The organism is Stenotrophomonas humi, from assembly GCF_001431415.1.
GTDB lineage: Bacteria > Pseudomonadota > Gammaproteobacteria > Xanthomonadales > Xanthomonadaceae > Stenotrophomonas > Stenotrophomonas humi.
This window is the reverse complement of sequence record NZ_LDJI01000020.1, coordinates 1-163,573: the sequence shown is the minus strand read 5'-3', so window position 1 is coordinate 163,573 and position 163,573 is coordinate 1. Positions and strand designations below refer to the sequence as shown.

At 64.1% G+C, this 163,573-nt stretch carries 150 protein-coding genes; 78 read left to right on the top strand and 72 right to left on the bottom strand.

From position 1 onward, the window contains the following. Nucleotides 1-52: 52 nt before the first annotated feature. Nucleotides 53-2,917 (bottom strand): M16 family metallopeptidase, encoded by a 2,865-nt coding sequence (locus tag ABB26_RS11255; RefSeq protein WP_057634123.1) that lies wholly within the window; start codon nt 2,915-2,917, stop codon nt 53-55. Nucleotides 2,918-3,269: 352 nt separating this feature from the next. Between ABB26_RS11255 and ABB26_RS11250 the strand changes: the two genes are divergently transcribed. Continuing rightward, the gene (locus ABB26_RS11250; protein WP_057634121.1) at nt 3,270-3,659 is read left to right on the top strand and encodes a hypothetical protein; all 390 of its coding nucleotides are present in this window, start codon (nt 3,270-3,272) and stop codon (nt 3,657-3,659) included. Nucleotides 3,660-3,699: 40 nt separating this feature from the next. Then, a complete protein-coding gene (trmL, locus tag ABB26_RS11245; protein WP_057634118.1) occupies nt 3,700-4,179 on the top strand; it encodes a tRNA (uridine(34)/cytosine(34)/5-carboxymethylaminomethyluridine(34)-2'-O)-methyltransferase TrmL in 480 nt (159 codons plus the stop codon). A 31-nt stretch (nt 4,180-4,210) separates the two neighbouring features. Here the strand turns inward: trmL and ABB26_RS11240 are convergent, their stop codons facing one another. Genes ABB26_RS11240 through ABB26_RS11220 form a run of 5 tightly spaced genes read right to left on the bottom strand, consistent with a single transcriptional unit; the run spans nt 4,211 to nt 10,986 of the window. Further along, a complete protein-coding gene (locus ABB26_RS11240) occupies nt 4,211-5,437 on the bottom strand; it encodes a CaiB/BaiF CoA transferase family protein (protein ID WP_152982648.1) in 1,227 nt (408 codons plus the stop codon). Beyond that, nucleotides 5,434-6,831, bottom strand: a complete 1,398-nt coding sequence (locus tag ABB26_RS11235; protein ID WP_057634115.1) for an amidase — start codon at nt 6,829-6,831, stop codon at nt 5,434-5,436. The genes ABB26_RS11240 and ABB26_RS11235 overlap by 4 nt, the downstream gene beginning before the upstream one ends. A gap of 11 nt (nt 6,832-6,842) precedes the next feature. Beyond that, complete coding sequence (locus ABB26_RS11230; protein WP_057634113.1) at nt 6,843-8,240, bottom strand: phenylacetate--CoA ligase family protein; 1,398 nt, start codon at nt 8,238-8,240, stop codon at nt 6,843-6,845. Next, on the bottom strand, nt 8,237-9,628 hold the full coding sequence (locus tag ABB26_RS11225) for an MmgE/PrpD family protein (RefSeq protein WP_057634108.1): 1,392 nt from the start codon (nt 9,626-9,628) through the stop codon (nt 8,237-8,239). The genes ABB26_RS11230 and ABB26_RS11225 overlap by 4 nt, the downstream gene beginning before the upstream one ends. Further along, entirely contained in the window at nt 9,628-10,986 is a 1,359-nt protein-coding gene (locus tag ABB26_RS11220) for an MmgE/PrpD family protein (protein WP_057634107.1), read from the bottom strand. Before ABB26_RS11220 ends, ABB26_RS11225 begins: the two co-directional genes overlap by 1 nt. 126 nt (nt 10,987-11,112) lie before the next feature. Between ABB26_RS11220 and ABB26_RS11215 the strand changes: the two genes are divergently transcribed. Together ABB26_RS11215 and ABB26_RS11210 are read left to right on the top strand one after the other, a co-directional pair. Then, nucleotides 11,113-12,357, top strand: a complete 1,245-nt coding sequence (locus ABB26_RS11215) for an acetyl-CoA hydrolase/transferase family protein (protein ID WP_057634105.1) — start codon at nt 11,113-11,115, stop codon at nt 12,355-12,357. 16 nt (nt 12,358-12,373) lie between these two features. Further along, the gene (locus ABB26_RS11210) at nt 12,374-13,114 is read left to right on the top strand and encodes a GntR family transcriptional regulator (RefSeq protein WP_057634103.1); all 741 of its coding nucleotides are present in this window, start codon (nt 12,374-12,376) and stop codon (nt 13,112-13,114) included. Nucleotides 13,115-13,226: 112 nt separating this feature from the next. Here the strand turns inward: ABB26_RS11210 and ABB26_RS19000 are convergent, their stop codons facing one another. Together ABB26_RS19000 and ABB26_RS11205 are read right to left on the bottom strand one after the other, a co-directional pair. Next, nucleotides 13,227-13,418 carry a hypothetical protein gene (locus ABB26_RS19000; protein ID WP_152982646.1) on the bottom strand — a complete coding sequence of 64 codons (192 nt, stop codon included), beginning with the start codon at nt 13,416-13,418 and terminating at the stop codon, nt 13,227-13,229. Next, entirely contained in the window at nt 13,415-14,932 is a 1,518-nt protein-coding gene (locus ABB26_RS11205; RefSeq protein WP_057634102.1) for an FAD-dependent oxidoreductase, read from the bottom strand. The genes ABB26_RS19000 and ABB26_RS11205 overlap by 4 nt, the downstream gene beginning before the upstream one ends. Before the next feature lie 107 nt (nt 14,933-15,039). On the opposite strand from ABB26_RS11205, the gene ABB26_RS11200 reads away from it, so the two are divergent. From ABB26_RS11200 to ABB26_RS11080, 24 genes are all read left to right on the top strand, one after another. Beyond that, nucleotides 15,040-15,963 carry a LysR family transcriptional regulator gene (locus ABB26_RS11200; RefSeq protein ID WP_057634100.1) on the top strand — a complete coding sequence of 308 codons (924 nt, stop codon included), beginning with the start codon at nt 15,040-15,042 and terminating at the stop codon, nt 15,961-15,963. Between the two features lie 256 nt (nt 15,964-16,219). Further along, on the top strand, nt 16,220-17,176 hold the full coding sequence (locus ABB26_RS11195) for a hypothetical protein (RefSeq protein ID WP_057634097.1): 957 nt from the start codon (nt 16,220-16,222) through the stop codon (nt 17,174-17,176). A 69-nt stretch (nt 17,177-17,245) separates the two neighbouring features. Continuing rightward, nucleotides 17,246-17,674: a hypothetical protein gene (locus ABB26_RS11190; protein WP_057634095.1), complete on the top strand. Its 429-nt coding sequence runs from the start codon at nt 17,246-17,248 to the stop codon at nt 17,672-17,674. A 455-nt stretch (nt 17,675-18,129) separates the two neighbouring features. Further along, on the top strand, nt 18,130-18,456 hold the full coding sequence (locus ABB26_RS11180; protein WP_057634092.1) for a hypothetical protein: 327 nt from the start codon (nt 18,130-18,132) through the stop codon (nt 18,454-18,456). Nucleotides 18,457-18,474: 18 nt separating this feature from the next. Next, the gene (locus ABB26_RS11175; RefSeq protein ID WP_057634091.1) at nt 18,475-18,762 is read left to right on the top strand and encodes a hypothetical protein; all 288 of its coding nucleotides are present in this window, start codon (nt 18,475-18,477) and stop codon (nt 18,760-18,762) included. 375 nt (nt 18,763-19,137) lie between these two features. Further along, nucleotides 19,138-19,827 carry a competence protein CoiA family protein gene (locus ABB26_RS11170; protein ID WP_152982645.1) on the top strand — a complete coding sequence of 230 codons (690 nt, stop codon included), beginning with the start codon at nt 19,138-19,140 and terminating at the stop codon, nt 19,825-19,827. A gap of 73 nt (nt 19,828-19,900) precedes the next feature. Next, nucleotides 19,901-20,317 carry a hypothetical protein gene (locus tag ABB26_RS11165; RefSeq protein ID WP_057634087.1) on the top strand — a complete coding sequence of 139 codons (417 nt, stop codon included), beginning with the start codon at nt 19,901-19,903 and terminating at the stop codon, nt 20,315-20,317. 535 nt (nt 20,318-20,852) lie between these two features. Further along, nucleotides 20,853-21,239, top strand: coding sequence for a hypothetical protein (locus tag ABB26_RS11160; RefSeq protein WP_057634086.1), 387 nt, complete (start codon nt 20,853-20,855; stop codon nt 21,237-21,239). A gap of 411 nt (nt 21,240-21,650) precedes the next feature. Beyond that, on the top strand, nt 21,651-22,487 hold the full coding sequence (locus tag ABB26_RS11155) for a WapI family immunity protein (RefSeq protein ID WP_057634084.1): 837 nt from the start codon (nt 21,651-21,653) through the stop codon (nt 22,485-22,487). A 601-nt stretch (nt 22,488-23,088) separates the two neighbouring features. After that, on the top strand, nt 23,089-23,481 hold the full coding sequence (locus ABB26_RS11150) for a DUF7674 family protein (protein ID WP_057634083.1): 393 nt from the start codon (nt 23,089-23,091) through the stop codon (nt 23,479-23,481). 69 nt (nt 23,482-23,550) lie between these two features. Beyond that, entirely contained in the window at nt 23,551-23,907 is a 357-nt protein-coding gene (locus ABB26_RS18695; RefSeq protein WP_083490788.1) for a DUF2834 domain-containing protein, read from the top strand. A 468-nt stretch (nt 23,908-24,375) separates the two neighbouring features. Next, the gene (locus ABB26_RS11140) at nt 24,376-24,780 is read left to right on the top strand and encodes an MmcQ/YjbR family DNA-binding protein (protein WP_057634078.1); all 405 of its coding nucleotides are present in this window, start codon (nt 24,376-24,378) and stop codon (nt 24,778-24,780) included. 509 nt (nt 24,781-25,289) lie between these two features. Beyond that, a complete protein-coding gene (locus tag ABB26_RS11135; protein WP_057634077.1) occupies nt 25,290-25,577 on the top strand; it encodes a hypothetical protein in 288 nt (95 codons plus the stop codon). Next, nucleotides 25,574-26,269: an aspartate/glutamate racemase family protein gene (locus ABB26_RS11130; protein ID WP_057634076.1), complete on the top strand. Its 696-nt coding sequence runs from the start codon at nt 25,574-25,576 to the stop codon at nt 26,267-26,269. The genes ABB26_RS11135 and ABB26_RS11130 overlap by 4 nt, the downstream gene beginning before the upstream one ends. Nucleotides 26,270-26,331: 62 nt before the next feature. Continuing rightward, nucleotides 26,332-26,679, top strand: coding sequence for a hypothetical protein (locus ABB26_RS11125; protein ID WP_057634075.1), 348 nt, complete (start codon nt 26,332-26,334; stop codon nt 26,677-26,679). A 99-nt stretch (nt 26,680-26,778) separates the two neighbouring features. Then, a complete protein-coding gene (locus ABB26_RS11120; RefSeq protein WP_152982644.1) occupies nt 26,779-27,081 on the top strand; it encodes a hypothetical protein in 303 nt (100 codons plus the stop codon). A 52-nt stretch (nt 27,082-27,133) separates the two neighbouring features. Then, entirely contained in the window at nt 27,134-27,514 is a 381-nt protein-coding gene (locus ABB26_RS11115) for a VOC family protein (protein ID WP_057634071.1), read from the top strand. Nucleotides 27,515-27,628: 114 nt separating this feature from the next. Beyond that, nucleotides 27,629-28,045, top strand: a complete 417-nt coding sequence (locus ABB26_RS11110) for a hypothetical protein (RefSeq protein WP_057634070.1) — start codon at nt 27,629-27,631, stop codon at nt 28,043-28,045. 19 nt (nt 28,046-28,064) lie between these two features. Next, nucleotides 28,065-28,550, top strand: coding sequence for a VOC family protein (locus tag ABB26_RS11105; protein ID WP_338062620.1), 486 nt, complete (start codon nt 28,065-28,067; stop codon nt 28,548-28,550). A 137-nt stretch (nt 28,551-28,687) separates the two neighbouring features. After that, complete coding sequence (locus ABB26_RS11100; protein WP_057634069.1) at nt 28,688-29,038, top strand: hypothetical protein; 351 nt, start codon at nt 28,688-28,690, stop codon at nt 29,036-29,038. Between the two features lie 68 nt (nt 29,039-29,106). Then, nucleotides 29,107-29,361 (top strand): DUF2164 domain-containing protein, encoded by a 255-nt coding sequence (locus ABB26_RS11095; RefSeq protein WP_057634067.1) that lies wholly within the window; start codon nt 29,107-29,109, stop codon nt 29,359-29,361. A 12-nt stretch (nt 29,362-29,373) separates the two neighbouring features. Beyond that, nucleotides 29,374-29,748 (top strand): hypothetical protein, encoded by a 375-nt coding sequence (locus ABB26_RS11090; RefSeq protein WP_245626200.1) that lies wholly within the window; start codon nt 29,374-29,376, stop codon nt 29,746-29,748. Between the two features lie 98 nt (nt 29,749-29,846). Beyond that, nucleotides 29,847-30,326 carry a hypothetical protein gene (locus ABB26_RS11085; RefSeq protein ID WP_057634062.1) on the top strand — a complete coding sequence of 160 codons (480 nt, stop codon included), beginning with the start codon at nt 29,847-29,849 and terminating at the stop codon, nt 30,324-30,326. 45 nt (nt 30,327-30,371) lie between these two features. Then, entirely contained in the window at nt 30,372-30,734 is a 363-nt protein-coding gene (locus ABB26_RS11080) for a GFA family protein (RefSeq protein ID WP_343123504.1), read from the top strand. Nucleotides 30,735-30,904: 170 nt separating this feature from the next. Here ABB26_RS11080 and ABB26_RS11075 read toward each other — a convergent pair whose 3' ends face one another. The 8 genes from ABB26_RS11075 to ABB26_RS11040 all read right to left on the bottom strand — a co-directional run bounded on the left by ABB26_RS11075 (nt 30,905) and on the right by ABB26_RS11040 (nt 38,208). Beyond that, the gene (locus ABB26_RS11075) at nt 30,905-32,035 is read right to left on the bottom strand and encodes a CaiB/BaiF CoA transferase family protein (RefSeq protein ID WP_057634058.1); all 1,131 of its coding nucleotides are present in this window, start codon (nt 32,033-32,035) and stop codon (nt 30,905-30,907) included. 17 nt (nt 32,036-32,052) lie between these two features. After that, on the bottom strand, nt 32,053-33,231 hold the full coding sequence (locus ABB26_RS11070) for a CaiB/BaiF CoA transferase family protein (protein ID WP_057634056.1): 1,179 nt from the start codon (nt 33,229-33,231) through the stop codon (nt 32,053-32,055). Between the two features lie 215 nt (nt 33,232-33,446). Then, nucleotides 33,447-34,616 (bottom strand): acyl-CoA dehydrogenase family protein, encoded by a 1,170-nt coding sequence (locus ABB26_RS11065; protein WP_211261961.1) that lies wholly within the window; start codon nt 34,614-34,616, stop codon nt 33,447-33,449. Nucleotides 34,617-34,626: 10 nt separating this feature from the next. Beyond that, on the bottom strand, nt 34,627-35,145 hold the full coding sequence (locus tag ABB26_RS11060) for a MaoC family dehydratase (protein WP_057634054.1): 519 nt from the start codon (nt 35,143-35,145) through the stop codon (nt 34,627-34,629). 92 nt (nt 35,146-35,237) lie between these two features. Further along, entirely contained in the window at nt 35,238-36,080 is an 843-nt protein-coding gene (locus ABB26_RS11055; RefSeq protein ID WP_057634155.1) for an HpcH/HpaI aldolase/citrate lyase family protein, read from the bottom strand. Between the two features lie 8 nt (nt 36,081-36,088). Then, nucleotides 36,089-36,955 (bottom strand): polysaccharide deacetylase family protein, encoded by an 867-nt coding sequence (locus ABB26_RS11050; protein ID WP_057634052.1) that lies wholly within the window; start codon nt 36,953-36,955, stop codon nt 36,089-36,091. Between the two features lie 81 nt (nt 36,956-37,036). Continuing rightward, nucleotides 37,037-37,879: an SDR family NAD(P)-dependent oxidoreductase gene (locus tag ABB26_RS11045; RefSeq protein WP_057634051.1), complete on the bottom strand. Its 843-nt coding sequence runs from the start codon at nt 37,877-37,879 to the stop codon at nt 37,037-37,039. 20 nt (nt 37,880-37,899) lie between these two features. Further along, nucleotides 37,900-38,208 (bottom strand): REDY-like protein HapK, encoded by a 309-nt coding sequence (locus ABB26_RS11040; RefSeq protein ID WP_057634049.1) that lies wholly within the window; start codon nt 38,206-38,208, stop codon nt 37,900-37,902. A gap of 141 nt (nt 38,209-38,349) precedes the next feature. Between ABB26_RS11040 and ABB26_RS11035 the strand changes: the two genes are divergently transcribed. From ABB26_RS11035 to ABB26_RS11005, 7 genes are all read left to right on the top strand, one after another. Further along, nucleotides 38,350-39,582 (top strand): MFS transporter, encoded by a 1,233-nt coding sequence (locus ABB26_RS11035; RefSeq protein ID WP_057634047.1) that lies wholly within the window; start codon nt 38,350-38,352, stop codon nt 39,580-39,582. A 28-nt stretch (nt 39,583-39,610) separates the two neighbouring features. Next, on the top strand, nt 39,611-40,285 hold the full coding sequence (locus ABB26_RS11030) for an isochorismatase family protein (protein ID WP_211261960.1): 675 nt from the start codon (nt 39,611-39,613) through the stop codon (nt 40,283-40,285). After that, entirely contained in the window at nt 40,282-41,217 is a 936-nt protein-coding gene (locus ABB26_RS11025; protein WP_057634044.1) for a polysaccharide deacetylase family protein, read from the top strand. Before ABB26_RS11030 ends, ABB26_RS11025 begins: the two co-directional genes overlap by 4 nt. Further along, nucleotides 41,214-42,134 carry a polysaccharide deacetylase family protein gene (locus tag ABB26_RS11020; protein ID WP_057634043.1) on the top strand — a complete coding sequence of 307 codons (921 nt, stop codon included), beginning with the start codon at nt 41,214-41,216 and terminating at the stop codon, nt 42,132-42,134. The genes ABB26_RS11025 and ABB26_RS11020 overlap by 4 nt, the downstream gene beginning before the upstream one ends. A gap of 61 nt (nt 42,135-42,195) precedes the next feature. After that, nucleotides 42,196-43,875, top strand: coding sequence for an electron transfer flavoprotein-ubiquinone oxidoreductase (locus ABB26_RS11015; RefSeq protein WP_057634039.1), 1,680 nt, complete (start codon nt 42,196-42,198; stop codon nt 43,873-43,875). Between the two features lie 28 nt (nt 43,876-43,903). After that, the gene (prpB, locus tag ABB26_RS11010; protein ID WP_057634037.1) at nt 43,904-44,788 is read left to right on the top strand and encodes a methylisocitrate lyase; all 885 of its coding nucleotides are present in this window, start codon (nt 43,904-43,906) and stop codon (nt 44,786-44,788) included. A gap of 461 nt (nt 44,789-45,249) precedes the next feature. Beyond that, on the top strand, nt 45,250-45,651 hold the full coding sequence (locus tag ABB26_RS11005) for a c-type cytochrome (protein ID WP_057634035.1): 402 nt from the start codon (nt 45,250-45,252) through the stop codon (nt 45,649-45,651). A gap of 30 nt (nt 45,652-45,681) precedes the next feature. Here the strand turns inward: ABB26_RS11005 and ABB26_RS11000 are convergent, their stop codons facing one another. Continuing rightward, on the bottom strand, nt 45,682-46,458 hold the full coding sequence (locus tag ABB26_RS11000; protein ID WP_057634034.1) for a glucose 1-dehydrogenase: 777 nt from the start codon (nt 46,456-46,458) through the stop codon (nt 45,682-45,684). A gap of 285 nt (nt 46,459-46,743) precedes the next feature. Further along, the gene (locus tag ABB26_RS10995; RefSeq protein ID WP_245626199.1) at nt 46,744-48,654 is read right to left on the bottom strand and encodes an alpha/beta hydrolase family protein; all 1,911 of its coding nucleotides are present in this window, start codon (nt 48,652-48,654) and stop codon (nt 46,744-46,746) included. A gap of 262 nt (nt 48,655-48,916) precedes the next feature. Here ABB26_RS10995 and ABB26_RS10990 point away from each other — a divergent pair, with 262 nt between their 5' ends. Then, nucleotides 48,917-49,156 (top strand): hypothetical protein, encoded by a 240-nt coding sequence (locus ABB26_RS10990; RefSeq protein WP_152982643.1) that lies wholly within the window; start codon nt 48,917-48,919, stop codon nt 49,154-49,156. Between the two features lie 7 nt (nt 49,157-49,163). Here ABB26_RS10990 and ABB26_RS10985 read toward each other — a convergent pair whose 3' ends face one another. From ABB26_RS10985 to ABB26_RS10970, 4 genes are read right to left on the bottom strand one after another with little or no spacing between them, the layout of a single operon-like run. Then, the gene (locus ABB26_RS10985; protein ID WP_057634030.1) at nt 49,164-50,582 is read right to left on the bottom strand and encodes an aldehyde dehydrogenase family protein; all 1,419 of its coding nucleotides are present in this window, start codon (nt 50,580-50,582) and stop codon (nt 49,164-49,166) included. Further along, nucleotides 50,575-51,618, bottom strand: coding sequence for a nitrilase-related carbon-nitrogen hydrolase (locus ABB26_RS10980; protein WP_057634028.1), 1,044 nt, complete (start codon nt 51,616-51,618; stop codon nt 50,575-50,577). The genes ABB26_RS10985 and ABB26_RS10980 overlap by 8 nt, the downstream gene beginning before the upstream one ends. Beyond that, entirely contained in the window at nt 51,615-51,947 is a 333-nt protein-coding gene (locus ABB26_RS10975; RefSeq protein ID WP_057634025.1) for a DUF1330 domain-containing protein, read from the bottom strand. The genes ABB26_RS10980 and ABB26_RS10975 overlap by 4 nt, the downstream gene beginning before the upstream one ends. 9 nt (nt 51,948-51,956) lie before the next feature. After that, the gene (locus tag ABB26_RS10970; RefSeq protein ID WP_057634023.1) at nt 51,957-52,736 is read right to left on the bottom strand and encodes an enoyl-CoA hydratase/isomerase family protein; all 780 of its coding nucleotides are present in this window, start codon (nt 52,734-52,736) and stop codon (nt 51,957-51,959) included. A gap of 56 nt (nt 52,737-52,792) precedes the next feature. On the opposite strand from ABB26_RS10970, the gene ABB26_RS10965 reads away from it, so the two are divergent. The 6 genes from ABB26_RS10965 (at nt 52,793) to ABB26_RS10940 (ending at nt 59,781) form a co-directional block, all read left to right on the top strand. Then, a complete protein-coding gene (locus ABB26_RS10965) occupies nt 52,793-53,581 on the top strand; it encodes a GntR family transcriptional regulator (RefSeq protein ID WP_057634020.1) in 789 nt (262 codons plus the stop codon). A gap of 358 nt (nt 53,582-53,939) precedes the next feature. Further along, a complete protein-coding gene (locus tag ABB26_RS10960) occupies nt 53,940-56,054 on the top strand; it encodes a TonB-dependent receptor (RefSeq protein WP_057634017.1) in 2,115 nt (704 codons plus the stop codon). A 307-nt stretch (nt 56,055-56,361) separates the two neighbouring features. Further along, nucleotides 56,362-57,162 carry a GntR family transcriptional regulator gene (locus tag ABB26_RS10955; RefSeq protein WP_057634016.1) on the top strand — a complete coding sequence of 267 codons (801 nt, stop codon included), beginning with the start codon at nt 56,362-56,364 and terminating at the stop codon, nt 57,160-57,162. Between the two features lie 8 nt (nt 57,163-57,170). After that, nucleotides 57,171-58,442, top strand: a complete 1,272-nt coding sequence (locus ABB26_RS10950; RefSeq protein ID WP_211261959.1) for a 3-isopropylmalate dehydratase large subunit — start codon at nt 57,171-57,173, stop codon at nt 58,440-58,442. Beyond that, nucleotides 58,439-58,936, top strand: coding sequence for a LeuD/DmdB family oxidoreductase small subunit (locus ABB26_RS10945; RefSeq protein WP_057634012.1), 498 nt, complete (start codon nt 58,439-58,441; stop codon nt 58,934-58,936). The genes ABB26_RS10950 and ABB26_RS10945 overlap by 4 nt, the downstream gene beginning before the upstream one ends. Next, entirely contained in the window at nt 58,933-59,781 is an 849-nt protein-coding gene (locus tag ABB26_RS10940; protein ID WP_057634010.1) for a hypothetical protein, read from the top strand. The genes ABB26_RS10945 and ABB26_RS10940 overlap by 4 nt, the downstream gene beginning before the upstream one ends. 127 nt (nt 59,782-59,908) lie before the next feature. Here ABB26_RS10940 and ABB26_RS10935 read toward each other — a convergent pair whose 3' ends face one another. The 8 genes from ABB26_RS10935 to ABB26_RS10900 form a co-directional block, all read right to left on the bottom strand. Further along, nucleotides 59,909-60,658 (bottom strand): energy transducer TonB, encoded by a 750-nt coding sequence (locus ABB26_RS10935; RefSeq protein ID WP_057634009.1) that lies wholly within the window; start codon nt 60,656-60,658, stop codon nt 59,909-59,911. Then, nucleotides 60,655-61,077, bottom strand: a complete 423-nt coding sequence (gene exbD, locus ABB26_RS10930; RefSeq protein ID WP_057634150.1) for a TonB system transport protein ExbD — start codon at nt 61,075-61,077, stop codon at nt 60,655-60,657. The genes ABB26_RS10935 and exbD overlap by 4 nt, the downstream gene beginning before the upstream one ends. Nucleotides 61,078-61,084: 7 nt before the next feature. Next, nucleotides 61,085-61,783, bottom strand: a complete 699-nt coding sequence (exbB, locus tag ABB26_RS10925; protein ID WP_245626198.1) for a tonB-system energizer ExbB — start codon at nt 61,781-61,783, stop codon at nt 61,085-61,087. A gap of 93 nt (nt 61,784-61,876) precedes the next feature. Further along, a complete protein-coding gene (locus tag ABB26_RS10920) occupies nt 61,877-62,230 on the bottom strand; it encodes a YbaN family protein (RefSeq protein WP_211261958.1) in 354 nt (117 codons plus the stop codon). A gap of 103 nt (nt 62,231-62,333) precedes the next feature. Further along, complete coding sequence (locus ABB26_RS10915) at nt 62,334-62,957, bottom strand: biliverdin-producing heme oxygenase (RefSeq protein ID WP_057634006.1); 624 nt, start codon at nt 62,955-62,957, stop codon at nt 62,334-62,336. 71 nt (nt 62,958-63,028) lie between these two features. Beyond that, nucleotides 63,029-66,127, bottom strand: coding sequence for a TonB-dependent receptor (locus tag ABB26_RS10910; RefSeq protein ID WP_152982642.1), 3,099 nt, complete (start codon nt 66,125-66,127; stop codon nt 63,029-63,031). 182 nt (nt 66,128-66,309) lie between these two features. Beyond that, on the bottom strand, nt 66,310-67,257 hold the full coding sequence (locus ABB26_RS10905; RefSeq protein WP_057634002.1) for a FecR family protein: 948 nt from the start codon (nt 67,255-67,257) through the stop codon (nt 66,310-66,312). A 123-nt stretch (nt 67,258-67,380) separates the two neighbouring features. Then, a complete protein-coding gene (locus ABB26_RS10900) occupies nt 67,381-67,890 on the bottom strand; it encodes an RNA polymerase sigma factor (RefSeq protein WP_057634146.1) in 510 nt (169 codons plus the stop codon). A 546-nt stretch (nt 67,891-68,436) separates the two neighbouring features. Between ABB26_RS10900 and ABB26_RS10895 the strand changes: the two genes are divergently transcribed. After that, nucleotides 68,437-69,009, top strand: coding sequence for an OmpO family porin (locus ABB26_RS10895; RefSeq protein WP_057634000.1), 573 nt, complete (start codon nt 68,437-68,439; stop codon nt 69,007-69,009). Nucleotides 69,010-69,196: 187 nt separating this feature from the next. On the opposite strand, the gene ABB26_RS10890 is transcribed toward ABB26_RS10895, so the two are convergent. The 5 genes from ABB26_RS10890 to ABB26_RS10870 form a co-directional block, all read right to left on the bottom strand. After that, nucleotides 69,197-70,225: an NAD(P)H-dependent glycerol-3-phosphate dehydrogenase gene (locus ABB26_RS10890; RefSeq protein WP_057633998.1), complete on the bottom strand. Its 1,029-nt coding sequence runs from the start codon at nt 70,223-70,225 to the stop codon at nt 69,197-69,199. A 19-nt stretch (nt 70,226-70,244) separates the two neighbouring features. Beyond that, the gene (gene secB, locus ABB26_RS10885) at nt 70,245-70,763 is read right to left on the bottom strand and encodes a protein-export chaperone SecB (RefSeq protein WP_057633996.1); all 519 of its coding nucleotides are present in this window, start codon (nt 70,761-70,763) and stop codon (nt 70,245-70,247) included. 102 nt (nt 70,764-70,865) lie between these two features. Then, nucleotides 70,866-71,303, bottom strand: a complete 438-nt coding sequence (locus tag ABB26_RS10880; RefSeq protein ID WP_057633994.1) for a rhodanese-like domain-containing protein — start codon at nt 71,301-71,303, stop codon at nt 70,866-70,868. Between the two features lie 64 nt (nt 71,304-71,367). Next, nucleotides 71,368-71,802, bottom strand: a complete 435-nt coding sequence (locus ABB26_RS10875; RefSeq protein WP_057633992.1) for a hypothetical protein — start codon at nt 71,800-71,802, stop codon at nt 71,368-71,370. A gap of 26 nt (nt 71,803-71,828) precedes the next feature. Then, a complete protein-coding gene (locus tag ABB26_RS10870; RefSeq protein ID WP_057633990.1) occupies nt 71,829-72,287 on the bottom strand; it encodes a YiiD C-terminal domain-containing protein in 459 nt (152 codons plus the stop codon). Between the two features lie 43 nt (nt 72,288-72,330). Here ABB26_RS10870 and ABB26_RS10865 point away from each other — a divergent pair, with 43 nt between their 5' ends. The 4 genes from ABB26_RS10865 (at nt 72,331) to ABB26_RS10850 (ending at nt 75,945) form a co-directional block, all read left to right on the top strand. Further along, nucleotides 72,331-73,113 carry a uroporphyrinogen-III synthase gene (locus ABB26_RS10865; protein ID WP_245626196.1) on the top strand — a complete coding sequence of 261 codons (783 nt, stop codon included), beginning with the start codon at nt 72,331-72,333 and terminating at the stop codon, nt 73,111-73,113. 115 nt (nt 73,114-73,228) lie between these two features. Then, on the top strand, nt 73,229-74,209 hold the full coding sequence (locus ABB26_RS10860; RefSeq protein WP_057633989.1) for a uroporphyrinogen-III C-methyltransferase: 981 nt from the start codon (nt 73,229-73,231) through the stop codon (nt 74,207-74,209). Continuing rightward, the gene (locus ABB26_RS10855; protein ID WP_057633988.1) at nt 74,206-75,468 is read left to right on the top strand and encodes a heme biosynthesis protein HemY; all 1,263 of its coding nucleotides are present in this window, start codon (nt 74,206-74,208) and stop codon (nt 75,466-75,468) included. The genes ABB26_RS10860 and ABB26_RS10855 overlap by 4 nt, the downstream gene beginning before the upstream one ends. A gap of 39 nt (nt 75,469-75,507) precedes the next feature. Then, nucleotides 75,508-75,945 (top strand): hypothetical protein, encoded by a 438-nt coding sequence (locus ABB26_RS10850; protein ID WP_057633987.1) that lies wholly within the window; start codon nt 75,508-75,510, stop codon nt 75,943-75,945. A gap of 156 nt (nt 75,946-76,101) precedes the next feature. Here the strand turns inward: ABB26_RS10850 and ABB26_RS10845 are convergent, their stop codons facing one another. Next, nucleotides 76,102-77,397 (bottom strand): acetyl-CoA C-acetyltransferase, encoded by a 1,296-nt coding sequence (locus ABB26_RS10845; protein WP_152982641.1) that lies wholly within the window; start codon nt 77,395-77,397, stop codon nt 76,102-76,104. Between the two features lie 88 nt (nt 77,398-77,485). On the opposite strand from ABB26_RS10845, the gene ABB26_RS10840 reads away from it, so the two are divergent. Continuing rightward, nucleotides 77,486-78,373, top strand: coding sequence for a hypothetical protein (locus ABB26_RS10840; protein ID WP_057633984.1), 888 nt, complete (start codon nt 77,486-77,488; stop codon nt 78,371-78,373). 167 nt (nt 78,374-78,540) lie between these two features. Here ABB26_RS10840 and ABB26_RS10835 read toward each other — a convergent pair whose 3' ends face one another. The 10 genes from ABB26_RS10835 to glnA all read right to left on the bottom strand — a co-directional run bounded on the left by ABB26_RS10835 (nt 78,541) and on the right by glnA (nt 90,090). Next, nucleotides 78,541-79,170 (bottom strand): superoxide dismutase family protein, encoded by a 630-nt coding sequence (locus ABB26_RS10835; RefSeq protein ID WP_057633982.1) that lies wholly within the window; start codon nt 79,168-79,170, stop codon nt 78,541-78,543. A gap of 43 nt (nt 79,171-79,213) precedes the next feature. Next, nucleotides 79,214-79,783 carry a superoxide dismutase family protein gene (locus ABB26_RS10830; protein WP_057633981.1) on the bottom strand — a complete coding sequence of 190 codons (570 nt, stop codon included), beginning with the start codon at nt 79,781-79,783 and terminating at the stop codon, nt 79,214-79,216. A 121-nt stretch (nt 79,784-79,904) separates the two neighbouring features. After that, nucleotides 79,905-82,385: a serine/threonine-protein kinase gene (locus ABB26_RS10825; RefSeq protein ID WP_057633978.1), complete on the bottom strand. Its 2,481-nt coding sequence runs from the start codon at nt 82,383-82,385 to the stop codon at nt 79,905-79,907. After that, complete coding sequence (locus ABB26_RS10820; protein ID WP_245626195.1) at nt 82,379-82,960, bottom strand: ECF-type sigma factor; 582 nt, start codon at nt 82,958-82,960, stop codon at nt 82,379-82,381. Before ABB26_RS10820 ends, ABB26_RS10825 begins: the two co-directional genes overlap by 7 nt. Before the next feature lie 35 nt (nt 82,961-82,995). Next, nucleotides 82,996-84,435 carry a nitrogen regulation protein NR(I) gene (gene ntrC, locus ABB26_RS10815; protein ID WP_057633974.1) on the bottom strand — a complete coding sequence of 480 codons (1,440 nt, stop codon included), beginning with the start codon at nt 84,433-84,435 and terminating at the stop codon, nt 82,996-82,998. After that, entirely contained in the window at nt 84,428-85,486 is a 1,059-nt protein-coding gene (locus ABB26_RS10810) for a two-component system sensor histidine kinase NtrB (RefSeq protein ID WP_057633972.1), read from the bottom strand. Before ABB26_RS10810 ends, ntrC begins: the two co-directional genes overlap by 8 nt. Before the next feature lie 28 nt (nt 85,487-85,514). Further along, nucleotides 85,515-86,261: an N-acetylmuramoyl-L-alanine amidase gene (locus ABB26_RS10805; protein ID WP_057633971.1), complete on the bottom strand. Its 747-nt coding sequence runs from the start codon at nt 86,259-86,261 to the stop codon at nt 85,515-85,517. Between the two features lie 205 nt (nt 86,262-86,466). After that, nucleotides 86,467-87,876, bottom strand: a complete 1,410-nt coding sequence (locus ABB26_RS10800) for an ammonium transporter (protein WP_057633969.1) — start codon at nt 87,874-87,876, stop codon at nt 86,467-86,469. A gap of 163 nt (nt 87,877-88,039) precedes the next feature. Then, the gene (locus ABB26_RS10795) at nt 88,040-88,378 is read right to left on the bottom strand and encodes a P-II family nitrogen regulator (protein ID WP_057634141.1); all 339 of its coding nucleotides are present in this window, start codon (nt 88,376-88,378) and stop codon (nt 88,040-88,042) included. 302 nt (nt 88,379-88,680) lie between these two features. Beyond that, complete coding sequence (gene glnA, locus ABB26_RS10790) at nt 88,681-90,090, bottom strand: type I glutamate--ammonia ligase (RefSeq protein WP_057633967.1); 1,410 nt, start codon at nt 90,088-90,090, stop codon at nt 88,681-88,683. Between the two features lie 215 nt (nt 90,091-90,305). Between glnA and ABB26_RS10785 the strand changes: the two genes are divergently transcribed. Continuing rightward, a complete protein-coding gene (locus ABB26_RS10785) occupies nt 90,306-91,100 on the top strand; it encodes an undecaprenyl-diphosphate phosphatase (RefSeq protein ID WP_057633965.1) in 795 nt (264 codons plus the stop codon). A gap of 83 nt (nt 91,101-91,183) precedes the next feature. Then, a complete protein-coding gene (locus ABB26_RS10780; protein WP_057633964.1) occupies nt 91,184-92,005 on the top strand; it encodes an META and DUF4377 domain-containing protein in 822 nt (273 codons plus the stop codon). 142 nt (nt 92,006-92,147) lie between these two features. Here ABB26_RS10780 and ABB26_RS10775 read toward each other — a convergent pair whose 3' ends face one another. The 4 genes from ABB26_RS10775 to ABB26_RS10760 are packed head-to-tail and all read right to left on the bottom strand — an operon-like array spanning nt 92,148 to nt 96,735. After that, nucleotides 92,148-92,756 carry a YbhB/YbcL family Raf kinase inhibitor-like protein gene (locus ABB26_RS10775; protein WP_057633962.1) on the bottom strand — a complete coding sequence of 203 codons (609 nt, stop codon included), beginning with the start codon at nt 92,754-92,756 and terminating at the stop codon, nt 92,148-92,150. Between the two features lie 14 nt (nt 92,757-92,770). Beyond that, on the bottom strand, nt 92,771-94,840 hold the full coding sequence (locus ABB26_RS10770) for a tetratricopeptide repeat protein (RefSeq protein WP_057634139.1): 2,070 nt from the start codon (nt 94,838-94,840) through the stop codon (nt 92,771-92,773). A gap of 57 nt (nt 94,841-94,897) precedes the next feature. After that, on the bottom strand, nt 94,898-95,887 hold the full coding sequence (locus tag ABB26_RS10765) for a YheT family hydrolase (RefSeq protein WP_211261962.1): 990 nt from the start codon (nt 95,885-95,887) through the stop codon (nt 94,898-94,900). 56 nt (nt 95,888-95,943) lie between these two features. Beyond that, on the bottom strand, nt 95,944-96,735 hold the full coding sequence (locus ABB26_RS10760; RefSeq protein WP_057634134.1) for a lysophospholipid acyltransferase family protein: 792 nt from the start codon (nt 96,733-96,735) through the stop codon (nt 95,944-95,946). A 213-nt stretch (nt 96,736-96,948) separates the two neighbouring features. On the opposite strand from ABB26_RS10760, the gene ABB26_RS10755 reads away from it, so the two are divergent. Beyond that, nucleotides 96,949-99,504, top strand: a complete 2,556-nt coding sequence (locus tag ABB26_RS10755) for an EAL domain-containing protein (protein ID WP_083490792.1) — start codon at nt 96,949-96,951, stop codon at nt 99,502-99,504. A 176-nt stretch (nt 99,505-99,680) separates the two neighbouring features. Here the strand turns inward: ABB26_RS10755 and ABB26_RS10750 are convergent, their stop codons facing one another. Genes ABB26_RS10750 through ABB26_RS10730 form a run of 5 tightly spaced genes read right to left on the bottom strand, consistent with a single transcriptional unit; the run spans nt 99,681 to nt 103,821 of the window. Continuing rightward, on the bottom strand, nt 99,681-100,106 hold the full coding sequence (locus ABB26_RS10750; protein WP_057633960.1) for a hotdog fold thioesterase: 426 nt from the start codon (nt 100,104-100,106) through the stop codon (nt 99,681-99,683). Between the two features lie 34 nt (nt 100,107-100,140). After that, nucleotides 100,141-102,114 (bottom strand): phospholipase D family protein, encoded by a 1,974-nt coding sequence (locus tag ABB26_RS10745; protein ID WP_057633959.1) that lies wholly within the window; start codon nt 102,112-102,114, stop codon nt 100,141-100,143. Beyond that, nucleotides 102,111-102,671 (bottom strand): YceI family protein, encoded by a 561-nt coding sequence (locus ABB26_RS10740; protein ID WP_425477257.1) that lies wholly within the window; start codon nt 102,669-102,671, stop codon nt 102,111-102,113. The genes ABB26_RS10745 and ABB26_RS10740 overlap by 4 nt, the downstream gene beginning before the upstream one ends. Nucleotides 102,672-102,693: 22 nt before the next feature. Continuing rightward, nucleotides 102,694-103,170, bottom strand: coding sequence for a SixA phosphatase family protein (locus ABB26_RS10735; RefSeq protein WP_057633953.1), 477 nt, complete (start codon nt 103,168-103,170; stop codon nt 102,694-102,696). A gap of 18 nt (nt 103,171-103,188) precedes the next feature. Next, complete coding sequence (locus ABB26_RS10730; protein ID WP_057633952.1) at nt 103,189-103,821, bottom strand: ParA family protein; 633 nt, start codon at nt 103,819-103,821, stop codon at nt 103,189-103,191. A gap of 121 nt (nt 103,822-103,942) precedes the next feature. On the opposite strand from ABB26_RS10730, the gene ABB26_RS10725 reads away from it, so the two are divergent. Next, nucleotides 103,943-105,424 (top strand): AAA family ATPase, encoded by a 1,482-nt coding sequence (locus ABB26_RS10725; protein WP_057633950.1) that lies wholly within the window; start codon nt 103,943-103,945, stop codon nt 105,422-105,424. Nucleotides 105,425-105,552: 128 nt separating this feature from the next. Here the strand turns inward: ABB26_RS10725 and ABB26_RS10720 are convergent, their stop codons facing one another. The 3 genes from ABB26_RS10720 to ABB26_RS10710 form a co-directional block, all read right to left on the bottom strand. Further along, nucleotides 105,553-106,311 (bottom strand): tetratricopeptide repeat protein, encoded by a 759-nt coding sequence (locus tag ABB26_RS10720; protein WP_211261957.1) that lies wholly within the window; start codon nt 106,309-106,311, stop codon nt 105,553-105,555. 310 nt (nt 106,312-106,621) lie between these two features. Then, nucleotides 106,622-107,536: an AEC family transporter gene (locus tag ABB26_RS10715; protein ID WP_057633947.1), complete on the bottom strand. Its 915-nt coding sequence runs from the start codon at nt 107,534-107,536 to the stop codon at nt 106,622-106,624. A gap of 348 nt (nt 107,537-107,884) precedes the next feature. Then, complete coding sequence (locus ABB26_RS10710) at nt 107,885-108,523, bottom strand: tetratricopeptide repeat protein (protein ID WP_057633944.1); 639 nt, start codon at nt 108,521-108,523, stop codon at nt 107,885-107,887. 171 nt (nt 108,524-108,694) lie between these two features. Between ABB26_RS10710 and ABB26_RS10705 the strand changes: the two genes are divergently transcribed. Beyond that, nucleotides 108,695-112,405 carry an indolepyruvate ferredoxin oxidoreductase family protein gene (locus tag ABB26_RS10705; RefSeq protein WP_057633941.1) on the top strand — a complete coding sequence of 1,237 codons (3,711 nt, stop codon included), beginning with the start codon at nt 108,695-108,697 and terminating at the stop codon, nt 112,403-112,405. Between the two features lie 192 nt (nt 112,406-112,597). On the opposite strand, the gene ABB26_RS10700 is transcribed toward ABB26_RS10705, so the two are convergent. Beyond that, entirely contained in the window at nt 112,598-113,002 is a 405-nt protein-coding gene (locus tag ABB26_RS10700) for a hypothetical protein (protein WP_057633940.1), read from the bottom strand. 368 nt (nt 113,003-113,370) lie between these two features. Here ABB26_RS10700 and ABB26_RS10695 point away from each other — a divergent pair, with 368 nt between their 5' ends. From ABB26_RS10695 to ABB26_RS10685, 3 genes are read left to right on the top strand one after another with little or no spacing between them, the layout of a single operon-like run. Next, on the top strand, nt 113,371-115,479 hold the full coding sequence (locus tag ABB26_RS10695; RefSeq protein ID WP_057633937.1) for a type I restriction-modification system subunit M: 2,109 nt from the start codon (nt 113,371-113,373) through the stop codon (nt 115,477-115,479). A gap of 2 nt (nt 115,480-115,481) precedes the next feature. Beyond that, on the top strand, nt 115,482-116,789 hold the full coding sequence (locus ABB26_RS10690) for a restriction endonuclease subunit S (RefSeq protein ID WP_057633935.1): 1,308 nt from the start codon (nt 115,482-115,484) through the stop codon (nt 116,787-116,789). 41 nt (nt 116,790-116,830) lie between these two features. After that, nucleotides 116,831-120,091 (top strand): type I restriction endonuclease subunit R, encoded by a 3,261-nt coding sequence (locus ABB26_RS10685; protein ID WP_057633933.1) that lies wholly within the window; start codon nt 116,831-116,833, stop codon nt 120,089-120,091. A gap of 280 nt (nt 120,092-120,371) precedes the next feature. Here the strand turns inward: ABB26_RS10685 and ABB26_RS10680 are convergent, their stop codons facing one another. Beyond that, a complete protein-coding gene (locus ABB26_RS10680; RefSeq protein ID WP_057633931.1) occupies nt 120,372-121,325 on the bottom strand; it encodes a helix-turn-helix transcriptional regulator in 954 nt (317 codons plus the stop codon). Between the two features lie 135 nt (nt 121,326-121,460). Between ABB26_RS10680 and ABB26_RS10675 the strand changes: the two genes are divergently transcribed. The 3 genes from ABB26_RS10675 to ABB26_RS10665 are packed head-to-tail and all read left to right on the top strand — an operon-like array spanning nt 121,461 to nt 125,326. Beyond that, nucleotides 121,461-121,847: a hypothetical protein gene (locus ABB26_RS10675; protein WP_057633930.1), complete on the top strand. Its 387-nt coding sequence runs from the start codon at nt 121,461-121,463 to the stop codon at nt 121,845-121,847. Further along, nucleotides 121,837-123,057 carry an MFS transporter gene (locus tag ABB26_RS10670; RefSeq protein WP_057633927.1) on the top strand — a complete coding sequence of 407 codons (1,221 nt, stop codon included), beginning with the start codon at nt 121,837-121,839 and terminating at the stop codon, nt 123,055-123,057. Before ABB26_RS10675 ends, ABB26_RS10670 begins: the two co-directional genes overlap by 11 nt. A 19-nt stretch (nt 123,058-123,076) precedes the next feature. Beyond that, a complete protein-coding gene (locus ABB26_RS10665) occupies nt 123,077-125,326 on the top strand; it encodes a TonB-dependent receptor (protein WP_057633926.1) in 2,250 nt (749 codons plus the stop codon). A 137-nt stretch (nt 125,327-125,463) separates the two neighbouring features. On the opposite strand, the gene ABB26_RS10660 is transcribed toward ABB26_RS10665, so the two are convergent. Continuing rightward, complete coding sequence (locus tag ABB26_RS10660; RefSeq protein WP_245626194.1) at nt 125,464-127,374, bottom strand: M61 family metallopeptidase; 1,911 nt, start codon at nt 127,372-127,374, stop codon at nt 125,464-125,466. A gap of 43 nt (nt 127,375-127,417) precedes the next feature. Further along, complete coding sequence (locus tag ABB26_RS10655; protein ID WP_057633923.1) at nt 127,418-128,059, bottom strand: DUF938 domain-containing protein; 642 nt, start codon at nt 128,057-128,059, stop codon at nt 127,418-127,420. A gap of 156 nt (nt 128,060-128,215) precedes the next feature. Here ABB26_RS10655 and ABB26_RS10650 point away from each other — a divergent pair, with 156 nt between their 5' ends. From ABB26_RS10650 to ABB26_RS10605, 10 genes are all read left to right on the top strand, one after another. Continuing rightward, nucleotides 128,216-129,844, top strand: coding sequence for a TldD/PmbA family protein (locus tag ABB26_RS10650; protein ID WP_057633921.1), 1,629 nt, complete (start codon nt 128,216-128,218; stop codon nt 129,842-129,844). 399 nt (nt 129,845-130,243) lie between these two features. Next, nucleotides 130,244-131,878 (top strand): TldD/PmbA family protein, encoded by a 1,635-nt coding sequence (locus tag ABB26_RS10645; protein ID WP_057633919.1) that lies wholly within the window; start codon nt 130,244-130,246, stop codon nt 131,876-131,878. A gap of 22 nt (nt 131,879-131,900) precedes the next feature. Continuing rightward, nucleotides 131,901-133,235, top strand: a complete 1,335-nt coding sequence (locus tag ABB26_RS10640) for a TldD/PmbA family protein (RefSeq protein WP_057633916.1) — start codon at nt 131,901-131,903, stop codon at nt 133,233-133,235. Nucleotides 133,236-133,511: 276 nt separating this feature from the next. After that, nucleotides 133,512-134,228, top strand: coding sequence for a DUF4159 domain-containing protein (locus ABB26_RS10635; RefSeq protein WP_425477256.1), 717 nt, complete (start codon nt 133,512-133,514; stop codon nt 134,226-134,228). Nucleotides 134,229-134,244: 16 nt separating this feature from the next. Next, on the top strand, nt 134,245-135,234 hold the full coding sequence (locus ABB26_RS10630) for an AAA family ATPase (RefSeq protein ID WP_057633914.1): 990 nt from the start codon (nt 134,245-134,247) through the stop codon (nt 135,232-135,234). Nucleotides 135,235-135,247: 13 nt separating this feature from the next. After that, nucleotides 135,248-136,147 carry a DUF58 domain-containing protein gene (locus ABB26_RS10625; RefSeq protein ID WP_057633913.1) on the top strand — a complete coding sequence of 300 codons (900 nt, stop codon included), beginning with the start codon at nt 135,248-135,250 and terminating at the stop codon, nt 136,145-136,147. Further along, nucleotides 136,144-137,298, top strand: a complete 1,155-nt coding sequence (locus ABB26_RS10620) for a BatA domain-containing protein (protein ID WP_057633910.1) — start codon at nt 136,144-136,146, stop codon at nt 137,296-137,298. Before ABB26_RS10625 ends, ABB26_RS10620 begins: the two co-directional genes overlap by 4 nt. After that, nucleotides 137,295-139,457: a hypothetical protein gene (locus tag ABB26_RS10615; protein ID WP_057633907.1), complete on the top strand. Its 2,163-nt coding sequence runs from the start codon at nt 137,295-137,297 to the stop codon at nt 139,455-139,457. Before ABB26_RS10620 ends, ABB26_RS10615 begins: the two co-directional genes overlap by 4 nt. Then, nucleotides 139,454-141,205 carry a hypothetical protein gene (locus tag ABB26_RS10610; RefSeq protein WP_057633905.1) on the top strand — a complete coding sequence of 584 codons (1,752 nt, stop codon included), beginning with the start codon at nt 139,454-139,456 and terminating at the stop codon, nt 141,203-141,205. The genes ABB26_RS10615 and ABB26_RS10610 overlap by 4 nt, the downstream gene beginning before the upstream one ends. Before the next feature lie 377 nt (nt 141,206-141,582). Further along, the gene (locus ABB26_RS10605; protein WP_057633902.1) at nt 141,583-143,496 is read left to right on the top strand and encodes an N-acetylmuramoyl-L-alanine amidase; all 1,914 of its coding nucleotides are present in this window, start codon (nt 141,583-141,585) and stop codon (nt 143,494-143,496) included. A 213-nt stretch (nt 143,497-143,709) separates the two neighbouring features. On the opposite strand, the gene ABB26_RS10600 is transcribed toward ABB26_RS10605, so the two are convergent. Both ABB26_RS10600 and ABB26_RS10595 read right to left on the bottom strand, forming a co-directional pair. Next, the gene (locus ABB26_RS10600) at nt 143,710-145,629 is read right to left on the bottom strand and encodes a M61 family metallopeptidase (protein ID WP_057633900.1); all 1,920 of its coding nucleotides are present in this window, start codon (nt 145,627-145,629) and stop codon (nt 143,710-143,712) included. Nucleotides 145,630-145,735: 106 nt separating this feature from the next. Further along, nucleotides 145,736-146,131 (bottom strand): winged helix-turn-helix transcriptional regulator, encoded by a 396-nt coding sequence (locus tag ABB26_RS10595; protein WP_057633898.1) that lies wholly within the window; start codon nt 146,129-146,131, stop codon nt 145,736-145,738. 172 nt (nt 146,132-146,303) lie between these two features. Between ABB26_RS10595 and ABB26_RS10590 the strand changes: the two genes are divergently transcribed. Next, on the top strand, nt 146,304-147,311 hold the full coding sequence (locus ABB26_RS10590) for a zinc-dependent alcohol dehydrogenase family protein (protein ID WP_057633896.1): 1,008 nt from the start codon (nt 146,304-146,306) through the stop codon (nt 147,309-147,311). 78 nt (nt 147,312-147,389) lie between these two features. Here the strand turns inward: ABB26_RS10590 and ABB26_RS10585 are convergent, their stop codons facing one another. Continuing rightward, nucleotides 147,390-148,295 (bottom strand): LysR family transcriptional regulator, encoded by a 906-nt coding sequence (locus tag ABB26_RS10585; RefSeq protein ID WP_057633894.1) that lies wholly within the window; start codon nt 148,293-148,295, stop codon nt 147,390-147,392. A gap of 125 nt (nt 148,296-148,420) precedes the next feature. On the opposite strand from ABB26_RS10585, the gene ABB26_RS10580 reads away from it, so the two are divergent. The 5 genes from ABB26_RS10580 (at nt 148,421) to ABB26_RS10560 (ending at nt 153,137) form a co-directional block, all read left to right on the top strand. Next, nucleotides 148,421-149,287, top strand: coding sequence for a pirin family protein (locus ABB26_RS10580; protein ID WP_057633891.1), 867 nt, complete (start codon nt 148,421-148,423; stop codon nt 149,285-149,287). Between the two features lie 97 nt (nt 149,288-149,384). Continuing rightward, nucleotides 149,385-150,074: an isochorismatase family protein gene (locus ABB26_RS10575; protein WP_057633890.1), complete on the top strand. Its 690-nt coding sequence runs from the start codon at nt 149,385-149,387 to the stop codon at nt 150,072-150,074. A 60-nt stretch (nt 150,075-150,134) separates the two neighbouring features. After that, nucleotides 150,135-150,776, top strand: coding sequence for a hydrolase (locus ABB26_RS10570; RefSeq protein ID WP_057633888.1), 642 nt, complete (start codon nt 150,135-150,137; stop codon nt 150,774-150,776). A 155-nt stretch (nt 150,777-150,931) separates the two neighbouring features. Then, nucleotides 150,932-151,558 (top strand): isochorismate family cysteine hydrolase YcaC, encoded by a 627-nt coding sequence (gene ycaC, locus ABB26_RS10565; protein ID WP_057633886.1) that lies wholly within the window; start codon nt 150,932-150,934, stop codon nt 151,556-151,558. A gap of 157 nt (nt 151,559-151,715) precedes the next feature. Further along, nucleotides 151,716-153,137 carry a short-chain fatty acid transporter gene (locus ABB26_RS10560; RefSeq protein WP_057633884.1) on the top strand — a complete coding sequence of 474 codons (1,422 nt, stop codon included), beginning with the start codon at nt 151,716-151,718 and terminating at the stop codon, nt 153,135-153,137. A gap of 175 nt (nt 153,138-153,312) precedes the next feature. Here ABB26_RS10560 and ABB26_RS10555 read toward each other — a convergent pair whose 3' ends face one another. Further along, nucleotides 153,313-153,834: a GNAT family N-acetyltransferase gene (locus ABB26_RS10555; protein ID WP_057633883.1), complete on the bottom strand. Its 522-nt coding sequence runs from the start codon at nt 153,832-153,834 to the stop codon at nt 153,313-153,315. A 149-nt stretch (nt 153,835-153,983) separates the two neighbouring features. Then, complete coding sequence (locus ABB26_RS10550) at nt 153,984-155,969, bottom strand: UvrD-helicase domain-containing protein (RefSeq protein ID WP_057633881.1); 1,986 nt, start codon at nt 155,967-155,969, stop codon at nt 153,984-153,986. A gap of 161 nt (nt 155,970-156,130) precedes the next feature. Here ABB26_RS10550 and ABB26_RS10545 point away from each other — a divergent pair, with 161 nt between their 5' ends. Both ABB26_RS10545 and ABB26_RS10540 read left to right on the top strand, forming a co-directional pair. Then, nucleotides 156,131-156,853: an SEL1-like repeat protein gene (locus ABB26_RS10545; protein ID WP_245626193.1), complete on the top strand. Its 723-nt coding sequence runs from the start codon at nt 156,131-156,133 to the stop codon at nt 156,851-156,853. 82 nt (nt 156,854-156,935) lie between these two features. Next, nucleotides 156,936-157,556 (top strand): thymidine kinase, encoded by a 621-nt coding sequence (locus tag ABB26_RS10540; protein ID WP_057633878.1) that lies wholly within the window; start codon nt 156,936-156,938, stop codon nt 157,554-157,556. Nucleotides 157,557-157,736: 180 nt separating this feature from the next. Here ABB26_RS10540 and ABB26_RS10535 read toward each other — a convergent pair whose 3' ends face one another. The 5 genes from ABB26_RS10535 to ABB26_RS10515 form a co-directional block, all read right to left on the bottom strand. Beyond that, the gene (locus tag ABB26_RS10535) at nt 157,737-159,338 is read right to left on the bottom strand and encodes an OpgD/OpgG family glucan biosynthesis protein (protein WP_057633876.1); all 1,602 of its coding nucleotides are present in this window, start codon (nt 159,336-159,338) and stop codon (nt 157,737-157,739) included. Between the two features lie 221 nt (nt 159,339-159,559). Beyond that, nucleotides 159,560-160,372, bottom strand: coding sequence for a bifunctional DNA-formamidopyrimidine glycosylase/DNA-(apurinic or apyrimidinic site) lyase (gene mutM / locus ABB26_RS10530; RefSeq protein ID WP_057633875.1), 813 nt, complete (start codon nt 160,370-160,372; stop codon nt 159,560-159,562). 44 nt (nt 160,373-160,416) lie between these two features. Beyond that, nucleotides 160,417-160,884 (bottom strand): hypothetical protein, encoded by a 468-nt coding sequence (locus ABB26_RS10525; RefSeq protein WP_057633873.1) that lies wholly within the window; start codon nt 160,882-160,884, stop codon nt 160,417-160,419. A gap of 55 nt (nt 160,885-160,939) precedes the next feature. Further along, entirely contained in the window at nt 160,940-161,272 is a 333-nt protein-coding gene (locus tag ABB26_RS10520; protein ID WP_152982640.1) for an EF-hand domain-containing protein, read from the bottom strand. After that, nucleotides 161,269-162,471 carry a DesA family fatty acid desaturase gene (locus ABB26_RS10515; RefSeq protein WP_057633871.1) on the bottom strand — a complete coding sequence of 401 codons (1,203 nt, stop codon included), beginning with the start codon at nt 162,469-162,471 and terminating at the stop codon, nt 161,269-161,271. Before ABB26_RS10515 ends, ABB26_RS10520 begins: the two co-directional genes overlap by 4 nt. 138 nt (nt 162,472-162,609) lie before the next feature. Here ABB26_RS10515 and ABB26_RS10510 point away from each other — a divergent pair, with 138 nt between their 5' ends. Further along, a complete protein-coding gene (locus tag ABB26_RS10510; protein WP_057633870.1) occupies nt 162,610-163,437 on the top strand; it encodes an ABC transporter ATP-binding protein in 828 nt (275 codons plus the stop codon). Nucleotides 163,438-163,573 lie beyond the last annotated feature (136 nt).

The window sequence follows — 163,573 nt, the reverse complement described above, 5'->3', positions numbered from 1 at the left end:
TGCGGGAGAGGGGCTTGAGCAGAAGCTTTGGGCAACAGCAACGAGGCCCTGCTTACTTCGCCTTCGTGGCTACCGGCTTGCCGTCGGCATCGATCACGGTGACTTCGCCCAGCTTGAGCGCGCGCACCGGCGCTTCGATCTTGGACAGGTCACCCACGATCACCCAGGTCAGCGCGTTCGTGTCGATGGCCTTGGCCGCGGCGTTGGCCTGTTCCGGGGTGAATGCTGCGACCTGCGCGTTACGCACCTGCACCCAGTTGTCCGGGCGGCCGTAACGAACGATGCCACCGATGGTGCCCATCACCGCCTGCGCGGTCTCATAGGCGCCCGGCTGGCTACGCAGGTCGTTGTCCACCACCTTGGTCACTTCGGCTGGGGTCGCAGGCACCTTGCCGGTACCGTAGTCGGCGATTTCGCGCTGCATCTCGGCGACCGATTCGGCGGTCTTGTCGATCTGCACCGGCGCCACGCCCAGGAACGGACGCTGGCCCAACGCGGACGTGATCAACGTACGCGCCCCGTAAGACCAATGCTTGTCTTCGCGCAGGTTCATGTTCAAGCGCGAGGTGAACGAACCACCGAGCACGTCATTGGACAGCTCGAGCTGCACCGCACCGGCATCCTTGGTCGACGGCATCAACTCACCGGCATAGATGTTGGCCTGCACCGCGCCCGGCTGGTCGATCAGGAACACACGCGGCTTGCTCGGGCGTGCCACCTGCGGCGTATCGCCCTTGACCGGCGCCGCCCCCTCACCCTTCCAGTCGCCGAAATGCCTGTCCAGCACCGGCACGATCTGCGCCAGCGTGGTGTCACCTACCACGATCACGGTGGCCTGCTCCGGGCGCAACCATTGCTTCTGGTAGTTCAGCAGATCCCCGCGATTGATGGCGGTGACCGAGTCCTCGGTGCCGCTGCCGGTGAACGGCATGCCGTACGGATGGTCGCTGCCATACAGCAGCGGCGGCAGCACACGCAATGCGGCGGTCTGGGGACGCGCCTTCTCCTGGGCGATGCCCGACAACCATTGGCCCTTGACGCGATCAATCTCCGCGGCGTCGAAGCGTGGTGCGCGCAGCATGGTGGCGAACAACTGCACCGACGCGTCAAGGTTCTCCTCAAGTGCCGACAGGTGAGCGTTGGAGCCATCCAGCGCCGCACTGGCAGTCAGCTGTGCACCCAGATCTTCGGCACGCGCCTTGAAAGCCAGCGAGTTCAGATCACCGGCACCTTCGTCGAGCATCTGGCTGGCGAAGTTGGCAGTGCCCAGCTTGCCGCCATGGTCGCTGGAGTAACCGCCAGCGAATTCATAGCTGATGTTGACGACCGGGATGTCATGGCGCTCGGCCAGGATCACTTTGCTGCCGTTCTTCAGGGTGGCGTGCTGCAGCGCCGGGAAGGTCAGTGAAGGGAAGGTGTCGACCTTCGGCACGCCGAGCTTACGGTCCACACTGCTGGCGGTGGTGGTGTACTTGGCATCGGCGGCCGGCAGTTGGAACGGCGCGGGCTTGGCCGAGGCTTCTTCCACCAGCGGCTTGCGCTCACCCGGCTTGACCGTAAAGGTATGGCTCGGATTGCCCAGCCACTTGGCCGTGGCTGCGCGTACCGTATCGGGCGTGGCGCTGACCACGGTCTCCAGTGATTCGCGGAAGCAGGCCGGGTTGCCGGTAAAAGTGGTGCACGAGGCCAGTGCATCTGCCTTGCCACCGAAACCGCCGATACGCTCGATGCCACGAATGAAACCTGCGCGGTACTCGGTCTTGGCGCGGGCCAGTTCCTCGGGGGTCGGGCCGTCCTTGATCAGGCGCTGCAGTTCTTCCTCGATCACCGCCTCGACGCGCGCCGGGTCCACACCCTTCTTGACCAGCGCACGGATGGCGAAATTGCCGGCCAGCTGCGAGCCATAGTTGCTGGTGCTGATGCTGTCCACCAGCTTGTCGCGGTGCACCAGACGCTCATCCAGGCGCGAGCTGGCGCTGCCACCGAGTACCTGCGAGGTCAGGTCGAGCAGGTCGGCATCCTTGTCACCCACCTGCGGCACATTCCACATCCGCTGCACCAACACCTGCGGCACCTTGTCTTCCAGTTCGGTGCGTCCGTTCTGCGCGAGCACCGCCACGTCCACCTTGGGCTGGGACATGGTCGGGGTGGCCGGGATGTCACCGAAGTACTTGGCGACCTTGGCCTGCGCCGTAGCCACATCGATGTCACCGGCCAGCACCAGCACCGTGTTGTTGGGGCCATACCAGGTCCGGAACCAGTTCTTCACGTCATCCAGTGATGCCGCGTTGAGATCATTCATCGAACCAATGGTGGTGTGGTGGTACGGGTGCCCCACCGGGAACATCGTGCGCGAGATCACTTCGCGCAACTGGCCGTAGGGCTGGTTCTCACCCTGGCGCTTTTCGTTCTGCACTACACCACGCTGCTCATCCAGGGTCTTCTGGTCGATGGCGCCCAGCAGGTGGCCCATGCGGTCGGACTCCATCCACAGCGCCATGTCCAACGCGGTGGTTGGCACGTTCTCGAAATAGTTGGTGCGGTCGGTGTTGGTGGTGCCGTTCATGTCGGTGGCACCGGCTGCTTCAAACGGCGTGAAGTACTCACCCGGCGCGTTTTCGCTGCCGTTGAACATCAGGTGCTCGAACAGGTGGGCAAAGCCGCTGCGGCCTGCCGGCTCGTCCTTGCTGCCCACGTGGTACCAGAGATTGACCGCCACGATCGGCGCCTTGCGGTCGGTATGCACCAGCACACGCAGGCCATTGGGCAGAGTGAACTCGTCGTACGGAATGTCCACCGTCGCTGGCGCGGTGACGGACCGGGTCTTGGCCTCGGCCGGCAACGGCGTGCCAACGAATCCTCCGAGGGCAGCACTGAGAGCCAGGGTCAAAAGGGCGGTACGGGGTGCTGCGCTCATTCCACTTTCCTTGGGCATGAATGTGAACGCCGATCCTAACCGGCAGCGGGCAGTTGCTGCATACGCCATGGGTCATGCCCGGCAAGCGGACAGCCAAGTGCCCGCGTCCGTGCGGCCCGCGGACTGAGTGTCCGGACAGCGGACACTTCTAAATCAAAATAATTCCTTTCAATTCAGCCACATAAAGTTGGCACGCGTCCTGCGTACTCCTCAGTGCAGCCAGATCGATCAAACGGAACATGACTGCTCGCTGAACAAACACCGGAAAATTGAAATAGTTCTTGCGTCCCGGTATTTGGTGTACTACCTTACTACCACACCACCGCTCACACACACACAGACAGGTCCCGCCATGAACGCCAAGTCCCTCGCTCTCGCCATCGCCCTCGTCGCCGGGTTTGCCTCGACCGCGCAGGCCTCGGATATCGTCACCCTGGAAACCGTGCAGGTCCGCCCGTCGGCCGACCAACTGGCCCAGGCCAACCTTGAAGCCACCAGCAGCATCCCGACCCTGGCAGCCGTGCAGGTCCGCCCGACCGTCGGCCAGATCGTCGAGCTGATGGCCGAACAGGCCGCCAACCAGCTGGCCGCAACCACGCCGATTGCCAGCGTTGCGAACTGGGTGGTGTCGCTGCCTGCGGTTACCGTCCGCCCGGACGTGCAGCAGGTGCAGGCACTGGCTGCCGAACTGGCCGCCAACGCCGTCGGCAACGTGGTCGCCAAGGGTCTGGCTTCGAACTAAGCCAGACCCCGCCGGAAGCAGCCCGGCGTAAACTTGGCTGATGACTTCCGCACCCGTTTTCGATGTCCTGCTGTACCAGCCCGAGATCCCGCCCAACACGGGCAACGTGATCCGGCTCTGCGCCAATACCGGCGCGCGACTGCACCTGATCGAGCCCCTTGGCTTTGACCTCAGTGACAAGCAGCTCAAGCGCGCCGGCCTGGATTACCACGAGTACGCAAAGATGCAGGTCCACCCCGACCTGGATACCGCGTTGGCGCGCATAGCCCCCAAGCGTCTGTTCGCAATGAGCACCCGCGGCAGCGTGCGTTATGACAGTGTTCCTTTCGCCGATGGCGACGCCTTCCTGTTCGGCCCGGAAACCCGTGGCCTGCCGCAGGACCTGCTGGACGCATTGCCCGATGGCCGCCGCCTGCGCCTGCCGATGCAACCCAACAACCGCAGTTTGAACCTGTCCAACTCGGTCGCCGTGGTGGTGTTCGAGGCGTGGCGCCAGCATGGGTTCCCTGGCGGGGCGTGAGTACTGCGGGGTAACTTCTTCTCTGAAAGCGTTACCCGCCGATCACACCCAAAGCCTGCAGTTGCTGCAACCTCGCCGCATCCAACGCCAGCACCTCGTCCAGTACCTGCGCGGTGTGCTGACCCAGCACCGGAGCCGCCTGCGTGTACTGCAGCGGCGTGGCCGAGAACTTCAACGGGTTGCGCACCATCGCCACGTTGCCACCGCCGACATGCGGCAGTTCGATGCGCAGACCGCGCGCCTGTACTTGCGGGTCGTCGAACACCTGGTCGATGCGGTTGACCGGATTGGCCGGCACCACCGCCTGCTCCAGCGCCGCCAGCCAATGTGCCGCAGGGCGCATGCTCAGACGTTGCTGCAGGTACGGCACCAGTTCGCCGCGATGGGCAACACGTGCATTGTTGGTCGCATAACGCGGATCGCCTGCCAGCTGCGGCTCGCCGATGACTTCGCACAGGCGTGCGAACTGACCATCGTTGCCGACCGCGAGCATGAAATAGCCATCGGATGCCGGCATTACCTGGTACGGCACGATATTCGGATGCGCGGTGCCCTGCCGGGTCGGCACCACCCCGCCGATCAGGTAGTTCGATGCCTGGTTGGCCAACCATGCCACCTGCGTATCCAGCAACGCCAGATCAATCTGCTGGCCGATGCCGGTGCGCTCGGCATGGCGCAGCGCGGCAAGAATGGCGCTGGCCGCGTACATGCCGGTCATCAGATCCGTCGCCGCCACGCCGACTTTCTGCGGGCCGGCGCCGGGTGAGCCATCCGGTTCGCCGGTAACGCTCATCAAGCCACCAATGGCCTGGATGGCCGCGTCGTACCCGGCACGTTTCGCATACGGGCCATCCTGGCCGTAGCCGGTGATGGAGCAGTACACCAGCGACGGGTTGATGGTATGCACACTGGCAAAATCCAGCCCGTATTTCTTCAGGCCACCGACCTTGTAGTTCTCCACCAGCACATCACAGCGGGCGAGCAGCTCGCGGATGAGGACCTGCCCTTCGGTGGTAGTGAAGTCGATGGCGACCGAACGCTTGCCGCGGTTGGCGCACAGGTAGTACGCCGATTCGGTGCTGTCGTTGCCGTCAGCATCCTTCAGATACGGCGGCCCCCAGCTGCGGGTGTCATCACCCACGCCCGGACGCTCGACCTTGATCACGTCGGCGCCGAAATCGGCCAGTACCTGCGTGGCCCACGGGCCGGCAAGGATGCGCGACAGATCAAGCACACGAACGCCTTCCAGCAACTTCATTTCGGCCACCACGCGGCACATGCATCAGGAACCGAAGGGTGCCATGCCACGGCCTTCTGAAATGCGTCGGCCAGCGCGATCAACTGCAGCTCATCGCCGAGTGTGCCAACCAGCTGCATGCCCACCGGCAACGCGCCCGCAGCAACCGGCAGCGGAACCGACAACGCGGGGTTCCCGGCAAGATTGGCGTAAGCGGTAAGGTCGGCCTGGCTGGCCGGCGCGGGTGTGCCGAACGCGAACGCGCGTTGCGGGGCGGTCGGCATCACCAGCACATCGCATTGCGCCAGCCACTGTTGCAACTGCACCTGGCCGCGATCGGCCAATTGTGACGCGGCCGCCAACTCAGCGGCGCTGCGGCCCTCGGCCCAGGACATCAGCTTGACCAACAAGGGTGAGAACCTGCTGCGGTCGCCAGCCCAGGCGTCGGCATGCTCTACCAGCAGCTCGGCTTCACACATCAACAGACCGGCACGACGTGCGCGACCGGAAGCGAAGACCGGCGACGGCAACCGCTGCAGGCGATGACCAAGCCCGGTGAGCACCCGCAGCCCCTCTTCAAAAGCGGCCTGCACATCGGGAGCGACATCGGCGGCATCACCAAAATCCACAACGCCAATGCGCAGCGGCGCACTGTCGGCAGGCACGAAATCGATCGCACGCGACTGCGCGCAATCGGCATCAAAGCCTGTCATCACCTGCAGCAACAGGCGCAGATCACGTGCAGAGCGAGTGAGGGGGCCGATGTGGTCCAGCCGGCGGCACAACGCCACCGTGCCACGTGTGCTGATCGCCCCCCAACTCGGCTTCAGGCCAACCACGCCGCAATAGCTGGCGGGGATGCGCACCGAGCCCATGGTGTCAGTCCCCAGCGCGGCCGAACACAGCCCCGCTGCCACTGCCGCACCGCTGCCGCCACTGGAACCGCCCGGCGTGTAACCAGGACGATGCGGGTTATGGCAGGCACCGTAGAACGGGTTGTCGTTGTCGGCGCCCATCGCCGCTTCATGCATGTTGAGCTTACCGACGATCACCGCACCGGCCGCACGCAGCGCGGCCACGGCGGGATTGTCGAACGCCGCAGCCGTATCGTAACGGCGTGTTTCCATACCGGCGGTGGTGACCATGCCGGCCACGTCGATGTTGTCCTTCACCGCCACCGGCAGGCCTTCCAGCGGACGTGCATGGCCGCTGCGACGGCGTGCATCCGATTCGGCGGCGGCGGCCAATGCGCCTTCGGCATCCACATAGATATAGCTGTTGATCACCGGTTGGCTGGCGTCGGTGGCGGCCAGTTGCTGGCGCAGCAGTTCCACGCTGCTCAATTCGCCGGCGGCCAGCAAGGCCGCCTGCGCGGTCATGTCCTGGCTCAGCAGTTGCGCATCGGCCTTGCTCACGGGGGCTTTCCTCAGGCGAAACGTTTGTCGATCAGACGCACCGGCTTCTGCCGGACTTCAATGCCGGTCAGCGCGGCCAATGCGCCCGGCTCCACCAGCACGATACTCATTTCAACGCCCAGCCGCTGGCGCAGCAATGCGCCGAACTCGGCGGCCAACTGTGCATCGCCCACCGCGCCGCGCGTTTCCACGTGCACCGCCAGGTCATCACGTCCGCTTTCGTCACGGCTGGCCACGCAGATGAACTCACCGGCGAACGATGCATGTTCTTCCAGCACCGGCGCCATCGCCTGGGGGAACACATTGATGCCGCGGATCTTGACCATGTTGTCGCTGCGGCCAAGGAAGCCTTCGATGCGACGCAGGTTCATGCCCAGCGTTGATGGCGTGGTCAACACGCGGGTCACGTCGTGGGTGTTGAAGCGGATGATCGGGTAGATGTCGTCCTTGTACAGGCAGGTGACCACCATGTCGCCGGTTTCGCCATCGGCCACCAATGCACCGCTGTCCACGTCGAGGATCTCGACGTACTGCGCGTCCTCCATCAGGTACAGGCCATCCTGGTCCGGGCCCTGCCCGGCAATCGCGCCGGTGTCGCCCACGCCGTACCAGTCGTACAGTTCAACACCGCCCCAGGCGGCGGAAAGCGTCTCGCGTGATTCACGGCCAAGGTGGCCGCAGATCATCCGCACCGGAATGTCCTTGCCCGGCACCAGGCCGTTCTCACGCGCCACGTCGGCCAGCTTCTTGATGTAGTCAGCGAAGCCGACAATGACATTGGCGCCCATGTTCTTCATCAGCTGCACCTGCTGCGCCGAACGCATCTCGATGCCGGTGCCGGCCGAACAGAACAACGCCTGCGTGTAATGCGTCACCGCTTCGCGCACGTAGTGGCCGCCATTGATCATGCCGTGGCCGTACACCGAATGGACCACGTCACCGGGCTGCATGCCCTGCCAGCGGTACAGGCGCGCCAGCAGCAGGCTCTGTACTTCGCGCGAATGCGGTGAGAACACCAGCGGCTGCGGACGGCCGGTGGTGCCGGAGGTCGTATGGAACACCAGCGGCTTGTTGCCGGCTTCGGTGCCGTCCTGCCAGCCGTGGAAATCGCCGAGCGGCGGATTGGCTTCCACCGAGGCCATGATTTCGTGCTTGCCGAACACTGGCAGCTTGGTGATGTCGTCAAGGCTCTGGATGTCGCCGGGCGTGATGCCGGCGTTGCCCCACAGGCGCTGGTAGAACGGAATCTGCCAGGCGCGGGCCACGCAACGCAGGAACATCGCGTTCTGCTCGGCACGCAGTTGCTCGCGGCTGATGTTCCTGAACTTGTCAGTGAAGGCCTGGTCCATCGGGAACTGGGTGAGCAGTTCCTTGATATCGAACGACTCGAAGTAGGTGGCGTAGGTCATGGGGTCTCGACAATCAGCAGGTCGACCAGCCGGCGGACATCGTCGATGTCCTGCAGATGGTCGAAGTGGGAGATCAGGGCATCGCGGCGGCCGGCGTCGAACGGACGCGCGGCGTGGTCAAGGCAGTGGTGGAACTTTTCAAGTTGCTGGGCACGCGACAGCGGCCTTTGCGGTGAGCCGATGGCGGCATCGCGGTGGTTGTGCAGCGCACGACCATCGCGCAGTACGACCGTCATTGATTGCGGCACCAGTGCATTCGGATCGTCGCGGTCGTTCGGTACCAGGCTCACCTGCGGTGCGAATGCCGCCAGACGCGGATCAGCCAGTTTTCCGGGCGCATAGGCCGACAAACCGACCTTCCCGTCCAGCAACACCGTGCCCAACAGGAAAGGCAGGCACAGCCGTGCATAGCTGGTTTCCATGGCGGGCTGACAGGGGCGTCCGACCAGGCGGCGCACCAATGGCGGTGCCTGCAGTTCGATGGACACGACGTTGTCCAGGTTCAGGCCATGCTGCTCACGCAGCTCCATCAACATGTCCTGCGCAGCATGCGCGGCGCCGCCGGTGGGGAACACCTTGTGGCTGACGTCGAGAATCTGCGCTTCGCGCGCGGCCAGCTTCTGCAGCGAGGGCGCGGTATCAAACTCCCCTTCGATCAGTGGCAGATAGCCGAATGGCCCTTCCAGCATTTCGCGTGGCGCCGGGAATCCATTGCGGGCCAGTTCCCAGCAGCTCAACGCAGCGCGCGCGTTCAATGCGACCTGCAAAGCCAGCGTGGGTGAGCCTTCCACATGTGCCTGCATGGTGCCGGACAGATGGCTGTAAATGAGGCCAAGCGCGCGACGCAGTTGTTCTTCATCGGCGCCATGCAGGTGTGCGATGCCGGCGACCGCGCCCAAGGCGCCGCACATCGACGGGCGGAAGAAGCGCATCGGCGCACGGCCGCTGATGCCGATCAGCGTCGCCACATCCACGGCGACATTGAGCGCGGTGATCAGTGCCTTGCCGTCCACCGGCAGGCCATCCACGTTTGCGCGCTGCTCGGCGGCGGCGAACAGTGCCGACTGGATCACCGCCAGCGGATGCACCACCGCCGGCATATGCACGCAATCGAATTCCTGGCTGTGGATCTGGTAGCCGTTGACCATCGCCGCACTGGCAGCAGGCAGGGCCTCGCCTGTCACCCACACCCGCGCGGCATTGCCGGCGCCGTAGCTGGCGACGCTGCGTCGCACCGTCTGGGTCAATGGCACCTGCGGGCCGGAGCCGGAAATACCGACCGCCATCGAGTCCATCGCGAAGATGCGCGTTGCGGCGACCGCCTCGGCCGACAGGTCTTCAAAGCGCAGCGTGCTTGCGTGCTGCAACAGGGCTTCGGTCAATCGCATCAGGCCACCCGCGCCAACATCGTGTTCAGGGCGTCCAGACTGCCGCCATCGGCCAGCGCCTGCACCTGCCCAAAGAGGGATTGCGCCAGCCCGGCCGATACGCCACCCCATTGCGCCAACGCCATCGCCTTGGCGATCACGTCATCGGTGGACATCGGGCATTCCGGATCGCCCCAGGCATCGATGCGTGCCGCCTCCCGCTGCCGGCCATCGGCCAGGTGCAGGACCAGCGTGGCACCGTAATGCGCAGGGAAACGTTCGCTGCATGCCGTGTCTTCGGTGAGGTGGACGCGTTCGCGCCACTGCGCCACGTCTTCGTCGCTGCAACTCTCGGCGGTGTAGTGATCCAGCTGCGGACGTCCATGTACGAAGATCGATGCCAAGGCATGTTGCAGGCTGAACTTTGCTTCCAGTTCGGTGGATGGCCGCGGGCGGTCGCAGAAGCGCAGGGCTTCGGCGTAGGTATGCACTTCAATGCGCGTGATCTGCGCGATGTCCGCCTCGGCCAGCCCACCAAGTGCCTCCCGCATCGCATCGATGGCCGGGTGCGCATGCCGGCAGGCCGGCCACGGTTTGAGGCTGGTGCTGTGGATCAACCAGTCAGCTTCGTCGGCAACCACCTGTTCCGGCACGGCATCCGGCGCGGTGGCGGCAAACAGACCCTGCTCGCCTTCCAGTATCCTGCGCGGCCCACGCATGCCCGCCAGCGCCAGTTGCGCCGCCAGCCAGCCACTGCGTGCGGCTTCGGCGTTGTGCAGCGACTTGGTCGGCACCGGCTCGTGGCGCATCTGCCACAGCCCGCCCGTGCGGCTGCCGGCATTGCCCAATGCATCGGCCAGCGCATCGGCAGGTAAGCGCAGTATCGAGGCACCTGCCGCGGCAGCGCCAAACGCGCCTGCGGTCGAGGTGGGATGCCAATAGCGATAGTGGCCACGGCCCAGTGCGCGACCCACACGGATGGTGGCTTCGTAGCCGCGTACCACTGCGTCAAGCAGCGCGATGCCATCGGCATTCTCGGCCTGTGCGGCCGCCAGCGCGACGGGAATCACCACCGGGCCCGGGTGCAGGATGGCGCCGCGATGCACGTCATCCATTTCCAGCACATTGCCCAGCGCGCCATTGATCAGCAACGCATCGTTCACGCAGCGCCCGCCGACGCCGAGCGCTGCCGCCGGACCGAACGATTGCACCTGCACCACGCTGCGCAGCTGTGCGGCGAGCGGGTAGCGCAATGCGGCCAGCGCGCAGCCCAACCAATCCACCAGCAACAACGCGGCGCGCTGCCGCGCGGCGGCATCCACCGGCCGTTGCAGGCGCTGGGCAAGCTGTTCGGTAAGGCTGGCAGCAGGCGTAGTCATCGCGTGGCGGGGGCTCGTTGCAGACAGAAAAAGCGGTGTGGCGGAAACGCTGCGGTGAAAGGAGCATAACCGACTTTGTCCGGACATATCATATGATCCACTTCCCGCAACCTGCAATCACCCCACATGCCCCGACCGCTGGATGCCGACACCTTCTTCGACCACCTTGCCCAGGGCCGCGAGATCTTCGCGCCCGGCTGCGCCGGCCACTCGCTGCTGTTTGAATCGTGGCTGCGTGCACAGCCGCAGCGCTGCGCCGGGCTGCGCTTCACCGGTGTTTACATCCCAACGGTCAACAGCTTCGATTTCGCCGCCCTGCACCCGCAGACACGCCAGCGCAGCATCTTCCTGAGTGGCGACCTGCGCGCGTCCTGGCTGGAGGGCCGCGTCGATTACCTGCCAATGACCTACACCGCCACCTGGCGCTGGCTGCGCGAGAAGGTGAGTTTCGACACCGTGCTGGTGCAAGTGGCACCACCAGATGATGACGGCAACTGCTCACTGGGCGTGGCCTGTGACTTCACCCCCGCAGCATGGCCGCGTGCGACACGCATCCTGGCGCACATCAATCCGCGCATGCCGCGCACACGCGGCCCGTCCATCCCCTTGGCGCGGATCACCGCCGCCATCGAACAGGACATGCCGCTGCTGGAAATCCCCGACCCCGCCACCGACCCGGCAATGGACGCAGTGGCCGCGCAGGTGGCCACGCTGGTGGAGGACGGCGCCACCCTGCAGTTGGGCCTGGGCAGGCTGCAATCGGCGGTACTGCGTGCGGTGCGCGAGCGCCGCAACCTGCGTATCCACAGCGGCATGGTCTCCGACGGATTGCTGGGGTTGATGGATTCCGGTGCGCTTTCACCCGCCCCGGATGCGGTCGTTGCCGGTGTGGCGCTGGGTACCGCCGCGCTGTATGACATCGCCCCGCGCACCGTTGTATTCCGCGACGTGGGCCATACCCATGATCATGCCGTGCTGGGCGCCCTGCCTCGTCTGACCGCCATCAACAGCGCATTGTCGGTGGATCTACTGGGCCAGGTGAACGGCGAGTTCCTGTCTGGACGCCAACTGAGTGGTGTCGGCGGCCTGCCCGATTTCCTGCAAGGCGCTCGCCAATCGGTAGGCGGTCGCGGCATCATTGCACTCCCTGCCAGCACCCCCAAGGGCGAAAGCAGGATTGTGCCGATGCTTCCCGCGGGGCCAGTGAGCCTGGCGCGCGTGGATGCTGACTGCATCGTCAGCGAATACGGTGTCGCCGACCTGCGCCACCTTGATGTCCACGCCAGGGCCCGTGCCCTGATCGCCATTGCCGCTCCCGAACACCGCGAAGCCCTGGAACGCAATTGGCAGGCGCTTTCGCACAGACTTTGAACAAGGATCAGTACATATGACTGGTACGCGACGCAGCAAGCCCCGCTATGCCGAACTTGGCGATCTGTTACAGGCAGCAATCGAGAAAGGCGAGTACGCCGTGGGCACCCTGCTGCCCACCGAACTGGAACTATGCGAGCGCTTCAGCGTCAGCCGCCACACCGCACGCGCGGCACTGGCACAGTTGATCAGCGCCGGGCTGGTACAGCGCCGCCCGGGCGCCGGCACCCGGGTGATCGCGCAGAGTGCAGCGATGCGCTACGAACATGAGATCGACACGGTCGACCTGCTGATGCAGTACGGCAACAGCACCCGCCTGAAGGTACTTGAAGCCCAGCGCCTGGTCGCCGATGCGGCAATCGCGCAGCGCCTGGATATCGCCGAAGGCAAGGAATACCTGCGCCTGCACTGCCTGCGCCTGGAAGAACAGACCCGCGAGCCGATCGCGGTGACCGAGATGCTGGTGCCGGTGCGCAGCGGCGTGCCCGTCGACAAGCTGCTGGACGTGGCAGGCGCGGCGCGGGCGGTTGCCAGGTTCCTTGATCCGTCCCGGCTGTCGCGCGTGGAGCAGGTATTTGATGCCGCCTCGTTCGATGCCGCTGACGCCAAACTGCTGGACATCAAGAAGACCGAACCGGCCATGCGCGTGCAGCGTCGATATCGCGATGCCAATGGCCGCCTGCTGCTGATGGCGATCAGCCTGCACCCACCAGGCAGGTTCGCGTACTCGATGGTGCTGTCGCGCAATCATCGTTGAGGGTGGAGCCCCCCTCACCCCAACCCCTCTCCCGCACGCGGGAGAGGGGCTTTGAGCAAGGGCTTTGAGCAAGGGCTTCAAGCAAGGACTTCTAGCCCGGTGCTTCATGCCCTCATTTCTTGAACAACAACGCCAGCACGCTCGGCTGCAGCGCCAATCGCATCATCTGCCGGAACTCGGCAGGCGTCAGGCTGGTTTTGCACGGCAGCATGCCGGCGACACCATCCATCACCAGCAGGCCATCTTCGGCCTTGACGTCATTGATGCGCACGTCGAGCTTCATCGCCGGAGTCGCAACCTTCATGCGCCGCCCTCCCAGTGCTTCAGGCCGACGATTTCACGGCCCGCCGCGCGGCCGGAAATCATCGCTTCGGTCAGGTACGAACCGTTCTGGTACAGATCCGAGAACATCGAGCCCATCTCGCCGGCTTCGTACAGGCGCGGGATCGGCTGGCCTTCGTGGTCCAGCACTTCGGACTTGATGTTGCGGCGCGCACCACCGCCCGTGCAGACGATCACCGGGTCCACGCGCACCCCGTAGAACGGGCCCTGTGCGATCGGGAACAGCGTGTCCGGGTTGCGGCCGAAATCGGCATCCTGTTTGGCAGTGCAGGCCGCGTTGTAGCGGTCCACCGCTGCGCGCAGTTTGGCTGGGTCACGGCTGATCTTCAGCGCCAGTTCTTCAAGCGTATCGGCCTTCTGGATCCAGCCCTTCTCGATTTCCACCGCGTTGTCGTCGGACCACTTGTAGCCACGCACCACCGGGTTCCAGCTCATCACTTCCACCACCAGCTTGTTGTACTGGCAGGTGATGGCATCGAAGATCATGTGCACCGGCTGCGCGCGATAGTGCGGCGTGTCCACCCAGTGGCCGTGCTTCTTTTCCTTGTAGTGGGTGAGCTGCAGTTCGGCGGTTTCGTTGTAGAAACGCTCGGTGTTGGCGTCCACTTCAATCCAGCTGAAGCTCTGCCAGAAGAAGTTGCGCAGGAAGCCGTTGACGAAGCCTTCCGGCTTGAACCCCGGCCAGATGCCACCGGACTGGCCCTGGTTGCGCATGTGCCACAGGTCGGCACCGGCCTTTTGCAGGATCTTGATGCCGTCGCCGGTGTTGTGCGGCGTGCCCAGCGGTGCCGGGTTGGCCAGACCGAAATAGTTGCGCTGCATGTCCAGGTTGGCTTCAAAGCCACCGGTGGCCATCACCACGCCCTTGTTGGCACGGATGGCGATGGGCTGGCCGTTCTGCTCGGCAATCACGCCGAATACTTCCAGCGTGTCCGGGTCCTGCACCAGGTCCTTGATCGGCGATTCAAACGCAATCTGGATGCGCGGGCGCAGGCGGATGTTCTCGCGGAAGGCCAGGTACACACCCGACGGGATCGGCAGGATGGTGGCAGTGCAGTGCACGGCCTCGCGCGCACCGAACTCGGGGAACTCCAGCACCGCATCGCGCTCGGAGAAGCCGGTGCCGTGGATGAACTGCGCACCGGCCTGCGCCGCGCGTTCCTGGATCCACGGCTCCAGCGCTTCCATGGCCTCGGACCACGGCACCAGCATGTCTTCGGGGATCGGGTTGGCCTCGCTCATCTTGCGCTGGTACTCGGCCAGCACCTTGGCGTTCTTGGTGATCAGCAGCGACTGGCCGGCCACCCGGCTGTTGCCGCCGGTCTCGGCCTCGTTGGCCTTTTCCAGGATGAGGATGGACAGGCTCGGGTCCAGGTCATGCGCCTCGATGGCGGCGCACATCGATGCCAGGCCAAAGCCGGCGATGACGAGATCGTACTGCTGGTCCCACTGTTTGACGGCGTTGAGGCTGGCCATGGTTCCCCTCCGGGAGTTGCGATCCCCCGACTATCAGCGGCCCGCCCCGCTGACCGCCAACCAATTCGCGTACGATCCACAACCATTGGTTGTATTGATGGACACCCATGGATCTCCGCCAGCTCCGCTACTTCCTGTCCGTGGTCGAACACGGCAGCTTCACCCGCGCCGCCGCCGCCACCGGCCGCACCCAGCAGGCCCTGAGCAAGGGCATCCAGGCGCTGGAACAGCAGCTCGGGGCCCGCCTGTTCGAACGCGGCAGCCGCGAGGCGCGGCTGACCGACGTCGGCCGCCTGCTGATGGAACACGCCCAGCCCGCCCACGACGCCGTGCGTCGTTTCGAGGACCGCCTGCAGGAGCTGCAGACCGGCGCCGAAGGCCAGGTCCGCATCGGCACCGGCCCCAGCACCGCAGGCTCGCTGGTCGCCCCGGCGGTGCTGGCGCTGCGCCGGCACTGGCCGAAGATCGGCATCCACGTCAGTGGCGGCATCCTGCCCGAGCTGCTACCCAACCTGCTCGCGCGCGAACTGGATGCAGTGGTCACCCTGCACACCTTCGGCGACGGCGACCCGGACCCGCGCATCCATAGCGAAGTGCTGATGCACGACGAATATCGTGTCCTCGCCAGCGTGCGTCATCCGCTCGCCCGGCAACGCGATATCAGCGCCGCGCAGCTGCTGGAGCAGGCATGGATATTCGGTCGCCGCCTGGGCGCGGTGGAAGGCGCATTTCGTCAACGCTTCCACGAAGCCGGATTGGAGCCGCCACTCAACACGATGGAAAGCGGATCACCGGAATTCATGCGCGCGATGATCCGCGACGGTGGTTATCTCACCCTGCTGCCGAGCCGCCTGGCGCAGGCAGAGTTGCTGGCCGGGCAATGGGTGAAGCTGGATGCACCGGGGTTCGCCTGGCAACGGCCAGTGATGGTTTACACGCGCGATGGCGAGCCGCAGAGCGCGCCACTGGCGAGATTTCTGCAGGCGTTGAGAAATGCGGCGGAGCTGGCGAAGGTAAGAGAAGTAGCGTGAGAGGGCTTGCCTGGCTCGGCAATCCCACCTTGAAATGGCTCTCGGCTCAGCGGGTTACACCGGACAAAACCGGGGTGTAATCCATATAGCCGCTAATCAGCGGTAGTTTCCGTCTGGGCCGCGTTGGAACGGATGGGAACGGCCCGAACCAAGTGCCTGATCGGCAGGAAGAACTTGGATCTTCCATCCACATACCAAGGCAGACATACTCGGTGTTACACCGCTCTTCGGTGGTCTACTTAGAGTTAGCACTCACATGAACTTCCAACCCATAACGATTTTACTCACCCTGCTCGGCGGCCTTGCGCTCGCCGGCATTCTGGGCTGGATACGCAAACCGCGCCTGGTCGTCTTTGTTCCGCGGCTGTTCTCCCATTCGCGGATCTCTGACAAGGGGCAGATTGTCGAAGTCTCCATCCTTAACCGAGGCTTCAAAACGGAAGAGCAAGTTGAGCTTTCGCTAAATCCTCAGCTGCACTACGAGCTGATTGGTAGCAACAATCCGGATGCGACGCTCAACGGCGCGAAGCTTGCGATTCCTCGCATTGGGAGTGCAGATGATTGCTCGGTACTCCTTCAAGCAGATAACGGAAAATTCTCGCACGAGGACATAGTTAAGTGCCTCTCAAAAGAGTCGAAAGGGACGGTCACGACCAAGCTCGAAGAGCTTCCCATTACAGCGCAGCAGCGCGTGGGAGTCGTTGGTTTTGTTGCGTTCCTAGTTGTCGCAGGCGCACTCCTGTTCAAGAGCATCGACAAAATATTTGAAACAATCAATCCCGAAGTCGCGGCGAAAAACGAGACGCAGGCTAGACCCGTGCCGCCAAAGCCTGATCTTCAAGGGTGGAGCATCCCAAGCGTCTATGAGGATGAAGCTATGTACAAGCAGATCGTTACAAAAGACCTGCAGATCGCAATGGGAACAGTCACGCGACGAGGGCGAACTCTTTCAATCCCTATCACTGTCGCTAACGGCACTACTGAACCATTTGCACTCACGGCGTGGACATCGTCCCCCGTTGATGACAGTGGAATCAGTTTCGAGCGGCGCAGAGTAAATAGTCGCCTACTTTTCCCAAAAGGAAACTTCGAGTACACGCTCCAGGCAGCTACGGGCAGCGGAGAAGCCGAGAAGGCCGCGCTAGTCGAAGTCTTCTTGACCCGTGAGGGAGGCCAAACGCTCAAAGCAACACGCATGGTTAGCGCGGAGTGAGTTCTAACAGTTCATTCAAGCCGACCGCTGCTTCGCAGCGTCGGCTTAATTCTGGCGTTAGGCGGTCAGATGCGTGCACTCATTGAAGGCAGTGAGATCAGCTCAGCAAAGTCCTTCTACGTGCCAAGCATGTTACTGAGCTCGTACCATCCCACGGGCCAAGGCCTTGTGTGCCGACTCGATATTCCCAAGTCAGAACTCCTGGAAGTGCTTCAGGAGCCGTATGACCAACTGGTCAAGGAGTTGCGACGCGACGGTGAAGCGACTGGCGAGACAGATTCATTTGGAAAAGCGGGCTATCCACCGCTGGTGATCCTACTGGAGGAGCCTCAGCTACTTCTGGAGGTCTTTGGCACCTACCTTGCGGACGACTTTTTTACTCTCGCGCAGCTTCGCGATTCGAGCGAACCTTCCGGCTACTTCATTAGGCAGTTCACTTCTTTATCGACCATGGGAGACTTCGTGATCTTCGATGCCGAAAGCCTGCCTTATCGTTAGATCAGTCTGGCAAAGATGTGGCTCCTCGGCTCCGCCGCGACTCGAGAAGCCCAACAATTCATTCAAGCCGATGCCGCTACGCGGCGCGGCTTAATTCCGGAGTTAGGTGCCATGAGACAAGCGCCATCGCCGAGCATTCTAAAGATGGACTTGGCCGTTCTCGGGCTCTTGGCGGCCTTCGCAGTCGCTGCGTTCGTGTTTAGAGATAGCCTAGGTCCTCTCGTCTTCGCCGGGCTAGTTTTTGCATTGCTGGTGCAGCTCCTGCGGGTTGCTTTCTTGCGTGGGCGCAGCGAAACACTTCAGAGGCTTTGGGGTGCGGTCAAGGACGCGTTCTGGGGTATTGGCTAAACGACATCCCTTTCAGGGATCACCGACCATGGCACCTAACAATTCATTCAAGCCGAACCCGCTTCGCGGGTCGGCTTAATACCGGAGTTAGGCGGCAGGAGCGAGCTATGCGACTACTCATTTCACTTGGCGTCGGCCTACTACTTTCCGCTCTCTTCCTTGGCATAGCCTTCGCCACCGACAGTGCGGGCGGGGCTTGGCATCACCTTCGCGACGTGTTCATTGGCCCACCCCTTTGGTTGTTGCAGAGTGCACTTCCTGCCATTTCCCAATCCTTCGCCATACGGCCCGGCAGCGCATACAGCGGCGCGTCGTTCTTCATGATTTTCTTCGTACTGTTCTGGTGGCTGGCATGCTCTGTACTGGTGTTCTCCATCCGTAGCCAGCCGCCTAACGGTTCATTCAAGCCCAACTCGCTTCGCGAGTCGGCTTAATTCCAGAGTTAGATCTCAATGACAGTTCCCCGCAAAATTGTCCTCCATTCGCTCAGCGGCTATCGGCCAGAGTTGGCGGCAATGGTCGAGGGCTGGATTCGGGCGGGGGTTCAGTACGTCGGCGTCGTCGGCCAGGAAGCAACGAGAGTAGAGGACGCAATTGATGATCTATGTGTTGGTGATGGCACCAGCCCATACTTCATGCTCACAGCCGCCCATGACGATACCGAGACGCTAGAGGATGCGATCTTTCTTGCCGAGCAGATCTCAACCATTGCTGGCTCGGTGGCAGTGGTTGAGCTCTAACAATTCAATCAAGCCGAAACCGCTTCGTGGTTCGGCTTATTTCAGGCGTTAGGTGCTAACAGGAGTCTCATGGATACTCTTCTGACATCTGTACTGACTGGGGGCATCGCTGGTGGAACGGTTGTACTCCTTATTGCATTTCTAGTTCCACGCAAGTCATGTCCAAAGTGCAATACGCCGTTGCCAAGGTTCCGCAAGCCATCCAATACTCGTGAGGCCATGCTGGGAGGTTGGCACTGCCCGACATGCAGTGCAAAAATTGCTCGTAACGGGTCGCTCCTCTCAAATGACGCTCGATGACAGGCGCGCCTAACAGTTCATTCAAGCCGAACCCGCTGCGCGGGTCGGCTTAACTCCAGAGTTAGGCTAATAAAAATGCTCATCGCCCTGCACAATAACCAACGAAAGAGAGCAGAAACTGCAGGCAGCGGGCAGATAGGGAAATGCCCTTGGACTGGCCTAGACGTGAAAGCTCATGTTGGAGCTATTCGGCAGTATTGGGCCTATATCGGTGGACAGCCTAGGCTACCGTCTGGGTATGAGCCGGAGTCAGATTGGCACCGCTGCTGGAAGGCAGTTGTTGATGACGCTCATTGTGAGGTAGTCATGGGGCAAAGTAGAGAACATAGGGCAGACATTCTCGGCAGCAATGACACAATAATTGAAATACAAAAAAGCGTTATTGATATACGCGACGTAAGAGATAGGACAGAGTTCTATTTCCAGCAGTCTGGAAAGCGGATGGTATGGGTGGTTGATATTCAGGAATTTTGGCTGAAGAGGTTCTCTCTCGTCCCCACTGAGAAGTCCGGTCAATTCAAAGCCAACTGGAAACCTAGAAGAATGTGGCTATGGGACATAGCAAAAACACCAGACACTCATCTGTACCTCGAGTTCAACCAGAAGAACGACAAGCTGCTTCATTGCTGGATTCATGAATCGGAAATGTATTGCAAGTACATCACCAAAGAAAAGTTCTTTATGACTTACCTCGATAGTGTTTCGTGCACTCGTTTTCGCGGATTTCCCAAGGCAGCTCTTGATGTTCTGCAAGGATTGGCCTAACAATTCATTCAAGCCGACGCCGCTTCGCGGCTCGACTTAACTCTGGCGTTAGGCGCCACGCCCAAGGAGAGTTATGTCATACGACCTGATTGTCTACCTCAAGCGCAACGTGATGCCATCACCAGAAGCTTGGCGTGCTGCCATAGTTGAGGCGGGCTTTCCGGTCGCACTGGACTCCGAATTTGACATGGACACGTTCTCTGGCTTCCTTCCTTGTCCGGTTCGCGGTGAGATATCCGGCTTTGAGTACTACGCATCAAACGTTTCATCGGAGGACGTCGAAGAAATGCAGCTGGCACCGGGCACTGACTTCTCAGTTCAGTTCTGTATTGGTTCACGCCCGCTTGAGTTGGTGTCAGCCATTGCCGCATCTAGCGTCCTGGCCGCAATGACGGGCGGCTCCCTTGATGACCCTCAGACAGGCGAGTCAGTGCTGGCTGACAGCGCAATTGGTTGGGCGAGACATCAGCTTGCGCAGGCAGAGGCCTAACAATTCATCCAAGCCGAAGCCGCTTCGCGGCTCGGCATAATTCCAAAGTTAGGCCGAAAAAATGCAGAAATTCAAATGGCGAAAAGAACGTTGGTATCGGTGCTCTATAGCTGTCGCCACCGTTCTCGCGATAGTTGCCTTGGCTTCACATCCAGAATTGCGGCTATTGCTGCCGCTCGTTGATGTGCTTGGGTTGGATATCTTTATTTTTCTAATCGGCTCACAGGTTTTCACGTTTGTGCAGCCACTGGCTTCGTCGTTCTATCGAGCGATCCTCCGGCCAGCACTCCGCAGAGTGTTCTCGCTAGCCATGTTTCTACTAGGCGTATCCGGTCCTTATCCAGAGGCGCACGTGATGATGCCAGGGCCACTTTGCAGATTTGCGGCCTAACAGTTCATTCAAGCTGACGTCACTTCGCGCCGCCGCTTAACTCCAGCGTTAGACCACATGAGTATTTTTCTACGCCCTCAAAACATGAATGGCCATTGGACTCACTGCGCTCCAAACGCCTGCGAGTTCCAGCATGGAACTACCATGATCTATGTAGAGCACAACAATGAGAAGCCAATGGAACATAGATTGGCCACCGCTCAGACAACCATTGACCTGGTATTTAGTGAAACGGATTACGCTTTGGCATTCGTCTCGGAGATCTCGGCCAACCGACACCCCGAGTTTTGGAAGGCCGCAAATCGCATAGTTCTGCGGCAAGCGCCACTCGTGATTTTCAGCATTCGTTATCCGCTAGACAGCGATCTTCCGGTCTACGAAATTTCATGGAACCCACGCTTCGCGACCGAGTCAGGGCTGGCGTACTCTGAGGACTGGGTAGAGGAAATGGTCCACGTAAACCTGCCGGACAACAATGATTTCATCTACGTGCGACGCCTGGGGATTCAACAGTACGAGCATGTGGCCTAACAATTCGTTCAAGGCGAAGTCGCTTCGCGGCTTGCCTTAGCTCTGTCATTAGGCGGCTTCGCTGGGAGCGCGAGACATGGAGAAGCACAGCATCAAACGGACAAGGCCCTTCCTACACTGCCTTCCACTTCTGGGCTGGGCACTCGTGTCCGCCTGGGCTAGCGGGTTCAAAGGTTGGGATTCGTTCTGGTTCGTGGGGCACTGGTACCTTATTCCGCTTGCACTTATCTATCTCGTGTGGATTCCGCTCATTGTTTGGATCACCAATGATGATCGCCCTTCTCGGCGCTCGTAGTTCCTTCATATCGACAGGCTGGACGCAGCCCGACAATTCGCTAACGCCGAAGCAGCTTCGCTGCGCGGCTTAATTCAAGCGCTAGGTGCTTCATGCGGCAACAAGGCGAAGTCTCAATGCATATTGCTCTCCAACGTATCCGCAATCGAATTATTGAGCACCTCGAGCTCACCGCCTCTCCAGAGAAGCAAAGAAAGTGGGATACAAATGAAGTAGTCAATGGCTGGGAAGACTGGGTCAGCGAAGGCTGGCAGGGCTCCTTTATTCCTCCCATATTTTCCCAGGCGGAAATTGAAGGCATAGAGAAGTTCTCATTGGTCTGGCTTGAGGTCGTGAACTCCACGCCAAATCCGCTACCTCAGTTTGAGCAGCTTAGAGAGCACCCCTCTTGGCTCAAGCTAATGGCGACAGCTAAAGAAGTGCTGGCAGTGTTCCAAGTCATGGGCAAGCTTTCTGAGGAAGAAAGCACCAAACACGTCGACCCAGCCGACCCCGTACCGGGGCGGCTGAACTCCAACGTCAAGCGTCAAATCATGCGCATAGGCACTGAAACAGAACATACAGATCTCGTCGTACTTGAGAGAGTCCCAGTAGGCGTACCAAACGAGGGTGACTTGCGCGTCCAAGTCAGCGTCACTTTGGGCGCGTTCTGCGGCACATATGATTACGTTTGGCTTGAGCAGGCGGCCTTGGCAGAGTTCGTTGAGAGACTGACCTCGCTTGAACGATCTCGCTCTGGCGAGGCTCTCCTGCAAAGCCTCAGCCCCGACGAGTTTTCCTTCAAACTGAGATCGCGAGACAATTCGGGTCACTTCGTAGCCGAGGTGTCCCTTCAACGCTATCAGTACAGTGGCCCCATATACTGGCCCACGAACGTATCCGGAGGGTTTGAGTTGGAGCCCACCGAATTGCCGAAGATCGTCAGTCAGTTCCGTGCCCTGGTTGACGCCTAGCAGTTCATTCAAGCCGCCGCCGCGGTGCGGCCTAATTCAAGCGTTAGCGATCAATCATGGCCATCTGGCAATTCAAAGTCGAACTGATTCCAGAGCAGGTTATTGCGGGACGAGATGTCATTCCGCAGAAGGAATGGGAAGAACAGCAATGGTGGTCGGCCATACAGCCGTCTCCGTATCTGCTGGCGGAACTGTCCAGATTGCTGCCGCCCCATGAGTCATGGTCTCCCTATCTATACCAATGGGGTCGACAAGATTCAGATCTCATTGAGATGTGGTGCGAAGCGGGGCACTCAGAGTCCATCTCAGCAAGAATTGACGCGCGCCAAGTCAACGTCCATTTCATACGGCAGCTAGTAGAGCTTGCTACTCGATCTCATTGCGGGCTTGTCCATGCTCGGTACAGGACGGTCCTGCCGCAGAGTTACGCCTGTTTTCTGGAGGCATTCCATGACAGCCCCTCACGCAAAGTGGTCTTGGATCCGCAGACTTGGCTACCATGGCTTGCAAGGGAGGTGGCGGGTGTACGGGAAGATCGCGAATAGTTCACTCATGCTGACGCCGCTATGCGACCCGGCCCAATTCCGGAATTGACCGCTCTATGATCGAGCAACCCCAAGCCCTTCCTCTACTAGTCGATGCCTGCCCATCGTTCCGTCAAAGCTGGGAAAATCATCTACAGGAGTTCGGCAACGATGTTCAGTACATCCCTGCTGGGCACCTCGCAGACCACCTCCTCGCTCTACACAGAGCCGGACGGGAAGAAGTATTTGGTCCTTTGGCTGCGGCAATTGAGCGGCCTCTCATCGAGGGATCGTCATGGGTAAAGGAATTCGCCACTGTCGGTGTCTTGGAGAGCATCCAGAATGTTTGGGGCAATGCCGGCGCTGACCTGCACGTACTTACTCAGAATTTGGGCCCGGAGGGGCGGCGACAATGGGAGCTACTCATTGATTTCTGGTCAGATGCTTCCGGCAATCCAGTGGGCGACTGACAATTCATTCAAGCCGAACCCGCCTCTTGGCTTAGCTTGATTCAGACATAAGTTCCTGCAGGAGACAACGTGCAAATCCTTTACATCCTTCTCTGTGTTGCCGGCGCTGCCCTGCCTCTCTCGCAATTTGTTCCGTGGCTTTCCGTGCACAGCCTTGACGTACCTCTCCTGTTGCAACAGGCCACATCAAACAATATCGCTGCCTTCGCATGGGGGGATGTCCTCATCTCAGGTATCGTCGTTGCCGTGTTCATTGTTGCTGAAGGGCGCAAGCTCGCAATGCGCCGCCTGTGGCTGCCCTTGTCCTGTCTCGTAGTGGGGCCTTCATTGGCATTGCCGCTTTTCCTGCTTGTACGGGAGCGGCATCTTGCGGCAGCGGGGCCTGATCGTTCACTCAAGCCTGCTCCGCCTCGCGGCGCAGCATAATTCCGTTACCAGGCCTCATATGCAACAACCGTGGATCTTCTCGGCACTAGTCGTCGCAGCCATGTCAGGCTGCTCTCCTGCCGTAGATGGCCGAGAGTCGTCGGGAGATAAGCATGAGTGGTCCATCCTGCAATCCCGAGAGTACGACGCACGGCAGGAGTTGGTGACAGCGCCCAGGTTCACCAGCGACGACGGTTACGTGCTTTTGGTCGTTCCCCGCAACGACAGATCCAAGAATATCTGGATCATGCTCTCTCCCAAGAGCCCACCCTTTTACAAGCAACTGCCTCAAGGCGGCTACACCATATCCCGCAGCACTATGGATATAGTTATACGCCAAGGAATCGCATCATCCACCGTACAAGAGGTTCTCGCTTCGCATGTTGCGGAGTGAGGCCCCATGACCCAGTCACCCCGACGCTTCGGGGCTCGGCTTAATCCAGGCATCAAGCCCTGCAGGAACCATCAATGCACGTTGCCGCCGTCAAAGAGCATTGCAGCGGTTACCCGGGATCCTCCGCCAGGTTGTCTGGACCACCGACCAACGTGCTCACCTACTCCGTTGGTGGCAAGCAGTTCGCCTACTTCAAGACCAGCGAGCCGGAGCAATGGCGCTTTAGTATCCGTACTACCTCAGAGCGCTTTCTGGAACTGACGAACGTACCTGGCATCAAGCCAGCACGCTTTATGGCCAGATTCCGCTGGGTCACAATCGTGGATGTCGACACGGTTCCATCCGACTATCTTCAGGAGTTGATCGCATGGTCCTATGCCAAAGCGCTCGGCAGTCTTTCGAAACGACGGCAATCCACTATAGCCGGGGAGCTGATTAAAAGTTCACTCAAGCAGAAGCCGCTTCGCGACTCGGCTTAACTCCGGCACTAGGATGCGCCCATGAGAAATCTCCCGGCCGTCATGCCTCTTTTACTTCCAACAAGGTGCGTGCATTGGTTTGGCCCGGCAGATGGCTTCTACTACGCCGTTGGTTCAACGCCGGGCAACACACGCTGCCAGTTGTCGATCGGTCCTGTTGGCGGTGCCGGAGCCCCAAGAGAGGGGGCGGTCTCAGGCGATTTTCGGGAAAGCATCATTCTCACCTCCTCATACAAGGGGCATTCGTGTCACGTTGGTCTGCGACAATCAGATCGCTGCAACTCGCACGTTCAAGTATGGAGACATGGCAGCGTGGCCTCCTTTCCTTTTGGCAGCGGCAGACTTTGCTTTGTGTGTCTTCGGCAACTTGTAGGCACTCAACGTCCCCAACCAACAAGTCGATCAAGCAGAAGCCATCGCGTGATGCGTCGCAGGCCTGTCACCACGTGTCACCAGGGAGCACGATGGACACTTACTCATTTGCCCGGTCGGGAAACCCGGTCTTCGCAATGAGACGCAAATTGAGGTTCATCTCAGCGTTCCTGGTGACAGGCGGCATTGCCGTTATCGCAAATCTGGTGCCGTATCTTCGGACTCGTGGTGCATACCAATACGACGGCCAGGAAGTCGCCGGATTCCCATATGAATTTCGCAGGATCGGCGGTGATTGCTGGCCGGCGACTTGTGAGACATACCACTTCGATCTGAGCTACTTTGCGGCGGACCTGGGGCTTGCTCTGGCCTGCGCCCTGGCGGCAGGTCTTATAGCGGCAAGCATCGGCAAGGAGTTCCGTTGAAGATCATTGGCCTTATCGGTGGCATGAGCTGGGAATCGACGGTTCCGTACTACCGCCAGATCAATCAGACAATCAAGGATCGTCTGGGCGGACTGCACTCGGCGAAGTGCATCCTCTACAGCCTCGATTTCCATGAGATTGAACGGTTGCAGCATGCAGGCGACTGGGATGCTGCGGGCGCCATGCTGGCTGAGGCAGCACGCTCACTCCAAGCAGCAGGTGCGGAGTTCCTGGTCCTGTGCACGAATACGATGCACAAGGTAGCACCCAACATTGAAGCCGCCGTCGACATTCCGCTTCTGCACATTGCCGATGCAACAGCCTCCATGATAAAGGCGGCGGGGCATTCGACCGTTGGACTACTCGGCACGAAGTTCACGATGGAACAGCCCTTCTATCGCGAAAGGCTCACTCAACGTCACGGCATCCAGGTGATCATTCCATCCGCGGACGATCGTGAAATCATCCATCGCGTCATCTATGACGAACTATGCATGGGCATTGTCTCGGCAGAATCCCGCAGCGCATACCGAAGAATCATGAGAGACCTTGCGGCGCAAGGTGCGCAGGCCATCATTCTTGGATGCACGGAGATATCACTTCTGGTCGAGCCACAGGACGCTGAGGTTCCCCTGTTCGATACGACCGCAATTCACGCACGCGCGGCCGCCGACGAAGCACTCGCCCAATGACGCTCGTCACCCGCCCGTGTCGAAAGCGCTTGCCGCTCGGCCTGGCCGCGGGGTGACGAAGCATGGACAACGTTGCACTGGAATCACTGGTGTTTTTCAGCGCAGCGATCATCGCGCTGATGTTCCCGTTTGAAGCCCAGACGTTGCGCAGGATATCCATGCAGCACGGGCGCAAGTTGGGCTGGCTGCCGGCACTGGTGTTTGGGCTGTGCACCACCGCTGCCGGCGTGCTGACCTTCATGGCGGTGTCCGTGGGCATCTGGTTTGGAATTCCGCACCTGCTGGGTGAGGTGCTGTGGCTTCCTTTGCTGACCTCTATTCCAGGCGTGATCTTCGGATTCTTTGCGGCCCGGCGTGCAAACAGTGGCTTGACTAGGATACTGCTTGGATCTGCGTGGACCGAGGTCTGAAACAGGCGTACAACTGCCTCGCATGCCGAATAACGCCGACAAGCCATTGAAGGACAACGTGCTGATGATCTCTGCAACCCACCTATCAGAGAACAAATGATGAAGGCGATGCTGACTGCTCTGCTGCTGGTATGCGTGGCCTGCACACCTACCCGCTCCGAACAACAGATTCACGTGAGCGAGTTCCGGAACTACGGAGCCACACCGCTTCAACACACGTTCTATCTCGGCTCCGATTCCGAGCACCATCATTTCACCTGGAGCAACGGCAAGCAGGGCGGTAGGTGGTTGATCAGGAAATCCGAGATGCCGATCATCAATGAACGGGTGCTCACTCCGGAGAGCGGGCGCTCTGGCTACATCGCACTCCTTGATTCCGACGGGACCTGGAGGGTCCGGTGACCGAAACCTGAAATACGCGTAAAACTCACCCGAAACGTCCCCGGAGATTTCCATGAAACGCGTGACCGGCATTGGTGGCATCTTCTTCAAATCGGCCGATCCCAAGGCGCTGGGCGCCTGGTATCGGGATCATCTTGGGTTGGATGTTTCGGAGTGGGGAGGCGTGGTCTTCCAGTGGGGCGGCGCTGACAGCCCGGCCGGGATGACCATCTGGAGTCCCTTCGCCAAGGACACGGAGTACATGCAGCCAAGCTCGGCGCCTTTCATGATCAACTTCCGCGTAGACGACCTTGATGCGCTGCTTGCCGCACTGCGCAGCGAAGGCTGCAATGTGGTCGACAAGACCGAGACATCGGACCAGGGAAAGTTTGGCTGGGTGCTTGACCCGGAAGGCAACAAGGTGGAGCTGTGGGAGCCGCCGGCGGATGCCTGAGCGACGGTCATCAGGGGCCTCAGCCGATGATCCACCGAAGAAAGCCGGCTTGCACGAAAGATGCACGCACTGGCGATATGCTGTCGACCTGAAGCCCCTACGAAAAGTCGCACCATGAACACGCTCTCCTGGTTTCTGGCACTCGTATTTGCGGTATCGCCCGCCGTGGTGAAAGCCGCTCCGGACGACGAAACGGCTGCTGCCATCATCGATGGTGGTCACTGGCAGGCGGACAGCCGCGAAGGCACTTATCGCATCCGGATCGAGAGTGTCGGCTTCGAGCATGTGTCTTGCCGCGTGTGGATCGAATGGCTGACTGCTGCCACCCCCGACGCTCCTTCGCAACTGCTGGCTCGGGCGCCGTTTGCTGAAGCGTCGAACGGCATGTGGGCCTGCAAGCTGGATGCCGTCAGCACGCCGTTGCAGGACAACGTGCTGACGCTCCCGGCAACGCATACCTATTCCAATGAGCCACATGTGTTCAAGGTGGCGCTGGGCAGCCCCGGCGAGTATCAGGTACTGACACCGTAATGGCCGCACGCACCTCTGCTTGAACGGTGACGAGCACGCCACCGTTACATTCGCCAGCCAACCGCGAGACATGATGATGAGCCAGCCATTTTCCGTGCAACGTCTCGATCACGTCGTGTTCCGTGTGCGTGATCTGGACGCTAGCATCGCCTTCTATCATTCCGTGTTGGGATGCGAGGTGGTGCGGCGGCGCGATCACCTGGGTCTGGTGCATCTACGTGCGGGCGCGTCGATGATCGACCTGATCAGCGTTGACGGAAAGCTCGGCGCGCGTGGTGGCGCAGCGGCGGCATGGGAAGGCCGCAATGTCGATCATCTCTGCCTGCGCGTGGAACCTTTCGATGAGCCTGTCATCGCTGCGCATCTGCGGGCGCATGGCATCACACCGACCAAGGCCGAGATCAACTTTGGCGCGGAAGGCGATGGGTTGTCGCTCTACTTCCACGATCTGGACGGCAACACCCTCGAATTGAAGGGGCCATCGCAGGCCCTTCCTGAGCACTGATCGGAGCACGCGCTTCCGACACCGTGCCGTTTCCACGGAGAAGGCAGCGCGCCTTCCACTGCCTGTTGACGCAACGCTGGCCCGCATGGCTTCATGCCGTCCCCCGACCTTGCGCATCGTCACCCAAAGGAGATCACATGAAAGGATTCATCGTATTGGCACTGCTCGCGATGCCGCTGCTGCCCGCCCAGGCCAACGCCAAGGAGAATCTCCTGGCCAGGAACTGGAGCAAGGTGGACGAGAACCACGCCGAGCTGGAACGCGGCGGCAAGACCTACGTACTGGACAGCTACATCGTGCTGTTCGAGCAGCCGTACTACATTCATGTACGCACGAAGGATGGGCAGGCGTTGGACGCCGCCGATGCGGAAGCAATGGCCGCCGAGTACATCCAGCCGCGTGGTTGCACGCAGCCGCTGGAGCGGCGCAAGGATCTGGACCGCAGCAATGGCGATGGCAGTGAACTGGTGCTTGGCTTCCAGTGCTGAACAGCGACGGGTGGCTCGCCACCCGCTCAGAATGACCGGCGGTCTGCCGCCATGCCACGGGCTCCCTGATGACCACTATTGATTTCAGCAAGGACGAGAAGGCCATCCTCGTTCGCAAGCTGCAGGGCTATTTTTCCGATGAATTGCAGCAGCAGATCGGGCAGTTCGATGCCGAGTTCCTGCTGGACTTCATTTCCAGCGAGATTGGCCCGTACTACTACAACCGCGGCCTGTATGACGCGCAGGCAGCGCTCAACGCGCGCGTTGAAGACCTGCAGGATTCGATCTACCAGCTTGAGAAGCGTACCGAATTCAGGAAGTAGTACCGCATTGCCATGATGACTACCCGAAGGATCGAGATGAAAATTTCCACACATCGCAGTCGGCTGATCGGTTTGATCCTGGTGGTTCTTCTGGCGCTGGCCGCCTGTGCCAAGCCGGTCCCCGCGGACAAGCAGGACTATGTCGGCACCTGGGAGGCAGCAACGACGTTCCTCCTCATCAGCCAGGACGGCCGGGTCATCTACAAGCACAAGCCCAGCCCCAGGACCAGCAAATCCATTGAAGCGCCGATCAAGGCATTTGAAGGCAACGACATGGTCGTGGGCGTTGGCCCTCTGACGACCCGGTTCGTGGTGTCGGTACCGCCGCATGAAGAGAATGGCGCATGGAAGATGACCGTTGACGGCGAGATGCTTACACGCCGTTGATTGCGTTGCTCTCTGGCGCTGTCAACATCGCATCAGACCGCCTCGTTTCCTGGATTCCGGCTGGACGCCGATGACCCACAACATGGATGGATGTTTGAATGAAACAAAGGATGCTTCTGGCGTTGTTGTTCTGCCTTTCCGTCCCGCTGATCTTTGCACTGGGAGCGGAACTCAAAGCCATGTTGCCGCTGCTCATCCGGGGATGGAGCACACCTTCTGCGCTTTTCGATGTGATGCGGTTTTCCGGAACGCTGCAGAAAATTCTTCCCGTCGCGGCACTTTTCGTTGTCGTCAGCACGATGGCGGTGCTCCTGTCCTTGAAGACCAAGACGTTCACACGCGATATCGCGGCGACACTGATCGCCCTGGCTGTCTCGATGCTTCTGTTGTGGGGACTGTTTTCGCGCGCGTATCTGTCGAGCTCGGTGCTTGGGTTCGTTAGCGGGGATCGAAGCCGTGCTGACTTTGTTGTCAGCCTGATGACCAACTTCCATTGCGTTGTCACGTACCCCGTCACGTTCTGTATCTGGCTGGTCTGCAGAGCGGTGTTCAAACAGCCTCGCCCGGGTGCTGAATAGCGCGCACGCCTTCTCAAGTGGCGCTACGCTTGCCGCTGTCATTCAATGCCCCGGGAGGGCGACATGGTCAGTGGCAGCTGTCATTGCGGTGCGGTGCGTTTCGAGTGCGAGGGTACGCCGACGGAAGGCTACGAGTGCAACTGTTCGCACTGCAGCCGCAAGGGGTTTTTGCTGTGGTTCGTACCGCGTGATGCGATGCGCATCACCGAGGGTGCGGATCGCGTGAGCACCTATACGTTCAACCGGCACATGATCAAACACCAGTTCTGCCCGACCTGCGGGTGCCAGCCGTTTGGATTGGGAACCGCGCCGGATGGCACGGAGACGGCAGCGATCAATCTGCGTTGCCTGGAGGCGTTTGACCTTGCCGGCGTGACGCGCATTCCGGTGGATGGAAAGGCTTTTTGAGGTTTTTTGGGGAAGCTGGGGCTGAAGCGAAGGCGAAGCCAGAAGCAAAGGCCCCTCACCCCAACCCCTCTCCCGCATGCGGGAGAGGGGCTTTGAGCAACAGCATAAGCGCCATCAGGTCAGCTTTCGCTCCACGCCCCGGCCCATTGCGCTGGCCGAAGGGGCGTTGATCAAAGGTGCTTGGGCGTCAGGCCCAGCTCTTTCAGTACGGCGACGGTGGACTCACCGACATCATCCAGATGTGGATTGATGCGCCCGGGTTCGTTGGCGAACTTGATCGGGATGCCCAGGTGGGTGCCGCCCTGCTCGTCGGTCCAGACCATCTCGCGAGCGCGGGTGTGCGGGTCGTTGAAGGCTTCGGTAAGCGTCTTCACTGGCGCCCAGCACACGTCGATGTCGTGCAGGAACAATGTCCACTCCACCAGCGTGCGGCGCGAGAAAGTTTCAATCAGAAAGGCCTTCACCGGATCCTGGCCCGGGCCAGGCGGCAGGTGGCACAGGTGGATCAGATCCGGACGGCCGAGGGCGATCAGCAGATTCTCGGCGAACTTGTGTTCGGCACCGCCCAGGGCAATCCAGCGCTCATCCGAACAGCGGTACAGCTTGTAAAGCGCGTTGCCGCCCCAGCTGCGCTCTTCGTTGACAACCGGATCGCGGCCGAGCGCGAATGGTGGGCCGAGTACGTTCGGCAGCCACGCCATCAAGGCGTCCTGCATCGACAGGTCGATGTAGTCGCCTTCACCGGTGCGCTCGCGACGGAACAAGGCCATCAGGATGCCGTTGAGCGCCATCAGCGAGCCGGCCATGTCGGCCACCGGCATGTGCGGCATCGCCGGAGTGCCATCCGGCGCGCGGTTGAGGCTGACCACACCGGTGTCAGCCTGCATCGCCAGGTCATGCGCGGGCCGGTTGACCTTGGGGCCGGTCTGGCCGAAGGCACTGATCGCGCAGTACACCAGCTTGGGGTTGATCGCCTTGCAGCTGTCGTAATCGATGCCAAGGCGCTTGGCCACGCCGGGGCGGAAGGCTTCCACCACCACGTCGGCCCATTCCACCAGTTTGACGAATGCCGCCTTGCCTTCGGCATTCTTGAGGTCCAGCACGATGCAGCGTTTGCCGCGGTGCGTGTTGCGGAACCAGGTGCTGACGCCGGCCTGCTTGAGGCCGACCTCGCGCACCGGCTCGCCCGTGGGCGGTTCGATCTTGATCACGTCCGCGCCGTGGTCGGCCATCACCATGGTCAGGTGCGGGCCCGGCAGGAACAGGGACAGATCAAGAACGCGTACACCTTCCAGCTTCATCGTCGTGCTCCTTCGCCTTACGCGCCCAGCAGGCGTGCGCGGTCGGCGTCGTTGTAGCCAAGTTCACGCAGCAGTGCGTCGGCATCAGCGTTCAAGGACGGGCAGGCATCGCCGGACAGGCGCTGGCCGTCGAGCTTGATCGGGTTGCGCAACAAGCGCTGCGTGCCTTGCGGGTGCGTCACGTCCTGCAGCATGTCCACGTCGCGCACATACGGATTGTCCAGCGCCTGGGCGATGTCCAGCACTGGTGCGATCGGAATGCGGCCGGCGAACTTCTGCGTCCAATAGGCAGTGGGCTGCGTGCTCAGGATCTCGTCGACCAGCACGGTCAGCTCCTCACGCACATCACGGCGTGCGGCGAAGTTGGCGAAGCGCGGTTCCGCCGCCCACGCAGGGCTGCCGATGCCTTCGACGAAGGTCTGCCAGAACTTCTCCAGCATGCACATCACCATCACCCAGCCGTCGGCGGTCCGATAGACCTGGCACGGCACGGTGGATGGATGCGCGCTGCGCGACAGACGCTCGGTGCGATGGCCTTCGTTGAGATACCAGGTGGCCGGATAGCTGAGCTGGTGCAAGGCAACGTCGAACAGGCTCACGTCGACATCGCGACCTTCGCCAGTGCGCATCGCGCCGATGATGGCGGCCAGCAGGCCCATCGCCATCGTGGTGCCGGTCATGAAATCGACCATCGACAGGCCAAACCGTGCAGGCGGTGCATCCGGCTCGCCGGTCAGCGCCATGAAGCCGGCTTCGGCCTGCATCAGGTAATCGTAACCCGGCCAGGCGGCGCGCTCATTGTCGCGACCGTAGGCGGACAGGTGCGCACAGACGATCTTCGGGTTGAGCTTGGACAGCGTGGCGTAGTCCAGTCCGAGCTTGGCCGGCTGGTCACCGCGCAGGTTGTTGAGCACCGCGTCGGCACTGGCGACCAGCTTCTCGAACACTTCGCGGCCTTCGGCGGCCTTCAGGTCCAGCCGCAGCGAGCGCTTGTTGAGGTTGAAGGTCTGGAAGAACAAGCTGTCGCCTTCGCCCAGGAAGTACGGGCCGGTGGCGCGCGAAACGTCGCCGCCCGGCGGGGATTCAATCTTGATGACCTCGGCGCCCAGATCGGCCAGGTGCATCGAGCCATAGGGGCCGGCACCGTACTGTTCGACGGCAAGGATACGCAGTCCCTGCAGGGGAAGGTCTTTCATGTGGGGCCTCTGGTTGTAAAAAGCACCGCAGTTGGTTGAGGACTGCGGTGAAGGGATGCATCGCTGTTGCTGTTGCCTACGTCTCCCTTCTCCCGCGTGCGGGAGAAGGTGCCCGGAGGGTGGATGAGGGGAGCCTTTGCGTTTGCTTGCCAAAAGCTGCCCTCACCCCGACCCCTCTCCCGTGAACGGGAGAGGGGCTTTGTGCGCCTTGGCTGTTAGATCTTGTTCCTCGCCACCAGCTGCTTGGCGATGATGATGCGCTGCATTTCGTTGGTGCCTTCGCCGATGCACATCAGCATCGCATCACGGTAGAAACGCTCGATGTCGTACTCCACCGAATAGCTGTAGCCGCCAAAAATGCGCATGCCTTCCTGGGCACAGTAAGCGCCGGTCTCCGTGGCGAAGTACTTGGCCATGCCCGCTTCCATGTCGCAGCGCTCGCCCTTGTCGTAGGCGTTTGCCGCGCTTTCGATCAGCAGCTTCGATGCCTCGACCTTCGCCGCCATTTCGCCCAGCTTGAGCTGGATGGCCTGATGCTCGGCAATCGGTTTGCCGAAGGTCATGCGCTCCTGCGCATAGCGCACCGACAAACGCAACGCGCCTTCGGCAATGCCGCAGCCGCGTGCAGCCACGTTGATGCGACCCAACTCCAGGCCGCCCACCGCATGCTGGAAGCCCATGCCCTCTTCGCCACCGAGCATGCAGTCTGCCGGCACCTTGTAGTCCTGGAACACCAGCTCGCAGGTATCGATGGCGCGATAGCCGGTCTTCTTCATCTTCTTGGCAACGATGAAGCCCTCGCCCTTCTCGGCGATGAACATCGTCATGCCCTTGTGGCGCGGCTGCGCTTCCGGGTTGGTCTTGGTCAGCAGCAGCACCATGTCGCCGTACATGGAGTTGGTGATCCAGGTTTTGGCACCGTTGATGACGTAGTGATCACCTTCACGCCTGGCGACGGTACGGATGGCCTGCAGGTCGGTACCCGCATTCGGTTCGGTCAAGCCCAATGAACCGCGCAGCTCGCCGGTCGCCATGCGCGGCAGATACTTGCGCTTCTGTTCCTCGGTGCCGCAACGCTCGATGGCCGAGGCCATGATCAGATGCGAGTTGAAGATACCCGTCGGCGCCATCCACACCGAGGACACCTTGATCACGATCTTGGCGTAGATGCACGCCGGCAAGCCAAGCCCGCCGTACTCCGGCGAGATGGTGGCACCGAACAGGCCCAGGTCCTTCATCTCCTCGACGAGGTGATGCGGGTACTTGTCTTCCAGGTCGTATTCCAGCGCGATGGGTGCAACGGACTTCTCGACCCAATGGTCGATCGCGTCCAGCAGCGCCCGTTCGTCATCCGGCCCCCACAGCTGTTCCATGTCGGTGCTCATCATCGGGCTCTCAGTAGTTGACCTTGTCTTCCACCGAGTGGCCGCGCTTGGCGATCAGCATGGTGCGGTTGAAGGTGCAGACCAGCTTGCCGTCCTGGTTGAAGCCGTCGGTGCGGCAGGTAACGATGCCGGCACCCGGACGCGACTTGGATTCGCGCTTCTCCAGCACCTCCGACTCGGCCACCAGCGTGTCACCGACGAACAGCGGATGCGTCATCTTGATCTCGCTCCAGCCCAGGTTGGCCACGGCCTTCTGGCTGACATCGGTGACGCTCATGCCGACCATCAACGCGACGGTGAACGGCGAGCAGACGATCACCTTGCCGAACTCCGATGCCTTGGCGTACTCCTTGTCGAAGTGCATCGGATGGGTGTTCATCGTCAGCAGCGTGAACCAGGTGTTGTCGGTTTCGGTGATGGAGCGACCGGGGCGATGCTCGTAGATATCGCCCACGTTGAACTCTTCGTAGTAACGGCCGAAGGTTTCGCGGAAGCGGTTTTCGGAGATCTGCTTGACGTTCTGAACCATGAGCAATGTCCTTTCTGTTGCGGTTTGGGCTGGCGCTGGGCGCAGCTTGGTCAAAGAGGGGCGTAAATCAGGCGTTCAATGGAGCGGTGTGATCAGCCGGCGCGGACGCCGTGGGCACCGAGTGCGATGGCCCGTTCGGCGGCGATTTCGATGGGGCGGTCCACCAGCTTTCCGTCGAGCTGGATGGCTTCACCGCCGCTGGCGGCAAGCGCGGCGATGACGCGCTGGGCGCGGTCGTACTCGGCGGCGGTGGGCAGGTAGCGGCTCTGGATCGGCTCGACCTGGGCCGGGTGGATCGCGGCCTTGGCGGTGAAGCCAAGGTCGATCACACGGTCGGTTTCGTTGACCAGGCCGGCCTCGTCCTTGATGTCCAAGAATGGCACGTCCAGGCAACCGACACCGGCTTCGGCCGCAATCGTGGCCAGCTGCACGCGCGGGTGGAAGAAACTTTCCCAACCCGCGCGACCACGCAGCGCGACGATGTAGTCGAAGCCACCAAACATCAGCGCCTGCAGGCGCGGAATGGCGACGGCCAGCGCGCGCGCATCGAGCAGCCCCTTGGGCGTTTCGATCTGCGCGATGAACACCGTGTCGATGCCGGCAAGCGCTGCATCGGCCTGTTGCAGCTCGGCCACGGTTTCGACCTTGGGCAGCATCACGAAGGCCGGCTTCAGGCCCGAGGCGGCCAGCGCCTTCAGATCCGCTTGGCCCAGTTCGGTGGACAGCGGGTTGATGCGCAGGCCGATTTCGCTGCGGCTTTCCGGTGCGTTGGCGAGGAAGGCGAACAGCGAGGCGCGCGCGGTTTCCTTGTCACCCGGCGCTACCGCGTCTTCCAGATCGATGCAGACCTGGTCGGCACCGGTGGCGATGGCCTTGGCGTAACGCTCCGGACGCGAGCCCGGCACGAACAACAGGCAGCGGCGGGGATTGTTCACGGATGCACTCACGATGCGGCCACCTGCGAAGCGAAGTGTTCGGCGATCTGGCGACGCGTCGCGTACCAGGTGCCCGGCTTCTGTGCGACGTACTGCAGGAATTTCTCGAACGCGCCGATGCGACCCGGGCGGCCGATGATGCGCAGGTGCAGGCCCAGCGACATCACCTTCGGGGTGTGCTCGCCTTCGGCGTAGAGCGTGTCGAAACTGTCGATGGCGTAGTCCAGCCAGTCCTTCGGCAGGTAGGACGGTGCCACCCACATCTTCATGTCATTGGTGTCCAGCTGGTACGGCACCACGATCATCGGCGCGTTGCTGCCTTCGACATCGCCCCAGAACGGCGCATCGGCCGAGTAGTCGTCCATGTGGTACAGGAAGCCTTCCTCCTGCAACAGGCGACGGGTCGATGCGGTATGCAGGTAGCGCGACAACCAGCCGACCGGGCGCACGCCGGTGGTCTTTTCGATGCTGTCGGCGGCATCACGGATGAACTGGCGTTCCTGTTCCTCGTTGAAGCGGAACTGATGGATCCAGCGATGGCCGTGTGAGCACACTTCGTGGCGACTGCCACGCAGGTAGCCGGCGATTTCCGGCGCGCGCTCCAGCGATACCGCGGCGGCGGTGTAAGTGCTGGTGACGTTGTACTTGTCCAGCAGCGCGGCCACGCGGCCATGGCCTTCATTCACGCCATAGCGGTAGTTGGACTCGTTGCCGTAGTTACGTACCGGCTTGGACAGGGTGACGTGCAGCTCGTCCACCGGCTCGGTGATCTTGTCACCCTGGCCGACGTTGTACTCGGACAGCTCTTCGACGTTGACGACCACCGACAGTGCAAGCCGTGCATTGTTGGGCCATTGGTAGGCTGCTTTGGACATGGTTCTCTCGTTGCGCTTCTTGAGTCGTACAGGTGGTGGGGGTACGGCTGATGGAATCCGGATCGCGTCGGCAGCTACCGATCAGTGGTTCTCTTCGCCACCGGAGACGTTGATCGCCTCACCGGTGATGTAGACCGCGTCGTCCGAGCACAGGAAGGCGGTAGCGGCTGCCGTATCCGAAGTCAGACCAGGGCGGCCGGCCGGGATGCGTGCGCGCATGTCGGCCAGGTACTGCTCCACGCTCTTGCCCTGTTTGGCGGCGAAGTACTCGTTCTGCCAGGCGCCCAGGCCGGTGGTGACGTGGTTGGGGCAGACCGCGTTGACGTTGATGCCGTGGCCGGCCAGCTCCAGCGACGCCACCCGGGTCAGGCCGACCAGGCCGTGCTTGGATGAGCAGTAGGCCGCCGCATGCGGGAACGCCGACTTGGCTGCCTGCGAAGCGATGTTGACGATGCGGCCGCCGCCCTGGGCGATCATCTGCCGGCCGGCGTGCTTGATGGTCAGGAACGCGCCGCGCAGATTCACGCCCAGCACCGCATCCCATTCCTTGGCGTCGATATCGACCAGCGACTTCATCAGGTAGCCGATACCGGCGTTGTTGACCAGGATGTCGAGCCGGCCGAAGCGCTCGACCGTTGCTTTGATCACGGCCTCCACCTGCGCCTCTTCCAGCACGTCCAGCGCCATCGCCACGCATTCGCCGCCGGTACTGCTGGCCAGTTCCGCCGCCACCTGCGCCATTTCCTCATCGGTGCCGACGGCCGTGACCGGCATCTCGGCGCCACGCACCTGGCCGATGTCGGTCAGCACCACCTTGCAGCCTTCCTCCAGCAGACGGCGGGCAATGCCCTCGCCCAGGCCGGCACGGCGGCCGGCGCCGGTGATCAACGCGACCTTGCCTTGGAGTTCGGGGAATCGAGCCATGACCAAAGTTCCTTGTGCGCTTACAGCGCGCTGGTGAGGATGAACAACGGATTGTCCGCGTACTGCTGGAACTGCGCTGCCCCCGCCTGCACGGCCGGGTCGGACAGATCCTTGCCGAACGCTGCCATGTCCGGAATGCGCATGATCTCGATGTAGTCATACGGCGGCTTGCCTTCACCGATCAGCAGGCCGCTGGACTTGAGCACCTCGAACCGGTCCACCGACGGCAGCGCGTTGACCACCGGCAGGTCGCTGGCACGCGCCCAGGCCTCGTATTCCTCGCGGCTGACACCCGGCTTGAGGTTGAACAGGACGATTACGGTTTGCATGGCTTCCTCCCGGGTAAAAGACTGTGGCACACTTTGTCCGGACAAAGTGTAGGCATGCCATTCGCCCCCGGTCAACGCCGGCGGCGGAATTCCCCCACCGGCGTATCTACTTGCCATAACCCAATCGATTGAGGTGCCTGGATGAAGCGTTACTACCCGTGGCTGATGGCGGTAATGGGGATGCTGGTGTTGCTGGTCTCCAACGGCCTGACCATTACCGGCCTGACTGCGTTCGACGAATCTCTGCTCAAGGAGTTCGGCTGGACCCGCAGCGAACTCAAGCTGCGCGACCTGATCACCCTGGTGCTGGCCGGCTGGATGTCGCCGTTCATGGGCGCGCTGATTGATCGGGTCGGCCCGCGCAAACTGATCCTGGGCGGCCTGGCGCTGCTGGCGGCGCTGTACTTCGCCTATGCACACGTGCATTCGCTGGCACACCTGTACTGGATCCACGTCGGCTTCGCCGCCGTGCTGGTCGCCGCCGGACTCAACGTGGCGGTGATCTTCGTCTCGCAGTGGTTCGTCACCCATCGCGGTACCGCCATCGGCATCGCCCTGGTCGGCACCAGCCTGGGTGGCATGGTGTTCCCCAAGCTCGGCGTGCACCTGATGCAGAGCATGGACTGGCGCGCGGCTTTCCTCTGGGAAACCGCCGTGCCGATCGCGTTCCTGGTCATTGCGTTCCTGTTCGCGCGCAGCCCGCGCCCGGGCGGCATCCAGCCGTGGGGCGCGGACAAAGCTGCCGCCGACGCGATCAGTGGCAAGCCGGTCACCACGCAGCTGGCCGACCTTGGCTACGCGCAGGCGATGCGCACCCGCACCTTCTGGGTGCTGGCATTCGTGGCGATGACCACGTTCTTCTCGATCATGGCGGTGTCGGCCAACCTGTTCCTGCACATGCGCGACCTCGGCTTTGAACCGGCCAAGGCCGGCAACGCGCTGGGCCTGATGTTCGGCCTGGCGATGGTCGGCAAGTTCCTGTTCGGCTTCCTGGCCGATGTGCTGCCGGCCAAGCGTGTGTTCCTGCTCAATCTGGCGATCATGGCTGCCGGTGCGGTGATCCTGGCGACGATGCGCGCCGACCTGATCTGGTACTCGCTGGCGCTGTTTGGGCTGGGCTGGGGCGGGTTGTACACGATGATCCAGCTGCTGGCGGTCAATGCCTTCGGGCTGAGCGCGGCCGGCAAGATCCTCGGCACCATCACCCTGCTCGATGCCACCACGGCCGGGTTGGGCATCTGGGTGACCGCCAAGATTTTCGACGTGACCAAGAGCTACCACATCGCCTTCAGCCTGATCTGCGTGCTGATCGTGCTTGCGCTGCTGGCCGCCACGCTGGTGCGCGACGAACGCGCGCGCCTGGCCAAGCCCTGATCCCGCATCGACGCAACGGAGAGACCCCATGCCCGTGATGGAAACGTCCAGCCTCACCGCCCGCCAGTACTGGGAGCAGGTCAAGGCAAATCCCAACCGCGCCAAGTTCGGCTTCGGCGCACGCCCGGCCATCGTCAACATCGACGTGCAGCGCGCCTACACCGACTTGGCCGCGTTCAAGACCGCCTATGAAACCAATCCGCGCCAGATCGAGCACATCAATGCGCTGTCGGCGCAGGTACGTGCGCTGGGCCTGCCGGTGGTGTGGACGTATGTGGCCTATCTGGAATCGGGCGAGGACGCCGGCACCTGGGGCACCCGCACCAACACCCCGGATTCGCTGCAGAACATCAAGCACGGCTCCGAGCGGGCGCAGTTCGACCCGCGTGCCGACGTGCAGCCCGGCGACATCGTCATGCACAAGCGCATGGCCAGCCCGTTCTTCGAAACCAACCTGTGGTCGCTGCTGACCTTCCACAAGATCGACACCCTGATCATCACCGGCGGTTCCACCTCCGGCTGCATCCGCGCCTGCGTGATCGACAGCCTGTCGCGCGGCTACCGCAGCATCGTTCCGGAGGAGTGCGTGGCCGACAAGCACGAGATCCCGCACTTCGCCAACCTCAGCGACATCATGCTCAAGTACGGCGACGTGGAATCGGTGGAACACGTGGCCGCGCAGTTGCAGGCGTTGCGCGCATGAGCACGGCGAGCAAATCCGACCCGGGCCTGTTCGACTACTGGCCCTATGACAGCCGGCCGAAGATAAGCTGGCCGGGCGGCGCCCGCGTGGCGTTGTGGATCGCGCCCAACATCGAGTTCTACGAATACGCACCGCCGGCCAATCCGCAGCGCAAGCCGTGGCCGCGCCCGTTGCCGGACATCCAGAGCTACGGCACCCGCGATTACGGCAACCGTGTCGGCCACCAGCGGATGATGCGGGTGATGGACCAGTACGGCCTGCGCGGCTCGGTGTCGCTGTCCACCGCCATGCTCAAGCACCATCCGGAAGTGATCCAGATGGCGGCCGAGCGCGACTGGGAATTCTTCAGCCACGGTATCTACAACACCCGCTACACCTACGGCATGGACGAGGCGCAGGAGCGGGAGATGATCGCGCACTCGATGGGGCTGATCGCCGAGCACACCGGCCAGCATTGCGATGGCTATCTGGCACCAGCGTTGTCGCATTCGGATTCCACCATTGATCTGTTCGCCGAAGCCGGCGGCCTGTACACCTGCGACCTGTTCCACGATGACCAGCCCACCCCGGTGAAGACCCGCTCGGGCACCCGTTTCGTGTCGGTGCCGTACTCGCTGGAACTCAACGACACCATCGTCTACGTCACCAACAAGATCGAACCGCGCCGCTACGGTCAGATGATCAAGGACGCCTTCGACCGTCTGTATGCCGAGGGCGAGCACTCCGGCACGGTGATGTGCGTACCGCTGCACGCCTACCAGGTCAGCCACCCACATCGTCTGGCCGCGTTCCAGGACGCGATGGATTACATCTGCAGCCACGACAAGGTGTGGAAGGCCACCGGCCGCGAGATCGCCCAGCATTACCTCGACCACCATTACGACGATGCTTTGGCCTCGATGGCCGCCGTCAACGCGGAGGACGCGGCATGAGCCTGGATCGCAGCTTCCTGGAGTACCCGCAGCTGCGCCACGGCATGGACCATGAGCGCTATGCGTGGTCGATGCTGGCGCAGCGCCCGGCCGTGCGCTGGCCCGGCGACAAGCCGCTGGCGCTGTGGATCAACCTGACGCTGGAACACTTCCCGCTCAATCCCGCCGGTGAAGGCTTCAAGCCGCACGGTTCGATGGTCATGCCCTATCCGGACCTGCGCCATTACACCCTGCGCGATTACGGCAACCGGGTGGGCGTGTTCCGCGTACTGGATGCGCTGGAAACGTACGGTCTGCGCGCCAGCACCGCGGTCAACGGCGAACTGGCCGAGCGCTACCCAGCGCTGCTACGCCGGCTCCAGGCGCGCAGCGCCGAGCTGGTGGCGCACGGCTGGAACATGGACAGCGTGCACTACGGTGGTTTGGCGCCAGAACGCGAAGCTGAATACATCCGGCGCACTTTGGCCGCCCTGGCCCCGTACGCCGATGCACCCCTGCGGGGCTGGCTGTCGCCGGCCCGTTCGCAATCGGAAAACACCCCGGAACTGCTGCGGCAGATGGGTCTTGAGTGGTTTGCCGACTGGGTCAACGACGAGCTGCCCTACCCGTTCCAGACCGCGCACGGCCCGATGACGGCACTGCCGCTGTCACTGGAATTGGAAGATCGCTTCGTGGTCGGCGAAAATCTGCATGCCGAGGCCGAGTATGCGGACCAGATGATCGATGCCTGCGAATTCCTGATCGAGGAAGCGCAGCACACCGGACAGGGTCGCCTGCTCGCGCTCAACATCCACCCGTGGGTGATGGGCCAGCCGCACCGCATCAAGCACCTGGAACGTGTGTTCGCCCATCTGGCCGACCGCGCGGGGCTGATCTGGAACGCTGCACCTTCGGAGATCATCGCCGCCTCATGTTGAGGCGGCGGTTCCAGGCAACCGTCGTCGCCTATCGCGCCGGCCTTTACCCAAGAGCCCCTGCATGAACATTGAAGCCACCTCCGCACTGCCGCCGCGCGAAGCGATGGAGTTCGACGTCGTCATCGTTGGCGCCGGCCCCGCCGGCCTGGCCACCGCCATCCGTCTGCGCCAGCTGGCCGTGGAGAAAGGGCAGGAGCTGTCGGTCTGCGTACTGGAGAAAGGCTCCGAGCCGGGCGCGCACATCCTCTCCGGTGCGGTCATGGATCCGCGCGCGCTCACCGAACTGTTCCCGGACTGGGCCGAGCGCGGTGCGCCGCTGAAGCAGGCCGTCACCCGCGACGAATTCCTGTTCCTCAATGAAACCGGCGCCAAGACCACGCCCAACGCGCTGCTGCCCAAGTGCTTCCACAACGAAGGCAGCTACATCATCAGCCTGGGTGAAGTCAGCCGCTGGCTGGCGCAGCAGGCCGAAGCGCTGGAAGTGGCCATCTTCCCGGGCTTTGCCGCCGCCGAAGTGCTGTACGACGACACCGGCGCGGTGATGGGTGTGGCCACCGGCGACATGGGCATCCACAAGGACGGCACGCCCGGCCCGAACTTCGAACGCGGCATGGAACTGCATGCCAAGTACACCGTGTTCGCCGAAGGCTCGCGTGGCCATCTGGGCCGCCAGCTGATCAGCAAGTTCAAGCTCGACGCCGGCAAGGACCCGCAGGCCTACGGCATCGGCATCAAGGAGCTGTGGCAGATCGATCCGGCCAAGCACGAGCCGGGCTTGGTGGTGCACGCCGCTGGTTGGCCGCTGGACAACGACACCTACGGCGGTGCGTTCCTGTATCACGCCGAGGGCGGCAAGGTCTCGATCGGTTACGTGGTCGGCCTGGACTACAAGAACCCGTGGCTGAGCCCGTTCGAGGAGTTCCAGCGCTTCAAGACCCACCCGGCGATCCGCAAGCACCTGGAAGGCGGCAAGCGCATCGCCTACGGTGCGCGCGCGATCACCGCCGGCGGCATCCTGTCGCTGCCCAAGACGGTGTTCCCGGGTGGCGCGCTGGTCGGCTGCGAGGCCGGCTACCTCAACGTCAGCCGCATCAAGGGCAGCCACGCCGCGATCAAGACCGGCATGCTCGCCGCCGAGGCCGCGTTCGACGCGCTGGTCGCCGGCCGTTCGCGCGATGAACTGAGCGCCTACCCGGAAGCATTCGAGAACAGCTGGCTGAAGGCCGAGCTGATGCAGGCCAAGAACTTCAAGCAGTGGTTCAAGAAGGGCCGCACCGTGGCCACGCTGATGACCGGTATCGAACAGCTGGTGCTGCCGATGCTGGGCTTCCGTACCGCGCCGTGGACCATCCACCGCACCAAGGCCGACCACGAGTGCCTGGAGCCTGCCGCCACGCAGCCGAAGATCAACTACCCGAAGCCGGACAACGTGTTGACCTTCGACCGCCTGAGCTCGGTGTTCCTGTCTTCGACCAATCACGAAGAAGACCAGCCCAGCCATCTGACGCTGAAGGATCCGAGCATCCCGGTGAGCGTGAACCTGGCCACCTACGGCGGCCCGGAAGCGCGTTACTGCCCGGCCGGTGTGTACGAATTTGTCGGCGAAGGTGCCGACACGCGCCTGCAGATCAACGCGCAGAACTGCGTGCACTGCAAAACCTGCGACATCAAGGACCCGACCCAGAACATCGTGTGGGTAACCCCGCAGGGTGGCGGCGGACCGAACTACCCGGCGATGTAAGCATCGCCATCCAACCACAGGAGTTTCGATGAGCATTGTCAGTCCAGGCGCCCGCTTCCGCGCGGCGTTGCAGGAAGAGCGTCCGCTGCAGATTCCCGGCGCCATCAACGCCAACCATGCGTTGCTGGCCAAGCGTGCGGGCTTCCGTGCGGTCTACCTGTCCGGCGGCGGCGTCGCCGCAGGTTCGCTGGGTCTGCCGGACCTGGGCATCCTGACCATGGACGACGTGCTCACCGATATCCGCCGCATCACCGACGTCTGCGACCTGCCGCTGCTGTCGGACATCGACACCGGCTTTGGTCCGAGCGCGTTCAACATCGCGCGCACGGTGAAGTCACTGATCAAGGCCGGCGCGGCGGCCTGCCACATCGAGGACCAGGTCGGCGCCAAGCGTTGTGGTCATCGCCCGAACAAGGAAATCGTGTCACTGGGCGAGATGACCGACCGCGTCAAGGCGGCGGCCGATGGCAAGACCGATCCGGATTTCTTCCTCATCGCTCGTACCGATGCGATCGCAGTGCAAGGCGTGGATGCCGCCATCGAGCGTGCCATCGCCTGCGTGGAAGCCGGCGCCGACGGTATCTTTGCCGAGGCCTCGTATGACCTGGAAACCTACAAGCGCTTCAGCGAAGCAGTGAAGGTGCCACTGCTGGCCAACCTCACCGAGTTCGGCCAGACCCCGCTGTTCTCCACCGAGGAGCTGGCGTCGGTGGGCGTGTCGATGTGCATCTATCCGCTGTCGGCGTTCCGCGCGATGAACAAGGCGGCCGAGAACGTGTACACCGCGATCCGCCGCGACGGCCACCAGCGCAACGTGGTGGACACCATGCAGACCCGCGAGGAGCTGTATGAGCGGATCGGGTATCACACCTTCGAGCAGAGTCTGGATCAGACGTTCGCTGCGAAGAAGTGACACTAGGCTTGAGGACGTAGAAGGCTTTGAAGCTACGAGCTTGAAAGTATGAAAGCCAAAGATCCTGAAAGCCAAAGAGCTTCCCTCACCCCTACCCCCGCTCCGCGCCCCGACCCTTGCGCAAGCGCAAGGGTGCTCAACGGGCTGCGAACCAATGGTTCGCAAGCAAGCCCGCATCGCCCCCGTAAACGGGAGAGGGGATAGCTTCGGGCTGGTTGCTGTTCACCATGCATTGCTGGCTTCGTCGCCGTTTGCGAAGCGCACCCGGAGCCGCAGGACCAGCAGCTCAAGCAATGCTTGAAAGCATCCCTTCTCCCGTTCCACGGGAGAAGGTGCCCCGAAGGGGCGGATGAGGGCGCATCTGCTTCGCCACTTCCACTACTGCCTTTGCCTTTCCGTCCCACCAGCAGCCATCATTGCTACCGCCGTAGCACCGCGGCGGCTGTCGCACTGAGGAAACAATGTTCCGCCCGCTGCTTGCACTCGCCATCTGCCTGTCACTGAGCGCCTGCGGCCAACGCGACGCCTTCAACCACTCGGCCAGTGCCGATCCGCACCAGCGCGAACTTGAACGTGCCTTCGCCATCTGCGCCGGCTGCCACGACACCCGCCCCGATCTCGGCCACCGCGTCGGTCCCAATCTGCATGGCGTGATCGGACGCAAGGCCGGGAGCGCGCCGGGCTATCACTACTCCGAAGCGATGAAGGCCAGTGGCATCACCTGGGATGCGCAGACGCTGGATGCCTTCCTCAAGTCGCCAACCAGACAGGTGCCCGGCAGCAAGATGGTCAATGCCACCGCTGATCCAGCACGACGCCAGGCGGTGATCGAGTACCTGTCCACATTGCCCGAGCAGCACTGAGCCGTTCGGCATCTGACCGCAACGCCGGCCTCAATCCAGCGTCTGTACGCCACCACCGTTGACGAACAAGGTCTGCCCGCTGACCCAGTTCGAAATCGGCGCGGCGAAGTACAGCACCGCACCGGCGATATCATCCGGCTCACCAAGTCGCTTGATCGGCGTATGCGACAGCATCCGCGCTTCGATCTCCGGGGTCAGCACCGTCGCCAGCGCACCGGTGCGTACCGCGCCAGGCCCCACTGCATTGATGCGGATTTTCTGCGGGCCGTAGTCATGCGCCAGGTTCGCGGTCATGTGGTTGATCGCCGCCTTGGACGCGGCATAGGCGCTGATCGCCGGGCTCTTGTTGACCGAGCTCATCGAGGACATGTTGATGATCGAACCGTAGCCCGCCTTTGCCATGTGCGGTGCGCACAACTGAGCCAAGCGCCAGGCACTGAACACATTGATCTGGAACGGCCGCTCGAACTGCTCCACGGTGATCTCGAATGGGCTTTCACGGCCGGCACCGCCGCCACCGGCGTTGTTGACCAGGATGTGGACGCCGCCCAGTTCGGCGGCGGCGCGGTCCACCAACTGCACCAGGTCCTCGTCCTTGAGCACATTGCATTCCAGCGCCAATGCGCGGCCGCCATGCGTGGTGATCTCGCTGGCGACCTTCTGCGCATCGGCCAGCTTCAGGTCCGCGATCACCACTGCGGCGCCGTAAGCGGCCAGCATCAATGAACACGCGCGGCCAATGCCATTGCCACCCCCGGTAACAATGGCGACCTTGCCACTGAGATCGAACTGCGACGGAAGATTCATGGCGGGTTGCTCCTGTCAGAATTTCGCAACGTTGCACGGAAAACAGCAACCCACGGATTCAAGCCGGTTGCCGGAACGAGCAGTGTGCGCAGCAACGTGGAAACCCCAGGTGAAAAGGAAGGCATCGAGCCACGTTGCGTGCCGGGATGATCATCGACACCCGACTCACAGCGCCCTGTTATCGCAACGGCTCATCACTCAGCAACCTCACTCCTTCGGGCCAACCGCCAGGATGGACCACGGCACGCGCTTCGCCGGGTCCATCGTGGTTGCTCAATGGCCCGCTCACTGCCCGATGTGTTCCTGCAGGAACGTCTCCAGCGCACGATAGAAGGCGATGCTGTTGTCATCGTTGTAGAAGCCGTGCCCCTCACCTGCCACGCCCATCCACTGCGGAGGTTTGCCGGCGGCAGTCAATGCACTGCGCATCGCATTGGCCTGAGCAATCGGGGCGCGTTCATCACGCTCGCCATGTGCCAGAAACACCGGCGCCTTGATACGCGCCGCCAGACTCACGGGAGAATTGGCAGCCAACTCTTCATCACTGCGGCCAATCACCCGGGCCAGATAGTTGCGACCGTTGGCGTCGTCTTTGATGTCGCCTTTCTTGTACATCATCTTCAGGTCATACACACCCGCAAGACCTACTGCACACCGGATACGCTCGGGATCACGCGCGGCCAACATCATCGCCGAGTACGCACCAAAGCTGGCGCCATACGTGCACACGCGCGCAGGGTCGGCCAGCCCCTTGGCCACTGCATCATCCAGTCCGTCCAGCAGGTCCTGCTGGATGCGTGCCCCCCACTGCAGGTAGCCCTGCTGCTGGAACGCGCGACCACGTCCACTGCTGCCACGATAGTTGACCTGCACCACCAGGTAGCCACGGTTGGCCAGGAACTGTGCATCGGTATCGTAGAACCAGTCGTCGCTCACGCCATGTGGGCCACCGTGTGGCAGCAGCACGGTCGGCAGGCGACGTCCTTCGCTGTTGCGCGGAATTGTAAGAATGGCTTCCAACTCCAGACCATCGCTGGCCTTGAAGCGCACCGGGCGGCGCTCGGCCATCAAGGCAGGGTCAATCGCTTCATGCGGCGACAGCACCTTCTCCAGCTTGTTGCTGGAACGTCGGAACACATACCAGCTCCCCGGGTCGCTATCGCTGTTCAGATGCAGCAGCACGGTCTGCCCATCGCGACTGATGTCATCGAAGGTCACATGCTGTTGTGGCAGCAGGTCAGACAGGTTCTTGTGCAGCTGGGCATCCGGACGACCCGCATCGAAGTAGTCCAGACGCGGCCGCCCACTCTGCAATGCCGCAGCGAAAGGGATCGATGGCGATGCGGTCCATTGCAGATAGCCAATGCTGCTGAAACCATCGGAGGCCAATACATCCAGCTCGCTGGCCTTTGGATCGCTCACAACCAGTTGCGCGGGCCCTTCGTTGCGACTGTAGGTGGCATACACCGTGCTGTTGTCTGCCGAGAACACCAGCGGCGTCCAGATACCGGCGGAGGCCGGCGACATCGGCTGCCACCGACGACCATCGTCGGAGGCGTACAGCAGGTACTTGTCTTCATCATCACGGCCCCAGGCATAACGCGCGACGCCATTGCGGTCGATGACGAATTCCAGGTTCGGCACGTTGATATCGGCAATCAGTTTGAAGGTCGGCCGCTGTGTGTCGACGGCGTAGAGCATTGATGAGGTCGGCGTGCGCGTGAGCTGGCGCATGTAGAAGCGGCCATCGTTGCTCTGGGCGATGCCCTCGATGAAACCAAAGCCACGGTCCAGCCCCGCCGCTGCATTCTGCTGCTCGTAGCCGTAGATGTAGCGCTGGTTCTGGCCATCGAAATCGCTGGCGATGATCTCGCCCGATGGCATCGGCTTCTCCAGCGAACCGTACTTGCGACCCTTGGCAATCACCAGCCGCTTGTCGCTGACCCAGGCAATCTGGAACGGCGATTGATAGACCGGCAGACGCAATACCGCCGTGCGCTGCATGTCCGACAGCCGCACCACCTGCAGTGCGTGATTGCCCTGGCCAAAATCCGTCGCAAACGCCAGGTACTCGCCGGTCGGCGACAGCCTAGGCATCGAAAATGGGCTGGCCTTCGCAAACGCCTCCACCGGTACCGTCTGCGCGGTTTCGGGTGCCGCCATCAGATTTCCACATGCCGCCAACAACAGGAACATGAGGTTCCTGATCCCCTTCTCCATGACAACTCCCCAGCGGTCAGTTGGACAATGCCGCAGCGTAGGACATTTTTCACTTGGTCATAAGAGGTACCGCACGATGGCAGCCTGCATCACCTCCAGTTTGCCGATTGCATGGCACGATGTGCTCGGATGACCGCCTTGCAGAAGGGAAGCCGTCGTGCGACGACAACGAACCAGGATTTTCACGCAATCCGCATCTGTTGCGCTGTTGTGCGCTCTGCCATTGGCGGCATCGGCCATGCGCCAATGCCCGCCGGAGTTCGGCGAGAAATCAAATGCCTTCTGGCTGCTGGGCTGGACGATCTTCGGCTTGTTCGTGATCACCGGCATCCTGTTGCCGGTGCTGATGTTCCGCGCCACCCGCCAGGCACCACGGCTGTTGCGCTGGTGGCTGCGACTGGCCAGTTTCCCGGCCATGGTCGCGATGTGGATACTCGGCTTCGGCATCTTCCTCGGCGAGTTCGTACTGTCCTGCTGAGCGACGCTCAGGCCGCCGGGAACCACCACGGCGAGGCGGTGCCGGTATTGATCAGCAAGGCACGCGCCCGCACGAAGCGTCGGATCGAGGCGGTGCCCATGCGCGAGCCGCCCATGCCCGACAGCTTGAAGCTCTGCTTCTCGGCGGTCTGCACCATGCCGGTCAGGCAGGCATCGTTGATCGAGATGCCACCAGCCTGCAGCTGACGCGCCACACGCTGCGCGCGCTCCGGGCTCTGCGTGAACACCGCCGCCGACAGGCCGAACTCGGTGTTGTTGGCACGCGCGATGGCTTCGGCTTCGTCGGCCACCACGATCACCGGCAGCACGCTGGCGAAACTTTCGTCGGCCACCACCGTCATTTCGTCGGTGACATCCACCAGCACGGTCGGCGGGCACCACACGCCGCCATGGTCGATCAGCTCGCCACCGGTCAACGCACGCGCGCCCTTGGCTTTGGCATCGGCCAACTGATTGCGTACCAACGCCACCTGCGATGCCGCGATCACCGGGCCGATCTGGCCCTGCTTGGGATCCGGCCATGCCAGTTCCAAAGCTGCCGCTTCCTTCACCAGCGCGGCGATGAAGACATCGGCGACGGGCGCTTCGACGTAGACACGCTCGATCGACATGCAGCTCTGGCCGCCGTTGACGAAACTGCCCCAGGCCAGCGCGCGCGCGGCATGCTCGATGTTGGCATCGGACAGCACCAGCGCCGGGTCCTTGCCACCCAGTTCCAGCGACGCCGGAATGAAGCGCCGTGCGCAGGCTTCGCCGACCTTGCGGCCGGTCGCGACCGAGCCGGTGAAGCAGATCTGGTCGCTGGCCTCGATCACCGCCTGGCCGGTGGCACCGGCGCCGGTGACCAGCGCAAACACTTCGCCCAAGCCGGCTTCTTCCAATGCTTCCCGCAGCAACGGCACGAAACGCGAGGTCACTTCGCTGGGCTTGGCGAGGATGCTGCAACCGGCCGCCAATGCCGGCACGGCGTCGATCAAGGTCAGCATCAGCGGGAAATTCCACGGGCTGATGATGCCGACAACCGGGAACGCCACCCAGGTCTGCTGGGTCTGGATGAAGGGAATGGCTTCCTGCTGCACCGGCTTTTCGGCAAGGCAGGCCGGTGCCTGCTGCACCCAGCGGCGGATCGCGGCGATGGTGCCGTCCACTTCAATCTGCGATTCATGCCAGCGGCCGGTGTCGGCCAGCAGCGTATCGAGGAAGCCTTCGCGACGCGCCGCCAGTGCATCGGCCAATGCGCTCAACCGTTGGCAGCGTTGTTCGATGCTTTCATCGGCCCACGCAGGCTGAGCCCGCCGCAGTGCCACGCCCAGCGCCGCCACTTCAGCGGCGGAAGTCACCGGCAGTTCACCGTCGGATTGGCCGGTGCGTGGATTGCGCAATGGCAGTGTGGTGGCTTCAGTCATTGCCCAGTACTCCGGCGCTCAGCAGCGCATCGAGGGTGGCTTTCTGGCGGGCAGCGAAGTCGGCCCGCTGTGGAATCTTCACGGTGTCGCCCTCCAGCAGCGCATTCGGCTTGAGCGCGGTACTGGCCAGGCCGGCGTTGATCGCACCCTGCGGCAGACGCGACAGGAAGTTGCCCATGCCCGGGCGCAGCCGACGGCGGCGCAGGCCGGTGATGTCCAGATCGGCGTAGGCCGCCATCGATTCACCGGCCCCGGCGGCGGCCAGCACACGGCCCTGTTCGTCGACGATCTTGCTCATGCCGTCGGCGCTGCCCAGCGGAATGTCCACACCGCTGATGCCGGCGGTGTTGGCCGACACCACGTAGGCCATGTTTTCGATGGCACGTGCGCGCTTGGCGATGTCCTTGGGCGTCAACTCCGGGCTGCCCACTTCACTGGTGGAATGCAGGATCACCTCGGCGCCGCGCAGGCCCAGCGCGCGTGCGATTTCCGGATACAGAATTTCCTCCGAGGCGATGCAGGCCAGCCGCCCGATCGGCGTACGCGCCACCGGGAATACACCGTCGATGCCGTACACATCCAGATACTTGTCCCACACGTCATGCGGGCTCGGTGCATACAGCGAAATCAAGCGGCGGTAGCGCAGGATCTGGTTGCCACTGTCATCCAGGATCACCGATGACTGGAAGTACAGTTCCGGAAAATTCGGGTCGCGCTCATAGGCGTTGGAGCACAGGTACACGCCGTTGTCCTGGGCGATGCGACCAAGCTGCTCATACTCGGCGCCATCCATCGCAAAGCCGCCTTTGGCCGCCCAGCCGGGAATGGTTTCGCCCAGCGGATAGCTCGTGGCGAAGTATTCGGGCAGCACCACCAGCTTCAGGTCGGTGCCGATGAACGCCTTTGAGGCGCGGATCTGCCGGCCGATGCGTTCGATGTTGGTGGCCACCGCCGCGGCGGCATCCTCCGGCGTGGTGCAGGCGTTGATTGCGCGACAGGTGGTCTGCAGCGCCAGCGCGCGGTAGGCGTCGATCATGGAGCGGTACCTTCGGTTGCGGTGTCGGTGAGCGGTTGGGTCTGCACGCCGTCGGCGAGCAGCACACGGAACGTGCCGGTGCCGTCGCGCAGCGGCTTGATCGCGGCGTATTCGGGGCTGTGCCAGAAGGCGAGCGCAGCGGCACGATCAGGCCACCAGGAGATCACGGTGCGGCTTGCGGCGTGCTCGCCCTCCAGGCTGTGCTGCTGCCCACCCATGACCAGGTAGCGGCCCCCATGACGCGCCACCACGGACGGCGTTGCATGCGCATAGGCAGCGAATCCCTGCGGGTCGGTGATATGCGCTTCGATGATCAGGTAAGCAGGCACGGCGGGCGCTCAGCTGAAGCACGGCGCGCGTTTTTCGAGGAAGGCAGCGGCGCCTTCGACGAAATCACGGCTGCTGAAGGCGTCATTGAAGGCGGCATCGGCCTGCGCCGCGCTCAGAGCAGCATCACCGCCGAGGTGGCCGAGCACGGTTTTGATCGCACGCCGCGCCTGTCCGGATGTCGTCAGCAGTTGCTGCACATGCGCCTGCTCCAGCGCTTCCAGGCCCTCGGTGCCGGCCAGCTGATTGATCAGCCCCCACTCCAGCGCGGTGGTGGCATCGAGCAGGCATCCGGTCAGCAGCATCTCGCGGGCGCGGGCCATGCCCACGGTGTTGACCAGCCGGCGGCTGTCATCGGCGCTGTAGACTAGGCCGAGTTTGGCCGGGGTAATGGCGAAGCGGCTGCGTGCGCTGGACAGGCGCAGGTCACAGGCCAGCGCCAGGCCAAGCCCGCCGCCCACGCAGGCACCGTCGATGACGGCCAGCGTGGTCTGCGGCAGGCGTTGCAGCTTGAGCTGGGTACGTTGCACCTGGGCGTTGTTGGCGGCGAAGGCGTCCGGGGCGGTGAGCAGTTGGCCGAGCTCGTCGATATCGGCGCCGGCACTGAAAGCGCCCGGGACGCCGGTCAGCACCACGACCTGGGCGTCACTGGGGGCGATGGCGTCCAGCGCGGCTTCGATCGCCGCCCAATGGCGGGTGGCCAAGGCGTTGCGCTTGTCCGGCCGATGGATGCCGATGCGGGCAACAACCCCGTCGCGGCTCCAGGAAATCACGGCATTGTCAGTCGTCATGGTCTACCCTATTTGTTCTATCGTTATAGCATTAAGCCAAAGGAGGGTGAAGCGAGATGTCCCAGGACACGCTGGCCGCATTGTTGAGTACCAACGCGCACAAGCTGTTGCGCAACGACCTGCCGACGCCGCTTTACCACCAGATGTTCAGCCTGCTGCGCGATCGCATCCTCAGCGGTGAGATACCGCGCGGCGCACGCATTCCCACCGAGTTCGACCTGGCCGAAGGCTTCGGCGTGTCGCGCATCACCGCCAAGCGGGCGCTGGATGAGCTGGCCGCCGAGGGGCTGGTCGAGCGCCGTCGTGGCAAGGGCACGCACGTCATCCACCGTTCCCGCCCCAAGCCGATGCACAGCCCGCTGACCGGCCTGCTGGAAAGCCTGGAAGTACTGGCCGAGCACACCAAGGTGCAGCTGCTGCAGTTCCGTCGCGCGGTGCCGCCGGAGCCGATCCGCACCCTGTTCGATACCGGCCCGCGCGATCCGCTGGTGCAGGCCATCCGCCTGCGCCGCCGTGGCGACACGCCGTTTGGCTACTACATCAGCTGGACCCACACCGATCACCCGGATTTCAACGAGGCCGGTTTGGCCAGCAGCTCGCGCCTGAAGCTGTTCCAGGCTGCCGGCATCCACATCAAGCAGGTGGAGCAGGTGCTGTCGGCGGTCAACGCCGATGCCATCAGTGCCATGCACCTGAAGGTGGAGCCGGGTACCGCCCTGCTCTCGCTCGAACGCCGCTCCTACGACGGCGACGGCCACCTGGTGGATCTGCTCAACGTGCAGTACCGGCCGGACCAGTTCACCTACCAGATGACCCTGGACGTGGACGCCGATACGTCGCTCTAGGCCCCCGCTCCCGGCGGAATCCCCGTGTGACAGACAACGCCGCCCAACCGGGCGGCGTTGTCGTTCCAGCGCCTGGAACCCGATGGCGGAAACCCGCCCGCCGCGCACTCAAATGACATAGACATGGCACCTATATGTCTTTGCAGTGCAGCATTTCTGCCGCGCATTCATCGTCGTTTTCCCATGTTTGCCAATGACTTGAATGCCCAGGGCGATCGTTCTTGACCGCGTGAAATTTTCCAGCTGGTCCGGTTGAATGTCCGGACAAATACCGGAAGACTGGATAAAGACGCATTGGCATATCTATGTGACCAGCGCGCTCACGGAAACCACCCCCTTTCACGCTACGAGGCGAGTCATGAAGGATGTTCTGTACCGGAGTACGTTGGCTGTCGCGATCATGGCCGCCATTGGCAGCAACCAGGCACTGGCCCAATCCAGCAGCGACAACGACGCGGTCCAGCTGGATCAGGTCAGCGTCACCGCCCAGCGCCGCGAGGCGCAGATGCAGAAGACACCGCTGAGCATGAGTGTCATCAGCGGGCCGGCACTGGACCGCATGCAGGTCAAGCGCGTGGATGACATCAAGTTCGCCGCGCCCAACATCGTGATCGAGCAGAACACCGGCACCAGCTCCGGCGCGAAGATCTTCATGCGCGGCATCGGTGCGGACGATTCGATGTTCACCAATGACCCTGCCGTCGCGCTGTACATCGACGATGTCTACATCCCGCGCCAGAACGGTGCGATGTTCGATCTTTACGACGTGGAACGCATCGAAGTGCTGCGTGGGCCGCAGGGCACGCTGTATGGCCGCAATGCCACCGGCGGTGCGATCCGCTACATCTCCAAGAAGCCTACCGGCGAGGACAAGCTCAGCATCGATGGCAGCCTCGGCAACCTGGGTCGACGCGACGCACGCGTGAGCTTTGCCACGCGCATCGGCGAAACACTGGATATCTCTGCAGCGGCGCTGAGCCGCCAGCGCGATGGATTCGTCAAGGACATCACCCACGACCGCATGGTGAACGACCAGGACGTGCTGGCCGGGCGCCTGTCACTGGCGTCAACCTGGGGAGAGTCGTCCTATGCCACGCTGAGCATCGATCGGCTGCGCGAGCGGTCCACCCCGGCCTGGGGCACGCCCGTCGCGCTGGATGCCAACGGTAACCAGATCCCGCGTCTTGGCAGCTTCTACAAGACCGAGACCGACACGCTCGGCATGAGCAACCTGGACCAGCTCGGCGTGGCGCTGACCAGCGAGACCGATTTCGGTGGGTTCTCGCTGCGCAACATCCTTCACTACCGCAAGCTGGACCACCATTTCTACATGGACATGGATGGCACCACGCAGACGCGCTATCACGTTGAACAGGACCAGCACCAGAATCAGCGCGGCTACGAGGCGCAGTTCACCTCACAGCTGGAAGGTCCGTTCAACTGGGTGGCCGGAGTGTTCTCGTTCTGGGAGCACAACGACCAGCCTACGCGCAGCGATGTGTTCGTCCGCGGCGGCAGCAACTACATCAAGCAGGACACCACCGCATACGCGGTGTATGCACAGGGCGACTACCGGTTCACGGACCAGCTGACGCTGACCCTGGGCGGTCGTTACAGCTATGAGAACAAGGACTTCTCGGTGGTGGCGTTGAAAGCCGACGGCAGTCCGAATTTCAGCAGGGCCCTGCAGCGCAGCTGGAACCGGCCCGATTGGAAAGCGCTGTTGTCCTACGACTTCACCGACAACGTCATGGGCTATGCCAGCGTTACCACCGGTTTCAAGAGTGGTGGTTTCAACGGCCGTGGTACCACGCCTGCCACGGTGGTGCCGGTGGACGCGGAAACGCTGCGCGCCTACGAGGCCGGCATCAAATCGACGATGCTGGACAACCGTGTGCGGTTGAACGCCAACTATTACCGTCTGGACTACGACGGCATCCAGTTGTCGGCAGTCAATCCGGAAGGCGTCATCGTGTTGACCAATGCCACCGGCGCGTTGATCCAGGGCGTGGAAATCGAAGGCGAGGCCCAACTCAGCCGCAAGCTGCGGGTCAACGCTACCGTTGGCACCATCCACGCGCGTTACCAGGGTTACAGCGAGGTCAACACGCCCTACTTCCGTGGCCGCTCACTCAAGAACGCGCCGGAACTGCAGTGGACGCTGGGTACCAGCTACGTGCAGCCGGTAGGCGATGCCGAGCTGGTGTTCAGTGCGCAGGCCCGCTACACCGATGACTACTTCCAGAACCAGGACAACTCGCCGCTGATCATGCGCAAGGCCGGGCATGAGTACAACGCGCGCATTGCCTATGAACCCAACAATGCCGACTGGTCGGTGGCGCTGTGGGGCAAGAACCTGAGCAATGACTTCGCCTCGACCGGCGGCTTCGATATCGCCGGGTTGGGTGTGGCGGTGCTCTATCCGAATGTGCCACGCACCTACGGCGTCGAGTTCCGCTACCGCTTCTGGTGATGACTGCCACAGCGGGAGGGACGGCCATCGCTGCCGCCTCCCGCTTCTTCCGTGTGCGCCGCGCAAGGCGCGGCCATGGCCAACGCCGGCCCTGATGGCCGGCGATTTCGTCTGCGCCGCCCGTGCCCGGGATCGCGAAGCCCTCCCTCCTGCGACGCGCAGCCGGGGCCCGGCAAGGCCTGCCGGTTCTTCGCCCGATGCGCGAAGACCGAGGCAATACACGGGTTCAACGGCGGGGGCCTATCGCTCCGGCCCATTTAGATATATAGATATATCATTAAGATCATTCAGGACTGCCCGACCTGCCGTGGACCCGCTCACCACCCAATCTCTGCAAGGCATCCTTCGCCGCGACCTGCACTCGCCGCTGTATCACCAGCTGCAGGGTTTTCTGCGTGGCTTGATCGAGCGCGGTGAAATCGGTGATGGCGAGCAGTTGCCACGCGAGGAAGAGCTGGCCCGGCGCCTGTGCATCTCGCGGGTAACGGTACGCCAGGCGTTGCAGGTGCTTGCCGATGATGGCCTGCTGGTGCGCCAGCGTGGGCGCGGCACCCGGGTGATCGGCGGCAAGGTACGCAACCCCTCCATCATCCCGATGCCGCTGAAGACGCCCCTCGGCGAACTGATCCACAGCCTGGACACCCTGGCCCGCAATACCCAGGTGCGACTGCTCGGCTGGGAACGTGTGGTTCCACCGGAACCCATCCGCGAGCGCTTCGGCACCGGCCCGGAACACGCGCTGGTACGGTGCGTGCGCGTGCGCTCACGCCAGGGCCAGCCCTTCGGCTACTACGCCAGCTGGACCCGCACCGATCACCCGGACTTCAGCGCCGATCAGCTGGCCCACGGTTCGCGCATCGCGCTGTTCCGTCGCTGCGGCATCCACTTCGTGCAGGTGCGGCAGACCGTGTCGGCATTGCGCGTGGGCGCACTGGCGGCCATGCATCTGCAGATGTCGCCCGGCCAGGCGGTGATGACGCTGGAGCGCAGTTCCTACGGGCCCGGGCAACACCTGCTTGATCTGCTGGAAATCCAATATCGGCCCGACCAGCTGCGCTACCAGATGCGCCTGGACTACGAAGCCTTCAACCCGGAGACACCCGTTTGAGTGCAACTGTGAGCGCAACGCTTGCCGAGAAGATCCTCGCCCGTGCCTGTGGGCGTGAGGCCGTGCGCGCCGGTGAAATCCTCACCGCCAGACTCGACCTGCTGATGATGCATGACTCCGGCGGCCCGCGACGGGTGGCCTCGCGCCTGGAAAAGCTGGGCGCCAAAGTGTGGGATGCAGACAAGGTGGTGGTGGTCTCGGACCATTTCGTACCGGCGGTGGACATGGAAAGCGCCGACATCCTCGCACTCACCCGCAAGTGGGCGCAGGCACACGGCGTCACCCATTACGACATGCTCGGCATCTGCCATGTGGTGCTGCAGGAACATGGCCACGTGCAGCCCGGCATGTTCTGCGTCGGCGGTGATTCGCACTCACCCAGCGGCGGTGCGTTCGGTGCCTTCATGGTCGGCATGGGTGCCACCGACATCACCGGCGCATTGGTCACCGGCGAAGTGTGGCTGCGTGTCCCGCAGACCAGCCGCGTGCAGCTGGATGGCCTGCTCGGTCGCGGTGTCAGTGCCAAGGATGTGATGCTGATGTTGTGCGGCCAGCACGGCATGGGCAACGAAGGCCAGGTGTTCGAGTACGGCGGCAGCGGCGTGCAGGCCATGCCGATGCATGAGCGCCTGACCCTGTGCAACATGGCCGCCGAACTCGGTGCCGAGACCGGCATCGTTGAACCCGACGCGGTCACGCTTGCCGCCCTGGAACAGGCCGGCAAGCCATTCGCCGGTGACCTCGCGCATTGGCGCAGCGACGCCGATGCCAACTACCTGCATCTGCACCGCTATGACGCCACGCAGATCGCACCGCATATCGCCGCACCGCACAGCCCGGCCAACAGCCGCCCGGTAAGCGAGCACGGCAAGGTGCATATCGACCAGGCGTACATCGGTGCCTGCACCGGCGCCAAGCTCACCGATCTGCGCATGGCTGCAGAAGTGCTGAAAGGCCGCAAGATCGCCAAGGGCACACGCCTGTTGATCGCACCGGCATCGGTGGCGATGACCGCACAGGCCGCCGCCGAAGGCACCCTGAGCGCACTCACCGAAGCCGGCGCCATCCTGTTGCCGTCCGGCTGCGGCGCCTGCGCCGGCATGGGCGCGGGCATGCTCAGCAGCGGCGAAGTTTGCCTCTCCACCACCGCACGCAACTTCAAGGGCCGCATGGGTTCGGCCGACGCGCAGGTCTACCTGGGCTCGCCGTACTCGGTGGCCGCCGCTGCGGTAAAAGGTGAGATCTGTGATCCGCGCGAACTGCTGGGGGAAAGTGCATGAACGTCCGTGGCAAGGCCTTCGTCTTCGGCGACCGCATCGACACCGATGTGCTCGCTCCCGGTCCCTACATGCGTGAACCACTCAGCGTGCTGGCCAGTCATTGCCTGGAGGCGGTGGATCCGGCGTTCGCCAGCGAAGTGAAACGCAGCGACATCGTGGTCGGCGGCGAATCCTTCGGCATCGGTTCCTCGCGCGAACAGGCGGTGCAGGCATTGGCCGAACTCGGCGTCGGAGCCATCGTTGCCAGGTCATTCGCGCGCATCTTCTACCGCAATGCGCTCAACCTGGGTGTTCCGGCGCTGATCTGCGCCGAGCTGGAGGTTTCGCGCGGCGACGAGCTGGAAGTACGCCCGATCGAAGGCCGCATCATCAACCACAGCACCGGCCGAGAGTTTGCCTGCGAAAAGATTCCCACCGAGCTGATGGCGATCGTCGCCGGCGGCGGCCTGATGCCGTGGCTGGAACGCAAGCTCGCTGCTGAGCGCCGCGCATGAGACTCACGCGCGAAGGCATCGTCCATGCCACATTGATCGCACCGGACCTGCAGCTGGTAGTCGATGCCTACAGCGCACAACTGTCGATGCGCGAACACGCACGTGGCACGCTCGGCGCCGACGATGCTGCCCTCCTGGATCTGGGTGATCTGGCTGGTGCAGCGGTGGCATGGCTGGCCAACCCCCTCGGCGAGCCGGTGCTGCGGGTGATCGAAGATCCCGACGCGGTCATCAGCGAGCCGATGCACCGCCACGGCTGGTTGTCGCTGGAAGTGCTGGTCGGTGACATCGACACACTGGCCGCCGGCCTGCGCGCCCCCTTCACCGTGCTCGGTGCCGCCGCCAACCTTGAACTGAGCGACGCGATCCGCGCCGCCCAGGTGCTCGGCCCCTGCGGTGAGCTGCTGTATCTCACCCAGATCAAGGCGCCGGTGCCGCCGTTCGACCTGCCGATGAGCGATGCCGTGGTCGCCTCCACCTTCATCGGGGTGATGACCACGCCGGATCGCCAGGCCTCACAGCACGCCTGGTCGACGCTGCTCGGTGCCAAGGGCTGGGCCTTCGATACCAAGATCACCGTGCTCAACCGCGCCTACGGCAAACCGCTGGAAGGCCGCTATCCGGTTGCAGTGATACCGATGCCCGGCCAATGCATGGTCGAGATCGACCAGGTGGAACTGCCGGCCTCGACGCCGGCGCGGCGCGCAGGGCAGCACAGCCTGTGTCTGCGCTTGCCCCGCGTCGATGACGCGGAGCTGCGGGGCGCCGGCTGGCAGGTCACCGCCGTCGGCGGCCATCGCGGCCTGCGCGGGCCGGCCGGGGAGCATGTCGAGTTGCTGGGCTGACAGCACCCACACGCGGCACAGCGTCCGCCATTTCATCCGCCAACCAGAGCCTTCCGTGGCCGTTGGGTCGCTACACATCCGGAAGTAGATCACGCGGACCAGACCTCACGGCACGCGTTGGCGAGCGTCAGCGCATCAAGAACTGCACCGGTGTGGTCACGTCCACCGGGTCGCCCGGAACATCCGCTGGCGGAGGCGGCAGCGGGCTGGCACGGCGTACCGCCGCAAGCGCTTCCTCGTCCAGCGGCGCATGACCACTGCCACGATCAAGCTGCACCGCAAGCACATTGCCTTGGCGGTCGACGGTGTAACCCACCTGCACGACCCCCTGATATCGACGACGCTGTGCTGCGCGCGGGTAGCGCTTGAAGCGCTCCAGATGTCCCAACAGCTGCGCCTGCCAATCCGCGAAGGCGGCATTACTGCTGCCGGCGCTCGCCTGCCGCGCGGCGTAACGTACCGATCTTGAAGCATCCACCTGCGGCGGTGCCGATGCCGGCGCGGCATCCGATGCCAACGCCTGTTCCGCTGCCTGCTCCTGCTGCATGGGCAGGGCTGCCGGCGCGGCAGGCAACGGTGGTGTCGCGCGTTGTGCCTGCGTTGGCTCGGACTGCGGTCGTGGCATCGGCGCCGCCGGTGTCGCCACCGTCTCCTGCTGCCGCGGCCCCGCTGCGGAATCGCTTGGCGGTACATCCGGTGCCATGGCTACCGGCGCCAGCTCAACCAGCACTGCCTGCGGCTGCGCCGCGACGATCGGCAATGGCAGGTAGCGTCGCCAGTACATCGCACCGCCGATCAATACCGCGTGCACCATCAGCACCAGAATGAAGCAGCCAATCCAGCGCAGCCAAGGTTGTCCTCCCTCGCGCCCGATCATGGGCCCGTCTGTTCCTGCGCGACCAATGCCACCTTCAGGTAGCCCGCGTCACGCAGCGCGTTCATCACCGACATCAGGTCACCGTAGGCGATGCGATGGTCCGCGCGCAGAAAGATGCGCCGTTCGTGGTCACCTGCGGTGGCTTCGTCCAGCCGCGCCGGCAGCGCATCGCGGTTGATCGGCTGCTGGTCAAGGCTCAGCACCAGGTCCGCAGCCACCGTCAGGTACAGCGGCTTTTCCGGCTCGGGCTGGGCCTGCGCGGTGCTGGCGGGAAGGTCCACCGGCACATCCACCGTTGCCAACGGTGCAGCCACCATGAAGATGATCAACAGCACCAACATCACATCGATGAAGGGCGTGACGTTGATCTCATGGCTTTCTTCCAGCTCGCTGTCGTCGTCCCGTGTCCTGATCGCCATGCTGTCCTCACCGCGCTTCGGGCTGAACGCGGCCAAGCTGCGCGACCTGCTGCCGATCCAGATCCCGCGAGACCAGCTGCTGCACGCAGGCCGACACATCCCCCAGCTCCGCCCGCAACGCCAGCAACCGCCGCGCGAAATGGTTGTAGATCACCACCGCAGGAATTGCAGCCACCAGGCCCAATGCCGTCGCCAGCAGGGCTTCCGCGATGCCTGGCGCCACCACGGCGAGGTTGGTGGTGTTGGAGCGCGCAATGCCGACGAAGCTGTTCATGATGCCCCACACCGTGCCGAACAAGCCCACGAACGGCGCGGTGGCGCCGATGGTCGCCAGCACACCGGTACCACCACGCAGTTGTCGTGCATGGCGCAGTTCCACCCGGTCCAGCCGCGATGCGACCCGTTCCTTGATCGCTGATTTGTCCGGCAAGCCGGTCGACTGCAGCAGTTCGTCCTGCGCTTCGCTGACCAGATCCTGGGCCACGCCTGTTCCCAGAGCCTCCGCGTCAGACAGTCGCGCTGACAGCAGCAGAGCTGCCCGCGCGCTGCGCAGATCGCGTGCCGCACCGCGCAGCTCCCAGCCCTTGGCCAGCAATGCCGTCCAGGTCACCAGTGAGGCCAGTGCCAACCCGACCATGATGGTCTGCACCACCCAGTCGGCATGCAGAAACATCTGCCAGGGGCTCAGGTCGGGGGGAAGCTTCATTGCCATGTTCTGCATCGATCAATCCAACGTCAGATAGAGAAACGCGAAGCCGCCGGGGTACCGCGACGGCTTCAGGAAAATACTCGGGATGGGTCAGGGCTCCGGCTTGCGCCAGAGCCAGAACAGCACGCACGCCATGCAGGCAACGATGATCAGCACACTGAGCCGATGCGGGATGGTCAATGCCGCGAACGTGCCGGCAGCCGTCATCGATGCAGTTGCCGCCCATTTGGCGCGCCGCGGCAACCTGCCGCTCTGCCATTGCGCCAACAACGGACCCAGCAGGCGGTTGCGCATGATCCAGGCATGCAGTGCCGGTGAACTGCGCGCAGCGGCCCACGCCGCCAGCAGCACGAACTCCGTGGTCGGCAGGCCCGGCGTCACCACACCGATGAACGCCACGCCCAGGCTGAGCACGGCCAGCATCCGCAGCAGCACACGCTGCACACTGCCCATTCCGCCCGCGGCAGATGGCGCGCTCAGCGAAGGCACGGTGGCCTGCTGGCCGCGCCGCCGTTGCCATTGGCGCCAACGCCGGCGACGCGTGCCTTCACTGCCGCGCAACCCGCACATCACCATGCAGCGGCAATTCCTGCTCCACGTAACCACGCACCGTGACAAAGGCGTGCCGGGCGCCTTCGATTGCTTCCTGCTCCTGCCCCTCGCTCATCGGCGCGGCATCCAGTGCCGCCGTGAACTGCCGCCAGTGCCTGGCCGCCTCCTCCGGATGTGCTGCCAGATGACGGGCCCCCAGCAATTGATTCAAGCCCAGGCGCTCGCGTGCCAGCTTGAACAGCACCGCGCCCCCCAGATTGGAACCCTCCGCCACATACAACCAACCCATGGCACGATGCAGCGACAGGTTGGTGGCCGCAGGTGCCTGCGGGATGTCCGGCACGCGATGCCCCAGGTCGGACAGGTCATTGGCGATACGCAGTAAACGCGCACGTTCGGCCAGCCCGGGGATCACCACAGCCAGAGCCTGGTCGTCATACAGCGACGCGATGTCGCGATGGAAGCGGTACTGGACGCGCAGGAATCCCGCGAATTGATCACGCGTGGCGAAGATGTCGGCCGCCATGATCCGCTTGTCCAGCGCTTCATGCGTGATGTGGGTGGCGGACTTGAGGCGCTGACTGCGTGGTGGAACCACGCAGGCGATGGATTCATTCATGGTGTTGTTTCCTGTCGATGCGGAGATTCGGGATTCCCTTCCCGGTGACCATCACTCCGGATTTCTGCCGCTCAGAAGCGGTAGTTCATGCTCAGCTTCAAGGTGCGTCCGGGCGCGGCCAGCGCGGAGCGCGTCAGCGGATCGATGTAATAGAGATTGCTGAGATTGGTGCCCACCAGTTCGAACGTCACTGCATCGATGGGGCGGTAGGCGACATAGGCGTCATAGGTGAGGATGCGCCCCCATTGCATCGGCGTATTGGCGTAGTACGGCACCATTGTCTGTGTGCCGTAGTTGTCCTTGTACGGGTTGTCGAACGCGCTGTAGTAGACGCCGCGCGCGCCCACTTCCAGCCGCCGGTCCAGCATGCGCATGCCCAGCAGCAGGTTGACGGTCCAGTCCGGTATCGCCTGGGTGACCAGATAGCCACCGACGAAGCCGTTGTCCACGCAGCGTTTCACCTGACCCTTCACCGGATCGAGCTGCACCGCGGTGCTTTCGTCACACACCGTGTTCTCGAGCGTATGTGCAGCACTCAGGTCAGCGAAGAATCGGCCGTTGTCATAACGGCTCTGCATCTCGATGCCGCGAATGGTCTGCTTGTCCAGGTTGCTGAACATGAGATTCGGATCGCGTTCGATCACATCGCGCGTGCGGTGGTGGTAGTACGCCAGCTTGACGTCCGCATGTCCGCTGTCGCCGGTGTCCAACAATGTGGACAGGTCGTGCACGTATCCCAGCTCGTAACTGTAGACATGCTCCGGCTTCAGATCCGAGGCAGGGATCGACGCGGAGAAACCCAGGGTGCTTTCAAACAGGCTCGGATAGCGGCGTGCCTGGTTGTGGAGGAAGTAGACGCGTGCCTCATCATTGATGTGGAACGCGGCTGAGAGCGACGGTGCCCAGCCGTTGCCGGACTGTTGCTTGCCCGCTTGCAGCTTCTTCATCTCCGGCCGTGGCGACAGCTGTGTGTAGCCACGTATCGCACTGGGCTGGCGGTAGTCCACGCCATCCAGCGAACCGTTGAGGAAGATGTTGGTATCGCGCGAGTAGCGCCCATTCGCATCGGCGAGCCACACAGCACTGTGCGGATCGTTGTATACCGAGAAGTTCATGGCATCGTCCAACCTTGAACCGGTCAGTCCCTGCGCCATGTAATCGTCCTTGAAGGCCTGGATCTGCGCAGCGCTCAGATTCGGATCGGCGGTGTAGTAGCTCATCCCGTAGTAGGTGGGCTCGCTGCGTGTGCTGAAGTCCGTATAGCCCTCCGCCGCCATCTTGCGGACCAGGTCATCCACCGCCCAGAAGGACTGGTAACGCAGCCCGCCCGCAAGCGTGAGCCGGTCCAATGGCTGCCATTCGAGCTTGAGGCTGAGTTCCTTCTCCGCCCGACGACCGGCACGCGGCAGCATCCGCATGGTGCTGTTGATGCGCGTATCCCAATAGCTGTCATCCGAGCGCAATGACTCGTGCTGGTAGCTGCCACCCACGATCAGCTTCAGCTCATCGGCCAGCATCATGCTGTTGCTGAGACTCACGCCCTTGCGGGTGTTGTCGGCGTTGGCCAGGGCCGTGTTCCGCAGGTACTGGCTGAAGACGGTGCTCCCTCCGGTGCCCGAATAATTGGGGACGATGTAGGCCCCGGGATCATTCGGTCGGCCACCGCTGCTGTAGGTATCACTGACGGTATCGGTCTGCCAGAGATTGGCGTACAGATCCACCCAGCGACTGCCTTCCGGCTGCCACTTGTATTCGAGGTTGTAGGCCTTGGCATCGACGCGGCTCAGCGGCCACTGCGGCACACCGTGGGTGGAGGCATCCACCCAGGCGATGCGCGACGGCATGATTTCACCGTAGTGCGACAGCGTGTCGCGCACGCCCAGCTGCATGACCTGGCTGTCGGTGATGCGGTAGGTGATCTTTCCCAACCACGATTCCATCTGGCTCGATGTGTTGGGAACCTCGTCGCCGGGCTTGTAGATGTTTGCCAGGAACGGAATGTAGTCCCAGCCATTTGCTGCCGGATGCGAATAGTAGGCAGCATCCTTCTTGCCGGCGAAGTGGTTGCCCTTCTCGCGATAGGCATAGGCGCCCAGCACATCGAAGCGCTCGCTGCGCCAACCCAGCGCGACGCGGTAGGCCTGGTCGTCGCCGGAGAGCAGATGGTTGCTGCCATCGCCGCGCGGTGCCACGTAAAGACTGGGGTCGTAGTAGTTCCAGGTCGCGCTGGGCCACCCCGCCACCTCGCTCCAGCGTTGCCCGGTGAGCAGGGTCGGCAGGCGCGGCGACACTGAATTGTTGCTTCCCTCGAATTTCACCTCGCCACCAAAGCCTTCGCCTTCGCGCAGGATGTCGTCCACATCCAGCGTGTTGATCACCACGGCGCCTCCCACCGAGGTGTTGACGTTGCGCTGCAGCTGCGGGCCTTTGATGACCTGGATGCCGCCAATCAGGTTGGGATCGATGTAGTTGCGGTTGTTGGCGCCCATGTAGCCACGCCACACCGTCAGGGCCTGTTCGGTTCCGTCGATGCTGACCGGTATCCGCCCCGGCCCCTGGATACCGCGGATGTTCGGGTCGAGCGCGCCGCTGTTGCGTGCGTCACCGCTGTAGACATTGACCATGCCCTTGAACACATCCGCCGGCGCAGCCCCCTTATAGCGCTCGATCTGCTCCCTGCCTGCGTAGACGCTGGACAGATCCAGGTCATAGACGTCGTCGGAACCTCTGCGATCACGCTGCGCGCCGCTCACCGAATCAGCGCGCTGACCGCTGACATTCAATGCGCCGGTGACCACGCCATTGGCACTCTGCTGCGCAACCGGTGCGCGGCTGACAACGACAATGCCCGCCTCGCGCCAGCGCCAACCCAGCCCGGTCTGCGCCAGCAATGCGCTCAGTGCCTGTTCCGGCGTGTAGCTGCCGGAGAGCGCAGGCGCCTGCAGACCAGCCACGTCATCGGAGGCAAAAAGAATGCGGATGCCAGCCTGATCGGCCAGGCGGGTCAGTGCGGTATCCATCGACTGTCGCGGGATATCGAAACTGGCCGACGGCGACACCTGCCCATTCGTGGATTGAGCGAACGCAGGAATCGACACTGCCAGCGCGATGCTGACGGCCAGGGTGGACAGCAGACAGTGCCCGGAGGCACGAGGGGAATGGGATCGCATGGTTCCTGTCGGTCTATGGGAGGGAGGCCCGCTGTGCGCAGGCAATGCATGGTGCAAATGCATCTCATTCCTATAGACGAACCGGCGACGCGAAACTTGCAGCACCGATCACCAATCACGACATGAAAATCTCCACACGAAAATCCCCACCGCTGCCGAAGGCCGCGTGGTGGCCCGCTGCGTCAGCGGATCAGACTCAGCAGCGGCAGCCTTACCAACTCCGCTCCAGCCAGCGAGGCCACCGCAAGCAGCAGGGCATCCAGGTCATCCAGTGCGAATACGCCACTGAGCCGCAACTGCTGCAACCGCTCCCCGACCACCCGCACGCGCCCATGCTGATAGCGCTCCAGTTCGCGGGCGATTTCCTGCAGCGGCTGCTGGTTGAAGATCAGCTTGCCGCGCGTCCAGGCAGTCAACGCAGCGGCGTCCACGGCCTCGACCAGGCCGATCACATCCCCATTGAAGATCAATCGCTGATCGGCGGTGATGGTCGAAGCGCCGGCGACGTTGCTGAGCTCGACGACGCCCGACAGCACCGTCAGCACACTGCGACGCCCTTCCTGCCGCAACGAGAAACGGGCCGCGCGCGTGCTCAGCTGGCCATCCCGCGCGGTGACCCGAATGGCTGAGAGGTCGCCAGCGACCACATCGACGAAAATCTCACCCGCCTTCAACGCAAGCAGGCGCTGTTGCCGGCTGAAATCCAGGGAAAGGGCACTTGCGGTGTTGAGCCATGCGCGGGACCCGTCGGGCAACACCAGCGCGCGCCGCTCACCGGTTGCGGTGTGCTCATCGGCAAGCAACGCGGTGCTCATGCCGAGCACCCCTATCCCGGTCAAGGCCGCCGCCGATGCGGCACCGAGCAACAGGCCACGGCGGCTGATGCCTGGTGCTGCGGGCACTGCCAGCACCTGCACCAGTTGTCGGTGTTCATGTGCAGCATCGGTGTGACCAACCGCCTCGAGCAACACCTGCGCCTCATGCAACGCACGCCCATGCGCCGGTGAGCGGGCACACCATTGCGCGAAGGCATCCTGCTCGGCAGTACTGGGGTTGCCTCCCATGCACGCCAACCAAGCGATCGCTTCATCATCGATGGCAGTGTTGCGGGACCGGAATCTGTCGGGCATGAAGGCGTGGCGTCTGGGCTGCGCGGCAAGGAAAGGGAGAGTCGCAATACGGGAAAACGATCACCTGCCCTCTATAGACGTTCGCCAGGGCCCGGATTTGCAGCGCACCTGCCGCATATCAGTTCAATCGTTTCCCAACCGGTGCCGGCAATGCCGCAATGCCTGGCCGAGGTACTTGGCCACCATGCTTTCGGAAACACCCAACCTGCCTGCAATCTGCGCATGTGACAAGCCATCCACGCGGAACATCAGCAAGGCGAGCCGACAGTTCGGCGGCAGCTCGCGCAGCGCCGCATCCAGGCGCCGCATCCGGTCGTTGCCCAGGGCATGCTGCTCCGGCCCGGGCCCGGAATCCGGCAGCGAAGCCTGCGGCTCGCCATCGCCGTGGCTGCGCTGTTCACGACGCACCGCGTCGATGGCCAGGTTGCCGGCTACCCGGTAGATGAAAGCGCGGCGGTCCTGGATCTGTGCCTCGCCCTCGCGCCGCGCTTCGGAATCCTGAAGCCGCAGATAGGTGTCCTGCATGACATCTTCGGCACGCTCACGACTGCCCGTGCGCCGCCACAGGTGACGCGAGAGTTCATCATAAAGCGCCAGAAAGCTCTCGATCAGACGTGAATGCGATGCGCTCATCGGCGCACCCGCAGGCGCGCGACCCGCGTGGCGGCGGTCCTGGAAATCGTGGAATGAATACAACGTCCGCGCATGGCCAGACACGTTCTCCGTGTGTTCAAGCGTTGGCTGGCACGGAAGGCTGGCTGACGACACATCATAGCCTGCAAGCCCGGATCGATCATGCCGGGCCAATGGCTCACCGCGATGCCGGCGGACCGGGTGTCATTTCATGGCTGGACCCGATCGCCGCGGACACGCAAGCCATGGCAGTGCCCGGCGTGCGAAAGCTGCGCTGCACATGAATGGACACATAGGCGCTCCGGCTCGCCTGGCCCACAGCTCAGCGCGCCCTTCCCGAAAAGATCCCGACCTCGGGCCAGCCGGCGCCCTGGACCCCAGCATGACGAGCGCCGCAGAAGTTCCCCCCGCGACGCCTTAATTTATGTACTGGTCAGTTTGATATTCAGGGTCGATTCCGTTGGCTAACGGATAATTCACACCTGTCGAGCCGCAAACGTTTCCACGCGGCATTGGCCAAAACCAATAAAAAAGGTAATCCCGAATATGAAGACTTCCCTGATCGCTCTGGGCCTGCTGGCCGCTCTGCCGTTCGCTGCCTCGGCTGCCGATGGCCTGTCTTACAACTATGTGGAAGGCGGTTACGCCAATACCGACGCCCGTGGTGGCGACGCCGATGGTTGGGCGCTGAAGGGTTCGGTGGCTGTGCACCCGAACTTCCACATCTTCGGTGAATACAACGCCCAGGAAACCGACAAGGGCAACGTTGATGTCGACCAGTGGCGCCTGGGCGTGGGCTACAACTACACCGTGGCCCCGAACACCGACCTGCTGGCCCGCGCCGCGTACCAGAAGTTCGATCCGGAATACGGCCCCAAGTTCAACGGCTACAGCGCTGAAGTTGGCGTGCGCACGGCCTTCACCCCGAACTTCGAAGCCTATGCCCTGGCCGGTTACGAGGACTACAGCAAGAAGAACGGCTACAACCCGGACGGCGAGTTCTACGGCCGCGTCGGCGCGACCGGCAAGTTCAACGCGAACTGGGGCCTGACCGGCGAAGTGAAGCTGGCCAAGGCTGGCGACAAGGAATGGTTCGTCGGCCCGCGCTTCACCTGGTAAGCGATAGCAAGACAAGTGGTGTTGTACGGCGTGTGATCTCTCTCCCACGCGCCACGGAAGCCCGGTCTCCCCCAGACCGGGCTTCTTTCTTTTTGGGGTTTTGGAAGCAAACGCGTTACCGCGCCCCCACGCAAAGACACAAAAAAGCCCGGCATCGCCGGGCTTTTTCATTGAACGTCGTCGATTCTTACTTGAACAGCGTGTCCGGGTACTCCGGCTTCTGCTCCCGGGCCAGCAACTGCTGCAGGCCTTCGGAAGGACTGATGTCCCCATGCAGTACCGATTGCACCGCCTTGGAGATCGGCAGGTCGATGCCGTGGCGGTTGGCCTGGCGCATGACTTCATCGGCGGTCTGCACCGATTCCACCACCTGGCCGATTTCCTTCACCGCGTCGGGCAGGCTCTGCCCCCGGCCCAGCGCCAGACCCAGGCGACGGTTGCGCGACAGGTCGCCGGTACTGGTCAGCACCAGGTCGCCCAATCCGGCCAGGCCCATCAGGGTTTCCGGCTTGCCACCAATGGCCGCGGCCAGGCGCAGCATTTCGTTCAGGCCGCGGGTGATCAGGCCGGCACGGGCGTTCAGACCCAGCTGCATGCCATCGGCCACACCAGTGGCCACGGCCAGCACATTCTTCATCGCACCGCCCAACTCGGCGCCGACCATGTCGTCACCGGTATAGGCGCGGAACGCCGGGCCATGCATGGCATCGGCCACTTCCTGGGCGAACGCCTCGTCATCGCCATGAACGGTGATCGCGGTGGGCAGGCCCAGGGTGACTTCCTTGGCGAAGGACGGCCCGGTGACCACGGCCAACGGAACGTCGGGCCCCAGCACTTCACGCGCCACTTCATGCAGGAAACGGCCCGAGCCGGGCTCAAAGCCCTTGGTCGCCCAGGCTACGCCTGCCCCGGCCGGCCGCAGCGGCGCCAGCGCGCGCACGGTTTCGGCAAAGGCATGCGAGGGCACCACCACCAGGATCCAGCTGGCACCGGCAACGGTGGCAGCCAGGTCGGTGCTGGCGCGCAGGGATTCGGGCAAGGGAATCCCCGGCAGATACCGGGGATTCTCATGACGCTGGTCGATCGCCTCGACCATGGCTGCATCACGCCCCCACAGCACGGTCGTGTGACCGTGCCGGGCCAACAGGGTGGCCAGCGCGGTGCCCCAGGAGCCCGCGCCGAGGACGGCGATCTTGTTCGCGTCAGTCGTACTCATTCGATGTCGCTAACGCCGATCAGGCGTTGCCAGCCGGCTCGGAGTCGGCCAGCGAGGTGCCTTCACCCTGGGCCTGACGCTGACGCAGGGTTTCGGCGTACAGGCCTTCGAAGTTGATCGGCTGCAGGTAGAACGGCGGGAAGCCGCCGGCCTGGATCAGGTCGCTGATCATCGAACGCACGTACGGGAACAGGATGTTCGGGCACTGGGTGCCGAGCAGCACGTCGATTGCCTGCGGCTCCAGGCCGATCAGGCCGAACACACCAGCCTGCTGCACTTCGGCAACGTAGGCATTCTTGTCGCCGGCCTTGCAGGTCAAGGTCACGCCCAGCACCACTTCAAAGGCGGTCTCGGACAGGCGCTGCACCTTCTGGTTCAGGTTCAGCTGCAGGTCCGGCTGCACGTTCTCGTTGAAGATGGCCGGCGAGTTCGGGGATTCGAAAGAGACGTCCTTGACGTAGATCTTCTCGATGGTGAAAGCCGGGCCGTTGGCGGATTCGTCAGCCGGGACTACGCCGTTGGTGTTCTCTTCGGACATTTCTCAAGACTCCAGAACTGTTTGTTCAATTAATGGGATTGGTACCAGACCAGCGATGGGGGCGATGCGCGCCCTGCACAAGGCCTTAACGCAAATTAACTATCAGCCGCGGCCCTTGACCAGCGGCAGATCGGCCGCCTGCCAGGCCGGAATGCCGCCGTCGAGCACGGAAACCTGCTCGAAACCGGCTTTCTTCAGCGTCTTGGCAGCGGTTGCCGAGGCATTGCCGGTACGGCACACCAGTACCACCGGTGACTGCTTGGCCGAGGCCAGCAGCTTGTGCGCGGGGGTCAGCTGGGCCAGCTGCACGTTGCGGCTGCCGACAATGTGGCCCTTCTCAAACTCGCCGCTGGCCGACAGATCGATCACCACGGCGTTGCCGGCGTTGATCAGATGGGTCAGCTCGGCGGGCTTGAGCGATTTGTAGCCGCGGAACAGGCGTGCGATCTCGGTGGCGATGATGGCCACGGTGAGGCCGACCAGGGCCAGCGACAGCATCGGATTTCGGCCGGCGAAGGCCAGCAACTCTTCGTAATTCACTCAGGTCACGGGTCGATAAGCGGGCGGGGATTGTCGCACAGCCGGCGACAGGGCGGCCGGGGGCTCAGTGGCCCTGCCACAGGTCCGGCAGGCCGCCAGCCTGCCACCAGCGCTTGTTGTCCGGATCCCAGCGCCACCGCTCGTTCACCACCACGGTGCGCTCGGCCTGGGTGTTGCGGTTGATGACGCTCATTTCCACACGCCGCTCGATGCTGCCATCGGCGCCGGCGCTGCTGGAACGCTCGCGGTAGCCGGACACCTGCACCTGCCGGTAGCGCTCGCGCTGCAGGTCGGTGAACGGCTGCAGCTTCAGGTATTCCGGGTCGATGAAGCGCTCGGCGCCCTCGAAGTCACTCCAGCGCACGGCGGCCACGTAGGCGTCCTGCGTTGCGGTGAGCTTGGCGCGCTCGCTGCGGCTGGGGCCATCACCGGCATGCGCGGCAGCGGCGGCGGCGAGCAGGATCAAGGCAGTGACGGACTGGAGCAGGTACCTGTACATGGAATCCCCCTGGGCAGGCGCCCATCCTAGCCTTTGCTGATGGCAACGAAACGGCCTTCCAGTTCAGCCGCCCCGCCCACGATCTCGGCGCGGATGCTGATCCGGGCGCGTCCACGCTTGCTGAACAACGCCAGAAAGCCTTCCCAGTCCTGGTCCGGCGCGGCCTTCGCCGATGCCATCAGCTCGCCATAGACCGGTGCCCGGTAACGGATGCTGCTGTCGGCCACATACACCTCGGCGTCCTTGCCCGCCATCGCCAGACGCAGGCTCACCAGCGCCCAGCCGGACAAGGTCATCACCGATGCCAGGCTGCCGCCGAAGGCGTTGCCCTTGTCATTGACGTTGGCCAGCAGCGGCGCATGCATCCGCAGCACGCCGTTGTCATAGCCAGCAATGCGGATATCCATTGCTGCCACCGGTGGCATTGCGGACAAGGTTGCCTGGAGTCGCGCAAGCAAGGCGGAAGGATCGACGTGTTCGAGCATGGAAGAAAGCACTGAAACGGAAAGCGCCCGCATAATGCATCGAATGAACCGCCGCGCCTATGTGCCAGCCGACACGGTTTGGCATCTGATCTCGCTACGCCCCCAAGGGCAGCACGACACCCTGCGCAGTGCCGCCAGCCGCGCAGGTGCACGCACCGTGGCGCTTTCGCCGTGGCGGCTGGCGTTGCGCAACGACCCCATCACCCGTGAATACCTGACCGAAGCGGCGCAGTGTGATCGCTTGGTATTCACCAGTCCCGCCGCCGCCGAAGCCACCGTTCGCATGCTGTCGCCCGGAACCCTACGCGCAGGTACGGTGGTTGCCGTTGGCGAAGGCACCGCACGCGTACTGCGCAGGCATGGTGTCATCGACGTGCAGGCACCGGCGCGGATGGACAGCGAAGGCCTGTTGGCGTTGCCCTGCATGCAGTCGCTGCAGGGCCTGCGTGTGGCGCTGGTCACCGCACCCGGTGGCCGCGGCATGATCGCCGCGCAGGTCTGCGAACGCGGTGCCGAGCTGCTGCGTGTGGACGTTTACGAGCGCGTACCGCTGCCGGTCAGCGCTGCCAGCATCGCGCGCCTGCAGGCACTGCCGGAACCGGCCGTACTGGCGGTCAGCAGCGGTGAAGCGCTGGAGTTCGTATTACCGCAACTGCCCCCCGCCCTGCTGCAACGCTGGCAGCGAACACCGGTGGTAGTGGCCAGCGCACGACTTGCCGCATTGGCGTACGCACTGGGCTTCCAGCACGTCAGCACCGCCACTGGACCGCTGCCGGCGCAGATGGTCGAAGCGGCCCACGCGGCGGTATATCCATCGCCCCGCTGACCCGGCAACGGCGCGCGGCTTGCCTGCAAGCGGTGGCGCGGGCGATGCTTTGTCAGCAGACCCACGTCACAACCCCCATGTTGTGGGCCTGTCCTGCCAAGGATGCTGTGCTTCCATGAATGACGTCTCCCCCGCTCCAACGCACCGCAGCCCGTTGCGCTGGGTGCTGCCCCTGATCGTGCTCGGTGCGCTGTGCGCGGCCGGCTGGTTCGGCTGGCGCGCCTGGCAATCCTGGCAACAGCAGAACGCACTTGCCCGCAGCAGCGCCACCCAGGAAATGAGCGCGTTGCGCGACAGCCTGGAAGCCCTGCGCAGCGACCAGCGCAACAATGCCCGCAGCCTGCAGGATGCCGCTGCCACCAACCGGGTGTTGCGCGATGAAGTGCTCGGCCTCGGCCAGCGCAGCGCGCTGCTGGAAGGCAGCGTGGCCAAGCTCGCCGACAGTTCGCACCAGGGCGCTCAGGCCGTGCGCCGCGAGGAAACCGAGCTGCTGCTCAGCCAGGCGCAACAGCGGCTGGTCTATGCCGATGACATCGACGGTGCGCGACGCCTGTACGCGCTGGCGGCCGACGTGCTGGAGAGCACCGACAATCCCGACTACCTCAACCTGCGCCAGGCACTGATCCAGGAGCGCAACGCCATTGATGCCCTCGGCCCCGGCATCCGCGCCAGCACCGCCGAGCAACTGTCCGCCTGGACCGCGTCACTGGACACCCTGCCCGAACAGGTGGCACATGCAGCCGACGCCGCGCAGCCATGGTGGCAACAGCTGCTTTCACCATTGGTGCAGATCCATCCTTCCGACAGCCGTGTGCTGGTCGCGCGCTCCGAGCGCATGGCCGCCAACGACGCACTGCAGATCGAACTGAGCCTGGCCCGCGCCGCACTTGAACGTGGTGACCAGCAAGGTTGGCAGCAGGCACTGGACCGCACCGGTGGCTGGCTGCTGCGGCTGTGGCCCGAATCACCGCAACGCAAGCAGCATCTCGACCAGTTGCGGGCCATGCGTGACACGCCGCTTCGCCCTGCAATTCCTGAACTTGGCAGCACCCTGCAGCAATTGCGCGCCATGCGCGCCGCAAAGGACATCCCATGAAAGCCTTCCGTTCCATGTTGGTGATCCTGCTGGTCGCCGCCGTCGGCATCTTCGGCGCGCAATGGCTGGGGCAGGAATCGGTGCGCTCGCTGGGCGAAGTGATCGTCCGCGCAGGCGGGCACGACTACATCGCCACGCTGCCGCAGGCGGTGTTGGCGCTGGTGATCGCGCTGCTGTTGCTGTGGCTGGTGTGGACGCTGGTCAGCGCCCCGTTCCGCAGCTGGGCGCGTTACCGCCGCAAGCAGGGCCGTGCACGACTGATTGATGGCCTGCAGGCTCTGGATGTTGGTCAATGGCAGCGCGCGGAAAAGCTGCTGCAGAGCGCGGCCACCGAGAAACAGGCGCGCCCGATCGCCTTGGTAGCGGCCATGCGTGCCGCCGAAGCACGCGACGACAGCAGCGCTGCCGGCCAGCACCTGCAGCAGTTGGGCACGGCCGACCCGGCGCTGCATGCGCTGCACAGTGCCGAGCGCTGGTTGCAGCAGGACAAGCCACTGGAAGCGATCACCGCCTTGGATGTCCCCAGTGTCCAACCACTGCCGCCGCGCGGCCTGTGGCTGCGCACCGATGCGCTGGCCCGTGCAGGGCGCGCTGAGGAGGCCTATGGCCAATTGGGCGCACTACGCCAACAGCAGGCGCTGCCGTCCAACGCGATCGCGGCGCTGGAAACGCGTCTTGCGCTGCAGATGCTGGACGAAGCCACCGATGTGAATGTGCTGGCCGCTCGCTGGGAAGTGCTGCCCAAAACCCTGCGTGTCAGCCCCGAAGCGGTGGCCCGTTATGCACAGCGCGCGGCGGGTCTGAGCTGGAACGACGTGGCACTGCGGATCATCGAACAGACCCTGGACAGCCAGTGGGATGAAGCGCTGGTCACGCTGTACGGCGCACTGCCGGTGGACAAGCTCGATTCACGGCGGGCCAGTGCACAACGCTGGCTGCAATCACATCCCGACAGCCCGGCGCTGTTGCTGACCCTGGCGCGGCTGGCGAACGGCCAGGGCCAGTGGGCACAGAGCGAGGAGTTCCTGCACCGCGCCATTGCCCAGGGCGCCGGTCCGGAAGCCTGGGAACTGCTCGGCGAAGGTTTCGCCGCGCATGGCGAGGACGCATTGGCGCGGCAATGCCTGCTCAACGCCGTACGCCAGCGCCGCAACCAGGATCCGCTGCCGCTCAACCGGCGCGATCTGCGCCAGCAGATCCAGGACCAGGCCGTGGCGGAAGAACGCGACGAGCACGGCTTCCCGCGCCTGAAAGGCTGAGGCCGTGAAATCCCGCTCCCGAATGACACTTCCCACGCGATGAAAATACCTGCCGACATCCACCAGCGTGTCGTGGATCTGACCAACGCCATGATCGACGCCGGTCAATCCGGTGACGTGGAACGCGCGGAGTCCCTGTACGGCGAGCTGAGTCGCTACTGCGAATCCGTGGCTGCGGAAGGGCGCGACCATCCATTCCTGTGGGAAACACTGGCCGACTTCACCGACGATGATCGCGATGCCATCGGCATCTACCTGCGCGCCCTGCCACTTGCCAGCGCCGCAAACGCCGCCGACTACGCGGCATCGATCTGCCTCGCCGTGGCCGAGCGTCATTCAAACCTCGACGAGCTCGAGCGCGCGCGAAGCTACGCGCTGCAGGCCGACACCTTCGCCCGCAGCACCGACGACCTGCCGCTCCGCGCGATCATCAGCCAGTTCCTGCTCGATCATGCCGATGCGGCGGACGAACACTGACCAGCAAGTCCCTACGCACGGGAGCGGCGCAAGCCACGAAGCCACATCCTGCCAAATGCCGGTGATTCATCGGCCGGGCATCCCGTGATTGCAGTTGCTTCCGCAGGCGCGCGACGTTGTCAGCCTCACGCCTGAAGTCGCTCCCATGAAAACCCATCAGCGCTCGACGATGGCCACCACACCCATGCCGCCGGCGGTGCAGATCGATACCAGCGCGCGGCCACCACCACGGGCGGCCAGTTCCTTGGCCACGGTGCCGATGATGCGGGCGCCGGTAGCGGCGAACGGATGGCCCGTACCCAAGGACGAACCCAGCGGATTGATCTTCTGCGGATCAATGCTGCCCAGCGGCACGTCCAGGCCAAGACGGTTGCGGCAATAGTCTTCGCTTTCCCACGCACGCAGCGTGCACAGCACCTGCGCGGCGAAGGCTTCGTGGATTTCGTAGATGTCGAAATCCTGCAGGGTCAGGCCGTTGCGTTTGAGCATCTCCGGCACGGCGATGGTCGGCGCCATCAGCAGGCCTTCGCCATGCACGAAGTCCACCGCCGCCACCTGCGAATCGCGCAGATAGGCCAGCGGCTCATGACCATGCGCACGCGCCCATTCCTCGCTGGCCAGCAGCACCGCAGCGGCACCATCGGTCAATGGGGTCGAGTTGGCGGCGGTGAGCGTGCCACGGCCGGAAACCTTGTCGAAAGCCGGCTTCAACGTCGCCAGTTTTTCCAGCGAAGTGTCCGGACGCAGGATGTTGTCGCGCTCCACACCGCGGAACGGCGCGATCAGGTCGTTGAAGAAACCGCGCTCGTAAGCGGCGGCCAGCTTCTTGTGCGAAGCCACCGCCCACTCATCCTGCGAATCACGCGAAATGTTCCATTCCTTGGCCATGTCCTCGCAATGGTCACCCATGCTCTTGCCGGTACGCGGCTCGGCCACGCCGGGGAACTCGGGCTTGAGCTCTGAGAACTTGAAACCCTTGGTCAACGCGCGCAGCTTGTCGCCGGTGCTCTTGGCCCGGTTGGCCGCCAGCAGGCGCGCGCGCAGCTTCTTGCCGTAGACGATTGGCACGTCGGAGGTGGTATCCGAACCGCCGCCGATGCCCGACTCAATCTGGCCCAGTGCGATCTTGTTGGCGACGGTGATGATGCTGTCCAGCGACGTACCACAGGCACGTTGCAGGGTGATGCCGGGGGTCAGCGGCGACAGGCCCGAGGACAACGCGGCTTCGCGGCCAAGGTTCCAGTCGCTGGGGTGCTTGATCACCGCGCCCATCGCGACTTCACCCAGCTGCTGGCCATGCAGACCAAACCGTTCAACCAGGGCGCCGAGCGTACGTACCGACATGCCGAGATTGCCAACATCCGAATAGGCGGTGTTCTGGCGGCAGAACGGGATGCGTACACCACCGAGGATGGCGACGGGACGAGCGCTGGGCATGCGGGTACCTGACATGAAGTTGAGTGCGATGTGGCCTGCAGGTGATAGCAGGCATAATGGCGTTGAGTGTAGCTTCGAGGCCGTGATGGGCCAACCGCGAACCATGAGCAATTCCAACCCCGACATGAACGCTTTGGGCCTGATGGCTCTGGAACTGGCTGGTGGCCAGCAACCGAACAAGGCCGCGCTGCCTTCCGGTCAGGCCGGTGAACTGGCCGCGCTGATCGGCCGCGATCTGGCCAAACTGGTGCCGCAGGTCAGCGGGCTTGACCTGGTGCTGGCCGCCGCGCATTTCGACCCGGCCGAAGTACTGCGCCCGGGCTGGCCGATTCATCGCCGCCTGGAAGAGCTGCAGATGCGCGCCCCGGGCCGCAACCAGGGCCCGCGCCTGCTGGCCTTCGGCACCGACGTGAATGGCGACGTGCCACTGCCGTTGCAGGCCGATGCGAGCTTGACCGGCGGCGGCCTGCGGGTGGTGCCGTTCGTGCTGACCGGCAGTGACACCGGCCTGTTGCAGGAGGCCCGCGACGCGCTGGAGGACGTATTGCTGGCCAACGGCATGGCACAGCCGGATACCGCGATGCTGGCGCAGAACGCCTTTGGCGCGCAGATCGAACATGCGCGTTATTTCACCCTGAACGACCTGGCCGCGATGATGGCCATGCAGTACGACAACCAGGGCCTGGCCGCACTGTGGCCGCTGCTGGAAACGGCGATGTTCGCGCCCGACGAGGAGCAATGGCTGGAAGCACCCCCCGAGCCGCTGCTGCGTTATGTTGGCGGTGAAGTGCGCATGGCGCTGTTCGACCCGGCCGGCTGGTGCTCGCATTACGCACATGCCAACAACGACTGCGACCGGCTGCAGCGGGTCTACGAGCAGTACCTGATGCGTCAGCGACAGATGGCCGCGGTGCTGGAAGCCCACGGCGTCGACGTGCTGTATGTGCACGTGCATGCCGGGCAGGACGCGAAGGTGCTGCTGGGGCATTGATTGCGGCTTTCCGGGTACTGAAAAGGGCCGCTTTTGCGGCCCTTTTTTTGTGCTCCATCGGAGGCGGGAATGCTCCCGATGCATCTCGGCGACGCAGGTATTACGCCAACGGCACACTTCCCAAACCCTCCCCTTCGCCTTCGGCGAAAGGGACGGCGAAAACCCATTTACGGCGCCTTGTTGATCACCGCGCACGCCAGCCGTGCGCCGGCATTGCCGGTGGGCTGGGTTTTGTAGTCGTCCGGGTCGGCGTGGACGATCAGACCACGGCCGGTGATATCGAACGCATCGCCCTTGCCCACGTTGACGTTGCTGGCCACCGGGCCGTCGATGTGGGCGTTGCCCTGTGCATCGGCCTTGATGTTGGGCATGTCGCCGCCGTGGTGCGCGGTGGCGTCAATGCTGCCGTGCTCGCTGCTGCCCGGGTTGAAGTGGCCACCGGCGCTGGTGCCGTCCGGTGCGCTGCAATCGCCCTTTTCGTGAATGTGGAAGCCGTGTTCGCTGTCCGGCTTCAGACCGCTGATATCGCCGGTGGCGCGCAACTTGCCGTCCACTTCGCTGAAGGTGATGGTGCCGGCGACCGTGCTGTCCTTGGTCGGTTGCAGCAGCGCGGTGGCCACTGGCTTGGCCATTGCCGGCGGTGCGGCCGGATCGCTGACTGGCGCTTCAGCCGGCACGGTTGCCGGCGTATTGGCGGCGGCCGGGTCAGCCGGTGCAGCATCGGGTTCGGCGCCCTGCTTGCAGGCGCTCAGTGCCAGCGCGCTGGCGAGGAAAAGTGTGGTGTGGATCAGACGCATGTTCTTGCTCCGTTGCGGGACTGGATCAAAACGATGAGGGCGTTCAGCGCACCACGCGGATCACCGCGCAGGCGACACGGGCGCCAGCATTGCCGGCTGGCTGACTGCGGTAGTCGTCGGCACCAGCGTGCACCACCAGCGCGCGTCCGGCAATGTCATTGGCTGCACCGCCGCCGAGTGTGACACCGCGCAGATGTACATCCACATGCACGACACCGTCGGAATTGACCTGCAGGTTGTCCATGTCGCCGGCATGATGTGCCCCTGCCGAAGCGCGCCCGTGCGACTGCGCTGTGGGGTTGAAGTGCCCTCCCGCGCTGGTAGCGTCCATCGCGCTGCAATCGCCCTTTTCATGTACATGGAAGGCGGCCTGCTGGCCGCGCGGCAGGCCGCCGATCACGCCGGTGATATGCACGCCTCCGGCTTCCGGTACCAGCGCCAGACGACCGCTGACCAGGCTCGCCGAGGCCGGCGCGAGGTTGGCTTCGGCCATGCGTGCGGTGCTGACCGTGGCCTGCTGAACAGGCGGGGTGGGCTTGACCGTCGGACCGGAACCACAGGCGGCCAGGAACAAGGTACTGGTGGCGGCCATCAGGATGAGGTTCTGACGCATGGGGAAACTCCTTTGTAAGGCATGCCGGTGACGGTAACGGCGTGAGCCGGCATTGCGCTGCTGCGAACGTATCGGCGTAAAGATGCCTGTTTGTCGGCAAGCGGTCGAGCACCCGCTTTACTCAATCGACGCGCGCAGCGCTGGGAAGCATGCCAGCGCCGGCCACTTCAACCTTCTGCAACGTGGCGCGTACATCACGCAACGCGCCTTCATGCTGGTCACCGTAGACCTGGCGCATGGCCTTCACCGCAGCGATGGCGTGCTGGTGTGCGCGGCCGCGGTCACCCGTGGCCAGCTCGGCTTCAGCCAGCCCGCGCAGGATTTCGGCAGTGATGGGGTTGACCCGACCCAGCGTACGGTCGGCAATGCCCAACAGAGCCTGTTGTTCGTCACGGGATGCGGTCGCCTGGCCTGCTGCCAGCAACCAGTTGGCATGGTTGTGGCGCGCGATCACCGTGGCCTGTGACTCAGGCCCATAGCGCTTGGCATTCCATTCCATGGCCGCACGATAGTGCGGCCCGGCTTCAGCCACCTTTCCCTGCTCCCGCAGCGCGCTGCCCAACATGCCGCGCACATTGATCGGATAACCGCTGTCGGCGCCGTACATGCGCTCATAGGCGGCCAGCAACTGCCGCAGTTCCGGCTCGGCGCCAGCGAAGTCGCGCATGCGCAACCGCGTGGTCACCCGGTCCCGACGCGCCACCAGCGTCAGCGGGTGATCGGGACCATTGATGCGGGTACGGCGTTGTACGACCTCATCCAGCAGCGCAATGGACTGCGCGTAGTCACCGCTGCTGGACAGCAGGTCGGCATAACGCTTGGCCGCATCCAGGCGTTGCTGGTCATCGGCGGGCGCGGTGCGGATGAAGCCATCCAGTGCTTCCTTGGCCAGATGCAGGGCGTCGACCATTTTGCCCTGCCCGAACCATACCCACGCCAGACGTGACTGCATGTCGTACATCAGCCACTGGTGCGCCGGATCACCGCCGCGCGCCCTGGCAATGCCTTGATCAAGTGCCGCCTCGGCCTTCGCAGGGTTGTCAGTCACGACATAGGCTTCGCCCAGCACCTGTAGTGCACGCAGGCGCTGCAGTTCCAGTGTTCCGGGATGCGCGTCGGCGAGCCTGCGTATCGACTCCAGATGCTCGATGGCACGGTCGTATTCCTCCAGCGTCATCTGGTTGACCGCGATGATCAGCTCCATGTCCGCGAGGATGTCTGGGTAGGCCGCCAGATCGCGCGGTGCACGCTGGGAAGCATCGTCCAGCACGCGCAGCATCAAGGTCTTGTCCAGATCCTCGGCCATCGCCGGATCCATGCTGTCGAGCACCGAAGCCAGGAAGTTCGAGGACACCTTGGCGCGTGCGGCTTCCTGTCGTGCCTCGCGCAATGACCAGATCGTGGCCGCCAGGCCCGCCACCAGCACCACGGCAACCATCGCCGCAGCGCCCACCATCAGCCGGTTGCGGCGCGCGAACTTACGCGCGGCCAGCAGCCGTGCGCGCCCTGCTGCATGCGGCGGATAGTGGCGCAACCAACGGCGCAGGTCTTCCAGCAGCAACGACACCGATGCGTAGCGGTCGCCGCGTTCATGCTGCAGCGCTTTCACTGCGATGGCATCCAGCCCGTCATGAAGCTCCTGCAGCAATCGCGTCGAAGTACTGCTGCGTGTCGTGGCCACCTGCACCTGCCTATCCGCAGGCAGGCCACGCAGGTACTGCGACGGCGACGACGTTGTGGTGGCCTCGGGCCGCGCACCGCAGGCCAGTTCGTACAGGATCGCGCCCAGCGAATACACGTCGCTGCGCGCGTCGACATCGTTGCCTGGCAGTGACTGCTCCGGGCTCATGTAGCCCGGTGTACCACCACCGCTGCTCAGCTCAGTACCTTCGGTTTCCATGGCGATACCGAAGTCGATGATCTTCGGCATCGCCACATCATCGACGCTGCCCACCAGCACGTTGCTCGGCTTCAGGTCGCGGTGGATGACGCCTTTCTGGTGTGCGTGCTGCACGCCTTCGGCCACCTTGATCAGCAGTTCCACGCGCTGGCGCATGCTCAGTGCGTGCTGGTCGCACCACTCGGAGATCGGCTGGCCCTGGATGTATTCCATGACCAGATAGGCACGCCCTTCCGGGTCGATGCCGGCATCGTGGATCTGTGCGATGGCCGGATGCTGCATCTGTGCCAGCAGGCGGCATTCGTATTCGAAATGGGCATGGCGGCGTTCGCTCAACGCGGGCGTGCGCACCAGCTTGAGCGCGACCTCGCGCTCATAGGCACCGTCGGCGCGACGGGCCAGGTACACCCGCCCCATGCCGCCGGAACCGATCATCCGTTCGATTGCCCAGGAGCCAAACCGCGTGCCCGCCACCACCTCGGCTTCCTCAACCTGCAGCAGGGCTTCGGCAGCCCGTTGCAGCGGTTCGCGCAGACGTCGCGTGGCGTCCGCGTCGGCAGCAATCAACGCCAACAGTTCCTGCTGCAATTCGAGGTCATCTCCAGTCTGCGCATGGACGAAGCGGACCCGTTCCGCATCAGGCAGATCGGTGGCCCGCCCAAACAGCTCGGTCAACCGGCTCCAGGCATCGGCGCTCAGCATGGCAAGCGCGTCGACAACCAGGCACGGGTGAAGCGCAGGTCGCGCTGCAACGTCGCGGTGGAGACACCGAGCAGCTCGGCGGTCTCGGCCACGGTGAAGCCGGCCAGTTCATTCAACGCGAAAGCCTGGGCCTTGCGCTGGTCCACCTGCGACAAGTGATCGAACGCTTCAGCGATGGAATGCAGGTCTTCCGGCTGCGGTGCCGGATCCAGCAGCGCGACCGACAGCGTCAGCGCCTGCTCTTCGCCCTTGCGTTTGTCGCTGCCCTGCATGCGCGCCAGATCCACCAGCAGGTCGCGCATCTTCAGCGCGGCAATGGCATGGAAATGCTCGCGTGACTGGAACGGATGCGCACTGGCTGACAGCCGTATCCAGGCTTCGTTCAATAGTTCGGTAGGGCGCAGATCGCCGTGCTTACCGCGTGCAAGGCGCCGGACGGCCTGTGCATGGAGTTCGCCATAGACCTGCGCGGCAAGCGCTTCGGCAGCGATGCGATCACCGCATTGCCAACGGCGAATCAGCCCGGTGATGTCCGTCAGCGGTGTCGTGGTCCCCATGGGGGGCCGAGTATACATACCGCTGCCTCGACAACCGGGCAGGCAGTCACAGCTCAGCGACGACGGCCCGGGCCGAGCTTGCGGGTGAGGGTATTGCGGCCCAGCCCCAACCGCGCAGCAGCGTCGGCACGATGTCCGTCGGTGAAGGCCAGCGCGGCTTCCAGCAGCACTGCATCCAGACGCTCGCGCGCCTGCGCATGCAACCCATGCGCCCCTTCGGCCAGACGTTGCTGCGCCCATGCCGCGAGGGCGCGGTCCCATTGGTCCGGCACCACCGCCGTGGTCGGGCGCGGACCGCGTCCGCCACGTGCCAGGGCGGCGCGCACGTCGGCGGCGGAAATGGTGTCGGCCACGGCCAGTGCGGCCAAGCGCCAGCACACATTTTCAAGCTCGCGCACGTTGCCTGGCCAGGCATGCTCGCGCAGCGCCTGCACCGCCGGGGCGGACAGGCGCTTGGGTGGCATGTCCAGCCGCCGTGCGGCGTTGCCCAGGAAGGTCTCGGCCAGTTGCGGCACGTCGCCCAGGCGTTCGCGCAGCGGCGGCAGCCACAAGCGCACCATGTCCAGGCGATGCAGCAGATCGGCACGGAAACCGCCCTGCTCCACCAGTGTTTCCAGGTCCTGATGGGTGGCCGCGACCACCCGCACATCGACCCGGATCAACTCACGCCCACCGACGCGGAAGAACTCGCCTTCGGCCAGCACACGCAGCAGGCGGGTCTGCAGGGGCAGCGGCATGTCACCGATTTCATCCAGGAACAAGGTGCCGCCATTGGCTTGTTCAAAGCGGCCGATATGGCGCTTGGTGGCACCGGTAAAGGCGCCCGCCTCGTGACCAAACAGTTCGCTCTCCAGCAGTTCGGCAGGAATGGCTGCGGTGTTGAGCGCGACGAACGGCCCCTTGGCGCGCGGTGATTCACGATGCAATGCGCTGGCCACCAGTTCCTTGCCGGTACCGGTTTCGCCATTGATCAATACCGACAGCGGCGCCTGTGCAAGACGGCCAATGGCACGGAACAACGCGCGCATGGCCGGGGTGTCGCCGATCAGCTGCGGCGGGCCGTCGTCCGAGGTACTGGCCGCTGCGATGGCAGGCACCGGCACGACCTGCGGTTCGGGCAGCGCGCGGCGGGCCAGTTCCACCGCGTCATCCAGATCGAACGGCTTGGACAGGAATTCATGCGCGCCGCCACGGAACGCGCCGGCGGTGCTGGCTACATCGGTATACGCCGACATCACGATCACCGGCAGTTGCGGGTGCGCGGCCTTGAGCTTGTCCAGCAGCACCAGCCCGTCGTCACCGGGCATGCGCACGTCGGTGAACAGCAGGTCCGGTGCCGGTCGCTCGGCCATCGCGCTCAAGGCGGCGGCGGCGCTGTCGAAGCCTTCCACCGTGTAGCCGGCATCGCGCAGCGCCGTGGTCAGCACGAAACGTACCGAGCGGTCGTCATCGACCACCCACACCGTGGCGGCCTGGGATGTGGACTCATGCATCGCTCACCTCCGCGGTTTCTTCCTCGGCCAACGGCAGCGGCAACAGCACGGTGAACACGGTATGGCCCGGCCGCGAGCGGTAGCTGAGCGTGCCACGGTGTTCGCGGGCAACCTGCTGGGCCAGTGCCAGGCCCAGCCCGGTGCCTTCGGCGCGGCCACTGACCAGCGGCAGGAACAGATGCTCGGCCAGTTCTTCGGGCACGCCGCGGCCGTCGTCGGCTACTTCCAGGCGCAGCGCCAGCGGGTGCGGCTGCTCGGCGATGCGCAGACCGTGCTCGACCCGGGTACGCAGGGTGATGCTGGTGGCACCGGCCTGGATGGCATTGCGCACCAGATTGAGCAGCGCCTGGGTCAGGCGGTCGCTGTCACCGGGAAACTCCGGAATGCTGGGGTCGTAGTCGCGCAGCAGCCGTACCGACCAGCCGGCCTCGTTCTCGACCAGACGCAGCACCCGCTCCAGCGCGGCATGGATGTTCAGCGGTGCATGCGGTCGTGGCGGTGCCGGTGACAGCAGTTGCTCAAGCAGGGTGTTGAGGCGCTCGATCTCCGAGCCGATCAGTTCGATCAACTCACCTTCATCGCTGTCGCGGCCATGCGCACGGCGCGCCAACAGCTGCGCGGCACCTTTCAGTCCGGCCAGCGGGTTACGCAGCTCGTGGGCCAGGCCCTTGAGTGCGGCACTGAAGGCGCCAGGCAGGACCTGTGCCGGGTCGGCCGTCTGGAACTCGTCCACCGGGTGCGCTTCAAGCAGCCAGCCGCCGCCTTCGTGGCCGCTCAGCCAGCCGTCGGCGAAGCGCGGGGCTTCGCCAGGCAAGGCCAGGGCCAGCCGTGGCAGGCGCCGGGTGTCGGTGGAAGGCGTTGCCAGTTGCCCGGCCAGCAGCTCGCCCTGCACCTCCAGCGAGGCCAGCGGCTGGCCCAGCAGGCGCCGCACGCTCACTCCCAGCCAGCGGCAGAATGCCGGGTTGGCACCGAGGATGCGGCCATCGGTGTCGCTCCAAACCAGGGGCGTGGCCAGCAGTTCCGGGGAGGGGCTGAAGTCGTTTCCGCTCATTGCACCAATATAGTGCAAAGACCCGGATTCACTGCTTCTGCAACAGCAGCGAATGCAGGATGCGGGCGTCTTCGATGTCCAGCTCGGCGGGGAGCGTGTCACTGCCCCGGAAGCGGCGGTGGAAAGCGCGCGCAGCGGCGGCGCGGTCATCCAGCGGGTAGCCCAGGGCCTGCAACGCCATCCAGCGGTCGAAGCCCTCCGGCGCCGGCCCATGTGCAGCATCCGGCCAGATCCCGAAACCGGCTTCGGCCAGCTGCTGCCAGGGGAAGAAGCGGCTGGGGTCGGCCTTGCGCGTGGGTGCCAGGTCGGCGTGGCCGATGATCTGGTTGCGCGGGATGTTGTAGCGGGCGCAAAGGTCGTCGAGCAGACGCAGCAGCGTGGCGATCTGCGGCTGGGTGAACGGGCTGTGGCCGTTGTTGTCGATCTCGATGCCAAGCGATGCCGAGTTGAGATCGGTGATGCTGCCCCAACGGCCGCCGCCGGCGTGCCAGGCGCGTTCGCTGTCGGCCACCAGCTGGTAGAGGTCACCATCGCGGCCAACCAGATAGTGCGAGCTGACTTTGCCGCCGCTGTTGGCGCTGCGCAGCGTGTCCAGGCTTTCCTGCACCGAATCCTGCTCGGTGTGGTGCAGCACGATGATCACCGGGCTGCGGGCATTGTGGTTCGGCGACGGCACCCACTGCGCCAGCGGATTGCGTACCGGTGCGGAGGTACAAGCGGTGAGTGCGGCGACCAGCGCCAGCGGCAACAGGAGTTTGTGGTTCATGGGGGGCATTGCACGTTGCTGCGCGTCGCATGGCAAGTGACCAACGGCAGGGAACAGGACGTTCCGGCAAGGGAATGTGATTGTGGTCGTGGGTGCCGCGCCGTGGTTTCTGCATCTGTCGCGCTGGGGACTTGCTCATGTCGGTTGGTTCTCCGGTGTCGAGCGGCCCTCACCCCAACCCCTCTCCCGTAAACGGGAGAGGGGCTCAAAGCAATCAAACCTCGTAGGCGGACTCACCATGCGTGGTGACATCCAGGCCGGTGCGTTCGGCTTCCTCGCTGACACGCAGGCCGACCAACGCGCGCACCACCAGCAGGATCACCGCGGTGACCACCGCGCTCCACAGCACGGTGAAACCGACACTGATCACCTGCACCCACAGCTGGTGGCCGATATCCAGATCCACCTTGGTGCCACCCAGCGACTGCGCGCTGAACACGCCGGTGAGGATCGCGCCGACGATGCCGCCGACCCCATGCACGCCGAACACATCGGCGGTGTCGTCGGCCTTGAGCAGGCGCTTGAGGCCAGTGACGCCCCACACGCAGACAATGCCGGTGACGAAGCCAATGACGATCGCACCCAGCGGGCCGACCGTGCCGCAGGCCGGGGTCACGCCGACCAGGCCGGCAACCGCGCCCGATGCCGCACCCAGTGCCGACGGATGGCCTTTGCTGATCGCTTCCACCAGCGTCCAGCCCAGCACCGCCGCGGCGGTGGCCAGCACAGTGTTGATGAAGGCCAGCGAGGCCACCGTGTCTGCCGCCGCCGCTGAGCCGGCATTGAAGCCGAACCAGCCCACCCACAGCAGCATCGCACCGATCCAGGTCAGTGGCAGGTTGTGCGGCTTCAGCGCAGTCTGGCCGTAGCCCAGGCGCTTGCCGACAAACCAGGCCGCAACCAGGCCGGCAACCCCGGCGTTGATGTGCACCACGGTGCCGCCAGCGAAATCGATCGCCCCCATTTCACCGAGGTAACCCCCGCCCCAGACGATGTGCGCCATCGGGATGTAGCTCAGGGTGAACCACAGTGCGGAGAACAGTAGTACCGCGCGGAACTTGATGCGTTCGGCGAAGGCGCCAACGATCAATGCGGTGGTGATGCCGGCGAAGGTGGACTGGAACGCCACGAACAGGAAATCGGGCAGGCCCGCGATGGGCGTGTTGCCAACCGAGTCGGGCGTGAAGCCCTTGAGGAACGCGAACTGCGTGAACGAACCAAAGAACTGATTGCCCGCACTGAACACCGCGCTGTAGCCATAGGCCACCCACAGCATCAGTACCAGCGAGAACACCACCAACACCTGACTCAGCACCGACAGCACGTTCTTGGCACGCACCAGACCACCGTAGAACAGGGCCAGTCCCGGCACCACCATCATCAATACCAGCAGCGTGGCGGTAAGCATCCACGCCACATCACCGCGATCAAAGGCAGGCGCCGCTTCGGCCGCCGGTGCAGCGGCAGCTGCCGCGACGCTTTCCGTGGCGACCGGCTGCATCTGCGCAGCCTCTTGTCCCGTGGCAACCGACGGGAAGACACCCGCTGCGACCACCGCGAGCATGAATGACAGGCACAGGCCACCGAACCGGGCTTTCAGCCCGGTGAAAAATTCCGTTCGCATTTTCGACTCCGACTGTTGGGGGTTAGGACCCGATCACGCGCTGTCGCGTGCGAAGCCAGTCATGCCGTTGGTGAGCCGGGAAGCAGCGTATGCGTGATACGCGGGCATTCCCTGCACCGCGCGCGGACCAACTGTCGAACGCAGCAGGAACGTGTGCGGATGCTTAGAGCGCGTCAGCGCCTGTTTCACCGGTGCGGATGCGCACCACCTGCTCAAGTGGGGTGACGAAGATCTTGCCGTCGCCGATTTTTCCGGTGCCCGCAGCGGCCTGCAGCGTTTCGATCACCGCGTCCACGCTGTCGTCTGTGACGGCGGTTTCGATGCGGATCTTGGGCAGGAAATCGACGACATACTCGGCGCCGCGATACAGCTCGGTGTGTCCCTTCTGGCGCCCGAAACCTTTTACTTCAGTCACGGTGATGCCCGAAACGCCAACGGCGCCCAGTGCTTCACGTACTTCGTCCAGCTTGAACGGCCGGATGATGGCGGAGATCAGTTTCATGCGCATGTCCCGAAGTGGAGGAGGCCGGCCCAAGCCTGCGGGCCGGAATCATGTCTTCCACCGGCCGCAGGGCGGCCGCTGGCTGTTGCGCCGGACGTGTCATGAGCCTCGCTGTTGCCACCCCGTCTGAGGGCGGCAGCAGTGACGCGGGAGGGAGGAACGGCCCATGACGCGCGTGCGGCTTCTCTTGCCCCTGGTGTTGCCTTGCCTGTTGCTTCAGACCGCTGCCATGGCTCCCCAGTCATGAAAGCGGCGGCGATGACGAAGGTGGGAGGGGAGCCCTTCGTCATCGCCACCTGAACTCAGCTTGCGTAGTACAGCTGATATTCCAGCGGGTGCGTGGCCGCACGGAACTGGGTCACTTCCTTCATCTTCAAGGTGATGTACGCATCGATGAAGTCGTCGCTCATCACGCCACCGGCCTTGAGGAACTCGCGGTCCTTGTCCAGTGCTTCCAGCGCCTGGTCCAGCGAGGAGCAGACCTGCGGGATCAGCTTCTCTTCTTCCGGCGGCAGGTCGTACAGGTCCTTGTCGCTCGGTGCGCCCGGGTCGATCTGGTTCTTGATGCCGTCCAGGCCGGCCATCATCAGCGCGGTGAAGGTCAGGTAGCCGGACTGGATCGGATCCGGGAAGCGCATTTCGATGCGGCGCGCCTTCGGGTTGGACACCCACGGAATGCGGCACGAAGCCGAACGGTTGCGGGCCGAGTAAGCCAGCATCACCGGGGCTTCAAAGCCCGGCACCAGGCGCTTGTAGCTGTTGGTGCCCGAGTTGGTGAAGGCATTGATGGCACGGGCGTGCTTGAAGATGCCGCCGATGTACCACAGCGCCATCTGGCTCAGGCCGCCGTAACCGTCACCGGAGAACAGGTTGGCGCCGCCCTTGGCCAGCGACTGATGCACGTGCATGCCGCTGCCGTTGTCGCCGACCAGCGGCTTGGGCATGAAGGTGGCGGTCTTGCCGTTGCGGTGAGCGACGTTCTTGATGACGTGCTTCATGCGCTGCAGTTCGTCAGCCTTGGTCACCAGCGTGTTGAACTTGGCGCCGATCTCGCACTGGCCGGCATTGGCCACTTCGTGGTGGTGCACTTCGACTTCGATGCCCACCTTTTCCAGCACCTTGCACATCTCGGCACGGATGTCGTGCAGCGAGTCGGTCGGCGGCACCGGGAAGTAGCCACCCTTCACGGTCGGACGGTAACCGGTGTTGGTGCCGTCATAGCTCTTGCCGGTGTTCCAGGCACCTTCTTCCGAGTTGATCTTGAAGAAGGTGTGGCCCATGTCGTTGGCGAACTGGATCGAATCGAAGATGAAGAATTCCGGCTCCGGGCCAAAGAACGCCAGGTCGGCGATGCCCGAGGACTTCAGGTACGACTCGGCGCGCTTGGCGATGCCGCGCGGGCAGCGGCCGTAGCCCTGCATGGTGGCCGGGTCGAGCACGTCGCAGATCAGCACCAGGGTCGGGTCGGCGTAGAACGGGTCCACATAGGCGCTGTCAGCGTCCGGCAGCAGCACCATGTCCGACTCGGCAATGCCCTTCCAACCGGCGATCGAGCTGCCGTCGAACATCTTGCCTTCCTCGAACAACGCCGGCTCGACGATCGATGCCGGGAAGGTCAGGTGCTGCTCGATACCACGCATGTCGACGAAACGCAGGTCGATGAACTCGATCTGGTTGTCCTTGATCAGCTTCTCAACGTTTTCCAGGGACATCGGGTGGAACCTCGGGTGGATTGATGATGTGCCTGTACTTCAGCAACTTGCGTGCCAACTATGAAATTTTTGTAAGTTGTTGTTTTTATTTGACATGCAGTTGCACCGACAGCCAGCTTTCGCACTATAAAGGTGCATTCTTTCAATAAAGCACCAAAATAGTGCAAACACTGGATGGACTATGCTGTGGCGGCCTTTCCTCCCATTCTTTTTCCATGTCCGACCTGCTCTCCGCCCTGTTGCTGGGCATCCTCGAAGGCCTCACCGAATTCCTCCCCATTTCCAGCACCGGCCACCTGCTGATCGCCCAGCACTGGCTCGGTACCCGCTCGGATTTCTTCAACATCGTCATCCAGGCCGGCGCCATCTTCGCCGTGACCCTGGCACTGCGGCAGCGGCTGTGGTCACTGGCCACCGGGCTGGGTGAACGCGAGAACCGCGACTACGTCATGAAGCTCGGCGTGGCCTTTCTGGTCACCGCCCTGGTCGGCCTGCCGGTGCGTCTGGCGGGCTGGGAGTTGCCGGAAACCGTAACCCCGGTGGCCTGGGCGCTGGTCATTGGCGGTGCGTGGATGCTGGTGGCCGAACATTTCGCCTCGCGCATGCCCGACCGCGACACCGTCACCTGGAAGGTCGCCATCGCCGTGGGCCTGGCCCAGGTGATTGCCGGCGTGTTCCCGGGCACCTCGCGCTCGGCGGCGGCCATTTTCCTGGCGATGCTGCTGGGCCTGACACGTCGCTCGGCGGCCGCGGAATTCGTGTTCCTGGTCGGCATTCCCACCATGTTCGCCGCCAGCGGCTATGCATTCCTGGAACTGGCCAAGGACGGGAAACTGGGCAGCGAAAATTGGACCGACGTTGGCGTGGCGTTCGCCGCCGCCGTGGTCACCGGCTTTGTGGTGGTGAAGTGGTTGCTGGGTTACATCAAACGCCGCCCCTTCACGGGCTTTGCGCTATACCGCATCGCACTGGGCATCGGCTTGCTGCTGTTTTTGCCTGCTGGAAACTGAATGCGGCGCGACAAACGCAACCCCGGTATTCATCCGTGGCCGTTTATCGTCCCGAACCTACCCACGCTCCAAAGGAGTTGTACATGAAGCGCATCCTTCTTCTGTCCCTGCCTGTCGCCATGATGGTCGCCTGCAGCAACCCGTCGAACAGCACCAAGCCAGAAACCAACGCGCCTGCCAGTACTGCGGCAGCGACGCCGGCTGTACCTGCTGCCAGCATCGACGCCGCCCAGCTGGGCGCCAACCACTGGCTGCTGGACAACGCCGTGGACGCCAGCGGCAAGCGCATCGATGGCCTGTTCGTGCGTGCGGACAAGCCGGTGACGCTTGATTTCAAGGACGGCCGCGTTGGCGCCAGCAACACCTGCAACCGCATCGGTGGTGGCTACACGCTGGACGGTGACGCACTCACCGTAGGCGCATTGATGTCCACCAGCATGGCCTGCGCCGAGCCGGGCGTGATGGAACTCGATCGTCTGGTCAGCCAGCGCCTGGAAGGCAAGCTGACGGTGCGCACGCTGGATGCTTCTACGCTGACCCTGGCCACCGCCAGCGGCGACGTGCTGACCTTCCGCGCCGAGCCGACCGCTGAAACCCGCTACGGCGGCCCCGGCGAGCAGGTCTTCATGGAAGTGGACGCACAGACCAAGCCGTGCCCGCACCCGCTGATGAAGGACGCCACCTGCCTTCAGGTGCGTGAAGTGAAGTACGACGACAAAGGCCTGGAACAGGGCAAGCGCGGCGCGTACGAGAACTTCTACGGCAACATCGAGGGTTACAACCACGAGCCGGGCGTGCGCAACGTGCTGCGCCTGAAGCGTTTCCAGATCAAGAACCCGCCGGCCGATGCGCCGTCGCAGGCCTACGTGCTGGACATGGTGGTCGCCTCGGAACTGGTGAAGTAATTCACCACCGCGAAGTGACACGGAAAGGGCGCCGCAAGGCGCCCTTTTTCGTTCTTCTGCTTTTGTAGAGCGGAGCCACACTACGCTGGATCTGCAGCGGGAATGCCGATGCCGATGCCGAGCGTGCTCGCTCGGCACCTCATCAGAGCGCCGGATTGAGCGTATAGGTGCCGTGGATGGCCGCTTCAGCCAACACATGGCCCTGCATGGCGCGGTAAACATCAGCGGCGGTGAAGGCACCTTCCACCGGCAGCTTTTCCACATCGAGTGCGAACACACGGAAGAAATAGCGATGCAGTCGTTCGTCGTTGAACGGCGGGTACGGGCCGTCGTAGCCGTAGTAGGTGCCGGCCATCTCCGCGTTGCCGGCAAACCAACCGGTGTAGTCGTTGATGCCCTGACGTGCACCGGCCGGCCCGGCAGGCTGCAGCTTGCCCTTCACGGTGAAGCCCTCGCTGCAGCTGCCGGCCGCGATGTCACGCACGGCGGCCGGGATGTCGACCATCACCCAGTGCACGAAATCACCACGCACCTGATCCAGCGGGATGCTGACGTCGGCACGGCCGACCAGCTCCGGCACGGTCGGCACGTCCGGGTCCACGCACAGCAGCGCGAACGAACGGGTGCCTTCGGGTACATCGCTCCAGGCCAGCTGCGGGTTGCGGTTGCCGGCAAAGCCATTGGCATCGCCGGCAGCGAACTCGGCCGGGATCGGCTGCATGTTGTGGAAGCTTTGGCTGTCCAGTTTCATCGTCGCTCCTTGGATCAGACTTCGGGGTAGCCCAGACGCACCGCAACCGGGGTCAGGCGCGAGAACTCAGCCGCCAGCACCGTGGCGTACTTGCGCCAATGGCCAGCCTCGATGGTGCCCGGGCCCAGGCTGCGCACCTGCGGGAAGCGCAGGCCAAAGGCCTGTTCCAGCAGCGCGCCCATGGCGGCCGGGTCATTGACCGCGTCATCGGTGCGCAGCAGCAGGTGGGCGTACAGATCCTGCTCATGCAGCTCGGCCACCTGCTCCAGTGAACGGGCCAGCCACTGCGCCGCTTCACTGGACGAGGTCAATGCCAGCGGCGCGGGTGCGCCCAGTGCCAACCATTCGACCAGCATGTCGCGCGGGTCACGGATGGCGATGATCAGGCGGCCTTCCGGCAACTGCGGACGCAGTGCCCACAGCAGCGCGTTGTCCCACCACAGCAGCCAGTCGATGACGTTGCCGTCTTCGATGCCACGCGACGGCAGCTGTTCGCGCCATTGCTGCACGAGCTGCTCGGGGGTCAGCGCGTCGGTTGCCAGACGTTGCAGGGTGAAGAAGTTCTGGAAGCCATCGTTGGGCGGGGTCGGACCGAAACGGTCACCGCGCAGCACCCGGCTGCCGGCCGCCATCACCGCCACCACGCGCTCCACGCCCGAACCCGGGGCGCCCCAGACAAACATCGGGCGGGTTGCGTTGTCCTCGGCCACGGTGCCCAGTGCCGGCCACTCGCCGGGGGCCTTGGCCTGCGGCGGCAATGGCAGACGCGTCGGCGCCAGTGCTTCGTGCAGGCTCAGCCAGGTGGCCAGTGCCGCGGCGGGATCACCGGCACGGTCCTGCACGCTGCCCAGCCAGGTGCGCAGCGCCGGATGGGCATCTTCCGGGCTGCTGTCCAGCAGCGCCTGGACGTGCGCCACGGCAGCGGCAGGCTCACGCACCAACAGGGCTTCGACGATACGTTGTTCGCCACTGGCGCGACCGGGTTCCAGTGCGACGATCCGGCGTGCGGTCGCCTCGGCATCCTCGGCCTGCTCCTTCATGTCGTGCAGGCTCATGCGTGCTTCCAGCGCCGGCAGGTGTTCGGGCATCGCGGCCAGCCAGCGGTCGACCACGTCCACCGCTTCGTCGCTGCCCACCGGCGCCACCGCCAGACGTGCCAGCCACAGGTCATGCAGCTGCGGGTTGTCCTGCAGCGCCGCTTCCAGATCGGTGCGTGCTTCGTCGTCACGGCCCAGGCGCTGCCAGGCCACCAGCAGCATCTGCAGCGTGGCGCGGTCGCCCGGCAGCTGGCTCAGCAGCGGTCGCAGGTGTTCCAGCGCCTGCAGCGGTTGGCCCGAGGCCAGTTCCAGTTCACCGGCCAGACGGCGCATGCCGGGGCTGTCGCCACCTTCATTGGCCAGCACGTCGCGCATCACTTCGGCAGCGCGGTCGACATGGCCCTGTCGCAGCGCCAGCTGCACCAGCAGCCCGCGCAGGGCCTGGGTGCCGGGGCTCAGTTCGAGCACACGGCGGAAAGCCTGTTCAGCAAAGGCCAGCATGTCCTTGCCCAGGTAGGCAAAGCCCAGCGCATGCAGCAGCCGCGGGTCATTGGGCAGCTGCTGGCTGGCCGCCGACAACACGCTCAGCGCGCGGTCGACGTCGCCACGGCGCAGCGCAACCATGCCCTGGATGCCGGCCAACTCGGGGTTGTCCGGTTCCACGCGTGCGGCCATGCGGCCCAGGCGATCGGCTTCATCGGCGTCATCGCGTGCCAGCGCCAGATGCGCCTGCATCAGGTAGGCGGAGAATTCATTCGGGTTGAGCGTGGTGCTGCGTTCCAGCGCCTCGCCGGCGGCGGCGATCTGGCGCAGCGCCAGCAGCAGGCCGGCCTGCTGCAGGTGCAGCGCGGCATCATCCGGGGCAAGCGCCAGGGCCTGCTCCAGGCTGGCCTGGGCATCGGCCAGCTGGCCTTGCTGCTGCAGGGCCAGCGCCAGCCAGCGGTGGGCCTGCGCCTGTTGCGGTTCGGCAGCCACCCACTCACGGGCCAGGGTCACACCCTCATCGGCGGCGTTGCGGCGCAGGGCTTCAATGATCTTGTCTTGCATGGCGGTCCAGCGTGAGCGCAAAAAACGCATTGTAGCGGCGATGCGCCGCATCACGGTTCAGCGTTGGATCGCCGCCACCAGCTGCTGCGCCACCCAGCGTTCGGAAAAGCCGTCGCCGCGCAGATTTTCGATGAAACCGCAGTGCCCGCCCCAGCGCGCGATCTGCAGATGCGCATGCGTCGGCAACTGCCATTGGTCGAAGGTGGCAAATGGAATCACCGGGTCGTCCTGCGCCATCAGGATGTCGGCCGGCACCTGCAGCCTGGCCAGTTTCTGACCGGCGATGGAGTAGCCGTCGAAGTAATCCTGCAGCGAGGCGAAATCGGTATGCCGATCCACCAGCCAGCCGGTCAGCGCGCGGATGTCCAGCTTGAGCACGGTGTCGTCGCAATCGGCCAGTTCGGGGAACAGCGTGCGCTTGCGCCGCAGCGAGCCGGTCCACTTGCGACGGAAATACCAGTCGTACATCACCGGCCCGCGCTCGATGCTGTCCATCGTCACCGCCGGGTCCAGCACCGGGCAGACCGAGGCCACATGCCGCAACGGCACTCCAGCTGCCGGTGCGTGCAGGGCCAGGCGCAACACGAAGTTGCCGCCCAGCGAGTAACCGGCGGCCACCAACGGCAGCATCGGGAAACGTGCGGCGATATCACCGGCAGCGTTGACCACCTCTTCAATCCGGCAGGAATGGAAAATGCCGGGATTGAGGTGATGCGTATTGCCGTGGTCGCGGAAGTTCAACCGCACCACTTCGAAGCCGTTCTGCAGCATGTGCGCGGCGGTCATGCGCATGTAGCTGGATTCGGCACTGCCCTCCCAACCATGCAGCAGCAACGCCATGCCGACCGGGACCACGCCCGGCAACCGGCTGTGCCAGGCCTGCAGGCGCACGCCGTCGCCGCCGTCCAGCATCAACTCGGTGGTGGTCGCGCCGGTGCCGGCCAGCAACTGCTGGCCGCGACGCAGCCGCACCCGGCTGGAGGCCAGCATCGACTGCAGGTGTGGATTGCGCAGCCACCGCGGCGGCTGGTAATCGGCGGCGTTCAACATGGCATGCATGCTGCGCCTGCGTGGTTGGATGCGACGTTGACCACCGCCATCCTCTAGGGCCCTTCCATCACCGCCACGATACGCGCACGCGCGGTCTCCGCGATACGACGGCGGCCTTCCAGGTCCGAGCCACTGATGGGCTCCAGGAAATGCACTTCCGCCCGCCGCGGCGCTTCGCCCAGCAGGCGCAGGAAGTTGCCGAAGAAGCTCTCGCCCGGCGCGAACGCGACCAGGGTCTGCGCATTGCCGCGCTCACCGTAGCGCAGCGCGATGGGCTGTACCGGCACGTTGGCCACGACCGCGGCCTGGAAGATCCGCGCATGGAACGGCCCGACTTCATGCCCGCCCCGGGTGCGGCCTTCCGGGAACACCGCCACCGGGCGCTGTTCCTGCAGGCGCTTGACCATCTCATCCATCACTCCGCCCAGCGACTCGGTGTTCCCGCGCTGGTGGTAGATGGTGTGGCCACGGCTGGCGACCCAGCCCACCACCGGCCAATCGGCGATTTCACGCTTGGCCACGAAGCCGACCATCTGCTGGCTGTGGACCATGCTGATGTCCACCCAGCCCACGTGGTTGGCCACAAACAGCACCGGCCCCTGCAGGGGCTGACCGTAGCGGTGCAGGCGGAAACCGAAAATCCACATCAAACAACTCGACCACCAGCGCACCACCCGGTGCTCCAGGGGATTGTCAGGCCCACCCATGTGCCCGAACGGCGGCAGCATCAGCAGCAGGATCAGCGGCAGGAACAGGACGATGTGCACCAGCAACAGCGGGACGCGGTACAGGTAACGGAACACGCGACGCACACCGCCTTGGCGGGCGGGATGGGGGGATTTCATCCGCGCACGATACCGGATGCGGTCAGGCTTCCGCCAGCGCGGGAACAGCGGCGCCGGCACCTGCACCCCAAGCCCCGAAACGTACGCCAGCGCACGCCAGGGGATGGGGCCGCCAGCGCCCCTGCCCCGCATCGCCGATGCTTCACCGCAGGGTACACACCGCAAGGACGCTATAAGGTGTAAAAGCGGAGCTCAAAGCCAAGGGGGCGAATGATGGACCGGCAGCTGCTGTCATCGACAGAAGACATGCTGCAGTTTTTTTCCACGGCGCTGGAGCAGATCGGCAACGGGGTGATCCTGTTCGATGAGTGCAACAGCATCCTGTACTTCAACCACGCCATGGAAGCGATCTCCGGCTGGTCGCGCAGGGAAGTGCTGGGCCAGAACCTGGGCATGCTGGCACCGCTGTCCATGCGCGAACGCTACGACACCCGCCTGTATCCCGGCGAAAGCAACCGGATACAGGAGTTGGCACTGGCACCGCATGACATCCAACTGGTCCGCAAGGACGGTGGCCATTGCTGGATCAGCGTGACGATGTCGCATGTCCACAGCGATGGCCGCGATATCCGCATGGCATTGGTGACCGATGTCACTGCACGACGCATGACCCAGGCACGCGAGCGACTGCTGTCGCTGGGTTTCGACGAAACCCAGAGCGCGGTGCTGATCACCGATGCCAAAGGCCGCATCGTGCATTTGAACAAGGGCTTCCGACGCCTGTTCGGCTTTGTCGATGCCGAGGCGCTGGGCCACTATGTGCCCACGCTGCTGGTGCCGGATGGCTCCTGGTCCACGCACGTCGCCGCCTATGCTTCGCGCCTGAGCGCTGGCCGGCCCATCCAGGCCGACGAGCGCGTATACCGCAAGAACGGGCAACCCTTGTGGTGCTCGGTCAGTACCAACCCGATCTTCGATGACTATGGCGCACTGGTGAACCTGGTCATCGTGCTGATGGACATCACCCGCACCAAGGTGCATGAAGTACTGCAGCACAAGATGCTCGACGCCATGGTGCGCGAGGTGCCCACCATCGAGCTGATGCAGCAGATGTGCAGGGAAGTGGAGCGGATCGCACCGCAGGTGCTGTGCTCGGTGCTGCGCCTGGAGGATGGCCAGCTGCGTACGCTGGCCGCGCCCAGCCTGCCCGATGCCTACAGCAAGCGGGTGGATGGCCTGATGATCGGGCCGCGCTGCGGCAGCTGCGGCAGCGCGGCCTACAGCGGCGAGCCGGTGCTGGCGCGCGACATCGCCAGCGACCCGAACTGGGAAGGCTTCAGTCATGTCGCCCTGCAGTACGGCCTGGCCGCGTGCTGGTCCACCCCGATCAAGGCCAGCGACGGCCGGGTGCTGGGCACGTTCGCGTTCTACTACCGGCAACCGCATGACCCGGACACCTTCCACCGCCGTCTGGTGGAGGTGATCGTGCATCTGTGCGCATTGGCACTGGAGCGCGAGGAAGCGCGCAACCGCATTCGCCGGCTGGCCTTCTACGATGACCTTACCGGCCTGCCCAACCGCAGCCTGCTGCATGCGCAGGCCGACAACGCGATCACCTCCGCCAGACACCGCAGCGATTCGCTGGCGATGCTCTTCATCGACCTGGACCGCTTCAAGCAGGTCAACGATTCCTTCGGACACCCCGGGGGCGATGAACTGCTGCGCACCGTGGCGCGGCGGTTGCAGCAGGAGATCGGGCCGACGGATATCGTCGGACGCCTGTCCGGTGACGAATTCGTGGTGGTGCTCACCCTTTGCGATGGTCAGGCTGCCGGCGAGCGCAGCGAACACATCCTGCGGGCACTGGGGCAGCCGCTGCAGTTGGGCGATGTGGAGATACGGCCGTCGGCCAGCATCGGCATCAGCGTATTTCCCCACGATGGCTGCGACATGGAAAGCCTGCTGCATCACGCCGACATGGCCATGTACCAGGCCAAGCACAGTGGCCGCAGCCACGCGCGCTTCTACAGCAGTGAAATGGACCGCAGCGCGCAGGAGCGGCTGGGGCTGGAAATCGCCTTGCGCGAAGCGCTGGAGCAGAACCAGCTGCAGCTGCACTACCAGCCACAGATCGACATCGCCAGCGGGCGCCTGCACAGCGTCGAAGCCCTCGCCCGCTGGAACCACGCGCGATTGGGTGACATCTCCCCGGGATGCTTCATCCCGCTGGCCGAAGAAACCGGGCTGATCGGGCAGCTGGGGCTGTGGGCCTTGAAGGAAGCCTGCCATCAACTCAGCTGCTGGCGCCGACAGGGCCTGGTCGTGCCGTCGATCTCGGTGAACCTTTCGCCCACCAACTTCCACAGTCCCGCCTTGTCGGCCACCATCGACCAGATCCTGCGCGAGGAAGCACTCGCCGCATCCGACCTGACGCTGGAGATCACCGAGAACGTGCTGCTGGACGCCGACCCCACCACGTTGCGCACGCTGCGCCAGGTGCATGCACTGGGCGTGCGGCTGTCGATGGACGATTTCGGCACCGGCTATTCCAGCCTGAGCTACCTGCGCCAGTTGCCGATCAGTGAACTCAAGCTCGACCGCAGCTTCGTCCACGACATCGCGCATGACAGCGTGACCAGCACCTTGACCCAGGCCATCGCCCACATCGGCCACAGCCTGAATCTGAAGGTGATCGCCGAGGGCGTGGAGAACGAGGAGCAACTGCAGCTGCTGCGCGCGCAGGGTTATCACATCGCGCAGGGCTTCCTCTTCACCCCGGCGTTGCCGGCGGCGGCACTGGCGAGCTGGGTTCGGAACAGGAGTGGCTGAGAGGCCGCTGTTGAGCAAAGGGCAGTGAACGGAGAGAACGAGCAGGAGCAACTGCGCGCAACGTGCTGAAGCGCGTCATCCCCTCCCCTTCGCCATGCGAACGGCAGGGAGCGGAAGCAACCGCCAGAGCAACAACATCGCCGTTTGCCCCTCTCACTCGTCTTCACTTACCCCACTTACCTCGGCACCACCGCCAACGTCAGCCGCGAGATACACACCGGCTTGCCCGCTTCGTTCTCGATGCGGATTTCCCACACCTGCGTGGTACGACCCACATGCAGCGCGCGTGCGGTGCCGGTGACCACACCCTCGCGTGCGGCGCGCAGGTGATTGGCATTGATCTCCAGCCCTACGCAGACCTGGCTTGTCGGGTCCACGCACAGATTGCCTGCGCTGCTGCCCAGGGTTTCGGCCAGTACCACCGATGCGCCGCCGTGCAGCAGGCCGTAGGGCTGCCGGGTGCGTTCGTCCACTGGCATCGTTGCCTGGATCCAGTCATCACCGGCAGCAGTGAAGACGATGCCCAGGTGGTCGATCAAGGTGCCACGGCTGAGTGCATTGACCTGCTGCAGATCGACCGGTTCGCGGAATACTCGGGACATGCTCGTAACCTGTTTCGGAAAGAGAAAGGAGTGCTTACAGAATCGGCACCAGGCCAGCGCCGAAGGCAGTCAGCATGCGCACCAGCAACCACTTCGGGCCGACGTCCACCTCAGGGAAATCACCCACGGCGACGTAGCACGCATGGAAGCCAGGGTCCTGTCGACGCAGTGGCGTGAGGCACTCCGGACCGGGCTGGAATTCGTAGTCGGTGGCATAACGCCACGGCCAGAAATCGAGTATGGGCAACGCTTCCGACGCCTTGCCCAGGCTGTAATTGAGGCCGGACAGCACCGGCGCCTTCTGCCGTGGCGCCACCACCCAGGAATTATTCGGATGGATGTCCCGCAGGATGCTCTGCGCCAGTTGCTCGGCGAACACCGGGTCGTCGATGATCACCGCGCCTTCGGTGTTGTAGTTCTCGCTGCGCGGGTCGAAATTGTGGGTGCCGATCACGCCGATACGGCGGTCCACCACCAGCGACTTGGCATGCAGGCCCATGCGCGCACCCTGCCGGGTGACCGGCACCGGCCGATTGGCCGGGCGCGTGCTCAGGAACGAAGGCCGGGTTTCGGTACGCAGCACTTCACGTTCCACTTCGCTGCCGCCTGGGGTGGATTTGCGCCCCGAACCGCTGCCACGCACATTGCTGCCCGCCGCGCTGCCGCCGATCACGCTGCCCCGCGAGGTGCCCCTGTCCACGTCGCCCAGCGGCGGCGGCACCAGCTTCTGGTAGTCCACCGGCGCATCCAGCGGGAACGGCTTGTATTCGTAGATGTTGAAGCCCAGCTCACGCAGGTTGCGGCGCTTGTACTTGTAGGACAGCGCATAGACCACCGGGTTGTCGGTCGCCGCCAGGCTGTTGGTGGAGACCACGACCCGCGGCGGCGCTTCGCGCTTGCGCAGGCCCTTGAACAGCTTCTGCGCCGGCTTTGAAAGCACCAGGTACGGCGTCTGCAGCAGCACTTCGCTCTGCGCTGAGTTGATCAATGCATCCAGCGTCGGCTCGGTGAGGTGCTGCCCATTGAGTGGCTCGTCTTCGCGCTCGTTGCGGTGTTTGCGCGGCAGGTCGGCCACGTAACTCACCGACTTCACCGACAACGCCGTGTCGACGAACTCGCGGCTGATGAAACCGGCATCGGAAGCCTCGGCATCCACCCTCTCGATACGCTCGGGGTAACGGAACGCGGCTTCGGGCATGGCCGGCACACCCTCGCGCAGCAACGTTTTACCCACGTCGTTCAGGCGTTCGGCCGGCACGCTGCGCTTGGCTTCCCAGAAGGCCTGGAAATTGGTGGCCATCTCGCGCGCCTCCGGCCCGGCCACTATCACGTCGCGATCGCGGAAGTTGTACTCCCGATCCCAGTCGTAATAGTCATCCTGATAATTGCGGCCACCGACCACGCCGATCACGTCATCAATCACCAGCAGCTTGTTGTGCATGCGCTGGTTGAAGCGGCGGAAACAGCACAGCACGCTGCCGGCGTAGTCCAGATAATTGAGCTTGGCTTTGCCGAATGCCGGGTTGTAGACCCGCAGCTCGAAATTGGCGTGTGCACCGGACAGGGCGCCCAGCATCTGCACGTCGGAGATCGCGGACAGCTGGTCGATCAACACCCGTACCTTGACCCCCCGGCGGGCGGCAGCCAGCAACTCATCGATCACCAGCCGCGCACTGTCGTCGGTGTCGAAGATGTAGGTCTGCAGGTCGATACTGCGGGTGGCGCTGCGCAGCAGGTTCAGCCGTGCCACCAGCGACAGCTCGCCCTCATCGAGGATGGTGGCGTAGTGGCGTGGCACCTGCTCGGTGGATTCGGCCATGGCACGGCCACCCAGCGCGCGCAACGGCGAGTCCAGTGCGCAGCGGTCCGGCTGCGTGCACTCCACCGTGGTCGAGCGTGCCGATACCGCGATGCCTTCGGCCCGGGCACGCTGCTGCGGTGACAGTGACGCACAGCCACCGACCAGCAGCACTACCAGCAGCAGGAAAAGCCGCGTCAGTGCTGTCACGGTTGGGATGCGCCGACAAGGCGCGTACGCAATATAAAGGTCACTCGATCACCCAGAGCCATCTGCCAGCTGTCCATGCCGTAACGACCGCGCAGGACGGTACCTCGGCTGACAAGGTCGCAATCATAGCCGGGCCTTGCGCATTCAGGTTCTGCCAGACGCAGTGTTTCACGGCGGCTGATACCACGGATGGTCAACCAGCCCTGCACTTCCCCGCCGCGCTCGATCACATCCGGCGAGTAGGGATCGGACTGGTACTCGATGAGCGGGTAACGCGCCACGTCGAAGAAATCCTCGCCCCGCATCCACGCGGTGTAACGGGGCTTGTCCGGAATTTCCACGTATTGCGCATACATGCGCAGCCGCACCTGATGGCGACCATCGGGTAGCTGGGTGCTCAATGCCTCGAAGCGCGGGAAGTTTCCCTCGATTTTCTGTCCGAACCGGGTGCGTATCTCAAAGCCGAACTGAGAACGCGCCGTATCAATCTGCGGCAGTGTCGCTGGCGGTTTGGCAAATGCCGCGCCCGCCAGCGCCCACACCATCAGCAGCAACATCCCCCGTACTGCTGCCATGCGCTTACGGCCACCAGAACGCTGCCAAACGGGCAATCCCGGGCTCGATCGCGGCTTCCATCGGAAGTGACAGCACCGCCACTGCGGCCGGCGGCATGCCACGGTAATCGCCGGACTGGCCGCTGTGCATCAGCGCCACCAGCTGTTCCAGGCCCGGATTGTGGCCCACCACCAGCAGCCGCTCGACTTCGCGGTGTTCGTCCAGCAGTGCCGCCAGGGTGCCGGGCGCAGCATCGTAGATGCGTTCTTCCAGGCGCTGCTCGACATAGCCGGTGAGGCTGAGCACCGCTTCCAGGGTTTCACGGGTGCGCCGCGCCGGCGAGCACAGCACCCGGTCCGGCACCAGCCGCTGCTCATGCAGCCAGCGCCCGGCGGCTTCGGCCTCGGCCAACCCGTGCGGGGAAAGCGGTCGGTCGATATCGGCTTGGCCATTGTCGGCCGGTTCGGCATGGGCATGCCGCAGCAAGATCAATTCACGCATGGGCGGGTAGTACTCCTGTCAGGCCTTGTTCAACCATTTGAGTAGCGGGTCCCAATCCTGCTGGTGCTCGCGTACCTGGGCGGAGTGATAGTCGAACAGGCTGCGTCCCAGCCCGACCATCACCACGTAACTCTGGCTGTCACGCAGCTGCGCGACAACGTCATACGGCCACTGCGCCAGCATCTGCTGGGCCTGTTGCGAGGTCTGCGTCCATGGCTTGGTGCGGTTGAGCACCAGCCCCACCGGCAACGCCCGCGAATGCACGCGCTTGATCTTGGAAAGACTGTTGAGGAAGCCGACGATGGCTTCGATGTCCAGCGCCGACGGCAGCACCGGCACCACCACTGCATCAGCCAGGTCCAGGAACCGTTCCAGGTCCTCGGCATAGGCACCGGCCGGGGCATCGATGATGACCTGCTCGGCGCCGTCGGGAATGAGTTTTTCCCAGTTCTTCTTGCGGTGCACGTCCACCGGCAGCACGGCGCTGTCCAACATGGAGCGCCGCTGCGCCCAGCGTGTACTGGAGCCTTGAGGGTCGGCGTCGGCTATCACCGTGGCCTTGCCGGCCAGGGCCGACTGCGCAGCCAGATGGGTGGCGATGGTGGTCTTGCCGACACCGCCCTTGGAGCCGGCTACCAGGATCGTCTTCATGCACGCCTCGCTTCCGCTGAACCTGTCCGCAGCGTACACCGCAGCGCATCGCCAAAGGTAGTCACCGGGTGAGGAAGCACCCGATCCTGCGTTATCGTGTGCTCCCCCGGATGGAACCCCCATGAGCGAACTGCAGGACCTCACCGCGCTGATCCGCGCCAATACGCCGTTGATCGTCATCCAGACCCAGGACGAGGCGCGGATCGTCGAATTGTTCCGGCAGGCATTGATGCACGTCTGGCGGGCGCTGCACCGCTGGTCCATCACCGAGGGCCTGCGCCGCATCGACATCGACCGCGAGGACGAAGCCTACGGCCCGCCCGACGCCAGTGCGGCGTTGCGGATGATCCAGGACGCCGACCAGCGCGGCATCTACCTGCTGCTCGATTTCCACCCCTACCTGGGCTACGCCAGCCACCAGCGGCTGCTGCGCGACATCATCCAGCGCCGCCACAGCCAGCCGCATGTGCTGGTGCTGGTCGGTGCCAAGGTGGAGCTGCCGCCGGAGCTGGAAGCACTGGCCACGCGCTTCAACCCGCGCCTGCCCGATGCCAACGCCCTGCTGAAGATGCTGCGCGAAGAAGCCGCCAGTTACGCCAAGGAGCATGGCGGCCGCCGGGTGGAAGCGGACCAGGACGCGGTGCAGCAGATCCTGCGCAACCTCAGCGGGCTGAGCATGACCGACGCCCGCCGCATCGCCCGCCAGTTGATCTACGGCGACGGCGCACTGCGTGCCGACGACCTGCCGCAGCTGGCCAAGCTCAAGTTCGAACTGCTCAACCGCAGCGGGCACCTGCATTACGAATACGACTCGGCCCGTTTCGCCGAGGTGGCCGGCGCGCGCCGGCTCAAGCGCTGGATCGAACAGCGCCGGGCAGTGTTCGTGTCCGGCACTGCCCCGCCCGGGCTGGACCCGCCCAAGGGCATGCTGCTGCTGGGCGTGCAGGGCTGTGGCAAATCCATGCTGGCCAAGGCCACCGCCGCCGGCTTCGGCGTGCCGCTGCTGCGGCTGGATTTCGGCACGCTGTACAACAAGTACCACGGCGAGACCGAGAAGAACCTGCGCGACGCGTTGGCCTCGGCCGAGCAACTGGCGCCCTGCGTGCTGTGGATCGACGAGATCGAGAAAGGCCTGGCCAGCAACGGCGAGGACGGCGGCGTCTCGCGACGCGTGCTCGGTTACCTGCTGACCTGGATGGCTGAGCGCAAGGGCGCGGTGTTCATCGTCGCCACCGCCAACCAGGTGCAGGAACTGCCGGCCGAACTGCTGCGCAAGGGACGCTTCGACGAGATCTTCTTCGTCGACCTGCCCTCGCCCGATGCCCGGGTGGAACTGCTGCACCTGCATCTGCTGCGCCGCCAGCTGGTGCCGGAGAACTTCGCATTGTCGGCATTGGCAGCCGCGAGCGACGGCTTCTCCGGTGCCGAGATCGAACAGGCCGTAGTCGCTGGCCTGTACGCCGCGCATGCCGAGGGCAAACCGCTGGACACCGAACTGTTGATGGCGGAAATCCGCAACACCCGCCCACTGTCGGTGCTGATGTCGGAGCAGGTGCAGGGCCTGCGCGACTGGGCCCGCGAGCGGACGGTACCGGCGGATTGAGCGTCTCCCTGAGATCACTCCACCCGCTCCTGCGGCATACGTGCCGTACCGGTGACCAGAATCGACCCGCGTATCCTGAAGCATGACAACGCCACGATCGTCGCGTTGTCCGCGGCCGATCCTTGCGCCTACTTCCACCCCATAACGGACGGTTGCCAATCATCCGGCGGCAGTGCCGCTACGCCATGCACCGCCAGCAATCGTCGCATCGCAGGCAGTTCACCGGACTCGCTGATCCAGCGCATATAGTCCTGCGAGTCTGCCGGCAATCCGTTCGATCCCTCTTCCTGCAGCGCCATCGCACGCTCGATGGTCCAGTACAACTGACGCTTGCGCTCCTGCCACCGCTTCCGTGCTGTCTCGTCCTCCGCATAGCCGCCCAGCTTGCTGATGCCGAAGCTGCTGAACAATGCAGAACTACTGTCAGCCATCATTGCTGCCAAGTGCAGGCATCCCTCCTTTCGTTCACCGCCCTCGGTTGCCGGGCATTCCCGATGGAAAGGGGTCAGGACCGGTATCCAGGACGCGGCTAACGCGTACACCATTATCTGCCGCGGCGTATCAGGATCAATGGCGGGTTCCGCGGCGTCCGCCGGCAACTGCATGCCTTGCGTCATACGGTCCAGCAGGCCCAGTCCTTCGGCATATTCATCGACAAAACGGTTCGCCTGCGTTGCCCGCGTCCACGCCCGCGCCGCCTCCTGTGCATCACCCTGCGCAACGGCCATCCTCCATAACAGCAGCTGCGCCACCACGTCATCGGCTTCGCGCGTACGCAGTGTCTGGATCGCTACCGGGATGTCACATCGCCCGCCCTCAATGCAGCGGCTCACCGCCGCGCGTGCGATCACCGGCTGGTCGCTGCCGACGCGGATGGCCTGTTCCATCCAGGCCTCGCTCTGGCTGGGCGCCGCTGATCCACGTGCAGCTGCCGATAGCTCCGTCGGCAATGCCAGGCGCGAAGCCACGAACAATTCCAGCGGCTTTCCGGTGGCTGCCAGCTCCCTGGCTCTCTGCAGCAACGGCGTGTGGAAATCGACTTCACCGGATTGAGCCACGGGCGCATTGGCGTTCGATCCGCTGACCGTGCCGGAGGCGCACAACAACGCGCCAAACAGGAGAACAAATGCCTTGCTGCCCTTCATCAGCCGACTCCTTCCTGGAATGGATGGGACATACGCCCCATGCAATGTTGTATCAGGTCATCCGGCCCAGCACCCACACCCAGGCCGGCAGCGTGACCAGCGACAACACGATGCCGTAGCCCACCATTGCCGCGGCCAGGCGCGGCGCCAACCGGTGCGAGATGGCAAGAGCAGCGGCGGTGATCATGGTCGGCATGGCGGTTTCCAACACGTTGACGCGCAGCATCTCGCCCTGCAGGCCGAACACCAGCGACAACGGGATGGCCGCCGCCGGCAGCACCACCAGTTTGAGCAGCAATCCGATCGACAGTGGCGCCAGCTCCGCGCGGGTCAGCCGCAGCTGGATGGTCAGGCCCACCGCCAGCATCACCAGCGGCAACATCGCGTCGGCCAGGCCCTTGAGCGCCGAAGCGATCCACGTCGGTGGGGTGGCCGGCATCAGCGTCAAGGCAAACAGCAGCGCCCACAACGGGGGAAATTTGAGGATGCGCAGCAGGATCTGTGCAGTGGTGGGTGGCGTGTCGCCGCTGTAGCGCGCCAGCACATAAAGGCCGAACGTCGAAAGCAGCACGAAGGTACCGAACTGGTCGTAGACCACCGCATAAGGCAGTGCGTGGTCCCCCAGCAGCGCGCGCACCATCGGGTAGCCGATGAAACTGGAATTGGTGAGCGCCACGCACAACAGCAGCACCGCATGCACCTGCCGTTCGAAGCCAAACAATCGTGTGGCCAGGCTGACCAGCGCCAACGTCAACAGCATCAGCAGCCATGGCGTGACGATGATGCCAACCAACGATACGTCCAGTTCCAGTCGTGGCACATAGGTGAGCACCGCAGCTGGCAGGCACACATAGAGCACCACTTTGTTGAGGGTGTCGGCAGCGTTGTCCGGAAAAGTGCGGAAGCGTGCGAAGACCATGCCCAAGGCGAGCATGGCCAATATCAATGCGAATGCGTCGAAGGCCATGGCCCAAGCATGCACTGCCGCAAGGGCCTATGGAATCGGCATCCGACCTAAGTCTGATAAGGATGCAGTCGTACGCGGATGATGGGGTTCGGACCCTGCCGGACGGTTACCCTCTTTCAGGGCATCGGCGATTTATCTGTCAGGTTCGCCGCACGCGGGAGGTGACTGCCCTGTCGTGGCGTGGCGTTGAACGTTCTCTGCTCGTCATTCCCGCCAAGGCGGAAATGGAAATGACGGACTGGAAAGCAGGCGCAATGCATGAGCAGGAGCCAGCGCCCCTTCTCCGATCCTTCCTTCCCACCAGAACTTCTGGCCTGACCCGCACCCCTGCGACGTCAGACCTTCAACTCACGGCCACGCCGGCGGATTGGCCGCCCAGCTCTGCTGCACCTCGGCCAGCTGGGAGCGCTCGGCGTCCTTCCAGGTCGGCAGCAGCTGCGCGAAGCGATTGGTGTCGCTCCACTGTTCCGGCTCGGTACGGACGGCCGCGGCAAACCAACCCACGGCTTCGTCCTTGCGGTCCAGCTTCCACAGGACCAGCGCCAGCGTCGGCGGCATCCACGACGGATTGCCCCGCGTGTTCTCGCCCGCCTTGAGCCACAGGCCCAGTGCACCTTCGGCATCCCCCCGCCGGTACAGATCCCAGCCCTGGTTCCAGCGCAGACTGCGCGCCTGCACCGAGTTCTCGGCAACGGCAGCCAATGCCTCCTGGTACAGCCTGGCACCGAGCTCATCGCGGCCTTCGCCATACGCGATGCTGGCCAGTTGCGCCGTGGCTTCAACCCCCTTGCGGCCACGCTCACGCAGTTTCATCAGCTGATCGACAGCGTCCGCCTGCTCCGGCGGCACCGCATGGATCGGCTTGGCGGCCGCGTCTTCATCAAAGTAGAACTCGACAAGCTTGGGCAGGCTTTGCGCCTGCACATTCGAAACAGCCAGGCCGACCAGCAACGCTGTGCCGGCCGCCATACGACTCATTACCCCCATGACTGCAATCCCCGTGAAACAGTTGACAAGCCAAGTGGCTGATCCTAACCGCTCCCAGCCCCTGACGCGACTGCGTTACAGGGTGATGAAAGCGGCGCTGTTACAATCGCCGGCCGCCGCCTGCGCAGCAGTGCGGTGCCTGCCGCCAGCCGCTTCTGCAATAGGCCAGCCATGACCAGTACCGCCGAACTCACCTCCCCCGCCTCTGCCAACACGCCGTTGATTGGCGTGCGCGACCATGACTACACGCTGGAACACAAATACACGCGGGCCGACGGTCGCATTTATCTGAGCGGCGTGCAGGCACTGGTACGCCTGCCATTGATGCAGCATCAGCGCGACGTGGCCGCAGGCCTGAACACCGGCGGCTTCGTCAGTGGCTACCGTGGCTCGCCGCTGGGTGGCTTCGACCTGGAACTGTGGCGGGCGCGCAAGCACCTGGACGCGGCCAAAGTGAAGTTCGTGCCCGGCCTCAACGAGGACCTGGGCGCGACCATGGTCTGGGGCACGCAGCAGACCAACCTGTTCCCCGGCGCCAACGTCGATGGCGTGTTCGGCATGTGGTACGGCAAGGGCCCGGGCGTGGACCGCTGTGGCGACGTGTTCAAGCACGCCAACGCCGCCGGTACCTCGAAGCATGGTGGCGTACTGGCGCTGGCCGCCGACGACCATGCCTGCCGCAGTTCGACCCTGCCGCACGGCAGCGAAGAGGAATTCGTCAGCGCGATGATGCCGGTGCTGAACCCGGCCGGCGTGCAGGACATCCTCGACATGGGCCTGGTCGGCTGGGCGATGAGCCGTTACACCGGCCGCTGGATCGGCTTCAAGACCATCGCCGAGACAGTGGAGTCGTCCGCATCGGTGGACGTTGATCCCTTCGCCCGGCAGATCATCCTGCCGGAAGATTTCGAGATGCCGGCCGCCGGCCTCAACATCCGCTGGCCCGACCCGCCGATGGATCAGGAGATGCGCCTGCACCGTTACGCGGTGAAGGCCGCGCAGGCGTTTGCCCGCGCCAACGGCATCGACAAGGTGGTGATGGATTCGCCGCAGGCGCGGCTGGGTATCGTCACCACCGGCAAGAGCTACCTGGACGTGCTGCAGGCGCTGGAATACCTGGGCCTGGACGAAAAGGCCTGCGCGCAGATCGGCATCCGCGTGTACAAGGTCGGCATGACCTGGCCGCTGGAACCGCAGGGCATCGGCGCGTTCGCACGCGGCCTGGAAGACATCGTCGTGGTGGAGGAGAAGAAGGCCTTCATCGAGCGGCAGATGAAGGAATATTTCTACAACTGGCCGGCCAACTGGGGCGCGCGCCCGTCCATCGTCGGCAAGTACGACGAACAGGGCGAGTGGATCCTGCCGTCCACCGGTGAGCTGACCCCGGCCACGATCGCCGGCGTCATCGGTCGTCGCATTCAACGCTTCTTCAACACCGAGTCCATCGAACAGCGCCTGCGCTGGATGGACGAGAAGGAAGCGGAGATGGCGCTGCCGCGCGCGCAGTTCCCGCGTGTGCCGCATTACTGCTCCGGCTGCCCGCACAACACCTCCACGACCGTGCCGGAAGGTTCGCGTGCGCTGGCCGGCATCGGTTGCCACTACATGGTGACGTGGATGGACCGCGACACCGACACCTTCACCCACATGGGTGGCGAAGGCGTCACCTGGGCCGGGCAGGCCACCTTCACCGACACCGAGCACGTGTTCCAGAACCTCGGCGACGGCACCTATTTCCACAGCGGCTCGTTGGCGATCCGCCAGGCCATCGCGGCCGGCGTCAACATCACCTACAAGATCCTCTACAACGATGCGGTGGCGATGACCGGCGGCCAGCCGGTGGACGGCACCCTGACCGTGCCGCAGATCGCCCACCAGATGCGTGCCGAAGGCGTGTACACCATCGTGCTGCTGTCCGACGACATCCAGAAGTGGAAGTCGCGTCGCCACGAGTTCCCGTCCGATGTGGAATTCCACGACCGCGCCGAGCTGGACGCGGTGCAGAAGCAGCTGCGCACGGTGAAGGGCACCAGCATCCTGATCTACGAGCAGACCTGCGCCACCGAGAAGCGCCGCCGCCGCAAGCGCGGCAAGCTGGTCGATCCGCCCAAGCGCACGATGATCAACTCGCTGGTCTGTGAAGGCTGTGGCGATTGCGGCGAAAAGAGTTTCTGCGTGTCGGTACTGCCGAAGGAAACCGAGTTCGGGCGCAAGCGCGATATCGACCAGTCCAACTGCAACAAGGATTTCTCCTGCACCACCGGCTTCTGCCCGAGCTTCGTCACCGTGCACGGCGGCCAGCTGCGCAAGGGCAAGAAGAGCGACGCGGCCAGCCTGCTCGACAACCTGCCGGCGCCGCTGTTCCGCACCGATTTCTCGCAGCCCTGGAACATCCTGATCACCGGCGTCGGTGGTACCGGCGTGGTGACCATCGGTGCGCTGCTGGGCATGGCCGGCCACCTGGAGGGCAAGGGTGCCAGCGTGCTCGACCAGACCGGCCTGGCGCAGAAGGGCGGCGCGGTCACCACGCATATCCGCATCGCCAACACGCCGGCCGACATCCACGCCGTGCGCATCGCCGCCGGTGAGGCCGACCTGGTGCTGGGCTGCGACATGGTGGTGGTCAACGACTACTGGGCGCTGTCCAAGGTGCGTGCCGAGCGTTCGCAGGTGGTGCTCAACACCTACGAAGCGATGCCCGGCACCTTCACCACGCATCCGGACATGCAGTTCCCGGCCGCCGACATCATTGCCGGCGTCAAGGTAGCGCTGGGCGGGCGTGATCCGATCCTGCTCGATGCTACCCAGCTGGCCACCGCGCTGCTGGGCGATGCCATCGCCTCCAACCTGTTCATCCTCGGCTTTGCCTGGCAGCAGGGCCTGGTACCGCTGTCGCTGGAATCGCTGATGCGCGCGGTGGAGCTCAACGGCGCTGCCGTTGCGATGAACCAGAACGCGTTCGCCTGGGGCCGCCTGGCCGCGATTGATCCGCAGGCGGTGCAGCAGGCCGCCGGGCTGGTACGCAATACGCCGACCCATGCCGAACGCGCGCCGGGCGCGCTGCACGAACTGCCACCGGGCGACTGGGAAGGCAGCGAAGCCGGTGCCCCATCGGCACCGCGCAACCCGGGCAACGAGCCGGAAGTGCGTGGCCTGCCGTCGGCCAGCCAGAACAGCGGCGAAGCCAACTTCGCCACGCTCGACGACGTGCACCTGTCGCGCTCGCTGGATGAACTCGTTGCCCGTCGCAGCGCCTTCCTCACCGACTATCAGGACGTGGCCTACGCCAACCGTTACCGCGCCCTGGTCGATACGGTGCGCACCGCCGAGCAGCACACCCTGCCGGGCAGCACCGCGCTGACCGAGGCAGTGGCGCGCTACTTCTTCAAACTGATGACCTACAAGGACGAGTACGAAGTGGCACGCCTGTACACCAGTGGCGACTTCCACAAGCGCGTGCAGCAGCAGTTCGAAGGCGATTACCAGGTGCGTTTCCACCTGGCGCCGCCGCTGTTCGCCAAGCGCGACGAACAGGGCCAGCTGCAGAAGAAGGAGTACGGCCCGTGGATGTTCAAGGCTTTCGGCCTGCTGGCCAAACTCAAGGGCCTGCGCGGCGGGCGTTTCGACATCTTCGGCTACACCGAGGAGCGACGTGGCGAGCGCCAGCTGATCGCCGACTACGAGAAGACCCTGCAGGAGTTGCTGGGCGGCCTGGATGCACGCCGGCTGGCGCTGGCAGTGGACATCGCCAGCATCCCCGAGCACATCCGCGGCTACGGTCACGTCAAGGAAGCGCACCTGCACGAAGCCAAGGCCCGCGAAGCGGCGCTGCTGGCCACGTGGCGCAACCCGAAGGCGCTGCATATCGTGCAGATGGCGTAAGCCGATAGAGCAACGCATGCATTGCATCTGAAAAAGACAATGCATGCGTTGCATGCTTCATCGAGGCGGACGAATCAGCTCCCGCGACGATTTGTTCCCGCACAGGTTGCACGCGACCACGCACAACCTGTGCGCGTGGCACTCGATAGACAGCTCGTCGGGAAGTCGCTCGCCGGGGAAGTGGGTCACCCGTTAGCGCGTCTGGAAATCCATCGATATCAGCGATGGCCGCGCCTGCCCACCGACCTGCGCCGGCGTCCATTGGACGGACAGGACCATCTGTTTCTCCTGATCGGTCAGGGCGAACCGGGAAGGGTAGGAAACGATGGCGGCCTGCGGCGTTCCCTCGGCATCCAGCACAACCACGACGCAGGTCAAGCTGCTGCCGGAGCGCATCCAGATGCCGCGGGGAAACCTTGGCAGCTTGTTCACTGGCTTCGGCTCCACCTCGGCGGATTCGCCGATGACGTGATCCGGGAAAATCTTCTGGATTTCTGCCAGAAGCGGCGCTTTCTCGCATGATTGGATAGGACGATCACGCGCCAGTGCGCTGTTGGCGATCAACACGAACGCTGCAGCAACCACGATCTTGAACATGTGATCCGACCCTCCGTTGGTTGAGATCTGAAGAATCCACTGAATGGTGAATGTGCAGCCCGTTAGCGGGTGGGCTGCACATTCGTCACCACCTGATTCTGGGAGCGTTGGGTCTGGCCAGCGATGTGGCGCTGACCACGCCCCGCGCTCAGCGGCGTGACGCTGGTCTAGATTAAATCTTCCAAGGCCGCTTCCGGCCACAAGCAGCCTTCCGGCTAGTATCATCTTTGATTGTCAACTCAAGATTTGTTTACGAACGTCAAGACGCCTATCGAAACTCCATGGGGCGCCATGACTGAGTCTGCGCGTCAGAACATATTCATTGGCGGCAAGGCAGGAACAGGTCAAACTCCTTTACGATCAATAGAATGAATCGCGACCAGCTCAAAAAACTCGAAAATGACCTGTGGTCAGCAGCCGACAAACTCCGCGCCAACTCCGATCTCAAGGCCAGCGAGTACAGCACCCCAGTGCTCGGTCTGATCTTCCTGAAGTTCGCGGACAATAAGTACCGGCAGCACCAAGCGGCAATCGAGCAGGAATTCAAGAAGCTCCAGAGCACGCGCCGTGAGCGTACCTTGGAAGAGATTGCCATCGAGAAGTGTGGCTTCTACCTCGATGCGAAGGCCCGCTACGACTACCTGCTGAACCTGCCCGAGAAGGAAAACATCGCCAAGGCCATCCGCGCCGCGATGGCCAGCATCGAGAAAACCAAGCCCGAGCTGCTGGGCGTGTTGCCGCAGGAGGAGTACGACCGCTTCACCCGCAGCCCCAAGAACCAGCACATTCCCAAGGACTTGCTCAAGCTGTTCTCCGACATCCCGGTGGACGCTACCGGCGACGTGTTCGGCCAGATCTACGAGTACTTCCTCGCGAACTTTGCGCTCAGCGAGGGCCAGGGCGGCGGCGAGTTCTTCACACCGCGCTCCGTCGTCAAGCTGATGACCGAGATCATCGAGCCCCATGGGGGCAAGGTGTTCGACCCCGCCTGCGGCTCCGGCGGCATGTTCGTGCAGTCGGCGGATTTCATCCTCCAGCACCAGGCCGACAAGGCGGCAGACCTGGACGTGTTTGTCTGCGGCACCGAGAAAACGCTGGAGACCGTCAAGCTCGCCAAGATGAACCTCGCCGTCAACAACCTGCGCGGCGACATCAAGCAGGCCAACACCTACTACGAAGACCCCTTCAACGCCTTCGGCGCCTTCGACTACGTGATGGCCAACCCGCCGTTCAATGTGGACGACGTGACGCTGGACGCCGTGGAGAAAGACCGCCGCTTCAACACCTACGGCGTGCCCCGCAACAAGACCAAGGCAAAGGCGTCGGGCGGGAAAGATGGCAAGGAGAAAGCCGTCGAGACCGTACCGAACGGAAATTATCTCTGGATCAACCTCTTCGCTACCTCGCTCAAACCCGGCGGCCGCGCCGCGCTGGTGATGGCCAACTCGGCCAGCGATGCCCGCCACTCCGAGGCCGACATCCGCCGCACGCTCATCGAGCAGAACCTTATCTACGGCATGCTCACGCTGTCGTCCAACCTGTTCTACACCGTCACCTTGCCGGCAACCTTATGGTTCTTCGACAAGGGCAAGACCGATGACAAGGTGCTGTTCATCGACGCCCGCAACATCTTCACCCAAGTGGACCGCGCCCACCGTGAGCTGAGCGACGAGCAGATCCAGAACATCGCCCTCATCCCACGTCTGCACAAGGGCCGCCGCCAGGAGTTCGTGGACCAGGTGGACCGTTACCTGCACCAGGGCATGGCCCAGCTCAAGGAAGCCGCCGAGCACCTGCCCGCCTTGAGCAAGCGACTGTTGGCCGTGCTGGCTGAAGAAGCCGCAGATGCCCTGGCCAGCCAGACCGCCCGCGATGTCATCGCCGCGCTGCAGACCCAGTGGGGGCAACTGGCCGCGCTGGAACAGGCCCAAGACCAGCACGAACGCACTCGCGGTCAGAAGCACAGCGTGGATGAGCGCAACAAAGCCCAGCACACACTGCGCGCCGAGTTCACGCCCTTCTTCACCGGCCTGCATGCCGCGGTGAAGGCGCTGGACAAGGCCATCCGCGAGATGGACAAGCGCAAGGCCGAGGCCGCCAACGCAGACGGAAAGCGCGCCACCGCCAACCGCCAGACCAAAGGTGTAAAGGTCGGAGTGCAGGCCCTGCACGATGAGTTGAAGGCCGCCGAGCTGTACTACCAGCATGTGAGCTGGCTGCAGGAGCGCTTCCCCCAGGCCGCTTACGAAGACGTCACCGGCCTCTGTAAGCTGGCCAGCCGCGAGGAGATCGCTGAGCAGGATTGGTCGCTGAACCCAGGGCGGTATGTGGGTGTGGTGATTGAGGAGGATGGGAAGACAGAGGAGGAGTTCGCCGACGAGCTGCGGACGGCTCACGAAGAACTGCTCCAACAGAACAAGGCGGCGGAGGCACTTCAAGACGTGATCGCGAAGAACTTGTCCGCACTGGTGGAGTGAACATGGTCTCCCGCGAGTCCGAATTCAAAACGCTCACAGAAGTCGGAACCTTGGGCAGAGGAAAGTCCAAGCACCGACCGCGCAACGATCCTGACCTCTACGGCGGCGAATATCCGTTCGTCCAAACGGGTGACGTTAAGCGCGCGCCGTTCTATCTGACGGAGTACACGCAGACCTACAACGCGAAGGGCCTAGTGCAAAGCAAGCTTTGGCCGCCGGGAACTTTGTGCATCACGATTGCGGCCAACATCGCGGATACGGCAATTCTTGCGATCCCTGCGTGCTTTCCAGACAGCATATTAGGGTTCACACCTCATGCGCTCAAAGCTGACGTTCGCTACACGAAGTACTGCCTTGATGCGTTCCGTGCACACATGGAGCAAATCTCCAAGGGCACGACGCAGGACAACCTCAGCATGGACAAGCTGTTGAAGCTGAGGTTCTGGTTCCCCGCCTACGAGCTGCAGCAGAAGATTGCCGCACTGCTCACCGCCTACGACGACCTTATCGCCAACAACCAGCGCCGCATCGACTTGCTGGAGTCCATGGCCGAAGAGATCTACCGCGAATGGTTTGTTCGGATGCGGTTCCCGGGTTGCGAGGCCGCCACCTTCTCGAAAGGTATTCCCGAAGGCTGGGAGGTGGTGCCGCTTGGGCGACACTGCCGTGTCGTTAAAGGCAAGTCCTACGCCTCAGAGGATCTGGTCGATGACCCGGCAGCCATGCCCTTCGTGACGCTGAAGTCTTTCAACCGAGGTGGTGGTTACCGTGCTGGCGGCTTGAAACACTACAAGGGTGAGTTCAAGAGCGAGCAGTTGGTCAAACAGGGAGACATCGTCATGGCAGTCACCGACATGACGCAGGACCGGGTTGTCGTCGGGCGAGCCGCCCGCGTGCCAGACCTCGGCGAGAGGGGCGCTGTCATTTCGCTGGATGTCATAAGGTTGGTGCCAAAGAAAGTCGACCCGACGTATCTCTACTTATTCCTGCGCTTCTCCGGGTTCGCAAACCATATCAAGGAGTTCGCAAACGGGGCGAACGTTCTTCACTTGAAGCCAGACCTCATCCCCGCGCAAGACGTGGTGATGCCGCCCCGCGCCTTGCAAGATCGGGTATCACTGATTGCAGAGCCGATGCTTCAACAGGCGGAGCAACTTGCCCAGAGCTCCCGAAGGTTGAGCGAGATGCGCGACGCCCTGCTCCCCCGCCTGATCTCCGGCAAGCTCCGCGTCGATGCGTTGGACATCCAGTTCCCGCCCAGCATGCAGCCGCCGTCAGAGGCCGCGCAGCGTGAGGCGATAGCCCGTTAGCAGGTCTTCTTCTCCACAACCGGCAAAACCAGGGGGGTGCCGTGGCTGCCGCTAAGAATTTCATCAGCGAGGACGACATCGAGCAGGCCCTGCTGCAGCGGCTGCAGCACCTGTGTGGCTTCGATGCACTGAACTGCTTCACGGCCCAGCCAGACGACCTGAACGATGGCTCGGGTCGCGCGGACAAGCGCGAGGTCATCCTGGCCGATCGGCTGCGCGCAGCACTGGAGCGACTGAACCCGCAGGCCCCGGCTCACGCGGTGGACCAGGCCCTGGCCCAACTGGTGCAGCCGCGCACGGCGATGAGCCTGGTGGCAGCCAACCGCGAGATGGACGGGCTGATCCGCGACGGCGTGCCGGTGACCTACAAGCCCGAAGCCGGGCCGCAGGCGGGGCAGACGGTGATCGAGCGGCTGAAGGTCATCGACTTCGACGCGCACGACCTGCGCACCGGCCGCAACCACTACCTGGCGGTGAGCCAGTTGTGGGTGCGCGGCGAGCATGGCTACCGCCGGCCTGACGTGCTGCTGTACGTGAACGGCCTGCCGCTGGTGTTCATCGAGCTGAAGAACAGCAACGTGAAGCTGCGCGCAGCCTTTGACGACAACCTCACCACTTACAAGGCCGAGATCCCTCAACTCTTCATCGCCAATGCGCTGTGCCTGCTGAGCAATGGCATCGAGACGCGGCTGGGCAGCATCACCGCGCAGTGGGAGCACTTCTTCACCTGGCTCCGGGTGGACGACGAGAAGGAAAAGCTGGACCGCCCGGCCATTGCTGCCCAGGGCCTGAGCGTGGAGCGTGTGGTGCTGGGCCTGCTGACGCCGGAGCGGCTACTGGACTACGTGGAGAACTTCTGCGTGTTCTACCGCGAGACGCAGAAGGTCATCGCGCAGAACCACCAGTTCATCGGCGTGAACAACGCCTTCGAGCAGTTCAGGCACCGGCGCGAGCTGGGCGGCAAGCTGGGCGTGTTCTGGCACACCCAGGGCTCGGGCAAGAGCTTCTCGATGGTGTTCTACACGCGCAAGATCTTCCGCAAGCTCACCGGCAACTTCACCTTCGTGGTGGTGACGGACCGGGACGACCTGGACGGGCAGATCTATCGCAACTTCCTGCACACCGGTGTGGTGGCGCCCAAGGACGACGTGCGACCCAAGGGCAGCGCGCAACTGCGCGAGATGCTGGGCAAGAACAAGCGCCTGGTGTTCACGCTGATCCAGAAGTTCCGCTTCGAGAAGGGCAAGGACTACCCGCTGCTGTCCGACCGTGACGACATCGTCGTCATCGTGGACGAGGCGCACCGCACCCAGTACGCCGGCCTGGCCGAGAACATGCGCGCCGGCCTGCCCAATGCCAACTTCCTGGCCTTCACCGGCACGCCGCTGTTGGGCCAGGAGCGCAAGACCAATGCGTGGTTTGGCGACTACGTGTCCGAGTACAACTTCCAGCAGAGCGTGGAGGACGGCGCCACGGTGCCGCTGTTCTACGAGAAGCGCGTGCCCGAGGTGCTGATCCAGAACGACGATCTCAGCGAGGAGTTCGCCGAGATCCTGGAAGACGAAAACCTCGACGGCGAGGCGCAGGAGAAGCTGGAGAAGCGCTTTGCGCAGGAGATGGAAGTCGTCAAGCGAGAGGACCGGCTGGACACGATTGCACGCGACATCGTCTACCACTTCCCCCGCCGTGGGTACCTGGGCAAGGGGCTGGTCGTCTCGGTGGACAAGTTCACCGCCGTGACGATGTTCGACAAGGTGCAGGCGCTGTGGAAAGCCGAGATCAAGGCGCTGAATGGCCGCATCACCGCCACGAGCAACGACGTGGAGCGCCAGCGGCTGAAGCAGCTAAAGGCTTGGATGGGCGCGGTGCAGATGGCGGTGATCGTCAGCGAGGAGGCGGGCGAGGAGGAGAAGTTCTTCAAGAAGAATCTCGACATCAAGCCGCATCGCCAGCGCATGAATGCCTTGGACGAGCACGGCCACGACATCGAGTTCAACTTCAAGGACCCGGAGCACTCGCTGCAACTGGTGTTCGTCTGCGCGATGTGGCTGACAGGCTTCGACGCGCCGACGGTGAGCACGCTGTACCTCGACAAGCCCATGCAGGGCCACACGCTGATGCAGACCATCGCGCGGGCCAACCGGGTGAGCGGCCACGAGATCCTGGGCGTGGCCAAGCGTCACGGCGAGATCGTGGACTACTACAACGTCTTCCGCCGCATGAAGAAGGCGCTAAAGGACTACGCCGCCGGCCCCGAGGACGACGAGCTGCCGGTGCGGGACAAGAGTCATCTGTTCACGCTGCTGGACGAGGCCATGGAGCAGGGCCTGGCCTACTGCCAAAGCCAGGGTGTGCCGCTGCACGAGGCGCTGGACCGCGGCGACGTGTTCACCAAGCTGGGCCAGTTCAACGGCTTTGCCGACACGCTGCTGGCCAGCGACGAGCAGCGCAAGTCCTTCAACATCTACGAGAACACGATCTCCTCGCTGTACGAGGCCTGCAAGCCTGAGGTGCTGGGCCGCAAGCTGGGCCGCGTGGTGTCGGCCTTCCAGTACCTGCGCGGGGTGATGGACAGCATCGTCGAGCAGGTCGACATTGACAGCGCGGTGCAGCGCATCGAGGCGCTGCTGGACGCCAGCGTGGTGGTGGACAAGGCCGAGGCCTTTTCCGCCAAGGAGTTCGAGGCGCAGTACAAGATCGTGCAGCGCGGCAAGGCCTGGGACCTCAGCAAGGTGAACGTTGAGAAGCTGCGCGAGGAGTTCCAGCAGGCGCCGTTCAAGAACATCCAAATCGCCGACCTGCAGGCCTTTCTGCAGCGCAAGCTGGCCGAGATGCTGGCGCAGAACAGCACGCGGGTGGACTTCATCCAGCGGCTGCAGAATGTGATCGACGCCTACAACTCCGGCGCCACCTCCACCGAGAACTACTACGACGAGCTGACCGCCTATGCCCAGGAGCTGAAGGAAGAGGCCGAACGACACATCCGCGAGGGCCTGACCGAGGACGAGTTGGAGCTGTTCGATCTGCTGAATAAGGAGTCACTGACGCAGGAAGAGACCCAGCGTGTGAAGCTGGCCGCCAAGCACCTGCTGAAGCGCCTGGTGGAGGAGCAGCCCAAGGTGCTGATTCAGAACTGGCACCAGAGCGCGCAGACGCAGAAGCAGGTGCGCGCGGAAATCGAACGCGTGCTTGATGCGGACTTGCCGGAAAGCTATGACCGTACCACCTTCAAGCAGAAGTGCGACAACGTCTATGACGTTGCCGTTGAGTACGCGCTGCGCGGCAGGAAGTGGGCAGCATGAGCGCGGGTAGCGATGGATCGCAGTGGATTAGTTCAACAACCGCTGACAGTAACCGACCGCTTCGGGTCGAAAGCTGCCCCCCCCCCGGGACACTGATCAATATCCCCTTGGTCTACGAATCTTTTCATCAGCAATTCCAGACAGGCACGAACTGCATTACCCGAGCAGGTGACGCAGATTCTCCTTGAACGATCATCAGCAACCGGAATGTCTTCGCGGCGGGGCCATTCGCCGGCTTCGCGGCTGAAGCCGCTCCTACCGGGGCTGTTTCCTGCCGGGGTTACTTCAGCTGCGAGGGTGATACGCCGAACAGGCGCTTGAACGCTGCGCTGAAGCTGCTGGTGTGCGCGTAGCCGGCGATGGTAGCGGCGACATCCACCGGTACGCGCTGGCGCAGCAACGCTTGGCGTGCGCGTTCCAGCCGCAGCGTGCGCATGTAGGCAACGATGCTGCTGCCGTGCAGTTGCTGGAAACCGCGTTGCAGATCCACCGCGTTGGTGCCGAGCTGGCGCGCCATCTGCGCGATGCTCAGTGCGTCGGCCTCACCGCTTTCCAGCCACTGATGCAGGCGGGCCACGCAGCGCTGCAGGTGTACGCCGAGCAGCCTTTCGCCGGTGTCGCTGGCCAACGTCTGCAGCACGTCGGCTGCCAGTTCCAGCGCGAAGCTTTCCTGTTGCAGGCGCCGCACCAATGGCAGGGATTGCGGCGCGCTCTCCATCAGGTGCGCCGCCCGCTGCAACAGTGGTGCACCGGGCCGCCACGACTGGTTGTCGGCGTGGCTGCGGCATACCCGCGACAACCGCGCGCTACCGGTGGCATCGCCATCCAACTGCCGGCGCAGCCAGTCATCACTCAGGTGCAGGCTGACCTTGCTTTCCTGCCGGCCCGCCTGCCAATGACGCTGGAAGCTATCTTCCTCGCGCAGATGCACCAGCATCGTCGGCATGCGCCGGTGCGCGCCTTCCAGGCGCAGCCGATGCTTGCCGATGGCCACGTCCGCCTCGCCATCCACCAGAAAACCGGCGGTGATGCCCGGTGCCAGGCGGTTGTGGCTGCAGCCACCGACCATGTCGCGGCTGCGGCTCAGGTACAGCACCACGCCGTCATCGACCGTATGCACCTGCTGCCAGCCGGCCAGCACCGGCGTGGCGTCGGCCATGCCGACATCGAAATCGACCTGGCCGCCCAGTGCATGGGCCGCGGTCATCAGTTCGGCGCAGGTGAAAACCTGCATGCAGGGCATCCCAGGAATGTGGTCGTGCCTAAATTTTCCGTCGCTCCGCCTAAACTTGCAATGGAGTTGGTAACTATTCTCATTTGAGGTCGTGGCGCTCGCCGTGGTCCTTTCTTTCCTGAACAGGTAGCGGCAATGGGTTTGACGATCGACCAGACGGCGGTGATCCGCGCTGTCTTCCATGGGCAGGTAAGCGCGGAGGAAATCCGCCATTGGCTGGCCGACGTGGAACGCCTGATCGTTGCCGGAACGCCGTTCTACTTCATCGCCACCACCCTGCCCGGCGCCAGCTTCTGCGACGACTACCGGGCGATCCAGGCGGTCTGGTACAAGCAGCACAAAGCAGCCTTCCGCAGCTTCTGCAGGGGGCTGGTGCGCATCGCCACCTCGGCCGAGGAACAGCAGCGGCTGGACACCCCGGCGCTGCATGCGGCCTGGGGCGTGCCCTACTTCGTCACCACCGATGCCGCCGCCGGCACCCGGTGGATCGCGCGTCACATGGAGGCCGCCGATGCGCGCTGAGCGCAACGCCGTCTCCGGCCTCGGTTTGAGCGTGATCGTGGTGCTGTACATGGCGCACGCGCTGCCGCTGTACTTCTACAACGTGGCGGTGCCGGCCATCCTGCGCAGCCAGGGCGTGGACCTGCGCTGGATCGGCATGCTCTCGCTGCTGTACCTGCCGTGGGCGTTCAAGTTCCTGTGGGCACCGCTGGTCGACCGCTGGCACCTGCCACGGCTGGGCCGCCGCCGCACCTGGTTGTGGCTGACCCAGTTGTTGCTGCTGGCCGGCATCCTGGCGCTGGCGGTGACCGGGCTGGATCACGGCCTCACCGTGTTCGTCGCGGTGGGCCTGTGGATCTCCACCGTCGCCGCCACCCAGGACATCGCCATCGACGGCTACACCGTCGAAGCACTGGCACCGGCCGAGCACCGGTTGGGCAGCATGGCGCAGAGCGTTGGCGTGGCGCTGGGCAGCATGGTCGGCGGTGCCGGCGTGCTGTGGCTGTATGAAACGCGCGGCTGGAACGTGGCGCTGCTGACATTGGCCGCGATGAGCGCGCTGACCCTGCTTGCGGTGCAGGCGGTGGACGAACGTCCGCGTCCGGCCAACGCCGCTCGCCCCGGTGTGCTGCATGCACTGCGCCGCCCGCAGATCCGCTGGGCGCTGCTGCTGGTGCTGCTGTATCGGTTGGTCGAGGCGCCGGCGATGGCGATGATCAACCCGCTGCTGGTCGACCAGCAGTGGAGCCTGACCGACATCGGCCTGCTGATCTCGGTGACCGGTGCCGGCATCGGCATGCTTGCCGCCGTCGCCGCTGCCTCGCTGCTCAAGCAGCGCAGTGCCGAACAACTGCTGATGCATGCCGGCTGGTGGCGCAGCGCGCTGTATGTGCTGCTGGCGCTGCTGCTGTACAGCGGCGTGCTGGCCAGCTCGCGGTTGGGTCTCGGCGCGCTGGTGATCGCGATGCTGGCCCTGCGCTATGTGGCGATGACCAGCCTGTATGCCCTTTTCATGCGGGTGAGTTCGCGCGAACAGGCCGGCACCGACTTCACCCTGCTGGTCTGCTTCGAGCTGCTGGTGTTCTTCTTCGGCGGTGCCGCTTCCGGCTTCCTCGCCAAGGCCCTGGGTTATCCGGGCTACTACCTGTTGTTGGCCGCTGCGTCGGTCGTCGGCCTGCTGCTGTGCAGGCCGGTGATGGCGCGCCTGGCCGCTCCCTCCCCTTCTCTCTGACGACTTCCCCGAGGACACCATGCGGCATCACGCGGCAACCCTTCCGCTCGCCTTGTTGAGCCTGGCCATCAGCGGCCAACTGCACGCGCAGGGCAACACCCACGTCCAGCAACTGGACACAGTCAGCGTCAACGCCACCCGCGCCGCGCGCAGCGTGGCCGAGATCGCCGGCACCGTGTATCGCATCGACCATGAGCAGGTTGCGCAGCAGATTGCCGCCGGTCGCAGTACCGCCGACATCCTCGGCCAGCTGGTGCCGTCGCTGGCACCGGCATCGGGCACCACCAGCAACTACGGCATGACCATGCGCGGGCGCAGCGTGCAGGTGATGATCGACGGCGTGCCGCTGACCGGAGCACGCGACGGTTCGCGACAGCTCAACAGCATCTCGCCGACGATGATCGAACGCATCGAGGTGATCTCCGGTGCCACCGCGCTGTACGGCGCCGGTGCCAGCGGCGGCATCATCAACATCATCACCCTGCAGCCGGGCGAGCAGCCGCTGGCGCTGGCCACCCAGGCCAATCTGCGCAGCCCCTCGGATGTTGATGGCGACAACCTGGCCTGGAACCTGGCCCAGACCGTGACCTTCCGCAGGAACACGCTCAGCGGCGCGGCCGGCATCAACTACGCGCGCCAGGGCGCCTCGCTGGATGCCGATGGCCGTCGCATCGGCCCGGAGATCGCGCAGACCGATCGGCAGGACACCGAGACCAAGGAGTTCAACGGCCGCCTTGATTGGAACCCTGACGAAAAGCAGCAGCTGAGCCTGGGCCTGCGCTGGTACGACGACCAGCAGGACAGCGACTACGGCCCGGACTACGGCCCACGTCTGGCGGTGCTGTTCAATCCGGCCTATCGCCCCAGCCATTTGGCAGTGAAGGGCCTGCAGCTGGATGAGCAGCCGCGTACCAGGCACCAGGGCATCAACACCCAGTACCGCAACCGCGACATCCTCGGCGGGCATGAGCTGAGCGTGGAAGCGTATTACCGCAACGAGAAGGGCCGTTGGTTCCCATCGGTTTCGGCGGCGGTGCATCCGGCGTTGCCGGGCGGTTTCGCCTATGTGGCGATGCAGTCCAACACCGACATCGACGTGTGGGGCATGCGCAGCGCGCTGCATAAGGCCTTCGACGTGGATGGCCGCGTGTTGCAGCTTTCCTACGGTGTGGACCATGAGCGCGAGAAGGACAGCCAGCTCGGCCAGACCTACGACATCAATGCCTTCATCGCCAGCAATGGCCTGAACTATGTGCCGACCCAGCGCTATGCGATGGGCCCGGACGTACGCGTGGATACCACCGGCCTGTTCCTGCAGGGCGACTACCCGCTGACCGAACGCGTGACCGTGCAGGCTGGCGTGCGTCACCAGATCCTGCGCAACCGGGTCGAGGATTCGGTGCCCTATACCGAAGCCATCGCCGCCACCGCCAACCCGGCCTATGTGCCCAAGCTGCTGCAAGGCGGCAACGTCCGCCATTCGCAGACGCTGTTCAATGCCGGCGTGGTCTACAAAGTGGCCGATGGGCAGCAATTGTTCGCCAATTTCTCGCAGGGCTTCAGTCTGCCCGACACCCAGCGCATGCTGCGCGACGTGCCGGCCAGCTTCGTCATCGACAGCCGCCACATCGGCCCGATCAAGGTCGACAGTTTCGAACTGGGCTGGCGCCGCAGCGATGACGCCGCACTCCAGGGTGGCGTGACCGCGTTCTACAACCAGTCGGACAAGACCGTGCAGTTCAACCGCGACTACAGCGTGTCGGTGGCCGACACCGACGAGCGCGTGTGGGGCGTGGAAGCCAACCTGCGTTACCTGCCCAGCGAGCAATGGGAGTTCGGCGCCAGCGTGGCCAGCACGCGCGGCCAGTACAAGGATGCCAAAGGCCGGTGGCGTGAGCTCAACGCGTTTCGCGTATCGCCGCTGAAGGCCGGCCTGTACGGCCAGTGGCGCTTCGCTACTGACAGCCTGCTGCGCTTGCAGGGTCAGGTCGTCGGCGGCAGCGACCATGCCTGGCGTGATGCGCAGGTGGCGGCGGTCAGCCCGACCATTCGTGCCACGCCGTCGGCCAAGATCAGCGGCTATGCGGTGTTCGACCTGCTGGCGGAGATTCCGCTGGGTGCAGGCCGCTTCAGTGCCGGCATCTACAACCTGGCTGATCGCGACTACAAGACCGTGTACGGGCAGCAGGCGGCGGCGACGTACGGACAGATTTCCAGCGTGCCGGCGCAGGGGCGGACGTTCGGGATCGGCTACCGCTGGGAGTATTGAGGCTTGTGCTTGAAGCCCCTCTCCCCATGGGAGAGGGGTTGGGGTGAGGGTGGGCTTTCTACGAGCAAAGCAGAAGCGCCCTCATCCGCCCCTTCGGGGCACCTTCTCCCCACGGGAGAAGGGCTCACGGGTTTCGTTCAACGCTGTTGCCGTCGCGGCGCCAGAATCTTCGTCAGCAGGTCCGCATCGCCCTCGATGCGGCGCAGGTGTGGATAACGCAGGCCATCGCGGTAGTCGATGCGCACGGTGCGGAAGCTGTCGGCCTGGCGCACGATCAATTCGATCGGCGTGCCGCTCTTCGCATCAATCACCGCCTGCTTCAAACGGCCGCCGCTGTAGGCCAGGCCATTGACCGCCAGCACCGTCACATCCTTGGCCAGGCCTGCCTTGAAGGCCGGGCTTTCCCAACCCACCGCCTGCAGCACGCCGTCGTCACCGACCTTGATGCCCAACGAATACTGCAGGTCGGCCACGCCGTCGGCTTCGCCGTCTGCAACCACGAGATTGGGCTTGTCGTCGTAGTACAGCTCCCAGCCGGCCGCCTTCAGGCCATCCGGTGCGCTGCCATCGCGTGCATCAAGACGCTTGCCGATGAAGGCATCCCAATCACCCGGCTGCACCGCCTCCAGCGCCTGCATCACGTCGGCACGGTCATACAAGCGGATTTCACCTTGCGCACCGCCCTGATGGAAACGCCGGGCGAAGTCGTCCAGGGTCACCTTGCCTTTGGACAAGGCACGCAGGCGCGCGTCCACCCCCAGCCACAGCAGGGTGCTCTCGTTGTAGAACTCGAAAGCGCGCTGCCAATCGGCCCAGGCCTGCGGCTTGGAATTGAAATCGAGGATGCCCTGGTGGACGGTGTCGTGCAGGTCACGCCATTGCCGTCCCGGTTGGCTGGCGTAGTTGGCCTGCAGCTGCGCCAGCATCGCCATCGCGTAGTCCGGCTTCCACAGACCCGAGCGTGCAGCCAGCACCACCGCCCAGTATTGGGTCTGGCCTTCGTACATCCACAGTTCGTCGTTGTGCATCGGTCCGTTGTAATGCGGCACCCAGGTCGGCCGTGGACGCCATGCCTTGCCTACCCACGCATGTGCGTACTCGTGCGGCAGCAGGTCGTTGTCCAGGAATGGCCGCTCACCACGCAGGTAACCGTCGTGCATGCCGTTCTCGCTGGACTGCGCGTGCTCCAGGCCGATGCCACTGAATACGTCCGACACCGCCAGCAGGAAGTTGTAACGTGTGTACGGCCGTGCGCCGAACACCGCGTCGGCTTCGCGCACCAATGCGCGGTGTGCATCGAGCACCTTTGCATCGGCCTGCAAGGCCTGCGGATTCTCGGCGACCACGTCCAGCCACACCGGCTGCTTTGCCGCTTCATCCAATGCAAAACGCTTGAAGTGACGGCCGGCGAACACCGGTGAATCAATCAACGTCATCAACGGTACCGGCTGGTAATGCTCGGTACCGGCGTCGCGACGTGCCACATCCAGTGCGGTGCCGCTCTGCCAGCCTTCGGGCAGGCGCAGTGACGGTTTGACCTGGATGCCACGTGCGTCAATTCCTGCGGGATAGAGCACCACGCGGTGCCACTGCAGGTCCAGCATGTTCGGCGTCATCGCCACGCGTCCCTGGTCTGAAGCGGTGGGCGACAGATACTGGAATTCGATATCCAGCACGCTCACGCCCTCGGGCACCTGCAGCTTGAATGCATACATGTCGCCGGAATCGCGCGTCCATTGCAGCGATTGCCCATTGCCACGGATGACCAGGCCGGCGATCTGGTTGATCGGCCCGGTCGGCGCGTGGTTGCCGGGAATCCACTGTGGATACCACAGCGTCAACGGGCCCGGGGATACCGGAATGCGCTCCCGAACGCGCTGGATGCGGCGGGTGATGTCGCTGGCATCCACCTCCAGTTCGATCACCCCGGGATAGCGGGCCTGCACCTGCATCGCGGCCTGTCGCGCATCGCTTTGCTGCGCCTGCACCGGCAGCCACGGCGACATGCCCAGCGCCATCGCCAACAACCAGTTACGTCCGTGCTTCACCACGCCCCACCCTCCCCGGAAGATTCTGCATCCTAGCCCGCATTCACCCGGGCATGCGCTGCCAGATCAACAGGCGGTTGTTGGCCGGCATGGTGACGTCCTCGCGCAGCATCAGCCCTTGCGCATGAGCCAGCGCATCCACCGCTTCGAAATCGCGGATGCCCGAACGCGGATCACGCGCTTTCAGCCAGCCATCGAAATTCCGGTTGCTGTCGCTGGTGAACCCACCACCGTAATTGAACGGGCCGTAGGCGATGAACAGGGCCTGCGGTGCCATCAGCGCAGGCAGCCCGGCGAACAGGGCCTGCACGTTGTCCCAGCCCATGATGTGCAGCGTGTTGGCGGTGAACACCGCATCGAAACCACTTGTATCACCGGCCTGCGGCAACAGTGGCAGCGGCTGAAGCCCCGGCATTTCGCCGGTGACCGCCTGCAAGGCGATGGCCGGCGGTGTGTTCGGCAAGGCCGCGTCCTGCAACCACAATCCGATGCCCGGCAGGTAATCGGGGTGATCGCTGGCCTGCCAGCGCAGCCACGGCATTGCCGCGGCGAAATGCACCGTGTGCTGCCCGGTGCCACTGCCGATCTCCAGCACATGCCGGGCATCGCCGAGATGCCGTTGCAGCTCGGCAAGAATTGGCTCGCGGTTGCGATCGCAGGATTCGGCGTAGGGCTTGGTGTTCATTGCGGCGGGACCCGGGGATGCAGGCGATGATTGTGCCCGCGCGGCAGGTTTGCGCCCACGCATGACCATGGTCACTTGTGCGCAGGACCGGTTGCCGTCGAGATTCAGTGGTTACGTGCGATGCCTGCCGTCGCCCCATCGGAGTCCTGCCCCACCATGCAACGCCGTCATTTTCTCGCGCTATCCGGCCTCGGCCTCGCCGGTTTCATGCTGCCCAACGCCCGCCTGATCGCCGCCGAGGAACTGCTGGCGCCGGTGGACGTGGCCAAGAAGAAAGCACTGGCCGACACCGTGCTGGCACTGGCCAAGCGCGGTGGCGCCAGCTATTGCGACGTGCGCATCGGCCGCTACCTCAACCAGGCCATCGTCACCCGCGAGGACAAGGTGCAGAACGTCACCAACAGCGAATCCGCTGGCGTGGGCATCCGCGTGATCGTCGATGGCGCCTGGGGCTTTGCCGCCAGCAACCAGACCAACCCGCAGGGCATTGCCGCCGCCGTGGCCCAGGCCGTGGCCATTGCCAAGGCCAACGCGAAAATCCAGACCAAGCCGGTGCAGCTGGCACCGACGCCGGGCGTCGGCGAGGTGCAATGGAAGACGCCGATCCGGCACAACGCGATGGCGGTGCCGGTCAAGGACAAGGTGGACCTGCTGCTGTCGATCAACGCCGCCGCGATCAATGCCGGCGCCAACTTCATCAACTCGCAGTTGTTCCTGGTCAACGAGCAGAAGTACTTCGCCTCCAGCGACGGTTCGTGGATCGACCAGGACGTGCATCGCATCTGGTTGCCGTTCACCGCCACCGCCATCGACAAGGCCAGCGGCAAGTTCCGCACCCGCGCAGGGCTGTCCGCACCGGCCGGCATGGGCTGGGAGTTCCTCGACGGCAATGCCGCCGACAAGCACCAGCTGCCCGGCGGCTTGGTCGCCTACGGGCGCTCCTATGATCCGGTGGAGGACGCCATTGCCGCCGCCAGGCAGGCGCGCGAGAAGCTCACCGCTCCGTCGGTGAAACCGGGCAAGTACGACCTGGTGCTGGACCCGTCCAACCTGTTCCTGACCATCCACGAGAACGTCGGCCACCCGCTGGAGCTGGACCGCGTGCTCGGCTACGAAGCCAACTACGCCGGCACCAGCTTCGCCACGCTGGACAAGCGCGACGCGGGTTATCGCTGGGGCAGCGACATCGTCAACTTCACCGCCGACAAGACCGAGCCATACAGCCTGGGCGCGGTGGGCTATGACGATGAAGGCGTGAAGTGCCGCCGCTGGGACCTGGTCAAGGATGGCATCCTGGTCAACTTCCAGGCCACCCGCGACGAGGTGCACATCCTCGGCGAGAACGCATCGCACGGCTGCAGCTACGCCGATTCGTGGAAGAGCGTGCAGTTCCAGCGCATGGCCAATGTGTCGCTGGCACCGGGCAGGACGCCGCTGACCCCGGCGCAGATGGTCAAGAACGTGGAGAACGGCATCTACATCCACGGCCGCGGTTCGTATTCGATCGACCAGCAGCGCTACAACGCGCAGTTCGGTGGGCAGCTCTGCTACCAGATCAAGAACGGCGAGATCACCGGCATGGTCGAGGACGCCGCCTACCAGATCCGCACGCCGGAGTTCTGGAATGCGTGCAGCGCGATCTGCGATGAACGCGATTTCCGCCTGGGCGGTTCGTTCTTCGACGGCAAGGGCCAGCCGGGCCAGGTGTCGGCGGTATCGCATGGTTCGGCAACGACGCGCTTTGACGGGGTAAACATCATCAATACGGCACGATCGCTGGGGTAAGAACGAAGCGCTGCCCTCATCCGCTCTTCGGGCACCTTCTCCCGTGAACGGGAGAAGGGATTGCTTTACCGCGAGCTTCAAGCGCCTCGTGGACTCGAAAATTCAAGCTGCCTTCCCCCTTCTCCCTCATGCGGGGTGAAGGCATGCGGCCCGCGAGCCACCGGCTCACGCATGACTGAACGCCGCGCGCGCTATGTGCGGCCGAGGCACCGAGCAAAGTTCCCGAAGGGCGGATGAGGGAGCGCCGTTGATCTCCAGAATGTTGCCCACCCATGTCTAAAGTCACTACCGCTGCAATCGTGTGCCCGCAAGAATCGAAGGGTTCGCAGAACACCGCGAAGCCATCGTCGTTCGTTGCCGTAACGCCCGCCACGCGGGCCGTGCCATTGGAGAGCAGCCTTGCAAAGACGTGACTTCCTCGCCCTGACCGGGCTCACTGCCGGTGGCCTGATGGTGCCCGGCTTCTTCGGCAAGGCCATTGCCGCCGAACAGCTGCTCACCGTACTCGACCCGGCACTGAAAAAGCGCCTGGCCGATGACGCACTGAATGCGGCCCGGGCCGCCGGTGCCAGCTATTGCGACGTACGCATCGGCCGCTACCTGCGCCAGTTCGTCATCACCCGTGAGGACAAGGTCCAGAACGTGGTGAACACCGAATCCACCGGCACCGGCATCCGTGTGATCGTCAACGGCGCCTGGGGCTTTGCCGCCACCAACGACCTCAGCCCGGCCGGCGTGGTCAAGGCCGCGCAGCAGGCTGCCGCCATCGCCAAGGCCAACGCCAAGGTGCAGACCGCACCGGTGCAGTTCGCCAAGGCGCCGGGCTACGGCGAGGTGAGCTGGCGCACGCCGATCAAGAAGAACGCGATGGAAGTGCCGATCAAGGACAAGGCCGACCTGCTGCTGGGCGTGAATGCCGCCGCCATGGGCGCAGGCGCCAGCTTCGTCAATTCGATGTTGTTCCTGGTCAACGAACAGAAGTACTTCGCCTCGACCGACGGCTCCTACATCGACCAGGATGTGCACCGCATCTGGGCACCGATGACGGTCACCGCCATTGACAAGGCCAGCGGCAAGTTCCGCACCCGTGGCGGGCTGTCCTCGCCAATGGGCCTGGGCTTTGAATATCTGGACGGCGATGCTTCGGCCAAGACCGTGCTGCCCAACGGCGTGACCGTCTATGGACAGTCCTATGACATGCGCGAAGATGCCATCGCCGCGGCCAAGCACGCGCAGGAAAAGCTGAAGGCGCCGTCGGTCAAGCCGGGCAAGTACGACCTGGTGCTCGATCCGTCGCACACCTGGCTGACGATCCACGAAGCAGTCGGCCACCCGCTGGAACTGGACCGCGTGCTCGGCTACGAAGCCAACTACGCCGGCACCAGCTTCGCCACGCTGGACAAGCGCGAGCAGCGTTTCCAGTACGGCAGCGACAAGGTCACCATGTTCGCCGACAAGACCCAGCCCGGCTCGCTCGGCGCGGTCGCCTACGACGACGAAGGCGTCAAGACCAAGCGCTGGGACCTGATCACCGACGGCAAGCTGGTCGATTACCAGACCATCCGCGACCAGGCACACATCCTCGGCAAGACCGAATCCGATGGCTGCTGCTATGCCGATTCGTGGTCCAGCGTGCAGTTCCAGCGCATGGCCAACGTGTCAATGGCACCGGGCAAGGCGCCGCTGTCTGTGGCCGATCTGGTCAAGAACGTGGAAAACGGCATCTACATCATCGGTGATGGTTCTTTCTCCATCGACCAGCAGCGTTACAACGCGCAGTTCGGTGGGCAGCTGTTCTACGAGATCAAGAACGGCCAGATCACCCACATGCTCGAGGACGTGGCCTACCAGATCCGCACGCCGGAATTCTGGAACGCCTGCAGCGCCGTGGCCGACGAACGCGATTACCGCCTGGGCGGTTCATTCTTCGACGGCAAGGGCCAGCCGGGCCAGGTCTCGGCGGTGTCGCACGGCTCGTCCACCGCCCGTTTCGACGGCATCAATGTCATCAATACCGCGCGCAGCCTCGGCTGATCGTCAAGGAGCTTTCAGAACCATGAGCATCTTCACCGAACAGGAAGCCAAGGCCATCCTGGACAAGGTCATCGCGCTGTCCAAGGCCGATGAATGCACCGCCACGCTGGCCGGCTCGGTCGACGGCAACATCCGTTTCGCACTGAACAACGTGTCCACCAGCGGCATCGTCAGCAATGCCGAACTGGCCGTGCAGGTGGCCTTTGGCAAGCGCGTGGGCACGGCCTCGATCAACGAGTTCGACGACGCCTCACTGGAACGCGTGGTACGCCGCGCCGAAGACCTGGCCAGGCTGGCACCGGAAAATCCCGAGTTCATGCCGGCCATCGGCAAGCAGAACTACACCGCCAGCCCGACCTTCAGCGCATCCACCGCCGCCATCGACCCGGATTTCCGCGCCAAGGTGGCGGCCGATTCGATCGCACCGTGCCGTGGTCATGGCCTGATCGCCGCCGGCTTCCTGGAAGACGGCAACGGTTTTGTCGCCATCGCCAACAGCAATGGCAACTTCGGCTACCAGAAGACCACCAACTTCAACTACACCTGCACTGTGCGCACCGAAGACGGTCGTGGCTCGGGCTGGGTGGGCCGCAACCTCGCCAATGCTGCCGACTTCAAGGCCGATCAGGACATCGAGATTGCCAAGCGCAAGGCCACCGAATCGGCCGAAGCAAAAGCGCTGGAGCCGGGCAAGTACACGGTGATCCTGGAACCGGCAGCTGCAGCCGGCCTGATCAGCTTCATGATGAATTTCTTCAGTGCACGCTCCGCCGATGAAGGCCGCAGCTTCCTGTCCAAGAAGGGCGGCGGCAACAAGCTGGGCGAGCAGGTCTACGATCCGCAGGTGAATCTGTTCGCCGACCCATGGCACCCCGATGCCGCAGTGTTGCCGTGGGATGGCGAAGGCATGCCGCGTGAGCGCATCGCCATCATCGAGAACGGCAAGATCGCCAACCTGGATTACTCGCGCTACTGGGCCCAGAAGCAGGGCAAGACGGCCAAGGCCAGCGCTGGCAACCTGTTGATGGGCGGCGGCACCAAGTCCATCGCCGAGCTGGTACGCGGCACCGAGAAGGGCATCCTGGTCACCCGCACCTGGTACATCCGCATGGTGGACCCGCAGACCGTGCTGCTGACCGGCCTGACCCGCGACGGCACGTTCTACATCGAGAACGGCCAGATCAAGCATCCGGTGAAGAATTTCCGCTTCAACGAATCGCCGGTGATCATGCTCAACAACATCGACGAACTGGGCAAGCCGGTGCGCGTGGCCGGCGACGAGTCCAGCTTCGTGATGATGATCCCGCCGATGAAACTGCGTGATTTCACGTTCTCGTCGTTGTCCGATGCGGTGTAACAGCTTGGCTTGAGCCGTTGCTTTGAGCTGTTGCTTTGAGCTGTTGCTTCATCCCTTCTCCCGCTTGCGGGAGAAGGTGCCCGAAGGGCGGATGAGGGCAGATCCTGCTCTACGTGCTTTCAGAGCGCCCTCACCCCAACCCCCGCTCCGCGCCCCAGCCCTTGCGCTGGCGCAAGGGCGTTCGACGGGCCGCGAACCAATGGTTCGCAAACGTCCCCTCTCACCCCGCATGCGGGAGAGGGGCTTATGTTCCAGCGCTTCAGAGATTCCCTGCCTTTGTCCCTGCCCCCACTAACGCGAGCGCAATTCCTGCAGCTGCTGCTTGGCGGCGCGGTGGCGGCTGCGTTGCCCGGACGGGCGCAGGCACAGGCCAGCCGCTACGACTTCTGGTTCACGCGCCTGAAGTACGACTCCGGCGACTGGGACGTGGACGCGCGCATGCCGTCCAACCTGATCACCTCGCTGGTGGACTACACGACGCTGCGCGTGGACCCCACCGAGCACGTCATCGCGCTGTCCGACCCGAAGATGCTGCGCGCACCGTTCTGCTACCTGGCCGGGCACAAGCTGGTCGAGTTCAATCCCGACGAGCGCCGCAACTTCGAGCGCTACGTGCGCAACGGCGGCTTCGTTTTCGTCGATGACTGCAACCACGACATCGACGGTCTGTTCGCCACCTCGTTCGAAGCGCAGATGCGCAGCATCTTCGGTGCCAATGGCCTGAAGAAGCTGCCCAACAACCACGCGCTGTACAACAGCTTTTTCAAATTCCCCGAAGGCCCGCCCGCCACCGGCTTCGAGCTCAATGGCTGGGGCGACGATCTGGTCCATGACTATCTGAAGGGCATCGACATCGATGGCCGCCTGGGCGTGCTCTACAGCAACAAGGACTACGGTTGCGAATGGGACTACGACTGGCGCAACAAGCGCTTCCTGGCCGAAGACAACACCAAGTTCGGCGTGAACATCGTGATGTACGCACTGACGCACTGACCCCACTGGTGACCGCATGACCGCTCCTACCCACGATCTCGATTCCCTGCTGCCCCGCCTGGGCGAACTGCGCGGTGCGCTGGCCCAGGCCGTGGTTGGTCAGCACGCAGTCGTTGAACAGCTGTTGATCGGCCTGCTGGCCGGCGGCCATTGCCTGCTGGAAGGCGCGCCCGGTCTCGGCAAGACGCTGCTGGTGCGCTCGCTCGGGCAGGCACTGGAGCTGCAGTTCCGGCGCGTGCAGTTCACTCCGGACCTGATGCCCAGCGACATCCTCGGTACCGAGCTGCTGGAAGAAGACCACGGCACCGGCAAGCGTGCGTTCCGCTTCCAGCAAGGACCGATCTTCACCAACCTGCTGCTGGCCGACGAACTCAATCGCACCCCGCCAAAAACACAGGCCGCGTTGCTGGAAGCGATGCAGGAACGCACCGTCAGCTACGCCGGAACGACTTACACACTGCCCTCGCCGTTCTTCGTGCTGGCCACGCAGAACCCGATCGAACAGGCTGGCACCTATCCGCTGCCGGAAGCGCAGTTGGACCGCTTCCTGTTGCATGTGCGCGTGGACTATCCCACTGAAGCCGAAGAGCGTGACATCCTCGCCCAGACCACCGGCAGCAGCGGTGGCGTGGTGCCGAAGGTGATGGACGCCGAGTCGGTCAAGGCCTTGCAGGCAGCGGTGCGCGACGTGCATGTCAGCCCCGATCTGCTGAGCTGGATCACCCGCCTGGTCCGCGCCAGCCGCCCCGGCGAGGGCGCGCCGCACGAAGTGAACACCTGGATCAAATGGGGTGCTGGCCCGCGTGCCGGCCAATCGCTGGTACTGGCATCCAAGGCGCGTGCGTTGCTGCATGGGCGCTTCGCCGCTACCCGGGAAGATGTACTGGCGCTGGCCGCACCCGTGATGCGTCATCGCCTGCTGTTGTCGTTCGCCGCCGAAGCCGAGCAGAAGAGTGCCGATGACGTGATCGCCGCACTGCTGCGCGCGATGCCGTTCCCGGCCTGATCGGCAACTCGCAGTGATGGCGCCGGCTCCACCGCTGATTCCCGCCGACGTGCGCAGTCGCCTGCGTGCGCTGCGCCTGTGGCCGCAGCGGGCCAGCGGCAGCCGTGGCATCGGCATGCATGCCAGCCGCAGCCGCGGCGCCGGGTTGGAATTCGCGCAGTACCGTGCCTACGAACCGGGCGATGAGCTGCGCCAGATCGACTGGAAGCTGTACGCCCGCTCGGACCGCTTCTTCGTGCGTGAATCAGAACGCGAGAGCCCGCTCACCGTGTGGCTGATCCTCGATGCCACGGCATCGATGCAACAGGCCGACCAGGCACGCCGCGAGTGGACGCGGCTGCACGCGGCCGAGGCACTGGCCGGTTGCGTGGTCGAACTGGCCCTGCAACAGGGCGATGCGTTTGGGCTGATCGCCATCAACGGCGACGGCCTGCAATTGCTGCCGGCCGGTAACGGCCTGCGCCAGCGCGACCGGCTGCACCTGCAACTGCATGGCCTGCACGCACGCGGGCAATGGCCCGGCGCGGAGCAGCTGAAGCCGATCTGGGAGCGCATCGGCGCGCACGATCTGGTGGTGATGATCGGCGACGGCTTCGACAAGGCGACGATTGAACTGGCCGAACGCCTGGCCAAGGCCGGTCGTGACGTGGTGCATCTGCAGCTGCTCACCGTTGAGGAGCGCGATTTCCCGTTCCGCGACGGCCACCGCTTCCGTGATCCCGAGACCGGCGATGAGCTGCTGAGCGATGGCGCAAGCGTACGCGCCGACTATCTCGCACGCTTCGGCGAAGCACGGCGCACGCTGGATGCGCGTTTGCAGTCGGCCGGCATCCGCCATGACACCGCCTTCCTCGACGAGCCCATCGACGCACCACTGCAGCGCGTGTTCGGCCGACGTGGAGGCGCTGCGTGAGCCTGCTGTGGCTGTTCCCGGCCGGTTTGTTCGCGCTGGCGGCATTGCTGCTGCCATTGCTGATCCACCTTGCGCGGCGTGACCAGCAGCAACTGATCGACTTCGCCGCGCTGCGCTGGCTGTCGGCCAAGCCGCGTCCGCGCCGCCGCATCCGTTTCGACGAATGGCCGCTGCTGCTGGTGCGTTTGTTGCTGCTTGCGCTGTTGGCGGTGCTGCTGGCCCGTCCGGCGCTGGAAGGCCTGCGCGATACCACGCCGCGCGTCGCGGTACTGCCCGGCGTGGCCTTGGACAAGGCGCATGCCGTTGTCGCTGAGCCGGAAGCGCGTTGGTTGTGGCTGGCACCGGCATTCCCGCGCATCGAGCCGGACACGACGCCACCGGCCGCGCAGCAGCCCATCGCCAGCCTGCTACGCGAACTGGATGCAACGCTGCCAGCCGAAGCGCCGCTGACGGTGATCGTTCCTTCGGTGGTCGATGGCTGGGATGCGCAACGTCCGCAGTTGTCGCGCGCGGTGCGTTGGCAGGTGATCGAAACGGCCGGCGCACAAGCAGTGCCGACAACACGCACTGCACCGCAGTTGCAGGTGCGTCACGACGCCGAAGGCAAGGCCGCATTGCGCTATCTGCGTGCGCTGAACCACGCGTGGCAGCCCGATACCGAACTCAACGCGGCCGATGATGCCCAGGCCTTCACCGACAACCCCGCCGTGCGGGTGTGGCTGTCGAGCAAGCCGCTGCCTGCCGAGCTGCTGGTCTGGGCCGACCGTGGCGGCACGCTGCTGGTTGATGCGCGGCTGCCGATTCCGCATGACGCGCAACGGACGCCGTTGTGGCATGACGACGCCGGCAACCTGCTGCTGGAGCAGATCACCCACAACAGCCAGCGCTGGTGGCGCTGGACCGGCGTGCTGCATCCAGCCTCAATGCCCGCGTTGCTGGACGCGCGTTTCCCGCAGCAGCTGCGGATGCTGCTGGAACCGCTGCCCGCACCTCGCCGCGCCGCTGCCGAAGCGATGACGCCGGACACCGGTGCAGCCAGCTACCCGCAGCCGGCACGCGAACTGGCGCCGTGGCTGATCGCCGCCATCGCGCTGCTGTTCCTGCTTGAACGCTGGATGGCCAGCGCCCGCCGTCGTCGGGGGCAGGCATGAGCCGGCACCCGCTGCTGCAACGGGCACGTCGCCGGGTGCTGGCGATCAGCGTGCTCGGCGGCCTGCCCATCGCACTCGCACTCGCGCTGCTGGCATGGCGCATCGCCGATACGGATGTGGCGACAGTGGTACTCACCGTTGGCCTGCTCGCCGTCGCCGGGCTGGCGATGTGGCGCGCGCGTCGGCTGGATGGAGCGTGGCTGGTCACACGGCTCAACGAGCATCCACGCTTCGAGGACAGCGCCGACCTGTTGTTCGCCACGCCGGCAGCGTTGAATCCGCTGCAGCAGCGTCAGCAACGGCATGTACAACAGCGTCTGCGCGAGAACGCGCCGGATCTTCGCCAGGCATGGCCGGTGAAGCACCTGCTGCTGTGCGCCGGCATCGCGCTGTTGATCGCGGCCGGTGCGGTGGCGTGGCCGTCTGCCACGTCCAGCCGCACAGACGTTGATGTCGCCGCGACCGGGGCGGCATCCAGCAATCCGCAGGCACCGGCGCTGCGCGCCACGCGCCTGCGGGTCACACCGCCGGCCTACACCGGCCAGGCCGCCACGGCGGGCGAAAAGCTCGACGTGCGCGCAGTACAGGGCAGCCGCCTGCACTGGCAATTGCAGTTCGCGCCGCAGCCACAACAGGCTTGGCTGCAGTTCCATGATGGCCGGCGCCTGCCGCTGCAACGCGATGGCGAGCACTGGCAAGCCGGTGAAGCACTGCAACGCCCGGGGCTTTACCGCATCGTCACCGAGCCGGCGCTGGCCACACCGGGCCGCGCGTACCGGCTCGACGTGGTGCCCGATCGTCCGCCGCAGGTGAAGGTGCTGGAGCCGGCGCAGACGCTCAACCAGGCCACGCCCAACCAGCGCCAATGGCAGCTGCGCTTCGAAGCCACCGATGATTTCGGCATCAATTCCGGCGCCACGCTCGATATCACCACCGCCAAGGGCAGTGGCGAGAACATCGAGTTCCAGCAGCGCCAACTCACCCTGAGCGGCACTGGCCCAGCCACCGCGCGGCGCTTTGCCTACCGCGCGGACCTTGCGGCGTTGGGTGTCGGCCCGGGCGATGAGCTGGTCGCGCGCCTGACCGTGCGCGACAACCGCAACCCGCAGCCGCAGGAAGCGCGCAGTGCCAGCCTGATCCTGCGCCTGCCCAGCGAACAGGAAGTCCAGACCAGCGAGCTGGAAGGCGCGATCAAGAAGGTGATGCCGGCCTACTTCCGCAGCCAGCGGCAGATCATCATCGATGCCGAGGCCTTGCAGAAACAGCGCGGCACGCTGGATGCGGAAACCTTCATCAAGCGCGCGGACGCCATCGGCGTGGATCAACGCATCCTGCGCCTGCGCTATGGCCAGTTCCTCGGCGAGGAAGCCGAAGGCGGCGCCAAGGCACCACCGACCGGCGACATGCCCACCAGCGACGCACCGGCTGCCGATACCGACAACGACCACGACCACGCCGATGAGCACGCGCACGACGACGGCCACGATCACGGCAACAGCACCACCAGCGAGGGAGCACCGGTATTCGGCAGCGCCACCGACGTGCTGTCCGAGTACGGCCACACCCACGATCACGCCGAAGCAGCCACCCTGCTCGATCCACAGACCCGCGCCATCCTCAAGGCCGCGCTCGATCAGATGTGGCAATCCGAAGGCCATCTGCGCCAAGGCCATCCCGACCTGGCATTGCCGTATGCGTACAAGGCGCTGGGGTTCATCAAACAGGTACAGCAGGCCGAACGCATCTACCTGGCACGCGTCGGCAGCGCCTTGCCGCCCATCGACATGGCCCGGCGCATGACCGGCAAGCGCGATGGCCTGGGCAGTCGTGGCCTGCAACTGGCGACGCGACCGCCCGGCGACAACATCGTCGCCGATGCCTGGCAGGCACTGGCGAGCAACGATGGCAAGGTTGATCTGGATGCGCTGTCGCGTTGGCTGGATGCACACCCGCAGGCCTGGCCGGATCCACTCGATGTGATCGCCGCCATTGATGACGTACGCCAGCAACCGGATTGCCAATCCTGCCGCCAACGTCTGCGCGAGCAGTTGTGGCCGGCACTGCAACGCCCACTCGGCCCGCCCGCGCGTCGCAACGCGCCGGATGCTGCCGGCCGTCGTTATCTGGATGCCTTGGCGGCACCGCAGGAGCGCCCGTGACGAGCTGGTTGCCCATCGCCATCATCGGTGCGGCCTTGATGGTCGCCAGCGTGCGGCTGTGCATGGCACCGCGTCCACCGCGTCTGCGTCTTGCTGTTCTGTTGCTGCTGCAGACAGCCGCTGCAGCGTTGCTGTACCTGACGCTGTCTCCACCCACGCATCCGGTTGAGGCCGGCACATTGGTCATCGCCACGCGCGATGCCACGGCGGCCGAGTTGGCCAAGGTGCCGGCTGCCACGCGTCTGCGTCTGCCGGAAGCGGCGGCGATGGCCGACGTTGCACAGGTACCGGATCTGGCCACCGCCTTGCGACAGCACCCGGGCACACGCGAGTTGGTCATCGTTGGCGAAGGCTTGCCGGCGCGGGATCGCGACAGCGCGTTGCCCGCTGCATTGCGAATCATCACAAACCCCGCACCCAAGGGATTGGTTGAGCTGCAGGCACCGCCGCTGCTGGTGCCGGGTGCGCGTTTTGAAGTGAGCAGCCGCGTGCAGGGACTGCCGGGTGTACGCGTCGAGCTGCTTGATCCTTCCGGCCACCGTGCCGATATCGCGGCGCCGGACAAGGACGGCCGCGTACGTCTTGCATCCAGCACACGCGATGCTGGCGATGTGCACTTCACCCTGCGCGTGCTTGATGCCGACGGCAAAGTGCTGGATCACTTGCCGGTACCGGTGCGCGTGCGCGCCGTTGCCGCACCGGCGCTGCGGCTGTTGGCTGCGGCGCCCGGCCCGGAACTGAAGTATCTGCAACGCTGGGCCGCTGATACCGGCGCAACGCTGCAGACCGGCATCCAGGTGGGCGGTGGCCTGCAGCTGGGCGATGCGCCGGCCGCGCTGGATGCCTCCAGTCTGGGCAAACTCGATCTGCTGTTGCTCGACGAGCGCAGGCTCGCCGCCCTGTCTTCGGCACAACGCGGCAGCATAGGCGCGGCGATGCGCGCCGGGCTTGGCGTGCTGGTGCGCATGGGCGGCCCGCTGGACGGCAATGCACGCCGCGCCCTGCGCGAGTGGGGTCTGGACGTGCGTGGCGGCGAGCAGACCACACCCATGAAGCTGGTCACGGACCCGGCGGAGAGCGTCGAGACAAGCACTCCGGTGCCGATGCTTGAACGCTTCAACGTGACTGCTGGCGGCAGCGATGTCGTGCCCTTGCTGCATGCTGCCGACGGTACGGGTGTCGGCAGCTGGCGCGGTATCGGTCAGGGGCGACTGGGTGTGCTGCCGATCAGCGACAGCTACACGTTGGTGCTCGCCGGGCACGCGCCGCATCACGCGGAACTGTGGAACCGCGTGCTGGCAGTGTTGGCGCGCCCCCTGCCAGCGGCACCGCTTTCGCAGCTGCCCGCCTGGAGCTGGGTCGGCGAACGCACAACGCTGTGCGGGTTGCCAGCCGGTACGCAGGCGCTGGCGCCGGATGGAAGCCGCACCGCATTGCTGCCCGATCCGCACGCCAACAATTGCAGTGGATGGTGGCCGACACAACCGGGTTGGCACACCATCATCGCCGGTGATGCACAGGCGACCTTGCTGTTGTTGAATCCCGGCGATGCACGCGCCCTGCATGCACAACAGACCCGCGACGCAACGTTTGCATTGCGTGGCAACGCCCACCAGGACACCACCCGCAGTACTCACGTACCCGGCCCGCGCTGGCCTTGGCTGCTCGCCTTCGTACTGGTCGCCGCATTGTTGTGGTGGCTGGAGCGACGTCGACCGCAGGCAACACACGTTGGCCAGGGAACGTAGCGCGGGCAAACCCAGCGTCCCCATGCAAACGGGAACCATCCCGTCCCTTGTACATGGCAAAGGCGAGGCGGCTCTGGCGCTGGCCCAAGCGGGATCAACAGTGAATCCGCAGGCTCGGATGACATCCCAGCCTGCGTAGTGCCCACGCACCCGCTGAGAGCTCCGGGTACGCCGCACTTGCCCGGGCGACGTACCCGCACCCGCCGCATCGGCGCAAAGCCTCAGCAGAAATCCAACGTCAGGTTGTGACCTGCATCACTCCCGCACTGCAGACCGGTGCGCACTGTCGCCATCACGGGTGGAAACCTTCACTTCCAGGCCCGGCCACTCCCGTAGAACGGCAACCACAGGGGATCCACAGCCTAGGGGTTCACACGATGATGCATCGCCATGCCGCCGTGCTGCTGTCTGCCGTCATCTCCAGTCTCGTGACCGCACCAGCACTCGCACAGTCCAGCTTCAACCAGGCTTCTGCCCTAGATACGCAGTTGAATGCCGAAGAAGCACGTCTCGCACCACAACGCGCACTGTATCTACGCTATTTCCAGCAAGCGTATCGACAGTACCCCGCCATTCCTGCCGGTACGCTGGAAGCGATGGCGTACGTGCAGAGTCGCTGGTCGAACCTGCAACCGGCGGCTACGCAGGACAGTGAACATCTGCGCATGCCACCGTCATGGGGCGTGATGGGCCTGTACGCCGGCGGTGGCTTCGCCAACCAGGTCGAAGATGGCGCACGCCTGCTCGGGGTAAGCGCCGATGCCGTACGCAGGCAGCCGGCCACCAACATCCTCGCAGCGGCGGCCTTGCTGGATGCACAGATCCGTCAGGACTTTCCTGCTGCCAGGCGCGGTAGTACGCCGTCAGCAGAGGCCATTCGCCCGGCACTGATGCGCTACGCAGGCTTTGCACCCGCATCGACGACAACCGCGCAGAAAGCCGGTGGCATCGACGACTATGCGCGCACCAGCTTTGCCTACGACGTGCTGCTCACACAGGACCGTGGTGTGAATGACCGTGGCATCGTGGTGCCCGAGCGCGCCATCGCATGGGAAGACGCGTTCGATGCATCGCGCCTGGTCATGCTGCGCGCACCGATGGTGCGGTTGGATGTTGCCAATGACCGCGTTGAAACCGATACGTTCCGCATTGATCCGCTCAGCGAGACCCTGCAGACACGTGCTGGCACCCAGGTCAGCCCGCTGCTTGATGCCACGATCCAGAGTACCGATTACGGCCCGGCGATCTGGAGCGCCGCGTCCGCTTCCAACTACTCCACCACGCGCTCGGCCGCGATCAGCGCGGTGACCATCCACACCACGCAGGGCAGCTATGCCGGCACCATTTCCTGGTTCAAGAACGCCAGCGCGCAGGTGAGTGCGCACTATGTCATCCGCTCATCCGATGGCCAGGTCACGCAGATGGTGCGCGACGCGCATACCGCCTGGCATGTGGGCAGCCAGAACGGCTACACGCTGGGCATCGAGCACGAAGGCTTCGTCGACAACAGCTCGTGGTACACCAATGCGATGTACGAAGCATCGGCCGCATTGGTGCGCAACTTCTGCGCCAAATACAGCGCCATCAGCTGCGCCAGTGCCTACAGCGGTGCAGCCAGCAGCGGCATCAACGTGCTACCCACCAGCGTCAAGATCAAGGGCCACCAGCACTACAGCGGGCAGACGCATACGGACCCGGGCATCAACTGGAACTGGTCCAAGTACTACGCACTGATCAATCCCGGCAGCGGTGGTGGCACCACTACGTTCCTCGACCGCTTCGAGAGCAGCGTCGGTCACTTCGACACCAGCCCGAGCTATTCCGGCAGCACCACCGGCATCAGCACCGCATCCACCACCACACGTGACTGCACCACGCAGAAGAACGGCAGCTGCTCGCTGCGCGTGCTGCTGAAGGACGACACCGCAAACAGCGCAGCTTGGGAGGTCCGCCTGCTCTCCAGCAGCGGCACGCCGGCCAGCAACACCGCGTTGAACCGCAACAATGGTGTGCTGGGCTTCTGGGTGTGGAGCGGTGGCAGTGGCACCAGCGTGGGCGTCGGCATCGATGACAGCGACGGCACCGAGCGTTCGACCAGCAGATCCATCGCGGCCAACGTGTGGACGTACGTGTCCTGGCCGCTGGGCGACGCTGCGCAATGGAACGCCTGGGTCGGTGGAGATGGCAGCATCACCGCGTCCAGCGTCAAGCTCGATGCGATCTGGATCTATCACGCCAATACGGCGTATGACCTCAACGTCTACATCGATGATGTGCAGATAGCGAACTGACACGCGCTGGAATCCGGCGCTGCAGGAGCGAGGTTTGCCGCGAAGCTGATGGAACAGCGGTGACAAGGCCCGCATGCAGTTGAACGATGCATGCGGGCTTTGTGCGGGGCCTGCTTCGCCATTGCGCATATCAACCGGGCCGGTAGAGCGGAGCCATGCTCCGCTGCGGCATTCCCGGTGAAGCCTCTACCGAGCAGGGCTCGGCACTGGCGATTACTTCTTCGCGCTGAGGATCGGCGTCAGGTAATCGGTGCTGCCCTCGATGCGTTCCAGTGCCGGGTAACGCAGGCCGCCGTGGTAGTCGATGCTGAGCGTGCGGTACACGTCCATCTCCTTCACCAGCAGGCGGATCGGCTGCTTGCCTTCCTTGGTGGCACGCACGGCTTCTTCCAGTTCGTCGGCGCTGTACTGCAGGTCGTTGACTGCCAGCACCTGCATGCCGCTGCCGATGCCGGCGTTGAACGCGGCGCTGTCCCAGCGTACTTCGCTCACGCGTCCGGCACTGTCCAGCGCCATGCCCAGCGAGTAGATGAAGTTGGCGCCACGGCCCTTCATCATTGCCTTGTAGTAGGCGCTGGGCTTGTCGTTGTAGACCAGTTTCCAGCCGGCGGCTTCGATACCACCGGTCAGGCCCTGCCTGCGCTCCACGCGATCACCCAGGAACTGCGCCCAGTCGCCGCTGGGCTGCACCTGCTCCAGCGTCGCAGCCACGTCCTCGAACGTGTAGATGTCCGGGCGTTCCCACTGGCCGTCGTGCTGACCAAAGAAGGCCTTGGCGAAATCATCCAGGCTGCGCTTGCCACCACTGAGTTTGCGGATGCGCACATCCGCCTCCAGCCACAGCATCTGCCCACCCTGGTAGTAGTCCTCGCTCATCTGGTAGCCACGGTAGGGCTTGGGCTTGCGGCGGGCGATGACCGGATCGTTGGTGGTGTCACCGAGCGAACGCCATTCCAGACCCGGACGATTGTCGGCATACGTGGCTGCGACCAGCGCCAGTGCATCGCGCGAGGCGTCCAGCGGGCGGATGCCGGAACGCGCAGTCAACACGTTGCCCCAGTATTGGGTCTGGCCTTCGTATACCCACAGCAGGCTGCCCTGCATCGGCACGTTGTAGTTGAGCGTGGCCAGGTCGGCCGGGCGCCGGTACTTGCCATCCCAGGAATGCGTGTACTCGTGGCCAAGCAGATCGCTGCTGCCGACCTTTGCATCCCATCCGCTGAAGTAGTCGCGATCTTCGCTGTTCTCGCTGGAACGCTGATGCTCCAGGCCAATGCCACCAAGCTGGTTGGTCACAGCGAACAGGAAGTCGTAATGATCGTAGTGCTCGGCGCCGAACAGCTTGCGAGCCTGCGTCACCAGCGCGCGATGTTGATCGATATGCTCGGGCTTGGCTTCCAGATCCTTGGCGCGATCGGCGAACACGTTCAGGCGCACCGGGCGGGTACCCGCCGCAGCAAGATCAATCGTGCGGTGATAGCGGCCGGCGAATACCGGGGAATCCACCAGGATTTCCAGATTGGTCGGCGCGTAGTGCACGGTGTCGCCTTCGCGACGTGCCACGCTCAACGCGCTTGCCGCTTCCCATCCCTGTGGGTAGCGCGCACTGGCCTGGTAGGTGATGGCATGCGCGGCATGCCCGGCCGGGTACAGCACCATCGCATTCCACTGCAGGTTGAGCATGTTCGGCGTCATCACCGTGCGGCCCTGCGCCGAATCGGTGGGACTGAGGAACTGGTACTCCATGCGCAGCTCGGTGGCGCCTTCAGGCACCTGCACGTTGAAGGTGTAGACATCGAGCGGATCGCGCATCCATTCCAAGCGCTGGCCATTGGCGGTGATGACCAGGCCGGCAAGTTTCTCGATCTGGCCGGTGGGCGAATGGCTGCCCGGCAACCAGGCCGGGTAATGGAAACGCTGCAGTCCGCCGCGCACCGGCACCGTCTGCCGCACCTTGAACACGCGCTGGCCAAGATCGGTGGCATCCACGTCCAGAACAATCGTGCCCGGATACGCCGATTCGCTGATCGTGACGCCGCGTGCGTCCACCTTTGGCACATCCGGTGCCGCGCTCGCCATGCCCATGGCAGTCATCAGTGCAAACCCCAGCACCGCAGGACGGAGTACATGCATCACCAACCTCGTCTTTGTCAGAGAGGGCCATGATGCGCCGCCATCAAACGACCTGGCACGGGCCGTTAGGCATGGGCATGAAACAAACTGTCGCCCGATGCCGCGATCAGCAGGTCTCGCGTGCGGGCCTTTCCTCATCGGCGCTGACCAGACATCCGGTCAGCGGCAATGGTTCGTCCTGCTGGGCCCGGGCATAACCAAGCCCCCACTCGCGCATCGCCAGCAACACCGGCTCCAGCGTTTGACCCAACTCGGTCAACGCATAGTCCACACGCGGTGGTACTTCGGGATGGACGGTGCGGTGGACGATGCCGGCCTGCTCCAGCTCACGCAGCTGCAGCGTGAGCATGCGCTGCGTAACCGAAGGAATGGCCCGGCTCAGTTCCATGAAACGCTTCTTTCCGCCCAGAAGATGAAACAGCACGATCGGCTTCCACGTGCCTCCCATGACCGACAAGGTGGTCTCCACCGCGCAACCGCTTTTATTGTTCAGTCGTCGCATGGGCACCTGCGCAGAAGTGACGGGATCAGATGACGCTTTTCACTTACATTTTTGATACTACAGTTCAAAAATGTGCGTTATCGCCATTTGGATACTTTACATGCAGGATGCTCGCAACGGTCGGCGGCAACATCCACCACCGGCTGCCCCTCCCCTCGTCTGAAGGATCCACATGCAAGCCATTCAACTCCAGCAACCCGGCGGACTGGACCACCTGCAGCTGGTCGAGCTGCCTGCTCCCGGCGCTCCGGCAGCCGGCGAAATCCAGGTGCGCATCCACGCCAGCTCGCTCAACTACCACGACCTGATGGTGGTGTCCGGCGCCTCGGCGACGGCCGACAAGCGCATCCCGATGGCCGACGGTGCAGGCACCGTCACCGCGGTGGGCGAGGCGGTGACCGAATTCGCCGTGGGCGATGCCGTGGTGTCCTGCTTCTTTCCCGGCTGGCAGGCCGGGCACACGCTGCCCGTCGGTTTCGCCAGCGTGCCCGGCGACGGTGTGGACGGCTTTGCCCGCGAGTACGTCACCCTGCCGGCCACCACCTTCACCCACGCGCCCAAGGGCTACAGCCATGAAGAGGCCGCCACGCTGACCACCGCGGGCCTCACCGCCTGGCGTGCGCTGGTGGTGGATGCCGGCATCCGTGCCGGCGACACCGTGCTGGTGCTCGGCACCGGCGGGGTGTCCATCTTCGCCCTGCAGTTGGCCAAGTCGATGGGCGCACGTGTGATTGCCACCACCTCCAGCGACGCGAAGAAGCAGCGCCTGCTGGCGCTGGGCGCCGATGCGGTCATCAATTACCGGGAACAGCCGCAATGGGGTGATGCGGTGCTGGCCGCCACCGGTGGGCGCGGTGCCGACATCGTGGTCGAAGTGGGTGGCGCCGGTACCCTGCCGCAGTCCATCCGTGCCTGCGCCGTCGGCGGCCATATCGCGCTGATCGGCGTGCTCACCGGCTTCTCCGGCGATGTGCCCACCACCGAGATGATGATGAAGCAGCAGACCCTCAGGGGCCTGGTGGTGGGCAGCCGCGAGCACCAGCAGGACATGGTGCGGGCGCTGGATACCTTCAGCTGGCGCCCGGTGATCGACAGCCGCTACCCGCTGGCACAGATCGCCGAAGCGTTTTCCCACCAGCAGTCGGGCCAGCACTTCGGCAAGATCTGCCTGTCCTTCTGAGCACAGCGCCGGCCCTCACCACGGCCGGCCGGCGTCAATCACGGCGCGGGGCCACGCATTGCCCCGCGCCGCTCGACATCAGCTCTCGTCCAGCGCCGCAAAACGTGCGGCGAGATGGTCGATGAACAACCGCACCGAGGGCAGCAGGCCGCGTCGTGAAGGGAACACGGCGTGGATGATTTCCTTCGGCGGCGCCCATTCCGGCGCGACATGCTTCAAGCGGCCCGCATCCAGCGCTTCGCGCACGATCATCGTCGGCAGCTGCGCCACTCCCACACCGGCAAGCGCGGCCTCACGGAGCACCATCATGCCGCGCGTGATCAGGCGCGGATGATGCGGGACCTCGGCGATGGCGCCGTCCGGGCCGATCAATCGCCACACATGCTCACCCTGCGGCACGCCCAGCGCCAGGCTGGGCAGCAGGTGCAGGTCGGCCGGGCCATGCGCCATGCCGCAGCGTTCCAGCAAGGCCGGCGCGGCGACCAGGCACTGCGTGCGTTCGGCCAAGACTTTCAGCACCAGTTCGCTGTCTTCCAGTGGCGGTGGCCGCACGCGGATGGCCAGGTCGAAGCCTTCGGCAATCACGTCGACGCGCCGGTTGGTGGCTTCCAGATGCACCTGCACTTCGGGGCAGCGCGCCATGAAGTCGGCCACCATCTCCGCCACGCGGAAATCCAGCAGCATCGTCGGGCAACTCAGGCGCACCACGCCGCGCGGCTCGGAGCGGGTCATCTCGATGGATTCGGCGGCCGCTTCGGCTTCGACCAACATCGCCCGGCAATGCGCGTAGAACGTCTGGCCCACCTCGGTCACTGAAAAATGCCGGGTGGAGCGCTGGATCAGGCGCACCCCCAACCGCTCCTCCAGCAATGCGATGCGTCGGCTCAGTTTGGATTTCGGCTCGCCCAGCGCGCGTCCGGCCGGGGCGAAGCCGCCGTGCTCGACCACCTTTGCGAAGTAGTACAGGTCGTTCAGGTCCTGCATCGGGCCACTCCATCGTTCACCAGATAGGACTATGAGACCATTTTTTGCCGTCTACCGGCCACATCGTTCCAAACCTATCTTTGCTCCAACGAAAGGCGCAGCCGCGCCGCCAACGGAGCAGAAACATGAAGAAGATCAGTGGCCTCTACAGCGCCCCCCGCCCGCACTGGGTCGGTGACGGCTTCCCGGTCCGTTCGCTGTTCTCCTACAACACGCACGGCCGTCAGCTGAGCCCGTTCCTGCTGCTGGACCATGCCGGCCCGGCCGAGTTCAGCCCCACCGACACCCCGCGCGGGGTCGGCCAGCACCCGCACCGCGGTTTCGAAACGGTCACCATCGTCTATGACGGCGAAGTGGCCCACCGCGATTCCACCGGTGCCGGCGGCGAGATCGGCCCGGGTGACGTGCAGTGGATGACCGCCGCCTCCGGCATCCTCCATGAGGAGTTCCACTCCGAAGCCTTCACCCGGCGTGGCGGCACGCTGGAAATGGTGCAGCTGTGGGTGAACCTGCCGGCCAAGGACAAGATGTCCACGCCGGGCTACCAGAACATCAGCAATGCCGACATCCCGGTCGTGCCCCTGGCTGATGGCGCCGGTACGGTCCGCGTGATTGCCGGTGCCTTCGGCGGTCAGCGCGGCCCGGCCCGCACGCACACACCGATGGATGTGTGGGACCTGCGCCTGCAGCGCGATCACCACACCACGCTGGACTTCGCCGAAGGCCACACCGTGGCGATGGTGGTACTGCATGGCACCGTGCTGTTCAACGGCAACCAGGTGGCACGCGAAGGCCAGATGGTGCTGTTCGACCGCGCTGCCGGGCAGGTGGAGCTGGAAGCCAATGCCGATGCCACCGTGCTGGTGTTGGCCGGCGAGCCGATCGACGAGCCCATCGCCGGCTACGGCCCGTTCGTGATGAACACGCAGGACGAAATCCGTCAGGCGATGGATGACTTCAACTCCGGCCGCTTCGGCCAGATCGCCGCTTGAACCCATGACCGGGCGTAACCGCCCGGTCACTTCCCCGTCGCGCCTGCATTACCGACGCCGCGCGATCGTCCCATTGCTACTCAATGAGTGCCCCGCCATGAATGCCTTCCCGTACGCCGCAAACTTCAATGGTGCCAAGCCGGTGATCGACCCGGACAACGTCGCCATGCTGCTGATCGACCACCAGAGCGGCCTGTTCCAGACCGTGCACGACATGCCGTTCACCACGCTGCGCCGCCTGGCCTCGACCCTGGCCAAGCTGGCATCGCTGGCCAGGATCCCGGTCATCACCACCGCCTCGGTACCACAGGGTCCGAATGGCCCGCTGATTCCGGAAATCCACCAGAACGCACCGCACGCCAAGTACGTGGCGCGCAAGGGTGAGATCAACGCCTGGGACAACCCCGACTTCGTGCAGGCGGTTAAGGACACCGGCAAGAAGCAGCTGATCATCGCCGGCACCATCACCAGCGTGTGCATGGCATTCCCGTCGATCGCGGCTGTTGCCGAGGGTTACCAGGTGTTCGCGGTGATCGATGCGTCCGGCACCTATTCCAAGCAGGCGCAGGAAATCACCCTGGCGCGGATGATGCAGGCCGGCGTGGTGGTGATCGACGTGGCCGCCGTGGCCTCGGAGCTGCAGAAGACCTGGAACCGCGAAGACGCCGCCGAATGGGCGCAGGCCTACACGCAGATCTTCCCGAACTACCAGTTGCTGATCGAGAGCTACAGCAAGGCGCAGGAAGTGGTGACCAACCACGAGCAGCTGGATTCGCAGCGCAGCTGATCCGTTCCCCGCACTGCGCGCAGGGTGCGCGCAGTGCTCATCCCAAGAAGGTGCTCTGTCATGACCAGTGAAACCAAGCGTGACCCGAAAGCCGATGATCTGCTGACCCCGGAAAACTCAGCCCTGATCGTCATCGACTACCAGCCGGTGCAGGTGAACTCCATCGCTTCGATGGATCGCCAGCTGCTGGTCAACCACATCGTCGGCGTTGCCAAGGCCGCAAAGGTCTACGAACTGCCGATCGTGCACTCCACGGTCAACGTCAAGACCGGTCTGAACAAGCCGCCGATCCCGCAGCTGCGCAAGGTGTTGAAGGACGAGCCCACCTACGACCGCACCACGATCAACTCGTGGGAAGACGTGGAGTTCCGCAAGGCTGTGGAGGCCACCGGTCGCAGGAAGCTGATCATGACCGCACTGTGGACCGAAGCCTGCCTGACCTTCCCGGCGCTGGATGCACTGCGCGAAGGCTATGAAGTGTACGTGCCGGTCGATGCGGTCGGTGGTACGTCATTGGCCGCCCACGATGCCGCGCTGCGCCGCATCGAGCAGGCCGGCGGCAAGCTGATCAGCGTCGCCCAGCTGTTCTGCGAACTGCAGCGCGACTGGAACCGCGCCGACACCGCCAGGCAGTTCATGGACCTGTTCATCAGCACCGGCGGCACGGCGGGCATCCAGTTCGGCTACGACGCGGCCGAGTAACCGGCCAACGCATCGGTCGGCCCATCCTCACTGGCCAATGCCTGTTCGTGACGGACACCGGGCGCGGCGATGGAGCAAACCGGCGAGCACCGCCTCTGCCGGTTTGCCGACCGGCCAGGTCCTGCCTCTTTTCAACCCACCCACTGGAGAACCCAATGAGCAAGCCTTACACCCGCCTCGACAAGGATGACGTCGCCGTCCTGCTCGTCGATCACCAGAGCGGTCTGCTGTCGCTGGTCCGTGACATCGACCCGGACAAGTTCAAGAACAACGTGCTGGCGCTGGCCGAGCTGGCCAAGTACTTCAAGCTGCCGACCATCCTCACCACCAGCTTCGAGAGCGGCCCCAACGGCCCGTTGGTGCCGGAGTTGAAGGAACTGTTCCCCGAGGCCCCGTACATCGCCCGTCCCGGCCAGATCAACGCGTGGGACAACGAGGACTTCGTCAAGGCGGTCAAGGCCACCGGCAAGAAGCAGCTGCTGGTCGCCGGGGTCGTGACCGAAGTCTGTGTGGCCTTCCCGGTGCTGTCGGCGCTGGCCGAGGACTTCGACGTGTTCGTGGTCGCCGATGCGTCGGGCACCTTCAACAGCATGACCCAGCAGGCGGCATGGAGCCGCATGGAACAGGCCGGCGCGCAGCTGATGACCTGGTTCGGCGTGGCCTGTGAGCTGCACCGCGACTGGCGCAATGACATCGAAGGCCTGGGCGCACTGTTCTCCAAGCACATCCCGGACTACCGCAACCTGATCACCGGTTACACCACGCTGACCGCCGGCAAGTAATCGCAGCGCATTCAGCATCCCGCGCCATCGCATCGGTTGATGCGATGGCGTTCTGCCGCCTGCGGTGGCCGCGCACGCACTAACCCAAAGTACAGTTTCGCCACCGGGTGGCCAGTTGCTACGGTCCGGGTGACATAGACATTCCGGTAGTGCCCCCATGCAAACCTCATCGCAAGACACCGCTTCGGCGCGTTTCGCCATCCGCTGCGCGCAGTTCGCCGAGCGTTGGTTCCCCGACTCCTGGGTGTTCGCCGCCCTCGCCCTCGCGGCCGTGAGCCTGGCCGCGCTGTCGATCGGTGCGGCGCCTACCGAGACCGCCAAGGCCTTCGGTGATGGCTTCTGGAGCCTGATCCCCTTCACCATGCAGATGGCCTTCGTGGTCATCGGCGGCTATGTGGTGGCCTCCTCCGGCCCGGCCTCGCGCCTGATCGATCGCTTGGCGCAGGTGCCCGGCAACGGCCGCACGGCAGTGGCACTGGTGGCCATCGTGTCGATGCTGGCCTCACTGCTGAACTGGGGCCTGAGCCTGGTGTTCGCCGGCCTGCTGGTGCGCGCACTCGCACGGCGCACCGAGCTGAAGATGGATTACCGCGCCGCCGGCGCCGCCGGTTACCTCGGCCTGGGCGCGGTGTGGGCGCTGGGCCTGTCGTCCTCGGCCGCGCAGCTGCAGGCCAACCCGGCCAGTCTGCCGCCGTCGATCCTGTCCATCACCGGCGTCATCCCGTTCACCGAAACCATCTTCCTGTGGCAATCCGGCGTGCTGCTGGCGGCACTGGTGCTGGTGTCGCTGGTGATCTCCTACGTCACCGCACCCAATGCCAACTCCGCGCGTGACGCGGCCGACTGCGGCGTGGATGTCAGCATGGACATCGCACCGCCCAAGGCCGGACCCACCCGTCCCGGTGAATGGCTGGAGCACAGTCCGCTGCTGATCCTGCTGCTGGTGGTGCTGGCCGCTGGCTGGCTGATGCATGAGTTTTCGACCAAGCCGGCCATCCAGGCCATCTCCGGTCTGAATACCTACAACCTGCTGTTCCTGATGCTCGGCGCGCTGCTGCACTGGCGCCCACGCAACTTCCTGGATGCGGTGGCGCGCGCGGTGCCGTCCACCACCGGCGTGCTGATCCAGTTCCCGTTGTATGGCTCCATCGCCGCGATCATGACCACCGTCAACGGCAGCGATGGCCACAGCGTGGCCCACATCATCTCCACCTTCTTCACCCGGATCGCCAGCCACGACACCTATGCGCTGCTGATGGGCAGCTACTCGGCGGTGCTGGGTTTCTTCATTCCGTCAGGCGGCGGCAAGTGGATCATCGAAGCACCGTACGTGATGCAGGTCGCCAACGACCTGCAGTACCACCTGGGCTGGTCGGTACAGATCTACAACGCGGCCGAGGCGCTGCCCAACCTGATCAACCCGTTCTACATGCTGCCGCTGCTGGGCGTGCTGGGCCTGAAGGCACGCGACCTGATCGGCTTCACCTTCGTGCAGCTGCTGGTACACATTCCCCTGGTGCTGATACTGCTGTGGGCACTGGGCGCAACGCTGGCGTATGTGCCGCCGGTGATGCCGTAAAAATGCGGCCTTTAAAGCCCCTCTCCCGCCTGCGGGAGAGGGGTTGGGGTGAGGGTACGACGAAACCAGCCATGGCAAACAACCGCAACAAAAAGCACGCTTCGCGCCCCCCTCTTCCGCCCCACCTGCACCCACAGGTTGATGCAGGTTCTTTCGCCGCCTAGGCTTTTTCCAACTAGGCTTTTTCCAACAAGAACAACAACACGTCCTCCTCCTCACCCGGCAAACGCGTCACCCCATCCGCCACAAACCCCAGCTTCTCCAACAAACACACGGACCGCGCATTGCCCTTCGAAACAATCGCGCACAAGGTCGCGATCCCCAGCACCTCACGCGCATGCTTCACCACACCGCGTGCTGCTTCCAGCGCATAGCCCTGCCCAACGAAGTCGCCCAGCAGCGCATAACCGATATCCACGTGCACCAAACCGTTGCGGCGCACCAGGCCGGCATTGCCCATCCATGCGCCGTCTTCGCGTCGTTCGATCACATACATGCCAAAACCGTTGGCCGCGTAGCTGACGAACGGACCCTTGTGGATGTAATCACGCGCCTGTTCCAGCGTGCGCACACCACGGTCGGCAATGAATTCATGGAAGCCCGGTTCGTTGAGCAGCGCCAACATGCCGGCTGCGTCCACATCGTCATCGCGCAGCAGGCGCAGGTGCAGGCGGTCGGTTTCGATCAGGGGCGACATCTCGGATTCCGTGCGTGATTGGTACACGGAAGCGTCAGGCCTCGGGGTGCCTGTGTGCAAGTGCCGCTATCCGCCCGTCATTCCCGCGAAGGCGGAAATGACGGACGAGGAACGAGGAGCAGAACAGAAAACAAAAGCAGCGCGAACCCTCAATCAAACAACGCCTGGATCGCCGCCAACCCCGCCTTCGCGCGTTCCTGCTTGTGCGCGGCATCCGCTACCGGGTCCGCACCGTCGCGCTGGATTTCGCTGGCCGGCAGTTCGTCGAAGAAACGACTCGGCTTGAGCCGGATGTGTTCGCCAAATTTGCGCGTCAGCCGGCTGAAACTCATCCACAGCTGGATCTTGGCGCGGGTGATACCCACGTATAGCAGGCGCCGTTCTTCCTGCAGCGTGCCTTCGTCGAGACTGACCTGGTGCGGCAGCACGCCGTCCTCGCAGCCAACGATGAACACATACGGAAACTCCAGGCCTTTGGAGGCGTGCAGCGTCATCATCCGCACCTGGTTGCCGCCGTCGTCCTTGTCGTTGCGCGATATCAACGCCAGCTGCGCGGCCATGTCGGCGGCGCTGGCACCACGCGGGCCGCTCTCGAACCATGACGCCAGTTCTTCGATGTTGTTGGCACGACGCTCGTAACTGGTGGTGTCCTTGGCCTGGTTGCGCATCTCCGCCAGCAGGCCGGAATCCTTGGCGACACGGCGTACCAGATCACCGGAGGTCATGTCGCGCATGTCCATGCGCAGCGCACGCAGGATGTCGGTGAACTTGCTCAGGCTGTTGGCCGCGCGTGGCGACAGCTGTGCCAACGCGCCCATCGCCTCGGCGGCGTGCGCCATCGGAATGTCTTTGTCAGAGGCCAACTCGGCCAGCTTGGCCAGCGTGCTGGCGCCGACATCGCGCTTGGGCGACTGCACCGCGCGCATGAAAGCAGTGTCGTCGTCCGGGTTCACCAGCAGGCGCAGCCACGACAGCGTGTCCTTCACTTCCTGCCGTTCCAGGAACACCGTGCCGCCATTGAGGTGGTACGGAACACCAACCAGCTGCATCGCTTTTTCCAGCGGGCGCGACTGGAAGTTGCCACGGAACAGGATGCAGAAATCACTCCACGGAATCTTGCGGCTGGTCGCCAGGAAGTGGATCTCCGAGGCGACCTTCTCCGCCTCATGCTCGCTGTTGCGGCACTCCCACACACGGATGCGTTCACCGTCGGCCTGGTCGGACCACAGCGTTTTCAGATGCTCGTGTGGGTTGTGTGCGATCAAGGCATTGGCCGCACGCAACACGCGGTTGGAGCAGCGGTAATTCTGTTCCAGCTTGATGATCTGCAGCGCCGGGTAATCGCGCGCCATCTGCTGCAGGTTTTCCGGGTTGGCGCCACGCCAGGCGTAGATCGACTGATCGTCATCACCCACGCAGGTGAAGTTGCCACGCGGCCCGGCCAGCTGTTTGAGCAGCCGGTACTGGGCATCATTGGTGTCCTGGCATTCGTCCACCAGCAGGTAGCCGATGCGTTCGCGCCAGGCCAGGGCGATGTCCGGGTTCTCTTCCAGCACCTGCACCGGCAGGCGGATCAGGTCATCGAAATCCACCGCGTTGAACGCAGTCAGGCGTGCCTGGTACAGCTCGTAAACCATTGCCGCGTTCTTCTCGCGGCTGCTGCGCGCCGCCGCCATCGCCTGCTCCGGCGACATGCCCGCGTTCTTGGCGCGCGAGATCAGGCTCTTCATGTCCTCGATGTCGTCGGGCTTGGCATTGCTGCCACCCAGCAGGTCCTTGATCTGCGCGCCGGCATCGTCGGCATCGAAGATCGAGAAGCTGCGCTTCAATCCCACCTGTTCATACTGGATCTGCAGGAATTTCAATCCCAACGCATGGAAAGTGCAGATGGTGACCTCTGCCGCATCCTCGCCACTGAGGCGCTTTGACACGCGCTCACGCATTTCCTTGGCCGATTTATTGGTGAAGGTGATGGCGGCGATGCGTCGTGCCGGATAGCGCCCGATGCTGATCAGGTGGGCGATTTTTTCCACGATCACGCGCGTTTTGCCGCTACCGGCACCGGCCAGCACCAGCAAGGGGCCTTCGGCGTGTACGGCCGCTGCACGTTGGGGGGGATTGAGGGAGTCGAGCATGAGGTGATTTCAGTCGCAGACAGCCAGTGTAAGCCATCGCCGCCAAGGCCCCCAGCATCGTTGCGGGAGACGACTGCTGCGCTCGCGTTGGGCTTGGTGAACGGTTGTAAAAGCCATGTTCAGGTGCTGGAATGCGCCACACAGTCATAAGGATCGATGACATGCGTAACGCATGGGCCTCCGCATTTCTCGCGGGTCTTGTCGCGCTGCCCGCGCTGGCTGCGCCGTCGACGGAAGAAGCCTGTCGCAATCTGTCGTCAAAGCCCATTCCGGCCGAAATAATGACCGCTGGATTCTATGGGGCTCACCCGGACATGCGTTGGCGCAATGCTGGGCTGGAAGCCTACAAAAAACGCAATTACGCCAAGGCGCTACGGGACTTCAAGCGCGCCGCAAACTATGCGGACAAATTCTCCCAGCTCATGGTCGCCCACATGTACTGGGAGGGCCTTGGAATCGCCGCCGATCATCCACTTGCCTATGCCTGGGTGGACCTGGCAGCCGAGCGCAACTACCGCAGTTTTGTTGTTCACCGCGAAGCCTACTGGGCACAACTCGATGAACAGCAACGTGCAGAAGCTGTGCATCGTGGGCAAGCGGTTTACGCCCGATATAGCGACAGCGTTACCAAACCAAACCTGGAGAGGGAACTACGCCTGGCAACCCGGAACATGACCGGAGGCCGCACCGGCCTGGTAACCGGGGCCCTGTATGTCACAGATGTAAATGGCAATGACATCTCCGGATCCGTCTACTACGACCCGACCTATTACCGACCCGAAATGTACTGGTGCGACCAGGACGCTTATTGGTCCCGGCCGATGCGTTCCAATGTGGAGGTTGGCCCACCGCAAACCGCCTCGCCGGAGGTCGACACGCGCTGAACGATCGGCACAACAACGGTACTGTCCCTTGCGCCCGGGCCATCGGTCGGCACCCGCTTGCGTTGCCGCGTTAAAATGCGGCATGGCCAAGCTCTATTTCTACTACTCGGCGATGAACGCCGGGAAGACCACCACCCTGCTCCAGTCCGCGCACAACTACCGTGAGCGCGGCATGCGGGTGGCCCTGCTGACCCCGCGCCTGGACCACCGTGCCGGCACCGGCGTGGTCGCCTCGCGGATCGGCCTGCAGGCCGAAGCCACCGCGTTCGAGCGCGACACCGACCTGCAGAAACTGATCGAACGTGACATCGCCCAGCACGGCAAGCTCGGTTGCGTGCTGGTGGACGAGGCCCAGTTCCTGAGCAGGGCACAGGTGTGGCAATTGTCCGAAGTGGTCGACGAACTGCGCATCCCGGTGCTGTGCTACGGCCTGCGTACCGACTTCCGTGGCGAACTGTTCGAGGGCAGCCAGTACCTGCTCGCCTGGGCCGACGAGATGCAGGAGATCAAGACCATCTGCCACAGCGGCAAGAAGGCGACGATGACCGTGCGCGTGGACGAGAACGGCTTTGCCGTGCAGGACGGCCCGCAGGTGGAGATCGGTGGCAACGAGCGCTATGTGTCGGTGAGCCGTGCCGAGTTCAAGAAGATCACCCGCGGCGAAGGCCGGATCGACCCGATGCAGGCGCCACTGCCGTTGTGACGCCGTACCGTCTCCCTCCGGGAGAAGGTACCCGTAGGGCGGATGAGCGGCGCCTCATTGGTGTTGGAGACGCCTCGTTGATGAACGCGATGAACGCGTCGCCACGCGCCAGTCTGGTGAACAACCCCGGCTTTCACCCCAACCCCTCTCCCGGAAGGAGAGGGGCTTCGAACATGCACCTCAATACAGCGTCCGCTCCGGCGCGCCAGCCGCCGGCGGGGTGTACTGATACAACCACGTCTCGGTCAGTGTCCTGCCGCCGCTGCGCAGGTACAGGCGGATGTCGATCTGGTCGTAGCTGCCTTCCGGCGGCACCAGGTCGAACATGGCACGGTAGCCCTTGATCTCACGCAGTGGTCGCGCGGAAATGGTTTCCAGCTTGCCACGGCTGGTTTCCACCACCGCTTCCACCTCGCCCTTGTCGATCAGGCTGGCCAGCTCGCCGCCTTCGAAGTCCACCGCGAAGCGCCAGGAAAAATACTCGCGCTTCTTGCCGATCACGCCACCCAGGCCGGTGCGACTGGCCACGCAGTGCGCCAGCGGCGGTCGTGCCGGCGGCTCCGCGCCCCAGTACAGCCGATAGCCGACCAGCAGCTCCTGGCCCGGCTGCGGCTTCGCCTTCGGGTTCCAGAACGCGACGATGTTGTCGAAGGTTTCATCGACGGTGGGGATCTCCACCAGCTGTACCGAGCCTTCGCCCCACTGACCCTTCGGCTCCACCCACAGGCACGGGCGCTTCTCGTAGAACACGCCGTCGTCCTGGTAATGGTCGAAGTTGCGGTCACGCTGCAGCAGGCCGAAACCACGCGGGTTGTTGTCCACGAACATGTTGAAGCGCAGGTGCGTCGGGTTGCACAGCGGGCGCCAGATCCACTCGCCGGCACCGGTCCACATCGACAGGCCATCGGTGTCATGGATCTCCGGGCGCCAGTCCCAATCCATGCGGCGGTCGTTCTCGCCTACCTGGTACATGCTGGTGCACGGCGCGATGCCCAGGCGTTCGATCTGCTGGCGCGGGTAAAGGGCGCTGTCGATGTCCATCAGCAGCACGTCGCCATTGGTGATGGCGAAGCGGTAGGCGCCGGCCACGCTGGGCGAATCGAGCAGGCCGTAGACGATGATCGTGTCCGAATCACCGCTGGGCTGTTCCAGGTAATAGGCGATGAAGTCGGGGAATTCCTCCGGCTTGCCCATGCCGGTGTCGATCGCCAGGCCGCGTGCGGACTGACCGTACTGGCCTTCCTTGCCCACCGCCCGGAAGTAGCTCGCGCCGAGGAAGGCGGCGAAGTCGCGGTCGGTATCGGCGCGGGTGTTCAACCGGAACCCGGCAAACCCGAGATCAGCTGGCAGACGCTTGCCGTGGATGCCGCTCTTGCCGTAATCGAACGCAGCGCCGTCATAGGCCAGCTCCTGCGCCTTGCCGCCGGCCACGTCGAACATGCGCACCGGCGAATGGAAATACAGCCCCAGGTGGAAGAATTTGGCCTGGAACCTGCCCGGCTGGTCGGCCCACAGCGCGTGATCCTGGCGGTAACGGATGGACTGGTACTGGTCCCAGTCCAGCGCTTCCAGCTCCGCCGGCAGCACCCGCTTGTGACTCTGGTACGGCGCGGCGGCCAGCGCGCGGGCCTGGCCTTTCAGGGCCGCGAAGTCGAATGGCTGTGGCTGGCCGATGCGACGCAACCCCATCTGCGCAGGCGCAGCTGCACAGGCGGCGAAGGACGGCAGGCCGAAGGCGGCCAGGGCAGCGGAGGCGTTGCGCAGGAAGTCGCGTCGTTGCATGGAGGGCAGGCTGATGGGGACAGCGGGCATGTTAGGCGCAGTTGCGTTAATCGGCAGCGTCCGCCCGCCGTGGACTGAACATCCGCTTCAGGAACCGTGATGGCAGCCCGTGCTGGCCGTGCCCGGCCGTTTCTGGTCCGGGGTGAATTGAGGGAGCTGGGGGTGTCTTTGCCGTTGTGGCCGCTTCCACTCCCGTCCTTTCTCACACCTCCCCGACAACCTCAGCGCTGGCAGTACCCGCACCACACCGTCGCACGCTGGCCGATGCTGGCGTAGCGCAGCAGGCGGCCACATTGCTTGCAGTTCTCACCCTCGCGGCCATACACCAGCAACTCCTGCTCGAAGTAGCCCGGCGCACCGTCCGGGCTGATGAAATCGCGCAGCGTGGTGCCACCCCGGGTGATGGCGTGGCCGAGGATTTCCTTCACCGCATCGGCCAGACGCTGGTAGCGCGCCCGCGACACCTTGCCCGCCTCGCGCAGCGGATTGATGCCGGCCGTGAACAGACTTTCGGCGGCATAGATGTTGCCCACGCCAACGACAATGCGCTGGTCCATCAGGAAGGTCTTCACCGCCGCGCTGCGGCCCCGGCTGCGATGGAACAGATAGTCGCCGTCGAACACGTCGTCCAGCGGCTCGGGGCCAAGCTCACGCAGCAGTTCGTGGGTCTCACCGGCTGGCTGCCACAACAGGCAACCGAAGCGGCGAGGGTCGTTGAAACGCAGCAGGCGACCATCTTCCAGGCTGATGTCGACGTGGTCATGCGCGCGCACCGGCGTATCACCGGGCAGCACCCGCAGGCTGCCGGACATGCCCAGATGCAGCAATGCGCTGCCGACATCGGTATCCAGCAGCAGGTACTTGGCGCGGCGGCGGATCGCTTCGATGCGCTGGCCCGGCAGCTGCTGTTCGATCTCCGCCGGAATCGGCCAACGCAGGTCCGGCCGGCGCAGGATCACGCCGTGGATGCGCCGCCCTTGCAGGTGCGGTTCCAGGCCTCGGCGGGTGGTTTCTACTTCGGGCAGTTCCGGCATCGCTCAATCCTGATGATCACGCCCCCCGGCAAATCCGGGCAGGCTTACTCGCTGGCGCGCAGGCAACCAAAGCCACGCACGCGCATTTCGAAAGGCTGCACATCCACCGTCGCGTCGGCGCCATCGGCACCCTTGCCCATCACCATCACCGAGCATTGCCCGCCGCGCGATGGCTCCAGGCCCTGCAACACCCGGTACTGGTGGTCTTCCTGCGGGGTGAAGGCGAAGGTGACCGTGCACGTCTTGCGCCCATCCCGGATCTGCACATCCATATGCGCCTTGCGCTGTGCATGTACGCGCAACGTTTCGGCGCCGGTACGGCCGATATAACAACCGTCCTCGTTGAAGTTCAGCGCGCCCACGATGCCAAGTCCGGGATCGATGCTCACCTCGGCCGCCGGCTCGCCTTCCACGGGTTGCACGTACGGCTTGTTGCCCAGTGAAAACGCCAGCGCCATGACCGGCATGGCGAACAACGTGGTGGCCACCAGCGGCGCGAACAATGGCTTCATCCTTGATCCCTGCATGCATTGACGGCCGCCATTCTGATCGCAGGCTGCCGTTGCATCAACGCGGTGGCGCCATCAACTCGCGCGCACTCAGATAGCCATCGCCATCGGCATCCTGTCGTGCGAAGCGGGCCAGGATCACCTGCCGTTGTTCGTCACGGGTGATCGGTTTGCCGCGCCCACCGGGTTGTTCGTCCGGCTCCAGCACGCCGTTGCCATTGCGATCCATGCGGTCGAATGCATAGAACATCCACTGCAGGTATTCGTCCGGGCTTACCCGGCCGTCAGCACCGGCATCCATCCGCTGCAGGTACGTAGCGGTGTCCTGTACCTGCGCGACGGCCGGCAGCGTCACCAGCAGCAGGCCAGCGGCGATCAAGCGGCCGATCATGCGCCGCTGAGCGAGTAGCCCTTCAGGCGCGCCGCATAGGCCTGCAGCGCGGCACTGCCGCTGGCCTCTGCTTCCTGGCACCACTGCTGCAGCTGGCGCAGGCGCTCGGCCGCGTCGTGGCTGCGCGCCTCCAGCAACGCAGACAGCCGCGCACGGTGCTCCACCAGCTGCTGGATGCGCGGGCGCTGCTGCACCCATTGGTTCAACTGTTCGCGGCAGGCCGGCTTGAGCCAGCGACCGTCATTGACCAGGCCCTTGCGCATGCGCCGCGGCAGCAGCTTGCGCAGCTTGGCGCCGGCAGCGGCGGCCTCATCCTTCAACGCCGGTGCGAACACATTGCGCTGGTAATCGGTCATGGCCTGGAAGCGGTGCGACAACAACGCCTTGAGCGTGTCGGCATCGGGCACGGCGATGTTGGGGCGGATGTCCATGGTCGGCGCCACGCGCAGCACCTTGGCCAGCCGCAGCGCCTGCAGCAGGCGGATGGCCTGCCAGCCGATGTCCAGCTCCCAGCGCCGCATCGAGAACCGTGCCGAACTCGGGAAGGCATGGTGGTTGTTGTGCAGCTCTTCGCCGCCGATCCAGAACGCCCACGGCGTCAGGTTGGTCGAGGTGTCGGCCGATTCGAAATTGCGGTAACCCCACCAATGGCCGAGGCCGTTGACCACACCCGCCGCCCAGAACGGAATCCACGCCATCTGGATCGCCCACAAGGCGATGCCCGGCAGGCCGAACAGCACCGTGTTGACCGCGAACAACAGCACCGGGCCAAGGTTGGCGTGCGGCGTATAGACGTGACGCTCGACCCAATCCTCCGGCGCACCGCGCCCGTACTGTTCGATATCGGCACGTTGCGCGCGCGCTTCGCGGTACAGCTCCACCCCGCGCCAGAACACCTGGCCGATGCCCTTGGTGACCGGGCTGTGCGGGTCTTCCTCGGTTTCCACCTTGGCGTGGTGCTTGCGGTGGATGGCCACCCACTCGCGGGTGATCATCGAGGTGGTCAGCCACACCCAGAAACGGAAGAAGTGGGAGATGACCGGATGGAAATCCACGCCGCGATGGGCCTGACTGCGGTGCAGGTACAAGGTCACCGCGAAGATGGTGAGCTGGGTGAACACCAGCAGCACCGCGAGCATGCCCCACCAGCCCAGGCCGGCAATGCCACCGGTGAGAAACGTGAGCAGCGCTTCGGACATTGCAGAACTCCAGGCAGGTCGGTGCCAGATGAAACCAGTGCTACACATGATGGGGCCTGCCGCTGCAAACTTCATCCGCCTGCGGCTCGTCCGTTGGTCGAATCCTCAGCTGCCTTTCACATCGACACTCACGCCTGAATGACCATCGCCCCGGCCGCCGTTGCGGCACCGCTGATCGAACTGAACCACGCCTGCGTCGTCCGCGGCCAGGTACGTGTGCTGCATGAACTCAACCTGCGTATCGAACAGGGCCAGCACACCGCCATCCTCGGCCCGAACGGCTGCGGCAAGTCCTCATTCATCAAACTGATCACGCGCGAGCTGTACCCGCTGGCGCGCGCCGATGGCCCCGTGCCGGTGCAGGTGCTGGGGCAGACCCGCTGGCAGGTGGACCGGCTGCGCTCGCAGCTGGGCATCGTCACCGGCGACCTGTCCAGCAACCTGGCCGACATGCCGGGGCTGAGCGTGGAGGAAGCGGTGATTTCCGGCTTCTTCGCCAGCTACGTGGTGCCGGCCCATCGCGACGTCACCGACGCCATGCGCCAACGTGCCCGCGAGGCGCTGGGGCTGGCCCGTGCCCTGCCGCTGCTGGGCCGCAGCTACGCCGAGCTGTCGGCCGGCGAAACGCGCCGCGTATTGATCGCCCGTGCCCTGGTCAATCAACCCCGGGCGCTGCTGCTGGACGAGCCGTCCACCGGGCTGGACCTGATCTCGCGCCAGCACCTGATCGACACCATGCAGCACCTGGCCCAGCAGGGCATCACCCTGGTCTTGGTCACCCACCACATCGAGGAGGTGATTCCGGAAATCGCCCGCGTGGTGCTGATGAAGGGCGGGCGCATCTTCGCCGATGGCCCGCGCGAGCAACTGCTGTGCTCGGCGCCGCTGTCGGAGGTTTTCGGCGGGCCAATCGAAGTGCGCGAGGAAGCCGGTCGGCTGACGGCCTGGGTGCAGGGGGAGCTTTGAGGTTGAGGCGGGGAATCGGGAGCTGGGAATGGACGCCGAGCGTGGTCCTCGCTACCCGGTGGCATTGAAGTAGGGAACGGGGATTGTTTGCCACTGGGGGGGCAACGCACCCCTCCCCCTGCTTAATCCCCCACTC

What these genes read in the sequence shown, in the direction of transcription:
- ABB26_RS11255 (WP_057634123.1), bottom strand. Translation starts at nt 2,917, where the DNA reads ATGAGCGCAGCACCCCGTACCGCCCTTTTGACCCTGGCTCTCAGTGCT.
- ABB26_RS11250 (WP_057634121.1), top strand. Translation starts at nt 3,270, where the DNA reads ATGAACGCCAAGTCCCTCGCTCTCGCCATCGCCCTCGTCGCCGGGTTT.
- trmL (WP_057634118.1), top strand. Translation starts at nt 3,700, where the DNA reads ATGACTTCCGCACCCGTTTTCGATGTCCTGCTGTACCAGCCCGAGATC.
- ABB26_RS11240 (WP_152982648.1), bottom strand. Translation starts at nt 5,437, where the DNA reads ATGAAGTTGCTGGAAGGCGTTCGTGTGCTTGATCTGTCGCGCATCCTT.
- ABB26_RS11230 (WP_057634113.1), bottom strand. Translation starts at nt 8,240, where the DNA reads ATGACCTACGCCACCTACTTCGAGTCGTTCGATATCAAGGAACTGCTC.
- ABB26_RS11225 (WP_057634108.1), bottom strand. Translation starts at nt 9,628, where the DNA reads ATGCGATTGACCGAAGCCCTGTTGCAGCACGCAAGCACGCTGCGCTTT.
- ABB26_RS11220 (WP_057634107.1), bottom strand. Translation starts at nt 10,986, where the DNA reads ATGACTACGCCTGCTGCCAGCCTTACCGAACAGCTTGCCCAGCGCCTG.
- ABB26_RS11215 (WP_057634105.1), top strand. Translation starts at nt 11,113, where the DNA reads ATGCCCCGACCGCTGGATGCCGACACCTTCTTCGACCACCTTGCCCAG.
- ABB26_RS11210 (WP_057634103.1), top strand. Translation starts at nt 12,374, where the DNA reads ATGACTGGTACGCGACGCAGCAAGCCCCGCTATGCCGAACTTGGCGAT.
- ABB26_RS19000 (WP_152982646.1), bottom strand. Translation starts at nt 13,418, where the DNA reads ATGAAGGTTGCGACTCCGGCGATGAAGCTCGACGTGCGCATCAATGAC.
- ABB26_RS11205 (WP_057634102.1), bottom strand. Translation starts at nt 14,932, where the DNA reads ATGGCCAGCCTCAACGCCGTCAAACAGTGGGACCAGCAGTACGATCTC.
- ABB26_RS11200 (WP_057634100.1), top strand. Translation starts at nt 15,040, where the DNA reads ATGGATCTCCGCCAGCTCCGCTACTTCCTGTCCGTGGTCGAACACGGC.
- ABB26_RS11195 (WP_057634097.1), top strand. Translation starts at nt 16,220, where the DNA reads ATGAACTTCCAACCCATAACGATTTTACTCACCCTGCTCGGCGGCCTT.
- ABB26_RS11190 (WP_057634095.1), top strand. Translation starts at nt 17,246, where the DNA reads ATGCGTGCACTCATTGAAGGCAGTGAGATCAGCTCAGCAAAGTCCTTC.
- ABB26_RS11180 (WP_057634092.1), top strand. Translation starts at nt 18,130, where the DNA reads ATGCGACTACTCATTTCACTTGGCGTCGGCCTACTACTTTCCGCTCTC.
- ABB26_RS11175 (WP_057634091.1), top strand. Translation starts at nt 18,475, where the DNA reads ATGACAGTTCCCCGCAAAATTGTCCTCCATTCGCTCAGCGGCTATCGG.
- ABB26_RS11170 (WP_152982645.1), top strand. Translation starts at nt 19,138, where the DNA reads ATGCTCATCGCCCTGCACAATAACCAACGAAAGAGAGCAGAAACTGCA.
- ABB26_RS11165 (WP_057634087.1), top strand. Translation starts at nt 19,901, where the DNA reads ATGTCATACGACCTGATTGTCTACCTCAAGCGCAACGTGATGCCATCA.
- ABB26_RS11160 (WP_057634086.1), top strand. Translation starts at nt 20,853, where the DNA reads ATGATCTATGTAGAGCACAACAATGAGAAGCCAATGGAACATAGATTG.
- ABB26_RS11155 (WP_057634084.1), top strand. Translation starts at nt 21,651, where the DNA reads ATGCATATTGCTCTCCAACGTATCCGCAATCGAATTATTGAGCACCTC.
- ABB26_RS11150 (WP_057634083.1), top strand. Translation starts at nt 23,089, where the DNA reads ATGATCGAGCAACCCCAAGCCCTTCCTCTACTAGTCGATGCCTGCCCA.
- ABB26_RS11140 (WP_057634078.1), top strand. Translation starts at nt 24,376, where the DNA reads ATGCACGTTGCCGCCGTCAAAGAGCATTGCAGCGGTTACCCGGGATCC.
- ABB26_RS11135 (WP_057634077.1), top strand. Translation starts at nt 25,290, where the DNA reads ATGAGACGCAAATTGAGGTTCATCTCAGCGTTCCTGGTGACAGGCGGC.
- ABB26_RS11125 (WP_057634075.1), top strand. Translation starts at nt 26,332, where the DNA reads ATGGACAACGTTGCACTGGAATCACTGGTGTTTTTCAGCGCAGCGATC.
- ABB26_RS11120 (WP_152982644.1), top strand. Translation starts at nt 26,779, where the DNA reads ATGAAGGCGATGCTGACTGCTCTGCTGCTGGTATGCGTGGCCTGCACA.
- ABB26_RS11115 (WP_057634071.1), top strand. Translation starts at nt 27,134, where the DNA reads ATGAAACGCGTGACCGGCATTGGTGGCATCTTCTTCAAATCGGCCGAT.
- ABB26_RS11110 (WP_057634070.1), top strand. Translation starts at nt 27,629, where the DNA reads ATGAACACGCTCTCCTGGTTTCTGGCACTCGTATTTGCGGTATCGCCC.
- ABB26_RS11100 (WP_057634069.1), top strand. Translation starts at nt 28,688, where the DNA reads ATGAAAGGATTCATCGTATTGGCACTGCTCGCGATGCCGCTGCTGCCC.
- ABB26_RS11095 (WP_057634067.1), top strand. Translation starts at nt 29,107, where the DNA reads ATGACCACTATTGATTTCAGCAAGGACGAGAAGGCCATCCTCGTTCGC.
- ABB26_RS11090 (WP_245626200.1), top strand. Translation starts at nt 29,374, where the DNA reads ATGATGACTACCCGAAGGATCGAGATGAAAATTTCCACACATCGCAGT.
- ABB26_RS11085 (WP_057634062.1), top strand. Translation starts at nt 29,847, where the DNA reads ATGAAACAAAGGATGCTTCTGGCGTTGTTGTTCTGCCTTTCCGTCCCG.
- ABB26_RS11080 (WP_343123504.1), top strand. Translation starts at nt 30,372, where the DNA reads ATGCCCCGGGAGGGCGACATGGTCAGTGGCAGCTGTCATTGCGGTGCG.
- ABB26_RS11075 (WP_057634058.1), bottom strand. Translation starts at nt 32,035, where the DNA reads ATGAAGCTGGAAGGTGTACGCGTTCTTGATCTGTCCCTGTTCCTGCCG.
- ABB26_RS11070 (WP_057634056.1), bottom strand. Translation starts at nt 33,231, where the DNA reads ATGAAAGACCTTCCCCTGCAGGGACTGCGTATCCTTGCCGTCGAACAG.
- ABB26_RS11065 (WP_211261961.1), bottom strand. Translation starts at nt 34,616, where the DNA reads ATGAGCACCGACATGGAACAGCTGTGGGGGCCGGATGACGAACGGGCG.
- ABB26_RS11060 (WP_057634054.1), bottom strand. Translation starts at nt 35,145, where the DNA reads ATGGTTCAGAACGTCAAGCAGATCTCCGAAAACCGCTTCCGCGAAACC.
- ABB26_RS11050 (WP_057634052.1), bottom strand. Translation starts at nt 36,955, where the DNA reads ATGTCCAAAGCAGCCTACCAATGGCCCAACAATGCACGGCTTGCACTG.
- ABB26_RS11045 (WP_057634051.1), bottom strand. Translation starts at nt 37,879, where the DNA reads ATGGCTCGATTCCCCGAACTCCAAGGCAAGGTCGCGTTGATCACCGGC.
- ABB26_RS11040 (WP_057634049.1), bottom strand. Translation starts at nt 38,208, where the DNA reads ATGCAAACCGTAATCGTCCTGTTCAACCTCAAGCCGGGTGTCAGCCGC.
- ABB26_RS11035 (WP_057634047.1), top strand. Translation starts at nt 38,350, where the DNA reads ATGAAGCGTTACTACCCGTGGCTGATGGCGGTAATGGGGATGCTGGTG.
- ABB26_RS11030 (WP_211261960.1), top strand. Translation starts at nt 39,611, where the DNA reads ATGCCCGTGATGGAAACGTCCAGCCTCACCGCCCGCCAGTACTGGGAG.
- ABB26_RS11025 (WP_057634044.1), top strand. Translation starts at nt 40,282, where the DNA reads ATGAGCACGGCGAGCAAATCCGACCCGGGCCTGTTCGACTACTGGCCC.
- ABB26_RS11020 (WP_057634043.1), top strand. Translation starts at nt 41,214, where the DNA reads ATGAGCCTGGATCGCAGCTTCCTGGAGTACCCGCAGCTGCGCCACGGC.
- ABB26_RS11015 (WP_057634039.1), top strand. Translation starts at nt 42,196, where the DNA reads ATGAACATTGAAGCCACCTCCGCACTGCCGCCGCGCGAAGCGATGGAG.
- prpB (WP_057634037.1), top strand. Translation starts at nt 43,904, where the DNA reads ATGAGCATTGTCAGTCCAGGCGCCCGCTTCCGCGCGGCGTTGCAGGAA.
- ABB26_RS11005 (WP_057634035.1), top strand. Translation starts at nt 45,250, where the DNA reads ATGTTCCGCCCGCTGCTTGCACTCGCCATCTGCCTGTCACTGAGCGCC.
- ABB26_RS11000 (WP_057634034.1), bottom strand. Translation starts at nt 46,458, where the DNA reads ATGAATCTTCCGTCGCAGTTCGATCTCAGTGGCAAGGTCGCCATTGTT.
- ABB26_RS10995 (WP_245626199.1), bottom strand. Translation starts at nt 48,654, where the DNA reads ATGTTCCTGTTGTTGGCGGCATGTGGAAATCTGATGGCGGCACCCGAA.
- ABB26_RS10990 (WP_152982643.1), top strand. Translation starts at nt 48,917, where the DNA reads ATGCGCCAATGCCCGCCGGAGTTCGGCGAGAAATCAAATGCCTTCTGG.
- ABB26_RS10985 (WP_057634030.1), bottom strand. Translation starts at nt 50,582, where the DNA reads ATGACTGAAGCCACCACACTGCCATTGCGCAATCCACGCACCGGCCAA.
- ABB26_RS10980 (WP_057634028.1), bottom strand. Translation starts at nt 51,618, where the DNA reads ATGATCGACGCCTACCGCGCGCTGGCGCTGCAGACCACCTGTCGCGCA.
- ABB26_RS10970 (WP_057634023.1), bottom strand. Translation starts at nt 52,736, where the DNA reads ATGACGACTGACAATGCCGTGATTTCCTGGAGCCGCGACGGGGTTGTT.
- ABB26_RS10965 (WP_057634020.1), top strand. Translation starts at nt 52,793, where the DNA reads ATGTCCCAGGACACGCTGGCCGCATTGTTGAGTACCAACGCGCACAAG.
- ABB26_RS10960 (WP_057634017.1), top strand. Translation starts at nt 53,940, where the DNA reads ATGAAGGATGTTCTGTACCGGAGTACGTTGGCTGTCGCGATCATGGCC.
- ABB26_RS10945 (WP_057634012.1), top strand. Translation starts at nt 58,439, where the DNA reads ATGAACGTCCGTGGCAAGGCCTTCGTCTTCGGCGACCGCATCGACACC.
- ABB26_RS10940 (WP_057634010.1), top strand. Translation starts at nt 58,933, where the DNA reads ATGAGACTCACGCGCGAAGGCATCGTCCATGCCACATTGATCGCACCG.
- ABB26_RS10935 (WP_057634009.1), bottom strand. Translation starts at nt 60,658, where the DNA reads ATGATCGGGCGCGAGGGAGGACAACCTTGGCTGCGCTGGATTGGCTGC.
- exbD (WP_057634150.1), bottom strand. Translation starts at nt 61,077, where the DNA reads ATGGCGATCAGGACACGGGACGACGACAGCGAGCTGGAAGAAAGCCAT.
- exbB (WP_245626198.1), bottom strand. Translation starts at nt 61,783, where the DNA reads ATGAAGCTTCCCCCCGACCTGAGCCCCTGGCAGATGTTTCTGCATGCC.
- ABB26_RS10915 (WP_057634006.1), bottom strand. Translation starts at nt 62,957, where the DNA reads ATGAATGAATCCATCGCCTGCGTGGTTCCACCACGCAGTCAGCGCCTC.
- ABB26_RS10910 (WP_152982642.1), bottom strand. Translation starts at nt 66,127, where the DNA reads ATGCGATCCCATTCCCCTCGTGCCTCCGGGCACTGTCTGCTGTCCACC.
- ABB26_RS10905 (WP_057634002.1), bottom strand. Translation starts at nt 67,257, where the DNA reads ATGCCCGACAGATTCCGGTCCCGCAACACTGCCATCGATGATGAAGCG.
- ABB26_RS10900 (WP_057634146.1), bottom strand. Translation starts at nt 67,890, where the DNA reads ATGAGCGCATCGCATTCACGTCTGATCGAGAGCTTTCTGGCGCTTTAT.
- ABB26_RS10895 (WP_057634000.1), top strand. Translation starts at nt 68,437, where the DNA reads ATGAAGACTTCCCTGATCGCTCTGGGCCTGCTGGCCGCTCTGCCGTTC.
- ABB26_RS10890 (WP_057633998.1), bottom strand. Translation starts at nt 70,225, where the DNA reads ATGAGTACGACTGACGCGAACAAGATCGCCGTCCTCGGCGCGGGCTCC.
- secB (WP_057633996.1), bottom strand. Translation starts at nt 70,763, where the DNA reads ATGTCCGAAGAGAACACCAACGGCGTAGTCCCGGCTGACGAATCCGCC.
- ABB26_RS10875 (WP_057633992.1), bottom strand. Translation starts at nt 71,802, where the DNA reads ATGTACAGGTACCTGCTCCAGTCCGTCACTGCCTTGATCCTGCTCGCC.
- ABB26_RS10870 (WP_057633990.1), bottom strand. Translation starts at nt 72,287, where the DNA reads ATGCTCGAACACGTCGATCCTTCCGCCTTGCTTGCGCGACTCCAGGCA.
- ABB26_RS10865 (WP_245626196.1), top strand. Translation starts at nt 72,331, where the DNA reads ATGAACCGCCGCGCCTATGTGCCAGCCGACACGGTTTGGCATCTGATC.
- ABB26_RS10860 (WP_057633989.1), top strand. Translation starts at nt 73,229, where the DNA reads ATGAATGACGTCTCCCCCGCTCCAACGCACCGCAGCCCGTTGCGCTGG.
- ABB26_RS10855 (WP_057633988.1), top strand. Translation starts at nt 74,206, where the DNA reads ATGAAAGCCTTCCGTTCCATGTTGGTGATCCTGCTGGTCGCCGCCGTC.
- ABB26_RS10850 (WP_057633987.1), top strand. Translation starts at nt 75,508, where the DNA reads ATGAAAATACCTGCCGACATCCACCAGCGTGTCGTGGATCTGACCAAC.
- ABB26_RS10845 (WP_152982641.1), bottom strand. Translation starts at nt 77,397, where the DNA reads ATGTCAGGTACCCGCATGCCCAGCGCTCGTCCCGTCGCCATCCTCGGT.
- ABB26_RS10840 (WP_057633984.1), top strand. Translation starts at nt 77,486, where the DNA reads ATGAGCAATTCCAACCCCGACATGAACGCTTTGGGCCTGATGGCTCTG.
- ABB26_RS10835 (WP_057633982.1), bottom strand. Translation starts at nt 79,170, where the DNA reads ATGCGTCTGATCCACACCACACTTTTCCTCGCCAGCGCGCTGGCACTG.
- ABB26_RS10830 (WP_057633981.1), bottom strand. Translation starts at nt 79,783, where the DNA reads ATGCGTCAGAACCTCATCCTGATGGCCGCCACCAGTACCTTGTTCCTG.
- ABB26_RS10825 (WP_057633978.1), bottom strand. Translation starts at nt 82,385, where the DNA reads ATGCTGAGCGCCGATGCCTGGAGCCGGTTGACCGAGCTGTTTGGGCGG.
- ABB26_RS10820 (WP_245626195.1), bottom strand. Translation starts at nt 82,960, where the DNA reads ATGTATACTCGGCCCCCCATGGGGACCACGACACCGCTGACGGACATC.
- ntrC (WP_057633974.1), bottom strand. Translation starts at nt 84,435, where the DNA reads ATGCATGAGTCCACATCCCAGGCCGCCACGGTGTGGGTGGTCGATGAC.
- ABB26_RS10810 (WP_057633972.1), bottom strand. Translation starts at nt 85,486, where the DNA reads ATGAGCGGAAACGACTTCAGCCCCTCCCCGGAACTGCTGGCCACGCCC.
- ABB26_RS10805 (WP_057633971.1), bottom strand. Translation starts at nt 86,261, where the DNA reads ATGCCCCCCATGAACCACAAACTCCTGTTGCCGCTGGCGCTGGTCGCC.
- ABB26_RS10800 (WP_057633969.1), bottom strand. Translation starts at nt 87,876, where the DNA reads ATGCGAACGGAATTTTTCACCGGGCTGAAAGCCCGGTTCGGTGGCCTG.
- ABB26_RS10795 (WP_057634141.1), bottom strand. Translation starts at nt 88,378, where the DNA reads ATGAAACTGATCTCCGCCATCATCCGGCCGTTCAAGCTGGACGAAGTA.
- glnA (WP_057633967.1), bottom strand. Translation starts at nt 90,090, where the DNA reads ATGTCCCTGGAAAACGTTGAGAAGCTGATCAAGGACAACCAGATCGAG.
- ABB26_RS10785 (WP_057633965.1), top strand. Translation starts at nt 90,306, where the DNA reads ATGTCCGACCTGCTCTCCGCCCTGTTGCTGGGCATCCTCGAAGGCCTC.
- ABB26_RS10780 (WP_057633964.1), top strand. Translation starts at nt 91,184, where the DNA reads ATGAAGCGCATCCTTCTTCTGTCCCTGCCTGTCGCCATGATGGTCGCC.
- ABB26_RS10775 (WP_057633962.1), bottom strand. Translation starts at nt 92,756, where the DNA reads ATGAAACTGGACAGCCAAAGCTTCCACAACATGCAGCCGATCCCGGCC.
- ABB26_RS10770 (WP_057634139.1), bottom strand. Translation starts at nt 94,840, where the DNA reads ATGCAAGACAAGATCATTGAAGCCCTGCGCCGCAACGCCGCCGATGAG.
- ABB26_RS10760 (WP_057634134.1), bottom strand. Translation starts at nt 96,735, where the DNA reads ATGAAATCCCCCCATCCCGCCCGCCAAGGCGGTGTGCGTCGCGTGTTC.
- ABB26_RS10755 (WP_083490792.1), top strand. Translation starts at nt 96,949, where the DNA reads ATGGACCGGCAGCTGCTGTCATCGACAGAAGACATGCTGCAGTTTTTT.
- ABB26_RS10750 (WP_057633960.1), bottom strand. Translation starts at nt 100,106, where the DNA reads ATGTCCCGAGTATTCCGCGAACCGGTCGATCTGCAGCAGGTCAATGCA.
- ABB26_RS10740 (WP_425477257.1), bottom strand. Translation starts at nt 102,671, where the DNA reads ATGTTGCTGCTGATGGTGTGGGCGCTGGCGGGCGCGGCATTTGCCAAA.
- ABB26_RS10735 (WP_057633953.1), bottom strand. Translation starts at nt 103,170, where the DNA reads ATGCGTGAATTGATCTTGCTGCGGCATGCCCATGCCGAACCGGCCGAC.
- ABB26_RS10730 (WP_057633952.1), bottom strand. Translation starts at nt 103,821, where the DNA reads ATGAAGACGATCCTGGTAGCCGGCTCCAAGGGCGGTGTCGGCAAGACC.
- ABB26_RS10725 (WP_057633950.1), top strand. Translation starts at nt 103,943, where the DNA reads ATGAGCGAACTGCAGGACCTCACCGCGCTGATCCGCGCCAATACGCCG.
- ABB26_RS10720 (WP_211261957.1), bottom strand. Translation starts at nt 106,311, where the DNA reads ATGGAACAGGCCATCCGCGTCGGCAGCGACCAGCCGGTGATCGCACGC.
- ABB26_RS10715 (WP_057633947.1), bottom strand. Translation starts at nt 107,536, where the DNA reads ATGGCCTTCGACGCATTCGCATTGATATTGGCCATGCTCGCCTTGGGC.
- ABB26_RS10710 (WP_057633944.1), bottom strand. Translation starts at nt 108,523, where the DNA reads ATGGGGGTAATGAGTCGTATGGCGGCCGGCACAGCGTTGCTGGTCGGC.
- ABB26_RS10705 (WP_057633941.1), top strand. Translation starts at nt 108,695, where the DNA reads ATGACCAGTACCGCCGAACTCACCTCCCCCGCCTCTGCCAACACGCCG.
- ABB26_RS10700 (WP_057633940.1), bottom strand. Translation starts at nt 113,002, where the DNA reads ATGTTCAAGATCGTGGTTGCTGCAGCGTTCGTGTTGATCGCCAACAGC.
- ABB26_RS10695 (WP_057633937.1), top strand. Translation starts at nt 113,371, where the DNA reads ATGAATCGCGACCAGCTCAAAAAACTCGAAAATGACCTGTGGTCAGCA.
- ABB26_RS10690 (WP_057633935.1), top strand. Translation starts at nt 115,482, where the DNA reads ATGGTCTCCCGCGAGTCCGAATTCAAAACGCTCACAGAAGTCGGAACC.
- ABB26_RS10680 (WP_057633931.1), bottom strand. Translation starts at nt 121,325, where the DNA reads ATGCAGGTTTTCACCTGCGCCGAACTGATGACCGCGGCCCATGCACTG.
- ABB26_RS10675 (WP_057633930.1), top strand. Translation starts at nt 121,461, where the DNA reads ATGGGTTTGACGATCGACCAGACGGCGGTGATCCGCGCTGTCTTCCAT.
- ABB26_RS10670 (WP_057633927.1), top strand. Translation starts at nt 121,837, where the DNA reads ATGCGCGCTGAGCGCAACGCCGTCTCCGGCCTCGGTTTGAGCGTGATC.
- ABB26_RS10665 (WP_057633926.1), top strand. Translation starts at nt 123,077, where the DNA reads ATGCGGCATCACGCGGCAACCCTTCCGCTCGCCTTGTTGAGCCTGGCC.
- ABB26_RS10655 (WP_057633923.1), bottom strand. Translation starts at nt 128,059, where the DNA reads ATGAACACCAAGCCCTACGCCGAATCCTGCGATCGCAACCGCGAGCCA.
- ABB26_RS10650 (WP_057633921.1), top strand. Translation starts at nt 128,216, where the DNA reads ATGCAACGCCGTCATTTTCTCGCGCTATCCGGCCTCGGCCTCGCCGGT.
- ABB26_RS10640 (WP_057633916.1), top strand. Translation starts at nt 131,901, where the DNA reads ATGAGCATCTTCACCGAACAGGAAGCCAAGGCCATCCTGGACAAGGTC.
- ABB26_RS10630 (WP_057633914.1), top strand. Translation starts at nt 134,245, where the DNA reads ATGACCGCTCCTACCCACGATCTCGATTCCCTGCTGCCCCGCCTGGGC.
- ABB26_RS10615 (WP_057633907.1), top strand. Translation starts at nt 137,295, where the DNA reads ATGAGCCGGCACCCGCTGCTGCAACGGGCACGTCGCCGGGTGCTGGCG.
- ABB26_RS10605 (WP_057633902.1), top strand. Translation starts at nt 141,583, where the DNA reads ATGATGCATCGCCATGCCGCCGTGCTGCTGTCTGCCGTCATCTCCAGT.
- ABB26_RS10600 (WP_057633900.1), bottom strand. Translation starts at nt 145,629, where the DNA reads ATGCATGTACTCCGTCCTGCGGTGCTGGGGTTTGCACTGATGACTGCC.
- ABB26_RS10595 (WP_057633898.1), bottom strand. Translation starts at nt 146,131, where the DNA reads ATGCGACGACTGAACAATAAAAGCGGTTGCGCGGTGGAGACCACCTTG.
- ABB26_RS10590 (WP_057633896.1), top strand. Translation starts at nt 146,304, where the DNA reads ATGCAAGCCATTCAACTCCAGCAACCCGGCGGACTGGACCACCTGCAG.
- ABB26_RS10585 (WP_057633894.1), bottom strand. Translation starts at nt 148,295, where the DNA reads ATGCAGGACCTGAACGACCTGTACTACTTCGCAAAGGTGGTCGAGCAC.
- ABB26_RS10580 (WP_057633891.1), top strand. Translation starts at nt 148,421, where the DNA reads ATGAAGAAGATCAGTGGCCTCTACAGCGCCCCCCGCCCGCACTGGGTC.
- ABB26_RS10575 (WP_057633890.1), top strand. Translation starts at nt 149,385, where the DNA reads ATGAATGCCTTCCCGTACGCCGCAAACTTCAATGGTGCCAAGCCGGTG.
- ABB26_RS10570 (WP_057633888.1), top strand. Translation starts at nt 150,135, where the DNA reads ATGACCAGTGAAACCAAGCGTGACCCGAAAGCCGATGATCTGCTGACC.
- ycaC (WP_057633886.1), top strand. Translation starts at nt 150,932, where the DNA reads ATGAGCAAGCCTTACACCCGCCTCGACAAGGATGACGTCGCCGTCCTG.
- ABB26_RS10560 (WP_057633884.1), top strand. Translation starts at nt 151,716, where the DNA reads ATGCAAACCTCATCGCAAGACACCGCTTCGGCGCGTTTCGCCATCCGC.
- ABB26_RS10555 (WP_057633883.1), bottom strand. Translation starts at nt 153,834, where the DNA reads ATGTCGCCCCTGATCGAAACCGACCGCCTGCACCTGCGCCTGCTGCGC.
- ABB26_RS10550 (WP_057633881.1), bottom strand. Translation starts at nt 155,969, where the DNA reads ATGCTCGACTCCCTCAATCCCCCCCAACGTGCAGCGGCCGTACACGCC.
- ABB26_RS10545 (WP_245626193.1), top strand. Translation starts at nt 156,131, where the DNA reads ATGCGTAACGCATGGGCCTCCGCATTTCTCGCGGGTCTTGTCGCGCTG.
- ABB26_RS10540 (WP_057633878.1), top strand. Translation starts at nt 156,936, where the DNA reads ATGGCCAAGCTCTATTTCTACTACTCGGCGATGAACGCCGGGAAGACC.
- ABB26_RS10535 (WP_057633876.1), bottom strand. Translation starts at nt 159,338, where the DNA reads ATGCAACGACGCGACTTCCTGCGCAACGCCTCCGCTGCCCTGGCCGCC.
- mutM (WP_057633875.1), bottom strand. Translation starts at nt 160,372, where the DNA reads ATGCCGGAACTGCCCGAAGTAGAAACCACCCGCCGAGGCCTGGAACCG.
- ABB26_RS10525 (WP_057633873.1), bottom strand. Translation starts at nt 160,884, where the DNA reads ATGAAGCCATTGTTCGCGCCGCTGGTGGCCACCACGTTGTTCGCCATG.
- ABB26_RS10520 (WP_152982640.1), bottom strand. Translation starts at nt 161,272, where the DNA reads ATGATCGGCCGCTTGATCGCCGCTGGCCTGCTGCTGGTGACGCTGCCG.
- ABB26_RS10515 (WP_057633871.1), bottom strand. Translation starts at nt 162,471, where the DNA reads ATGTCCGAAGCGCTGCTCACGTTTCTCACCGGTGGCATTGCCGGCCTG.
- ABB26_RS10510 (WP_057633870.1), top strand. Translation starts at nt 162,610, where the DNA reads ATGACCATCGCCCCGGCCGCCGTTGCGGCACCGCTGATCGAACTGAAC.